A 195,393-nucleotide genomic window follows, 5' to 3' on the forward strand; every position below is an offset into this window, starting at 1 on the left:
AGATGCGCCGGCTGCGCACGCGCTTTGAGCGCCGTGCCGACATCCATCAGGCCTTTGTGACCCTGGGCTGCGCGCTCATTTGCTGGAACCACTTGCTGCCCTCGTAGGCCAAAAAGTTAGAACTTCTTATGTCATGGCGCGTCGCGGCAAGGTCGGCCTGGCATGGGCGCCAGCTGCAGATGCGCATTCATTCCAGGACGCGGCACAGGAACTACCGCGGCGCTCCTGGCGCCCCATCACCCGCTACTTCCGTGACGGGCACACCGAGCAGTGGTGGGCGGCCGAGCTCAAGCTCTTTGGCTACGGCCCGGACCGCGAAGTGCGCTAGATCGTGGCTACCACCGACCCGGCCACGCTGCCGCCGCTGACCACTTGGTATCTGACCACGAACATGTCCTTGGATCAGGCGCCTGTGGCACATGTCGTGTGGCTTTACGGCATGAGGGCCTGGATCGAAGAGCACTACAAACGCGTGAAGGACGAGCTTGGCTGGGCCGACTTCATGATGCGTGCCGACCATGCCATTCGCCGCCACTGGGCCCTGGTGTGGTGTGCCTTCTCGTTTTGCTGGTGGCACGAGGTACAGCGCGCCAAGCCATTGTTCGAGCTGCACCAGAGCGTTTCCTGTGCACCTGAAAAGGTGCGGGGGAAAAATAAGGAAGCGCAAACGCCCGGTGCAGGGCTACTGGCCGCGGGCGCTGCGTCGCGTCCAATCATGGCTGGCCCCGTGGAAGTGGCTCAACACCTGTTGGCGGGCGTGGCGCGACGAGCCGCCGCCGCCTGAGCTTGCCAAACTCATGGAAGCTGTCGCGGCTGGCTTCGGAATTGACCTCTATCTCCGGGAATAACAAAGTACCGCTGTATGGCGGGCACGGTGAACAAGAAATTCATCCCCAGGCCAGACAGCACGGGCCCGGGTTTGACACATCTTCAAGCAGCGTTGCGACGGCGCTGTTGCCAAGCCAGCAGTTCGCCGACGAAGCCGCGGCGGAAAGCGACCACGCACACTACGAAGATGGCACCAATGATCACTGTCACCCAGGAGCCGACGCGATCGGCCAGGAAGTTCTGCAGCCCGATGATGGTGAAAGCGCCCAGCACCGGTCCGGCAAAGGTGCCCATGCCGCCCAGCAACGTCATCAGCACCACTTCACCCGAGAGTGACCAGTGAACATCCGACAACGTAGCAAAGCCCAGCACCAGCGTCTTGAGCGCGCCGGCCAGTCCGGCAATGGCCGTTGAAAGTACGAAGGCCAGCAGTTTGTACTTGTCCACGTCGTAGCCCAGCGATACCGCGCGCGGTTCATTCTCTCGGATGGCTTTGAGTACCTGCCCGTAAGGTGAGTGCACGATGCGGATCACACCCAAAAATACGCCCACGAAGATTGCCAACACCAGGAAGTACATCGCGATGTCATGGCCGAGCGGAACAACGCCAAACAAGTGACCGCGTGGCACACCCTGCAGCCCATCCTCGCCGCCGGTAAAGGGTGCTTGCAGGCAGACGAAGTACACCATTTGCGCCATGGCCAACGTGATCATGGCGAAGTAGATCCCTTGGCGCCGAATGGCGATAAGTCCGACCAGCAACCCGATCAACGCTGCGATGGCCGTACCTGCCACCAACCCAAGCTCTGGCGACCAGCCCGCACTGCGCACCAGCCAACCGGTGGCGTAGGCCGCCGAGCCCATAAAGGCCGCATGACCGAAAGACAACAGGCCCGTGAAGCCCAGCAGCAGGTTGAAGGCGCAGGCGAAGATAGCGAAGCACAGCGCCTTCATCATGAGCACCGGGTACAGCCCGATGAAAGGCGCGGCCAGCAGCACCGCCAGCACGATTAGCCACAGCAGGCGCGCTCGCCGCTGCAGGCTGACAGCAGAAGTGGCAGTGGCGCTCATCATTTCTCCTTGCCGAACAGGCCGGCGGGCCGCAACACCAGCACGATGGCCATGATCACGAACACCACGATGTTCGAAGCTTCGGGATAAAAGACCTTGGTCAGCCCCTCCACCAGCCCCAACATCAAGCCGGTAAGGATAGAGCCCAGGATTGAACCCATGCCGCCAATCACCACCACCGCGAACACGACGATGATGAGGTTGCTGCCCATCAGCGGCGTGATCTGAATCACCGGAGCGGCCAGCACGCCGGCCAGTGCCGCCAGCCCTGCGCCGGCGGCGTAGGTCAGCATCACCATCACCGGCACATTGATACCGAAAGCCTGCACCAGCGCCGGGTTTTCAGTGCCCGCGCGGAGTGTGGCCCCGAGCGGTGTTTTCTCGATCAGAAACCACGTACCCAGGCACACCAGCAGCGAGGCGCCAATGACCCAGGCACGGTAGTTGGGCAGCACCATGAAGCCAAGGTTGGTGGCGCCTTGCAGCAGATCAGGCACCGGGTACTGCTGCCCCGAGACACCAAACTGTTCACGGAACACGCCCTCGGCGATCAGCGCCAAGCCAAAGGTCAATAGCAAGCCGTACAGCGGATCGAGCTTGTAGAGCTGCTTGAGCAAGGTGCGCTCGATGACCACGCCCAGCGCACCCACTACCAGTGGCGCCAGCAACAGTGCCACCCAGTAGTTGATGCCTAGGTACTCCAGGCTCAGCCATGCCACATAGGCGCCGATCATGTACAGCGCGCCATGCGCGAAATTCACGATGCCCAGCAGTCCGAAGATCACGGCCAGCCCGAGGCTGAGCATGGCGTAGAAGGAGCCGTTGACCAGACCCAGCATGAGCTGACCCAGAAAGGCCTGGTGCGGTATGCCGAAGATGTCCACGAGGTCAGTTCCGTAGTGGAGTGCCGTTACGGCGAACCGCCGCAGGAGTACGGCAGCCCGCCTCCTGCAGCGCGGCGACGGGCTCAGCGCATCACTGCTTCCACAGCGCGCACTTGCTCTCGGCCTTGGTGGTAAAAGCTGCCTCGCCCTTGATGGTTTCCACCACGTTGTAGTAGTCCCAAGGCTCGGTGGACTGTGCCGGCGTCTTGACCTGCATCAGATACATGTCGTGCACCATGCGGCCGTCCTCGCGCACATAGCCGTTCTTGGCGAAGACGTCGTTGACCTTGATCTTCTTGAGTTGCGCCATCACCTTATCGCCATCATCGGTGCCTGCAGCTTTGACAGCCTGCAGGTAGCTCAAAGCCACCGAGTAGTCGGCGGCCTGCAGGGACGAAGGCATGCGTTTGACCTTGTCAAAAAACTTGCGACCCCAGGCGCGCGACTCGGCGTCGCGGTTCCAGTACCAACTGTCGGTGAGGTACATGCCTTGCGTGTTCTTCAGGCCCAGCGAGTGCACATCGTTGATGAACATCAGCAAGCCAGCAAGCTTCATCGACTTGGTAATACCGAATTCGTTGGCCGCCTTGATGGCATTGATTGTGTCGCCACCAGCATTGGCCAAGCCCAGGATCTGTGCCTTGCTCGACTGCGCCTGCAGCAGGAAGCTGGAGAAGTCACTGGCCGACAGCGGGTGCTTGACCGAGCCCACGACGGTGCCGCCGGACGCCTTGACGACATTGGCCGTGTCGTTTTGCAGCGACTGGCCAAAGGCGTAGTCGGCGGTGAGGAAGAACCAGCTTTTGCCGCCGGCACGCACCACGGCGCCTCCCGTGCCTTTGGCCAGAGCCACCGTGTCATAGGCCCAGTGGATGGTGTAGGGTGAGCACTGCTCGTTGGTCAGCGCCGAAGTGCCGGCCCCCACGGCGATAAAGGGCTTTTTCTTCTCAGCGGCGACCTTGGCCATGGCCAAGCTGGTGCCGGAGTTGGTGCCGCCGATGAGCATGTCCATGCCCTGCGTATCGAACCACTCCCGCGCCTTGGCCGCAGCGACGTCCGCCTTGTTCTGGTGGTCGGCCGAGAGCAGTTCAATCTTTTTGCCGTTGATGTTGCCGCCCATGTCGGCAATGGCCATGCGGATGGCTTCGGCGCCGCCCTGACCGTCGATGTCGGAGTAAAGGCCGCCCATGTCACTGATGAACCCGATGCGAATCACGTCACCCGAGAATTGGGCGTTAGCCGTTCCAATCGATGCGGCGGCAACAGCACAGCCCGTGGCGAGAGTCTTGAGCTTCATATTTCGGTCTCCTTCCAATAGTTAATCAGACACCCAAGTACTCCCGCAGCTTCTGGCTGTGCTGCGGCAGTTGCGCCTGGGTGAATTCCTCGATCACGCGGCCGTGCTCCATCACGAGGAAGCGATCCGCCAAAGGGGCGGCAAAGCGGAAGTTCTGTTCCACCATCACGATGGTGTATCCCTGACGGCGCAGCGTCGTCACCATCTCGGCGAGTTTCTGCACGATCACCGGCGCCAGACCTTCCGAGATTTCGTCGAGCAATAGCAGCCGCGCGCCGGTGCGCAGGATACGCGCCACTGCCAGCATTTGTTGCTCTCCACCGGAGAGGCGCGTGCCTTGGCTGGCGGCACGCTCGCGCAGGTTGGGGAACATCGTGTAGATCTGCTCCACGCTCATGCCTCCCTTAACGAGCACCGGCGGCAGCATCAGGTTTTCTTGCGTCGAAAGACTGGAGAAGATGCCACGCTCCTCAGGGCAGTAGCCAATGCCCAGCCGCGCAATACGGTGCGTGGGCAACCCAACGCTTTCAGTGTCGTGGACTTTGATCGAGCCCTTACGGCTGCCCGTGAGGCCCATGATGGCCCGCAGCGTGGTGGTGCGCCCGGCGCCGTTGCGTCCCAGCAGCGTCACGACCTCGCCTTCGTCCACCGTAAAATTCACCCCGTGCAGCACATGTGATTCGCCGTACCAGGCGTGAAGGTCCGAGACCTCCAGAAAGCGCCGGCGTGCGCCGCCAGTGGACGGCGCTACGGCGGGGGTAGAGGCGGCAGACTGCATCCCCATGTGCGGCAGCGGAGTGGCCACGTCGGCAATTTGCGAGCGGTCCATCAGTGGGCTCCCTGCAGCTCGACATTGGCACTTCCCATATAGGCCTCCACTACGGCCGGATTGGCCGATACCTGGGCATACGGCCCTTCAGCCAGCACAGCGCCGCGCTGCAGTACCGTGATGGTGTCAGCGATGCTCGACACCACGCTCATGTTGTGTTCCACCATCAGCACTGTGCGGTCCGCCGCTACTTTTTTGATGAGTTGGCGGATGCGATCCACATCCTCGATGCCCAGGCCCTGTGTGGGCTCGTCCAGCAGCATCAACCGCGGCTCCATGGCCAGCGTGGTAGCAATTTCCAGCGAGCGCTTGCGTCCGTAGCTCAACTCCACGGCCGGCAGATCGGCATAGCGCTGCAAATCCACCGCGTGCAGCAGTTCCATCGCGCGCTCGTTGAGCACGTTGAGAGTGCGCTCGGAACGCCAGAACTGGAATGACGGTCCCAGGTACTTGCGCTGCAACGCCACACGCACGTTCTCCAGCACGGTCAGGTGCGGGAACACGGCCGAGATCTGGAATGAGCGGATCACGCCGCGGCGCGCCACCTGCGCCGGCGCCTCGCGCGTGATGTCCTGCCCCTCGAAGAAGATGCGGCCCGAGGTCGGCTGCAGGAACTTGGTCAGCAGGTTGAAGCATGTGGTCTTGCCCGCACCGTTGGGCCCGATCAGGGCATGGATGGTGCCCCGGCGCACGCGCAAGTTGACCTTGTTGACCGCGACGAAACCCTTGAATTCGCGGGTGAGGTCCTGGGTTTCCAGGATGTGATCGCCACTCATGCGCCGCCTCCTTGCTTGACGATGTCCCGGGAGGCCAGCGGCACCGAGCCGCCCAGCCGCTGTGTGAGCTCGCGCGCCGTGCCAAGCACCACCTCCAGGTGCCGCGCACCGCCGTCGGTGCCGAGCATGCTCTTGTTGATGCAAACGCCTACGCCAGCCACGGCCTGCCCTGAAGCGTCGAACACTGGGGCGCCCATGCAATACACGCCTTCGCGCACACCTTCGTCATCGACGCTGTAGCCGCGCTCACGCGTGGCGCGCAGCTCGCGCCTGAGTGCCGTGCGCGTGAGCGGCCCCTTGCCGGACATGCGGGGCAGCGGATCGGCCGGAAACAACTGCGCCAGCCGTTCGATCGGTTGGTGCGCCAGCATGGCCTTGCCCGTGGCGGCCAAATGCGCAGGCAGCCGCATGCCGACGTTGAATGCCAAGCCCAGCGGCCGCCGCCCCGGACGAGCGGCCACGTACACCACCTCGGTACCGTCGAGCACCGAGAGGATGATGGTTTCGTCGTGCGCCCCGCCAGCCGTGGCTTTCCACAAGGCGTTGAATTCCTCCGTCACCTGCGTACCGGCCACGAAGGCCTCGGCCAGCCCCATCACCCGCGCGCCGATTAGGAAAGCGCCGTCGGCCTGGCGGCGCAGGTAGCCAAAGCTCAACAGCGTGTTGCACAGCCCATGCACGCTGCTCTTGGGATAACCCAGCTCGGCCACCAGCCGCGCTAGGGTCAACGGCCGGCGTGCTTGCGCAATGCGCTCCAGCAAGGTCAACGCCCTGGCCACGGCAGGCACCAAAGGCGGCTGCGCCGGCACGGCATTCCCCTGGGCTGCAGCCATAGCCTGTGGAACAGAGCCACGGGCACGGGCAGCGAGTGTGGCTGGATTGTTCAATTAGCTGAACGGTGTTCAATAGACGGAACCGGATGGTCGGCACTCACAGGCCGAATGTCATCCCCCCGTAAGCTTGAATTCGGGGAATATCCTGTAAGGACTAACCCTGCTAGCTCTCGACGGCCAGCGGCGAAGACTCGTGCGCCTTTGCAAGCGAGTCGGAAGAATCAAATTCGTGTTGTTTGCGAAATCACCCTTTTGGGGGACGCTCTATCCCCCAATGGTGCGATGCGCTTGAGTGCGCGGTTGCTCTCAAGCAACCAGAGGTGTGCCGCCTCGATGAGCGCTGCGCCTGGTTAGAAACATGCGCCTCAGCGGCTCCAGCACGCTTGGGGCGTGCGCTGCACGCTGCCTGGGCTCACCGTCACCATCAGTGCGGTGCAGCCGCTGTCGGCCGCCTGGCTGCGACCGGCCACGGCGGTGGCTGTGACGACATAGCCGGCGGCGCCAGCAGCGGTAAGTGAGAGCCTGTAGAAACCCCCTGCGCTGACGGCGCTCAGACCCAGCCCCAGCGGCGGTGCTGCGTTCAGTTCGGCCGCATAGCTGGCATGGGTGCTGCGCCATCGCTCCTGGGCCTGTTCAACCTGCATCAGCGCCACCAGCGCATCGGTGCGCCGCGTCTTGCGTACCTGGGCCAGGTAGGAGGGATAGGCCATGCCTGCCACCACGGCAGCAATGGCCAGTGCCGCTGCCACCTCCACCAGCGTGAACCCGCGGCTGGCCGTTCTGGAAAAGTTCGCTTGCGCCATGAGCGCAGTGTGTCCATCGCATTCGCAGTGCGAGTGGCGACAGAATGCGGCGCTCCCCCAGGCATGCGGCAGGAAAAACATGGAGACGGCGGACGTCCCTGAGCGGCACACCTTGTCCAGCGAACGTACGGCTCTGGCGCTAAGCGCCCTCAGGCTGGCTCATCCAGTGCCGGCCGCGCCAAGTGCATGTCATCGCTCCAGCCCACCAGCATGAAGCCCTGCGGGGTATGCAGCAGGCGGTTGACCGCGGCGTTGCCGACCTGCCAAGTGCGCGGCGCCTGCAGGTCCAGCCGCGTGGCGGCCCGGTACAGGCAGTCCAGCACGCCGCCGTGCGAAACCAGCGCGATCGACTGTCCCGGATGACGCGCCGCCAATTGCGCAGCCGCCGTGACACAGCGGTCGTAGAACGCGCGCAGCGTTTCCCCGCCTTCCGGACCAAAGTCCGGATCGCGTCGACGCCAGCGCAGGCTGTCCTCGGGCCAGCGCTGCTCGATCTCGTCGAAGCGCAAGCCCTCGAAGCAGCCAAAGCGCCGCTCACGCAGACCGGGCTCCCGCTGCACCGGCAAGCCGGCGGCCTGCGCGAAGGCAGCGGCGGTTTCAACGGCACGCCCCAGGTCGCTGGCATAGACCGCCTGCAATGGCTCGTCGGCCAGCGCCTGCGTCAGGCATTGGGCCTGCCAGCGGCCATGGGCGTTGAGCGGAATATCGGTGTGGCCCTGGATGCGCGTGTCGGCATTCCAGTCCGTTTCACCGTGGCGGATGGCGATGATGCGGGTGGCTTCCAGGGGGATTCCTTTGACGGAGCGGGGCGAAACAGCGCTCAGGACTGCGCCAGCAGCCGGCGGTTGAGCGTGTAGGTGCCGCTGAACGTGGCCTCGGCCAGCACATGGTCGGCCAGCGCCACGCGGGCCTGGGTACCTGTGAAGGCCCCCTCCACCGCCAGGCGCGGCACCGACAGCGCGTAGAGCGTGAACACGTAATGGTGCACCAGCGCGTCATTGAAGGGCGGGAAAGGCCCGTCATACCCGAAATAGTTGCCGGCCATCTGGGCATCGCCGGCAAACCAGCCGGTGTAGTCGTTAAGGCCCTGCCGCGCGCCATGGGGCGCAGCCGGCCCGGGCTTGCCGCGCGGCGTGAAGCCGCTGCTGAACTGACCTTCGCCGATTTCCGTGAGCGTGGGCGGCAGGTCCACCAGCACCCAGTGGAAGAAGTCCACGCGCGGCAGGTCGGCCGGTACTTCACGATCGGCCTTGTTGACGTCGTCGCCGCGGCTGGGCACGTCAGTGTCATGGCAGATCAGCGCCAGGGAGCAGGTGCCTGCCGGCACGCCGCTCCAGGCCAGGTGCGGATTGAGGTTGGCGGCAAAGCCAACGCCCTCGCCTTCAATGCGCCCGGCAGCGTAGCGCTCGGGGATGCGCGCGCCGTCGGTCCAGCTCTCACTCCAGAGTTTCATGACACGGTCTTTCTTGACTGAGGGGGAAACGCGAGCGCCGCCAACGCGCACGATGCTTCCGGATGCCATCAGGCCCGGAGTCAAGGCGGCCCGGACGCCAGGAAAGGTCTTCGCGGCGCGGGCTCCGCGGCTTACACGCCCCAGACGATCGGGTAACCCGCCGCCTGGGCACGTTTCATCATCTCCACCAGCGGCCACACGCGCTGGCGCAGGCTCACGCTCTCGTGCGGCGGCAATTGCCTGCCCTCTGCGGCGGCTTCGGCCTCGGCCTGGGCCCGCGCGGCCTCCTCCGCCGCCACCGCCTGCTCCAACAAGGCGCGCAGCCGAGGCATGTCCTCAACTTCGAAGATGCCCTGGGGGCTGGGCTCGCGGCCCATCAGCCGCAGCAGGTGATCGCCGTTGACACCGAGCATCACCACGTCGCCCGCAGCCTTGGACTTGAACTTGTAGATCATTGTTTGGCCATGTAGTCGCGGTTGAAGGGATAGCCGGATTGTGCGCCGCGCATCGGCCCGTCGCCGACGTTGCCGCTGGGCCGGCTGGCCAGCATCTGGTGCAGCGACAGCCAGCCCTGCTCGAAGCTCGCGGCACTGCCGGCCAGGTACAGCCGGTAGGCGCGCAGCACCCGCTCGCCGGCCAGCGCCCGTGCCTGATCCAGCTGCGCCTCCAGCGCGTCGGACCAGGACCACAGCGTGCGTGCGTAATGCGGGCGCAGGTTTTCGGTGTCGAGCATCTCCAGCCCCGCGTCGGCCATCTCGCGCAGCACGTGCGAGACATGCAGCAGCTCCCCGCCGGGAAAGATGTAGCGGTCGATGAACTCGCCGATGCCTGCGCCGAGCTGGCGGTTGCGGGTGCCGCCGGCCGTGATGCCATGGTTCATCAGCAGCCCGCCAGGCTTGAGCAGGCGGCGGATCTTGGCGAAGTAGGTCGGCAGGTTGGCCCGCCCCACATGCTCGAACATGCCCACCGAGGCGATCTTGTCGAAGGGCTCGTCCTCGGCCAGCGCCCGGTAGTCCAGCAGCTCCATGCGCACGCGCCCGCGCAGGCCGCGCGCCTCGATCAGCCCGTTGACGTGGGCATGCTGGTTCTGCGACAGCGTGATGCCGGTGGCCTGCACGCCGTGGTGCTCGGCCGCCCACAGCAGCAGGGCGCCCCAGCCCGCGCCGATGTCCAGGAAGCGCTCGCCCGGGCGCAGCATGAGCTTGCGGCAGATGTGCTCGAGCTTGGCCTCCTGGGCCTGCGCCAGCGTCATGCCGGCGTCGCGGAAGTAGGCGCAGGAGTACACGCGGCGCGGATCGAGCCACAGCGCGTAGAAGTCGTCCGAGACGTCGTAGTGGAACTGCACCTGGCGCGCGTCGGCCGCAGGCGTGTGACGCGCCAGTGCGCGCCCCGCGTCCAGCAGCTCGCGCCAGGCGCGCAGCGGCGAGCGCTCGGTGGTGCGCGTGGGATCGGCGGCGATGAGCTGCACCGCCAGCTGCATCACGTCGCGCGGCGCGCCGCCGATGTCGAGCCGGTGCTCGACGTAGTCCTCGGCCACGCGCCCGATCTGGCCGGTGGCCAGATGCGCCAGCGTGCGCAGGTCGCGCAGCGCCAGCGTGACGCCGGCCTGCAGCGGCCCCAGGCGCCGCCCCCCGGGCAGCGTCACCGCCAGGGGCGGGTGCAAGGAAGCGATCTTGCGTTCAACCAGGGCTTCGAGCGTCGTCATGGCGCGCGGCGGGCAGTCACAGTTGGCCCCATCGTGGAAGAAAGCGCCGGGCGCCGCAATGCGCCTGCTGCAATGCACCACCTGCGCATGGGTAGGCCCATCCCGGCCGCCCGCCCGGAAATGTCCGATTTGCGGCCCGGGTTCAGGCCGGGCCGTGCTCCTGCGCCGCCTCGGTGAACCGCTGCTGCAGCAACTCGGCCTCCAGCGCCGGCGCCCACAGGTAGCCCTGCCCCTCGTGGCAGCCGATCTGCGCCAGGAAATCGCGCTGCTCCCGGGTCTCCACGCCTTCGGCAATGACGCCCAGCTCCAGCGCCCGCGCCATCTGCACGATGGCGCGCACGATGGCGGCGTCGCTGTCGTCCCCGGGCAGGCCGCGCACGAAGCCGCGGTCGATCTTGAGCTTGTTGATGGGAAAGCGCTTGAGATAGGCCAGGCTGGAATAGCCGGTGCCGAAGTCGTCCACCGCCAGCCGCACGCCCAGCTGGGCCAGCGCCTGCAGCCGCGCCAGGGTTTCCTGCGCGTCCTGCAGCAGGATGCTCTCGGTGAGCTCCAGCTCCAGCAGCTGCGGCGGCAGCGAGGCCGCATCCAGCGTGGCCTGCACCTGGTCCACGAAATAGGGCTGCTGGAACTGCAGCGCCGACACGTTCACCGCCACCGGCACCTTCCAGCCCTGGCGCTGCCACTGCGCGGCCTGGTGCACCGCCTGCGTCAGCACCCACTCGCCGATGGCCACGATGAAGCCGCTGGCCTCGGCCACGGGAATGAACTCCGCCGGCGAGATGTCGCTCCCGCGCTCCGGGTCGTACCAGCGCAGCAGCGCCTCCACGCCGATGACGCGCCCGCTGTCCAGGTCGTGCTGGGGCTGGTAGGCCAGCCGGAAGCGCTTGCTGGCCAGCGCCAGCCGCATGGCATGGTCGAGCCGGATGCGCGAGCGCGCGTCCAGCGGCTGCGGCACCGGATGGTGCAGCCGGTAGCTGGAGCGCCCGCCGGCCTTGGCGCGCTGCATGGCGGTCTCGGCATGGCGCAGCAGCTCGTCGGCGGAGCTGCCGTCGATGGGGTGCACGGCAATGCCGATGCTGCAGGTGAGCGTGAACTCGGCGCCTTCGAGCGTGAGCGGCCGCGCCACGGCTTCGAGCACGCGCCCCGCCGCCAGCTCCGCGCCGCGCGCGTCGCTGTCGCGCACCAGCAGCGCGAACTGGTCGCCGCCCAGCCGCGCCACCATGTCGCCCTCGCGCACGCAGTGCTGCAGCCGGTTGCGCATCTCGCACAGCACGCGGTCGCCGCCCTGGTGGCCCAGGCTGTCGTTGACCTGCTTGAAGTGGTCCAGGTCCAGCACCAGCAGCGCGAAGCCCTCGCTGCCGGGCAGCGCCGCCGCCGCGGCACGCGCCACCATGTCGCCGAACTGCGCGCGGTTGGCCAGCCCGGTGAGCGGGTCGGTGCTGGCCAGGCGCTCGATGCGCTGGTCCGCGGCGATGCGCTCGCTCAGGTCGCGGAAGGAGTAGACCCGCCCGATCGGGCGCCCGTTGATCCACTGCGGCTGCGTCACGCGCTCCAGCACCTGGCCCGAGCGCAGCCGCAGCCGGTCGCTGGCCTGCATCAGCACGGCCTCGCGCACGTTGTCCAGGCGCTGCTGGTAGCGCACCGGGTCGCTCACGCTGCTGCGCATCCAGTCATAGACGGCCGCGTCGTTGCCGCTGTGCAGCAGCGCCTCGGGCAGGGCCCAGATCTGGGCGAAGCGGCGGTTGAAGCTGCGGATGCGGCCGGCCAGGTCGGTGACGAGGATGCCGTCGGCGGTGGACTCCAGCGTGGCGCGCAGCTGCGCCAGCAGCTGCTCGCGCTCCTGCTCGGCCGCGCGCTGCGCGCTGTGGTCCTGCAGCGCCACCATGTACAGCCGCGGCGGCAGCGGCCGGATGCGCCGCGTGAGGTAGAGCGTGCTGCCGTCGGCGCGCGGCAGCAGGGTCTCCGAGCTCAGCTCGGCCGCGGGCTCGCCCTGTGCGGCGGCCTCGGCCCAGAAGGCGAAGTCCTCGGGCGTGGGCAGCAGCGTGTCGGCCCCGGCGGCCAGCACCTCCTGGCGCGAGCGCTGCAGCAGCCGCAGCGCCGACTCGTTGACGGCGCACACCTGCAGGGTGTCGGCCTGCACCAGCCACACCGCCTCGTTGAGGTTCTCGATCAGCTGCGCCCAGGCCGCCAGCGGCGTGGGCTCCTGCGGCACGGCGACCGCGGCCGGCAGCGGCGCCGGCACTCCCGCCCCGCCAGCGGACTCGGTGGCGGCGCGGGCCAGCAACTCCGGGCAGCGCGGCGTCATGCAATGCGCTCCTGCGCCAGCGGCGCCGGGGCGGCATCGAAGAAATAGGCCACGCGCTGGCTCGCGCCCAGGTAGTTCTGCACCTCGCGCGGCAGCTGGCTGGGCTTGAGGCTGCGCCGGATGGCCACGCCCGGCTCATGCTCCAGGTCCAGCAGCAGCGCCTCGTCGCGCGGCACGCGCGCGTCGTACACCAGCACGCGCGGCCGCAGCGGGCGCCCGGCATTGACGCTGGTCACCAGCGCATAGCGCTCGTCGCTGAGCTGCACCACCGAGCCCGCCGGGTACACGCCCATCATGCGCACGAAGGCGCCCATCAGCCACGGGTCGTGCTTGGTCGGGCCCTGGGTGAAGAGCAGCGACAGCGCCTCGTGCGGCGTCAGCGACGCCGCCGGCAGCGGCCGGTTGCACAGGTTGTCGTAGCGGTTGACCAGCGCCACGATGCGCGCGCTCATGGTCAGCCGCGACAGCTCCAGCCGCTGCGGAAAGCCGCTGCCGTCGGCCAGCTCGTGGTGCTGCCCGATCACCAGCAACGCCGTCGGCTCCAGCCCCATGCGGCGCCCATGCACCACGCCCAGCGCGACATGGTCGCGATAGATCTTGAGCTCCGAGGGGCTGAAGCCTTCCTCCAGGTAGCGCAGCCGCTCGGGCACGTCGATCTTGCCGATGTCGTGCAGCAGCGCCCCCATGCCCAGCACCTGCAGCTCGGGCTCGGTGAAGTTCAGCAGCCGCCCCAGCAGCAGCGACAGGACGGTGACGTTGAGCGCATGCGCCGAGCTGCGGTCGCCGGCGCTCTCGGTGAGCAGCCGGATGCAGCTCTGGGGGTCGCTGAGCATCTGCTGCAGCAGCTCGCCCGTGAGGGCCTGGGTGCGCTCGCGCGCGGCGGCGGGCTCGTTGGCGCGCAGCAGCTCGCTGGCATCGCGCCAGCCGCGGGTGGCCTCGGCATAGCAGCGCTCGCACTCCTGCTGCGCCGCGCGCTGCAGCGCCAGGGTCTGGCGGCGCTGGCGCCGCGCAGTCTCCTGGGGGCTTTCGGCGACCGCCGCGCCCTGGGCAGCCGCGGCGGCGCCCGCCTCGGCCCCACCGGCCGGCTCGGACGGCTCGGGGGCCATGGGCTCGACGCCCGGGTCTTGTGCCTGGGCCGCCGGGGCCGCTGGAGAAACCCCGGCGTCCGGGACGGTCGGGGCTTCGCCGGGCTCGGCCTCCCGTGCTTCGGCAACCAGCCAGCTCGGCCTCCTCGCGGGGGCCGCGCCACCGGCGGCTGCCGTGGCGGCCAGCGCGGCGCGCACGCGGCGCATCTCGCTGCGGTTGGGGTCCCAGCGCACGCGCTCCAGCCCGAGGCCGCGAATGGTCTCGATCTGGGCTTGGCTGCTGATGACGAAGCTGCTGCGCGGAAAGGGATGCGAGATCCAGCTCAGCTCCAGCTGGACGTACATGCCAGGCAGGAGATCGTGTACGTCAATGGTTTCGGGGAGCTGCATCGGAACGGCAAAGCACGGCCCCGCACGCGGGGCGGTCTACATCTATGTCGTGGTTGTCGGCATTTGTGGCCTCGACTTGAGCCGCCGGGCACTGAACTTGCGCCCGGCGTGCAAGGTGCACGGCGGCGCCGGCTGGTCCGGGCTCAGCCTTGCAGGCCGCGCACTCGCAGAGCTCGCGCCCTTCGCCCGGCGCGCCGACGTGCGCAGGCACGTCGGCCGGTCCGGGCTCAGCGCCTGATCCGCGTGGACAGGACGATGGCGGAGGTGGTGCGCTCCACGCCCTGGAGCGCGCCGATGCGGTCGATGAGCTCGTCCAGCTCGCCGATGGAGCCCGCCGTCAGCACGGCGATGAGATCGAAGGGGCCGCTGACCGAGTGCAGCAGCCGCACCTGCGGCATGCGCCGCAGCGCCGCCTCGATGGCGCCGCCCTGCTTGGTCGCGGCCGTGATCAGCACATGCGCGCACACCTGCGGCCCCTCCGCCTCCTCGGGCACCACCACGGTGTAGCCCGCCACCACGCGGCGGCGCTCCAGGCGCTGCAATCGGCTCTGCACCGTGGTGCGCGACAGCCCCAGCCGCCGCCCCAGCTCGGCGGTGCTGGCGCGGGCGTTCTCGCGCAGCAGCGCCAGCAGCGCGCGGTCCACGTCGTCGAGTTCGGCCATGCGCCGATTCTCTACGGCAAAGCGCTGAAATCGCCACGGCATTTCGTCGTGCTGGGCGCTGCAATCGACAACACACCGCGCCACGATCGGGCTGACCCACACCCGTTCAGGAGGAAGCCGCGATGAAAGACGTTCTCGTGCTCGGTGCCGGCCGTGTCGGCAAGGTGGCTGCGCAACTGCTGGCCGATTCGGGCGACTACGTGGTGACGCTGGCCGACCGCCACGCCGGCGCGCTGCAGGACTTCGGGCCGGCCTCGCTGCGCCGCCACACGCTGCAGGTGGACGCGGGCGACCCCGCGGCGCTGCAGGCCGCGCTGCAGGGCCGCTTCGCCGTGCTCAATGCCTTTCCCTTCGATTGCGCCGCCCGCGTGGCCGAGGCCGCGCGCGCCCAGGGCGTGCACTACCTGGACCTGACCGAGGACGTGGCGGCCACGCGCCGCATCAAGGCGCTCGCCGCGGACGCGCCCTGTGCCTTCATCCCGCAATGCGGCCTGGCGCCGGGCTTCGTCTCCATCGCCGCGGCCGACCTGGCGCGGCGCTTCGAGCGGCTGGAGACCCTGCGGCTGCGCGTGGGCGCCCTGCCGCTCTACCCCAGCAACGCGCTGGACTACAACCTGACCTGGAGCACCGAGGGCCTGATCAACGAGTACATCCAGCCCTGCGAAGCCATCGTGGACGGGCACCGCGCCGAGGTGGCGGCGCTCGAAGGCCTGGAGCACTTCAGCCTCGACGGCGTGCGCTACGAGGCCTTCAACACTTCCGGCGGCCTGGGGACGCTGTGCGAGAGCTTCGAGGGCCGCGTGCGCGAGCTCAACTACCGCAGCATCCGCTACCCCGGCCACGGCACACTGATGAAGGCGCTGCTGCACGACCTGCGCCTGCGCGAGCGCCCGGCGCTGGTCAAGGAGATCTTCGAGCACGCCATCCCCGGCACCGACCAGGACGTGGTGGTGGTCTTCGTCACCGCCACCGGCTGGCGCGACGGCCGCCTGGGGCAGCACAGCCTCGCGCGCAAGGTGCTGGGCCAATGGGCGCAGCCCGAGCCGCGCAGCGCCATCCAGATCACCACCGCCGGCAGCGCCTGCGCCGTGCTGGACCTGCTGGCCCAGGGCCGCCTCCCGCAACAGGGCTTCATCCGGCAGGAGCAGATCGCCCTGGACGACTTCCTGGCCAACCGCTTCGGCGCCGTCTACGCCGAGGCAGCCCCGCACGGCGACGCGCCCGGGACGCCCTCGCCGCTGCAGTTGGCGGCCTGAGCGGCGCCCGAAAGGCTGACACGCCGCCGTCCCCTCGCCCGCTCGGCGGGCGAGGGACAGGGGTGAGGGTTGGAGCTGCAGCGGCGCGATGGCGAGGGAGCCGATACACCATCCTTCAGAGCTGCACTGCCTCTTATCTCTTGAGGTAAAGCATGTGCGCATAGCGCACAAACCCACCTTTTCCCTCACGACAGTCAAGCCGCGACTGCCTACATTCCGGGCACTGAACAGACACGCCGCCGGGCTTCTCCCGGCGCACCGCCCGGAGACCTGCCATGGCCGCGCGCCGGCCCCTGAACCCCAGCCCCACGCCCGCCGCGCCTGATGACGCGCCCGCGCCGCCGCGCGACCGGGACCGCGTGGCCGGGCTGGAGAAGGGGCTGCAGGTCATCGAGGCCTTCGACCAGGAGCGCCCGCGCCTGACCATCAGCGAGGTGGCCGAGCGCACCGGCCTGACACGCGCCGCCGCGCGGCGCTACCTGCTGACGCTGTGCGAGCTGGGCTTCGCGCACCAGGACCGCAACCTCTTCGCCCTCACCGCCAAGGTGCTGCGGCTGTCGCAGAGCTACATGCACTCGGCGCGGCTGCCGCGCATCGTGCAGCCCGAGCTGATGAAGCTGTCGCACGCGCTCAAGGAGGCCTCCTCGGCCGGCGTGCTCGACGGCAGCGACGTGCTCTGCGTGGCCGCCACCAGCGCCGGGCGCGTCATCTCCAGCACCCTGCAGCCCGGCACGCGCGTGCCGGCCTGGTGCACCGCCAACGGCCGCGTGCTGCTGGCCGCCTGGCCGCAGGACGCGGTGCGGGCCTGGATCGCGCAGCAGGCGCTGCAGCCGCGCACGCCGCACACCCTCACCGACCCCGATGCGCTGGCCGCCGAGATCGAGCGCGTGCGCGCCCAGGGCCATGCCGCGGTGGACCAGGAATTCGAACCCGGGCTGCGCACCGTGTCGGTGCCGCTGCTCAATTACCGCGGCGACACGGTGGCCGCGCTCAACGTCAGCGTCCACGCCTCGCGCATGGCGATGGACGAACTGCAGGAGGCGGCGCTGCCGCCGCTGCGCCAGGCGCAAACGCTGCTGCGCCAGTTGCTTTGACCCCCGCGAAGGCTGCAGCGCGCCTTCGCCGTTCCCACCCACAAGGAGACAAACCATGAGCACCCGCACGCTCCGCACCCAGGTTGCCATCGTCGGCGCCGGCCCCTCGGGCCTGTTGCTGGGCGCCCTGCTGCACAAGGCCGGCGTCGAGGCCGTCGTCATCGAACAGCGCAGCGCCGACTACGTGCTGGGCCGCATCCGCGCCGGCGTGCTGGAGCAGGTCACCGTCGATCTGCTCGACGAGGCCGGCGTGGGCGAGCGCATGCACGCGGAAGGGCTGCCGCACGACGGCTTCGAGATCGCCTTCGGCGACCGCATCCACCACATCGACCTGCACGGCCTCACCGGCAAGCGCGTCATGGTCTACGGCCAGACCGAGGTGACGCGCGACCTGATGCAGGCCCGCGCCGCTGCCGGGCTGCAGACCTTCTACGAGTCGCAGGGCGTGAGCGTCCACGACTTCGACACCCACCGGCCCTGCGTGCGCTTCACCGCGCCGGACGGGCAGCCGGTGGAGGTGCAGGCCGACTTCATCGCCGGCTGCGACGGCTTCCACGGCGTGTGCCGCGCCAGCGTGCCCGAGGGCGCCATCACCAACTTCGAGAAGGTCTACCCCTTCGGCTGGCTGGGCATCCTGGCCGACGTGCCGCCGGTGTCGCACGAGCTGATCTACGCCAGCTCCGAGCAGGGTTTCGCCCTGTGCAGCATGCGCAGCAAGACGCGCAGCCGCTACTACGTGCAGTGCTCGCTGGCCGACCATGCCGACGCCTGGAGCGACGAGGCCTTCTGGGCCGAGCTCAGGCGCCGGCTGCCCGCGCAGGTGGCCGCCAACCTCACCACCGGGCCGTCGATCGAGAAGAGCATCGCCCCGCTGCGCAGCTTCGTGGCCGAGCCGCTGCGCTTCGGCCGGCTGTTCCTGGCCGGCGATGCCGGGCACATCGTGCCGCCCACCGGCGCCAAGGGCCTGAACCTGGCTGCCACCGACGTGGGCTACCTGGCGCGCAGCCTCACCGAGTTCTACCGCGGCTCCGAGGCCGGCATCGACAGCTACTCCGAGCGCTGCCTGCGCCGCATCTGGAAGGCCGAGCGCTTCAGCTGGTGGTTCACGACGCTGATGCACAAGCTGCCCGAGAACGGCGCCTTCGGCGCGCGCATCCAGCAGGCCGAGCTGGACTACCTGACCCGCTCCGAGGCGGCGCAGCGCGCGCTGGCGGAGAACTACGTCGGGCTGCCGATGGAAGCCTGAATCCGGACCCCGGCCACAATAGGAACGGGCGCCCCAGCGGCGCCCGTTTTTTTCATCCCATTGCCTTCCACAGGAGACATCCCGTGATCCTCGAACTGGTCGACATCCGCATCCACCCGGGCCAGCAGGCCGCCTTCGACGAGGCGGTGCAGCGCGGCCTGAGCACCATCATCGGTCCCTTCCCCGGCTGTCGCGGCTGGAAGGTGAACAAGGGCATCGAATCGGCCGAGCGCTACGTGGTGCAGATCTTCTGGGAGACGCTGGAGGACCACACCGTGCGCTTCCGCGGCTCGGAGGCCTTCGCCGCCTGGCGCGCCATCGTCGGCCCCTTCTTCGCGCAGCCGCCGCAGGTGGAACATTTCGAGTTCGTGGGCAAGTCCGAGGGCTGAGACGCCGCCGGGCGTGAATTACTGCCTTCCGCAACAGGCGGGTGGCATGAGCTGATAGCGGCGCATTGCCCACATCCGGACACACGCCGCGGACGGCGCGGGCCGGATGCCCGTTTTCATGCCCGGCACCCTTCCTCTTCCCGACCCCACTCCCGCCCCACCTCCCCTGCCGTCGCGCCACGGGCCGAGCCTGCGCAACGTCGTGACGCTGCTGGTGCTGCTGCTGAGCGCGCTGCTGGCCGGCGTGCTGGTGACGCTGCGCAGCACGCAGCTCGGCACGCAGGCGCAGGCCGCCGCCGGCGCGCTCAACCTGCAGCAGGCACGCGGCGTGGCCGCAGCCGTGGACGCCGACCTGGGCCGCTTCGGGCGCGAGCTGCAGTCCCAGGCCCGGCTCATCGAGCGCACCGACGCGCTGCGGCAGCCGGCGCTGCTGCAGGCGCTCATGGACCGGGCGCAGGACCAGCCCAGCCACGCCTGGATGGGCGTCACCGACGAGCACGGCCGGGTGCTGGCGGCGCTGAACCGGCTGCTGGTGGACATGGACGTGTCCAGGCGCGACTGGTGGAGCGCGGCGCAGGCGCAGCTCCATTACGGCGACGTGCACGAGGCCAAGCTGCTGGCCACGCTGCTGCCGGCGCTGTCCGAGGGCGAGCCCTGGCGCTTCGTGGACGTGGCCGTGCCGCTGCGCCAGGGCGAGCGCCCCGCCGGCGTGCTGGCCATGCACCTGTCCTGGCCCTGGCTGCGCGAGCGCATCGGGCTGTTCGCCGGCGCGGCGCCGGCGCAGGGCGCGCAGCTCTTTATCAGCGGCAGCGACGGCCGCCAGCGCCTGGGCCCCAGCGGCAAGGTGGGCGACGAGCTGCCCCTGGCGCCGCTGAGCGCGCAGGGCCCGGAAGGCTGGGGCGTGCTGACCTGGCCCGACGGCCGGCGCTACGTCACGGCCTGGGCCACCAGCCGCGGCAGCGAGCCCTTTCGCGGGCTGGGCTGGGTGACGCTGGTGCGCACGCCGCTGCAGACCGTGGAGGCCGGGCAGGCCTCCGCGCTGCGCTGGTGGTGGGGCTCCGCAGCGCTGGCGGTGGCCGTGGCCACCGCGCTGGCGTGGCTGCTGTCCTCGGCCTTCCTGCGGCCGCTGGCCCAGTTCGCGGCCCGGGTGCGCGGCTTCGCCGACGGCACCGCGATGGCGCCGCCACCCTCGACCCTGCCGGCGGAGCTCGCCCACATGCACGCGGTGGTGCTGGAGCTGGTGCACAAGCTGCGCGAGAAGGAGGCGGCGCTGCGCCAGGCGCTGGAGCATGTGCGCGGCGGCTTCGACAACGTCGGCCGCGCCCTGCCGGGCCTGCTGTTCACGCGCGTGCACCGCGGCGGCCAGTTCCACTACAGCCACTTCAGCGAATCGGCGCAGCACTACCTGGGCGTGAGCCGCCAAGCGCTGCTGCGCGACCCCGGCGGCCGGCTGTGGCTCACGCATGTGGACGAGGCCGACGCGCAGCGCCTGGTGCCGCTGCTGGCACACGCCTACGCCGAAGGCCTGCCGCTGACCTACACCTACCGCGCCCGCGGCGGCGATGGCTGCTGGCGCACGCTGCAGACCACCGTGGTGCCGCGCGAGGGCGGCAGCGCCGGCGAGCGCATCTTCGACGGCATCGCGCTGGACATCACGGCACTGGTGGAGGCGCGCACGCAGGCGGTGCAGGCCAGCGAGGCCAAGGACCGCTTCCTCGCCACCATGAGCCACGAGCTGCGCACGCCGCTCAACGGCATCCTGGGCTTCGCGCAGCTGCTGGAGTCGCGCCTGGAGCGCGACGAGGACCGCCACTGCGCCGCCCACGTCCGCCAGGCCGGGCAGAACCTGCTGCGCATCCTCAACGACGTGCTGGACCTGTCCAAGATCGAGGCCGGCGCCCTGGAGCTGGAGCGGCTGCCGCTGCGGCTGGAAGAGGTGGCGCAGGCCTGTCGCGACCTCTTTGCCGCCGACGCCGCGGCCAAGGGCGTGCAGCTGGAGCTGCAGTTGCCCGCGTCGCCGCTGCCGCTGCTGCGCGGCGACACCCTGCGGCTGCAGCAGGTGCTGGCCAACCTGCTGTCCAACGCCCTGAAGTTCACGGCCCAGGGCCGCGTGGTGCTTGCCGTGGCGCCGGAGGGCGTGGATGCGCGCGGCCGCGTGCGCTTGCGCCTGGAGGTTAGCGACACCGGCATCGGGTTGACCGCCGAGCAGCGGGCGCGGCTGTTCGAGCCCTTCCGGCAGGCGGACAGCTCCACGGCGCGCCGCTACGGCGGCACCGGGCTGGGGCTGTGGATCAGCCGCCGGCTGGTGCAGGCCATGGACGGCGAGCTGGCGCTGGAGTCCACGCCCGGCCGCGGCACGCTGGTGCGGCTGCGCCTGCCTTTCGAGCCGGCCGAGGCCGCCGCCCGCGCAGTGCCGGTGCCCGCGCCCGCCGCGGGCCCTCGGCCGCTGCGCGTGCTGGTGGTGGACGACATCGCCCTGAATCGCGAGGTGCTGCGCGCGCTGCTGCAGCTGCGCGGCCACGTGGTGGAGGAAGTGGACAACGGCGAGGCGGCGGTGCGGCGCGTGGCCGCGGGCGACATCGACCTGGTGCTGATGGACGTGGAGATGCCGGGCTGCGACGGCCTGGAAGCCACGCGCGCCCTGCGCGCGCTGCCCGGCGCAGCGGGGCGCACCCCGGTGTGGGCCGTGACCGGCCGCGCCTTCGACCACGACGTGGCCCAGGCCCGCGCCGCCGGCATGGACGGCCACCTCAGCAAGCCGGTGGACGTGCCCACGCTGGACGCGGTGCTGCAGCAGGTGGTGCAGGCCTCGGCGGCACGCCGCGACGCGGCGCAGGCCTCCCCGGCTGACGCCTGAGCCGGACACCGGATTGTTTACCGAGAGTTGACGCTGCGGTCACTCGCTGTCGCCGAGTGACCTCATTGTTGCCGGCCTGTTCACAGCACTGGGCAGGCCGGGGCACCGAAGGCCGCCGGATCAGCCCTTCACCGCCCCGGCCAGCCACAGCAGCCCGGGCGACAGCACCAGCAGCGCCAGCGTGGACACCAGCACGCCGCCGGCGGCGACCTCGCCGTGCGGCGTGAGGCGCTCGGCGTAGAGGTAGCTCGCCACCGCCACCGGCATGGCCAGCTGCAGCAGCATCACGCCCGCCACCAGGGGTGGCAGTCCCAGCAGCACGCCCACCAGCAGCCCGGAGAGCGTGCCCACCACCAGGCGGATGGAGCCCAGCCACGCGCCCTGGCGCAGGCCGCCGTGCGACACCGTCACCAGCGCGTAGCCCAGGCTCAGCAGCATCAGCGGCACGGTGAGCGAGCCCACCAGCCGGGCGCTCTCCAGCACCGGCGCGGGCAGGCTCCAGCCGCTCCAGCGCAGCAGCCCCGCCGCCGCGACGGCGAAGACCACGCCGCGCGGGAAGCGCGTGCGCTGCGTGGAGGAGCGCGACAACACCCACACCCCCACCGTGTGCTGCAGCATCGAGGTGATGGCGAAGGCCGCCACCGCGATGGCCAGGCCCTCGTCGCCGAAGGCCAGCTGCGACAGCGGCAGCCCCAGGTTGCCGCTGTTGGGCAGCACCGCCGCCGGCAGCAGGCCCAGCACCGGCAGTTTCAGCAGGCGCAGCGCCAGGGCGGCCAGGGCGGCGGCAATGAGAAAACCCAGCACCGTGGCCGTCCCGGCCTGCAGCAGCGCCTGGCCGCCCAGCGGCGTGGTCAGCAGCGTGTGGAACACCAGCGCCGGCGTGGCGAAGTTGGCGGCCAGCACCGAGATGAACTCGCCCGGGAACGGCTTCTTCTTCCAGGCCCAGTAGGAACCGACCGAGGCGCAGGCCACCACCGGCAGCAGCAGCGCGGCAATGCGCAGGTAGAGGGAAAGGCCGTCGAGGAGGGTCATGCGGGCAAAGGAGCGGGGCAAGAAAAAAGCCCCGTGCATTGCTGCGCGGGGCTTTCTCTTGTTTGGTGGCCAAGGGCGGAATCGAACCACCGACACGCGGATTTTCAATCCGCTGCTCTACCAACTGAGCTACTTGGCCGTGAAGCTGCGCATTCTATCAGTGCTTTTTGAAAGTTTGCAAGCCCTTTTTGATGAATCTGCTCCGAACCGCCTTCAGGCGCCGCCGCGCTTGTTGCGCGAGAGGTCCACGCCGAGCTGCTTGAGCTTGCGGTAGAGGTGCGTGCGCTCCAGGCCGGTCTTCTCGGCCACGCGGGTCATGGAACCGTTCTCCTTGGCCAGGTGGAACTCGAAGTAGGTCTTCTCGAAGGCGTCGCGCGCCTCGCGCAGCGGGCGATCCAGCTCGAAGCTGAACTCGCTGCTGAGCGCGCCGCCCAGGTTCAGCGCCGGCACCCCGTAGCCGCCACCACTGCCGTCGCCCGTCGCGTCGGCATGGCCTGCGGCGGCGCCGGGCGCGGCGGCCGTGGGCTTGGCCAGGCCCTGCTCCACGGCGCGCAGCAGCTTCTGCAGCGTGATGGGCTTTTCCAGGAAGGCCATCGCGCCGAAGCGCGTGGCTTCCACGGCGGTGTCGATGGTGCCGTGGCCGCTCATCATGATCACGGGCATGGTCAGCTGGCCGGTGCTGCCCCATTCCTTGAGCAGCGTGATGCCGTCCACGTCGGGCATCCAGATGTCCAGCAGCACGAGGTCGGGGCGCATCCGCTCGCGCAGGGCGCGGGCCTGGGCGGCGTTCTCGGCCAGCTCCACGCCGTGCCCTTCGTCCGTCAGGATCTCGGAGAGCAGGGCGCGGATGCCCAGTTCGTCGTCAACAACAAGGATGGTCGCCATGGATGCTCGGTGCGCTCGGCCTTCAGCTGGCCGGCGGGAGGAAGGCCGATGCGGCCGCGGCAGGCACGGCGGGGGCAGCGGCGAGATTCGAAAATGATAGCGTCACTTGCGCACCCGCCGCCGGGGCGTCGGGCGCCTCGCCGCCGCTGCGGTTGGCAATGCGCACCCGCGCGCCATGCTCGTCGGCGATCTTCTTGACCACCGCCAGCCCCAGCCCCGTGCCCTTGGTCTTGGTCGTGACATAGGGCTCGAAGGCGCGCTTGAGCACCTTGTCGGCGAAGCCCGGGCCGTTGTCCAGGATGCGCAGCCTCACCCCGCGCGCCGTGCCCTGCTCGCCCGACTGCACCTCCGTGAAGAGCTGCACCCGGCCGTCGGGCTTGTCGGCCACGGCGTCCAGCGCGTTTTGCAACAGGTTGTGCACCACTTGGCGCAGCTGCGTGGCGTCGCCCTGCACCCAGGGCAGGTCCGGCGCGCAGTTCACCACCAGCCGGCCCTGCTCGATGGCATGCCCGTACAGCGCCAGCACCTCGGCGATGAGCGCATTGAGGTCCAGCGCCGCCAGCTGCGCCGAGGGCAGCCGCGCGTAGTCGCGGAACTCGTTGACCAGCTCCTTCATCGCCTGCACCTGCGTGACGATGGTGCCCACCGAGCGCACCAACAGCGCCTGGTCGTTGCCTTCGAGCTTGGCTTCGAGCCGGTGCTGCAGCCGCTCGGCCGAGAGCTGGATCGGCGTGAGCGGGTTCTTGATCTCGTGCGCCAGGCGCCGCGCCACCTCGGCCCAGGCCGCCGAGCGCTGCGCCGACACCACCTCGGAGATGTCGTCGAACACCACCAGCCGCGCCTCCTGCGGCAGCGTGGCGCCGCGCACCAGCAGCGTCTGCACGTCGGGCTGCTCGGGGCGGTCGGCCGCCGGGTCGCCACGGCGCTCGAAGGCGTCCTGCCACTGGCCGCGCTCGCCGGCCTCGGGGCTCTCGGCCAGCAGCTCGAAGCGCTGCCAGATCGCCTGCGCGAACTCCTGCAGCCCCGGCACCTCCTCCAGGCGCTGGCCGCGACAGGCCGACAGCGGCGACTTGAGGATGCGCGTGGCGCCGGGGTTGACGGTGTCGATGCGGCGCTGCTCGTCGAACACGATCACGCCCGCGGTCATGTTGTCCAGGATGGTCTGCAGGTGCGCGCGCGCGCGCTGCAGCTGCGTGACGCTGGCATGCGCCTGCGCGCGGGCCTCGGCCAGCTGCTGCGTCATGTCGGCGAAGGAGCGCGTCAGGCCCCCGAGCTCGTCGCGCGAGGCGAACACCGGCTTGGCGCCCAGGTCGCCGGCCGCCACCTGGCGCACGCCCTCGGCCAGCAGCAGCAGCGGGCGCGCGAGCTGGTGGCCCAGCGCCACGGCCAGCAGCACCGCGCCGAACACGGCCAGGATCAGCGTGAGCGTAAGCGTGCCGATGTACATGCGCCGCAGGCCCTCGCGCGCCAGCGCGCGCTGCTGGTACTCGCGGTAGGCGGCCTGCACCGCCAGCGCCTGGCTGGTCAGGTTGCCGGGCAGCGGGCGCACGGCCATCAGGAAGCGGTCGTCGGCGGCCAGGGTGATGTCAATGCGCGGCACGGCCGCGATCGCGCGCACCAGCGCCGGCGGCGCGCCGGCCGTGCCCTCGTCGTCCAGGCCCTCGATCTGGCTGGCGACGCGCCCGCCGCGCGCCTGGCGCAGCAGCGCCGCCGAGGGCCGCGCCGGCGCGATGGCCGTGGCGCTGCCGCCCACGCTGAACAGCACCTGGCCCGAGGGGCTGACCAGCGCCACGGTCTGCGCCGAGAGCTGCTCGCGCGCGCGCTCCAGCGCCAGCGCCATGGGCAGCCCCGGCGTGTCGGCCAGGTGCTCGGCGGCGAACTGGGTCTTGGCCGCCAGGTCGGCCTGCTGCGCGTCCAGCGTGCTGCGCCCCAGCGCCAGGCCGGCATTGAGCGCGCCCTCGACACGGGCATCGAACCAGATCTCGATGCTGCGCGTGACGAACTGGTAGCTCACGGTGTAGACCAGCGCCCCCGGCACCACGCCCACCAGCGCGAAGATGCCCGCGAGCTTGAGCAGCAGCCGGCTGCCGAACTTGCCGCGGCGCACGCGCAGCGCCAGCCGCCCCGCGGCCGTCAGCAGCACCGCCGTCAGCAGCGCCAGCACCGCCAGGTTGGCGATGAAGAGCCAGGTCCAGTGGCGTTCGTAGAAAGCGTCCGGGTCGCCGGCGGCGCCGCCGGTGGACAGCGACAGCACGAAGCCCGCCACCAGCGCCACGCCCGTCAGCGCCACCAGCCCCACCAGCACGCTCGTGCGTCGGGCCTTGCTGCTCATCTCTGTCCCCTAATGCCTATTCCGGCCGCAGCGTGCGCTCGATGCCCAGCACCCAGTCGGCCTGGTTGCCGATGCCCAGCTGCATGGGCCGCGGCAGCTGCTCGGTGTCCAGCCGCCAGCGCCACTCGACGTAGTAGCGCGACTCGTCGCCCTCCAGCTGCCCGGGCTCGGCAATGCGCCAGCGCGCCGTGCGCGTCATCGACGCCATGGCCTCGGCCAGCGTGGCGTAGCTGGTGTGCAGGCCGCCCAGGCTCACGCGGTAGCTCTCCGTGAGCGGCTGGTACGACAGCCGCCATTGCCGCGTCTGGCGCGCCACGCGCTCGTCGCGCCAGTACCAGCGCGGCCGGTACACGCTGGCGTCGGTCTCGAAGTACAGCGGCACGCCGCGCTGCAGCGCGTCCTCCACCGCGCGCGGCAGCGCCACGCGCAGCGCGTAGTCCAGCAGCAGCGCGCCGTCCTGGCGCCGCACGGCCAGCTCCTGCAGCTCCAGCGCGCCCGCGCGCGGCGCGAGCGGCCACAGCAGGGCCAGCAGACAGACGAACAGCCCTCCCCAGCGTCCGAGCGCCGCACGGAACCTGCTGAACGGCGGGAAAGCGGCGGCGACACGGATCGAAGGCGGGATCAAGGCTTGTGCAGCAGCGCGTAATAGAAACCGTCCCCGGGCGGGACCTGGTCGGAAGGGGCATTGTCGGCCAGGGGCAGCAGATGCCCGGGCGACGCCGGGTCCAGCCGGGCGCCCTGCGCGCCCTGGCGTTGCAAAAACGCATCGACTTGGTGCGCGCCCTCGGCCTTGAACAGCGAGCAGGTGGCGTAGACCAGCCGCCCGCCCGGCTTGAGCAGCGGCCACAGCGCGTCCAGCAGCCCGGCCTGCACCTTCACCAGCTGCGCGACGTCGGCCGGGCGGCGCAGCCAGCGCGCGTCCGGATGGCGCCGCACCACGCCCGAGGCGCTGCACGGCGCGTCGAGCAGGATGGCGTCGAAGGGACGCCCGTCCCACCAGTCGGCCACGCGGCGGCCGTCGGCGGCCTTGAGCTCCGCCTGCAAGCCCAGACGGTCCAGCGTCTCGCGCACACGGCCCAGGCGCTGCGGGTCGGCATCCAGCGCCACGAGCTCCAGGTCGGCCAGCTCCAGCAGGTGCGCGGTCTTGCCGCCGGGGGCGGCGCAGGCGTCCAGCACGCGCGCGCCGGCGGGCAGTGGCGCCACGCCCGGCACCTCCAGGCCCAGCAGCAGCGGCGCGGCGCGCTGGGCCGAGAGGTCCTGCACCGACACGTCGCCGTCGGCGAAGCCGGGCAGTTGCGTCACCGGCGCCGGCTGCTCCAGCAGCACGGCGTGGGGGCCGATGGCGCGCGCGGCCAGGCCGGCGTCAGCCAGGCGCCGCACGTAGCCGGCGGCGTCGCCGCGGCGGGCGTTGACGCGCAGCGTCATGGGCGGGCGCTCGTTGGCGGCGCGCAGCAGCGCGCTCCACTGCTCGGGCCAGTCCTGGCGCACGCGCTCGATCCACCAGGCGGGATGGCTGTAGGCCGCCACCGGGTCGCGCTGCAGGTCCGCGACGAGCTGGTCGCGCTCGCGCAGGAAGCGGCGCAGCACGGCGTTGACGAAGCCGGCGGCGTTGGGGCTGCGCTTGCGCACCGCCTTGACCGCCTGGTCCACCAGCACGTGCGGCGCGTAGACCTCGGGCGGCCACAGCAGGGCCAGGGCGGTGGTGAGCAGCGCATCGACCTCGGCCGGCGGCGTCTTGGGCGCGAGGCGGGCGCGGGCGGCGTTGGCCGCGCCCAGGCGGCGCAGCGTGTCGAAGCTCAGGGCCTGGGTACCGGCGCGGGCCTCGGCCGGCACGCTGGCCAGTACCTCGGTGAGCGAGCGCCCGGCGCGCACGGCGGCCAGCGCGTCGGCGGTGTGGCCCAGCAGCCGCGCCAGCGGCAAGGAAGTGGGGGAAGACGACATGGGGCGCGCAGTCTAGACCCCGCGGGCGCGCCGCCCGGCGGCAGGGGCAGCGCATCCGTCACGGCCGCGGCGGGTTTCACAGTGGGTCACCGGCCTCCTGCAAGCCCTTACGTGGGCAACGACAATCCCCCGATTGCGATCCCCGCAGCGACCCTTCGAGTGATGAACACCAAACTGCCCGTCGAGGAGGCCCTGGTTGCCAGCGCCTCCGAGCGCATCCGCCAGCGCCTGGAGCGAGCCGGCCGCCGCTTCCACGCCAACGACAACATCTCCGCCTTCATTCGCGAGGGCGAGATCGACCAGATCAAGGCCGAGGTCGAGTCGCACCTGAAGCAGGTCCTGCGCGCGCTGGTGATCGACACCGACAGCGACCACAACACCAACGACACCGCGCAGCGCGTGGCCAAGATGTTCGTGGACGAGGTGTTCCGCGGCCGCTATGTGCCGGTGCCCAAGGTCACCGAGTTCCCCAATGCCGAGCGGCTGAACGAGCTGATGATCGTGGGCCCGATCAAGGTGCGCAGCGCCTGCTCGCACCACCTGTGCCCGATCCTGGGCCGGGTCTGGGTCGGCATCCTGCCCAACGAGCATTCCAACCTGATCGGCCTGTCGAAGTACGCGCGGCTGTGCGAATGGATCATGAGCCGCCCGCAGATCCAGGAAGAGGCCGTGACCATGCTGGCCAACGAGCTGCAGGAGCGCGTCAAGCCCGACGGCTTGGCGCTGGTGATGGAGGCGGACCACTTCTGCATGCACTGGCGCGGCGTGAAGGACGACGAGTCCGTCATGACCAACTCCGTGATGCGCGGGGCCTTCCTGAAGGACGCCAGCCTGCGCCGCGAATTCCTGTCCCTGCTCAGCCGCAAGAACAATTTCTGAGTCGGCCCGATCCTTGCCCGCCTGATCCTTTTTCCATTTGTCACGCGATTGGAGACAAGCCCATGCTGGTACGCCTGATGTATGTGAGCCGCGCCCGGGACGGCGTGGAGGCGGAGACGGTGCAGGCCATCGTGCGCCAGTCCAAGTCGCACAACCCGGCGGCGGGCATCACCGGGGTGCTGTGCTGCACGGAGGGGCTGTTCGTGCAGGTGCTCGAAGGCGGCCGGGCCGCGGTCAATGCGCTCTACAACAAGATCGTGGCCGACCCGCGCCACCACGACGTGCAGCTGCTGGCCTACGAGGAGACCACCGAGCGGCATTTCACCGGCTGGTCCATGGGGCAGGTGAACCTGGCGCGATTGAACCCGTCGCTGCTGCTGAAGTATTCCGAGACGGCGTCGCTCGATCCCTATGCGATGAGCGGCAAGGTGGTGCTGGCCTTGTTCGAGGAGCTGGCCTGCACGGCGGCGGTGGTGGGGCCGTGACGCCGCACATCCGCGGCCCCGCCCCTCACTGATCCGACCCCCTCAGCTTCAGCCGCGTGTCCGGCACCTGGATTCGCGGCCCTTGCCGCGACACGATCCAGCCGTGCAGCCGGACCGTCAGCTCCTCGACCAGCGCGTCGTCGGCCACGTCCACCAGCAGCATGCGCTCGCTGCGGTGCTGCACCACCGCCGCCGGCAGCGACGCGACCACGCCGGCAGCCTCGTCCGGAGAGGCGGCGTCGGCGGCGCAGCGCCGCAGGATCAACGTGACCATGGCGGCCTGTATAGCACCGGGCACCGGGCTTCAGCGCGGCAGTCCGGCGCCCTCCAGGGTCGGATCGAAGCCCAGCGGCCGCGCCGCCTGGGTCAGCAGGCCCAGGAGGGCGATGGAGCGCTCCCGGCCGCGCGGCAGGCCCAGCAGGTCCGGACGCGCCGACAGCAGCGCCGCGGCCATGCCCGTCACCGCCGGGCAGGCCATGGAGGTGCCGCTCATCACGCCATAGAGGCCGCCGGGCAGCGTGGAGACGATGCCCCCGCCCGGGCCGGCCAGGTCGATGGCCGGGCCGACGTTGGAGAAGCCGGAGATGTAGATGCGCGGATCGATGGGCGCGAAAGGCTCGACCTCGTCCAGCACCTCGCTGGAGCCGGGCGGGTAGGTGCCCTTCTTCGCCGCGCTGCTCACCGCCACCGCGAGGGCCCAGGCGGCCGGGTAGGACACCGGGCCGCGCCCGTCGTTGCCGGCCGCGGCGATGCAGAGCGTGCCGCGGTCGAAGGCGTCCTTGAGGGCGGCCTCCACCGCCTCGTCGGCGTAGGCCGAGCCCAGGCTGAGGTTGAGCAGGTCGCAGCCGTCGGCCACGCCCTGGTCGATGGCGCGGACGATGTCGTAGTTGGTGGCGCCCTGGCCCGAGTTCGGGAACACGCGGTAGCCGTAGAGCCGCACGCCGGGCGCGACGCCGCGCTTGCCCGGCGCCGGCCGGCCCGGCTGCAGCGAGCCGGTGCTGGCGATGATCCCGGCGACATGGGTGCCATGCTCGCCCTGCCGCTGCGCCGGGCCCGGGCCGCCCGCGTCGCCCTCCTCGGCCACGAAGGCGCCGCCGCCGGCCAGCTCCAGGTCCGGGTGGTTGAAGTCCACGCCCGAGTCGATGACGCCCACCGTCACGCCCCGGCCGGCGTCGGGCGGCAGCTGGCCGTAGAGCTCGGCGGCGAAGTCCGGCACCGACAGGTCCACCGGCTCCATCTCCAGCGCCGCGCCGTCCTCCAGCACCACGTCCCGGCGCCCGATGCCCCAGTAGCCCGGCGGCCCGTAGGCCACCAGCACGTCCAGCCGCACCGGCGCGGCGCCCAGCCGCAGGGCGACCTGGCCCTGCGCGTCGGAAAGTCCGCCGGCGCCGATGCGGCGCGCGAAGTCGGTGAAGGCCAGTACGGTGGCGCGGCGCACGGGCTGGCGGGTGCGGGCGTCCAGGCAGCGCACGGCCAGCGTGGTGGCCGCCGCCACCGTCGCGGCGGGATAGAGCTCGGACTCGATCTCCAGCAGCGGGCGGCGCGCCTGCTCGTAGCGCACCAGCGGCACGGCCCGCACGCCGGGGTCGGACACCCGCAGCGCCGCCCTCTCGGCCGGCCCCATCTCCACCAGCTTCGGCCCTGTCGGGCAGATGGAGTGCAGCACTCTCATATGGGGATGCGGCGGCACCAGCCCATGCGCCAGCACGTTCAGCCGCGCGCTGGCCGCCTGCTCGAACAGCGCCTGGTTCGCACCCACCCGGGCCAGATCGTCGGAGTGCAGACCCCGTACCGGCAGCAGCACGTACCGCGCCGCCGGCTCCACCGTGTTCGTCGCCATGGACCGCCTTCAGAAAGATGCGATGCCTCATGCGGGGCAACAGGCGGGCCTTGGGCGGCCAAGCGAGGAGCCCTTCCGCGCCGCTCAAGGATGCGGTGCAAGCCGGACCCGGGCATCGCGGTATTTCAGGAGCCGGTCGGCTTGATACCAGCGCCAGACAAAATACCAGCATTCCTTGCGCCGGGTTTGTATTTGGCGCCGTTTCCGGCGCCATTGGCTCCATTCGATCTGTTACGGGTTCAAGCCCGCCGTGGACCCGGGAACGTGAACCATCACAACATGAAAATTATTCCCACCCCTGCAGCCATGGCGTGCTGCTGCCTTTTCAAAAGCCGACGCTCTGCATCAAGCCAGCCGCGACCAGTTTTGCACCCGCAACGGTCAGGTGATTGTCATCAAAGTAATAGGCCACGCCACCATTCGCGGCCATGCACTTCGCCTCGTCGCAAAATATTTGCGCCGGATCAATGATGGTCACTTCACGAGGAATCTCATGAAGCCGCGCTCTCAAGTATTCACTCCGGCTTTTCCACCAGGAAGCGTCCGCCCCATAGATTCGACCTCGCGCATCACCAGCCTCCAACACCAGTTCATCGATGCTCTTTGGAATTTCCGGCGCCTGCAACACCAGGAAAACCTTCTTCCCGCTGCCGACGAAGTGGCGCAAAACATTCACATAGGAATTCCAGACTTTTTCTCTCTCGCTTTGCCCAACGTCATCGACAAGCCTTGGATATTTGCCTGTATGACCACCAAACAGCCAGTTGTTGATCCGGTAGGAAACAACGACATTGCGAATGTCCTTATTTTCCGCAATGTATTTAGCTGCTTGATCCGTCCATTCCGAGCAATATTTGAACTGTCCCCCAACCGTTCTGCCAAAAGTCGGCACACAGTTGCTGAAAGAAAAATGCTTCAAACTGAGACCATATGCCGCCAGCTCATCCGCCATTGCATAGGCAAGCTCAACCGCATGACTGTCCCCAAATGCAGCCCAGCTCAGCTTGCCCGCATGATATTCGCAAGCATCCTTGGCCTTGATAAAGCTTTCACCAGCAGTGTGGCAATCAGCACGACGCGGGCTTGGCGTTATGGATTTCAAAACGACAAGCTGGTCCCTGGTCGCCTTCATCTCCATGAAGCCGTTCTTCACATGTCCAGCCAATCCCAACGCAATAAGAGCCACACTGCCCGCCGTGCCATATGAAAAAATCTGCTTGCGGTCAAAACGCCATCCATTTCTGAATGGCGACTCCACATACCTCCAGCTCAGATATGCGAGCAGCACGGCAAAGACAGACAAGAAGCCAAATACCACCTTATCCGATTCACCGTAACCCGCATGCCGGGCAAACGCAAACAAAGGTTGATGCCACAAGTAGAGGCTGTAGCTTATCAAGCCTATACCAACAAACCACTTGTTCGCAATGAATTTACCGGCAATAGTTTCCTGAGTGGCGCACACTATTATCAATGCCGCACCCACGGTCGGAACCAGGGAATAGAGACTCGGAAACGGCGTCTCCTTGTCGAAGAAAAATATCGCATACACAATCAGCGCCAAGCCTATCCAGGCGCCAACCTCTTTCTTCGCCACAGAGAAATTCAATCGACGCTTATCCAGGGAAGCCATGGCCACGAATGCGCCAATCAAGAGCTCCCAGCTGCGCGTCGGCAGCAAGTAAAAATTCGCCGCTGGCGCATGCACCGCTCCCCACTGCGCAGCCGCCAAGCTGGCCGCAAATACTGCAGCAAAGAAGGCCAACATCCAGCGCAGTCCCAGTCGCCAAGCAAGCATCAATGCCATGGGGAACAATACGTAATACTGCTCCTCCACGGCCAGGCTCCAGGTATGCAGGAGCGGCTTCAGCTCGGCAGCCCCCTCAAAGTAGCCACTTTCCTTCCAGAAGAGAAAGTTGGAGCCGAACAAAGACACCGCCACCAAGCTCTCGGAAAAGTCTTTCAAGTCTCTTGGCGACAAAAGTACCCATGCAAACGGCAGGCACGCCAAAATGACCAGGAACAAGGCCGGCAGTATTCTTCGCGCCCGCCTCTCGTAAAATTTAATGATATTGAAATTGCCCGCCAGCACCTCGGACAATATGATCCCAGTGATGAGATACCCGCTAATGACAAAGAAAACATCCACACCGACGAATCCGCCACTGAACAGATCGAAGCCAGCATGAAAAAGCACAACAGGAACAACGGCAATTGTCCGCAGCCCGTCTATCTCTGCGCGATATTTTTTTTTCCATCACGATATTGTCAGAAGTGGTCTGCACCAATCAAAATTCCGATGTTGCGGCACTCGCAAACACCCATATTCAACAGAACGCGATTGCCGGCATATTTATGCAGGCCATCAGGAATATTGATGAAACCCTAATTATAACTCAGCTTCGAAGCCATAAAACAGTCCTTCTCGTGAGAAATCAGCAACATATACCTTGCGTCACGAGGCCATGAACTGTGCGAAAAATGGGTACACGACTCGCCGCCCCAGCCAAGCCTCACGCTGCGGCGGCCTTACCCGCCAGGGCGTCCTGCCGCATCGCCTTGAGCCAACCCACCGCGTAATGACCCTCCTCCTCACTCGCCCCCACCGACACCCCGCTCCCCCCCGGCACCACCGTGAAGGTGCGCTGTGCGGCGTCCCAGCCGTGCACGCTGGCGACGTGCATGGCCTGCATGCCGTCCACCCAGCTGTAGCAGGTATTCGTCAACACCGGCGCGGGGTTCAGGTCCCAACCGGACAGGGACGCCACGACGGCCGCCGCCGCGACCTTGGCGTGGGCGTTGGCCATGTGGGCGCTCTTGGGCATCAGCGGGGCGGACAGCACGGCGTCGCCCAGCAGGTGCACGCCGGCCTCCTTCGGCAGCGCCTTGGCCGAGAAATCCAGGAAGTCCACCTCGCACCAGCGGCCGTTGGCCTTCGCCAGCCCGCTGTGCGCGGCGATGTCGCCGGCGCGCATGTCGGGCAGGACGTTCAGCACGTCGCCGCGCTCGCGCTCGCCCAGCTCGAATTCCACCTCGCGCCCGTCCGCCGACACCGCCACCGCCCGGTGCGAGGGCCGGTACTCGACGATGCCGGCATAGCGCTCGGCCCACACCCGCTTGAACAGCGCCGCCTTGCTCACCGGCTCGGGGTTGGCGTCGAACACCAGCACCTTGGATTTCGGCTTCTCGCGCTTGAAGTAGTCGGCCACCAGGCAGGCGCGCTCGTAGGGGCCGGGCGGGCAGCGGAACGGGGCTTCGGGAATGGTCAGCACGAACACGCCGCCGTCGGGCATCGCCTGCAGCTGCGCGCGCAGCGCCTGCGTCTCCGGCCCGGCCTTCCAGGCCTGCAGCACCCGGCCGGCCGCATGCGCGGCGGGCAGGCCGTCGATGCGCTCGCGCATCAGCTCGACGCCGGGGGAGAGGATCAATTTGTCCCAGCGCAGCGAATCGCCCGAGGCCAGGCGCGCCTCGCGCTTGTCGAAGTCCAGCGAAGTGACACGGTCGCGCACGCGCCGCACGCCCAGGCGCTCCAGGCCCTCGTAGCCGAAAGTCAAGTCGGCGAGCGTGCGGTGCCCGGCCAGCACCAGGTTGCTGTGCGGGCAGCTCACCAGCGCGGGCTCCGGCTCCACCAGCGTCACCTGCAGCCGGTTGCCGGAGAACAGGCGCAGGTAGCGCGCGGCGGTAGCGCCGCCCCAGCCGCCGCCGACCACCAGCACGTGGGCACTGCCCGGGGTCGAAGTGGTCGAGGCGCAGCCGGTGAGATTGAGCAGTCCGGCCGCGCCGGCCGCCTGCAGCCAGCGGCGGCGGGATGGATCAATGCACCTGAGCGCCTGCCCTTCGACAGGCCCAGGGCGAACGAGGGATGAGGTGGCCGGCGACTGCCTGGAATCCGTGCTCACGGCCGCTGGGCCACGAAGAAGGCGGCGAGCTGTTCGATCTGCGCGGCGTCGTAGCCGCGGGCGATCTGGTGCATCACGGTGGCCTCGCGCGCGCCGCTCTTGAAGGCCTGCATCTGCTCGATGAGCCAGGGCGCGGGGCGGCCGGCCAGGCGGGGGATGGCGGAGCCGGCCGGGGCATGGCCGTCGGTGCCGTGGCAGGCGGCGCAGGTGGCAGCCAGGGCGTGCTGGCGGAGTTCGGCGGGGGTGGTGGGGGGCTGGGCTTGGGCGCCGAAGCTGACGGCGAGCACTCCGGCCAGCATCAACCGATGTCTGCAGCCCTCACCCCTGCCCCTCTCCCGCGGAGCGGGCGCGGGGAAGTGAGGCGCTTGAGCCTTCCGGGTGTCGCTTGGGAAATGAAAAGCCATGGCGGCGGGGGCCCGAGGGTGGGACGCCGCCACGCTCACAGCGTCGTGGCGGTGCGCAGGCCGAACAGCGGCTTCAGCAGCCGCGTCGGGTACTGGAGCAGGGCCCGGTTGTAGGCCTGCACGGCGTCGTTGAAGACATGGCGCGCCACGCCCTGGCGCGTGTCGATGTCCTGCAGCGTCAGCAGCCAGCCGGCGATGTCCTCGCGATGGCGCAGCTCCGGGTGCTGGTCCAGCAGCGCGCGCAGGCGCGAGAGCGCCGAGGCCAGGCGGCTGTCGGCATGCAGCAGGTCGGCCAGGGTCTTGCTGGCCAGCGGGCGCAGCAGCTCCACCGTGCGCTGCAGCTGCGCCTGCGCCTCCAGCGCGGCGTCCAGCGTCGGCGCCTCGGCCGCCAGCGGCTCGCGCAGCGCCTCCACCAGCGGCGGCAGCGCCTCGCGGCGGCGGCGCGTCTGCTCCTCGATCTGGCCCCAGGCCACGACGATGGCGGCGCGCAGCCGCATCAGCCGGTTGTGCGCGCCCAGCATCCACAACACCAGCACCGCCACCGCCACGCCCAGCCAGGCGCGTGACGAGACAGCCGCCACCAGCGCCGCAATCGCCGCCCAGCTCGGCACCCAGTCCCAGCTCACGCCGGCAGCTCCGCGCCGGCGCCTCCCGCGCGCCAGCCCTCATAGCCCTGTTGGCGCAGCGCGCAGGCCGGGCAATGGCCGCAGCCATGGCCCCAGGGGTGCAGCGGCCCGCGCTCGCCCAGGTAGCAGGTGTGGGTGTGCTCGACGATCAGCGCATTGAGCGCGTCGCCGCCCAGGCGCTGCGTCAGGGACCAGGTCTGGGCCTTGGTCAGGAACATCAGCGGCGTCTCCACCGTCATGGGCGCGTCCAGCCCCAGTGACAGCGCCACCTGCAGCGCCTTGAGCGTGTTGTCGCGGCAGTCGGGGTAGCCGGAGTAGTCGGTCTCGCACATGCCGCCCACCAGCACGCTGGCGCCGCGCCGGTAGGCCAGCGCGCCGGCGAAGTTCAGGAACAGCAGGTTGCGGCCGGGCACGAAGGTGTTGGGCAGCCCGTTGGCCTGCATTTCAACGGCACGCTCGCTGGTGAGCGCCGTGTCCGAGATCTGGCCCAGCAGGCGCAGATCCAGAACATGGTCCTCGCCGAGCCGGGCACTCCAGTCCGGGAAGGCGGCACGCAGCTCATCGATCACCCGCAGCCGGCACTCCAGCTCGATGCAGTGGCGCTGCCCGTAGTCGAAGCCGAGGGTTTCGACCGCGCTGTAGCGCGACAGCGCCCAGGCCAGGCAGGCGGTGGAGTCCTGCCCGCCGGAAAACAGCACCAGGGCCTTGCGCGGGTCGGTCGCCATGGCGATCAGCCGCGGATCTCGCCCTGTCCCAGCACGACCCACTTCAGCGAGGTCAGCCCCTCCAGCCCCACCGGGCCGCGCGCATGGAACTTGTCGGTGCTGATGCCGATTTCCGCGCCCAGGCCATATTCGAAGCCGTCGGCAAAGCGGGTGCTGGCGTTGACCATCACGCTCGACGAGTCCACCTCGCGCAGGAAGCGCATGGCGTTGGGGTGGTTCGTGGTCAGGATCGCGTCGGTGTGGTGCGAGCCGTAGCGGTTGATATGGGCGATGGCCTCGTCCAGCGTCTGCACCACCTTCACGCTGATCACCGGCGCCAGGTACTCGGTGGACCAGTCTTCTTCCGTCGCGTCCACGACCTGGGCGCCGGGCACGTCGGAGAGGATGGCCTTGGAGGCCGGGCAGCAGCGCATCTCCACGCCCTTGGCCGCGAAAACGGCGCCGATGCGCGGCAGGAAGGCCCGGGCCTGCGCCGCATGCACCAGCAGCGATTCGGTGGCGTTGCAGGGGCTGTACTTCTGGGTCTTGGCGTTGTCGGTAACGACCAGCGCCTGCTCCAGGTCCACCTCGGCGTCCACGTAGGTGTGGCAGTTGCCGTCCAGGTGCTTGATGACGGGCACGCGCGCCTCGCTGGCGATGCGCTCGATCAGGCCCTTGCCGCCGCGCGGAATGATCACGTCCACGTACTCGGGCATCGCGATCAGCTTGCCTACGGCGGCGCGGTCGGTGGTCTCGATCAGCTGCACGGCTTCGGCGGGCAGGCCGGCTTCCGTGAGGGCGCGTTGCACCAGCTTCCACAAGGCGATGTTGGAGGCGATGGCCTCGGAGCCGCCGCGCAGGATGCAGGCGTTGCCGCTCTTGATGGCGAGTGAGGCGGCCTCGATGGTCACGTTCGGGCGGCTCTCGTAGATCATCCCGAACACGCCCAGCGGCACGCGCATGCGGCCCACGCTGATGCCGGTCGGACGCCGCTTCACGTCCGTGATCTCGCCGATGGGGTCGGGCATGGCGGCGATCTGCTCGCAGCCTTCGGCCACCGTCTCCAGCACCTTCGGCGTGAGGCGCAGGCGGTCCACCATCGGCGCGGCCAGGCCATTGGCCTGGGCCCGCTCGATGTCCTGGGCGTTGTCGGCCTGCAGCGCTTCGGTCTGCTCGCGCAGCAGCCGGGCCAGGGCGCGCAGGGCTTTGTCCTTGGCGGCCGTCGGCGCGGCGGCCATCGCGGTGGCGGCGGCGCGCGCGGCGCGGCCGAGACGGGTCATCAGGACATCAAGATCGGTGGGCGCAGTCATGCGCGGGATTGTCGCGCAAGGTTTTGTGCTTCCGTTCAGCCCGGGATTCGCGCCAGCACCAGCACCCACAGCGGCGCCGTCAGCGCAAAGGCCAGCGTGCACAGCAGCGTCGCGGCGGCGGTTTCGGTTTCCAGCGTGCGGTAGCGCTGGGCGAAGATCAGCGCGTTGCTGCCCGGCGGCAGTGCCGCGGCCATCACCGCCACCGACAGCGCCAGCGGCTCCAGCCCGAACACCCACTTCCCCGCCGCCAGCACCAGCACCGGCAGCAGGAACAGTTTCAGCAGCGCGATCGAGAACACGCCGCGCAGCGTGCCGTGCAGGCTCTGCCGGCCCAGCGACAGCCCGATCAGCAGCAGGCACAGCGGCGCCACGGCGCTGGCCAGCAGTCGCAGCCATTCGTCCAGCGCCGCCGGCAGCGGCAGGCCGAGCAGGTTCCAGCCCAGTCCGGCCAGCACCGGCAGCACCACGGGGTGGATCAGCGTGGCGCGCACGGTCGCGCGCACGGCGGCGGCCATCGAGCCGCCGCGGCCGTCGGCGTGGCGCAGCCGCGCGCGCGCCAGGTCGGCCTCGGCCAGCACGGTGAGCAGCGTCAGCAGCGTGAGCGCATGCAGGCTGACGATGGGGACGTGGATCGCCAGCCCGGCCTCGCCGTACAGCGCCGCCGCCACCGGCACCCCCACTTGCACGGAGTTGCCGAAGCCGGCGGTGACGGCGCGCGTCGCGGGCACGGCCGCCTGGGTGCTTGACAGCGCCATGCCAGCCGCGCCGTGCAGCCGCCAGCGCTGCACCAGGTACACGGCCAGCACCATCGCCAGCAGCGGCCCGTAGTAGGCGGCCAGCGTGCGCCAGGGCATGTGCGCGAAGTCCAGCCGCGCCATGGCGCGGAACAGCAGCGCGGGAATGAACAAATACTGCGCCGCGGCCGAGAGCACGCGCGCCGGATCGGCGCCGCCCGCGCCGCCCTTCCTGCCGTCCGTGAGCCAGCCCCAGCGGGCCGCGGCCCAGCCGAGCAGCACGGTGGCGAAGAGGGCGGGCAGCTTGTCGAGGACGGTGTCGGGCATGGGGGCGCGAGTATCGCGGCATGGGCTTGGCCCCGATCCGGGTGGGGGCCCCGCCCCGCAGCCGCCGGGATCAATCCCTCAGAAGTGGGACTTAGATTCGTGTTTCCCCCTACCCCCACCTTTGCTGGAGCCTCCCGCATGACTTCTTCCCAGCCCCTGGAGCCCGTTTCCGCCGCCGGCCTGGACGCCCTCGCCAAGCTCGTGCGCGACGCCGGCGCGCTGATCATGGACATCTACGCCACCGATTTCGCCGTGCGCGGCAAGGAGGACGCCTCGCCCGTCACCGAGGCCGACGAGAAGGCCGAGGCGCTGCTGCTCAAGGGTTTATCAAGGCTCTTCCCGGGCATCCCGGTGGTGGCGGAGGAAGCGGTGGCCGCGGGCGGCGTGCCGGAGGCGGCGGAGGACCAGTTCTGGCTGGTCGATCCGCTGGACGGCACCAAGGAGTTCATCAGCCGCAACGGCGAGTTCACGGTCAACGTGGCCCTGGTGCGCAAGGGCCGGCCGGTGGCGGGCGTGGTGTACGCGCCGGCGCTGGAGCGGCTCTTCGCCGGCGCGCAGGGCCTGGGCGCCTGGATGGAGCAGAGCGGCCGGCGCCAGGCCATCCAGGTGCGCCCGGTGCCCGAGGGCGGGCTGACGGTGGTGGGCAGCCGCTCGCACGGCGACGCCGACGCGATGAACGCCTTCCTGGGCGGGCGCAAGGTGGCGGAGTTCCGCAGCGCGGGCTCCTCCTTGAAGCTGTGCCTGGTGGCCGCGGGCGAGGCGGACCTCTATCCGCGCCTGGGCCGCACCATGGAATGGGACATCGCCGCCGGCCACGCCGTGCTTGCCGCCGCGGGCGGGCGCGTCAGCCTCCTCGACGGCCGGCCCATGAGCTACGGCAAGCCGGGGTTCGAGAACCCGCATTTCGTGGCGGAGGGGAAGGCCTGAGGGCTCACCGAGGCCCCGCCTCAAAAGAACAGCGGCCGGCGGGCTTTGCACCCGCCGGCCGCTGCGCTTTCAGCCGCGCTGCCGTCTCAACCGGCCGCCACCTTCCGCGCTGCCTTCTTCGCCGCCGGCGTCTTGGCCGCGCGCGGCTCGAACTCGAAGCCGACCTTGCCTTCCTTCTTGTCGTAGGTGAGGAAGGCCTTGAACTTGCGCCGCGTCTTGTTGGAGACGAAGTTCTCCAGCAGGTCGGTCTTGCCGGTGGCCAGCAGCTTGCTCATCTGCTCGCGCGCGATGGGCTGCTGCAGGATCACCTTGCCGCTCTTGAAGTCGCAGCTCACGTGCGCGCCCACGGCGTGCTCGCACACGTAGCTGGTGCCGTGCTCGTAGACATGGCCCTTGCACTTGGGGCAGGCGCCCAGGCTCTCCTGGTCGCTGAAGTCCACCTCCTCGCCGCCCTCGGCCTCCTTCTTGGCGTCCTCGCCGAAGTCGAACTCCATCTTCCAGTTGTTCGCCTCCTCGTCGCGCACCAGCCGCAGCTCGGCGGTGAAGGGCCAGCCGGCCTTGGAGCGGAAACCCTCCAGCGGCCCGATCCGGTGCTCGCGCAACAGCTGCTCGACCTCGGGCAGCTCGAAGCTGCGCCCCGCCGGGATCTTGCTGATGCTGAAGCCGCAGCCCGCGCCCTCGCCGTTGCCGCCGCCGCTGCGGCCCACGCAGCTGAAGCGGCGGTAGTTTTCCTTGATCACGCCGCCGCAGTTCGGGCAGGGCACGGAGAGCGTCACGTAGTCGCCGGGGATGGTGTCGCGGTCGTACTCCTTGGCCTTGCGCACGATGCGCTCGGCCATGGCCGCGATGGCGGCCATGAACTCCTCGCGCTTGAGCTTGCCGTGCTCCATCTGCGCCAGCTGGTACTCCCAGTTGCCGGTGAGCTCGGGCTTGGTCAGGTCTTCCACCGCCAGGCCGCGCAGCAGCGTCATGAGCTGGAAGGCCTTGGCGGTGGGGATCAGCTCGCGGCCCTCGCGCAGCAGGTACTTCTCGGTGAGGAGGCCTTCGATGATCGCGGCGCGCGTGGCCGGGGTGCCCAGGCCCTTCTCGGCCATCGCGGAGCGCAGCTCGTCGTCATCGACCAGCTTGCCCGCGCCTTCCATGGCGGACAGCAGCGTGGCTTCGTTGTAGCGCGCCGGCGGCTTGGTCTTGAGCGGCAGCACGTCCACGGCCTCGGTGCGCACCATCTCGCCCTTCTCCACCGGCACCAGCGAGGCGTCGGACTGCTGTTCCTCGCGCCCGTACACCGCCAGCCAGCCCGGCTTGACCAGCACCTTGCCGTTGGTCTGGAACTGGTGCTCCTTGCCGGCGGCCTGCACGGTGCTGATGCGCGTCGTGACCATGAACTCCGCCGCCGGATAGAACACGGCGATGAAGCGCTTCACCACGAGGTCGTACAGCTTGGCCTCGACCTCGGTGAGGCTCTTGGGTGCCTGCAGCGTCGGGATGATGGCGAAGTGGTCCGAGACCTTGGCGTTGTCGAAGACGCGCTTGGTCGGCTTCACGTAGCCCTCGGCCAAGCCCTTGCGGGCATGGGCGCTGAGCTCGCGCAGCGGGCCGGGCAGGTCCTCGTTGGCGATCATGTCGAACGTGTCGCGCGCGACGTTGACGTAGTCCTCGGGCAGGAAGCGCGAGTCCGTCCGCGGGTAGGTCAACACCTTGTGCTTCTCGTACAGCGCCTGCGCGATGGACAGCGTGGTCTTGGCCGAGAAGCCGAAGCGCGAGTTGGCCTCGCGCTGCAGCGTGGTCAGGTCGTACAGGCCCGGGCTGCTCTGGCTGCTGGGCTTGGCCTCCTCGGAGACGCTGGCCGGTTGAGCGCGCACCGCTTCGGCGATCGCCTGGGCCGTGGCCGCGTCCCAGAGCCGGTCGGCGCGGGCCTCGGCGTCATTGGGGTCCTTCTTGAACTTGGGGTCGAACCACTTGCCCTCGTACTGCCCGGCCTGGGCGTCGAAGGTGGCCTTCACCTCCCAGTAGGGCCGCGCCACGTGCTTGCGGATCTTCTCCTCGCGCTCGACCACGATGGACAGCGTGGGCGTCTGCACCCGGCCCACCGTGGTGAGGAAGAAGCCGCCGTCGCGCGAGTTGAAGGCCGTCATGGCGCGCGTGCCGTTGATGCCCACCAGCCAGTCGGCCTCGCTGCGGCTGCGCGCGGCGTCAGAGAGGCCGCGCATCTGCTCTTCGCCGCGCAGCCGCTCGAAGCCGTCGCGGATGGCCTGTGGCGTCATGCTCTGCAGCCACAGGCGGCGGACGGGCTTGTCGATGGGCTTCTTGTCGCCCGCGGCGTACTGCACGATCAGCCGGAAGATCAGCTCGCCCTCGCGCCCGGCGTCGCAGGCGTTGATCAGCTCGGTGACGTCCTTGCGCTTGATCAGCTTGACCACGGCGTTGAGCCGGGACTTGGCCTTGTCGATGGGGGCGAGCTCGAAGTGCGGCGGGATCACGGGCAGGTGGTTGAAGCTCCACTTGCCGCGCTTGACCTCGTAGGCCTCGGGCGCCTTGATCTCCACCAGGTGGCCCACGGCGGAGGTGACGACGTAACGGTCGTTTTCGAAGTGCTCGGCGTGCTTCTCGAACTTGCCCGCCACGGGGGTGAGCGCACGCACGATGTCCTGCGCGACGCTGGGCTTCTCGGCAATGATCAGGGACTTGCTCATGGTGTCTCTAGAAAAGGCCGCAGGCCGCCTGGGCGGCCTGCGTGCCTACAATCCGGTCCTCTCGCGCGCGCATGTGCATGCGTGCGCCCATGGAATCAATGTACCGAATGAAGCCCACCGTGCAAGCCGAGCCCCAAGCCGCCCCTGGCCGCCGCATCCAGGTGCGCCGCTCCGGCGTCCACGGCAAGGGCGTCTTTGCGCTGCAGCCCATCGCCCAGGGCGAGACCATCCTCGAATACAAGGGCGAGCTCATCACCTGGGAAGAGGCGCTGCGCCGCCACCCGCACGACCCGTCCAATCCCGACCACACCTTCTACTTCCACATCGACGACGAGCGCGTCATCGATGGCGGCCACGGCGGCAACGCCTCGCGCTGGATCAACCACGCCTGCGTGCCCAACTGCGAGGCCGAGGAGGACGAGGGCCGGGTCTTCATCAAGGCGCTGCGCGCCCTCAAGCCCGGCGAGGAGCTGTTCTTCGACTACGGGCTCATCATCGACGAGCGCTACACCGCCGCGCTCAAGAAGCGCTTCGCCTGCCACTGCGGCCACCGCCAATGCCGCGGCACCATGCTCGCGCCCAAGACGAAGAAAAAGGGCTGAGCGCACGTACACGCCGCAGGGCCGCCGCACGTTAATCCGCCATGAACGAATCCCGCCTCCCCTGGCAAGCCGAAGCCCTGTGGCGCCAGTTGCAGCCGCTGCTGCCGGGTCTGTCCATCGAGGTGGTGGCGCACGCCGACTCCACCAACACCCGGCTGCTCGAACGCGCGCGGCTGTCCGGCGGACGCCATGAGCGCGCGCTCATCCGCGCCCCCGAAGCCCCGCCCGCGCCCAACGAGCCGCCCACCCCGCTGGGCCGCCGCGCCGACGACACCCAGCCCTGCCTGCTGGTGGCCGAGCACCAGACCCGCGGCCGCGGCCGCCTGGGCCGCACCTGGCAGTCCACCCCGGGCGCCTCGCTGACCTTCTCGCTGTCGCTGCCCTTCGAGCCCGTGGACTGGTCGGGCCTGTCGCTGAGCGTGGGCGTGGCGCTGGCCGACGCGCTGGACCCGCTGCAGCCGGGCCAGGCGCCGCGCATCGGGCTGAAGTGGCCCAACGACCTGTGGCTCATCGACGCGCCCGTGGTGGGCCGCAAGCTCGGCGGCGTGCTGATCGAGACGGTGGCCGTGGGCCGGCGCCGCATGGCCGTGGTCGGCGTGGGCCTGAACCTGCATCCGCAGCCCGTGCGCGACGCCGCCAGCGGCGTCGCCAGCCTCAGCGAGCTCGACCCGGCCGTGACAGCCCCGGCCACGCTGCACCGCGTGGCGCTGTCGCTGGCCCAGGTGCTGCGCCAGCATGAGCGCGAGGGCTTCAGGCCCTTCGTCGAGCGCTACGCGCGGCGCGACCTGCTGCAGGGCCGCCCCGTGACCACCACCGCCCCCGCCCTGGAAGGCATCGCCCGCGGCGTGGCCGAGGACGGCGCGCTGCTGGTGGAGACGCCCCAGGGACTGCAGCGGCTTTCCAGCGGCGAGGTCAGCGTGCGGCTGGCCGGCATGCCGGTGGACGGCGCGTCCTGATGCGCCGCCCGCTCGCAGCGCTGCTGCTGCTGATCAACCTCGCGCTGCTGACCTGGGTGCTGTTCGGCGACTTCCAGGGCCGCAGCGAGCGCGAGCCCGCGCGGCTGCAGCAGCAGCTCAATCCCGAAGGCGTGCGCGTGGTGCTCCCGGAGTCCGGAACGGGCGATGCCGGGCTGGCCAGCCTGCCGCGCAACGCACCGCCCGCCGCCGCGGCCTCGGACGCCGCGCTCACCGCCTCGGCGGCGGCGCTGGCCATGGCGGCGTCGGCGGTGCCGGCCGGCCTGGGCGCCTCCACCGCCGCCGGCGGGCTGGGCCCGGTGGCGGGCGCCGTGACGGCCCTCAATGCCGTGTGCCTGGAAGCCGGCCCCTTCGACATGGACGACCTGCCCGCGGCCGAGGCCGTCCTCACGGGACTGCCCGCGGGCAGCTGGCGGCGCGTGAAGCTGGAGCCGGAGCCGGCCTACCTGGTGTATGCCGGCCCCTTCGCGAACCAGAAGGCCGCGCTGCGCCGGCTGGACGACCTGCAGCGCCACGGCGTGGACGCGGAGCTGGCCAGGGAGCTGCCGGCGCTGGAGCCCGGGCTGGTATTCAGCCGCCACACGGAAATGGCGCAGGCCCTGGCCGCGCTGGAGAAGCTGCAGCACGACACGCGCAACACGCGCCAGGCGCGCGTGGTGTCCACCAGCGAGGCCGCCGCCGTGCTGCTGCGCGTGGAGCGCCCCACCGACGAGGTGCGTGGCCAGATCGCCGCCCTGGAGCCCACGCCGGCCCTGCGCGGCGGGTTCAGGGGTTGCCGCAAGACGGCGAGCTGAAGGCGGCCCTCCGGGGCTGTCGTAACGGGCCACGGCGCCTACACGCCCTCAGCCCGCATTGGTCAGACTGGCTGAACAACGGCCTCACTGAATGGGGCCACTATCCAATTCCACTGGGCAATCCTGAGCTCAGCGCCTGCGCGCGAGCTGGAGCCCGCGCCGGCGCCACAGCAGCGCCCCCGACGCGGCCAGCAGGCCCAGCAGCCAGGCCGGCTGCAGCGCGCCGCCGCAGACGCCGTCGCGGCCGCAGGGGCCTGCGGGCGTGGGCGTGGGCGTGTTGACCGGGTTGGCCGGCAAGTCCTGCGCCGAGGCCGCGTGCGCGCGGATCAGTTCAGCCGTGTTGATGTCCGCGGCCGTGCGCGCGGGTGCGCTGTAACCCGTGGGGTTCCCGGCGTAGCGCAAGGCCTCGTAGGCGTCCAGGATGCCCGCGCCGCAAGTGCTGGTGGTGCAGACGCAGCGCCCCGGGTTGTCGTTGGAGCAGGCGGCCATCAGCGGCGTGGAGGTGTTGTTGTAAAGCGCCGTCACCGTCGCGTGCGGCCGTGCGCTGGCCTTGAGCCCGTCAACGATCTGGTCGGCCGTCAGCGCCGAGTTGCGGCTGAGCATCAGGCTGATCGTGGCCGAGACCAGCGGCGCGGAGAAGCTGGTACCGATGACGTTCTCGCTCGTATAGCCCGAGCCCTCCGGGGACTGCGCCCCGGTATCGGTTGTGGTCCACAGCCCACCGTCGCCCAGGAAGCTGTTCCAGGCGCCGTCGTTGGCGGTGTCGTCGGGGTCGCCGCCGACGGTAGAGACCGTCAGCGCGCCGAAGTTGGAATAGACGGCCTTGAAGCCGTCGCGGTTGAGCGCGCCCACGCCGATGACGTTGTTGCAGTTGGCCGGTCGCGTCGGCGCGGTGTGCTCGTTGCCCGCTGCAGCCACCACCACGGCGCCGGTCTGGCTGCGGACATCATTGATGGCCGACTGGTACTCGTTGCCGCAGGCCGCGGTGCCGCCAAAGCTGACGTTGATGACGCGCGCCGGGTTCGGGTTGACCGGCGCGTTCGCCACCGTCAGGCCCGCGGCCCAACGGATGCCGTCGGCGATGTCGCTCACGTCCGCACCGCACTTGCCCGCCACCCGCACCGGCACGATCAGGTTGCCCTGGTTGGCACCTGCGACGCCGAGGTTGTTGTTGGTCAGCGCCGAGATCAGCCCGGCGATCTTGGTGCCGTGCCAGCTGCTCGTTGGGTCCAATTCGCAGCCGCTGAAGGCGCCCGTGGTGCTGTTGACGAAGTCGCCGGGGTCGTGCGGATCGGCGTCGCGGCCGTTGCCATCACCCGCGTACTCGACGGTGCTGACGAAGTCGTAGCCGCCGATCCAGCGCCCAGCGAGGTCCTCGTGGTCGGTGATGCCCGAGTCCAGCACGGCCACGCGCGTGGCCGCGATGTTGGCGCCGGTGACGATGCTCCACGCTTCCTGGAAGCGCGGCACGCCGCGCAGGCGCTGCGCGATGGGCAGCGCGTTAACCTGGGCGTTGCTCTGGGTGTTGAGCGGCTTGAGCCACCACTGCTGGTCGAAGTCCGGGTCGTTGGGGTCGGTGCTCTGCAGCCGCCGCTCGCGCACGTTGGGCTCCACCCACAGCACGTCGCCGCGCGCGGCCAAGCGCCGCGCCAGGCGCTGCGCCTGCTCCAGCGTCAGCGGCTTGTCGAAGCGCAGCACCTGCGAGGCGCTGCCGGTGGCGCTGATGGCGGGCACCGAGGGCACGTCGATGGCGGCGCGGTCCAGCGCGGCTTCGCGCAGCACGCGCTGCAGCCGCTCGCGGTGGCGCTCGCCCAGGGTCGAGCGCCGGTCGCGCGACAGCGCCTGCTCCCGCTCCACCTGAGCGTGCGCGGGCGCGTCGCGCAGCCGCACGATCAGGCCGTTGACCGGCGCTGTGGCCGGGTTGTCGAACAGCGGGCGGGCCTGGGCCGCGCCCGCGGCCAGCAGCGCCGACGCCGCCAAGGCCGCCGCCGCGGCCTGGTGATTCATCGCTTTCCTCATGGCAGTCCTGAAGTCCGTCGCAGCGGGGGACTATAGGCCGGCGCGCGAGGCCCCGACCGCCACACAGGCCGATGCGCCACGGCGGCGGCGCGGGTCGGCGCGCACGAAAAAGCCGCCCGAAGGCGGCTTTCACGCGGGAGGCGCAGCGACGGCTCAGCCGGCGATGACGCGCACCATCTCCAGCACCTTGTTGGAGTAGCCCCACTCGTTGTCGTACCAGGCCACGACCTTGACGAAGGTCTTGTCCAGCGCGATGCCGGCCTCGGCGTCGAAGACCGAGGTGCAGGGCTCGCCGCGGAAGTCGGTGGCCACCACCTTGTCCTCGGTGTAGCCCAGCACGCCCTTGAGGGCGCCCTGGCTCTGCGCCTTCATCTCGGCGCAGATCTCGGCGTAGGAGGCCTCGGCGTTGAGCTCGACCGTCAGGTCCACCACCGACACGTCGGAGGTGGGCACGCGGAAGGCCATGCCGGTGAGCTTCTTGTTGAGTTCGGGGATCACCACGCCGACGGCCTTGGCGGCACCGGTGCTCGACGGAATGATGTTTTCCAGGATGCCGCGGCCACCGCGCCAGTCTTTGTTGGACGGGCCGTCCACGGTCTTCTGCGTGGCGGTGGCGGCGTGCACGGTGGTCATCAGGCCGCGCTTGATGCCCCACTTGTCGTTGAGCACCTTGGCCACGGGCGCCAGGCAGTTGGTGGTGCAGCTGGCGTTGGAGATGATGGCCTGGCCGGCGTAGGTCTTGTCGTTGACGCCGAAGACGAACATCGGCGTGTCGTCCTTGGACGGGGCCGACATGATCACCTTCTTGGCGCCGGCCTTGAGGTGCTTCTCGGCGGTTTCCTTGGTCAGGAACAGGCCGGTGGACTCGACCACGATGTCGGCGCCGACCTCGCCCCAGTTCAGCTCCTCGGGGTTCTTCACCGCGGTCAGGCGGATCTTCTTGCCGTTGACGATCAGGTTGTTGCCCTCGACCGCGACCTCGCCCTTGAAGCGGCCGTGCACGCTGTCGTACTTGAGCATGTAGGCCAGGTAGTCGGGTTCGAGCAGGTCGTTGATGCCGACCACCTCGATGTCGTTGAAGTTCTGCACCGCGGCGCGGAACACCATGCGGCCGATGCGACCGAAGCCGTTGATACCGATCTTGATGGTCATTTCTCAGTCTCCTGCTTGAAAAACCCAAGCGCCCGGCGCCGCTGCAGTGGGCGGCGCCGGACGCGCTAAACCCTGGTCAGCGTCTCACTTGCCCAGCACGGTGCGCACGGTGGCAACCACGTTCTCGGCCGTGAAGTGGAAGTGCTTGAACAGCACGCCCGCCGGGGCGCTCTCGCCGTAGCTGTCGATGCCGATCACGGCGGCGCAGCCGTACTTCCACCAGAAGTCGGTCACGCCGGCTTCCACCGCGATGCGCGGCAGGCCGTCGGGCAGCACCGAGGTCTTGTACGCGCGGCTCTGGCGGTCGAAGGTGGTGGTGCTGGGCACCGAGACCACGCGCACGGCGATGCCGGCCACGGCCAGCTGCTGCTGTGCGTGCAGCGCCAGCTGCACCTCGGAGCCGGTGGCCAGGATCACGGCCTGTGCCTTCTTCTTCAGGCCCACCTCGCTGGGCTCGGCCAGCACGTAAGCGCCCTTGGCGATCTCGTCCAGCCCGGCCTTGGGCAGGTAGGCGAGGTTCTGGCGGCTCAGCAGCAACGCCGTGGGGCGCGTCTTGTTGAGCAGCGCGGTGCTCCAGGCCACGGCCGTCTCGGCGGTGTCGGCCGGGCGCCAGACGTCGAGGTTGGGGATCAGGCGCAGCGAGGCGGCGTGCTCGACGCTCTGGTGCGTGGGGCCGTCCTCGCCCAGGCCGATGGAGTCGTGCGTGAAGACGTGGATCACGCGCGCCTTCATCAGCGCGGCCATGCGGATGGCGTTGCGGCTGTAGTCGCTGAAGGTCAGGAAGGTGCCGCCGTAGGGGATGTAGCCGCCGTGCAGCGCCACGCCGTTCATGATCGCGGCCATGCCGAACTCGCGAACGCCGTAGTTGATGTGGCGCCCGCCGTTGGGCTGGCCCTGCTCGTCGAAGCGCAGCGCGGGCGTGCTGCTGGTGTTCGTGAGGTTCGAGCCGGTGAGGTCGGCGGAGCCGCCCAGCAGCTCGGGCAGCGCGCGGGTGAAGGCTTCCAGCGCGATCTGGCTGGCCTTGCGGGTGGCCACCGTCTCGGCCTTCTCGTGGGCGGAGATGGCGGCATCGACGGCGGTCTGCGCGAAGTTGGCGGGCAGCTCGCCGGCCATGCGGCGCTTGAACTCGGCGGCCTGCTCGGGGAAGGCCTCGGCGTAGGCGTCGAAGCGCTGCTGCCACTCGGCCTGCGCCGCGGCGCCGCGCTCCTTGGCGTCCCAGGCCTGGTAGGCCGGCTCGGGGATCACGAAGGGCTCGTGGCTCCAGCCCAGCGCGCTGCGGGTGAGCGCGATCTCCTCGTGGCCCAGCGCCTCGCCGTGCGCCTTGGCGGTGCCGGCGCGGTTGGGCGAGCCATGGCCGATGTTGGTCTTGCAGATGATCAGCGTGGGCCGGCCGGTGACGCCCTTGGCCTCTTCCAGCGCGGCGTCCACGGCGTCCACGTCGTGGCCGTCGATGGGGCCGATGACGTTCCAGCCGTAGGCCTCGAAGCGCTTGCGGGCGTCGTCCACGTACCAGGGCGTGACCTGGCCGTCGATGCTGATGCCGTTGTCGTCGTACAGGGCGGTGAGCTTGTCGAGCTTCCAGGCGCCGGCCAGCGCGCAGGCCTCGTGGCTGATGCCCTCCATCAGGCAGCCGTCACCCAGGAACACGTAGGTGCGGTGGTCGACGATGGTGTGGCCGTCGCGGTTGAACTCCGCGGCCAGCAGCTTCTCCGCCAGCGCCATGCCCACCGCGTTGGTGATGCCCTGGCCCAGCGGGCCGGTGGTGGTTTCCACGCCGGGGGTGATGCCGACCTCGGGGTGGCCCGGGGTCTTGCTGTGCATCTGGCGGAAGTGGCGCAGCTCCTCGATGGGCAGCGCGTAGCCCGTGAGGTGCAGCAGCGCGTAGATCAGCATCGAGCCGTGGCCGTTGGAGAGCACGAAGCGGTCACGGTCGGCCCACTGCGGATCGGTGGGGTTGTGGCGCAGGTGGCGATCCCACAGCGCCACCGCCATGTCGGCCATGCCCATCGGGGCGCCGGGGTGGCCGGAATTGGCCTGCTGCACGGCGTCCATGGCCAGCGCGCGGATGGCATTGGCCATCAGGGTGCTGGGGTCCTGGGTGGCTTCGCGGGGGAGATCGGCGACGAGGTCCATGCGGTTTCAGGCCTGAGAGCAGCAAAAACGCGGATTTTATGCCGCCCCCCAAGCCTCCCCTTTTGCGGCCGGTCCAAACCGCGCACGGCGCACGCGCATTTGCCGCCACGCCGGCTTGAGCGAGGTCAATGCACGCGGCGCCCGCGCTGCCACGCTGGAGCTTGAAGGAGACCCACCATGCGCCCTGCTTCCCTCATCGTCATTCACGAGGAACACCAAGCCCTGGCGGCCATGCTGCGCTCGCTGTCGCTGCTGCTGGCGCAGTCCCGGCGCGAAGGCCGCATGCCCAACTTCGAGGTGCTGCGCGCGATGCTGTTCTACATCGACGAGTTCCCCGAGCGGCTGCACCACACCAAGGAAAGCCAGCTGCTGTTCCCGCGCCTGCGCGAGCGCTGTCCGGAGCTCGGTCCCGTGCTCGACGCCTTGGACGCCGACCACGCGCAGGGCGAGCAGGCCATCCGCCGCCTGGAGCATGCGCTGCTGGCCTTCGAGATGATGGGCGAGCCGCGCCGCGCGGAATTCGAGGCCGCGGCCGAGCGCTACATCGACTTCTACCTCTCGCACATGGGCACCGAGGAGAACACGGTGCTGCCCGCGGCCGAGCAGCACCTGCGGCCCGAGGACTGGGCCGAGCTCGACGCCGCCTTCCTCAGCCACCGCGACCCGCTCACCGGCCACCCGCCCGAAGACGTGTACCAGCCACTGTTCAGTCGCATCCTCAACACCGCCCCGGCGCCGATCGGGCTGGGCGAGTGAGGGACTGAATTCCGCTGTCCAGCCCTCCCTTTGCAAGCAACAACGCCGGCTCCATGCCGGCGTTTTCGTTGGTGGGGCCAAGCCTTCGGACAGCCCCTTGTGAACAAGCCCCGAAGCACGCACAGCTTGTCCAAAGCCTTGTCCCGCTTGATTTTTTGAGGGTTTCGCCGTTGCTGGAACGGCCTTGTGGGCAACCCGGCCGCTCACCACAGCTTGTCCCCGTTCTTGTCCCGGGCGCCGCTCTGGCAATCAAGCCAGCACGCCCTCCCGCATTCCGCCCTGTGGGCAAGCCTTCAACGGGACACAGCTTGTCCAAGCCCTTGTTCCCGAAGCCGGCGTTTTCAGGCGTTTGGCGCCCTCCCCGCCTTCTGATTCGCTTGTATTTCTTCTCCAGAGAAGTTCATTTTTAAAAGTGGTCGTGGTGGTAGGCCCCGCCCCGGCCTGTGGATAACCGAAGTTTGTTCTTTTGCGGCGCGAACTTGGCCCGCGCTCAAGGCTGGGGACCGGCCGGCTGTTTGTTCCGGCGCGAACAGATAACAAACATCGGGCGGGGCGCCGGGGCTGTGGACAAGGCCGAGTTGTTGTCGAAGCTGACCACAGCCTTGTGCACAGGCGCGCCAGAGGGGGTCGAAGGCCGGTCCTACACTGCCGCGCATGACCGTGACCGCCCTGATCCTGGCCGCCGGCCGCGGCGAGCGCATGCGCCCGCTGAGCGACCGGACCCCCAAGCCGCTGCTGTCCGTACAGGGACGGCGTCTCATCGAATGGCACCTGCAAGCGCTGGCGCGCGCCGGGGTGCGCCGCGTGGTGATCAACACCGCCTGGCTGGAAGAGCAGTTCGAGCCCGCGCTGGGCGACGGGTCACGCTACGGGCTGGAAATCCTCTATTCGCACGAGGGCCGCGACCATGGCGGCGCGCTGGAAACCGCCGGCGGCATGAAGAAGGCGCTGCCGCTGCTGAGTGACACGTTCTGGGTGGTGTCGGGCGACGTGTTCGTGCCGGAATTCGCCTTTGCCCACAAGGATTTATTGGATTTCCAGGCCACCGGGACGCTGGCCCGGCTGTGGCTGACCGACAACCCGCCGCACCACCCGCGGGGCGATTTCGGCATCCGCGACGGGCTGGCCGTGCGCGAGGCCGAGGAGCGTTTCACCTGGACCAGCCTGGGCCTGTTCCGCCGCGCCTTCGTCGAGGAGCTGATGGCGGATCTGCCGCACGGTGCCAAGGCGCCGCTGCGGCCCTATCTGGATGCCGCCATCGGGCGCGGTGCGCTGGGCGCCCAGCGCTGGTGCGGCGGCTGGACCGACGTGGGCACGCCCGAGCGGCTGGCGGCCCTGGATGCACAAGGCAGGCAAACCGCATGAACACCTCTATCGACGCTTCGCAAGCTTCTTCCGTCGCCGCCGCGCCGGCGGCGTCGCGCATCGCCGTGGTCGGTGCTGGCCCGGTGGGCTTGGCCCTGGGGCTGCTGGCCGCGCGCCACCTGCCGCAGGCGCAAATCTCTCTGTTCGATGCGCGCGCCCTGGACAAGGACATCGCCGCCGACCCGCGCGTGCTGGCACTGTCGCTGGGCAGCGTGCAGCTGCTGCAGCAGCTGCGCGCCTGGGACGGCGGGCGCGCGCAGCCGATCCAGGAGGTGCTGGTGTCGCAGCAGCCGCCGGGCACGCTGCCGCTGGGCGGCGAGCCGCAGGTGCGCATCCGCGCGGCTGAGGAAGCGGTGCCGATGCTCGGCGCCGTGCAGTCCTACGGTGCGGTGGTGGCGCCGTTGCAGCGCGCCTGGCTGGAGCAGGCGGCCCAGCAGCCGCAGCGCTTGTTCACCCGCTTCGGCACGCCGGTGGCCTCGCTGAAGCCGCTGCCGCAGGGCGTGGAGGTCGATGCCGGCATCGCCGAGAGCTTTGACTTGGCCGTGGTGGCCGAGGGCGGCGTGTTTGCCGAGCAGGCGCGCAAGTCCATCGCGCGCGACTACGCGCAGACGGCCTGGATCGGTACCGTGACGCTGGAAGGCGGCAGCCCCGGGCTGGCCATCGAGCGCTTCACGCGCCAGGGCCCGGCCGCGCTGCTGCCGCTGCCGCCCGGGCCCGACGGCCTGCAGCGCGCCGCGCTGGTGTGGTGCGTGGACAGCCGCGACGACCCGGTGAAGGACCTCAATGACGCGCAGCGCCTGGCGGTGCTGTCGTCCATCTTCCCGCCCGAGGCCGGCCGGCTGGTGGCGGTGACGCCGATGAAGCACTTCGCGCTCGGCCTCAATGCCGAGCGCACCCTGGCGCGCGAGCGCACCGTGCGCATCGGCAACGCGGCGCAGACGCTGCACCCGGTGGCGGGCCAGGGGCTGAATCTGGGTTTGCGCGACGCCTTCACGCTGGTGCAGGCCCTGCGCCGCGGCAATTCGGTGGGTGCCGCGCTGCGCCGCGTGGAATTCCAGCGCGCCCCGGACCGCTGGAGCGTGATCGCCGCCACCGATTTCCTGGCCCGCAGTTTCACCTGGCAATTGCCGGGATTGCCGACGGCGCGGGCGCTGGGTTTGGCCTTATTGCAGGCGGTGCCGCCGCTGAGGTCGGCACTGGCGCGGCAGATGATGTTTGGGCGGCGGTGAAGGTCAACAGGAGCGGGGAATGTGGATAGAGCGGTTTTTCCTGCTGGAAATGAATGCCGTGCAGGCCACTGCCGCAGACCAATACACCACGCTCACCACGCCGTCATTCCTGCAGCACTAGAAAATCAGGCGTTTCTCAACCGGGCCGGGAGCGGATCGAAGGAGCCGATGCCATGACTGCCACTGAAAAAGCGTTGCTCGAAAAGATCCGGCAATTGCCCCGGAGCGCGTGGCCGAAGTCGAGGATTTCGTGGATTTCCTGCGCGAGCGCGAGGAAGCGCAACGCCTGACCCACGCCGCTGCCAAGGCCAGCGAAGCGAGCTTTGCACAGGTTTGGGACAACGACGAGGACGCCGCCTACGACCGGATGTGAGCGATGGCCGGCGCATCCAAATTCAGCCTGGGTTTTGCCGATGTTGTGCTGGTGCCGTTTCCGTTCACGGCTCAGTCCGGCACCAAGAAGCGCCCGGCCGTCGTGTCAGCTCTGAATTTTTATTGTGTGCGGACAATAATGTCTTGTGAAAATGACAAATAATAACGTTGTATTGAATTTGGCATTTTCTGTGAATTTCACAACCGCCGATGCCCCAGCGCCGGCAATTGCACCCGCACCTGCGCCATGCGCGCCGGGTTGAATTCGGCGATGGCAATTCCTTCCCCCTCCTCCACCACCGAGAGAATTTCGCCCCAGGGGTCGATCACCATGCTGTGGCCCCAGGTGCGGCGGCCGTTCTCGTGCTGGCCGCCCTGCGCGGCGGCGAGCACGTAGCACTGGTTCTCCACCGCGCGCGTGCGCAGCAGCAGCTCCCAGTGCGCCCGGCCCGTGGTGTAGGTGAAGGCGGCCGGGACGCTGATCACGTCGCACGGGCCCTGGCCGTCCTCGAAGCTCATGGCCCGGTACAGCTCCGGGAAGCGCAGGTCGTAGCAGACCGACAGGCCCACCCGCAGCGGCCCGGCCTGCACCGCCACCGGCGCCTCGCCCGGCTCCAGCGCCACCGCCTCGTCGTAATGCTCCTTGCCGTTGTCGAAGGCGAAGAGGTGCAGCTTGTCGTAGCGCGCGGCACGCTGGCCGTCCGGGCCGTACACGCAGCAGGCGTTGCGCACGCGGTGGCCGTCGGCGGAGCGGATGGGCAGCGTGCCGCCGATCAGCCACAGCCCGTGGCGCTTGGCCGCGTCGGCCAGGAAGTCCTGGATCGGCCCGTGGCCGTCTGCTTCAGCGATGCGCAGTTTGTCGCGGTCGTCCTGCCCCATCAGGCAGAAGTACTCCGGCAGCGAGGCCAGCGTGGCACCCTGCGCCGCGGCCTCGGCGATCAGCCGCGCGGCGGCCTCCAGGTTCCGGCCCACGTCGGGCGTGGACACCATCTGCAGGGCGGCAAGTTTCATGAGGTGGTTCTCCCTTGGGACGATCAATGCGGTCGATGGACCGGGCTCAGTTGCGCAGCGGCGGGCTCGACGCCGCGGCGGCGGCCTCCGCGGCCTCCGGCGGTGGCGGGCGATCCAGGTTGGGCAGCGGCTTGTTGGGCGAGCGCTCCAGCTTCGCGACCTGCGGGTCGCTCCACGGGCCGGTGACCTGGAATTCGCGCGTGCCGGCCTGCATCAGCGGCTTGCGCAGGAACAGCTGGGCCAGGAAGGTGCCCAGCCCTATCGCCGGGTTGATGGCGGCATAGGCCAGCGAGGCGGTGCCGGCATTGATCTCGGGCACCACCACCACGTGCAGGTCCTGCTTCTCGTGCGCGATGTCCACGTTGCCTTCCATCAGCACCGCCGCCTGCAGGCCGCGCATGAGCAGGTTGTTGGTCTCGGCCACGCCGTCGTCCATGCGCACGTCGCCGGTGATGCTGTCGAAGGCGAAGCCCTGCAGGAACACGTCGCGGAAGTCCAGCGTCAGCCGCCGCGGCAGCGACTGCAGGCTCAGCACCGACAGCAGCCGCCCCGCGCCCGCGTCGGCCTTGAGGAAGCGGCCGCGCTCCAGCTCCACGCGCAGCTGGCCGTCCATGCGCGCGGGGTCCGGCGCCAGCGGCGAGCCGGGCCAGGACACCTCGCCCTGCAGCCGGCCCTTGCCGCCCTGCAGCACGCCGCCGAAGCCCAGGCGCTGCAGCAGCGCGCCGCTGTCCTGCAGCTCCAGGCGGAAGTCCATCACCATGCGCCGCCGCCCGTCGGGCCCCGGCGTCCAGCGCCCCAGCGCCTTGAGCTCGGCCTCGCCCGTGGTGAGCGACAGGCGGTCGAGCTGCCATTCGGCCTGGCGGCCCGAGGTGCGCCGATTGACGGCCTGGATCTCCACGCGGCCCAGGTCGCGCCCGCCGAGCTCGAAGTCGCCCACCACGATGTCCAGCGCTGGCACGCTCGCCGGGGCCTGCGCCAGCAACGACTCCACGCCCTGCGCCGCGCTGGGCGGCAGCGCCAGCCGCGCCAGCCGCGCGCGCACATGGCCGGCCTGCGCCGCGCTGCCGGGCTGGAACTCGACATGGCCGTCGAGCTGGTCGGCATGCAGGTTGGCGCGCCACGCCGGGTCGCCGCCCACGCGCGTGATGCCGGCCACCACGTGGTCCAGCCGCCGCCCGTTCACCATCAGCTGATCCACCTGCAGCGCCGCGCTCAGCGGCGGCAGGGCGTCCTCGCCGCCGGCGCCGCCACCCGCGGCAGCACCGCCGCTGCCGTTGGCCCCGGCGCCGGTGGCCGCCAACTGGTCCCAGGTCTTCTCCCAGGCGTCCAGATCCAGCGCCGGCAGGGCCACGGCGATGCTGAAACCCTGCACCGGCTGCGGCGCGGGCTGGTGCACGCCCAGCCCGCCGCGCAGCAGCAGCGGGCTGCCGTCGGTGTCCTTGCGCTGCAGGTCGCGCACCAGCTGCGCCTGGAACAGGCCCGCAGCCTCCACCTGCCAGTGCTCGTGCAGGGCCGCACCCTCGGCCACCACGCGCGTACCCACTTGCAGCGGCAGCGCCGTCTCGGCCGCCTTGCCCAGCGGCGCGGGCAGCCCGGAGGCCATGCCCGCCAGGTTGGTCGTGACCTGGAATTCCGGATGCCCCTGGCGCACGTTCACCTGCAGCCGGTAGGCGGACTGGCCGTCGAAGGCGCCGGCCAGGCGCGAGAGGAAGCCCAGCTCCGGCGCGCGGCGCAGCCCTTCCGCGCTGGCGGTGCCGCTGCCGTTGAAGCGCAGCGCGCCGTCGGGCTGGGTGCCGCCCTCGAATACCGCGTCGCCGCCCAGCACGCGCGCGCCGCCGGTGAGGCTCAGGCGCTGGCGCGTGAAATCGACCCGCGCCTTCGTGGCGGCCAGCAGCGGCACGTCGGGGTTGAGGCGCACGTCGTTGCCCGCCAGCAGCACGTTGCCCTGCACGTTGCTCTTGTCGATGTCCAGTAGCGGCAGCTGCAGCGCCAGGCGCAGCTCGGCGTTGCCGGTGGCGCTGGCCTGCGCCAGCGCGCCGCCGATCCACTCGCCCACGGGCGAGCCGTTCACGAAGCGCAGCATCTCGGCGGCCGGTCCGCGCCCCAGGCCCTCGATGCGCAGCTGGGCCTGCGCCAGGTCGGCAATGCCGCCGTTGACGCCCGCCAGCTCCACGCCCAGCGCGCGCGCGCGGGCGTCGCGCAGCTGCATGGACATGCGCTCGAACACCAGCTCGCCGCCCACCTGCGTGAACACCGGCCAGGCCGGCTCGTCGGGCACGTAGGCCAGCGTCACGCCCTCGACCTGGCCGGCGATGCGGAACTCGCCGCTGCCCGCGCGCCGGTACGGGAAGTCGTGCAGGTCGCCGCGCACGCGGAAAGCAGCTTGCGGGATGCGGCCCTCGCGCACGGCCTGCTCCACCCAGTGGCGCGTGTCCTTCGGGAGCGTCAGCGGCAGGTAGCGCGCCACGGCCTGGGCCCGGCCCTGCTGGAGCTTGCCGTCCAGGTCCAGGAAGCCGGGCAGCCGGCCCTGGGCGTCGGTGCGCCAAGTGGCGTTGAAGCTGGCCTGGGCGTCGGCATTGAGCAGCCGGGCGTCGCGCAGGTGGACTTCCACCTTCGGCGCCGACGGGGCCGCGGCCGTCTGCAGCCGCCAGGCAAGCTGGGCGCTGAAGCGCTCCACGGGGATGCGCGGCTGCTCGAACAGGCCCGGGAACTCCAGCGCGCCTTGCGCCAGCGCCAGCCGCGCGCTGCCGCCGGCCTCGCTGGCGTCGAACTCGGCGTCCAGCTTCTCGAAGCCCGGCCGCCCGATGTCGCCGGCCTTGTCCGCCGGTGCGCCAGCCAGGCTCAGGTCCTGGGTGCGGCCCTTGATGCGGTAGCGCTCGGGCTGTTCCAGCGGCCCTTCCCAGCGCGCCTCCAGCCCGGAGACGACCCCTTCGGGTGCCAGTGCCTGCAGCTGCGCTTCGAGCTTTTCGGGCAGCGGCACGCGGCTCATCAGCCGCGCCAGCAGCCCCAGGTCCAGGCGCTGGGCCTGGAGCTCGCCGCCGGGATGCGCGCCCTGGCGCAGGTGCAGCCGGGTGTCGCTGGCGGGCCATTGCAGGCCGTCGGCGGTGGTGAAGCCCAACTGCTGCGCGGTGACGGTGAGATCGTCCTCGTCGCGCTGCGCCACCAGCCGGCCCTGCAGCTGCGCCAGTGCCAGCGGCTCACGCTCGGGCAGGCGCAGGTCCAGGTCGCGCAGCGCCACGTCCAGCGTCGCCTCGCGCACCGTGCCGCGCTCCACGTCCAGCCAGGCGCGCAGCGCGCCCTGCCCACCCCGCAGCGCCGCGGGCAGCGACACCAGCCGCTGCAGCGGCACCAGGTCGATGCCGGGCAGCTCGGCGTAGAGCGTGCCGCGCCAGCGCTCGAAATCGGCCGCGCGTGCCAGCAGCGGCTGCGTGAAGCGGCCCTGCACCGTCCAGGGCTGGCCCCAGGCCGGCGGCGGGGTGGCGTCCAGCCGCAGCGCGTGGCGGCGCAACCCGTTGCGCAGCAGCAGCCGCACCTGCGTCAGCTCCACCGGCGCGCCGCCGCGCTGCTCGTCCACCCAGCGCACGCGCGCGTTGCGCACCATGAATTCCGGCTGGGCGAAGAACCAGTCGGCCAGCGCCGTGTCCTTGGGCCGGCCGTCCTCGGCCGTGGACAGCGGCAGCCCGGCCACGAACAGCTGGCCCTGGGCGTCGCGGCGCAGCTCCAGGCGCGCATCGTCGATCAGCAGCTGCTCCAGCCTCAATCGCAGCGTCAGCAGCGAGCGCGCCGACACCGCGGCCGACACGCGCGGCAGCCGCAGCGCCTCGCGTTGCTGCGCGTCCAGCAGCACCACGTCGCGCAATTCCAGAGCCGGCACCCAGCCACCGCCGCGCAGCTCGATGTCGCCGATGCGCACGGGTACACCCAGCGAGCGGCTGGCGTGTGTCTCGATCTGGGGCAGCCACTCGCGGGCGTGGGGCAATATGGCCCAATGCAGGACGGCCATGGCGAGCAGCAATAAGCTCCAGGCCGCGATCAGCACTCCGGCTGCCAGCCGCACAGCCAATGGCCAGCGCAAGCGGCGGCGGGCAGCAGGATCGGAGGGGAGTGGAGGCATGTCGGAACGCCCGCCGGAAATGCGGCGCGACAGGTACTACGGGTGATCGGGAACCGGACGCCAGCGCGGACGAGTTTCCGGGGGCCGCTCCATGACCCGGTCAATCTAGCACATGGGGTTTTGCCGGCACGATGGCTTCTGCTTCACCTATTCCGACCGATTCGACCGATGAACCGCCCTTGGCGGAGCACAGCCGTTTCGTGCAGCGGGTTCGCCGCCGCCACGCCGACCTGCTGCCCTTGCTGGCAGAAGGCGTGCCCGACACGCCCAAGATCCAGGCCCTGATCGACACCCTCTGCGCCGCCGGCCGGCCCCTGCCCTCGGCGCTGCGCGTGGCGCGGCAGCTGGTGCTGGAGCGGCTGGCGGTGCTGGACGTGGAGCAGCGCGCGCGCATGGAGGACGTGGCCTTCGCCATGACGACGCTGGCCGAGGTCACGCTCGAAGCCGCGCTGGCGCAGGCCCGCGCCGACGAGGCCCAGCGCCACGGCGTGCCGCGCAACGCCGCCGGTGACGTGATCGACTTCTGGATCGTCGGCATGGGCAAGCTCGGTGGGCGCGAGCTCAACGTCTCCTCCGACATCGACCTCATCTACGTCTACGAGGAAGACGGCGAGACCGACGGCGCCAACCCGATCAGCGCGCACGAGTATTTCGCCAACGTGGCCAAGCGGCTGTACGCGCTCATCGGCGACACCACCGAGGACGGCTTCGTGTTCCGCGTCGACCTGGCGCTGCGGCCCAACGGCAACTCCGGCCCGCCGGTGGTGAGCCTGTCGATGCTGGAGACCTACTTCTTCGCGCAGGGCCGCGAGTGGGAGCGCTTCGCCTGGCTCAAGAGCCGCGTGGTGGCGCCGCGCGAGGCGGTGACCAGCGGCCGCGCGCTGCAGCTGCGCGACCTGGTGACGCCCTTCGTCTACCGCCGCTACCTGGACTACGGCGTGTTCGAGGCGCTGCGCCAGCTGCACCTGCGCATCCGCGAGGAAGCCCAGCGCCGCGCCGCCGGCCGGCCCGAGCGCGCCAACGACGTCAAGCTCTCGCGCGGGGGCATCCGCGAGATCGAGTTCATCGTGCAGCTGCTGCAGGTGGTGCGCGGCGGCCAGTTCCCCGAGATTCGCACCCGCTCCACGCTGCGCGCGCTGCAGAAGCTCACCGTCGCCGGCCTGATGGCGCCGGCCACCGCCGAGCGGCTGGCGCAGGCCTACACCTTCCTGCGCAACATCGAGCACCGCATCCAGTACCTCGATGACCAGCAGACGCACCTGCTGCCCACCGGCGACGGCGACCTGAACTGGATCGCGCGCACGCTCGACCTCACCTGCAGTGCCGACGCCTGCGAGCTGCTGGACCGCCTGGGCGAGACGCGCGAGTTCGTGGCGCTGGAGTTCGACGCCCTGCTGCACGACGGCCGCACGCCGCCCTCGCGCGGCAACGGCTGCCGCAATTGCGGCAGCCCGCCGCAGCCGGTGGACGACGAGGCCTTCCTGCAGAAGCTGCCCGAGGCGCTGGGCCAGCGCGTGCGGCAATGGGTGCAGCAGCCGCGCGTGCAGGCGCTGCGCGACGAGAGCAAGCTGCGCCTGGCGCGGCTGGTGCAGCGCGCGGCCGACGCGGTGCAGCAGCAGGCCTGCACCGGCGAGGCGGCGCTGCGCTTCATCGACTGGGTGGAGCCGCTGCTGCGCCGCGAGAGCTACCTGGCGCTGCTGGTCGAGCGGCCCGAGGTGCAGGCGCGGCTGCTGCGGCTGCTGGGCCTGGCACGCTGGCCCATGCGCTACCTGATGCGGCACCCGGGCGTGATCGACGAGCTGGCCGACCGCCGCATCCTCGACCAGCGCTTCGACCCCGCCGCCTTCGTGCGCGAGCTCGACGAGCGCCATGCCGCCTGGGAGCGCTCGGGCCAGGCCGACGAGGAATCGCTGCTCGACACGCTGCGCCGCGCCCACCATGCCGAGGTGTTCCGCACCCTGGTGCGCGACGTGGAAGGCCACATCACCGTGGAGCAGGTGGCCGACGACCTCTCGGCGCTGGCCGACGCGGTGCTGGACCGCACGGTGCACTGGGGCTGGCAGCACCTGCGCCAGAAGCACCGCGACGTGCCGCGCTTTGCCGTCATCGCCTACGGCAAGCTCGGCGGCAAGGAGCTGGGCTACGGCAGCGACCTGGACGTGGTCTTCCTCTTCGACGACGAGGACGAGCGCTCCCCGGAGGTCTACGCCGCCTTCGTGCGCAAGCTCATCACCTGGCTGACGTTGCGCACCGCCGCCGGCGAGCTCTTCGACATCGACACCGCGCTGCGGCCCAACGGCAACTCCGGGCTGCTGGTGACCTCGGTGCAGGCCTTCGAGAGCTACCAGCTGCGCCGCGGCAGCAACACGGCCTGGACCTGGGAACACCAGGCGCTCACGCGTGCGCGCTTCTCCGCCGGCGATGCGGCCCTGGGCGCGCGCTTCGAGGAGATCCGCCGCGCGGTGCTGAGCGCGCCGCGCGACGCCGTGGCGCTGCGCCAGGAAGTGCACGCCATGCGCGACAAGATGCGCGCCGGGCGCCCGGTGAAGGCGGGGCTCTTCGATGTCAAGCACAGCCCCGGCGGCATGGTGGACGCCGAGTTCGCCGTGCAGTTCCTGGTGCTGGCCCATGGCGAGCGCCATCCGGAGCTGCTGGGCAACGTGGGCAACATCGCGTTGATGCAGCGCGCCGAGGAGGCCGGACTGCTGCCGCCGGGCGTCGGCCGCGCGGCGGCCACCGCCTACCGCGAGCTGCGCCGCGCCCAGCACCGCGCGCGGCTGGACGAGCAGCCCACGCAGTTCCCGCCGGCGCAGTACGCCGCGGCGAGCGAGGCCGTGCTGGCGCTGTGGCACGCGGTCTTTGATTGAGCGACGCGGGGTCGCGCCCGGGCGGCGTGAGCCTCGCGGCGTCGTTGCCAGATGGCCGCGCCGTGCCGCCGCCCGCTGAGGCCGCCTGGGCCCAGGCGAGCGGCAGCCGCGCCTGGCTGGCGCTGTGCGCGCTGCTGGCCGCGGGTGCCGTGGCCGCTTTTCTGCTGCCGGCGCCGGTCGCCCTGCTCGATGGCCAGCCCGACCGCTGGCTGCGCGAGCCCTGGCGGCTGTGGACGGCGGCCTGGGTGCATTGGACGCCGCTGCATCTGGCGGCCAACGTGGCCGGCGTGGTCGTGCTGGCGCTGTACGGCCAGGCGGCGGCGCTGCGCCGCGCCCATGCGCTGGCCTGGTTCATCGCCTGGCCGCTGACGCACTGGGCCCTGGCGCTGTGGGCGTTGCGGGGCCTGCCCGGGCTGGCGCACTACGGCGGCCTGTCGGGCGTGCTTCATGCTGGCGTGGCGGTGGCCAGCACGGCGCTGCTGGCCCGCCCGGGCCTGCAGCGCGCGGTGGGCGCGGCGGTGTGGGCGGGTCTGCTGCTGAAGCTGGGATGGGAGACGGCTGGACTGCCCGGGTCACCGGGGGCGCGGCCGGGAGGATGGGATTTCGCCGTCGCGACGCAGGCCCACGCCGCGGGGGCGCTGGCCGGGCTGCTGTGCGCCCTGGCCGTGGAATGGCATGAGCGAAAGAAAAAACAACCTTGATACCCGTGCCGTGGCCGCCGTGCTGCTGTGCTGTGGGCTGTGGGGGCTGAACCAGGTGGCGACCAAGGTGGCGCTGGCCGAGATCCCTCCGCTGCTGCAGGCCGGGCTGCGCTCGGCGGGCGCGGCAGTGCTGGTGACGCTGTGGGCGCGTTGGCGCGGCATCGCGCTGGGTGGCGCGCCGGTCGGTTCGTGGCGCGGAGGGTTGCTGGCCGGGGCGCTGTTCGCGGCCGAATTCGGCTGCGTCTTCATCGGGCTGCTCCACACCAGCGCCTCGCGCATGGTGGTGTTCATCTACTTGGCGCCCTTCGTGGTGGCGCTGGGCATGCCGCTGATCGCGCGCGTCGAGCGGCTGTCGCGCGTGCAGGCGGCCGGGCTGCTGGTGGCCTTTGCGGGTGTGGCCTGGGCCTTCGGCGAGAGCTTCAATGGCCCGGCGGCGGCGGGCTCGCGCCAGTGGCTGGGCGATGCGCTGGGCGTGCTGGCGGCGGTGCTGTGGGGCTGCACCACGCTGGCCATCCGCGGCAGCCGGCTCTCGACGGCGCCGGCCGAGGTGACGCTGCTCTACCAGCTGGGCGTCTCGGGGGTGCTGTTGATCGCGGCCTCGATGCTGGTTGGCGAAGGGCTGCCCGCGCGCGTGGGTGCGCTGTCGCTGTCGATGCTGGGCTTCCAGACCGTGGTGGTGTGCTTCGCCAGCTACCTGCTGTGGTTCGAGCTGCTGCGCCGCTATCCGGCGACGAAGCTCTCGGCCTTCACGCTGCTCACGCCGGTGGCTGGTCTGGGGGCCGGCGTGCTGCTGCTGCAGGAACCGCTCACCGCGCGGCTGCTGGCCGCGGCGGCGGCGGTGTGCGTGGGGATCGCGGCCGTGAACCGGCCGCGCTGAGAGAACGTGGACTCAAGGCATCGGTCCCGCCGCCAAGCGGCGGGGCCGGCAGGCCGGGCCGCAGCCTCAGGCCGTGGCGGCCGTTTCGGCGTCGTTGGCGGCCAGCTTCTGGGCCAGCTCCTTGCGGAAGCGGTTGAGCGCCTGCACCGAGTTGAACTCCCGGCCCATGAGCAGGCTCAGGTTGTGCAGGAGGCGGTCGACGACCTTGCCTTCCCACTCGGCGTCGAACTGGATCTGCTTGTCCAGCCACTGCTCCAGCCAGTCGGGATCGGGCAGGCGGCTCTGCACCGTGTCGCGCGGGAAGAGCTTCTCGTTGACGTGCAGGTTGGTCGGGTGCAGCGGCTGCGAGGTGCGGCGGGCGCTGGCCATGAGCACGCCGACCTTGGCGAAGGCCAGGCGGGCGGCGTCGCCATGCTGCGTCAGCGCGCGCTTCATGTAGCGCAGGTAGGCGCCGCCGTGGCGGGCCTCGTCGCGGGCCAGCGTGTCGTAGATGGCCTTGATCACCGGCTCGGTGTGCCACTCGGCAGCGCGGCGGTACCAGTGGTTGAGCCGGATCTCGCCGCAGAAGTGGAGCATCAGCGTCTCCAGCGGCGGGGCGGGGTCGAACTCGAAGCGCACCTCATGCAGCTCGGCCTCGGTGGGCACGAGCTCGGGGCGGAAGCGGCGCAGGTACTCCATCATCACCAGCGAATGCTTCTGCTCCTCGAAGAACCACACGCTCATGAAGCCGCAGAAGTCGCTGTCGCCGCGGTTGTCACGCAGGAACATCTCGGTGGCCGGCAGCGCCGCCCACTCGGTGATGGCGTTCATCTTGATCGTGTGCGCCTGCTCATCGGTCAGCTGCGAGGCGTCGAAGCGGTCCCAGGGAATGTCCGTGTCCATGTTCCAGCGGACGGCTTCGAGTTGCTTGAAAAGTTCGGGATACAGCATGACGGGCAGCCTTGTTTCGAGCAGACGGTTTTTTGGGCAGAACCGCGAATTCTAGGGGCGGCCTGCGATGGCTCCATGACAGCAGTCCGCATGCCCTTGTGCGTCGCCAGTGGCCGCAAGGCAGAAGGCCGAATTCACGTTGCAGACTCAATGCAAAGGTAACCGCGCATCACAGCACTGGAACCGGCCGGGCGGTGTGTTGTCTCATGTGCGTGCCGGTGGTTTTCTTGATGCCGGCACATGTTTTTTCTGCCGTGATGCCCGCCAGCACTGCTGGCTGAAATCCCGTAAGCGCTTCTCCTCCTCCCTCCCTCCCTCGTTCGCTTCGGGGCGCGACACGGCAGTCTTTATGAGCCACGGGGCACCGGCCGGTGCCCCGTTTTTCTTTGCGCGGTGCCGCGCGCAATGCGTGAGCAACCGCTCAGAGCCAGCCCTTGCGCTTGAAGTACCAGAAGGGCGTGATCACGCTGAACAGCATCAGCGCCAGCGCGAAGGGATAGCCCAGCTCCCAGTCCAGCTCGGGCATGAACTTGAAGTTCATGCCGTAGAGGCTGGCAATGAGCGTGGGCGGCAGCAGCGCCACCGAGGCCACCGAGAAGATCTTGATGATCTTGTTCTGGTTGATGTTGATGAAGCCGACGGTGGCGTCCATCAGGAAGTTGATCTTGTCGAACAGGAACGCCGTGTGGCTGTCGAGCGAGTCGATGTCGCGCAGGATCTGGCGCGCCTCCTCGAACTGCTCGGCGTTGAGCATGCGGCTGCGCATGAGAAAGCTCAGCGCGCGGCGCGTGTCCATGACATTGCGCCGGATACGGCCGTTGAGGTCCTCCTCGCGCGCGATGGCCGTGAGCGCCTCGCCGGCGACGACGTCGTTGACGTCCTGCTTGAGCACGCGGCGGCTGACCTTCTCCAGGCTGTCGTAGATGCCCTCCAGCGCGTCGGCGCTGTACTCCGCGTCGGCGTCGTAGAGCTTCAGAAGCACATCCTTGGCATCCTCGATCAGCGCCGGGATGCGCCGGGCACGGAGCCTGAGCAGCCGGAACACCGGCAAGTCCTCGTCATGCACGGAGAACAGCACGTTGTCGCGCAGGATGAAGGCCACGCGCACGCTGCGCGAGCCCTGCTCGTCATGGCCCTTGTCGGCGTCGATGAGGAAGTCCGAGCGGATGTGCAGCTCGCCGTTGTCCTCCTCGTAGAACCGCGCCGATTCCTCCAGGTCCTCGTCGACGATGTCGGCCGGCAGCTCCAGCCCGAAGCGGGCATGGATCCAGGCCTTTTCCTCTTCGGTGGGGGATTCGAGATCGACCCAGACCGGCTTGCTCCCGTTCAGCGGGGTGGGGTCGTGCAGCTCCTCCTGCAGCAGCCCGCCCTTGAGCTTGCCGGCTTCCAGCGTGAACACATTGAGCATCTGCCCATCTCCAACGACGCGTATTGCAAGCCGCCGTGCGTACAGCCTGCACGCCGGGGCCATTGAGGTTGTGGAAACCGCCTCACCCCTCGTGGGTCCGCCAGGCGGTCACGCGTCGGAGTGGACGGTCACCGAGGGTGACTTTGGTCCAATGCCGTCTCCGTAAAAGGGAGCCGCCGATTATCTCATCGGCCTCCTGGGCTTCCTGGCCAGGCGGTCTCGGCAATGGCGCGCAATTCACGCGCCAGCACATAGCCATCGGCCTCGCGTGCGGCAGGCGACTTGGACAGCGCCCGTGCCAGCAGCTCGTCCAGCACCGCGGGCAGCTCGGGACGCAGGGCACGCAGCGACAGCGGCGGCTCGTGCGCGATGGACTGCAGCAGCCGGCCCAGCGAGTCGCCCTCGTGCGGCAGCCGCGCCGTGAGCAGCTGGAACAGCATCGCCGCCAGCGCATAGAGGTCGCTGCGCGTATCGGCCGGGGCGCCGGCCAGCAGCTCCGGCGCCATGAACGCCGGCGTGCCCAGCAGCAGCCCGCTGCGCGTGCGCGCGGCGTCGTGCAGCCGGGCCAGGCCGAAGTCGGTGAGCTTCAGGCTGCCCGTGGGCAGGTGCAGCATAACGTTGGCGGGCTTGACGTCGCGGTGCAGCACGCCCTGGCGGTGCGCATACCCCAGCGCCTCGGCCATGCGGGCGCCGATCTCCAGCACCAGGGGCTCGGGCAGCAGCCGCGCGGGCTGCGTATAGCGGGTGAGGTCGCAGCCGGGTACCAGCTCCATGACCAGATAGGCCAAGCCCTGGAACTCGCCGGCTGCGAACACCTGGACGATGTCCGGGTGGTGCAGCCGCTGCGCCGCCTGGGCCTCGCCCATGAAGGCCTGCTGGGCGTCTGTGAATGAGGTACCGCCGGACTCCAGCCCCAGTGTCTTGAGCGCGCGCGCGGTGCCGCTGCCGGGCTCGCGCGCCAGGTACACGGCACCCAGCGCGCCGCGGCCGATGAGCCGCTCGATGCGCAGGCCCGCGAACAGCGAGCCCGGCACCAGACCCTGTGCCGATGTGGCCGTCAGGGCCGGAGGCGGCTCACGCCGCCGCCGCCACCATGTCGCCAGCCCTTCCCACGCTGCCATGCGCGCTGCCCGTTCCCAGCCATCCCGAGCCGGGCACCTTAGCACGCGCGGCCGCATGGGACGGCCGGGCCGGAGCTCAGTCGCTGAGCGAGAGCAAGAGAGTGAGACCGGACGTGATGGCGATGGGCGCCGTCCAGCGGTCGGGCGCCGGCGTGTCCACCAGCTCCGTCGGCAGCGGCTCGCCGGCATGGCCCAGGCGCTGGCGGCGCGCGTCGATCATGCGCAGGCCACGTCCATGGCGCTGCTGCAGCTGCTGCGCCACCTCGCTCAACGGCTGCCGGGCCAGCAGCGTGTCGATGCGGCCGGCCGGCAGCTGCGGGCGCAGCTCCGCAAAGAGCTGCGCCGCCCAGCGCGTGCGCCACTGTTCGCGGCTGCTGTGCGACACCCACTTGCTGACGCGGTGCGTCAGCTTGGGCGCGCAGCCCACCAGCACCCAGTGCGTGCCGGGGCCGCTCAGGGGCTTGAGCACCCGCAGCGCCTGGGCGGCGTCATCGACAAAGGCGGCGATGATCTCCATGGCGTTCTCCTGCTGAAAAAGTTCAGGCGGCCGGGGACTCGTGGTGCTCCTGGGCCGAGGCGGCGCGGCGCGTCGCCAGCCAGCCCGCGCCCAGCACGCCTACCACCAGTACGGCGTAAGCCGCGATGCGCGCGCTCAGGTGCGGATCGAACACCGCGTCGAGCAGCGGCTCGCCCACGATCATCTTGGCGGCCGTGAAGGCCAGCACGCCCGCGCCGATGTAGGTGATGGCAGGGAAGCGCTCGACCAGCTTGAGCACCACCGAGCTGCCCCAGACCACGATGGGCACGCTGATCAGCAGACCGATGACCACCAGGTCAAAGGCGCCGTGGGCTGCGCCGGCCACGCCCAGCACGTTGTCCACGCCCATGAGCGCATCGGCAATGACGATGGTGCGCATCGCGCCCCAGAAGGTGTTGGCCGTGGGTCCGCCATGGCCACCCTCCTCGGCATGCGGCACCAGCAGCTTGTAGGCGATCCACACCAGGCCCAGGCCGCCGACGAGCATCAGGCCGGGGATCTGGAGCAGCCACACCACGCCCAGCGTCATGAGCGAGCGCATGACGATGGCACCGACGGTGCCCCAGACGATGGCCTTGCGTTGCAGGTGGGTGGGCAGACTGCGCGCGGCCAGCGCGATGACGATCGCGTTGTCGCCGGCGAGCACGAGGTCGATCAGGACGATGGCGGCGAGAGCCGAAAACCAGGCGGGCGAAAAAAACTCCATGGGTTCTCCGAAGGGACGGGTTGCAGGACCTGTGCAGACCGTCCGGACGGCGGAACGCGCGCCGACGCCGCGCATGCGGACGCCTTCGAGCCTCCCGCCCGGGATCGGGCGGTCTGCGTCGAAGGTCTTGCTCGGCTGGAGTAATGGTTATGGCCCGGCAGGCCGGAAGCCGCGAGGCTTCGTATTGACGACCTGCCGACACTTCGCGCCCGTGAGCTCACAGGAACGCGAATGGGAGCTACTCCCCTTCGGGAGACGGGATTTCAACAGAGCCGCGCCGCGGCAGCAAGCCGTAATTACCGCAGCCTTGTGCCATCCGGGCCCATTGCCCGGGCCCACAACGCAAAACGCCCGGGGCGCAGGCTCCCGGGCGTGGCGGTTCCCGGGCGTGCCGGGAACAAAACGGCGCGCGCCATGGCGCGCCAGGCAAAGCGTCAGGCGCGCTGCGCAGAGCCCTCTTCGCGGGCCGCCTTGGCCGCGCGCGAGCGGCGCTGCAGCGCGATGCCGACGCTCACCACCAGCAGCGCACCGACGGCGCCGGCGACGTTGACGGTGCTGTGCGGCAGCTCGCCGCCGGCCCAGCCGGTGATGGCCGGGTCGGTCAGCAGCATCTCGCCAGCCAGGAAGCCCAGCAGCGCCGCGCCCAGCGTGATGATGATCGGGAAGCGCTCCATGACCTTCAGCAGCATCGTGCTGCCAAAGATGATCAGCGGGATGCTCACGCCCAGGCCCACCACCAGCAGCACCGTGTCGCCCTTGGCGGCGGCGGCCACGGCCAGCACGTTGTCCAGACTCATCACCAGGTCGGCGACCAGGATGGTGCGGATGGCCGACATCATGCCGGTGTGCGCCTGGTGGCCTTCGCCCTCCTCTTCGTCCTCTTCAAGCAACAGTGTCACGCCGATATACATCAGCAGCAGGCCGCCCACGATCTTCAGGTAGGGCAGCGACAGCATCTTCACCGCGATGAGCGTGAGCACGATCCGCATCACGATGGCGGCGGCGCTGCCCCAGAAGATGGCCTTCTTCTGCTGGTGCGGCGGCAGCGAGCGTGCGGCCAGCGCGATCACGACGGCGTTGTCGCCCGACAGCAGGATGTTGGCGACGATGATCGAACCGAGGGCCGCCCAAAAGGCGGCAGACATCATTTCCATGGGACGACGGCAGGCAGGAGGAGGAAAAGGAAAGAGGGCCGAAGCCCTCTCTGGATCGCCGCCGAAGTGTAGGCAGCAAGATTGCCGTCAGCGTTCGTAATACTACGAACGCACGTTCCACGGCCGGACGCGGCCGCGGAACGCGTGAGCGCTGCTTACAGCAGGGCCTTGAGCAGCTTGCCCATCTCGGACGGGTTGCGCGTGACCTTGAAGCCGCACTCTTCCATGATGGCGAGCTTGGCATCGGCGGTGTCGGCGCCGCCGGAGATCAGCGCGCCGGCATGGCCCATGCGCTTGCCCGCCGGGGCGGTGACGCCGGCGATGAAGCCCACGACGGGCTTCTTCATGTTGGCCTTGCACCACTGGGCGGCTTCGGCCTCGTCGGGGCCGCCGATCTCGCCGATCATGATCACGGCGTCCGTGTCCGGATCGTCGTTGAAGGCGCGCATCACGTCGATGTGCTTGAGGCCGTTGATCGGGTCGCCGCCGATGCCCACGGCCGAGCTCTGGCCCAGGCCGATCTCGGTCAGCTGCGCCACGGCTTCATAGGTCAGCGTGCCCGAGCGCGAGACCACGCCGATGCGGCCCTTGCGGTGGATGTGGCCGGGCATGATGCCGATCTTGATCTCGTCGGGCGTGATCAGGCCGGGGCAGTTGGGGCCCAGCAGCAGCGTTTCCTTGCCGCCGGCCGCGACCTTGGCCTTCATCTTGTTGCGCACTTCAAGCATGTCCCGGACGGGGATGCCTTCGGTGATGCAGATGGCCAGGTCCAGGTCGGCTTCCACGGCTTCCCAGATCGCCGCGGCGGCGCCCGCGGGCGGCACGTAGATCACGGACACCGTGGCGCCCGTCTCGGCCTTGGCTTCCTTGACGCTGGCGTAGATGGGAATGTCCGAGAACTTCTCGCCGGCCTTCTTGGGGTTCACGCCGGCGACGAAGCACTCGCGGCCGTTGGCGTAGGCCTGGCAGCCCAGAGTGTGGAACTGACCGGTCTTGCCCGTGATGCCTTGGGTAATGACCTTGGTGTCCTTGTTGATGAGGATGCTCATGGGGTGTTCTTCCGAGATTCAGTGCAGGACGCCGGGGCTCACTTCACCGCGGCCACGATCTTGGTGGCGGCTTCGGCCATCGTGTCGGCGGAGATGATGGGCAGGCCCGATTCGGCCAGCATCTTCTTGCCCAGGTCCTCGTTGGTGCCCTTCATGCGCACCACCAGCGGCACCGACAGGTTCACCGCCTTGCACGCGGCGATCACGCCTTCGGCGATGGTGTCGCAGCGCATGATGCCGCCGAAGATGTTGACCAGGATGCCTTTGACTTCCGGGTTCTTCAGCATGATCTTGAAGGCCTCGGTGACCTTCTCGGCCGTGGCGCCGCCGCCCACGTCCAGGAAGTTCGCCGGCTCGCCGCCGAAGAGCTTGATGGTGTCCATGGTGGCCATGGCCAGGCCGGCGCCGTTGACCAGGCAGCCGATGTTGCCGTCCAGCGAGATGTAGGCCAGGTCGAACTTGGAAGCCTCGACTTCGGCCGGGTCCTCTTCGTCCAGGTCGCGGTAGGCCACGATCTCCGGATGGCGGAACAGCGCGTTGGAATCGAAGTTGAACTTGGCGTCCAGGGCCTTGATGTTGCCGTTCCCTTCCAGGATCAGCGGGTTGATCTCGGCCAGCGAGGCGTCGGTCTCCATGTAGCAGCGGTAGAGGTTCTTGAACACCTCCACGGCCTGGGCCTGGCTGGCCTCGGGCACGCCGATGCCTTGCGCCAGCTGCAGCGCCTGCTCGTCGGTCAGGCCCACCGAGGGCTCGACGAAGACCTTGATGATCTTCTCGGGCGTGGCGTGAGCGACTTCCTCGATGTCCATGCCGCCTTCGGAGCTGGCCATCATGGCCACTTTCTGCGTGGCGCGGTCGGTCAGCGCGGCAGCGTAGTACTCCTTCTTGATGTCGGCGCCTTCCTCGATCAGCAGGCGGCGCACCTTCTGGCCTTCGGGGCCGGTCTGGTGGGTCTTGAGCTGCATGCCCAGGATCTCGCCCGCCAGGGCCTTGACCTCATCGATGGAGCGTCCGAGCTTGACGCCACCGCCCTTGCCGCGGCCGCCGGCGTGGATCTGCGCCTTCACCACCCAGATGTTGCCGCCGAGCTTCTGGGCGGCTTCCACCGCTTCCTGAACGGTGAACGCGGGATAGCCGCGCGGCACCGGCACGCCGAAGTTGCGCAAGATTTCCTTGCCTTGGTACTCGTGGATCTTCATGGGGGCTGTGACTCTGGGGGTGGATGTGTCGGCTCAGGCGTTGGTAGCCGCCGTCGGCCGGCCGGGATTGTGGGCGCCGGGGACGCCGATCCCGCGTGGAGAACACGTAGGAAGCGCCTGCCGCGCCAGGTACCGCCGCTGCAGCACGCCGCCGTCGCCACGCAGCACGGCCGCCAGGCCGCGAAGGCGGCAGGCGGGGTCGTTACGCAGGAAGGCGGCAGGCGTTGAGGCCATGGGACTGCGGCACTGAAACCCGCAGCTGCGGGTTTCCTGGAGCCTGGGGCGTGGCAAACGGCGCGCAATGTAGCACGCGGTGCCTACGCAAAAACTTACGGGGGCGGCGGCGTCAAGGGCGCTGTGGGCACGGCGCAGGCCCACGGGCCGTGGCCTTGGCGGGGCTCAATCCTCACTGGCCTGCAGCACGCGGCGGATCACGTCGGCGCTGAAGCCGCGCCCGGCCAGGAAGCGCATCTGGCGCGCACGGGCCGCGGCGTCGGCCGGCGGCTCGGCGCCGAACTTGCGCGCCCACACGGCGCGGCAGCGCTCGAGCTCGGTGTCGCGCAGGCGCTGCGTGGCCTCGGCATCGAGCGCCACTCCATGCTGTGCCAGCTCCTGGCGGATGCGCAGGTTGCCGAAGCGCCCGGCGCGCGCATGCACGCGCGATTCGGCAAAGCGCTGCTCCGACAGGTAGCGCTGCGCCTGCAGCCAGTCCAGCAACTCCTCGACCGCACTCTCGGCCTGCGCCCAGGCCGCGGCGGTGTCCACAATCGGGAGCGGGGCCGGCGTGCCCAGAGCCTCGGCCTCCTCGCCGGCATCCAGCTCCACCGGAGTCTTCGCGCCGGCCCGCCCGCCGCGCCGCAACCCGGTGCTGGAACGCCCGCCGGAAGAAAAAACACCCGGCCGGGCAGATGCCGGGCCGGGTGAGCGGTGCAAATCGGAAAGAAAGGACGAGGCCTGGGCCGGGCCCGCAGCGTCGGAAGCTGTGGCAGCCGGGGCCTCGGCCGGTGGCTGGGCCTGGACCGCCGCCGCCAGGGCGGCCGCGCGCGCATGCGGCATCAGCTTGCGGCGCAGCTCGGCGCGGCTGTGCTCACGCCGCGCCAGCATCGCCAGCGCGCGCGCCTTGAGCGACAGCGCCGGCTTCACGCGGGCGACCTGCTGCGGCCCGCGGGCCTCACTCGGCGGCGTCGGCCGCCTTGGCCTCGCCACCGGCCAGCGCCGGCAGCACCGGGATGCCCATGGCTTCGCGCACCCTGTTCTCGATCTCGTGCGCCACGGCCGGGTTCTCGCGCAGGAACTCGCGCGCGTTGTCCTTGCCCTGGCCGATCTTCTCGCCCTGGTAGGCGTACCAGGCGCCGGACTTGTCCACGATCTTGGCGGTCACGCCCATGTCGATGATCTCGCCCTCGCGGCTGATGCCCTCGCCGTAGAGGATGTCGAACTCGGCCGTCTTGAACGGCGGGCTGACCTTGTTCTTGACCACCTTGACCTTGGTCTCGTTGCCGATGACCTCGTCGCCCTTCTTGATGCTGCCGATGCGGCGGATGTCCAGCCGCACCGAGGCGTAGAACTTGAGCGCGTTGCCGCCGGTCGTGGTCTCGGGGTTGCCGAACATCACGCCGATCTTCATGCGGATCTGGTTGATGAAGATGACCATGCAGTTGGTCTTCTTGATCGTGGCGGTGAGCTTGCGCAGCGCCTGGCTCATCAGGCGGGCCTGCAGGCCCGGCAGCGCGTCGCCCATCTCGCCCTCGATTTCGGCCTTGGGAGTGAGCGCGGCCACCGAGTCGATGACGATCAGGTCCACCGAGCCCGAGCGCACCAGCGCGTCCACGATCTCCAGCGCCTGCTCGCCGGTGTCGGGCTGGCTGATGAGCAAGTCGTGCGGGTTCACGCCCAGCTTCTGCGCGTACTGCACGTCCAGCGCGTGCTCGGCGTCGATGAAGGCGCACACGCCGGCGAGCTTCTGCATCTCGGCGATGACCTGCAGCGTCAGCGTCGTCTTGCCCGAGGACTCGGGGCCGTAGATCTCGATCACGCGCCCGCGCGGCAGACCGCCCACGCCCAGCGCGATGTCCAGGCCCAGCGAGCCGGTGGAGACGACCTGGATGTCCTCGATCGCCTCGCCCTCGCCCAGCCGCATGATCGAGCCCTTGCCGAACTGCTTCTCGATCTGGGCCAGTGCCGCCTGCAGGGCTTTGGCTTTTTCGGTATTGAGTGCCTTCACAGGTGCATCCATTGCGTTCTCCGGTTTCGTGGCCATGATTATCTCAGAACTGTATGTTTATACAGGAGTGGAGGGGCATTGCGGGCTCGGCACCTGGGCCGACTCCCTAAAATGAAGATGGTGCCGGCCAACACAAGGGCGGCGGCGGTTCAAGAGCGATGAATTTCAAGGAGACACGGCGATGCGCATCCTGATTGCCGAAGATGACCAGGTGCTGGCCGACGGCCTGCTGCGCTCGCTGCGCAACAGCGGCTACGCGGTGGACCAGGTCAGCAGCGGCACCGAAGCCGACGCGGCGTTGTCCTCGCACGAGTTCGACCTGCTGATCCTGGACCTGGGCCTGCCCAAGCTCCACGGCTTCGAGGTGCTGCGCAAGCTGCGCGCGCGCGGCAGCGCCGTGCCGGTGCTGATCCTCACCGCCGCCGACGGCATCGAGCAGCGCGTCAAGGGGCTGGACCTGGGCGCCGACGACTACATGGCCAAGCCCTTCGCGCTGGCCGAACTCGAAGCCCGGGTGCGGGCGCTGACCCGCCGCGGCCTGGGTACGGCCTCCAACGTCATCAAGCACGGGCCGCTGTCCTTCGACGCCACCGGGCGCGTGGCCTACATCAACGACCAGATGATCGACCTCTCCGCGCGCGAGCTCTCGCTGCTGGAGGTGCTGCTGCAGCGCGCCGGGCGCCTGGTGAGCAAGGACCAGCTTGTCGAGCGGCTGTGCGAGTGGGGCGAGGAGGTGAGCAACAACGCCATCGAGGTCTACATCCACCGCCTGCGCAAGAAGATCGAGCAGGGCCCGATCCGCATCGCCACCGTGCGCGGGCTGGGCTACTGCCTGGAGAAGATCCCCGGCTGAAGCCCCGGCGCGCCGCTGGCCGCGGCGCCCGGCCACCGTGGCGCCCCCGATGTTCTCCTCCTCCCGCGAGCAACGCTCCCTCTTCGGCGAGATCCTGGACTGGATGCTCGCGCCGCTGCTGCTGCTGTGGCCGATGAGCGTGAGCATCACCTACCTGGTGGCGCAGGGCATCGCCCACCGCCCCTACGACCGCGACCTGGGCGAGATGGCGCGCACGCTGGCGCGCCGCGTGGTGGTGGAGAGCGAGGCCGGCCGCGCCGTGCTGGCGCCCGAGCGCATCGCCGAGACGCTGGGCGACACGCTGCGCGCCGACGACACCGGCCAGTTCTACTTCCAGGTGCTGGGCACGCACGGCGAGCTGGTGGCCGGCGACCGCGAGCTGCCGCCGCCCTCCGGCGAGGCCGCGCCCGCGGGCGAGCTGCGCTTTCGCGACGACCAGCTGCTCGACGAGCCCGTGCGCGTGGCCTCGGTGCGCCTGGCGCTGCCGCTGGCCGCCGACGAGGAGCCGCCGCTGGTGCAGGTGGCCGAGACGCTGGACCGCCGCTCGCGGCTGGCCACCGAGATCATCAAGGGCGTGATCCTGCCGCAGTTCGTGATCCTGCCCGTGGCGGTGCTGCTGGTGTGGCTGGCGCTGGCGCGCGGCCTGGCGCCGCTCAACGACCTGCAGCGCCGCATCCGCCAGCGCGAGAGCCAGGACTTGAGCCCCATCGACGAGCGTGACGCCCCCGAGGAAGTGACGCCGCTGGTGCGCGCCATCAACGACCTGCTGGAGCGGCTCGACACCTCGATGAAGGCGCAGAAGCACTTCCTGGCCGACGCCGCGCACCAGCTCAAGACGCCGCTGGCCGGGCTGCGCATGCAGGCCGAGCTGGCGCAGCGCGAGATCGACGCCGGCAGCGAGCCGCAGGCCATCAAGCGCTCGCTGCAGCAGATCGCGCTGTCGAGCCAGCGCGCGGCGCACATGGTCAACCAGCTGCTGTCCATGGCGCGCGCCGAGGACGAGGAGCAGTCGCGCCGCGTGCAGTCCTTCGGCCTGGCGCGGCTGGCCACCGAGGCCGTGCACGACCTCGTGCCCAAGGCCATGGACAAGCGCATCGACCTGGGCTACGAGGGCCCCGAGGACGGCGAGGCGCTGCCGCGGCTGTCGGGCCAGCCGGTGCTGGTGGGCGAGCTGGTGCGCAACCTGGTGGACAACGCGCTGCAGTACACCCCGGCCGGCGGCACCGTGACGGTGCGGGTGCAGCTGGAGCCGGACCCCGGCGCCGACCCTGCTCAGCCGGTGCTGCTGCTGCAGGTCGAGGACTCGGGCCCGGGCATCGCCCCGGCCGAGCGTGAGCTGGTGTTCCAGCCCTTCTACCGCGCGCTGGGCACCAACGTGGACGGCAGCGGGCTGGGGCTGGCCATCGTGCGCGAGATCGCCCAGCGCCACAACGCGGAGCTCACGCTCGACGACACCTATGACCGCGCCACGCACGCCCTGCCCGGCACGCGCGTGAGCGTGAGGTTCAGGCTGCCTCCGCAGGAGGCTGCCGACGAGGCGGCGTCCGACGCCTCCTTGCCGGCCCAGGACGCATCGATGTTGCCGCCGCCGCAGCCACGCACGGGTCTGGAGTAACGGCGGCCTGCGCACGGCTGCGGCCGAGCTGGACGGACTACGATCCCGCCATGGGCCATCCACAGCAGCGACTCTCGCTCGCCGACTATCTCGCCTGGGAAAGCGAGCAGCCGGAGCGCTGGGAGTTCTGCCGCGGCGAGGTGTTCGCCATGGTCGGCGGCCGGCGGGGCCATGGCCGCGTCATCGCCAACCTGATGCGCCATCTGGGCAACCATCTCGACGACACGCCCTGCCAGCCCTTCAGCGAGAACATGAAGGTTCAGGTCGGCGAGGAGGCGGTGCTCTACCCCGACGTGTTCGTGACCTGCGACGCGCGCTACAGCGCGGACGAGACTGTTTTCACGGCTCCTGTTGTCGTCATCGAGGTGCTCTCGCCCTCGACGCAGCGCTATGACCGCAGCGAGAAGTTCGCGATCTACCGTCGGCTTGCGTCGTTGCGCGAATACGTGCTGATCGACCCCGATACGCGGCGCGTGGAGGTCTACCGGCCCAACCCGGACCGCAGCTGCCTCTACATCGACCAGAGCGAACAGGGCGAGCTGGCGCTGGAGAGCATCGGCTTGCGCCTGCCGCTCGACAGCCTGTTCAAGGGCATGGACAGCGCCTGAGCGCGCTGCGGTTCCTGCCTCAGGACTGCATCAGCCGCCGGCTGCGCGCGATCGACATCAGGATGCCCAGGCTCAGCCCGAGCATGACCATGGCGGTGCCGCCGTAGCTGATGAAGGGCAGCGGCACGCCCACCACGGGCAGGATGCCGCTGACCATGCCCATGTTGACGAAGGCGTAGGTGAAGAAGCTCATCGAGATCGCCCCCGCCAGCAGCCGCGCGAAGGTGGTGGGCGCCTCGGCGGCGATGAACAGCCCGCGCACGATCAGGAAGGTGAAGCCCAGCAGCAGGCTCACTGTGCCGATCAGCCCGAACTCCTCGGAGAAGGCGGCGAACACGAAGTCGGTGGTGCGCTCGGGAATGAACTCCAGGTGCGTCTGCGTGCCCTTCATGAAGCCCTTGCCGCCGATGCCGCCGGAGCCGATGGCGATCATGCCCTGGATGGTGTGGAAGCCCTTGCCCAACGGGTCCTTGCTCGGGTCCAGCAGCGTGCACACGCGCTCCTGCTGGTAACCGTGCAGCAGCACCCAGTCCACGCCGGGCTGGCAGATCCTGTCCTCGCTGGCGATCAGCGCCGTGATGGCCACGGCGCCCACCACCAACACCGGCAGGATCAGCCGCCAGCTCAATCCGGCGAAGAAGATCACGTACAGCCCCGCCGAGAAGATCAGCAGCGCCGTGCCCAGGTCGGGCTGCTTGGCCACCAGCAGGAAGGGCAGCAGCAGCAGCCCGGCGCCGATGAGGAAGTCGCTGCGCCGCGCCTGCCCTTCACGGCGGTGGAACCACCAGGCCAGCATCAGCGGCGTGGCGATCTTGAGCAGTTCGCTGGGCTGGATCACCACGCCCACGTTGAGCCAGCGCGTGGCGCCCTTCTTGGTGATGCCGAACAGCAGCGTGGCCACCAGCAGCACCACGCCCACGGTGTAGAGCGGCACGGCCAGCTGCATCAGCCGCTGCGGCGGCACCTGCGCCACCAGGAACAGCACGCCCACGGCCAGCAGCATGTTGCGGCCGTGGTCCACGAAGCGCGTGCCGTGGTCGAAGCCCACGGAATACATGGTGACGAGCCCGCCCGCGGCCAGCAGCAGCACGGCCAGCATCAGCCACAGGTCGAAGCCCGAGAGCACCGGGCGCAGCCGCTGCCACAGCGTCGGCCGCACCAGCACGGCTGCGCTGCTCATCGCCGCACCTCCGTGGCCGTGCCCTGCGCCACGCTCTGCGGCGCCGAGGCCGGCACGGCGCCGGCCTGCGCCTCGGCGCCGGGCAGCGGGATGTCCTCGGCGCGGCGCGGCGCGCCGATGGGCGCCACGCTCTGGCCGCGGCGCGTGGCGGCGATGTCGTCCTCGCTGGGATAGTTGCCCAGCAGCCAGTAGTCGAAGACGCGCCGCGCGATGGGCGCGGCCGCGGCGGCGCCGAAGCCCGCGTTCTCCACGATCACCGCCAGCGCGATGGTGGGGGCCTCCAGCGGCGCGAAGGCCAGGTACAGCGAGTGGTCGCGCTGGTGCTCGGCCAGCCGCGCGGCGTTGTAGCGCTCGTTCTGGCGCACCGTCACGGCCTGCGCCGTGCCGGTCTTGCCGCCGCTCTTGTACGGGGCGCCGGCGAAGACCCGGGTCGAGGTGCCCTCCTGCGTCACGCCGTACATGGCGCGCTTGATGATCTCCACATGCTCGGGCTTGAGCGCCAGCGGCGGCAGCGCCTGGTGCTCGACCGGGCGCTTCTGGTGCGAGACCACGTCCTGCACCTCGCGCACCAGGTGCGGCGCCGGGCGCTGGCCGCCGGAGAGCAGCGTGGACATGGCGTTGGCGACCTGCAGCATGGTGAAGTTGTTGTAGCCCTGGCCGATGCCCAGCGAGATGGTTTCGCCGGCGAACCACTTCTTCTGCTCGGGGCGCTTGTAGGTGCGGCGCTTCCACTCGGTGCTGGGCAGGATGCCGGTGGCCTCGCCCTGGATGTCGATGCCCGTGCGCCGCCCGAAGCCGAAGGGCTCGAGCTGGTCGTGCATGAGGTCCACGCCCATCTCGTTGGCCAGCGAGTAGTAGTAGACGTTGCTCGACATCACGATGGAGCGGTGCATGTCCACCGGCCCCAGCCCGTGGTCGCCGTGGCTGCGGAAGGTGTGGTTGCCGAACTGGAAGCTGCCGTTGTCGTAGATCACCTGGCTGGCGTTGCGCTTGCCGGTGGTCAGCGCGGCCATGGCCATGAAGGGCTTGAAGGTCGAGCCCGGCGGGTAGGTGCCGCGCAGCGCGCGGTTGAGCAGCGGCTTGTCGATGGACTCGTTGAGCTCGCGCCAGTTGTCGACGTCGATGCCGTCCACGAACAGGTTGGGGTCGAAGGTGGGCTTGCTCACGAAGGCCAGCACCTCGCCGTTGCGCGGGTCCATCGCCACCAGCGCGCCGCGGCGCTCGCCGAACAGCTCCTCCACCATGGCCTGCAGCTTGATGTCCACCGACAGCACCACCGTGTTGCCCGGCGTGGGCGGGTGCGTGCGCAGCCGCCGCACGGCGCGCCCGCCGGCGCTGGTCTCGACCTCCTCGAAGCCGGTGGTGCCGTGCAGCACCGTCTCGTAGCTCTGCTCGATGCCGAGCTTGCCGATGTAGTCGGTGCCGCGGTAGTTGGCCTGCAGGTCCTCGTCCCAGTCCTCCATGGCCTTTTTCTCGGCCTGGTTGATGCGGCCCATGTAGCCGATGAGGTGGCTGCCGATCTCGCCCAGCGGGTATTGGCGGAACAGCCGCGCCTTGACCTCCACGCCGGGGAAGCGGAAGCGCTGCGCCGTGAAGCGCGCCACTTCCGCGTCGGTCAGGCGGTTGCGCAGCGGCATCGACTCGAAGCTCTTGCCCTCCTCCAGCAGCCGCTTGAAGCGGCGGCGGTCGCGCGGCGTGATCTCCACCAGCTGCGAGAGCTCGTCGATGGTGTGCTCCAGCGACTTTTCGAGCTTGGAGGGCGTGAGCTCCAGCGTGTAGGCCGAGTAGTTGGTGGCCAGCACCACGCCGTTGCGGTCCAGGATCAGCCCGCGGTTGGGCACCGAGGGCAGCACGGCGATGCGGTTGGCCTCGGCGCGCGCCGACAGCTTCTCGTGCTGCACCACCTGCAGGTAGAACAGCCGCGCGCCCACCAGGCTGAAGCCCAGCAGCACGAAGGCCGCCGCGGCCAGCACCCGGCTGCGGAAGCGGTGCAGTTCGCGCTCGACGTTGCGGAGTTCGGTCACGCTGTTGGAGGGGGCCGGAAGTTGCGGGGGCGCACTGTGCGCGAGACGCGGCGGTCGTGCAGGTGCGGGGGCATTGCGGGAAGCGGGCGACGGTCGGCGCGCGACGGGAGCAGCGGCTACAGGGGCCGGTTCTCGTCCGGATCGGGCGCACGGCGCTGCGGCGCCAGCAGCAGCCAGGAGGCCAGCGGCCACAGCAGCGTCTCGAACAGCGGCGCCAGCAGCAGGCTCCAGCCCGGGAACATGCCGCCGGCCAGCAGCCGCACCACCAGCGACACCAGGTGCGCGCCCAGGAACAGCGGCGCGATCTGCAGCGCCTGCTCCAGCACGCTGAACCAGCGCAGCCGCCGGTGCACGGTGATGGCGAAGTACGACAGCAGCGAGTACGCCAGCGCGTGCTGGCCCAGCAGCGCGCCGTGGTGCACGTCCATCACCAGCCCGCCCATGAAGGCCACGCCCACGCCGATGCGCCGCGGCTGATGCACGTTCCAGAACACCAGCACCAGCGCCAGCAGGTCGGGCATGGCGGGCTGGCGCCCCAGCGGCAGCAGGTTGATGCCCAGCGCCACCACCAGCGCGAACCAGATGAAGATCGGATTGGCCGGCAGCAGCAGCTGGTCCGAGCCGCGCGGCATGATCATCGCCGTCCTCCGCCGCCCGCCGGTGCCGAGGCCGGCGCGGAAGCCGAGGCCGAGGCCGACAGCGGCAAGTCGGGCAGGCCCTCGGGGCGCGGCGGCAGCTGGCGCTCCATGGGCTCCAGCACCAGCACGTGGTGCACGCCGTCCATGCGCGCCGCGGTCTTGAGCGTCACGCGCGCGAAGCCGCCCTCGGCCTGGCGGTCGATGCGCTCCACGCTGGCCACGGCCAGCCCGGGCGGGTACACGCCGTCCAGGCCGGAGGTGAGGATGGGGTCGCCGACCTGCACGTCGGAGTTGGCGGCCATGAAGCGCAGCTCCAGCGCGTCGTTGACGCCGCCGAAGGCCGCGCCGCGCTGCTGCGTGCGGCCGTTGATCACGGGAATGGCGGCGTCCTTGTCGCTGAGCAGCGTGACCTCGGCCGACAGCGGGTACAGCCGCGTCACCTGGCCCAGCACGCCCTGCTCGTTGACCACCGGCGCGCCCAGCGCCACGCCCTGCTTGGCGCCGCGGTCGATGATGAGCTTGCGCGTGTAGAGGTCACTCGCCTGCCACAGCACCTCGGCGGCCAGCGAGCGCGCCGTGATGCCGGGGCGCAGCTCCAGCAGCGCGCGCAGCTGCGCGTTCTCGGTTTCGAGCTGGCGCGTGCGCGCGGCCTGCAGCGACTGCTGGGCCAGCCGCGCCAGGGCGTCCTGCTCGGCCGCGCGCGCGGTCTTGAGGCCCTGCAGGTAGACGTAGCCCTCTTCGACCAGCGTCACCGGCACCAGCAGCGTGCGCTCGACCGGCAGCAGCGCCGTGGCCAGCACGGCGCGCAGCGGCTGCACCAGCGCGAAGCGGGTGTCGGCCACCATCAGGAACAGGGCCAGCGCCGAGAAGAACAGCAGCTTCGTCCGCGCCGAAGGGCCCTGCCGGAAGAACGGCGGCGGGGTCCGGTCCAGAGTGCCCAGAGCCATGGCGCGTACTGCGGAGCAGCGGTTCGGCGCGCGGCGCGTGCGCGGGCTTACTCGGAGGTGAAGATGCTGCCCAGGCGCTCCATGCGCTCCAGCGCCATGCCGCAGCCGCGCACCACGCAGGTCAGCGGGTCCTCGGCCACCAGCACGGGCAGCCCGGTTTCCTCGGCCAGCAGCCGGTCGAGGTCGCGCAGCAGCGCGCCGCCGCCGGTGAGCATCATGCCGCGCTCGGCGATGTCGGCGCCCAGCTCCGGCGGGGTCTGCTCCAGCGCGTTCTTGACGCTGGAGACGATGTTGTTGAGCGGGTCGGTGAGCGCTTCCAGGATCTCGTTGGAGCTGATCGTGAAGCTGCGCGGCACGCCCTCGCTGAGGTTGCGGCCCTTGACCTCGATCTCCTTGACCTCGGAGCCGGGAAAGGCGCTGCCGATGTTCTTCTTGATCATCTCGGCGGTGGGCTCGCCGATGAGCATGCCGTAGTTGCGGCGGATGTAGTTGATGATGGCCTCATCGAACTTGTCGCCGCCCACGCGCACGCTGCCCTTGTAGACCATGCCGCCCAGCGAGATCACGCCCACCTCGGTCGTGCCGCCGCCGATGTCCACCACCATCGAGCCCGAGGCCTCCGACACCGGCAGCCCGGCGCCGATGGCGGCGGCCATGGGCTCCTCGATCAGGTAGACCTCGGAAGCCCCCGCGCCCAGCGCGGACTCGCGGATGGCGCGGCGCTCGACCTGGGTGGAACCGCAGGGCACGCAGATGATGATGCGCGGGCTGGGCTTGAGCACCGAGCGCGGATGCACCATCTTGATGAACTGCTTGAGCATCTGCTCGGTGACGGTGAAGTCGGCGATCACGCCGTCCTTCATCGGGCGGATGGCGTCGATGTTGCCGGGCACCTTGCCCAGCATCGCCTTGGCCTCGGCGCCCACGGCCTGGATGGTCTTCTTGCCGTTGGGGCCGCCCTCGTGGCGGATCGCCACCACGGAGGGCTCGTCGAGCACGATGCCCTTGTCGCGGACGTAGATCAGGGTGTTGGCGGTCCCGAGGTCGATGGCCAGATCGGTCGAGAAGTAGCGCCGGAAGGTTTCAAACATGGTGAAGGGTCAGCGTCTGCAGGGTTCGATCGCAAGGGCGGGCGCGTAAGGGGTCCTGACTGCGGAAAGCGCCGGTCTGCGGCGATCGAACGCCGTAATCGTCATCGAGGCTGCGGGGTTGAGCGGCTTGGAGCCGCGGCGCAGGGGGCTTGCGAGCCACCGATCCTGCGCGACCAAAAATTCGTCCTGCACAAAAAACCCGCCGGCGCGGCCTGCGCTTGAGGGCCTGGTCCACTGCATCGACACCGCGTCGATCGCAACCGGATTTCGCCGCCGCGCCAGCCACCCCGGTGGGTCCTGGGTAACGGGCGATAATACCCGATCCCCCTGGGCCGCCGCGGCGCGGCGGACCTGCAAAAGCCCGAACCCGAGCACTATTGCCATGGCCCTCAGCCCCACGGACGTGAGCCGCATCGCCCACCTCGCCCGCCTCGAATTGCAGCCCGAGGAACAGGCCGCGATGCTCCAGCAGCTCAACGGTTTCTTCTCCATCGTCGAGCAGATGCGCGCGGTCGATACCAGCGGCGTCGAACCGCTCTACACCCCCCTGTCCGCCCTCTCGGAAGTGCAGCTGCGACTGCGCGAGGACCGGGTCACGGAACAGGATCAGCGCGCACTCAACCAGCGCAGCGCCCCCGCCGTCGAGGACGGCCTTTTCCTCGTGCCGCAGGTGATCGAATGAGCTCTCCATTGCACGAGCTGGGCGTGGCCGCGCTGTCGCGCGCCCTGGCCGACAAGCAAGTTTCCAGCGCCGAAGTCACGCAACACCTGCTTGCACGGGTTGCGGATCATCAACAGCTCGGGGCCTTCGTGCATGTCGATGCCGACGCCGCCCTGGCCGCCGCGCAGGCCGCCGATGCGCGCCGCGCCGCCGGCGATGCCTCCGCGCTGACCGGCGTGCCGATCGCGCACAAGGACATCTTCGTCACCGCGGGCGCGCCGACCACCGCGGGCTCGAAGATGCTCAAGGGCTACCAGAGCCCCTTCGACGCCACCGTGGTGGCCAGGCTGTCGCAGGCCGGCATGGTGAGCCTGGGCAAGCTCAACTGCGACGAGTTCGCCATGGGCTCGGCCAACGAGAACTCGGCCTGGGGCCCGGCGCTCAACCCGTGGGACCGCGCGCGCGTGCCCGGCGGCAGCTCCGGCGGCTCGGCCACGGCCGTGGCGGCGCGGTTGTTGCCGGCCGCGACCGGCACCGACACCGGCGGCTCGATCCGCCAGCCCGCCAGCTTCACCGGCATCACCGGCATCAAGCCCACCTACGGCCGCTGCTCGCGCTACGGGATGATCGCCTTCGCCTCCAGCCTGGACCAGGCCGGCCCGATGGCGCGCTCGGCCGAGGACTGCGCGCTGCTGCTGTCGGCCATGAGCGGCTTCGACGAGCGCGACGCCACCAGCGCCGAGCGCCCCGCCGAGGACTTCCATCGGCAGATGCTTGAGCAACGGGCGGGCGCCACGGCGGCCAAGCCGCTGCAAGGGCTGCGCATCGGCCTGCCCAAGGAGTTCTTCCCGGACGCGCTGGCGGCCGACGTCAACGGCGCCGTGCGCGGCGCGCTGGCCGAGCTGGAGAAGCTGGGCGCGACGCTGGTGGAAGTGAGCCTGCCGCGCACCGAGCTTTCCATTCCCGTGTACTACATCATCGCCCCGGCCGAGGCGAGCTCGAACCTGCAGCGCTACGACGGCGTGCGCTACGGCCACCGCGCCGAGCAGTACGGCGACCTGATCGACATGTACAAGAAGACGCGCGCGCAGGGCTTCGGCGCCGAGGTCAAGCGCCGCATCATGATCGGCACCTACGTGCTCTCGCACGGCTACTACGACGCCTACTACCTGCAGGCGCAGAAGCTGCGCCGCATGATCGCCGACGACTTCCAGCGCTGCTTCCAGGACTGCGACCTCATCGCCGGCCCGGTCGCCCCGAGCGTGGCCTGGCAGCTCGGCGCCAAGAGCGACGACCCGGTGGCGGCGTATCTCGCCGACATCTTCACCCTGCCCGCCAGCCTGGCCGGATTGCCGGGCATGAGCATCCCGGCCGGCTTCGGCGAGGCGCGGATGCCCGTGGGGCTGCAACTCATTGGCAACTACTTCGCCGAAGGCCAGCTGCTGCACACCGCCCACGCCTTCCAGCAGGCCACCGACCACCACCTGCGCGCGCCCGCCGGCTTCTGAAGACATCCATGAGCACGCCCCAACTCATCCGCGGCTACGAGGTCGTCATCGGCCTGGAGACGCATGCCCAGCTCTCCACCGCCAGCAAGATCTTCAGCGGCGCCTCCACCGCTTTCGGCGCCGCGCCCAACACCCAGGCCAGCCCCGTGGACCTGGCGCTGCCGGGCACGCTGCCGGTGCCCAACCGCGGCGCCGTGGAACGCGCCATCCGCTTCGGCCTGGCCGTGGGCGCCAAGGTGGCGCGGCAGTCCATCTTCGCGCGCAAGAACTACTTCTATCCGGACCTGCCCAAGGGCTACCAGATCAGCCAGTACGAGATCCCCGTCGTGCAGGGCGGCGTGATCGAGTTCCTGGTCGGCGAGCAGAAGAAGCGCGTCAACCTCACGCGTGCGCACCTGGAGGAGGACGCGGGAAAAAGCCTGCACGAGGACTACCACGGCCTCACCGGCATCGACCTCAACCGCGCCGGCACGCCGCTGCTGGAGATCGTGTCCGAGCCCGAGATGCGCTCCAGCGCCGAGGCCGTGGGCTACGCCCGCGCGCTGCACGCGCTGGTGGTGTGGCTGGGCATCTGCGACGGCAACATGCAGGAAGGCTCCTTTCGCTGCGACGCCAACGTCTCGGTGCGCAAGCCCGGCGCGCCCTTCGGCACGCGGCGCGAGATCAAGAACCTCAACTCCTTCCGCTTCCTGCAGCAGGCCATCGACTACGAGGTGCAGTGGCAGATCGAGCAGATCGAGGACGGTCTGTCCATCGAGCAGGCCACCGTGCTGTTCGACCCGGACAGCGGCGAGACGCGCGCCATGCGCAGCAAGGAAGACGCGCACGACTACCGCTACTTCCCCGACCCGGATCTGCCGCCGCTGGTGATCGCGCCGGAGTGGGTGGAGCGCGTCAAGGCCGAGATGCCGGAGCTGCCCGCCGCCATGGCCGAGCGCTTCCAGGCCCAGGACGGGCTGCCCGCCTATGACGCCGGCATGGTCACGCAGAGCCTCGCTTTCGCCGCCTACTACGAGGCGGCGCGCGACGCCTGCAGGCAGCCCAAGCTGGTGGCCAACTGGCTGATGGGCGAGTTCTCCAAGCGGCTCAACGCCGAAGGGCGCGGCATCGAGGAGGCGCCCGTGGCGCCGGCGACGCTGGGCGCGCTCATCACGCGCATCAGCGACGGCACCATCTCCAACAACGGCGCGCGGCAGGTGTTCGACGCGCTGTGGTCCGGCGAGGGGTCCGACGTCGATGCGCTGATCGAGGCCAAGGGCCTGAAGCAGATGAGCGACACCGGCGCGCTGGAAGCCATCGTGGAGCAGGTGCTGGCCGCCAACGAGAAGTCCGTGGCCGAGTTCCGCGCCGGCAAGGACAAGGCCTTCAACGCCCTGGTCGGCCAGGTCATGAAGGCCAGCAAGGGCAAGGCCAACCCGGCGCTGGCGGGCGAGCTGCTGAAGAAGAGGCTGCAGGGCTGATAACTCTCCCCTGCAATGGAAACGGCCCGCGGTGAGCGGGCCGTTTTGTTTACACCCCGTAGCGCGCCCGGTACGCCGCCACCGGCTGCTTGAACTGCGCCAGTGCCGGGTCGGCGGCGTGGTCCAGGAAGGCCATCAGGTCGGCCAGCGAGGCGATGGCCACCACCTCCAGCCCCAGCTTGTCGCGCACGTACTGCACGGCGGACCAGTCCACGTCGGCGCCGTTCTCGGTGGCCTTTTCCTGGCGGTCCAGCGCGATGGCCACGCCGCAGGGCTCGGCGCCGGCGGCGCGGATCATGGCGATGGACTCGCGCACCGAGGTGCCGGCGGAGATCACGTCGTCGATGATCAGCACCCGCCCGCGCACCGGCGCGCCCACCAGCGTGCCGCCCTCGCCGTGGTCCTTGGCTTCCTTGCGGTTGTAGGCGTAGGGCTTGTTGTGGCCCAGGCGCGCCAGCTCCACCGACACCGCCGCCGCCAGCGTGATGCCCTTGTAGGCCGGGCCGAACAGCATGTCGAAGGGCAGCCCGGAGTCCACCAAGCGGCGTGCATAGAATTCGGCCAGGCGGCCCAGCTTGGCGCCGTCGTCAAAGAGGCCGGCATTGAAGAAGTAAGGCGACAGCCGCCCGGCCTTGGTCTTGAACTCCCCGAAGCGCAGCACGCCGGCCTCGACCGAGAACTTCACGAAGTCCTCGGCCAGCGAGGCATTGGGGGAGAGATTCGTGCTCATGGAAATAGGTGTACCGCGATGGGTTTCAGGGTGGTGACGCTCAACCTCAATGGCATCCGCTCGGCGGCGACCAAGGGGTTCGAGGCATGGGCCGAAGCGGCCGGCGCGGATTTTATGGGGGTGCAGGAAGTGCGCGCCCAGGAGGCCGACGTGGTGGACCGCTTCAAGCGTGTCGCAGGTCTCGAAGGCCACTTCCATTTCGCCCAGAAGAAGGGCTACTCGGGCGTCGGGCTCTACACCAAGCGCGATCCCAGCGCCGTGATCACCGGCTTCGGCTGCGACGAGTTCGACCCGGAGGGCCGCTACGTCGAACTGCGCTTCGACAGCAGTGCGCGCAAGTTCAGCGTCATCAGCGCCTACTTCCCCAGCGGCTCCAGCGGCGAGGAGCGCCAGGCCGCCAAGTTCCGCTTCCTGGAGCGCTTCTGGCACCACCTGGCGGCGCTGCGCGCCTCGGGGCGCGAGTTCATCCTGATGGGCGACTTCAACATCGCGCACCAGGCCATCGACCTCAAGAACTGGCGCGGCAACCAGAAGAACAGCGGCTTCCTGCCCGAGGAGCGCGCCTGGTTCTCGCGCATGGTGAGCCAGGAGCTGGGGCTGGTGGACGTGTACCGCCGCCTGCACCCCGAGGCCACCGAGGACTGCTACACGTGGTGGAGCAACCGCGGCCAGGCCTGGGCCAAGAACGTGGGCTGGCGGCTGGACTACCAGGTGGCGACGCCGGAGATCGCGCACAGCGCGCACGCGGCCGCGGTTCACAAGGCGTCGCGGTTTTCGGACCACGCGCCGTTGACCATCGATTACGGCCTCTCTCTGTAAATTGCCGCGCACCGGCCGCGCATCACGGTGCCGGGTGAACAGCAATCCGGGCCAGGCCGTCGGGACGTTTTTCCTCGAACGACATTGGCGCCTCTCCCGTCACCGCATACCGCGCCCCGCTGGCATGACCGGGGGCATCCGAAGGCGGCATGCCGGCCAAGCTCAATCCGCCATCACCCCCAGCACCCACTGCCGCAGCGCCTCCAGCTCCTCCACGCTGACGCTGTGCCCGATCGGGTACTCGTGCCATTCCACCTCGTGCCCCAGCGCGCGCAGCAGCTCGCGCGTGACAGTGCCCGCGGCCATGGGCACCACCGGGTCCAGCCGGCCATGGGCCAGGAACACCGGCAGGTCGGCATTGGCGCCGTGGCGCTCAGTGGCGGTGAGATTGGCCAGCGGCAGGTAGCCCGACAGCCCCGCCACGCCCGCCAGCCGCTCCTGGCAGCGCAGGGCCGACAGCAGCGCCATGGCGCAGCCCTGCGAAAAGCCGGCCAGCAGGATGCGCCGCGCCGGCACGCCGCGCGCGCGCTCGCGCGCCACCAGCGCCAGCACCTGCTGGAGCGAGGCGCGCAGCCCGGGCTCGTCCTCGCGGCGCTGCAGCTCGGTGCCCAGCAGGTCGTACCAGGCACGCATGCGGTAGCCGCCATTGATGGTCACCGGCCGCACCGGCGCGTGCGGGAACACCCAGCGCACCGGGCCCAGGCCTGACAAATCCAGCTGCTGCGCCAGCGGCTCGAAGTCGTGGCCGTCGGCGCCCAGGCCGTGCAGCACGATCAGGCTGGCGCCGGGCTGGTCGCCGGTCTCCACTTCGATGGTCTGCAGGGTCGGCTCGGCAGGCATGGTCAAGGCTCCGGAAGTGAGGCGGTGGAAGGGGAAGAGGCGCCCGCCGGCGCGCGCGCCATGCAGCGCTGCCAGCGCTGCTGCACCCGCTCGGCGAACCATTGCGTGCTCAGCGGCCGGCTGATCTTGGGGCCCGACAGCGCGATCTTCGGCAGCACCGCCCGCGGCAGGGCGCGGCCCTGCTGGCGCTCAGCGAGTGAGAACACCTGCCGGTACAGCGCGCTGCGCTCCAGGCCGGCCTCGTTGCCCTGCTCCAGCGCGCGCCGCACCTCGGCCTCGCCCAGGCCCAGCCGGGGCGCCATCGCCAGCGCCGCGGCTTCGGTCGCGCCGCGCTGGCCGTCGCCGCGCAGCAGGTCGCCATCAGGGTCCAGCGGGATGCCGGACGCGGCGCTGAGCGCCTGTTGGAAAGCCGCATTGCGGCTGGCCCAGCGCCCGGCGTTGAAGTCGGCGAAGCGGTAGAGCGGCCGGTCGTAGGGCGCGGCGTAGTCCAGCAGGTGAGCGATGCCGAAGTAGAGGCCGCCGCGGCGGCTGAACACCGCGTCGCGCACGCCGCCGTCCAGCGGGTACGGGTAGCGCTCGGCGTGCTGTTCGGCCCAGGCCACGCTGACCTGCATCGGCCCGCCGGTGCGCACCGGGTTGAGCTTGCCGAACAGGCGCTGGCCCAGCGGCACGCGCTCGATCAGGTCCTCGAAGGTGTCGCTGAGCTGGCGCTCGGTGCGCGCCTTCTCGATGCGCTCGGCGTAGCTGCGCCCGTCGGACGAGGGCAGCTGCAGCGCCGCCGACACCAGCAGCGAGGGCACGCCGACGCGGCCGGCGCGCTCGTCGATCTCCTTGCGCGCGATGGCGCCCAGGTTCGGCACGGCCGGGTCGGCCTGGAAGCCCGATTCCTGCTCGGTGACGGCCAGCGCGGCGCAGAAGTTGTAGGCATTGGGCGGGATCTGCAACGCCGAGAAGGCGGCGTAGATGTCGGTGGCCCAGCCGGCGCGGTCGGGCAGCTGGGCGGGCAGCAGTTGCAGCAGCAGCGCGCGGCTGTCCTGCGGGCGCGGCCAGGCCGAGGCGGAGCGCTGCGACTCGTCGGCGGCACAGCCCGCCAGCAGCAGTGCCAGGCCGGCCCACAGCGCCGGACCCAGGGCGCGGCGCGGCGCCGCCGTCTGCCTCGGCAGTGAAGTTCCGGGGAATTGTTCCGCGACCGGCCTCATGACTCCTCCTGCGGCACGCGCGATGCCCGCGCGGTCGGCCCGCCACAATGGCAGCCATGCTTCGTTACCACACCATCCCCGTCACCCCGTTCCAGCAGAACTGCTCGCTGCTGTGGTGCGACCGCACCCAGGAGGCCGTCCTCATCGATCCGGGCGGCGACCTGGGCGCGCTGCGCGCCGCGGTCCAGCAGCGCAAGCTGAAGCTGGTGGCGCTCTGGCTCACGCACGCGCACATCGACCATGCCGGCGGCGCCGGACAGCTCGCGCGCGAGGAGGGGCTGCCCATCATCGGCCCGCACCAGGGCGACCAGTTCTGGATCGACGGCATGCCGCAGCAGAGCCAGATGTTCGGCTTCCCGCCGGCCGAGCACTTCACGCCCGCGCGCTGGCTGGAGGACGGCGACACGCTGACCCTGGGCGAGAGCCAGGTCGGCGTGCGCCACTGCCCCGGCCACACGCCGGGCCACGTCGTGTTCCATGCCGCTGAAATAAAACGCTGCTTCGTGGGCGACGTGCTCTTCGCCGGCAGCATCGGCCGCACCGACTTCCCCGGCGGCAACCACCAGCAGCTGCTTGACAGCATCCGCACCCGGCTGTGGCCCATGGGCGACGACACGGTGTTCATCCCCGGCCACGGGCCGGAGAGCAACTTCGGCGAGGAGCGGCGCTTCAATCCGTACGTGCGCGGCACCTGAAGCCGCGCCCGGCCGGTGCCGCGTCACCGGCTCGCGCTGCGCGCCGCCGGCGCGCCGAAGTGCTGGTTGGGTTTCGGCGCCTGGGCATACAGCGGCTGCACGCGCGGCAGCCGGGCCTGGATGTCGCGGATGCGCGTCTCGCCCGCGGGGTGGGTGGACATGAAGGCCAGCGGCTCGCCGCGGCTCACGGCCATCATCTTCTGCCACAGGCTCACGCCGGCGGCCGGGTCGTAGCCCGCGCGCGCCGCCAGCTCCATGCCGACGATGTCGGCCTCGGACTCGTCCTCGCGGCTGAACTTGAGCGTCAGCAGCTGGCTGCCCATGCCCAGCACCTGGTTGCCCAGGTTGCCGAGGCCCAGCAGCGCCGACAGCGCGCCCGCGCCCAGCTGCGTCGCGGCCGACTTGCCCATGCGCTCGCGCGCGTGCTCGCGCAGGGCATGCGCCACCTCGTGGCCCATGATGGTGGCGACCTCGTCGTCGCTGAGCTGCAGCTGCTGCAGGATGCCGTAGTAGAAGGCGATCTTGCCGCCGGGCATGCAGAAGGCGTTGAGCTCCTTGCTGCCCAGCAGGTTCACCTCCCACTTCCACTGCCGCGCGCGCGGGTTCCACTCGTCGGTGAAGGGAATGATGCGCTGCGCGATGTAGCGCAGCCGCTGCATCTGCGGATGGTTCTCCGGCGCCAGCGCCTTCTGCTGCGCGGCCTGCGACAGCATCTGGCGGTACTGCTGCGCCGCGGCGGCTTCCACCTCCTCGGCCGGCACCAACTTGGAGAAGGCCGACTCCGAGCCCACCTCCTCACGCACGCCCTGCGCCAGGGCCGGCACCAGCGCGCCGGTGAGCAGCGCCCCGGTGAAGAGCCGCCGCGACGGGTTCGCCAGGCAGCCGCCGCAGCGGCAGCCGGCATGCGCCAGCGGGGCGGAAGGGATGTCGGCATCGGTGCGGAAGGCGTCGGTGCTCATGGTCTCGGGCCGCGGATGGCGGCAGGTTTCTGGTTGGAGCTGGTCACAACGGGCACGGTGCATGCCCGGCTGACGCAGATGGGGGATTTTCGGCGGCGTCACAAGGGCCGCCGCCCGGCGAGGCGGCTCAGTCGTCGCCCGCCGGCGGGGCGTCCGGATCGACCTCCAGCGCGCGCACGCTCGCGCGCAGCGCCCACAGCATCGCCAGCGCCGGCACGGCCGCCAGCGTGGAGACGATGAAGAAGGTCGGCCAGCCGATGGACTCGGCCAGCACCCCGGCCAGCGGCCCCACCCAGACCCGGCCCACCGCCGCGAAGGCGCTCAGCAGCGCGTACTGCGTGGCCGTGAAGCGCTGGTTGCACAGGCTCATCAGGAAGGCGACGAAGGCGGCGGTGCCCATGCCGCCCGAGAGGTTCTCCAGCGCCACCACCAGCAGCAGCCCGCCATCGACCGGCGTGGGCTGGGCCAGGTGGATGAAACCCCAGTCGAAGGCCGGCACCAGCAGGCCCGGGATCACGCCCTTGCCCGACACCGCCAGCCACCAGAAGCCCAGGTTGCTGGCCATCTGCAGCAGCCCGAACAGCAGCAGCGAGCGCCACAGGCCGAGCTTCAACATCAGCGCCCCGCCCACCAGCGCGCCCAGGATGGTCAGCCACAGCCCGATGAGCTTGTTGACCACCCCCACCTCGGCCGGGCTGAAGGCCATGGCCTTGAGCAGGAAGGGCGTCAGCAGCGAGCCGGCGAAGGCGTCGCCCAGCTTGTAGAGCACGATGAAGGCCAGGAACGCGCCGGCGCCGGGCTGGCTGAAGTAGCTGCGCAGGCCCTGCAGCAGCGTCTCGAACTGCGCCTTGCGCGCCGCCCAGGCCGCCAGCGGCAGGGTGAAGGCGAGGCCCAGCATCAGCGCCAGCAGCTCGGTCCACTTCACCTGCAGCGCCGGGGCCAGCGCGCTGGCGCTCCACAGCGGCGACAACAGCAGCTGCGCCAGCGGCAAGGCCAGGCGGTCGCTGAGCAGGTAGCCCACGGCGACGGCCGCCATCACGGCCACGAAGCCGGTGACGTCGTGGCGCGCCACGGTGCGCGGCGCGGTGGCGCGCGGCAGCCGCGGCAGCAGCAGGGCCGACACGGCGGCGGCACCGAGCATCAGCATCGCCATGAGCCGGTACACCGCGGGCCAGGTGAAACCGCCGCCCTGGGCCGGGTCGGTCCAGATCAGGGCCACGCCGCCGGAGAGGATCATGGCCAGCCGGTAGCCCATGACGTTGAGCGAGGAGCCCAGGCCGCGCTCGCGCGCGGGCAGCAGGTCCGTTCTGTAGGCGTCGATGACCACGTCCTGCGAGGCGGACAGGAAGGCCACCGCCACCGCCAGCAGCGCGAAGGCGCGCGTGGCGCCCGCCGGCGGCGTGGCCGCCATGAGCAGCAGCGCGCCGGCCAGCAGCAGCTGCGTGAGCACCAGCCAGCCGCGCCGGCGGCCCAGCCCGGGCGGCTCGAAGCGGTCCATCAGCGGCGCCCACAGGAACTTGAAGGTGTAGGGCAGGCCCACCAGGCTGAGAAAGCCGATGGTGGCCAGGTCCAGCCCCTCGGCCGAGAGCCAAGCCTGCATCGCCTGGCCCGTGAGCGCCAGCGGCAGCCCTGAGGCGAAGCCCAGCAGCGTGACGGCGAGGAAGCGGTGGACGGCGGCAACGCGCTGGGCCGGCGTGCGCGCCACGGCCGCGGCGGCGGTGGAAGGTGGCATCGGGGGATTCTAGGCAGGCGCCTGCGCGCGCCCGCCGCCGGCACGGCGGCCGGCTAGCCGCCCGGCGCTGCGGGTGCCGTCTGCTGCCGGTAGATCTCGGCGGCCAGCGCCAGCAGCTGCTCGCGGGGCAGCTCGCCCACCAGCGCGTAGCCGCAGCCGCTTTCCACCCAGTAGAAGAGATTGAGCTTGCCCTCGCGCTCGAAGCGGAACGAGGCCGGGGTGTCGCCCTCGGGCTTGCGCAGGTAGACCGTGACGCGGTGCCCGCCGGCGTCCTCGTACATCAGCTGCGCGCTGGGCCCCGAGGCGTCCGGCAGCAGCCGCCCGCCGACCAGGTTGAAGCCCTGGGCCTGCAGGTTGAACAGCTTCACCGGCAGCGTGGTGCGGCGCGTGAGCCAGCGCGCCAGGTGCTCCTCGCCGGCGCGCACTTCCACCGGATGGCGCTGCTCGGGGGCGTAGACGGCATGCGCCACCACCGCGCGATGCACCCATTGCTCCTGCGCCAGCGGCGGCGGCAGCAGCTCCGGCCAGCGCGCCACCACGCCGGCACCCAGCAGCGCGCCGCCGCCCACCAGCAGCAGCACCGCCGCCGCACGGGCCCAGGGCCGCTCGCTCAGCGGACGCGGGCGCAGCAGCCGCTGCAGCCGGCCGGGCATGGGCTCGTCCAGCACCAAGTCGAAGCGCGCGCGCAGCGCGTCACGGTCGGCCGCCCACAAGCGCACCCGCTCGGCATCCTCGGGATGCTCGCGCAGCCACTGCTCCACCCGCAGGCGCTGCTCGGGATCGAGCTCGTCATCGAGCCAGGCGCTCAGCAGGTCGTCATCGATGCGGTCGGGGTCCATGGGCGTGGGGCGGTTTCAGATCACGCGCCGCAGGTGCGAACGCGCCGGAGGGGTGCCGTCGCCCAGGTGGCGGCGCAGCAGCTGGCGGGCGCGGCTGATGCGCGACATCACCGTGCCCGGCGGAATGCCCAGCACCTGCGCCGTCTCGGCATAGCTCAATTGCTCCACCACCACCAGCAGCAGCGGCGAGCGCAGCTCGGGCGTGAGCAGGCGCAGCGCCGCCAGCAGGTCCAGCCGCAACCCCAGGTCCGGCTCCGCCGCGCCGGCGTGGCGATCGAGCTCCTGCTCCAGGCGCTGCGGCTCCAGCACCGACAGCCGCGCCTCGCGCCGCAGCTGGTCGTGGTGCGCGTTGTGCGCGATGGACAGCAGCCACAGCAGCAGGTCGCGCCCCTGGTCGAACTGCTGCCAGCGCGTGAGCGCCCGCTCCAGCGTGCTCTGCACCAGGTCGTCGGCGCGCTCGCCGTCGAACACCAGCGAGCGCGCGTAGCGGCGCAGCCGCGGGATGGCGGCCAGCAGCAGCTGTCTGAAGTTGTCGGGGGCGTCCACTGCAGGGGTGTACGGACGGCGGCGGCCGATTATTCCCCCGGGTCGGGCCGGTGGCCGGCGCAGGCACGCGCGCCGGCTGGCCTTGTCAGCGGCGCCGAAGCCTCCACCATCGAGGCATGGACACTGCCGCCTTCACCCATGTCGCCTGCGCGCACTGCGCGGCCCTCAACCGCATTCCCCGCGCGCGCCTGACCGAGAACCCGGTGTGCGGCCGCTGCGGCCACGCACTGCTCGACGGCCACCCGCTGACGCTCACCGACGCCGACTTCGAGCGCGTGGTCGCGCGCACCGAGCTGCCGGTGATCGTGGACCTGTGGGCCCCCTGGTGCGGCCCCTGCCAGAGCATGGCGCCCGCCTTCGAGCAGGCCGCGCGCGAGCTCAAGGGCCGCGCGCTGCTGGTCAAGGTCGATACCGACGCCAACCCCCGCACCGCCGCGCGGTTCCAGGTGCGCAGCATCCCCACGCTGCTCAAGCTGCAGCAGGGGCGCGAGGTGGCGCGCCTGAGCGGCGCCATGCCGGCGGGGCAGATCGTGCGATGGGCGGGGGTGTAGGGGACGGGAGGTTGGCCGAGGATCGTTGCTGGGCGCCGCCTCTCAGCCTTCGGACTGCGGCAGGCGGGGCCGAATCCTCTCGCCCTTCAGGCCGCCGCCACAGCCGGCTGCTCCCGGGTCCCTTGCGCCGGGAAGTGCAAGCTGAAACAGCTCCCCTCCCCCAGCCGGCTCTTCACCTCGATGCGCGCGCCCAGCAGCTCGGCCAGCCGGGCGCTCAGGTGCAGGCCCATGCCGGTGCCCTCGGGGCGGCGGCGCGGGTCGCCCACCTGCGTGAAGGCGCCGAAGAGCTTGCCCTGGTCCGCCTCGCTGATGCCCACGCCCGTGTCGCAGACCTCGATGCGCACCTCGCCGCTGCCATTGACCAGCCCCAGGCTGACGCTGCCGCGCTCGGTGAACTTGATGGCGTTGTTGATCAGGTTGATCAGGATCTGGCGTAGCGCGCGGCGGTCCACCTGCAGCACCGGCGAGGGCTCGGACACGCCCAGCTCGAAGGCCAGCGCCTTGGCCTGCGCCAGCGGCATCAGGCTGGCGTGCACCTCGCGCAGCAGCGCGCCCACGTCCACCGGCTCGAAGTTGAGCTGCACCATGCCGGCCTGGATGCGCGCCACGTCCAGCAGGTCGTTGATCAGCGACAGCAGGTGCTCGGCGCTGCTCTTGACGATGCCCAGCTGCCGCTCCTGCTCGGCCGTGAGCTCGCCGCCCAGGCGCATGAGCAGGATGCCGGTGAAGCCGATGATGGCGTTGAGCGGCGTGCGCAGCTCGTGGCTCATGGTGGCCAGGAAGCGGTCCTTGGCTTGGTTGGCCACCTGCAGCGCGGCGTTCTTCTCCTGCAGCTCGCGCTCGAAGCGCTTGCGCTCGGTGGTGTCGCGGATCGCGCTCATCACGAACTTGCCCTCCTCGGTGTCGAGGGGGCTCAGGCTGATCTCCACCGGGAACTCCTCGCCGGCGTCGCCGTCGCCGCGCAGCCCGTAGAGCTCCAGCCCCGCGCCCATGCTGCGCAGCTGCGGCGTGCCGTGAAAGCGCGTGCGGTGCCCGATGTGGGCCTGCCGGTAGCGCTGGGGCAGCAGCGTCTCGATGGAGCTGCCGATCACCTGCTCGCGCCGCCGCGCGAACAGCCGCTCGGCCTGGCTGTTGAAGAGCACGATGCGCCCGCTGTCGTTGACGATCACGATGGCGTCGGGCACCGACTCCAGCAGGTTGCGGTAGCGCTGGCCGATCCACTGCGCGTCGCGCGCCACGCGCTGCGCCGTGACGTCGCGGTAGCTGCTCACGTAGCAGCGCACCCCGTCGGTGCCCTGCCGCGGTGCGCCGTCCTCGCGCACCGCGCGGGTGTAGAGGTCCACGTACAGCAGCCGCCCGTCCTTGTGGCAGCGCATGGCCGCGCGCGCCTGGGACTCGCCTTCGGCCAGCGCGCGCTGCCGCAGCCCGGCGTACTCGTCGGCTCGGTCCCTGGGCACCAGCAGCTGCGCCAGCGGCCGGCCCAGCGCCTCCTCGGCGCTGTAGCCGAAGGTGTGCTGCGCCATGCGGTTCCACAGCCACACCTCCCCCTGCGGCGAGGTCACCACCAGCGCCTGCGGCGACTCGTCGATCAGCAGCTGCTCCAGCCCGCTGCGGGCAATGGGGTGGTCCACAGAATTCCTTGGATTTCGGTCAAGTTGCCAATCTAGCTCAGCGGCCATGCTCCGACCGCTCGGACGCGGGGTGCGGCCCCTACACTGCCGCGCTTTTTCCCGATTTGCCCCGAGAGCTGGAGTACCGATGAGCTTTCCCTTCCGCTGGCGCCTTGTGGACGCGCCCGCGGGCGCCGTGGTGGCGCCCGACGAGCGCCTGTCCTGGCCGCAGACCGCCGCCCTGGGCGTGCAGCACGTGATCGCCATGTTCGGCGCCACGGTGCTGGCGCCGCTGCTCATGGGCTTCGACCCCAACGTCGCCATCCTCATGAGCGGCGTGGGCACGCTGGTCTTCTTCCTGCTCACCGGCGGGCGCGTGCCCAGCTACCTGGGTTCGAGCTTCGCCTTCATCGGCGTGGTCATCACCGCCACCGGCTACGCCGCCAAGGGCGCCAACCCCAACCTGGCCGTGGCGCTGGGCGGCATCGTGGCCTGCGGCGCGCTCTACACGCTGCTGGGCCTACTGGTGATGGCCGTGGGCACGCGCTGGATCGAGTCGCTGATGCCGCCGGTGGTCACCGGCGCGGTGGTGGCCGTGATCGGCCTGAACCTGGCCGCGGTGCCGGTGAAGAACATGGCGCCCACGGGCTTCGATGCCTGGATGCAAGGGCTGACCTTCGTCAGCGTGGCGCTGGTGGCGGTGTTCAGCCGCGGCATGGTGCAGCGGCTGCTGATCCTGGTGGGCCTGATCATCGCCAGCCTGCTCTACGCGCTGCTGACCAACGGCCTGGGGCTGGGCAAGCCCATCGACCTCTCGGGTGTCGCCGCCGCCCCGTGGTTCGGGCTGCCGCGCTTCGCCGCGCCGGTGTTCGACGGCCACGCCATGCTGCTGATCGCGCCGGTGGCGGTGATCCTGGTGGCGGAGAACCTGGGCCACCTCAAGGCCGTGGCCGCCATGACCGGGCGCGACATGGACCGCTACATGGGCCGCGCCTTCATCGGCGACGGCCTGGCCACCATGGTCAGCGGCAGCGCCGGCGGCACGGGCGTGACCACCTACGCCGAGAACATCGGCGTGATGGCGGCCACGCGCATCTACTCGACGGCGATGTTCGTGGTGGCGGCGCTGGTGGCGCTGGTGCTGGGCTTCAGCCCCAAGTTCGGCGCGCTGATCCAGGCCATCCCGCTGGCGGTGATGGGCGGTGTCTCCATCGTGGTGTTCGGCCTGATCGCGGTGTCGGGCGCGCGCATCTGGGTGCAGAACCGCGTGGACTTCTCCGACAACGTCAACCTGATGGTCGCGGCCATCACGCTGGTGCTGGGCACGGGCGACTTCACGCTGCGCTTCGGCGACTTCGCGCTGGGCGGCATCGGCACCGCCACCTTCGGGGCGATCGGGCTGCATGCGCTGCTGCGGCGGGGGATGCGGCGCTGAGGCGCCCCTCCTCGCTCACACCTTCAGCACCCGCTGCAGCGTCGCCAGCAGCTTGGGCGCGTCGATGGGCTTGGTCAGGAAGTCGTTCATGCCCGCGGCCAGCGCCTCGTCGCGCTCGGCGGGCAGCGCCGCGGCGGTCAGGGCGATGATGGGCAGCGCCTGGGCGTCGAAGCGCCGGCGCAGCTCGCGCGTGGCCTCGCGCCCGTTCATGCGCGGCATCTGCATGTCCATCAGCACCGCCTGGAAGGGCCGGTTCTCGCGCAGCGCCTGCTCCACCGCCTCCAGCGCCTGCACGCCGTCGGCCGCGCCCGTCACCTGCGCGCCCCACTGCTGGAGCATGGCCGTGGAGATGGTCATGTTGATGAAGTTGTCCTCCACCATCAGCACGCGCACCCCGGCCAGCGGCTGGGCCGGGGCCGCGGGCGCGGGCGCCGGCGCGGGCGGCGCCTCCACCGGCACGGCCGCGGCCGGCAGCGGCAGCTCCAGCCAGAAGCGGCTGCCCTGCCCCAACCGGCTGTCCACGCCCACCTCGCCGCCCATGAGCTGCGCCAGCTCGCGGCAGATCGACAGTCCCAGCCCCGTGCCGCCATGGCGCCGCGTGCTGGAGTCGTCGGCCTGGATGAAGGGCTGGAACAGCCGCGCCTGCATGTCCGCGTCCAGCCCCGGGCCGGTGTCCTCGACCTCGAAGCGCACGCGGCCGCCCGCCGCGGGCCGCGCGCTCAGCCGCACCGTGCCGCGCTCGGTGAACTTCAGCGCGTTGCTCAGGTAGTTGCCCAGCACCTGGCGCAGCCGCACCGGGTCGCCATGCGCGCCCTGCGGCAGTTGCGGGTCGAGGTCCAGCGTCAGCTCCAGCCCATGCGTGCGGGCGATGGCGGCGTAGCCGCGCTGCAGCCGCTGCAGCAGCGCATGCAGGTCGAAGTCCTGCGGGTGGATGTCGAGCTTGCCGGCCTCGATCTTGGAGAGGTCCAGGATGTCGGAGATCACCGCCATCAGCGTGTCGGCGCTGTCGAGCATCTGCGTCAGGTACTGCTGGCGCTTGACTTCGCCCAGGCCCGGCGTGCGCGCCAGCTGCGCCAGGCCCACCAGCGCATTGAGCGGCGTGCGCAGCTCGTGGCTGGTGTTGGCCAGGAAGGCGCTCTTGGCGCGGCTGGCGGCCTGGGCCTGGTCCAGCGCCTGCTCCAGGCGGCGGCGGGCGCGTTCGCGCTCGGCCTCGACCGCCGCGGCGGCGCGGCGCGGCACCGTCACGTCGCGGCCCACGCCCCAGTAGCCCAGGAACTGGCCGCGCGCGTCCAGGCGCGGCTCGCCGCTGATGCGCAGCCGGCGCGGCGCGTGGGGGCCGGCCTGCCAGGCCACGTCCAGCTCGCGCAGCGGGCGGCGGGCCTGCAGCTCCGCGTGCAGCGCCTGCAGCGCCGCGGCGTCGTTGCGCAGTGCCGGCAGCTCCCACAGCGGCTGGCCCCAGGGGCCGGGCAGTTCCTCGAAACGCCCGCCGCGGCGGCAGCGCAGCACGCGCGTGAGGCGGCACTGCGCATCGGTTTCCCAGTAGTAGCCGGCCGCCACGGACAGCAGCGCCGTGAAGCGCTGCGCGCGCTCCTGGCCCTGCTCCACGTACAGCCCCTGCACGCCGTGTAGCAGCCGCCCGCCCGCGGCGCCGGTGGCCAGCAGCAGCGCCTGCAGCCCGACATGCAACGCCAGCGGCTGCCCCGGATGGCCCGGCAGCCGTCCCGCCCACTCGCCCCAGGCCAGCGCGCCCAGCAGCGCGGCGGCCAGCGCGCTCACCAGCGCCGCCGTGCGCCGCGAGGCCACGGCCCCGCACAGGCAGGCCAGCAGCGCCAGAAAGGCGGTGCCCGAGCCTTGCACGCCGCGGTCCACCAGCCAGGCCAGCAGCGCGATGGGCGGCAATGCCGCCAGCGACACGCGCCGCACGGCCGCGTCCAGCGCCTCGGTGCAGCCGCGCAGCGCGTGCAGGCTCACGCCGCACAACAGCAGCAGCGCCAGCAGCAGCGCCAACAGCTGCGCGCCCGGGAGCCGCACCCCGGGCAGCGCCAGCAGCGCGGCGCAGCCGCCCGCGGTGGCGGCGGCGGTGGCGAAGAAGAAGCGCGCCACGCGCGGGCGCACGTCCTGCTGCACCTCGGGCAGCAGGCCCGGATCAGCCTGCGGGGGGGCGGGCTTCAGCGGGACCTGCATGGGCGCGACGCTCCTACGGGCTTCAGCCGCCGCGCGCGGCGTTGAGCGTGTCGCGCGTGCGCTGCGCCTCGGCGCGCGCCGCCGTGGCGAAGTCCGCGCCGGCACTGGCGTAGAGCACCGCCCGCGAGGAATTCACCATCACGGTGCCGCCCGGGCGCAGCCCGGCGCGGATGGTGGAGGCCGCATCGCCGCCCTGCGCGCCCACGCCCGGGATCAGCAGCGGCAGCGTCGGCGCGAGCTCGCGCACGCGCTCGATCTCGGCCGGGAAGGTGGCGCCCACCACCAGGCCGAGCTGGCCATGGCGGTTCCAGGCACCCTGCGCCAGGCGCGCCACGCGCTCGTACAGCAGCTCGCCGCCCTCCAGGCGCTGCGCCTGCAGGTCGCTGCCGCCGGGGTTCGAGGTGCGGCACAGCAGGATCAGCCCCTTGTCGGGATAGGCGTCCATGTAGGGCTCGATCGAGTCCAGGCCCATGAACGGCGACAGCGTCAGCGCGTCGGCCTGGTAGCGCTCGAAGGCCTCCTTGGCGTACTGCTGCGCGGTGGCGCCGATGTCGCCGCGCTTGGCGTCCAGGATCACCGGCACGCCCGGCGCCACCCGGCGGATGTGCTGGATCAGCCGCTCCAGCTGCTCCTCGGCACGGTGCGCCGCGAAGTAGGCGATCTGCGGCTTGAAGCAGCTCACCAGGTCGTGCGTGGCCTCGACGATGGCGGCGCAGAAGTCATGGATGCGCGAGGCGTCGCCCTTCCAGTCGCCCGGAAACTTCGCGGGCTCCGGGTCCAGGCCCACGCACAGCAGCGAGCCGTTGCGGGCCTCGGCGGCTTGCAGCATGTCGGTGAACTTCATGGGATCTGTGCTTTCAGCCTCGGGAAGGCGTCATGGTCGCGCGGGTGCCCACAAGGGAAATGTCGTCATGCCCGCGCAGGCGGGCATCCACGAGCACCGGGGCGCGTCCTGGGAAATGCATTGAAAAGCTCGGCTTGTACAGGCCGCCGCCCTGGATGGCGCGGACGCCCGCCTGCGCGGGCATGACGGCTTGGTTGGGCTCACGGCCTGCATATCGGCAGGCGGCGAGCCCGCCTGAGCGTTATCGGAGGCGGCGTGCGCCGCGCGCCTCAGATCCGCTTGGCCAGCGCCTCGGCGCAGCCGGTGTAGCTGCCGGGGCTGAGCTCCTTCAGGCGCGCGCGCTCGCTCTCGGGCAGCTCCACCAGCGTGTCGATGAAGCCGGCAATGGCCTCGCGCGTGATGGCCTTGCCGCGGGTGAGCTCCTTCAGGCGCTCATACGGGTTGGGCAGGCCGTAACGGCGCATCACGGTCTGGATCGGCTCGGCCAGCACTTCCCAGGCGGCGTCCAGGTCGGCGGCCAGCGCCTCGCGGTTGAGCTCCAGCTTGTCCAGGCCGCGCGACAGCGACTCCAGGCCCAGCACCGCGTAGCCCAGGGCCACGCCCATGTTGCGCAGCACGGTGGAGTCGGTCAGGTCGCGCTGCCAGCGGCTGATGGGCAGCTTCTGTGCCAGGTGCGTCAGCACCGCGCTGGCCAGGCCGAAGTTGCCTTCGGCGTTCTCGAAGTCGATGGGGTTGACCTTGTGCGGCATGGTGCTGGAGCCGATTTCGCCCGCCTTGGTCTTCTGCTTGAAGTAGCCCAGGCTGATGTAGCCCCAGACGTCGCGCGACCAGTCCACCAGGATGGTGTTGGCGCGGGTGACGGCATCGAACAGCTCGGCCATGTAGTCGTGCGGCTCGATCTGGATGGTGTAGGGGTTGAAGGTGAGCCCCAGCGCGCCCTCCACCACCTGGCGGCTGAAGGCTTCCCAGTTCACGGCCGGATAGGCCGAGAGGTGCGCGTTGTAGTTGCCCACCGCGCCGTTCATCTTGGCCAGCAGTTTCACGTCGGCGATGCGGCCGCGGGCGTGGCGCAGGCGCGCCACGACGTTGGCGATCTCCTTGCCCACGGTGGTGGGGCTGGCGGTCTGGCCGTGGGTGCGGCTGAGCATGGGCTCGCCCGCGAACTGGTGCGCCAGGGCCGCGAGGCGCTCGATGACGCGGTCCAGCGCCGGCAGCAGCACCTGCTCGCGCGCGGCCTTGAGCATCAGGGCGTGGCTGGTGTTGTTGATGTCCTCGCTGGTGCAGGCGAAGTGCACGAACTCGCCGGCGGCCTGCAGCTCGGCCTGGCCCTCGAAGCGCGACTTGATCCAGTACTCCACGGCCTTGACGTCGTGGTTGGTGGTCTTCTCGATGTCCTTGATGGCCTGCGCGTCGGCCTCGGCGAAGTTCTGCACCAGGCCGCGCAGCAGGTCACGCGAGGCCTGCGACAGCGGCAGGAACTCGGCGAAGCCGGCGTCCGACAGCGCGATGAACCACTCGACCTCGACCTGCACGCGCCGGTGCATCAGGCCGAACTCGGACAGCAGGGGGCGCAGCGCCGCGACCTTGGCGGCGTAACGGCCGTCCAGCGGCGACAGGGCGGTGAGGGCGGAAAGGTTCATGGCGGGGGGCTTCTTCGTGCAGGCAAACCCGCGATTTTAGAAGCACCCCCTTGTCCGGGCGGTGCGGTCCGGCTCTGGTGCCGGCCGCCTGGGCCCACACGCCCCTGCCCGGGAAGCGAACGGCGCCGCAGCCACCCGGGCGGTGGCCCCCGCCAACTGGAACGGCTCTTGCGAGCGCGGTGTACAAAGCACATCACACCTCGGAGGGATTGCCATGCGCCCGATGCCCCGCCGCCCCGTCCTCGGCCTGCTGGCCGCCGCCGCGCTGGCTGCCGCCGGCCCCGTCCTGGCGCAATCGAAGCTGAAGGTGGCCGCCATCTACACCGTGCCGGTGGAGCAGCAGTGGGTGAGCCGCATCGACAAGGCGCTCAAGGCCGCGGCGGCGCGCGGCGAGATCGAGTACGTGTTCAGCGAGAACGTGGCCAATGCCGACTACGAGCGCGTGATGCGCCAGTACGCCGAAGGTGGCCACGCGCTCATCGTCGGCGAGTCCTTCGCGGTGGAGGCCGCGGCGCGCAAGGTGGCCCGCGACTATCCCAAGCTCGCCTTCCTGATGGGCAGCTCCGGCAAGCCGCAGGCGCCCAACTTCTCGGTGTTCGACAACTACATCCAGGAGCCGGCCTACCTGACCGGCATGATCGCCGCGGGCATGAGCAAGAGCGGCCGGATCGGCATGGTCGGCGGCTACCCGATCCCCGAGGTGAACAGGCTGATGAACGCCTTCATCGCCGGCGCGCGCGAGGTCAACCCGAAGACCGAGTTCAGCATCAGCTTCATCAACAGCTGGTTCGATCCGCCCAAGGCCAAGGAGGCGGCCTTCGCCATGATCGACAAGGGCGCCGACGTGATGTACGCCGAGCGCTTCGGCGTCTCGGACGCAGCCAGGGAGCGCAAGGTGCTGGCCATCGGCAACGTCATCGACACGCAGGCCAGCTATCCCGACACCGTGGTGGCCTCGGCGCTTTGGCACATGGAGCCCACCATCGCGCGCGCCCTGGCCCACGTGAAGGCCGGCCAGTTCAAGGCCGAGGACTACGGCGTGTACTCGACCATGAAGCACCAGGGCTCGGCGCTCGCGCCGCTGGGCACCTTTGAAAGCAAGGTGCCGGCCGAGCTCAAGGCCCGGGTCAAGGCCAAGGAGAAGGCCATCCTCGACGGCTCTTTCACCGTCAAGGTGGACGACAGCGCGCCCAAGGCGAAGTGAGCCGCTGAGCCGGGCCGGGTCGCGCCATGAGCAAGCTCCCTTCCGACACCGCCCCGCCGCTGCTGCGGCTGGCGCACATATCGAAACGCTTCGGCGCGCTGCTGGCCAATGACGACGTCTCGCTGGAGCTGCAGCGCGGCGAGGTGCTGGCCCTGCTGGGCGAGAACGGCGCGGGCAAGAGCACGCTGATGTCCATCCTGTTCGGGCATGTGCTGCCCGACGCCGGCCGCGTCGAGGTGGAGGGAAAACCGCTGCCGCCGGGCGACACGCGCGCGGCGCTGGCCGCGGGCATCGGCATGGTGCACCAGCACTTCACCCTGGCCGACAACCTGAGCGTGCTCGACAACGTGATGCTGGGCACCGAGCCGCTGTGGCAGCCGTTTTCACGCCGCCAAGTGGCCCGCGAGCGGCTGCTGGCCACGGCGCAGCGCTTCGGCCTGCACGTGGACCCCGAGGCCCGCATCGGCGACTTGTCCATGGGCGAGCGCCAGCAGGTCGAAATCCTGAAGGCGCTGGTGCGCGGGGCGCGGGTGCTGATCCTGGACGAGCCCACCGCCGTGCTGACGCCGCCGCAGAGCGAGGCGCTGTTCGCCACGCTGCGCGGCCTGGTGCGCGAGGGCCTGTCCATCCTGTTCATCAGCCACAAGCTCGACGAGGTGCGGCGCGTGTCGGACCGAGTCGCCGTGCTGCGCGCGGGCCGGCTGGTGGCGCGCTTCGACCGCCTGGACGGCGTGGATTCGGCGGCACTGGCCGAGGCCATGGTCGGGCACGCGCTCGCACCGGTGCAGCGCAGCGTGCGCCAGCCCGGTGCATTGGTGTGCCGCCTGCGCGAGGCCAGCGTGGCCGGTCAGCCGCGCCCGCGCCTGGACCGGGTGACGCTGGAGCTGCATGCCAACGAGGTCGTGGGCATCGCCGGCGTCTCGGGCAACGGCCAGCAGGTGCTGGCCGAGCTGCTGTGCGGCGTGCGGGCCCTGGACAGCGGCACGCTGGTGTTCGAGGGCCGGCGCCTGCCGGCCCGGCCGCGCGCCTGGCTGGCGGCGGGCGTGGCGCGCATCCCGGAGGACCACCATGCCGTCGGCGCCATCGGTGACCTGGCGCTGTGGGAGAACGTGGTGCTGGAGCGCTACGCCGGCGACAGTTTTTCTCTCTTCGGCTGGCTCAGGCGCCGCCGCGCCCAGGCCCATGCCCAGGCGCTGGTGCAGCGCTTCGACGTGCGCGGCACCGAGGCCGGCGGGCTGGGCACGCCGGCGCGGCGCCTCTCGGGCGGCAACCTGCAGAAGCTCATCCTCGGCCGCGCGCTGGCGGGCGACCCCGACGCACCGCCGCCCAAGCTGATCGTCGCCAACCAGCCGACCTGGGGCCTGGACGTGGGCGCGGTGGCCTACGTGCACGAGCAGTTGCGGCAGGCCTGCGACCAGGGCGCGGCGCTGCTGCTCATCAGTGACGACCTGGACGAACTGTTTGCGCTGTCGGACCGCATCGCCGTGATGCACCACGGCCGCCTCGGCGCCGCGCGCCGCACGCAGGAGTGGACGCGCGCCGGGATCGGCTTGGCCATGGCGGGCGCGGCGGCAGCGCCCTCCCCGGCGGCCGCGAGTGAGGTGATGCATGCGGCTTGAGCGGCGGGCGGCGCCCTCGCGCGCGATGGCGCTGGCCGCGCCGCTGCTGGCCGTGGCGCTGACGCTGGCCTTGAGCGCGGCGCTGGTGGCCTGGGCCGGCGCGCCGGTGGGGCGTGCCTACGGGCTGCTGCTCGAAGGCGGCTTCGGCTCGCGGCTGGCGCTCACCGAGACGCTCACGCGCGCCACGCCGCTGATCCTCACCGGGCTGGCCGCGGCGGTGGCCTTCCGGGCGCGGCTGTGGAACATCGGCGCCGAGGGCCAGCTCTACGCCGGCGCGCTGGCGGCGGTGGCGGTGGCCGGCGCCGGGGGCTCCTTCGCGCTGATGATCGCCGCCGCCATGGCCGCGGGCGCGGCGCTGCTGCTGGGGCCGGCGCTGCTCAAGCGGCTGGGCGTGGACGAGGTCGTCACCACGCTGCTGCTGAATTTCATCGTGCTGCTGTTCGTGTCGGCCATGCTGGACGGGCCGATGAAGGACCCGCTGGCCATGGGCTGGCCGCAGAGCATCGCGCTGCCCGAGGAACTGCAGATCGGCAACCTGGTGCCGCGCAGCCGTCTCCACAACGGGCTGCTGGCGGCGCTGGGCCTGGCCGCCCTGCTTTGGCTGCTGTTGCGCCAGACCACGCTGGGCTTCGAGATCCGCGCCGTGGGCGCCAACGCGCGCGCCGCGGCCTTCGCCGGCATGCCGGTGCAGCGCGTGACGCTGCTGGTGGCGCTGATGTCGGGCGCGCTGGCCGGGCTGGCCGGCGCCGTGGAGGTGGCGGGCCGCGCCGGCTACCTGACCTTGGACATGTCGCCGGGCTACGGCTACAGCGGCATCGTGGTGGCCATGCTGGCCGGGCTGAATCCGCTGGGCGTGGTGGCCGCGGCCGTGTTCGTCGCCGGCATCCTGGTGGGCGCCGACGGCATGAGCCGCCAGGTGGGCGTGCCCACCTACATCGCCGACGTCATCGTCGCCCTGGCGCTGATCGCGATGCTGGTGGCGACGCTGCTGGTGAACTACCGCGTGGTGTGGCGCCGGGTGGCGGCGGGAGGTGTGGCATGAGTGAGCTGCTGGACCTCCTCGCCGCCGCGCCCTTCTGGGTGGCGGTGCTGCGCATCGCCACGCCGCTGATCTTCGGCACGCTGGGCGTGCTGCTGTGCGAGCGCGCCGGGGTGCTGAACCTGGGCGTGGAAGGGATCATGGTGGCCGGCGCCTTCGCCGGCTGGCTCACCGTCTACGCCGGCCAGGGCCTGTGGAGCGGCGTGCTGGTGGCCGCAGCCGTCGGGGCGCTGCTGGGGCTGCTGCACGCCTTCCTGACCGTGACGCTGGCGCTGAGCCAGCATGTGGCCGGGCTGGGCCTGACGCTGCTGGCCACGAGCCTGGCGAGCTACGCCTACCGCGTGAGCTTTCCGAAGGTGGAGCGCCCGCCCACCATCGAGGCCTTCGAGCCGATGCAGTCGCTGCCCGTGCCGGTGCTGGCCGAGCAGACGCCACTGACGCTGCTGGCCCTGCTGCTGGTACCTTCGCTCGCGTTTTTGTTGCACCGCACACCCATCGGCCTGGCGATCCGCATGGCTGGGGAAAACCCGGCGGCGGTCGAGAGCCAGGGCCTGTCGGTGGCGAAATTGCGCACCGGCGCGGTGGTGGCGGGCTCGGCGCTGATGGGCGTGGCCGGGGCGTTCCTGACGCTGTCGGCCTTCAACGCCTTCTACTTCAACATGGTCAACGGCCGCGGCTGGGTGTGCATCGCGCTGGTGGTGTTCGCCTCGTGGCGGCCGGGCAAGGCGCTGCTGGGCGCGCTGCTGTTCGCCTTCTTCGACGCGCTGCAGTTGCGGCTGCAACAAGGCGGCGCCGGAGCCCTGCCCTACCAGTTCTACCTCATGCTGCCCTATGCCATGGCCATCGTCGCGCTGGTCGTGATGGCGCGGCGGGCGGCTTATCCTCAAGCCTTGATGAAGCCCTACCGCAAGGGCGAACGCTAGCAGTAGCAGGAAGGAGACCGCGATGAGCACCGGATCGTCCACCTCCACCCAGGGCGGCAGCCACATACGGCTGACATCCCATCCCGGACAAGGGGCCGGCGGCGCGCCGGTCATCCACTGGGGCGCGGCGGACCCGAAGGAGCGCGGGCCGCTCATCGGCACCACCACCAACCGCAGCCAGCGCAACGTCATCGGCACCCACAGCGGCAGCTACGGCGTGTACCGCGCCCTGGCCGTGGCGGCGGGCAACCTGACCAAGGGCCATCGCGCCGATCTCACCAACACCGCGCCCACCGAGCGCATCGGCCCGTACCCGCAGTGGGCCGATCCCGGGAAGATCGTGTCCATCGACCCCTGGGGCGCCTCGGTGGCCGAAGTCTTCGCCGACGAGCTGGCGCAGGGCATGGACATCCGCCCCACCATCGCCGTGACGCAGGCGCACATCCACCTGCCCGAAGTCCGACAGGCCCTGGCCTTCCAGCGCCTGTCGGTGGACGGCAAGTTCCTGCTGGAGGACGGCTCCGCGGCCGTCACCAAGATCGCCGTCGAGCCGGTGTGGTGGCTGCCCGGCGTGGCCAAGCGCTTCGGCGTGAGCGAGGCGGTGCTGCGCAAGACGCTGTTCGAGGAGACCGGCGGCATGTACCCGGAGCTGGTCACGCGCGGCGACCTGGAGGTGTTCCTGCCGCCCATCGGCGGGCAGACGCTCTACGTCTTCGGCCAGGTGCAGGACCTGGCCGACCCGGGCGTGACGCTGACCGCGCGCGTGCACGACGAGTGCAACGGCTCCGACGTGTTCGGCTCCGACATCTGCACCTGCCGCCCCTACCTGACGCACGCCATCGAGGAGTGCATCAAGGGCGCGCAGGCCGGCGGCGTGGGCCTGATCGCCTACAGCCGCAAGGAGGGCCGCGCGCTGGGCGAAGTCACGAAGTTCCTGGTCTACAACGCCCGCAAGCGCCAGGTCGGCGGCGACAGCGCGGACAAGTACTTCCTGCGCACCGAGTGCGTGGCCGGCGTGCAGGACATGCGCTTCCAGGAGCTGATGCCCGACGTGCTGCACTGGCTCGGCGTCAAGAAGATCCACCGCCTGGTGAGCATGAGCAACGACAAGTTCGACGCCATCACCGGCAGCGGCATCGAGGTGGGCGAGCGCATCAAGATCCCCGACGAGCTGGTGCCGGCGGACGCGCGGGTGGAGATCGAGGCCAAGATCGCCGCGGGCTACTTCACCGACGGCAGCGTGCCCGATGCCACGCAACTCGCGGCGACCAAGGGGCGCGACCTTGTCGAATGAGCCCAACCCCACGCTGACGCCCGGCGACGTGGCCGAGGCGGTGCGGCGGCTGCGCCAGGTCGCCACGGTGCGCGAGCGCTGCGCCAACCTCACGCAGGCGGTGCGCGAGGGGCGCTCCGAACACTTCACGCTGGACGAGTCGAAGCTCGACGACGTGGCGCAGCGCATCGCGGCGCTGACGCAGTCGCGCTTCCCGGACGGGCGTATCCCGCTGCACAGCCGCTGGCGCCATTTCGAGGCCGGCGGCATCGATCGCCTGGCGGAGGTCGATGCCAAGCTGGCGGGGCAGAGCCATGCGGCGCGGGCGCGGGCGCACATCGAGCTGGTCTTGATCAGCGTGCTGCTCGACGCCGGGGCCGGCGCGCAATGGCAGTACGTCGAGCACGAGACCGGGCAGACCTTTTCGCGTTCCGAGGGCCTGGGCGTGGCCAGCCTGCGCGGCTTCCTGGCCGGCGCCTTCTCCAGCGACGCGGGCGACCCCTGCCGGGTGGACGCCAAGGCGCTGTCGCGCCTGGACGTGCCCACGCTGGCCGGCCTGTTCCAAGTGCGCGAGGTCAATCCGCTGCTGGGCCTGGAAGGCCGCGTCGCCCTGCTGCGCCGCCTGGCGCAGGCGCTGCGCGCGCAGCCCGACATCTTCACGGCCGACGGGCGGCCGGGCCACCTGTTCGATGCGCTGACGCATCACCACCATGCGCCGCGGCTGCACAACCACCACGTGGTGCCGGGCAGCACGCAGCACCAGCACCAGGTGTCGGCGGCGCGGCTGCTGCAGGCGCTACTGGACGCCTTCAGCGGCATCTGGCCCAGCGGGCAGCAGTTCCTGGGCGTGCCGGTGGGTGACGCCTGGGCGCATCCGCTGGCCGGCGGCGAGGGGCCCAGCGCCGGCTGGGTGCCGTTCCACAAGCTCAGCCAGTGGCTGAGCTACTCGCTGGTCGAGCCCTTCGAGGCCGCGGGCGTGCACATCACCGGGCTGGACGAGCTCACCGGGCTGCCCGAGTACCGCAACGGCGGGCTGCTGCTCGATGCCGGCGTGATCCGGCCGCGGGACGCGGAGTTCGGCGCCCGCGCGCGCGTGCCGGGCGAGCCCTGGGTGATCGAGTGGCGGGCGCTGACCGTGTCGCTGCTCGATGCCCTGCTGCCGCGCGTGCGCGCGCTGCTGGGCCGGGAGGACCTGCCGCTGGCCTGCCTGCTGGAGGGCGGCAGCTGGGCGGCGGGCCGGCAGATCGCAGCCGAGCGCCGCCCGGGCGGCGCGCCGCCGGTGACCATCGACAGTGACGGCACCGTGTTCTGACCCGGAGACCAGACACCACATTCATCGCGAGGGAGAGAAGGCCATGCCCGTCGTTCACGTCATCGACCACCCGCTGGTGCAGCACAAGCTCACGCTCATGCGCGAGAAGGACCGCAGCACCAACAGCTTCCGCCGGCTGATGCACGAGCTCAGCATGCTCATGGCCTACGAGGTCACGCGCGACATGCCCACGCAGCTCATCGACATCGAGACGCCGCTGGAGACCATGCGCTCGCCGGTGATCGACGGCAAGAAGATCGTGTTCGTCTCGGTCATGCGCGCCGGCGGCGGCTTCCTCGACGGCATGCTGGAGATCATTCCCGGCGCGCGCGTCGGGCATGTGGGCCTGTACCGCGACCCGCGCACGCTGGTGGCGGTGGAGTACTACTTCAAGATGCCCGACCACATGGAGGAGCGCGACGCCATCGTGCTGGACCCGATGCTGGCCACCGGCAACTCCGCCGCCGCCGCGGTGGAGCGGGTCAAGGAGTGCCGCCCGCGCTCGATCCGCTTCGTCAGCCTGCTGGCCGCGCCCGAGGGGCTGCAGAACTTCCACGCCCAGCACCCGGACGTGCCGGTGTACACCGCGTCCATCGACCGCCAGCTCAACGAGCACGGCTACATCCTGCCCGGCCTGGGCGACGCCGGCGACCGGCTGTTCGGGACCAAGTGATGGCCGACCTGCTGCTGCGCAACGTCACGCTGCCCGACGGGCGCGGCGACGTGGACGTGCTGGTGCGCGAGGGGCGCATCGCCGCCGTGGGCCCGGCGCTGCCCGCGCCGGAAGGCATCCATGCCCTCGACGGTTGCGGCTGGCTGCTGAGCCCGCCCTTCGTCGATGCCCATTTCCACATGGATTCCACCCTCAGCCACGGCCAGCCGCGGGTCAACGCCAGCGGCACGCTGCTGGAGGGCATCTCGCTGTGGGGCCAGCTCAAACCGCTGCTGACGCAGGAGGCGCTGGTGGAGCGCGCGCTGCGCTACTGCGACTGGGCCGTGGCGCGCGGGCTGCTGGCGATCCGCTCGCACGTGGACGTCAGCGACCCCAGTCTGCTGACGGTGGAGGCGCTGCTGCATGTGAAGAAGCAGGTGGCGCCCTACCTGGATCTGCAGCTGGTGGCCTTCCCGCAGGACGGCGTGCTGCGCAGCCCAGGCGCTTTTGAAAACCTCAAGCGCGCGCTGGACCGGGGCGTGGAGGTGGTGGGCGGCATCCCGCATTTCGAGCGGACCATGGCCGACGGCGCCGAGAGCGTGCGGCTGCTGTGCGAGCTGGCGGCCGAGCGCGGCCTGCGCGTGGACATGCACTGCGACGAGAGCGACGACCCGCTGTCGCGCCACGTCGAGACGCTGGCCTTCCACACGCACCGGCTCGGCCTGCAGGGGCGCGTGACGGGCTCGCACCTCACGTCCATGCATTCCATGGACAACTACTACGTGTCCAAGCTGCTGCCGCTGATGGCGGAAGCCGGCCTGCACGCGGTGGCGAACCCGCTCATCAACATCATGCTGCAGGGCCGGCACGACACCTACCCGAAGCGCCGCGGCATGACGCGCGTGCCCGAGCTGATGGGCGCGGGCGTGAACGTCGGCTTCGGCCACGACTGCGTGATGGACCCCTGGTACCCGCTGGGCTCGGCCGACATGCTCGAAGTCGCCGCCATGGGCCTGCACGTGGCGCAGATGGGCTCCGTGGCCGGGCAGCGCGCCTGCTTCGATGCCGTGACGGTGAACAGCGCGCGCATCCTGGGGCTGGAGGGCTACGGCCTGCAACCGGGTTGTCGTGGCGACTTCGTGCTGCTGCAGGCGCGCTCGGCCGAGGAGGCGATCCGGCTGCGCGCGCAGCGGCTGCTGGTGGTGCGCGGCGGGCGGGTGCTGGCGCGCGCGCCGGAGCAGTCGGTGGCGCTGGAGCTGCCCGGGCGGCCGGCGCGTGTGGACTTCACGCTGGCATCCACAGGGCGGGACGGCACAGCCGGCCCCACGCCGGGCGGGCCGGAGCCGCGACTCTAGAATCGGCGCCCTATTGAACACAGGCAGGCATGAAGCTCATCGGATCGCTCACCAGCCCTTACGTGCGCAAGGTGCGCGTCGTGATGGCGGAGAAAAAGCTGGACTACCAGTTCGTGCAGGAAGACGTCTGGGGCAGCGACGCGATGCTGTCCGTGAACCCGCTGGGCAAGGTGCCCTGCCTGGTGACCGAAGCCGGCGAGGCGGTGTACGACTCGCGCGTGATCGTCGAGTACGTGGACACGCTCTCCCCCGTGGGCCGGCTCATTCCGGCCAGCGGCCGCGAACGCGCCGAGGTGCGCACGCTGGAGGCGCTGGCCGACGGGCTGCTCGATGCCGCGATCCTCGCGCGCCTGGAGCAGACCTGGCCCGGCCGTGGCGACGCCCAGCGCAGCCCGGCCTGGATCGACCGCCAGATGCTGCGTGTGCACGCCGCGCTGAAAGCGATGTCGCAGGCGCTGGGCGACGATGCCTGGTGCGTGAACAACCATTTCTCGCTGGCCGACATCGCCGTGGGCTGCGCGGTGGGCTACCTGGCCTTCCGCTTCCCGCACATCGACTGGCGCACCGACCATCCCAACCTGGCGCGCCTGTCCGACAAGCTCGAAGCCCGGGCCAGCTTCGCCGCCACCGCGGTGCCCAAGGCCTGAGGCTTTGATCTGCCGCAGGCGCCGTGACGGCGCTGCGGCCCGGGGACGCCGCGAACGTCGCCTATACTGTCCTCTTCAGCGCCGATTTGTTCCGGATTGCGGGCGCTCAACAAATGCAGCTAAAGAGGGACGCCCAGACCCGGTGTCCGCTTTGAGCGACGCCGGGTTTTTTGCTTCTGGAGGGACGGGTTTCATCCATGGGTTCTATCGGGCATGTCACGCCGCAGCGCATGCATTTCGCGCAGCCGCTGCCGCTCAAGAGCGGCGCGCAGCTCCCCGACTACACGCTGGCGTACGAGACCTACGGCACGCTCAACGAGGCGCGCAGCAACGCCGTGCTGGTGTGCCACGCGCTCAACGCCAGCCACCACGTGGCCGGCACCTACGCCGGCCAGGAGAAGAGCGAAGGCTGGTGGAACAACCTGGTCGGCCCCGGCAAGCCGCTGGACACCGACCGCTTCTTCGTCATCGGCGTCAACAACCCCGGCTCCTGCTTCGGCTCCACCGGCCCCCGGGACCTCAATCCCGCCACCGGCCAGCCCTGGGGCGCGGACTTTCCCGTCGTGACGGTGGAGGACTGGGTCAACGCCCAGGCCCGGCTGCTGGACGAGCTGGGCATCGAGCAATTGGCGGCCGTGATCGGTGGCAGCCTGGGCGGCATGCAGGCGCTCTCCTGGACCATCCAGCACCCGCAGCGCGTGCGCCACGCGCTGGTTATCGCCAGCGCACCGAACCTGTCGGCGCAGAACATTGCCTTCAACGAGGTGGCGCGCCGCGCCATCTGCACCGATCCCGAGTTCCACGGCGGCCACTTCTACGCCCATGGCGTGGTACCGCAGCGCGGGCTGCGCGTGGCGCGGATGATCGGTCACATCACGTACCTCTCCGACGACTCGATGGAAGCCAAGTTCGGCCGCGCCCTGCGCGCCGCGGAGCTGGCCTACAGCACGCAGCAGATCGAGTTCCAGATCGAGAGCTACCTGCGCTACCAGGGCGACAAGTTCAGCGAGTACTTCGACGCCAACACCTACCTGCTGATCACGCGCGCCCTGGACTACTTCGACCCCGCGCGCGAGCACGGCGGCGACCTCTCGGCCGCGCTGGCCAAGGCCACGGCGAAGTTCCTGGTGGTGAGCTTCACCACCGACTGGCGCTTCTCGCCGCAGCGCTCGCGCGAGATCGTGCAGGCGCTGCTGGACAACGGCAGCGACGTGGCCTACGCGGAGATCGACGCCCCGCACGGCCATGACGCCTTCCTGCTGGAGGACCCGCGCTACCACGGCGTGGTGCGCGCCTATTTCGAGCGCGTGGCGGCGGAGATTTCCGCGGTCTCCTCCCCGGCGGTGGCCGTGAGCAAGCTCAGGGAGGCGGCATGAGTGATCGCCAGGCCATGGCACTGATCGCCGAGATGGTGCCCAAGGGCAGCCGCGTGCTGGACCTGGGCTGCGGCAACGGGGCGCTGCTGGAGCTGCTGCGCAAGGAGCGCGGCTGCAGCGGCTACGGCGTGGAGATCGACGACGCCAAGGTGCTGGAGTGCGTCAAGCGCGGCGTCAACGTCATCCAGCGCAACCTCGACGAGGGCCTGGGGCTGTTCCGCGACGGCAGCTTCGACGTGGTGCTGCAGCTCGACACCCTGCAGCACCTGCGCAACACCGCCGAGGTGCTGCGCGAGACGGCGCGGGTGGGACGCAGCTGCATCGTGAGCTTCCCGAACTTCGCGCACTGGCCGAACCGCTTCTCGGTGCTGCGCGGGCGCATGCCCGTGACCAAGACGCTGCCCTACCAGTGGTACGACACACCCAACATCCGCGTCGGCACCTTCGCCGACTTCGAGGTGCTGGCCGGCCAGTGCGGGCTGCGCGTGCTGCAGTCGTTCGGCCTGCACGACGGCCGCAAGGTCGGCGCCTGGCCGAACCTGATGGCGAGCACGGCGGTGTTCAGGCTGGAGCGCGGCTGAGTGGCTGAACGCCCGTCATCCCGCCTCCGCCAGGAGTGAAAAAGGCGGCTCCTAGAATGGGTTCAACCCTTCTCGGAGCCCGCCATGAACGCCCCCGACCGCCTCCCTGTCCCCGACCCGCAAGCCCTGAGCGCCTACGCCGACGAGGCCTGGAAGCAGCGCATCCTGCCCGCGCTGGTGGACTACATCCGGGTGCCGGCCAAGAGCCCGATGTTCGACAAGGACTGGGCGCAGCACGGCTACATCGAGCGCGTGCTGCAGGACGCGGCGCAGTGGGTGGAAAGCCGCCGCGTGCCGGGGCTCAAGCTCGAAATCATCCGCCTGCCGGAGCGCACGCCGGTGATCTTCTTCGAGGTGGAAGCCACGGCTTCCGGCGGCTCCGGCCAGACCGTGCTGTTCTACGGCCACCTGGACAAGCAGCCCGAGTTCACCGGCTGGCGTTCCGACCTCGGCCCCTGGACGCCCGTGGTCGAGGACGGCCTGCTCTACGGCCGCGGCGGTGCCGATGACGGCTACGCCATCTACGCCGCCGTCAGCGCCATCGAGGCCCTGAAAGCCCAGGGCACGCCGCATCCGCGCTGCGTGGGCCTGATCGAGACCTGCGAGGAAAGCGGCTCCTTCGACCTGCCGGCCTACGTCTCGGCGCTGGGCCCGCGCCTGGGCGACGTCGGCCTGGTGGTGTGCCTGGACTCCGGCGCCGGCAACTACGACCAGCTCTGGCTCACCACCTCGTTGCGCGGCATGGTCAGCGGTGTCTTGAAAGTGCAGATCCTCACCGAGGGCGTGCACTCGGGCGACGCCAGCGGCCTGGTGCCGTCGAGCTTCCGCATCCTGCGCCAGGTGCTGGACCGCCTGGAGGACGCGCGCACCGGGGCGCTGCTGCCGCCGGACTTCCACGTCGAGATCCCGCAGGACCGGATCGAGCAGGCCCGGGCCACGGCCGCCGCGCTGGGCGACGAGGTCTGGAAGCGCTATCCCTGGGCCTGCGGCAACGACGGCACGCCGGCGCTGCCCGTCACCACCGACCCGGTCGAGGCGCTGCTGAATCGCACCTGGCGCCCGACGCTCTCCGTCACCGGCGTGGACGGTTTCCCGGAGCTGTCCCAGGCCGGCAACGTGCTGCGCCCCTACACCGCCTTCAAGCTCTCGCTGCGCCTGCCGCCCACGCTGGACGGCAACAGCGCCGCCCTGAAACTGCAGCAGCTGCTGGAGGACAACGCGCCCTACAACGCCAAGGTCACCTTCCATGCCGATGGCCGCGCCGGCGCGCTGGGCGCCAACGGCTGGAACGCGCCTTCGCTGCAGCCCTGGCTGGCGACGGCACTGGACGCGGCGTCGCAGGCCCACTATGGCGCGCCCTGCGGCTTCATCGGCCAGGGCGGCACGATCCCGTTCATGGGCATGCTGCAGGAGGGCTTCCCCAAGGCGCAGATGATGGTGTGCGGGGTGCTGGGCCCGAAGAGCAACGCCCACGGGCCCAACGAGTTCCTGCACCTGGACTACGCCCGCCGGCTCACGGCGGCGGTGGCGCAGGTGGTGGCGGCGATGCCGTGAGGATGTGGGTGGGGCGGATTGGTCGGTTGAGCTGGACAATGTGCGCACATGTTGAGGATGTTGTTCAGCATTCCTGACTAATTCATTGCTACCCCAGGCCTGACCGTTGTCCGTGCGCGGCCTCGCGCGCGTCGCCCGCGCCTTTCTGCCCGTTCCTCGGCACTTCCTGAGCAGTACCCACAAGGGCCGCTTCTCACCTGCGGACACAATCGTGGTCTTTGCCTGAACTCCCGGCCGCGTGGCCGGGTGCGCCTCGACCATGAAGCCCGACGTTCCTGCCGACGCGCCGCTGCCCACGGCGACCCTGATCGACGAAGCCCCCGGGATGGCCCCGGTGAAGCTGCCGCTGGCCCTGGAGGACTGGCTGGCGGTGCTGGGCCTGGCCGCGATATGCCTGATCACCTTCGCCAACGTGCTGGTGCGCTACTTCACTGATCAGTCGCTGGCCTGGACCGAGGAAATCTCCGTCTTCCTGCTCATCGTGGTCACGCTGGCCGGCGGCAGCGCCGCCATGGCGCGCGACCGCCACATCAAGATCGAGTACTTCAGCGAGAGCGGCTCCCCCGAGCGCCGCCGCCGCATGGCCCGCTTCGGCGCGCTGTGCTCGGCGCTGTTCTTCGCGGTGCTGGGCTACCTGAGCATCCGCCTGGTGTGGGACGAGTACCGCTTCGAGGAGACGACGCCCGGCATCGGGCTGCCGAAGTGGTGGTACTCGATCTGGCTGCCGGTGCTGTCCTTCGCCATCGCGGGCCGGGCCTTCGGGCTGTTCCTGCGCAATGCGCGCCGCCAGGAGGACCGCACGTGATCGCCGCGCTGCTGTTCGCCCTCTTCATCGTGCTGATGCTGCTGGGCGTGCCCATCGGCGTGGCACTGGCCATCGGCGGCGGCGCGGCCATCGCGCTGGCCAACCTCGCCACCCAGAGTTTTGGGCTGCTGGCCGTGCCGCAGAACTTTTACGCCGGGCTGTCCAAGTACCCGCTGCTGGCGATCCCGATGTTCGTGCTGGTCGGCTCGATCTTCGACCGCTCCGGCGTTGCGCAGCGCCTGGTGAACTTCGCCATCGCCATCGTGGGCCGCGGGCCCGGCATGCTGCCGCTGGTGGCCATCGCGGTGGCGATGTTCCTGGGCGGCATCTCCGGCTCGGGGCCGGCCACGGCCGCCGCGGTGGGCAGCGTCATGATCGCCGCCATGGCCCGCGCCGGTTACCCCGGCGCCTACTCGGCCAGCGTGGTCGGGGCGGCGGCCGCCACCGACATCCTCATTCCGCCCTCGGTGGCCTTCATCGTCTATTCGGTGATGGTGCCCGGCGCCTCGGTGCCGGCGCTGTTTGCCGCCGGCATGGTGCCGGGTGTGCTCGCCGGCCTGGCGCTGATCGTTCCGGCGGTGTGGCTGGCGCGGCGCCATGGCATGGGCGCGGCCGAGGCCAAGCTGTCGCGGCCGGCCTTCTGGCCGGCGCTCAAGGACGCGTCCTGGGGCCTGGCGGCGCCGGTGCTGATCCTGGGCGGCATGCGCGCGGGCTGGTTCACGCCCACCGAGGCCGCGGTGGTGGCGGTGTTCTACGGCCTGTTCGTGGGCATGGCCGTGCACCGCACCATCGGCGTGCGCGACCTGTTTCCCATCCTGCGCGAGGCCGCCGAGACCTCGGCCGTGATCATGGTGGTGGTGGCGCTGGCCGGGATCTTCGCCTACGCGCTGTCCACGCTCTCCGTCATCGATCCCATCACGCAGGCCATCGTCAACTCCGGCCTGGGCGAGTGGGGCGTGATGGCGCTGGTGGTGCTGGTGCTGATCGTGGCCGGCATGTTCCTCGACGGCATCTCCATCTTCCTCATCTTCGTGCCGCTGCTGCTGCCGCTGGTGCAGGCCTACCGCTGGGACCCGGTGTGGTTCGGCGTGATCCTGACCCTGCTGGTGGCGCTGGGCCAGTTCACGCCGCCGATGGCGGTGAACCTGATGGTGTCGTGCCGCATCGCCGGCGTGCGCATGGAGTCCACGATTCCGTGGGTGCTGTGGCTGTTGCTGGCCATGGGCCTGGCCATGCTGCTCGTGATCGTGTTCCCGCCGCTGGCGCTGTGGCTGCCGCAGCGCCTGGGCTACTGAAGCCCTTCTCTTTTCGCTCCCCTCCCACCCCATCCACTCACCGGAGACTGCAGAAGATGAAACGTCGCAACCTGTTCGCCGCCGCCACCGCGCTGGCCACCGCCCTGACGCTGGCCGCGCCCGCCGTCCAGGCCCAGGGCAGCTACAAGCCTGAATACAAGATGTCGCTGGTGCTGGGCCCGGCCTTCCCGTGGGGCAAGGGCGGCGAGATCTGGGCCGACTTGGTCAAGCAGCGCACCAGCGGGCGCATCAACATCAAGCTCTACCCTGGCACGTCGCTGGTGCAGGGCGACCAGACGCGCGAGCTCACCGCCATCCGCCAGGGCGTGATCGACATGGCCGTGGGCTCGACCATCAACTGGTCGCCGCAGGTCAAGGAGCTGAACCTGTTCTCGCTGCCCTTCCTGATGCCCGACCACGCGGCCATCGACGCCATCACGCATGGCGAGCCGGGCAAGGACATCTTCAAGGCGCTGGAAAAGGGCGGCGTGGTGCCGCTGGCCTGGGGCGAGAACGGCTTCCGCGAACTCAGCAACTCCAAGCGCGACGTGCGCAAGCCCGAGGACCTCAAGGGCCTGAAGCTGCGCGTGGTGGGCTCGCCGCTGTTCATCGACACCTTCACCGCGCTGGGCGCCAACCCCACGCAGATGAGCTGGTCCGACGCGCAGCCGGCGCTGGCCAGCGGCGCGGTGGACGGGCAGGAGAACCCACTGTCGATCTACACCGCCGCCAAGCTCCACACCGTGGCGCAGAAACACCTGACGCTGTGGGGCTACGTGGCCGATCCGCTGATCTTCGTGGTCAACCGCGACGTGTGGGAGAGCTGGACCCCGGCCGACCGCGACATCGTGCGCCAGGCCGCCGTGGACGCCGGCAAGCAGCAAGTGGAGATCGCGCGCAAGGGCCTGACCGGCGGCGAGCCGGCGGTGCTCAAGGACATTGCCGCCAACGGCGTGAGCGTGGTGAAACTCTCGGGCGCGGAGCGCGAGGCCTTCGTCAAGGCCACGCGCCCGGTCTACGACAAGTGGAAGAAGACCATCGGCGAGGGCCTGGTGAGCAAGGCCGAGGCGGTGGTGGCGGGGCGGCAGAAGTAAGGCGCTGCCGCGCCGAGCCCGGTGTGCCTTTCTCCCTCGCCACCGCGCAGCGGGGGAGAGGGTTGGGGTGAGGGGGCGCTGCCGCAGGCAGCGTTATCGCAGGCCGGCAGCCCTCACCCCTGCCCCTCTCCCGCCGAGCGGGCGAGGGGAAGCGCAGCGTCTCGGCCTCCGGGCTGCCAGGCGGCCCACTTGTTCAGAACGTGTACCCCTGCTCCACGTAGGTCCCCGACATCGGCTCCAGCAGCGGCAGCAGCGGCTGCAGCTGGCGGTAGCGCATGGCGACCTTGGTGGCGTAGTTGAAGAAGCGCGGCAGGTCCTGCACGTAGCGGTCCTTGCCGTCGCGGTGCTTCAAGCGGCAGAAGATGCCCAGGATCTTGAGGTGGCGCTGCAGGCCCATGTACTCCAGCGCGCGCCAGAACTCGCCGAAGTCCTCCTTGAGGCCGCCGTCCAGCGGCACGCCGGCCTCGCGTGCCTGCTGCCAGTAGCGCACGGCCCAGTCGATCTCGCGCTCCTCGTCCCAGGAGACGAAGGCGTCGCGCAGCAGCGAGGCGATGTCGTAGCTCACCGGGCCGCGCACGGCGTCCTGGAAGTCCAGGATGCCCGGGCCATTGAGGCCGACCATGAGGTTGCGCGGCATCCAGTCCCGGTGCACCGCCACGCGCGGCTGCGCCAGCGCGCTGGCGGTCAGCAGCGCGGCGATGCGCGCCCACTGCTCCTGCTGCGCCTCGGTCCAGGTGATGCCGAACTCGCGCTGCACGCACCACTCGGGAAACAGCGCCAGCTCGCGCTGCAGCAGCGCGCCGTCGTAGTTGGGCAGCGTGGCGGGGTCGATGCGCACCTGCCACTGCACCAGCGCGGCGATGGCCTGGCGCATCAGCGCGTCGGCCTGCGCGGCGTCGGCCTGGCGCAGCGCGTCCAGGTACAGCTGCTGGCCCAGGTCGGACAGCAGCAGGAAACCATGCGTTTCATCGACGGCCAGCAGCTCCGGCCCTTGCAGCCCGGCGTCCAGGATCAGCCGGGCCACGTGCACGAAGGGGCGCACGTCCTCCTGGGGCGGGGGCGCGTCCATGACGATGCGCGCGGGGCCCGAGGCGCTGTCGATGCGGAAGTAGCGCCGGAAGCTGGCGTCGGCGGAGGCCGGGCGCAGCGTGTGCAGCTGCAGCCCGTGCTGCGCCGCGAGTGGCGCGAGCCAGGCGTTGAAAGCCTGCGCGCGCGCAGGATCGGTCCAGGTGATGGCTTGAGTCGTCATGGGGGAAGGCAGGCCAGATGCGGCGCCGCGGCGCGCGCGGGGTCCGGGCGGACCCTCATGGATAATCGCCCGGATTCTACAAACCCGCCCCCGGCGCCCCGGCGACCGGCCCGGCCTCCCCCTCCATCCACCACCGACGTCGTCGCCTTGCGCCTGCCTGTCCATTCCCGCACGTCCTGCCCGCCCCCGTCGCATCCGCGCCCGCGCGCCGAGCGGCTGCTGGCGCTGGCGCTGCTGGCGGGCGTGCCGCTGGCAGCCCTGGCGCAGCCCATGCCCGTGACCGAGACGGCGCCCGAGCCCGCGGCTGCGCCGGCTTCCGCCCCCGCTGCGGCCTCCGCGTCGCCGCCCGCCTCGGCGCCGCCCGCGGCGATGCGGGTGCCGCTGAACCGCGCCGACGCGCCGGTGGAGGTGCAGGCCGACCGCATCGGCGGGCGCCCGGACGTGGAGGTGGAGGCCGAGGGCAACGTGGACGTGCGCAAGGCCGACGTGCGCGTGCAGGCGGACCGGGCGCACTTCCGCCAGGACCAGCAGCTGCTCACCGCGCGCGGCCACGTGCGCATCGAGCAGGCGGGCAACCGCGTCACCGGTCCGGAGCTGCAGCTGCAGCTCGACACGCGCGAAGGCTTCATGCGCGAGCCGGAATACTTCATCGCGCTGACGCAGGCCGGCGGGCAGGCCGAGCGCTTCGAGTTCCTGGGGCCGGACCGCGCGCGCATCGTGGGCGGCACCTACACCAGCTGCGGCACCGACGGCAGCGGCACGCCGGCATGGCTGCTCTCGGCGGAGCGGGTGGACCTGGACTTCGAGGCCAAGGAGGGGGTCGCCCGCGGCGGCGTGCTGCGCTTCATGGGCGTGCCGATCCTGGCCGCGCCGTGGCTGAGCTTCCCGCTGTCGGACGAGCGCAAGTCAGGCTGGCTGCCGCCCAGCATCAACATCGACAGCCGCAGCGGCCTGGACCTGGCGCTGCCCTACTACTGGAACATCGCCCCCAACCGCGACGCCACGCTCACACCCACGGTGTCGGTGCGGCGCGGCCTGGGGCTCAACAGCGAGTTCCGCTACCTGGAGCCGACGTACCAGGGGCGGCTCAACTTCAACTTCCTGCCCGACGACCGCGTGGCCGGGCGCTCGCGCTACGCGCTGGGCTTCGACCATGCCGGACGCAGCGTCGACTTCGACTACCGGGCCGTGGGCGTGCGGGTGTCGGACGACGACTACTGGAAGGACTTCTCCCGCGGCACCACCGCGCTGCTGGACACGCGCACCAGCGCCACCGTCACGCAGCGGCTGCTGCCGGCGGACTTCCGGGCCGAGCGCTCGCTGGGCAGCTTTGGGTTCAGCGACGCTGCCTGGACCGGCTATGCCCGCGCGCTGTCCTGGCAGGTGCTGCAGAGCCCCGACGCGCCCATCGTGCCGCCCTACGAGCGGCTGCCGCAGATCGGCGTGCAGGGCGGCGCGGCGCTGGCCGGCGGGCTGCGGGTGGATCTGCAGACCGAGTTCAACCGCTTCAGCCCCGCGCCCACGGCCGTGCCCGACCTCATTGCCGGCACGCGCTGGCATGCGCTGGGCACGCTCAGCCGTCCGTGGACGACGTCCTGGGGCTGGTTCACGCCCAAGCTGTCCGTCAATGCCGCGAGCTATTCCACCGACCGGCCGATGGCGGACGGGCGCAGCAGCGCCTCGCGCGTGATCCCCACGCTCAGCGCCGACACGGGCCTGGTGTTCGAGCGCGCGTCCAAGCTGTTCGGGCGCGAGCTGCGCCAGACGCTGGAGCCGCGGCTGCTGTACGTGCGCACGCCCTACCGCAACCAGGACGCGCTGCCGCTGTTCGATACCGCGGGCAAGGACTTCAACATCACCTCGCTCTACACCGAGAACGCGTTCTCGGGCGTGGACCGCGTCTCCGACGCCAACCAGCTCACCGCGGGCGTGACCTCGCGCTTCCTGGAAGAGGCCAGCGGCCAGGAGCTGGCGCGCTTTGCCGTGGCGCAGCGGGTGCTGTTCAACGACCAGCGCATCACGCCGGAAGGCGAGCCCATCACGCAGCGGCTGTCGGACCTGCTGCTGCTGGGCTCCTCCGTGCTGGCGCCGAACTGGGGCCTGGACGGCACGATCCAATACAACCACCAGACGCGGCGCGTGTCGCGCTCGGTGCTGGGCGTGAACTACTCGCCCGGTCCCTACCGCACGCTCAGCGCCCGCTACCGTTTCACCCGCGGCTTCGTCGGCGAGCAGCTGGTCAGCCAGCAGGCGGCGGCCAACGAGCAGCTGGAGCTGGGCTGGCAGTGGCCGGTGTACGGCCCGGCGCCCGGCGCGCTCATCCGCGGCAGCGGTGGCGGCGGCACCTGCAAGGGCAGCCTCTACGGCGTCGGGCGCGTGGTCTACAACCTGCGCGACAGCCGCATCACCGATTCCATCGCCGGCTTCGAGTACGACGCGGGCTGCTGGATCGCGCGCGTGGTGGGCGAGCGCGTGTCCACGGGCCGTGCCGAGGCCACCACGCGGCTGATGCTGCAACTGGAGCTGGTCGGGCTTTCGCGGCTGGGCAGCAACCCGTTGCAGCTGCTCAAGGACAATGTCCCGGGCTACCGGCTGCTGCGCGAGGAGGTTCGCTCCCCGCCGCCGCCCGTGTCTTATGAGTGAAAACCCCGTCGCGCGGCCGAATGCCGCGCTTTTCCGGGCCCGGCATTGCCGCCCAAGCCTTTCGTGAGTGAACCCTTGTCTCGCAAGCCCAAGACCCTCGTGCTCGGTTGGCTGCTGGCGGCCTGCGCGCTGCATGCGTCGGCCCAGTCCCCCAGCGCCCCCGGCACGCCGCGCACCGCGGACTTCATCGTGGCCGTCGTCAACCAGGAGCTGGTGACGGCGGTGGAACTGGAGCAGCGCCTGGCGCGCATCCGGGCCGAGGCCGCCCGTGCCGGCCAGCGCCTGCCGCCCGACGCGCAGCTGCGCCAGCAGGTGCTGGACGCGCTCATCGACGAGCGCGTGATCCTGAGCTATGCCCGCGACACGGGCATGCGCGTGGACGAGGCCGAGATCGACCGCGCCGTGGCCAGCGTCGCGGCGCAGAACCAGATCACGCCGCAGCAGCTGCGCGAGCGGCTGCGCCAGGACGGCATCGACCTGCCGCGCTTCCGCGCCAACCTGCGCGACCAGATCATGATCGAGCGCGTGCGCGAGCGTGAGCTGCAGCAGCGCATCAAGGTCAGCGATGCCGACATCGACGCCTTCATCGAGAAGCAGCGCCGTGACGGCGGCGGGGGGCAGAGCGAATACAACGTGGCGCAGATCCTGGTGCCCGTGTCCGAAGGCGCCCCGGAAGCCGAAGTGCAGAAGCTGCGCGCCCAGGCCGAGCAGGCGCTGCAGCGCGTGCGCGGCGGCGAGGATTTCGCGGCCGTGGCGCGCGAGGTCTCGCGCGACGACAACCGCGAGCGCGGCGGCGAGATGGGAATGCGGCCTGCGGCCAAGCTGCCCGACGTCTTCCTGGAGCAGGTGCGCGGCCTGCGGCCCGGGCAGGTGGCGCCGACGGTGCTGCGCACCGGCGCGGGCTTCCACGTGCTCAAGCTGGTGGAGAAGCGCGACGACGCCGCGGTGCGCGTGACGCAGACGCATGCGCGCCACATCTTGCTGCGTCCCTCGGCGCAGCTGTCGGCGGAGGTGGCCAAGCAGCGGCTGGCCGAGTACCGGCGCCAGATCGAGAGCGGCAAGCAGCGTTTCGAAGAGGTTGCGCGCGCGCATTCCCAGGACGGCAGCGCCGCGCAGGGCGGCGACCTGGGCTGGACCGCGCCCGGCGCCTTCGTGCCCGAGTTCGAGCAGGCCATGAACGCGCTGCAGCCCATGGGGCTGTCGGAGCCGGTGGTGTCGCGCTTCGGCGTGCACCTGATCCAGGTGCTGGATCGGCGCGAGGTGGCGGTGGAGCCGCGCCAGCTGCGCGAGCTCGCGCGCGACGCGCTGCGCGAACAGCGCTTCGAGCAGGCCTATGCCGACTGGGTGCGCGAGCTGCGTTCGCGCGCCTACGTCGAGCTGCGCGAGAGCCCGCGCTGACCATGGCCCAGCACATTGCGCGCAAGCGCTTCGGGCAGCATTTCCTGTCCGACATGGGCGTCATCGACGCCATCGTGCGCGCCATCGACCCGCGCCCGGGCCAGCCGCTGGTGGAGATCGGCCCCGGGCTGGGCGCGATGACGGACCCGCTGGTGGCGCGCGCGGGCGCGCTCACCGTGGTGGAACTCGACCGCGACCTCGCGGCGCGGCTGCGCAAGCGGCCGGAGCTGACGGTGGTCGAGTCCGACGTGCTGCGCGTGGACTTCCGCGCCCTGGCCGCCGAACGCGCCGCGCAGGGCCGGCTGCGCGTGGTGGGCAATCTGCCCTACAACATCTCGTCGCCGATCCTGTTCCACCTGCTGCCCGTGGCCGATGTGGTGCAGGACCAGCATTTCATGCTGCAGAAGGAAGTGGTGGACCGCATGGCGGCCGCGCCCGGCGGCAAGGACTACGGGCGGCTGTCGGTGATGCTGCAGTGGCGCTACCAGGTGGAGTCGCTGTTCGACGTGCCGCCCGAGGCCTTTGAGCCGCCGCCGCGGGTGGACTCTTCCATCGTGCGCATGCTGCCCTGGCCGCAGCCCGTGGCGCTGGACCCGGCGCTGCTGGAGGCGCTGGTGGCCTCGGCCTTCTCGCAGCGGCGCAAGCTGCTGCGCCACACCCTGGGCCGCTGGCTGGAGCAGCGCGGTTTCGGCGGCGAGTTCAATCTGCAGCGCCGCGCCGAGGAGGTGCCGGTGGCCGAATACGTGGCGCTGGCGGCGGCGCTGTCGCCGGCGGCTTCAGGCTGAGATCCCGTGCGGGCTGAGCCCTTCGGCGGGCTCAGGTCCGCGGGCGGCGAACCGGCCGGCCATGAAAAAAGCGACCCGCGGGTCGCTTTTTGGTTGGTGGGCGGCTGCCGAAGCACGGGGCTTCAGGCGGCGCTGCGCCACATCGCCGTGTCGAAGGCGCTGCACATCAGCGGCATGTTGGTGCCGAAGTTGGCTTGCTGCTGGGCCTTCGTCAGGGCCTTCGGCTTTTCCGTGGGGGCCACTTCCGTCGCCCGCTCCCATGACCCGTTTTCCTGGGAGCGGGCTACTGAAAAGAATAGAAACACCGGAACGGTACCTTGCGCTCGGCCCAGAAATCGGCCGCGTCGCGGAACACGTCCAGCAGCTGCTCGCGGGCCTCGCGGTCGAAGCGCGGGTTGTCGGGCAGCTGCTCCAGCACGACCACGAAGCCCGGCTGCACGCCGGACTTGTGCACCAGGTCGGTCATGCAGTCGTAGAGCGCATCCAGGTTCTTGCCGAAATGCGCCGGGAACAGGAAGGACTGGGCGATGCTCTCCAGCACCTCCTGCTTGGATTGGGCATTGCCGAGGTTGGCGTGGAGGAAATGCTGGCCGGCGCCCTGGGCGGCTTGCATCAGATCCTCGACGCGGTACGCACGTATCGACTGAACGATGTTTGATCGGACGGTCTGCAACAACATGGTCGCGTTACCTCCTGGAGTCACACAAATCGGTGGTCAACGGTCGGCCACGATGCGGCGGAAGCTCGCGTAGTGGTCGGCCGTGTAGTAGCAGGCTTCAGGTTGCGTGGGCTGCGCGCCGCCGCAGACGATGCGTCGCGCGCCGCGGTCGCGGCTGCCCGGTGTGGGGACGGTGTATTCCCGATAATGGCCGCGCTTGCGCACGGGCAGCAGCTGTTCGCGGTTGCGAAACACGCTGCCATCCTTCTCGTAGGGAAAGGGACCGCCGGCGCGGATCAACCGCTCGGTGGACTGCGCCTGCTGCGGCAGCGCCGATAGCGGCACTTCCTGCAGCACGGCGGTTGCCGCATCGGCTTGCTCGCGGCCCCAGGCCGGTGCCCCTGCCAGACCGCCCGAGAGCGTGATCGCGGCAACAAAGGCGAGTCCCCACTTGCGCAAAGACAGCCATCGCTGCGGTTGACCACTCCTCAACACGGGATAACCCTGAAATCTGCGAAAGGGGCGATGGTAACCAATGCCCTCAGGAACCTCAAGTTTTTGCCTCAAATTGCGGCAGGGTCCCAAGGCTATAAGCGTGCACCCACGTGAAGAAGTCGCGCCGCAGGCGTGACAAAGCCCCGCGCGGGCACTGCCGGCGCGGGGCTTTGGGGCGCTCGATGCGCCGGCGCGCGTGGCACCGGCGGGTGCTGGTCAGCGCGGCGCGTTGGCGTCGGCCACGGTCAGCGCCGTCATGTTGACGATGCGCCGCACGGTGGCCGAGGGCGTGAGGATGTGCACCGGCTTGGCCGCGCCCAGCAGGATCGGGCCGATGGCGATGCCGCCGCCCGCGGACGTCTTGAGCAGGTTGTAGGCGATGTTGGCCGCGTCGATGTTGGGCAGCACCAGCAGGTTGGCCTCGCCCGTGAGCGTGCTGCGCGGCATCTGCGAAGCGCGCAGCCTGGCGTCCAGCGCGGTGTCGCCGTGCATCTCGCCGTCCACCTCCAGCCACGGCGCCTGCTCCTGCACCAGCGCCAGGGCCTTGCGCATCTTCACCGCCGAAGGCTGGTCGCTGGTACCGAAGTTGGAGTGCGACAGCAGCGCGGCCTTGGGCTCGATGCCCAGGCGGCGCAGCTCCTCGGCGGCCAGGATGGTGATCTCGGCGATCTGCTCGGCCGTCGGGTCGTAGTTGACGTGCGTGTCCACCATGAACACCTGCCGGTTGGGCAGGATCAGCGCGTTCATGCAGGCGTAGGTGTTGACGCCCGGACGCCGGCCGATGAGGGCGTCGATGTGCACCAGGTGCAGCGCCGTGGTGCCCCAGGTGCCGCAGATCAGGCCGTCCACCTCGCCCTTGTGCAGCAGCATGGCGCCGATGAGCGTCAGGCGGCGGCGCATCTCGATCTTGGCGAACTGCTGCGTGACGCCGCGGCGCTCCATCAGCTGGTGGTAGGTGCGCCAGTAGTCGTGGTAGCGCTCGTCGTGCTCGATGTTGACCACGTCGTAGTCGCGGCCCTGCTCCAGCCGCAGGCCGAACTTCTGGATGCGCTGCGCGATCACGGCCGGGCGGCCGATGAGCGTCGGGCGCGCCAGGCTCTCGTCCACCACCACCTGCACCGCGCGCAGCACGCGCTCCTCCTCGCCTTCGGCGTAGGCCACGCGGCGCGCCTCGGCGGCCTTGGCCAGCGCGAAGATGGGCTTCATCGTCGTGCCCGAGGCGTAGACGAACTGCTGCAGCTTCTCGCGGTAGGCGTCCATGTCCTGGATCGGACGCGACGCCACGCCGGAATCGGCCGCGGCCTGGGCCACCGCCGGGGCGATCTTCATCATCAGCCGCGGGTCGAACGGCTTGGGGATCAGGTACTCGGGGCCGAAGCTGAGGTTGGCGCCGGCGTAGGCTGCGGCCACCACTTCACTTTGCTCGGCCTGCGCCAGCTCGGCGATGGCGTGCACCGCCGCGATCTCCATCTCCACCGTGATCGTCGTGGCGCCGCAGTCCAGCGCGCCGCGGAAGATGTAGGGGAAGCACAGGACGTTGTTGACCTGGTTCGGGTAGTCGGTGCGGCCGGTGGCCATGATGGCGTCGTCGCGCACCTGCTTGACCTCCTCGGGCAGGATCTCCGGCGTGGGGTTGGCCAGTGCCAGGATGATCGGCCGCGTGGCCATGCGCCGCACCATGTCGGGCTTGAGCACGCCGCCAGCCGACAGGCCCAGGAACACGTCGGCGTCCTCGATCACCTCGGAGAGCGTGCGCGCGCTGGTGTCCTGCGCGAACTCGGCCTTGTCCGGGTCCATCAGCTCGGTGCGGCCCTGGTAGACCACGCCGGCGAGGTCCGTGACCCAGATGTTCTCGCGCGGCAGCCCCAACTTGAGCAGCAGGCCCAGGCAGGCCAGCGAGGCGGCGCCGGCGCCCGAGGCGACCAGCTTGACCTGCTTGATGTCCTTGCCAGCGACCTTCAGGCCGTTGAGCAGCGCCGCGCCCACGACGATGGCGGTGCCATGCTGGTCGTCGTGGAAGACGGGGATCTTCATGCGCTCGCGCAGCTTGCGCTCGACGTAGAAGCAATCCGGCGCCTTGATGTCTTCCAGGTTCACGCCGCCGAAGGTGGGCTCCAGCGCGGCGATGATGTCCACCAGCTTGTCGACGTTCTTCTCGTTGACTTCCAGGTCGAAGACGTCGATGCCGGCGAACTTCTTGAACAGCACGCCCTTGCCTTCCATCACCGGCTTGGACGCCAGCGGGCCGATGTCGCCCAGGCCGAGCACGGCGGTGCCGTTGCTGACCACGGCCACCAGGTTGCCGCGCGAGGTGTAGCGGAAGGCCGCGGCCGGGTCGGCCACGATCTCCTCGCACGCGGCAGCCACGCCGGGCGAGTAGGCCAGCGCCAGATCGCGCTGGTTGACCATGGACTTGGTGGCCGCGATGGCGACCTTGCCCGGGGTCGGGAACTCGTGGTACTCCAGGGCGGCGCGGCGAAGCTCGGCGCGTTTGTCTTCTGCGTTGGACATGGGGGCAGCTGCTCTGTGCGTGCGGGGGGTATTGATTGTAAGAGCCGCGTTAGCTTGATCCCCCTCAACGCCAGGTTGCGGCCGGCGTGTCACGCATACTGCGCGCCCCTATGAAAGCCCTGGTTCTTCTTCGCGAGGCCCTTCCCGGCCGGGTCCGGCGCACGCTGCTGTGGGGCGCGCTGGTGGCGCTGCTGCTGGTGGCGCAGACGCTGCTGGTGATGCTGACGGTGCGCTACGAGGCCTCGCGCCAACAGGAGGCGGTGGAGGCGCAGGCCGAGGAGGTGGCCGCCGAGCTGCGTCACACCGTGCTGCGCAGCGTGCAGGCGCTGCAGGCGCTGCTGTGGAGCGCCGGCGCGTCGGCGCCGTGGCAGGGCGGCGCCACCGAGCTGCTGCGCACGCAGCGCGAGGTGCTGCGCGTGGAGCGCCGCGGCGACGACATGGCGCTACTGGGCAACCTGGCCTCGCCCTACGCGGCGCCGCTGTTCGAGCAGCTCGGCCGCGACCAGATGAGCGCCGAGCTGGAGCCCGCCTGCGCCGCCGCGCGCCGCGCCAGCGCGCCGGCCTTCTCGCGCAGCTACTTCGTGCCGCAGCCCGGCGGCCTGGGCGTGGAAGTGATCGACGCCTGCATCCCGGTGCAGCGCGACGGCCGCCCCGACGGCTTCGTGGTGCTGAGCTTCGGCCTGGGCGCGCTGCTGGAAGAGGCCGCCGGCGGGCAGCGGCTGCGCCGGCACGAGTTCTCGATCATCGAGGTGGACGGCACGCGCCTGGCGCGCGCCGGCATGGCCCGCGGCGCGGGCGTCTACCACGCGCGCCACCTGCTGGAGCTGCCCGGCAGCGCGCTGCAGCTGCGCGTGGACAGTGCCGAGGGCAGCCCGCGGCTGATCCCCAACCTGGCCACGGCGCTGGTGCTGGGGCTGTCGGTGGTGCTGTTCGCGCTGCTGCTGCTGCTGGCGCGCGACGTGCGCCGGCGCGCCCAGGCCGAGCGCGCGCTGGCCGAGGCGCTGGCCTTCCGCAAGGCGATGGAGGACTCGCTGAGCACGGGGCTGCGCGCGCGCACGCTCGACGGCCGCATCTCCTACGTCAACCAGGCCTTCTGCGCCATGGTGGGCTTCAGCGCCGAGGAGCTGCGCCACACCTCGCCGCCGCCGTACTGGCCGCCCGAGTGCGTCGAGGAGTACACCGAGCGCCAGGCGATGCGCATGCGCGCCGAGCCGGTGGCCGACCCGCACCTGGAAGGCTTCGAGACGGTGTTCATGCGCCGCAACGGCGAGCGCTTCCCGGTCATGATCTACGAGACCCCGCTGGTGGACGGCGCCGGGCGCCACACCGGCTGGATGAGCGCGGTGCTGGACATGAGCGCGCAGCGCCGCGTGGAGGAGCTCTCGCGCCAGCAGCAGGAGCGGCTGCAGGCCACGGCGCGGCTGGCCACGGTGGGCGAGATGGCCTCGCTGCTGAGCCACGAGCTCAACCAGCCGCTGGCGGCCATTGCCAGCTACGCCACCGGCTCGCTCAACCTGCTGCAGCAGCCCGACGACCAGACCCACGACATGCTGCGCCACGCCGTCACGCGCATCGCCGAGCAGGCCGAGCGCGCGGGCCGCGTCATCAAGAGCGTGCATGACTTCGTGCGCCGCCGCGAGCAGGCGCGCGAGAGCATCCGCGCCGACCAGCTCATCGACGCCGTGCTGCCACTGGTGCGGCTGCAGGCGCGCAAGAGCGGCACGCGCATCGAGCTGGAATATCCCGACCCGATCCCGCGCGTGATGTGCGACCGCACGATGCTGGAGCAGGTGCTGCTCAACCTCACGCGCAACGGCATCCAGGCCATGGAAACGGCCACGCCGCTGGCGCAGCGCGTGCTGCGCCTGCGCGTGCAACCGGCCAGCGAGGGGCGCGTGGGCTTCGCGGTGGTGGACGCCGGCCCGGGCATCCCGGCGGAGGTGGCGCAGCGGCTGTTCACGCCCTTCTTCACCACGCGCAGCGAGGGCATGGGCCTGGGTTTGAGCCTGTGCCGCACCGTGATCGAGCAGCATGGCGGGGCGCTGGAGTTCGAGAGCCTGCCGCCGCTGCCCGACGGGCCGGGCGGGACGGAATTCCGCTTCACGCTGCCCGACGCCACGCGCGTGCCGCGCGCCGCGCCGCTGCGGGCCTGAGGGACGCTGCCGGCGCCACCTGAACGGGTACTTACATCGCCGATACTTCCGTGATGCTTCCCCCCCTCGGTCTCCCCATGGTGTACCTCGTCGATGACGAGGATGTGGTGCGCGATGCCCTGGCCTGGCTGCTGCGCTCGCGGCGGCTGCTCTCCGAGGGCTTCGGCAGCGCCGAGGCCTTCGAGGCCATGCTCGACGCCCTGCCGCCGGCGACGCAGGCCACCTGGCCCGAGGCGCCCTCGTGCCTGCTGCTGGACGTGCGCATGCCCGGCATCAGTGGGCTGACGCTGTTCGAGCGCCTGGTCGAGCGCGGCGTCACGGCCTCGCTGCCGGTGATCTTCCTCACCGGCCACGGCGACGTGCCCACCGCGGTGGCGGCCGTCAAGCGCGGCGCCTTCGACTTCGTGGAGAAGCCCTTTTCCGACAACGCGCTGGTGGACCGCGTGGAGCAGGCCCTGGCGCTGAGCGCCGAGGCCATCAACCGCCGCCGCGAGACGCAGGCCAAGTCCCAGGCGCTGGCCGAGCTCACCGAGCGCGAGCGCGAGGTGATGCAGCTCGTGATCGAGGGCAAGCCCAACAAGCTCATCGCCAACGCGCTGGGCATCAGCGTGCGCACGGTGGAAGTGCACCGCGCGCGGCTGTTCGAAAAGATGAACGTGAAGTCCGCCGTCGAGCTGGCCAACCTGCTGCGGGAGCAGGGCCAGGGCTGACGTCCCGCCGGACGGCCTCACTGCCGCCGCGCGCGTATCCCCCGTGCGGCTTTCTTTCCTCAATGACCTGACCCCCTGCTGCCCATGGCCCTCGGCGAGTTCGACCTGATCGCGAAATTCTTCAAGCGCCCGGTGCGGCGCGCGGCGCTGGGCGTGGGCGACGACTGCGCGCTGCTCAACGTGGCGCCCGGCATGCAGCTGGCCGTCTCCAGCGACATGCTGGTCGAGGGCCGGCATTTCCTGTCCACCGTGGCGCCGGCGCGGCTGGGCCACAAGGCGTTGGCGGTGAACCTGAGCGACCTGGCCGCCTGCGGCGCCCGGCCGCTGGCTTTCACCTTGGCGCTGTCGCTGCCGCGGGCGGATGAGGCCTTCCTGGAGGGGCTGGCGAGCGGGCTGTTCGCGCTGGCCGAGGAGCACGGCATCGAGCTCGTCGGCGGCGACACCACCGCCGGGCCGCTGAACCTGTGCATCACCGTCTTCGGCGAGGTGCCGGCCGGGCAGGCGCTGCTGCGCTCGGGCGCGCGCGCGGGCGACGACCTGTGGGTCAGCCACCCTCTGGGCGGCGGCATCGGTGACGCGCGCCTGGCGCTGGAGGTGTTCCGCGGCCGCCTCACGCTGGACGGGCGCGACTTCGAGAACGTGCGCCACGCCATGGAGCAGCCGCGCCCGCGCGTGGCGCTGGGCCAGGCGCTGCGCGGCCTGGCGCACAGCGCCATCGACGTCAGCGACGGGCTGCTGGGCGACCTGGGCCATGTGCTGCGCGGCTCGCAGCTGGGCGCGCGCGTCGATGCCGACGCCCTGCCGCGCAGCGCGGTGCTGGCGGCACAGCCGCGCGCGCTGCAGCTCGAATGCGGCCTGGCCGGCGGCGACGACTACGAGCTGCTGTTCAGCGCCCCGCCGGCGCGGCGCGAGGCGGTGCGGGCCGCGGCGCATGCCGCAGGCGTGGGCGTGGCGCGCATCGGCGAGCTGCAGGCCGAGCCGGGCTTGCGCCTGGTGGACGGCTACGGCGTGCCGCTGCAGGCGGAGTTCGCCAGCTTCGATCACTTCCGCTCGGCATGAACACCTCCGCCCCGCGCCGCGCCACCCTGCGCTTCATGCTGCCCCACCCCGCGCACTGGATCGCGCTGGGCTTCGGCAGCGGCCTCGCGCCCAAGGCGCCGGGCACGGTCGGGACGCTGTGGGCCTGGCTCAGCTTCCTGGTGCTGGACCGCTGGCTCACTTCGGCGCAGTGGGGCTGGCTGATCGCCGGCAGCGCGGGGGTGGGCTGGTGGGCCTGCACGCGCACGGCGCAGCACATGAACACCGGCGACCCGGGCGCCATCGTCTGGGACGAAGTCATCGCCTTCTGGATCGTGCTGTGGCTGGCCATGCCCATGGGTCTCCTCGGCCAGCTGGTGGCCTTCGGCCTGTTCCGCTTCTTCGACGCCGTGAAGCCCGGCCCGGTGGGCTGGGCCGACAGCCTGTTCAAGAGCCACGAGAACCGCCCGCCGAGCTGGGCCCAGGGCTTCGGCATCCTCATCGACGACCTGGTGGCGGCGTTCTGCACGGTGCTGGTAATCGCGCTGTGGCGGCGGTTGGTGATGTGAGGCGGAGCGGATTGGTCAACTTTACTGGACAACACTCGCAATGAGTGCGGCCATTGTTCAGGTATTTCAGACAATCCCGGGAGACTGCACCCATGACCTTCCCTGACGACCTGGAGCCGCAAGTCAACACGCTGGCCGCAGCGCTGCGCGCGCGCGGCTGGCGCCTCACCACGGCCGAGAGCTGCACCGGCGGGCTGATCGCCGCGGCCTGCACCGCGGTGGCCGGCTCCAGCGACTGGTTCGAGCGCGGCTTCGTCACCTACAGCAACGAGGCCAAGGTGGAGACGCTGGGCGTGCCGGCGGCGCTGGTCGCGGCCCATGGCGCGGTGAGCGAGCAAGTCGCCCGCGCCATGGCCGCCGGCGCGCTGGCGCATGCGCGGGCCGAGCTGGCGCTGGCCGTTACCGGCATTGCCGGCCCGGGCGGTGCCGTGCCGGGCAAGCCGGTGGGCACGGTCTGGCTGGGCTGGGCCGTGCGCGACGGCGCCGTGGGCGCGGAGCTGCTGCAGCTGGACGGCGACCGCGCCGCCGTGCGCACCGTCACCGTCGAGCGCGCGCTGCAGCGAGCGCTGGCCTTGGCGGAGGCCTCGGCATGAAGCTCGCGCTGGTGGGCCAACTCGGCGTGGCCGAACGCGAAACCTGGGAAGAGGCGCTGCGGCAGGCGCTGCCCGAAGCGCAATGGGTGGAGGCCGCGCCCGGCGCCGAGGTGGACGTGGCACTGGTGGCGAACCCGCCGCCGGGGCGGCTGCAGGGCCTGCGCGGGCTGCGGCTGATCCAGTCGCTGTGGGCCGGCGTGGACCGGCTGCTGGCCGACACCACGCTGCCCGAGGGCGTGCCCATCGCGCGCATGGTCGATCCGGCCATGAATGCGGCCATGGCCGAGACGGCGCTGTGGGCCGTGCTGTCGCTGCACCGCGGCTTCTTCGACTACGCGCGCCAGCAGCGCGAAGGGGTGTGGCGGCAGCTGCCGCAGCGCCGCGCCGACGAGCTGCGCGTCACGGTGCTGGGTCTGGGCGAAATGGGGCTGACGGCGGCGCGGCGGCTGGTGGCGATGGGCTACCGCGTGCAGGGCTGGAGCGCCCGGCCGCGGCAGGAGGCGGGCATCGAGTGTGTCCACGGCGAGGACGCGCTGCCGGGGCTGCTGGCGCGCAGCGACATCGTCGTGAACCTGCTGCCCCTCACCGCCGCCACGCGCGGGCTGTTCGACGCACGGCGCCTGGCGCTGCTGCCCGAAGGGGCGAGCCTGGTGAACCTGGCGCGCGGTGGGCACGTGGTGGAGGCCGATTTACTGGCCGCGCTGGATTCGGGCCGGCTGCGGCATGCGGTGCTGGATGTGTTTCAAACGGAGCCACTGCCTGCTGAAAGCCCGTTCTGGAATCACCCGCGGGTGACCCTATTGCCGCATGCGGCGGCGCTCACCGATGCGCGCAGCGCGGCAGTGATCGCGGCGGGGAATGTGCGGGCGGTGATGGCCGGGGAGACGCCGGCGCACCGGGTGGAGTTCACGCGCGGATACTGACGAGCAAATCATCGGGCGTGGCAGTTGCCCCGGGAGTTTTCCCGGAGCAGGTGCCCGAATGCTTGAAAGCTTGTCCCCCAATACCCGCGCGATCCTGCTGCTGACCGGGCCGCTGCTGGGCGGCCGCGGCGCGGCGCCCTCGGAGCTGTTGAGACTCGGTGAATACAACGCCCTGGCCCGGCACCTGCGCGAGCTGAAACGCCAGCCGGCGGATTTTCTCGGGGCGGATGCCGAAGAACTCCTTCGCGGCTGCCATGCCGTGATCGACGAATCCCGGCTGCGCTGGCTGCTGGGGCGCGGCTTCGTGCTGGAGCAGATCGTGGAGCGCTGGGAAAGCCAGAACATCTGGGTGCTCAGCCGCGCCGATGCCGAATATCCCCGGCGTTTCAAGTCTCGTTTGCGGGAGAACGCGCCCGCGCTGATTTACGGCTGTGGCGACAAGCAATTGCTCAATTCAGGCGGACTGGCCGTGGTCGGCTCGCGCCACATGGACGACGTGCTGATCGATGACACGATGGCGGTCTGCCGCTTGGCCGCCCAGGCCGGCAGAACCTTGATTTCCGGCGGCGCCAAGGGCATCGACCAGATCGCCATGAGCGCCGCGCTGCGCGCCGGCGGCCGGGTCAGTGCCGTGCTGGCGGACAGCCTGGCGAAAACCGTTTCGACCCGCGAATACCGCCACCCGCTGCTCGACGGCCAATTGGTCTTGATGTCTCCCTACGACCCCAACGCCTCCTTCAACGCCAGCCTGTCCACGCAGCGCAACAAACTGATTTATGCGCTGGCGGACGTGGGGCTGGTGGTCAGCGCGAGTTTCAGGAAGGGGCAGACTTGGGCCGGGGCGGTGGAGCAGTTGGACAAACTCAAATTTGTGCCGGTGTATGTGCGGACTACAAGGGAAGCGTCGGCGGGGCTGGAGGCGCTTCGGGCCAAAGGAGCAATGCCCTGGCCTGAGCTGCAGGATATTGGAGATTTCGAGAACGCGTTTTCTGTTGCCGTAACGTATCCGGCAGCGCCTCCGCAAACCAGAATTTTGCTGTAGTTGAGCGAGGGCACTGTCGCGCGCCAAAAAATATTTCGGAAACTTTATCCCTGTTTCAAAAAAGTTCGCAAAGCGAATTGGCACAAGTATTGTATGGTTCAAATATTCTTATTTTTTGCGAACCACTTTCTTTGCGAAAAGTGTTTTGAAGCAGAACAAGCAGCGCTTATCGCAACCCGTTCATCATCAGCAAGGCCAGTTTCTGCAATCCATCCCAGGGTTCAGCCGGCCATTCGGGATGCTTGAGCCCCTTGACCAGCCCGTCGCAGATCCGCGCCGCCGTCAGCCACTCGGTGAGCAAGGCGTCGCTCACGCGCGGCAGCGCCCGCTCGAACAGCCGCTCGCGCGGCCCCCAGGCACGTGCCTCGCGCAGTGCCATCGGCAGCGGCTTCCCCTGCGCCAGCGCGTCGTGCCCGCGCTTCAACGCGCGGATGTCCTCGGCCAGGGTCCAGTGCACCAGCACCGGCGCCTCCCCTTCCGCGCGCAGCCCGGCCAGCATGCGCAGCACGCGCGCGGCGTTGCCGGAGAGCACCGCCTCGCTGAGCTTGAACACGTCGTAGCGCGCGACGTTCAGTACCGCCTGCTCCACCTGCTCGAAACCCAGCTCGCCCGCCGGGTACAGCAGCGCCAGCTTCTCCACCTCCTGGTGCGCCGCCAGCAGGTTGCCCTCGACGCGGTCGGCAAAGAAGGCAAGAGTCCGCTCGCCCTCCTCGCCCGGTGCCACGCGCTGGCCGTGCGCGGCCATGCGCCGAGCGATCCAGGCCGGCAGCTCTCGCCGCTCCACCGGGTCGATGCGCAGGCTCGCGCCCGCGTTGTCCAGCGCCACGAACCAGGCGCTCTGCTGCTGCTGGCGGTCCAGCCGCGGCAGCTGCACCAGCGTCAGCACGTCCGGATTGAGCTGCTCGCAGTAGCGCTGCAGCGCCACGGAACCGTCCTTGCCCGGCTTGCCGGAAGGGATGCGGATCTCGATGAGCTGGCGGCTGGCGAACAGGCTCATCTCCTGCGCCGCACCCAGCAGCCCGCTCCAGTCGAAGTAATTGCCGCTGACGGTGAACACCTGCCGCTCGGTGTAGCCGGCGGCGCGCGCGGCGGCGCGGATGGCGTCGGCCGCCTCCTGCATCTGCAGCGGCTCGTCGCCGTGCAGCGTGTACAGGGGCCGGAGCCCCTGGCCCAGGTGCGCCGCCAGGGCCTGCGGACGCAACTGCACGCTCAGAACTCCCGCACCGCTTCGAGCCGGCGCACCACCTGCTGCGCGATGTCCTCTTCCATGGCGCGGTAGAGCTCGTTTTGCTCCAGCTCCTTGGCCAGGGCGTAGGTCTCGTTGTAGCTGACGTCCCGGGACAGGCCGAGCTCGGCGGGGACTATCAGCGGCTTGCCGGCCGGGGTGCTGAGCCGGAAGCCGAAGAACAAGCGCACCGAGATCTCGCGCACCTGGCCCACGGAGCCGGTGGCGACGAAGGTCTTGTCGCGCACCTCGCGCAGCGCCTCCAGCACCACCTGCGCCTGCTGCGGCGCCTCCGTGACCGTGACGGTGTCGGGCAGCGCGCGGCGCAGCGCCGCGGCCACCGGCGAGCGCGGCGCGAAGCCCACCAGCGCCAGGCGCTCGAAGGCCAGCGCCGGCGGACGCCGCAGCGCGAAGCCGCAGCCCCCCAGCAGGGGCGGCAGCGCAACGGTGGCAGCCAGCAGCGTGCGGCGCTTCATCACGCTCAGACCACCACGTTGACCAGGCGGCCCGGCACCACGATCACCTTCTTCGCGGCCTTGCCCTCGGCGAACTTCAGGAAGTCGGGGCTGGCCAGCGCCGCGGCCTCGATGGCGGCCTTGTCGGCCCCGGCGGGCACGCTCACGGCGCCGCGCAGCTTGCCGTTGACCTGCAGCACCAGCTCGATGCGGTCCTGCACCAGCGCCGCCTCGTCCACCTGCGGCCAAGGCGCGTCCAGCAGGTCGCCCAGCTGCTCGGCATAGCCCAGCTGCTGCCACAGCGCGTGCGTGAGGTGCGGGCAGGCCGGGTACAGCGTGCGCAGCAGTACCGAGAAGGCCTCGCGCTGCACCGCCGCCGCGGCGGCGCCTTCGGCCTTGAAGCCTTCCAGCGCGTTGAGCAGCTTCATGCAGCCCGACACCACGGTGTTGTATTGCATGCGCTCGTAGTCGTAGCTGACCTGCTTGAGCACCAGGTGCACCTCGCGGCGCAGCGCGCGCGCGGCGTCGTCGCCGGCCTGCGCCGGGTCGCCGCCGGCACGCAGCGCCTCGGCGTTCTTCACGCCGTAGCCCCACACGCGCTTGAGGAAGCGGTGCGCGCCCTCGACGGCGGCGTCGTTCCACTCCAGCGTCTGCTCCGGCGGGGCGGCGAACATCACGAACAGCCGCGCCGTGTCGGCGCCGTACTGCTCGATGAGCTGCTGCGGATCGACGCCGTTGTTCTTGCTCTTGCTCATCGTGCCCACGCCCTCGTAGGTCACCGATGAACCGTCGCTCTTGAGCTTGGCGCCGACGATCTTGCCGCCGGCGTCGAGCACGTTCTCGACCTCGTGCGGCCAGAAGTACTCGATGCCGCCCTTCTCGGTGCGGCGGCTGTAGATGTGATTCAGCACCATGCCTTGCGTGAGCAGGCGCTGGAAGGGCTCATCGACCTCGACCAGCTTGAGGTCGCGCATCACCTTGGTCCAGAAGCGCGCGTAGAGCAGGTGCAGGATCGCGTGCTCGATGCCGCCGATGTACTGGTCCATCGGCATCCAGTACTTGGTGCCGCCGGCCACCATCGCGTCCGCGTTCTGCGGGTCGCAATAGCGCATGAAGTACCACGAGCTGTCCACGAAGGTGTCCATCGTGTCGGTCTCGCGGCGCGCGTCGCGCCCGCAGCAGGGGCAGGCGACGTTGAGGAAGTCGGCGCGCTTGTTCAGCGGGTTGCCGCTGCCGTCGGGGATGCAGTCCTCGGGCAGCACCACTGGCAGGTCCTTTTCCGGCACCGGCACGGCGCCGCAGCTCTCGCAGTGGATGATGGGGATCGGCGTGCCCCAGTAGCGCTGGCGGCTGATGCCCCAGTCGCGCAGGCGCCAGGTGGTCTTCTTCTCGCCCAGGCCTTTTTCACTCAGCAGCTCGGCGACCTTGTCCACCGCGGCCTTGTAGGCGAGGCCGTCCAGCACGCCGGAGTTGACGCACACGCCGCGCTGCTTGTCGCCGTACCACTCGGCCCAGGCCTGATCGCTGAAGGTCTCGCCTTCCACCGCCACGACCTGCTTGATGGGCAGGCCGTACTTCAGCGCGAAGGCGAAGTCACGCTCGTCATGCGCGGGCACGCCCATGACGGCGCCGTCGCCGTAGCTCATGAGCACGTAGTTGCCGACCCAGACCTCGACCTGCGCGCCGGTGAGCGGGTGCGTCACGAACAGGCCCGTGGGCAGCCCCTTCTTGTCCTGCGTGGCCAGCTCGGCCTCGGTGGTGCCGCCGTGCTTGCACTCCTCGATGAAGGCGGCCAGCTGCGCGTTCGAGGCCGCGGCCTGCGTGGCCAGCGGGTGCTCCGGCGCCACGGCGCAGAAGGTCACACCCATGATCGTGTCGGCACGGGTCGTGAAGACGTAGAGCCGGCCGCCCTGGATCAGCTCACCCGAGGCGTCGCGGATCTGGTGCGGGAAGGCGAAGCGCACGCCCTCGCTCTTGCCGATCCAGTTCTCCTGCATCAGCTTCACGCGCTCGGGCCAGCCCGGCAGCCCGGTCTGCACCTGCTGCAGCAGCTCCTCGGCGTACTTGGTGATCTTCAGGTAGTAGCCCGGGATCTCGCGCTTCTCCACCGGCGCGCCGGAGCGCCAGCCGCGGCCGTCGATGACCTGCTCGTTGGCCAGCACGGTCTGGTCCACCGGGTCCCAGTTCACGACCTGGGTGCGGCGCTCGCAGATGCCGGCTTCCAGCATCTTCAGGAACAGCCACTGGTTCCACTTGTAGTAGTCGGGCTTGCAGGTGGCGATCTCGCGCGACCAGTCGATGGCCAGGCCCAGAGCCTGCATCTGGCCCTTCATGTATTCGATGTTGGCGTAGGTCCACTGCGCCGGCGGGACCTGGTTCTTCATTGCCGCGTTTTCCGCGGGCAGCCCGAAGGCATCCCAGCCCATGGGCATCAGCACGTTCCAGCCGTTCATGCGCAGCTGGCGCGCGAGCATGTCGTTGATGGTGTAGTTGCGCACATGGCCCATGTGCAGCTTGCCGCTGGGGTACGGCAGCATCGAGCAGGCGTAGAACTTGCGTTTGCTCTCATCCTCGACGACGCGGTAGGCGTCGCGCTCATTCCAGTGTGCTTGGGCGGCCGACTCGACCTCGGCGGGGACGTACTTGTCGTTCATGGGCCGGAATTGTAGGAGCCGGCCCGAGGCCCCCTATTTCGGGGCTGATGCCGCCACCGTGGCGGCAGCCTGCGGCGGCTCGGTGATGAAGCCGATGCGCGTCAGTCCCACCTCCTGCAGCAGCGCCAGCAGCTCGGCCACGCGGCCGTAGGGCACGCCACGGTCGGCGCGCAGCTGCACCTCGGTCTGCGGATTGCGCCGCGCCGCCTGCGCCAGGCGCTCCTTGAGCGCGGCCTCGTCCACCGGCTGCTCGTCCAGGTAGCGCTGGCCCTGGGCGTCCAGCGCCAGGCTGATCGCGTCCTGCGCCTCGCTGGGTGTGCCCTCGGCCTGGGGCAGGTCCAGGCGCAGGCTGGAGGTCATGAGCGGGGCGGCGATCATGAAGATCACCAGCAGCACCAGCATCACGTCGATGAGCGGCGTCATGTTGATGTCGCTCATCGGCTTCGCCGGTTTCTTGCTTTCCAGGCGGCCGAAGCTCATGGCCTGCGCTCCAGGGCGGACGGCGCCGCCACGCGGCCCGGCCTCATCGCTTCAGGACTCCCGCGCCGCGTCGAGCATCAGCTCGCGCAGGTCATGGGCGAAGCCTTCGAGCTCGGCTTCGCAGCCCGCGACCCAGCGGCCGAACACGTTGTAGGCCAGCACCGCGGGGATGGCCACGGCCAGGCCGGCGGCGGTCATCACCAGCGCCTCGCCCACCGGGCCGGAGACCTTGTCGATGCTCACCGAGCCCTCGGCGGCGATGCCGATGAGCGCGTGGTAGATGCCCCAGACCGTGCCGAACAGGCCGATGAAGGGCGCCGTGGAGCCGATGGAGGCCAGCGCCACCTGCCCGGCCTGCAGCTGGCCCAGCACGCGGTGCAGCGCGTCGCGCAGCCGCCGGGTGAGCTGCGAGTCGGCATGGCCGTGCGACTCCAGCGTGCCGCCGCGCGCGCCGGCCTGCGCCGCGTCCAGCAGCGGCAGCAGCAGCTGCTCACGGTCGAGTTGAGCGAGGCGCTCGCGCGCCGTGGGCAGCGCCGGCGCGGCCCAGAAGGCCGGCACGCCGCGGCCGATGTCGGTGGCGGCGCGGCGCAGCAGCCAGCCCTTCCACAGGATCAGCACCCAGGCGCCGATGGACATCAGCAGCAGCAGCAGCGCCACCGCGCGGCCGATGGCGTCGCTGCGTCCCCAGAAATCCTGCAGGCCTTCCACCGCGGCGGGGTCGCTCAGCCCAGGCCCAGCACCGCTTCCATGCCGAACAGGCCGCTGGCCTGGTTCGAGAGGAAGCGCGCCGCGCGCAGGCTGCCCTGCGCGTAGCCGGCGCGGCTGCTGCTCTTGTGGCTGATCTCGATGCGCTCGCCGGTGCCGGCGAACAGCACAGTGTGGTCGCCGATGATGTCGCCGCCGCGCACCGTGGCGAAGCCGATGGTGCTGGGGTCGCGCTCGCCGGTGACGCCTTCGCGGCCGTAGACGGCGCAGTCCTTGAGGTCACGGCCCAGCGCCGAGGCCACCACCTCGCCCATCTTCAGCGCGGTGCCGCTGGGCGCATCGACCTTGTGGCGGTGGTGCGCCTCGATGATCTCGATGTCGTAGCCTTCCTTGAGCGCGCGCGCGGCCATGTCCAGCAGCCGCATCACCACGTTGACGCCCACGCTCATGTTGGGCGCCATGACAATGGCGACTTCCTTGGCGGCCTCGGTGATCTGCGCCTTCTGCTCCTCGCTGAAGCCGGTGGTGCCGATGACCAGCTTCACGCCCAGCTCGCGGCACGCCTGCAGGTGCGCCAGCGTGCCTTCGGGGCGGGTGAAGTCGATCAGCACCTGGGCGTTGGCCAGGCCTTCGCGCAGGTCGGTCACGATGGGCACGCCGGAGCTGCGGCCGAGGAAGGCCGAGGCATCCTGGCCCAGCGCGGGGCTGCCGGGGACGTCCAGCGCACCGGCGAGCTGGCAGTCGTCGGCCTGCAGCACGGCCTCGATGAGCATGCGGCCCATGCGGCCCGAGGCGCCGGCGATGGCGATGCGCAGCGGCGTGGCGGAAGTGGTGGTGGCCAAGGCGGCTCCTGTGGACTCGGGGGAAGCGGAAGAAGCGGTCATGCGGGCGGGATTCAGGGCTCCAGCGGCGGGTACGCGCGCGCCGGACCGGCGGGCGTCGTCGCGACGGCGGGCTCGGTGGGCGCCGGCGCCGGCAGGGCGCGGCGCTGCTCGGGCGTGAGCTCCAGCACCGGCAGCTTGGAAGGCACCTTGGCGGTGCTGATCGAGGACACGAACTCCTGCTCGCTGGGCAGGTCATCGCTGGCGTCCAGGCGCTGCAGCCGCTCGCCGTCGAAGAAGGCGGTCAGGCCGCGGCGCTGCGGCTCCGCGCCGGAGCGGCGGATGGTGAAGACGTAGTCCCAGCGGTCGGCGTGGAAGATGTCGGTGAGCAGCGGCGAGCCCAGGATGTCGCGCACCTGCGCGCGGGTCATGCCCGGCTGCACCTGCGCGGCCTGTTCGCGTGTCACCACGTTGCCCTGCACGACTTCGATGCGGTAGGGCGTGATCAGGCCGAGCAGGTTCTGGTCCGAGGACTGCAGCGAGGCGCAGCCTGCCAGGGAGCAGGCGGCCAGCAGCGCGGCGGGCAGGCGGGAGACGAGGCGATGCATGCGGAAGGGCCTGCGCCGGGCCGGGCCTCGCAGGCTGGATATGATCCGGCCCATTCTACCGGCCCCCTTTTGAGGGGCTGTCCTGCCAAGAGAGAGCCGTCATGACGCATGCCGATGAACTCAAGAGCAGCGGCCTGAAGGCGACGCTGCCGCGCATCAAGATCCTGGAGGTGTTCCAGAAGACCTCCCAGCGGCACATGACGGCCGAAGACGTCTTCAAGGCGCTGCTGACCGAAGGCTCGGACATCGGCCTGGCCACCGTGTACCGCGTGCTGATGCAGTTCGAACAGGCCGGGCTGCTCACGCGCAGCCATTTCGAGTCGGGCAAATCGGTGTTCGAGCTCAACGAGGGCCAGCACCACGACCACCTCGTGTGCCTGACCTGCGGGCGCGTCGAGGAATTCTTCGATCCGGAGATCGAGCGCCGCCAGCGCGCGGTGGCCGAGGCGCGCGGCTTCACCATCCACGACCACGCCCTGGCCCTGTACGCCACCTGCACCAAGCAGGACTGCGCGTACCGGCCGAAGTGAGCATCCTTCTCCGCTCCCGCTGAGCCCTGCGGCGGGGCTGGCCCCAACGGGACAGACGGCTCAGCGCTGCATCGCCTTCTGGTGGCGCTGGATGAACTCGTTGTAGGTGTCGATGCCGCGCAGCTGCAGGATGGTGTTGCGCACCGCGGCTTCCACCAGCACGGCCAGGTTGCGGCCGGCGTCCACGGCAATGACGACCTTGCGCACCGGCACGCCCAGGATCTCCTCGTACAGCGGCTCGTAGGGCAGGCGCTCGAACTCGCGCTCCAGCGTCTCGCGCCGCACCAGGTGCACGATGAGCTTGAGCTTCATCTTCCGGCGCACCGCCGTCTCGCCGAAGATGGCCTTGATGTCGAGCAGGCCGATGCCGCGCACCTCCAGCAGGTTCAGCAGCAGCTCAGGGCAGCGGCCTTCCAGCGAGTTCTGCGCGGTGCGGTGGATGTCCACCGCGTCGTCGGCCACCAGGCCGTGGCCGCGCGAGATCAGCTCCAGGCCCAGCTCGCTCTTGCCCAGGCCGGACTCGCCGGTGAGCATCACGCCCAGGCCCAGGATGTCCATGAACACGCCGTGGCGCGTGGTGCGTTCGGCGAAGAGCTGGCCCAGGTAGCTGCGCAGCACGTCGATGACGTGGCCGGCAGACTCCTTGCTGGCGAACAGCGGGATGCCGGCGCGCTCGCACAGGCGCAGCATCACCTCCGGCGCAGGCTGGTCGTCGGCCACCACCACCATCGGCGGCTCCAGGGTCAGGATGCGCGTGGCGCGCCGCTCCTGGACTTCGGGCGGCACGGCCGTGAGGTAGCGCACTTCGCGCTCGCCCACGATCTGCACGCGGTAGGGATGGATGTAGTTGAGGAAGCCGACGAGGTCGGCCGAGGAATGGGCCGCACGGACAGCGGCCTCGTCGAAGTGGCGCTCGGGATGGGCGTGGCCCGCCACCCATTCCCAGCGCAGCGCCTTGCGGTGTTCCTCGAACAGCGCCTCGGCGCTGACGGAGATCGGTTTCATGCGGCGAGGATTCCGAGGTGGAGCCGCAGCGGACAGCTCAGGCGACCGATTTGAGCGGCTCCCAATTCTGGATCAGCTTGTGCAGCGCAGCCGCATCGGGCTCGGCCTTGAGGCGCTCGCGCAGCTCACGGTCGCTGAGCATTTCGGCGATCTCGGAGAGGATCTCCAGGTGCCGCTGCGTCGCCGCCTCGGGCACCAGCAGGAAGATCAGCAGGCTCACCGGCTCGTCGTCCGGTGCGTCGAAGGGAATGGGCTGATGCACCCGCAGCACCGCCGCCAGCGGGTTCTTCAGCCCTTTGATGCGGCCATGCGGAATCGCCACCCCATGCCCCAATCCCGTGGAGCCCAGGCGCTCGCGCGCGAACAGGTTGTCCGACACCGTGGCACGGGCAATGGCGTGCTGGTTCTCGAACAGCAGCCCCGCGTGCTCGAAGACCCGCTTCTTGCTGGTGGCTTCCACGTTCACCAGCACGTTGGCGGCAGGCAGGATGGCGGCGAGACGGTTCATGATGCTTTCTCCGCAGCGCAGGTCCGGGCGAGTGCGGAGACTGTGACAGGGCGTTCAATTATAGAAAGCCCTCTCGTCACGCCCCCCGGCAGGGTCCCCCCAACCGATCCGGTGTTGCGTGAATGCTGCGCACAAAAGCCCACCGGAGATCTCAGCAAAAAGCGGCCCCGCGGGGCCGCTTGGTGCGGGGCCCTGAGGCCCCAGGTCAGGTCAGAAGCTCAGGCGCTGGCCGTCATGCGCTTGGCCGTCGCATGATGATGGTCCTGGGTGCGGTCCTTGTGGCGCACCACTTGGCGGTCCAGCTTGTCCATGAGCTGATCGATGGCGGCGTACAGATCCTCGTGCGACTGCTCCACGAAGATGTCGCGACCCTTGACATGCAGCGTCACCTCGGCGCGCTGGCGGCGGTCCTTTTCCTTGGACTTGTCGATAGCCAGCAGCACGTTGACATCAACCACTTGGTCGAAGTGGCGCGTGACTCGATCCAGCTTCGTAAGCACGTACTCGCGCAGGGCCGGGGTCACGTCGAGATGGTGTCCGCTGATCGTCAGATTCATCAGGTCCTCCTTTCGGAAGGGTTGCTACGACACGGGACGGCGACCGCAGCACCGCATCCCGTCGAAACCAGTTTGCCCCCGAGCCGGGGTGGTGACAAGTTGATGACAGTACGTTTTGGCGGCGCTTTGCGGTAAGAGTTGACGCATCGCAATCCCTCCGCCCAAAGCGCACGCATTGCGGGTTGATGCGACATTTGCCACCCGCACGGCGTTCACGCAGCCCCCGAGCCGACACGGCGGCGGGCGGCGCGGCACAATGCCCGCTGACCTCATGCAGACCATGAACCCCGAGTTCTTCAGCGCCATCGACACCGGCCGCGCGCGCAGCAACAACGAGGACGCGGTGGCACTGGACGAGGCCGCGGCGCTGGCGGTGCTGGCCGACGGCATGGGGGGCTACAACGCCGGCGAAGTCGCCAGCGGCATGCTCACCACGCAGTTGCGCAACGAGCTCGGCCGCTGGCTGCAGCAGTCCGCCGACGCCGCCTCGGACCAGGAAGTGCGCCGCGCCATGGAGATGTGCGTGGGGCAGGCCAACCGCGCCATCTTCGAGGCCGCACGGGCCAACCCCCAATACGCCGGCATGGGCACCACGCTGGTGATGCTGGTGTTCCGCGCCGGCCATGTGCTCAGCGGCCATGTCGGCGACTCGCGTGCCTACCGGCTGCGCGGCACGCGGCTGATGCGCCTCACGCGCGACCACTCGCTGCTGCAGGAACAGATCGACGCCGGCCTCATCACGCCCGAGCAGGCCGCCTTCAGCGCCTACAAGAACCTCGTCACCCGCGCCGTCGGCGTGGAAGAGCGTGTGCTGCTGGAGACGCAGATGCACGAGCTCCAGCCCGGCGACCTGTACCTGCTGTGCTCGGACGGGCTCTCGGACATGCTCGACGACAACGCCATCGCCCAGATCCTGCTTTCGCACACGGACCTCGCGCAGGCCGGGCGCGCCCTGGTGGACGCGGCCAACCAGGCGGGGGGAAAAGATAACATCGCCGTGATCCTGGCCCGCGTGCCGGGACCGGCGGCGGCCACCCGCTCCTGGTGGCCGTTCAAGCGCTGAGCGGAGCGCCTCGCCCGCCGGGCCCGCTGCTTCCACGGCCAGCCACACGAGGACAAGCATGGGCAAACTGGTCGTCTCTCTCGACGGCGTGGTGATCAAGCAGGTGGAGCTCACCAAGGACAAGACCACGCTGGGTCGGCGGCCCTACAACGACATCGTGATCGACAACCTGGCCGTCAGCGGCGAGCACGCGGTGCTGCAGACCGTGGGCAGCGCGGTCTTCATCGAGGACCTCAACAGCACCAACGGCACCTACATCAACGGCCGCGCCATCCGCCGCCAGCAGCTCGCGCACAACGACAGCGTGGAAATCGGCAAATACAAGCTGCGCTACCTCGCGCACGAGGGCAGCGAGTACGAGCCCACCCAGGCGCTGCGCCCGCCGCCCGGGAACGCCTTCACCCACACCGCGCCGCTGCTGGGCGGCGATCCGGCCGGTAACGCCGCCGCCGAGCTGCCCATGGCCACGCTCAAGGTGCTCAACGGCCATGCCGCCGGGCATGAGGCGGCGTTGACCAAGATCGTCACCACGGTGGGCAAGCCCGGCGTGCAGGTGGCCAGCATCACGCGGCGCCCGAGCGGCTACGTGCTCACGCATGTCGAAGGCAGCCATCGGCCCAGCGTCAACGGCGCGCCGCTGCAATCCGATGTCGTCGCCCTGCGCGACGGCGACGTGATCGAGCTCGCCGGCACGCAGATGCTGTTCGCGCTGCAGCAGTGATGGCCCCGGCGCGATGCGCGGCGCGCCGCACTCCCCCACCATGAAGATCCGTGTCCTGGGCTGTGCCGGTGCCCTGGCGGCCGGCAGCCCCACCACCTCGTTCCTGCTCGATGACGACGTGCTCATCGACGCCGGCACCGGCGTGGGCTCGCTCACGCTCGAAGAGCTCGCGCGCATCGACCACATCCTGCTGAGCCACTCGCACCTGGACCATGTGCTGGGCGTGCCGCTGCTGGCCGACAGCGTCATGCGGCTGCGCGCCACCGCGGGGCGTCCGCCCATCCGCGTGCATGCCCTGCCCCAGACGCTGCAGGCGCTGCGCGAGCACCTGTTCAACAACCTCATCTGGCCCGATTTCACCCGGCTGCCCACGCCACAGCAGCCGGTATTGACGCTGGAGCCCTTCGCCGTCGGGCAGGCGCTGGCGCTGGGCGCGCGCCGTGTGGAGGTGCTCAGTGCCAGCCACACGGTGCCGGCGGTGGGCTTTGCCGCCTTTGCCGCCGAGGGCGGCCACTGCTGGGTCTACACCGGTGACACCGGGCCCGATGAGCGGCTGTGGCAGCGCCTGGCGCAGCTGCCGGTGGCCCATCTGGTGATCGAAACCGCCTTCCGCGACGAGGACGCCCCGCTGGCACAGCTCAGCCGCCACCTCTGCCCCAGCGTGCTGGCGGCGCAGCCGCTGCAGCGGCTGCCCGGCCCGGCTCAGCTGCACATCACGCACATCAAGCCCGGCGAGGTCCAGGCCGTGATGGCCCAGCTCCGGCAGCTGGGCCTCAAGGCGCGCGCCCTGCGCCCGGGCGACTGCTGGCAGCTCGATTGAGCGGGACGGGCTGCCGTTTGTCCCGAGGCTGAGCGCCGCGCGGCGGCCTCAGCATGGCGCCACCGGTGCGGCAGCCGTGCGCGGCATTTTTCACGGGTTCCTGTCCTCCGGCCACAGCCCGGCGCCGCATCGGCGCCGGCGCAACTACTGCACCTACAGGCTTGAGGAGGACCTTCCATGCAAAGCACCCGCCACAACCAGCAAGGTTTCACGCTCATCGAGCTGATGATCGTCGTGGCGATCATCGGCATCCTGGGCGCCGTGGGACTGCCGCTGTACCAGAACTACATCGTCAAGGCCCGCGTCGGCAACGCGCTGCGTTCGGTGGACGCGCTCAAGACCGCGGTGGGAGTGTGCATCCAGGAGCAGGGCGGCGTGCTGGCCGGCTGCAGTGCCGGCAGCAACGGCGTGCCGGCCTTCACGCCAACCAAGGAGGTTGCCTCCGCCACCACCTCCAACGGCGTGATCCTCGCCACCCTGGCCACCGGGGTCGGTGACGGCCTGGACGGCAGGACCATCACCTTCACGCCGACGCTGGGCAGCAGCAACGTGACCTGGGCCAACTCCACCACCGTGACCCATGCCGAAGCCCGGGCCCTGATCGAGAAGAACAACCCGCCCGCCGCAGGCGGCGCGTCCGGCGCCGCGCCCTGAGCCGCCGCCCGCGAGCCCCCAGCCTCCGGGCTGCCGCACCCCCTTCGAAGACCGCCGTGGCGGTCTTTTTTTCGTCCGTGCGCGGGTTGCCCACAAGGTTGTTCACGGCCTGCGTCGCCACGTCGTGAAGGGGCAGCAACATCCACAACGATCTTCACCAAACACGATCTTTTGAAATGGTGATCGTGGTAGAGCGGCGCCTCTTGTGTGGATAACTTGAATTTGTCCTTGCTTATCAACACCTTGTGCCAAGCACAAGGCTGTGCACCCGAGGCCTGGATTAGTTCTTTCGAAAACACAACAACTCGGCGCCGGAACGTGTCGCCTGTGGACAAGCCCGAGTTGTCCAGATCACTGTCCACAGCCTTGTGCAGTACGGCGCGCGGGGGCGCCGAAGCTTCTTGCTAGAGTGCGCCGCCTTTGTCCGATCCCCTGCTCCCGTGCCCCCGATGACGTCTCTCGCGCTCCCTCTGGCGGCGCTGCTGGCTTGCTGCGTGCCGGCGCTGGTGGCTTTCAACCTGCCGCCCTCGGCCACTTTCTTCAATCAAGCCGCGGCGCTGGCGCTGTGGGGCCTGTTCGCGGCCCTGCTGGGCGCGCCGCGGTGGCGCTCAGGCGCTCGGGCAGCCTCGGCACTGCTGGCGGTGTTGGGACTGCTGGCCATGAGCGTGCTGGGCTCGGCGGCCGTGGCGCTGCCGGGCAGCCTGGCAGCCTCGGCGCTGGGACTGCTGCTGGCCGCCCTGGTGCTGGCGTGGTCCGGCGCGGCCTTGGCACCGGCGGCACGCTCGGCGGCGCTGCAGGCTTTCTGCCTGGGCTGGGTCGTGGTGGGCGTGCTCAGCACCGCCATCGCGCTGGTGCAGGTCTTCGCGCCGGCGTGGGCGGACGGTGTGCTGGTGGCACGTTCGGGCTTTCCGGGGCGCGCGGTCGGCAACCTGCGGCAGCCCAATCACCTGAGCTCGCTGCTGTTGTGGTCGCTGGTGGCTTTGGTGCCCCTGCACGAGGCCGGACGGCTGCGCACGCAAACAGCCGTCCTGCTGGGGGCGCTGCTCGTCGTGGGGATCGAGCTGTCGGGCTCACGCACGGGCACCGTGGGGCTGCTGGTACTGGCGCTGTGGGGCGTGGTGGATGGGCGGCTGGCGCGGTCGAGCCGGCTGCTGCTGCTGGGGGCGCCGCTGTTCTATGCGGCCTGGGCCCTGGCGCTCAAGACGCTGCAGTCAGGCGCACTGGGTGCGGCCACGCGGCTGGGCGAAGCCGACGTGTCGGGCTCGCGCTTCGGCATCTGGCGCAACACGCTGGCGCTGATCGAGCAGCAGCCCTGGGCGGGCGTGGGCTTCGGCGAGTTCAACTTCGCCTGGACGCTGACGCCCTTCCCCGGTCGCCCGGTGGCCTTCTTCGACCACACGCACAACCTGGTGCTGCAGTTCGCGGTGGAGCTGGGCCTGCCGCTGGCCGCGCTGCTGCTGGCGCTGCTGGCGCTGGCACTGTGGCAGGCGGGGCGGCGCAGCGTCAGCGTGGCGGGTGCGGAAGGCGCCGCGCTGCGCGCCGGCGTGGTGGTGCTGGTGCTCATGGCACTGCACAGCCAGCTCGAGTACCCGCTGTGGTACGCCTATTTCCTGCTGCCCACGGCCTGGATCTGGGGTGCGTGCCTGGGTGCGCAGGCTGCGGCACAACCCGTGCCGGCCACCGAAGCTGCGCACTACCCCCCGCTGGCGTTGCGGCTGCCCGGCCTGCTGCTGACGGCAGGCGCCGTGCTGGCCCTGGTGGACTATTCCCGCGTGGTGAGCATCTTCGCGCCGACGCCGACGGCGGGGCCGCTGGTGCAGCGCATCGAAACCGGACAGCGCAGCTGGTTCTTCGCCCACCATGCCGACTACGCCGCGGCCACCACCGCGACGGAGCCCATCGACGCGCTGCCCGATTTCGCCCGGGCCACGCATTTCCTGCTCGACACCCGGCTGATGCAGGCCTGGGCCGAGGCGCTGGCCGACGCGGGCGAGCTGGACCGCGCCCGCCATGTCGCGCAGCGGCTGCGCGAGTTTCACTATCCGCAGTCCGAGCCCTTTTTCGCGCCTTGTGCGGACAAGGCCGTCATGGCCGGCAATGTGAAACCGTTCCAGTGCGAGGCGCCGCAGCGGGCGCTGGGGTGGCGGGATTTTGTGGCGCCGTAGGCGGCACCCGCATGATCCAGTTCTAACTCTTTGTTCGCTGATGTGCCGCCCTTGCTCCCCATGAATTGATTTCGGGCATGAGCAGGCATTTGTGGGCGGTCCTGCGCATAGCGCGGCCGAAGTAATATGTGGAGTACTTAGTGAAAGCCTGGCAAGCCCTGTAATATCCCAATTCGAACCAGGTTTGGGCTATCAAAGCTCTGCGACTGCAATCAATTTCTTGCCTTTTCACAAGCTCGGGGTGAGCGGTTGAAGGATTGCCGCCCAATCAGTTGGGATTCGTATAAGCCTCTTTTGGACTTCGCATCTTGGAGGGCTAACTTCTCTAGCCATGTCAACTGGTAGAACTCTTGAGCTCTAAGGGCATGGTGGAGGCTGCAGCCATAAAGTATTCCTGCTGCTTATCCACGGCCATGCCGTGGATAAAGTGAAACAAAATTTGCTGTATGACTCAAAAAGGTAACACACATAAAGCATGTCCACTTGGGTGATGTAGTTGGCTCCCTTCTGGTCTTATTTTTGATTCTTTACAACATGGCGGTGAAATCATGCTGGAAGAGTTGGCAAAGAAAGAACTTGACATCTACATACCCTGGTAATCGGGGTTCTATGTACAGTGTTGGGAATATTTTTGGATCGTTGCCTCGGAAGGGGAGAGCCAAAGAGCAGTGGCAAGGCACGGTCGCATCATGGCGGAATAACCATCGACCAGATTATCAGGATAAGTGTCACAATTCAGTCGCAGGGCAAAATTACTGGGGAAGCCAACCTTCTGGCTTTCGTTGCCGTTGCCATTACTGTTGTGGTCTACGCTTTTTTTAGGCAAGAAATTTTACTTGCAAGTTTAGTTCTTACCAGTGCGGTGATTGGTCTTTGGCTTGGTGTGGTGTTGAACTCAATATACTACGGTTATTTTTCTGGATTTGGCTGGGTGACCTATGTGTTGCTGATGCTGCTCTTTGCTGCAGGAGCAATACATGTCATTGGCGAGGCAATTGCCCCGTTGTATGCTCCGCAATACTTCTCCTCTTGGCAAGATTCCGTGCATCTTTATGGATTGAGCGTTCTGTTTCAAGCCGTTGGGGTGAATGGCATTGCGTGGCTTCTTACGCACGCCGCTGGCGTCGCCCTGCTTTTCTATGTCCTGTGGAAAGCAATGTTGTCAATGCTCTTTTATGCGACGGCGAGCAGCGGCAAACGCGAGGAAAACAGTTTTACTCACTCACGATGGATACGTGTGGCAGCGCAGAATGCGCGACCTATGTGAACGGCTGTGAGCCTCTTGGTGTTGTTGATTTGCTCTTATTATTTGGTGAGTGGTCGATTCTTTGTTGGTACCAAAACGAGTTTCCGTCTCAGGTGCGCAATATCGTTAATTACGTTATGCATGGATCACAAGGAAGGTAAGTCATTAATTTTCAATCATCCGCCAGAAATTCAGGCGGCAACACAATCTCAATATGCCTTTGAGAAGTAAGTGGCAAAGGACATCGCGCTTGCCCCGGACAGTAAGCATGTCTCAATAGGGCTGGTGTCCTGCTGGTAGTTGCCCTGACAAATGGATCAAGGCGTAGAGGATTGCGAGTCAGCCCCGCTTGTCATGCGTTGCAGCGCTTGCGTGCTTAGGACCTGATGCCATCGCTCTAATAAAGCAAGCAGTTTGGAAAAGCTTGCAAAAATCAGCTGCTCAACCGGCCGCAACCCAATGCCCCGACTTCCCGCCGATCTTTTCCAGCAGCCGGATGTCGCTCATGACCATGCCCTTGTCGGCGGCCTTGCACATGTCATAAATGGTGAGCAAGCCGACCTGCACGGCGGTCAGCGCTTCCATCTCGACGCCGGTCACGCCCACCGTCTCGGCCTGCACCGTACAGCGCACGCCGGGGAGTTGCTCGTCGAGGTCGAGCTCCACCGCCACGCGCGTCAGCGGCAGCGGGTGGCACAGCGGGATGAGGTCGGAAGTGCGCTTGGCGGCCTGGATGGCGGCGATGCGCGCGATGCCCAGCACGTCGCCCTTCTTGGCGGTGCCCTCGCGGATCAGCGCCAGGGTCTCGGGCTGCATGCGGATGCTGCCGCTGGCACGGGCCACGCGGTGCGTGGCGGCCTTGGCCGAGACGTCCACCATGTGGGCCTGGCCCTGGCTGTCGAAGTGGGTAAGCGGGTTGTTCATGGCTGGAAACGTCGGGGCAAAAAGGCGGTGCGATCATAGCCAGCCGTTTTTTGCCCTCCAGCGACCTTGAAACACCCCCTTGCCGCCACCGCGCTCGTCGCCGGCCTGGCCCTGGCCGCGCTGCCGGCCACCGCGCCGCGGGCTCAATCGTCGTCTTCCCTGCCCGCGCTGGGCGATTCGGTGTCGGCCGAGTTCAGCGTCGATGCCGAACGGCGCCTGGGCGAGCAGATCATGCGGGAGATCCGCCGCGATCCGGCCTACCTGGACGACGCGCTGCTGTTGGACTACGTGCAGTCGCTGTGGGAACCGCTGGTGGGCGCGGCGCGCCGGCGCGGCGAGATCGGGGCCGACACGGCCAGCGCCTTCGCCTGGGAACCCTTCCTGGTGCTGGACCGCAGCGTCAACGCCTTCGCCCTGCCCGGCGGGCATGTGGGCGTGCACCTGGGGCTCATCGCCATGACCGCCAGCCGCGACGAGCTCGCGGCGGTGCTGGCGCACGAGCTCTCGCACGTCACGCAGCGCCACATCGCGCGCAGCCTCAGCAACTCCTCGCGCCAGTCGATGGTGGGGATGGCGGCGATGATCCTGGGCGTGCTGGCGGCCGGGCGCACCGGCAATGCCGCCATGGCGCAGGCGGCCGTGGTGGGCGGACAGGCCGCCATGGTGCAGGGCCAGCTCAATTACTCGCGCGACATGGAGCGCGAGGCCGACCGCATCGGCTACGGTGTGCACAGCACCGCCGGCTACGCCAGTGCCGGCGTGGCCGGCATGTTCGAGAAGCTCGAGCACGCCAACCGGCTCAATGACAGCAACAACTACCCCTACCTGCGCTCGCACCCATTGACCACCGAGCGCATCGGCGAGGCGCGCGCGCGCGTGCAGGCTGATCCGCATGCCGCCAAGGGGGTGCCACCCGACGGCGCCTTCGAGCATGCGCTGGCCCAGGCGCGGGCGCGCGTGCTGATGGACAACAGCGTGCAGGCGTTGCGCCGCGCCCAGGCGCAGCAGCCCGCTCCTGGTGCCCCGGCGTCGGAACGGCTGGGCGCGCTGTACGCCCAGGCACTGGCATCGATGCTGCTGCGCGAATTCGAGCCGGCCGACGCGGCGCTGGCCGCGGCCGACACGCTGCTGCAGCGCGAGCTGCCGCCGGCGGCCCGCGGCGGCGATGCGGCGCGGTGGCTGCAGCTGCTGCACGTGCAGTCGCTGCTGGCGCGCGGCGACGCGCGCGCGGCGCAGCAGCGCATGCAGTCGCTGCCCGAGGCGGGCAGCTCGCGCCCGCTGCTGCTGTGGCGCGCACAGACGGCGCTGGCCGCGGCGCGCGCCGGTGCCGGCAACGAACCGCTGCGTCACAGCACCGAGGCCCTGCAGACCTGGGTGGCGGAGCGGCGCGAGGACGCCGGCGCCTGGCAGTTGCTGGCGCAGTGCGCCGATCAGCTGGGCTTGAAGCTGCGCTCGGTGCGCGCCGAGGCCGAGTCGCGCGCGGCGCTGGGCGATGTGCCCGGTGCGGTGGACCGGCTGCGCGCCGGCCAGCAGCTCGCGCGCAGTGGCGCCGCGCCGGCGGACTTCATCGAGGCTTCCATCATCGACGCGCGGCTGCGCGAGATGGAGGCGCGGCGGCGCGAGTTGGAAGCGGAGATGCGCAACCAGCGCCCGTGAGCGTGCGGGTCCGGGCCGCGCGAGGCGTCGGGGCGCCCCAGTGAGCCCCGGCGCTCAGTCGCCGAAGAGGCTTTCCATGGCCGAGTCGATGACCATGCCGCACAGGCTGTAGATCAGCGAGCCCACCAGCGCGGCCCAGAAGCCGTTGACGTTGAAGCCGTCCAGCACCGAGGCCGCGGCCCAGAAGGTGATGGCGTTGATGACGAACAGGAACAGCCCCAGCGTCAGCAGCGTCACCGGCAGCGTCAGCAGCACCAGCAGCGGCCGCACCACGGTGTTGAGCAGCCCCAGCACCAGCGCCGCCACCATCGCGGCGCCGAAGCTCGTCACCGACACCCCCGGATAGAGATAGGCCACGAGCAACAGCGCGCAGGCCAGCAGCAGCCAACGGACCAGCAGTTTCATGCGGCCAAGGATAGCCGCCGCTCCGTGGCGCTCGTGCCGATGCGTGTCAGGAACGGCGCGGCGCTGTTGCATCCGTGCAAACTCGATCAACAGTTCTTAACTGAGAATAATTCGTGTTTAGAATGCGATCGCTTGATTGATGCAATCCTGAAGTCCACCGGTTCTGACCTGGGAGCCCGCCGATGAATTTGCCGCCCCTGCCCGCCGGCCATGCCGAACCGATGTCCCCCGCCGCGCGGCGGGCGCTGGGGGCGGGCATGCTCGCGGCGCATGTGGCGGTGGGCTGGGCGCTGCTGCAGCTGGAACCGGTGCGCCAGGCCGTGGGCGAGGTGATCCCGATCACGGTGGACTTCATCGCCCCGCCGGCGCCCGTGCCGGCGCCGCCCCCGCCACCGGTGCCGCGCGTGCAAATAAAACCCGCGCCGACGCCAAAGCCCGTCATCACCAGCGCGCCCACGCCCGCACCGCAGCCGCCGGTCTTCGTGGCCCCGCCGGCGCCGCCCGCGCCCGCGCCGCCTGCGCCCGTGGAAGCCGCCCCCGCCCCGCCGGCACCGCCCGCCCCGCCCGCGGCTCCGCCGCAACCCAAGACGATCTCGATCAGCGCGGTGCAGTACCTCACGCCGCCGGTGCTGAACTACCCGCCGGCCGCGCGCCGCGCCGGCGAGTCCGGGCGCGTGAACGTGCGCGTGCTGGTGGACGCACAGGGCCTGCCGCAGCAGATGCAGATCGCCCGCTCGTCGGGCTTCCCGCGCCTGGACGAGGCCGCGCTGGCCACCGTGCGCGCCACGCGCTTCAAGCCCTACATGGAAAACGGCCAGCCCCACGCCTTCTGGGTGCTGATGCCCCTGATCTTCGAACTGGAGGAGTAAGCGATGAACGATCCCCAAACCGCCACGGGCTTCGCCCATTTCCTGGCCCAGAGCGATGCGGTGGGCAAGACCCTGCTGGCGATTCTGGTGCTCATGTCGGTGCTGTCCTGGGCGCTGATCGCCATCAAGGGCCTGACGCAGCTCATCCGGCGCCGGCGCAGCGACCAGTTCCTGAAGTTCTTCTGGGACGCGCGCTCGCTGGAGGAAGTGGGCAACGAGATCAGCACCCATGGCGCGCGCGACCCGTTCTCGCACCTGACCGCGCACGCGATGCACGCGCAGTCGCACCATGCCAAGTACGGCGCGGCCAAGCTCAGCGAGGCCGGCACGGCGCAAGACTTCGTCACGCGCACCATCAAGAAGGTGCTCGACGAGGAAACCACGCGGCTGGAGAACGGGCTGACCACGCTGGCCACCATCGGTGCGACCGCACCGTTCGTGGGCCTGTTCGGCACGGTGTGGGGCGTGTACCACGCGCTGCTGGCCATCGGCATGAGCGGCGCGGGCACGCTGGACAAGGTCGCCGGCCCGGTGGGCGAGGCGCTGATCATGACCGGCATCGGCCTGGCCGTGGCCATCCCCGCGGTGGTGGCCTACAACGCCATCACGCGCAGCAACCGCGTGCTCAACGCCCGGCTCGACGCCTTCGCCTTCGAGCTGCTGACCTTCCTGTCCATGGGCCAGACCATGAAGCCCGGCGCCGCCGCTCCGGCCTCGGACAACAGCAGCAACGTGCGCGGCCTGCGCACCGCCGGCTGACGCAGTTCACCTTCTCACGGAGCCCTCCCCATGGCCTTCGCCAGCTTCGACCGCAAGTCCTCCTCGGCGCCGGTGTCCGACATCAACATGGTCCCGCTCATCGACGTGATGCTGGTGCTGCTGGTGATCTTCATCGTCACCGCGCCGCTGCTCACCCACGCCGTGAAGCTGGACCTGCCCAAGGCCAGCAGCCAGGTCAACCAGGCGCCGCCGCAGAAGATCGAGTTCGCCCTCGATGCCAGCGGCCAGCGCTTCTGGAACGGCGAGGCCGTCAGCCGCGAGGAGGCGGCCGCGCGCTTCGCCGCCGAGGGCGCCAAGGACCCGCAGCCCGAGGTGCACCTGCGCGCCGACCAGGCCGTGGCCTACCGCTTCGTGGCCGAGACGCTGGCCGACGCCTCCAAGGCCGGACTGTCCAAGGTCGGCTTCGTCAGCACGCCCGAAGAGGCGCGCTGACCTGTCCCGGGCACGCGGCCCGCGCCGCGCGCCGCCTGTCCTTCTCCCCTCCCGCTTTCCCTTTTGATCGGGCGCCGCGTGCGCTCCGGCCAAGCTCAACCTGGAGATTCCCATGAACAACAAATATGACCGCCGCGCCCTGCTGCCGCTGGGCGCGCTGGCCGCCGGTTTCAGCATTGCCGGCGGTGCCATGGCGCAGGCCGAGGCTCCGGCCCAGCCGCAGTCCCAGGCCGAGGCGGTGCTGCCCGCCGTGCGCGCCAAGGGCAGCGTCGAGCGCGCCGGCAACCAGAGCATCCGCACCACCACCACCACCATCGGCAAGGGCCAGCAGCAGCTGCGCGACATCCCGCAGTCGGTGACGGTGGTGACGGAAAAGCTCATCGACGACCGCAACCTCGACACGCTCAAGGAGACGCTGAAGAACACCGCCGGCGTGACCTTCATGGCCGCGGAGGGTGGCGAGGAAGACATCCGGCTGCGCGGCTTCTCGCTGGCGCAGGCGGGCGACATCTTCGTGGACGGCATGCGCGAGCCCGCCTTCTACGAGCGCGACACCTTCAACTACGACCGCCTGGAGCTGCTGCGCGGCTCGGCCTCGATGCTCTTCGGGCGCGGCTCCACCGGTGGCGCCGTCAACCAGGTGAGCAAGCAGCCGCGCCTGATCGACGAGCACGAGGTGCGCGTCACCGTCGGCAACCACGAGTACCGCCGCCTCACCGGCGACTTCAACATCAAGACCGGCGAGGAGTCGGCGCTGCGCCTGAACGTGATGCACACCAAGGCCGACAACAACGGCTCGGGCAGCAGCATCGAGAAGGCCGGCGTGGCCGGCGCCTTCCGCTGGGGCATCGGCACGGCCGACGAGTTCAGCGCGGGCCTGTTCTACCTGAACAACAACAACGGCATGAACTACGGCCTGCCGTGGATCAAGCCCGTCGGCGGCAACCCGCCCAGCGGGAGCCCGAACGCGCTGAACACGGTGTTGCCGGGCCTGAGCCCGGATGCCTACTACGGCATGGCCAGCGACTACAACGACGGCTACGCCGCCGTGGGCACGCTCAGCCACCTGCACCGCTTCGACAACAGCACCGAGCTGCGCACCACGCTGCGCAAGGGCCGTTTCGACCGCGACCAGCGCGCCAGCTCCATCCGCTTCGCCGGCACCAGCGCCACCGCCACCAACCCGTTCACGAACCCGGCCGCGGTGGGGCTCAACAACTTCGGGCCGGCGACGGTGCTCAACCGCGGCACCAACCTGAAGATCCAGGACATGGACACGCTGCAGCTGCAAAGCGACTTCAGCAGCAAGTTCGAGGCGGTGGGCCTGCGCCATGAGGTGCTGGCCGGGGTGGACATCTCGCGCGAGGAAAAGACGGTCTATGGCGTGAGCCCGACCAGCCCCGTGCTGGTCAAGGGCCAGATCCGGGCGGACGGCACGCTGCTGGGCAGCAACTGGGTGGATGAGAGCCGGCGCCAGCTCACGCCCTCCAACGCCTTCGAGGCGCACAACTGGGGCGTCTACGCGCAGGACCTGGTGCAGGTGGCCCCGGAGTGGAAGCTGCTGGGCGGCCTGCGCTTCGACCACCTCAAGGGCGAGTACGACCAGATCGTGGGCACGGCCGCCAACGCCGCCGGCCGCTACGAGCAGACCATCTCGAACTGGAGCAAGCGCGTGGGCGTGCTGTACCAGCCCACGCCGCAGCAGTCCTACCACTTCTCCTGGGGCACTTCGTTCAACACCTCGGGCGACACCTACTCCTACAACCGGCTCAGCGCCAACACGCCGCCGGAGGAGAGCGAGAACATCGAGCTCGGCGCCAAGCTCGACAGCGCCGACAACCGCTTCACCACGCGGCTGGCGGTCTTCCGCTCGACCAAGAAGAACGAGCGCAACACCGACGCCACGTCGGTGACGGACGATTCCTACTTGCTGTCGGCCAAGCGGCATGCCACGGGCTTCGAGCTCGACTTCACCGGCCGCCTCACGCCGCAGTGGGAGGTCTATGGCTCGTACATGTGGATTCCCAGCGCCAAGGTGGACGAGGCCGCCAGCGCGAGCTTCGGCAACCGCAAGGGCGACCGCCCCGGCCTGACGCCCAAGCACAGCGGCACGATCTGGACCACCTACCAGTTCACCCCGAAGCTGCGCCTGGGCGCCGGCGTGAACTTCCGCAGCAAGCAGTCGCCGGCCGACGTCACCATCCCGCAGGGTGCCGATCCGGCCACCGCGCGCTGGGACGCCCCGGGCTGGGCCACCTTCGACCTCATGGGCGAGTACACCTTCAGCGACAAGGTCTCGCTCAAGGTCAACGTCAACAACGTGGCCGACAAGTACTACGCCGATTCGCTCTACCGTGGCCACTACATTCCGGGCTTCGGGCGCATCGTCCAGGCGCAGCTGGTCAGCAAGTTCTGACCTGACTCGTTCGCGAGCCTGAACGCGGCGGCCGCTCCCGATCCCGGGACGGCCGCCGCGCGCCTTCCATACCATCCTCCCGCACGGGCCATGCTCATCCACGTTCCCGAAGTCCTCTCGCCCGACGAGCTGCGGCAGTGCCGCGAGATCCTGCGCGATGCGCCCTGGAGCGACGGCCGCGCCACCGCGGGCGCACAGTCGGCCGTCGTCAAGAGCAACGAGCAGCTGCCCGCCCGCTGCGAGCCGGCGCAGGCGCTGCAGGCCCTCGTGCTGCGCGCGCTGGAGCGCCACCCGCTGTTCTTCTCGGCCGCGCTGCCCAAGCGCATCTTTCCGCCCATGTTCAATCGCTACGGCGGCGCGGCCAACACCTACGGGCCGCATGTGGACATGGCCGTGCGCCACACCGCGCAGCCAGGCGTGCGCGTGCGCACCGACATCTCCTGCACGCTGTTCTTCGCCGAGCCCGAGGAGTACGAGGGCGGCGAACTGGTCATTGACGACACCTACGGCAGCCAGCGCGTGAAGCTGCCGGCCGGCGACATGGTGCTCTACCCCGGCACCAGCGTGCACGGCGTGGCGCCGGTGACGCGCGGCCACCGGCTGGCAAGCTTCTTCTGGGTCGAGAGCATGGTGCGCAGCGACGAGCAGCGCCGGCTGCTGTTCGACCTGGACATGAACCTGATGCGGCTGCGCGAACGCGAGGGCGAGACGCCCGAGGCCGTGGCGCTCACGGGCACGTACCACAACCTGCTGCGCATGTGGGCCGACACCTGAGGACGCGATGAGCAGCCTCCAAGCCTCCGCGCCGCCGCGCATTCCGGCCGGCATCGCCGGCGCGGCCGACTACGAGCCGCATGCGCGCGAGCGCATGGACCCTGCCGCCTGGGCCTACCTGTGCGGCGGCGCGGGCGACGAGATCACGCTGCGCGCCAACCGCGAGGCCTGGGACGCGCTGCGGCTGCTGCCGCGCGTGCTGAGGTCACTGGCCGGTGGTTCCGCGGGCATCGAGTTGCTGGGGCGGCGATTGCAGAGCCCGCTGCTGGTGGCGCCCATGGCCTTCCAGCGCCTGGCCCATCCCGACGGCGAGGCCGCCACCGCGCTGGCCGCCGCCGCGCAGGGCGCGGGCCTGGTGCTCAGCGCCCAGGCCAGCCAGCGCCTGGAGGACGTCGCCGCGCTGGTGCGCGACGAGGCCGATCGCGGCCCGCTGTGGTTCCAGCTTTACCTGCAACCCGATCGCGGCCACACGCTGGAGCTCGTTGAGCGCGCCGAGGCCGCGGGCTTCGAGGCGCTGGTGCTCACCGTCGATGCGCCGACCTCCGGCGCACGCGACCGCGAGCGCCGCGCCGGCTTCCAGCTGCCGCCGGGCGTGTCGGCGGTCAACCTGCGGCCGCGGCCGGCGCAAGCGGCGCCGGGTGACTTCTTCGCCCAGGTCGTCGCGCAGGCACCGACCTGGGAAGACGTGGCCTGGCTGCTGTCCGCCACGCGGCTGCCGCTGCTGCTCAAGGGCGTGCTGCATCCGGCCGACGCGCGCCAAGCGCTGGCCCTGGGCGTGGCGGGGCTGATCGTCTCCAACCATGGCGGGCGCACGCTCGACACCGCCGTGAGCACCGCACGCGCGCTGCCGCGCATCGCCGACGCGCTGGGCGGCGCGTTGCCGCTGCTGGTCGATGGGGGCATCCGCCGCGGCACCGACGTGCTCAAGGCCCTGGCGCTGGGCGCGCAGGCGGTGCTGCTGGGCCGCCCGGTGCTGCATGGCCTGGCCACGGCCGGGGCGCTGGGCGTGGCGCATGTGCTGCGTCTGGTGCGCGACGAGCTCGAGATCGCCATGGCCCTGTGCGGCTGCCGCTGCGTGGCCGACATCGGCCGTGAATTGCTGGACGAGGCGCCCTGAGCGCGCCGCATTTCCTGGCCGGTTCCCGCCGCAATTAAGTCGCCCGGCCTGCTGTTTTGATGCGGGAGTGCGACAAAACCCCGTTTCGGGCTTCCACCGAGGCCTGAGAAAGCGGTTTCTCAGAGGGAAAACGCCTGCTTTGGCTTCTCACTCCCCTGGGGGCGCAGTACCATTTGCCCCGCAGGGTGCCGCAGAGAAAAGAGGGTTCATGCAGCCTTCGCCCCACCCGGCACATCAACTCAGTAATTGATGGAGAGAATCCAAATGGCAACTGCAAAGAAAGCCGCGTCCAAGACGGCCGCGGCAAAGAAGGCCCCGGCCGCCAAGAAGGCCGACCAGGCCGGCGCCGAGGGCAAGCGCAGCCCCAACGCCGCGTTCATGAAGGAAATGAAGCCCAGCGCCCAACTCGCGGCCGTCATTGGCGACAAGCCGATGCCGCGCACCGAGGTCACCAAGAAGGTGTGGGACTACATCAAGGCCAACAAGCTCCAGGATGAGTCCAACAAGCGCATGATCAACGCCGACGCCAAGCTGAAGGAAATCTTCAAGAAGCCCCAGGTGTCGATGTTCGAGATGACCAAGCTCATCAACGAGCACCTGAAGTGATCGCCCGGGCCTTGCGCCCGCGCCTCCACACAAAGCCGGCCCCGTGCCGGCTTTTTCAATGCCCGCGTGATCGGGCCACAGGGCTCACGGGCGGTGATGCCGGCTCCGGGCCCCCAGCGGTCCGTCCCTTCGTGAGATGCCACCGCAACCAGCCTGGGCCTCGCGCCGCACCGGTGCCGGCATGCGGCAGCGGGCCTGGGCGGCAGGCATGATGATGCGTTTGCAATCTCTTTCGTCTGTCATGCAAGGCCATCCCGCCGTTCTCGATGCCCTCAACGCGCTGCTTGCCGGCGAGCTCGCCGCCCGCGACCAGTACTTCATCCATGCCCGCATGCTGCAGGACTGGGGCTACGACCGGCTGGCCGCGCGCCTGGCGCACGAGATGGAGGACGAGACCGGCCATGCCGACGCGCTGATCAAGCGCATCCTGATGCTGGGCGGGCGGCCCCACATGGTGCCCGGGCCGCTGAACGTGGGCGAGGACGTGCCCGGCATCTTGGCCAGCGACTTGGCGGTCGAGCATTCGGTGATCCGGCACCTGCGCGAGGTGATCGCGCTGTGCGAGCGCGAGCGCGACTACGTCACGCGCGACCTGCTGCTGCCGATGCTGGAGGACACCGAGGAAGATCACGCGCACTGGCTGGAGCAGCAGCTGCGGCTGGTACAGGCGCTGGGCCTGCAGAACTACCTGCAGAGCCAGATGAGCTGAAGCCGCCGGCGGCCTTAGCCGGCGGCGCGCCTCAAGGCAGCCACTGCGCCAGCGAGGTCCACATCTGCGCGATGGAAATCGGCTTGGTCCAGTAGTCGTCGAAGCCGGCCTGGCGCGCCACGCGCGCCTGCTCGGGCAGCGCGTCGGCCGACAGCGCGATGCACGGCAGCTTGGCCGTGGCCGGGTCGGCGCGCAGCCGGGCGATGATCTCCAGCCCGTTCATGTCGGGCAGGTTCATGTCGATGAGCAGCAGCTCCGGCGCATCCTCGCGCGCGGCGCGCAGGCCCGAGGCGCCGTCGCGCTCCACCTGCAGCACCCAGCCCTCGTGGCCGCGGAACATCTCCGTCATCAGCAGCACGTTCAGCGGCTCGTCCTCGATGTAGAGCACGCGCCGCGGCGGCCGCTCGCCCGCGCCGCCGGCGGGGGTTGCGTGGGGATCAGCCGACATGCCGCTGCAGGAAGTCCAGCGAGCGCCGGCGGGCCAGCGCCGCGCTCTGGGGTTCGAAGGCTGCGCGCTGGTCGCAGTTGAAGCCGTGGTCGGCCGGGTACACGTGCACCTCCACTTCCGGCCGCGACCACTGGAAAGCCTCCACGCGGTCCAGAGGGATGAGCGAGTCGCGCTCGCCGAAGTGCATGAGCACCGGGCAGCGCGGCTTGAGCGTCGCCTGGTCCGGGATGCCCGCGCCGTAGTAGCTGATCGCGGCCGAAAGCCCGTCGAGCCTGCAGGCCGACAGCCACGTCAGCAGCCCGCCCCAGCAGTAGCCGACGATGCCCACCTTGCCGTGCTGCGCGCCCTCGGCAATGGCCGCGGCGATGTCCTGCAGCACCCGCTCCGGCTGGGCCATCGCGGCCGCCTTGAGCTCGCGCCCGCGCTTGACGTCGTCCTCGGTGTAGCCCAGCTCCACGCCGGGCTGCAGCCGCTCGAACAGCGCCGGCGCGATGGCCACGTAGCCCTCGTCGGCGTAGCCATGCGCGACGGCGCGGATGTGCGAGTTGACGCCGAAGATCTCCTGCAGCACCACCAGCGCGCCGCGCGGCGTGCCCTGTGGTGTCGCCACGAAGGCGTCGAAGCGGTGGCCGTCGGCCGCCTGCAGTTGCATGGACATCCTTCAAATCTCCTTGTGTCGTTGTAGTCGGCGCTCGACGAAGTCGAGCCGGTCCTGCCCCCAGAAGATCTCGCCGTCGATGACGTAGCTGGGCGCGCCGAACACGCCTGCGTCGATGGCGCGCTGCGAGTCCTCCTCGTAGCGCAGGTGCACGCGCTGGGTGTGGGCGTCGTCGAGCCGGGACAGCTGCAGGCCCTGGGCCTTGAGCAGTTCGGCCAGTGTCGCTTCGTCGGCGATGTTCCTCTCGTCCACCCACAGCGCACGCATCACCGCGCCGGCCAGTGCCATCGCGGCCTCCGTGCCGTCCTGCAGGTCCACGGCGATGATCAGTCGCGCCGCGTCGTCGCCATTGACCGGGAAGTAGCGCGGCGTAGGGTTGAGCGGGGCGTCGAGCCACTCGCTCCAGCGCCGCAATTCCAGCAACCGGTACGCCTGGCGCTGCGGTGCGCGCTTGGCCAGCGGCAGCCCGCCGGTGAGCGGGAACACGCGCCCGCCCAGGTCCACCGGCAGCACGCGCACCTCGGCGCCATGCTGGCGCGCGATGTCGCGGAAGCGCTGGTGGCCCAGGTAGGCCCACGGCGAGTTCGGAGCGAAGTAGTAATCGATGGCAAGGCTCATGGGCAAACAACCGTCCGGGGCCACAGGGACCGGCACCATAGCCCATCCCCCGCGTCCCTATCCCGGCTGGGCGCTTGGGGCCGCAACATCAGGAAACGGCCGCCGCGGCCCGCAGCCCGCCCCATGGAAAAAAAGCGGACATCCATGCGCCGGATCGCACCGCGCGGGGGCCGCACTCTAACCCAGCGCCTTACATCTCTTCACACCTGTAGATCAACTCAAGGCAACTGCGGCGTGGCGGCCCGAACTGCGGCCTTGGGCTGAAGGCCACATCCACCCCATACCTGCCTTGCCCCGGCCGATGGATGCGCTTGCCTGTGGCGCGGGCTGGAGGAACAGGCGAAAAGAGAGAAGGGAAACGGGCCGGATCAGCCTTCGGACCCGGCTGGGCAGAGATCGTCAACAGAGACGCGACATTCGCCCTGCCGACTGACATCCATTGAGCTGAACGTCAACCTGCAGGAAACAATCTGGCCCGCCCTGTCCTGCAGCCTTCTCACCCCCGCTGCAACAGCGGCGCCAGGAACCGCCCCGTGTGGCTCTCCTTGCACGCCGCCAGCTCTTCCGGCGTGCCGGCCAGCAGCACCCGCCCGCCGCCGGAGCCGCCTTCGGGGCCCATGTCGATGAGCCAGTCGGCGGTCTTGATCACGTCCAGGTTGTGTTCGATCACCACGATGGTGTTGCCCGCGTCGCGCAGCTGGTGCAGCACGCGCAGCAGCAGCTCGATGTCGGCGAAGTGCAGGCCCGTGGTCGGCTCGTCCAGGATGTAGAGCGTGCGCCCGGTGTCGCGTTTGGAGAGCTCCAAGGCCAGCTTCACCCGCTGCGCCTCGCCGCCCGACAGCGTCGTGGCGCTCTGGCCCAGCGTGATGTAGCCCAGGCCCACGTCCAGCAGCGTCTGCAGCTTGCGGGAAATGGCCGGTACGGCGGAGAAGAACTCGGCCGCCTCCTCCACCGTCATACCCAGCACCTGCGTGATGTTGCGGCCCTTGTAGAGGATCTCCAGCGTCTCGCGGTTGTAGCGCGCGCCGTGGCAGACGTCGCAGGGCACGTACACGTCGGGCAGGAAGTGCATCTCCACCTTCAGCACGCCGTCACCCTGGCAGGCCTCGCAGCGCCCGCCCGAGACGTTGAAGCTGAAGCGCCCCGCCCCGTAGCCGCGCTCGCGCGCCGCCGGCACCTCGGCGAACAGCTCGCGGATCGGCGTGAACAGCCCGGTGTAGGTCGCCGGGTTGGAGCGCGGCGTGCGGCCGATGGGGCTCTGGTCCACGTTGATGACCTTGTCGAAGGCCTCCAGCCCCTCGATCGCCTCGTGCGGTGCCGGCTCCAGGTTGCTGTTGTAGAGCTTGCGCGCCACTGCCGCGTACAGCGTGTCGTTGACCAGCGTGCTCTTGCCCGAGCCCGACACGCCGGTGACGCAGGTCAGCAGCCCCACCGGGATCTCCACGCTCACGCCCTTGAGGTTGTGGCCCGTGGCATTGACGATGCGAAGCCCCGTGCCCGGCTCCCACGGGCGCCTTTGCTTGGGCACCTCGATGCGCAGGCGACCGCCCAGGTAGCCGCCGGTCAGCGACTCGGGATGGGCGATCACCTCCTGCGGCGTGCCCTGCGCGATGACATGGCCGCCGTGCACGCCGGCTCCCTTGCCCATGTCCACCACGTGATCGGCGGCGCGGATCATGTCCTCGTCGTGCTCGACCACCAGCACCGAGTTGCCCAGGTCGCGCAGGTGCTGCAGCGTGCCGATCAGGCGCTCGTTGTCGCGCTGGTGCAGCCCGATGCTGGGCTCGTCGAGCACGTACATCACGCCGGTGAGGCCGCTGCCGATCTGGCTGGCCAGCCGGATGCGCTGCGCCTCGCCGCCGGAAAGCGTGTCGGCGCTGCGGTCCAGGCTCAGGTAGTTCAGGCCCACGTCGTTGAGGAAGCGCAGCCGGGCGCGGATCTCGCTGACGATCTTGCCGGCGATGGCCTCCTTGGCGCCGCGCAGGTGCAGGCCCTCGAAATAGGCCAGCGCCTCGGCCAGCGTGGCGTGTTCGACCTCGTAGATGGACCGGCCCGTCTCGCCCGGCGCGGCGTTGGCGGCGTGCAGGAACACGTGGCGTGCCTCGCGCCGCAGCCGCGTGCCGCGGCACTCGGGGCAGGACTGCTGGTGCTGCATGCGCATCAGTTCCTCGCGCACCGCGGCGGAATCCGTCTCGCGCAGGCGGCGCGTGAGGTGGGGCAGGATGCCCTCGAAGGGATGCGCGCGCTTGACCGAGCGCGACTTGCCGCGCGCGCCCTCGGCCTCGTAAGTGAATTCGATCTCCTCGGGGCCCGAGCCGTGCAGCAGCACGTGGCGGTAGGTCGGGTCCAGCTCCTCGAAGGGCTGCTCCAGGTCGAAGCCGTAGTGCTTGGCCACCGCCTCCAGCAGCCCGTAGGTGTAGCTGTTGCGGCGGTCCCAGCCCTTGACGGCGCCACTGGCCAGGCTCAGCGACGGGAAGGCCACCACCCGCTCCGGGTCGAACACCGTCACGTGGCCCAGGCCGTCGCAGGACGGGCAGGCGCCGGTGGGCGAGTTGAAGGAGAACAGGCGCGGCTCCAGCTCGGTGAGCGAGTAGTCGCAGTGCGGGCAGGCGAAGCGGCTGCTGAAGGGCGTCTCGGCGCCGCCGTCCATCTCCAGCGTCAGCGCGCGTCCGCCGCCCAGGCGCAGGCAGGTCTCGAAGCTCTCGGCCAGGCGCTGGCGCATGCCGGCGCCGCCGGCGTCCTCGTCGCGACGCACCTTGACGCGGTCCACCACCACGTCGATGTCATGCCCGCGCTCGGCCGCGGCGGGCAGGCTGTCGATGTCGTGCACGCTGCCGTCGATGCGAAAGCGCACGTAGCCCTGGGCCTGCAGGTCGGCCAGCACCGGGCCGAAGTCGCCGGGCCGGCCGCGCGCCACGGGGGCCAGCAGCATCAGCTTGGTGTCCTCGGGCCGCGCCAGCACCGCGTCCACCATCTGCGCCACGCTCTGCGCCTGCAGCGGCAGCGCGTGCTGCGGGCAGAACGGCGTGCCCGCGCGCGCGTAGAGCAGGCGCAGGTAGTCGTGGATCTCGGTGACGGTGCCGACGGTGGAGCGCGGGTTGTGGCTGGTGGCCTTCTGCTCGATGGAGATCGCGGGCGAGAGGCCCTCGATCACGTCCACGTCGGGCTTGTCCATCAGCTGCAGGAACTGCCGCGCATAGGCCGACAGGCTCTCCACGTAGCGGCGCTGGCCCTCGGCGTAGAGCGTGTCGAAGGCCAGCGAGCTCTTGCCGGAGCCGCTCAGGCCGGTGATGACGACCAGCGCCTGCCGCGGCAGGTCCAGGTCGATGTTCTTGAGGTTGTGCGTGCGTGCGCCGCGCACGCGGATCGCAGGCGTCTCGTGATTCAAGGGTTTCTACTCAGCTCGGGTCAACCGGCCATCATAGCCAGCGCCCGCGGCGCATGTCCCGGCATGGGGTGCGCGTGCCCGGAGGCGTCAACCCCCTCTCGGGCCAAGGCGATTCCCCCGATGGCGGGACGGCGGCACTGGGGTATACGTGCCTTGCATGAACGACGACACCCTGCGGCGCTTCGCTGACTCGGTCACTCCCACCACCGTCGCCCTGCCGCAAGCGACCGTGGTGACCCCACCCCAGGAGCCCCCGGCGCTGCCGGAACCGGACAACCCGGCGGTGGCCGACACGCCGGACGCCCGGCAGGCGGCGCGCGCGATGGACCGCGTGCTGCATGCCGGCGCGGCCTCGGTCTCGGGCGGGCTATCGCCGATCTCGCTGGGCCTGGCGCTGGCGGACTGGGGCTGGCACCTGGCGACGCAGCCGGCCAACACCGGGCGGCTGGCACTGTCGGCCCAGCAGCATGCGCTGGAGGCGCTGGCGGACTGCGCCAGCGGCAACTGCAGCGGCCCGCTGGCCGAGGACCCGCGCTTTCGCGACCCGGCCTGGCACCAGTGGCCCTTCGCGCCGCTGGCTCGCTCGCACCAGGCGGCGCAGCACTGGTGGCAGGACGCCAGCCAGCTGCGCGGCATGACGGCGCACCACACCCAGGTATTGCGCTTCTTCGCCCAGCAGTGGCTGGACATGCTCTCGCCCAGCAACAGCTTCTTCACCAACCCCGAGGTGCTGCGCCGCACCGCCGAGCGCCAGGGCGCCAACCTGGTGGAAGGAGCGCTCAACCGGCTCGACAGCTGGCGCCGTCGCCACGGCCTGGAGCCGCTGACGCCGCCCGAGCACCCCTACCTGCCGGGCGTGGACCTGGCGCTCACACCGGGCCAGGTGGTGCACCGCAACCACCTGGTGGAACTGATTCAGTACGCGCCCACCACCGAGGAGGTGCAGGCCGAGCCGGTGTTCATCGTCCCGTCCTGGATCATGAAGTACTACATCCTGGACCTCTCGCCGCACAACTCGCTGGTGAAGTGGCTCACGGGCCAGGGGCACACGGTGTTCATCCTGTCCTGGCGCAACCCGGACGAGAACGACGCGCGGCTGAGCCTGGACGACTACCTGGAGCTGGGCGTCCTCGACCCGCTGGCCGCCATCGCCCGGCTGATCCCGGACCAACCGGTGCAGGCCTGCGGCTACTGCCTGGGCGGCACGCTGCTGTCCATCGCCGCGGCGGCGCTGGCGCGGCCGGGCCAGGTCGAGCGCGCGGCGCAACTGCCCAAGCTGGCCGGCGTGACGCTGCTGGCGGCGCAGACCGACTTCACCATGCCGGGCGAGCTGGGCGTGCTCATCGACGAGTCGCAGGTGGAGCTGCTGGAGGACATCATGTCCGAGCGCGGCTTCCTCACCGGGCGGCAGATGGCCGAGACCTTCCAGTTCCTGCGCTCGCGCGAGCTGATCTGGTCCACCCGCATGCGCGAGTTCTGGCTGGGCGAGCGCATGCAGCCCAACGACCTCATGGCCTGGAACGCCGACGTCACGCGCATGCCCGCGGCGATGCACAGCCAGTACCTGCGCCGCTGCCACCTGCACAACCAGCTCGCGCACGGCGAGTACCCGGTGGAGGGCCGGCCGGTGTCGCTGGGCGACATCCGCCAGCCCGTCTTCTGCGTCGCCACCGAGCTGGACCACGTTTCGCCCTGGCGCTCGGTGTACCAGCTGCACCGGCTGGTGCACACCGAGCTCACCTTCGTGCTTACCAACGGCGGCCACAACGCCGGCATCGTCTCCGAGCCCGGCCACGCGCGGCGCCGCTACCGGCAGCGGCGCATGGCGCACGGCGCGCACTGGACCGGTCCGGACGAATGGCTGGACGCCGCCGAAGCGCGCCAGGGCTCGTGGTGGCCGGCCTGGCACGACTGGCTGGTCGAGCACAGCCGCGGGCGCGTGCCGGCACGCCCCGTGCCGGAGGGCTTGGAGCCTGCCCCCGGAGGCTACGTCCATGTGCGCTACCACGACTGAATCCGGCCGCTCGCACCTCGACTTCCTGAGCCGGTGGCGCCGACGCCGCGCCGGCGTGCTCTTCGCCGCCGCGCTGCTGGCCGGCTGCGGCGGCGGCGTCTACATCGGCATTGGCCCCGATGACGACCCGCCGACCGTCAGCCTGGTGGTCGCGCCCACCGTGGCCCAGCCCGGGCAGACGCTCACGCTGCTGGCCGACGCGCGCGACGACTACGGCGTGGACTACGTCGCCTTCTATCAATTGCTGCCCAACGGCGGCGCAGTGCGGCTGGGCATCGTGCCGGCGCCGCCCTACCAGCTCACGGTCGTGCTGCCCGCCGACGCCCAGGACCCCACCCAGTTCTTCGCCCGCGCCGTGGACGGCGCCAACCAGTACGGCGACAGCGCCACCGCCGTGGTGCGGGTGCTGCGTTGAGGCAGGCCGGCCCGCAGCGGCCGGCCTGCCCCGTCGCGCTTACCGGGTCACGCAGCCGAAGCTGGCCGCGGCGTTGACGTCACCACCGTTGTAGCGGGCCCAGCTCGGGTACTCGCACAGCGGTCGCGTGCGGCCAGGGACGCCCGCGGTGTCAGCCACCACCTGATTGACCGGGGCGGTGCCGCGCTCGACCCAGTTCTCCAGCGCGGTCAGCGAGTCCCAGGCGGCGTTGAACGTGGTGCCGACCGAATGCCCGTAGCCGGGGATCTCGTAGTAGCGCAGGAAGCCCGCGACCTTGGGCTCTCCCATGGTGGCGCGCACGCGGCTGACGAAGTCGCGCGTGGCGCGGTTGCTCACCAGTGCGTCGTGCGCCCCATGGGCCATCAGGATCTTGCCGCCCTTGGCCTGGAAGGCGGAGAAATCGGTGCGCGTGACCTCCTGGACCCCGCTGAGCTCGACGATGCGCGACTGCCACGTGCCCGGGTTCTGCGGGTCCAGCGCCAACGGGTCGAAATTCGAGTCGCGGGTCACGAAGTAGCGGACCCACTGGTCCCAGAAGGTGCTGCCGTAGGGCGGGCTGGTGATCGGCGTGGTGGTCGGCACCACGGGCGGCATCGGCGACGCGGGCTGGGTGGTGCCCAGCGACAGCGTCAGCGTGGTGTTCTGCAGCACGCTGGTGCCGGGGTTGCCGAAGTCGGTGCCCCAGGTGGTGAAGCCGGGATAGCGGGTTTCGCCGCTGGCCAGGGCGTAGCTCAGCACGGTGGGCGAGTTGAGCACGTTGAAGGCGGCGATCTGCGCGTCCGACAGGCAGGTGTCGCCGGTATCGGCGCCGCCGGGGCAGCGCAGGGGCGTGCCCTTGAGCGTGGCCGTGGCCGGGTCGAAGCTCTCGCACGCGGCCACGTTGCTGATGAGGCCGTCCTCCACGTCGTCGAGCCCGTCGCAGGCCTCGTAGGCGGCATCGAAGAGCAGCTTGCGCTTCTCGCGGCTGGGGTAGGCGCCCGGCTGGGCCAGCGCGCGGGTCATGCGGCCGAAGTGCAGGTCCAGCATGACCGCATTCCAGGCCGGGTACAGCACGATGGCGCCGTCGAAGTCTTGCGGCCAGTTGCCCACCGCCAGCAGCGCCTCGCGCCCGCCGGTGGAGCCGCCGGCGAAGTAGGTGCGCTGGGGCGCGGCGGCATAGCGCGCCTTGATCAGCTCCATGACCGTGTCGCGCGTCTTCTTGAGCGCGTTGCCGGCGAAGTTGCGCAGTGCCTCGTCATTGGCGCCGAAGGAGCCGTCGCGGCTGCCGAAGGTGCCGGCCTGGTGGCCGGAGTCGCTGCCGAAGGTGGCGTAGCCGCGGCCCAGCGGCACGGGCTGGTCGGCGGGGCCGGCCGGCACGTTGCCCAGGCCGGTGGCGATGGTGCCGTCGTAGCCGCCGCCGCCGAACATCATGGCCTTGTTGTTCCAGGCCGCCGGCAGGTTGAGCTGGAACTTGATCTTGGGTGCGGCAGGATCGACCGGGTTGATCTCGCCGAGCACCTTGCAGTACTCGCCCACGGCGGTGGCGCCGCTGCCCGCAGCCGGCACGATTTGCGTGCTGGTGACCACGGCGCCGGTGGTGGGCAGGCCGATGGCCGTTGCCGGCACCGTCATGCCGATGAGCTCGGCGCAGCTCTTGGGCTGCGCCACCGGCGGCAGCGGCGCGGGATCGTCATCATCGAGCCAGCATCCCGACAACGGCAGGCACACCAGGGCGGCGGCAGCGGCGGCCGGCAGGCGGCGCGGGACACGGACGGGTTTCACGGACATCGCAGCTCCTTGAGGTCGTTTCGGCGCGGGTCGCGGGCCCGCACCGGTGCGCGAAAGGCGCCTCAGGCTACGGGCCGCCTCGAAGCCGGGGCAGTTGCGCGATCGCTTAGGCAAAGACCCCAAGCGGGAGAACCCGTGGAGGGCCTTTGAAGGGCGCCCGGACGGCTGCGTCGCCGGGCGCCCTGCCCGCCGCCTCAGTTCGGCACGTTCAGCACCTTGCCGTCGAAGGTGATGGCGTCGGCCGCCGCGGGCACGGTGGCGATGGGCAGCAGGTGCGCCGCGCGCGTGAGGGCCGGCGCCGCGCCCGGCGTGCCGCCGCGCGGCGTGGTGCGCACCAGCTGGCTGGCCGGCAGCGGCGCGCCGCCGCTCAGGTGCGCGTACATCGCGTTGAGGCCGTCCACGAAGTAGACATGCAGCGGGATGTAGCGGGTGTCGAAGCCGGCCAGGCCCAGGAAGCCGTCGAAGTGCTGGCCGTTGCTGACCTCGATGTAGCGCAGCCGGCTGGCCGCTCCCTCCACCGCGTGATTGAAGGCGGCGTAGGCGCGGCCGGCGTTGTTGACGGGCAGCAGCGCGTCGCTGCGGCCGGCGATCACCAGCGCCGGCTTGTGGCGCAGGTGGCCGCTGGCCAGCACCTCGCGGATGCCCTGGCGCACCGCCTCGCTCTGCTGGCGCGTGGGGGTGCTGCGCGCGGTCAGCGGCACGCCGGTGCGCGGATCGGTGCCGGTGACCAGCGCGCGCTGGCACAGCGCGGCCTCGAAGCCCAGGTCCGCCAGCGCGGTGCCCGGCGAGACGGCCAGGTCCCAGCGCCGGGCGCCGCCCACCGCCTCGTTGACGATCACCGTGGCCGGGACGCCGTTGGCCGTGCCGTTGCCCGTGGCGTAGCTCACGGCCTTGGCCGCGGCCGGGATGGGCGCCGGCGCGCCGGTGGCGTCCACACCGGCAAAGCTCACGCCGCACAGGTTGTCCAGCACCGAGAAGCGGCCGTAGCCGTTGGCGTACATGCTGGTGACGATCACCGCGTTGCCCAGGCCGTAGTGGGCGTTGTGCATGGTGTCGTTGTAGGGGCCCCAGCCGTAGGCGCGCAGCCGGGCCAGCGCGTCGGCCGCCTGGGCGGCGGTGTCGGCGCCGTTGACCAGGCCGGCCTGGGCCAGCGAGGCGCAGCGGTTGGCCGCGCGCGGGTTCATGCCCGTGAGGGTCATGTAGTTGTGGAAGGAGAGCTCGCCGCCCATGGAGGCCTCGGCTGCCAGCGCCGCGCAGGGCTGGTAGAGATTGGCGAAGCTGAAGTAGTCCAGCAGCGGCTTGCCGAAGGCCACCGGCACCCCGCCCTGCTGCACGCCGTAGCCCTGGGTGCTGCGCGGCGTGGCGCCGGGCTCGCCGGCGACCACGGCGTCGATCAGGCCCTCGGTGTCGGCCTCGGCCGCGCGCAGCACCGCCGTGCCGCCGTTGGACACCGACGCGGCGATGACCAGCGTGTTGTCCGGCCTGAAGTGCTGCCCCTTGAGGTGACTGTGGCCCAGGCGGGGACCGTGCTCCTGGTTGAGCACCCACAGCGCGTAGCGCGCGGCGGCCAGGGTGTCGGTGCCCCAGTCGCGCTCGGAATGGGTCTCGGCGTGCGCGTGCTTGAGCGCGACGCGGTTCGGGTAGAGCGCATTGAAGGCGGTGCGCTGCGCCTCGCCCATGCGCGCGCTGAAGTGGCTCAGCGCGCCGGCGTTGCGGCTGGTGTCGCGCGTGCCGTCGATCTGGTGGACGCTGTCGTCCGAGAGGTCATGCAGGCCCATGCCCTTGCCGGCGTCGCTCAATGCCACCGCGCAGCCGCGCTTGAGGCCCCACTCGGCCACCGTGCCGATGCCGCCGTAGACGCCGCGCGAGCCCGAGGACGGCGCCACGACGATGCAGGGCTTGGCGGGGTCGAAGCTGTCGGGCAGTTGCACGGCGGTGGTGACGCGCCGGTTGCCGCCGGGCACGTCCACCACGCCCAGGTACTCGACGCCGGGCACCAGCCCCTCGCCCAGCGTGTCGTGGCCGTCGAGGTCGATGTTCGGGCCGTAGAGCCGGCCGTAGCCGCCGTTGGCCGTGACGTCGATCAGGCCGCGGTAGTTGGAGAGGATGGCGTTGCGCCGCAGCTCCAGCGCCGTGGGGTTGGCGGCGTCGGCGTAGCCGGCCACGCCCGTGGCCAGGCCGGTCTTGCCCCAGCCGGCGGTGAGCAGGTCCTGCGTCGCGGCCGAGGTGCCGGGCCCGGGGCTGGTAGCGCGGTACTCCGTGCGGCTGAGCGAGGCCACGCCAGCGGGCGGCAGGTTGGGCAGCACGGACCGGTCGTCGGGACCGTGGCCGTGGCCGGGTCCGCCGGCATGGGCCGCGAGCTGCAGGCACAGCAGGGCCGCGGCGGCGGCGGACAGTCGGACGGTGCGTTGTTGGGGCATCAGCTTCTCCTCTTGCGGACAGCCGACGCAGGCTACGCACGCGCCCGGAGCGTGAACATTGCACGATCACCTAAGCAGCGACCCTCTGCGGGTCCGCCCGGTCTTGCGTCAGGAGCGTCCCGGCCTCAGCCGCCCAGCACGCGCAGGATCTCGCGCCCGTAGGCTTCGAGCTTCTTGGCGCCCACGCCGCTGATGTGGCCCAGCGCCTGCAGCGAATCGGGACACTCGGCCGCCATCTGCGCCAAGGTGGCATCGTGGAAGATGACGTAGGCCGGCAGGCCATGCTCGCGCGCCACCTCCGCGCGCCAGGCCTTGAGCTTCGCGAAGCGCTCCTGGCCCTCGGCGTCCAGCGTGGCGGCGGCGGCGGGCACGCGCTCGCCCCGCTCGCCGCGCGCGGTGCGCGAGCCGCGGACCCGGGCGGTGGGTTCGCGCGGCTCGCGCAGGATGATCGGCACCTCGCCCTTGAGCACCGCGCGCGCGCTGGGCGTCAGCGCCAGGGTGTTGAACTCGCCTTCGGCCTGCACATGGCCCAGCGCGACGAGCTGGCGCAGCACGCCGCGCCATTGCGCCTCCGACAGGTCCGCGCCGATGCCGAAGGTGGAGAGCTTCTCGTGCCCGTACTGCGCGACCTTGTCGGTGCGCTTGCCGCGCAGCACGTCCAGGAGGTGGCCCGCGCCGAAGCGCGTGGGCCCGAAGCCGCCGCCATGCTGGCCGAAGCGGTAGATGCACGACAGCGCCTTGCGCGCGGCCTCGGTGGCGTCCCAGGTGCGCGGCGGATTGAGGCAGTTGTCGCAGTTGTCGCAGGGCCGGCTGGCCTCGCCGAAGTAGGCCAGCAGCCGCACGCGGCGGCAGTCGTGCGCCTCGGCCAGGGCCAGCAGCGCATCGAGCTTGGCGCGCTGCAGCCGCTTGAACTCCTCCTCGGCGTCGCTCTCGTCGATCATGCGGCGCTGGTTGACCACGTCAGCCAGGCCGTAGGCCATCCAGGCGTCGGCCGCCTCGCCGTCGCGCCCGGCGCGGCCGGTCTCCTGGTAGTAGGCCTCGATGTTCTTGGGCAGGTCCAGGTGCGCGACGAAGCGCACGTCGGGCTTGTCGATGCCCATGCCGAAGGCGATGGTGGCCACCATCACCAGGTCGTCCTCGCGCAGGAAGCGGTCCTGGTGGCGCCGGCGCGTGTCGGCGTCCAGCCCGGCGTGGTAGGGCAGCGCGCGCACGCCCTGCTGCTCCAGCCAGGCCGCCGTCTCCTCCACCTTGCGCCGGCTCTGGCAGTAGACGACCCCGGCCTCGCCCTCGTGCTCGTCGCGGATCAGCCGCAGCAGCTGCGCACGCGGGTTGTCCTTCTCGACGATGGTGTAGCGGATGTTGGGGCGGTCGAAGCTGCTGACGAAGGCGGCGGCCTCTTCGAGCTGCAGCCGCTCGACGATGTCGCGCCGGGTGTGGTCGTCGGCCGTGGCGGTGAGCGCCACGCGCGGCACGCCGGGATAGCGCTCGTGCAGCGCCGACAGGCCCAGGTACTCCTCGCGGAAGTCGTGGCCCCACTGGCTCACGCAATGCGCCTCGTCGATGGCGAAGAGGCTCAGCAACTGGCGCTCGTGCAGCGAGTCGAGCATCGCCAGCATGCGCGGCGTGAGCAGCCGCTCCGGGGCGACGTAGAGCAGCACCAGGCGCCCGCTGCGCAGCTCGCGCTCCACCTGCTGGGCCTGCTCGCTGGACAGGGTGGAGTTGAGATAGGCGGCATGCACGCCGGCTTCTTCGAGCGCGCCGACCTGGTCGTGCATCAGCGCGATGAGCGGGCTCACCACCACGGCCACGCCCAGGCCCTGGCGGTGCCGCACGATGGCCGGCACCTGGTAGCACAGGCTCTTGCCGCCGCCCGTGGGCATGAGCACCAGGGCGTCGCCGCCGGTCACGACGTGCTCGACGATGGCGGCCTGCGGGCCGCGGAAGGCGGTGTAGCCGAAGACCTGCTGCAGCACCTGCAGCGCGGGGGAGGAGTCGGGGGAGGACAGCATGGCGGGCGGGGGAGCCGGCGATGGTACCCGGGGCTTCGCGCGCGCCCACGCGCGTATGCGCGAAGCCCCCGCCGGCCCGTGCGGAAGGCCCCATGCGGCACAATTCCACCCTTCCCCCGAAGATTTCCTGCCCAGGAGCGGCCATGGCCAGCGTCAACAAAGTCATTCTCATCGGCAACTGCGGGCGCGACCCGGAGGTGCGCTACACGCCCCAGGGCACCGCGATCTGCAACGTCTCCGTCGCCACCTCCAGCCGCCGCAAGGACCGCAACAGCGGCGAGATGGTCGAGGACACCCAGTGGCACCGCGTCACGTTCTATGAACGCCTGGCCGAGATCGCCGGCGAATACCTCAAGAAGGGCCGCCCCGTGTACGTCGAGGGCCGCCTGAAGTACGGCAAGTACACCGACAAGGACGGCATCGAGCGCAACACCGTGGACATCGTGGCCGAGCAGATGCAGCTGCTGGGCGGCCGTGAAGGCATGGGCGGCGACGACATGGGCGGCGGTGGCGGCATGGGCATGGGTGGCGGCGGTGGCCGCGGCGGCTACAGCCGCGCCCCGGCCCGCGGCGGCGACGACATGGACGGCGGCGGCGCCCCGGCCCCGCGTGCGGCGGCGCCGCGTCCGGCCCCGCCGCGCCCGGCGCCCGCGCCCCAGCGCCCGGCCACCGGCTTCGACGACATGGACGACGACATCCCCTTCTGACGCCCCCGGGTGGTTCAGGACAAGACAGCGGCCTTCGGGCCGCTTTTTCGTGTCCGCCGCGCCCGCGTCCCCTGCCACACTTCCCTCCCATGCCAGCTTCCGAACCCCTGCTCGTCGCTTGCCTGTGCGCCGCCTGGTGCGGCACCTGCAAGGAGTACCGCCCCATCTTCGACGCCGCCCGTGACAGCGCCCCGCCCGGCGAGCGCTTCGTCTGGGTGGACATCGAGGACGAGGCCGACGTGGTCGAGGACATCGACGTCGAGAACTTTCCCACCCTGCTGGTGGCGCGCGGCGACACGGTGCTGTACTTCGGCGTGCTCACCCCCCAGCCGGGGCTGCTGACGCGGCTGCTGCAGGCCGCGCGCGCGGGCGACCTGAAACCGCAGGCCAGCGACCCCGAAGTGGCCGCCCTGCCGGCGCGCGTGCGTGCCATGTCCGGTAACGCCTGACACTTTCCATGCTTGTGTCTGCGGGCTGCGTATAAGCAAGCGCGCAAACATTCGTTGGTCCGTCTAAGGGGCCTTCCTAGGATGCCTTCATGCATCCAAGGAGGACCTTCATGAAATCGCTGTTCTTGGGCGCGCTGCTGGCGGTGGCCGCCTTGGGCGCCAACGCTCGCGACATCGCGCTGCTCAACGTTTCCTACGACCCCACACGCGAGCTGTACCAGGACGTCAACGCCGCCTTCGCCAAGCAGTACCAGGCCAAGACCGGCGACAAGGTGGACATCAAGCAGTCGCACGGCGGCTCGGGCAAGCAGGCGCGCTCGGTGATCGACGGCCTGGAGGCCGACGTGGTGACGCTGGCGCTGGCCTACGACATCGACGAGATCGCCGCCAAGGCCAAGCTGCTGCCGCCCGACTGGCAGAAGCGCCTGCCGCAGAACAGCGCCCCCTACCGCTCCACCATCGTCTTCCTGGTGCGCAAGGGCAACCCGAAGGCGATCAAGGACTGGGACGACCTGGTCAAGCCCGGCGTCTCCGTCATCACCCCCAATCCCAAGACCTCCGGCGGCGCGCGCTGGAACTACCTCGCCGCCTGGGGCTACGCACAGAAGAAATACGGCTCCGACGCCAAGGCGCAGGAGTTCGTGGGCAAGCTGCTGGCCAACGTGCCGGTGCTCGACAGCGGCGCGCGCGGCGCCACCACCACCTTCGTCGAGCGCGGGCTGGGCGACGTGCTGCTGGCCTGGGAGAACGAGGCGCTGATGGCGCTCAAGGAGCTGGGCCCTGAGAAGTTCCAGATCGTCGCGCCCTCGGTGTCGATCCTGGCCGAGCCCACGGTGGCGGTGGTGGACAAGGTGGTGGACAAGAAGGGCACCCGCGCCACGGCGCAGGCCTACCTGGAGTTCCTGTACTCGCCCGAAGGCCAGAACCTCGCCGGCAAGCACTACTACCGCCCGGTGGACCAAGCCGTCGCCGCCAAGTACGCCCAGCAGTTCCCGCAGGTAAAGCTGTTCACCATCGACGAGGTGTTCGGCGGCTGGACCAAGGCGCAGCAGACGCACTTCGCCGACGGCGGCACCTTCGACCGCGTCTTCGCCCGCAAGTAATTCGCCCCGGAGGCTCGCCGCCATGCTCTCCCGCCTGCTGCTCAGGCAGCGCAGCGTGCTGCCCGGGTTCAACCTGGCCCTGGGTTTCACGCTGCTCTACCTGAGCCTGATCGTGCTGCTGCCCCTGTCCGCGGCCTTCATCAAGACCTCGGGCATGACGCTGCAGGCTTTCTGGGACGCGGTGAGCTCGCCGCGCGTGCTGGCCTCCTACCGGTTGACCTTCGGCGCCTCGCTGGCCGCGGCGCTGGTCAACGCCGTGTTCGGGCTGCTGGTGGCCTGGGTGCTGGTGCGCCAGCAGTTGCCGGGCAAGCGCGTCATCGACGCGCTGGTGGATCTGCCCTTCGCGCTGCCCACGGCCGTCGCCGGCATTGCGCTGACCGCGCTGTACGCCCAGAACGGCTGGATCGGCCAGTTTTTACCCTTCAAGGTCGCGTTCACGCCGGTGGGCGTGTTCGTGGCGCTGGTCTTCATCGGGCTGCCCTTCGTGGTGCGCACGCTGCAGCCGGTGCTGGAAGACCTGGACCGCAGCGTCGAGGAGGCGGCAGCGACGCTGGGCGCCTCGCGCGTGCAGACCTTCCTCAAGGTGGTGCTGCCGGTGCTGCTGCCGGCCCTGCTCACCGGTTTCACCCTGGCCTTCGCCCGCGCGCTGGGCGAGTACGGCAGCGTGATCTTCATCGCCGGTAACCTGCCCATGGTCAGCGAGATCACGCCCTTGCTGATCATCACGCGGCTGGAGCAGTACGACTACCACGGCGCCACGGCCATCGCCGTGGTGATGCTGGTCGCGAGTTTTGTCCTGCTGCTGCTCATCAACGCCCTGCAGGCGTGGACGCGGCGGCGCCAGGGAGCCTCGACATGAGTTCGGTCCTGCCCGTGTCCCCAGCCGCTGCCTCCCTGCCCCTGGGCACGGCGCTGGGCCAGCCCGCCGCCCGGCGCCGCAAGGCCGCCAATGCACCGTCGCGCTGGGTCAATGCCGCGCTGGCGGGCCTGGCGCTGCTGTTCCTGACGCTGTTCCTGTTCGTGCCGCTGGTGTCGGTGTTCGTGCAGGCCTTCGCCAAGGGCGTGGACGTGTACCTGGAGGCAATCTCGCACCCGGACGCGCTGGCCGCCGTCCAGCTCACGCTCATCGCTGCGGCGATCTCGGTGCCGCTGAACCTGGTCTTCGGCGTGTCCGCCGCCTGGGCGATTGCGAAATTCGAGTTCCGCGGCAAGAGCGTGCTGCTCACGCTCATCGACCTGCCCTTTTCGGTCAGCCCCGTGATCGCCGGCCTGATCTACGTGCTGGTGTTCGGGCTGCAGGGCTGGCTGGGCCCCTGGCTGCAGGACCAGGACCTCAAGATCATCTTCGCCGTGCCCGGCATCGTGCTGGCCACCGTGTTCGTGACCTTCCCCTTCGTGGCGCGCGAGCTGATTCCGCTGATGCAGGCCCAGGGCCGCGACCAGGAGGAGGCGGCGCTGGTGCTGGGTGCCTCGGGCTGGCAGACCTTCTGGCACGTGACGGTGCCCAACGTGAAGTGGGCGCTGCTCTACGGCGTGATCCTGTGCAACGCCCGCGCCATGGGCGAGTTCGGCGCGGTGAGCGTGGTGTCCGGGCACATCCGCGGCCTGACCAACACCATGCCGCTGCACATCGAGATTCTCTACAACGAGTACCAGTTCGCCGCCGCCTTCGCCGTGGCCTCGCTGCTGGCCGGGCTGGCACTGGTGACGCTGGTGCTCAAGGCCCTGGTGGAGCGGCGCGTCAGGGCGCAGCTGCGCGAGCAGCAGGCGGAAGGCGCCGCCGCATGAGCCACCCTCCCTGCCTCACTCACGACCCTTCACTTCGTTCCCGGAGCGCCGCATGAGCATCCAGCTGCACCAGATTTCCAAGCGCTTCGGCCCCACCGTGGTGTGCGAGGGCGTGGACCTGCACATTCCCGCCGGCGAGATGGTGGCGCTGCTGGGCCCCTCGGGCTCGGGCAAGACCACGCTGCTGCGCATCATGGCCGGGCTGGAGGAGCCCGATGCCGGGCGCGTCTTCATGCACGGCGAGGACGCCACCGAGGCCCCGGTGCAGGAGCGCCGCGTGGGCTTCGTGTTCCAGCACTACGCGCTGTTCAACCACCTGAGCGTGCGTGACAACGTGGCTTTCGGCCTGCGCGTGCAGCCGCGCGCGCAGCGCCCGTCCGAGGCGCAGATCCGCCGCCGCGTCGATGAGCTGCTGGAGCGCGTGCAGCTGGGCGCGCTGGCCGGGCGGCACCCGAATCAGCTCTCCGGCGGCCAGCGCCAGCGCGTGGCCCTGGCGCGGGCGCTGGCGGTGCAGCCCAAGGTGCTGCTGCTGGACGAGCCCTTCGGCGCGCTGGACGCGCAGGTGCGCAAGGAGCTGCGGCGCTGGCTGCGCCGGCTGCACGAAGACATGCACGTCACCAGCGTGTTCGTGACGCATGACCAGGAGGAGGCCATGGAGGTGGCCGACCGCATCGTGGTCATGAACAAGGGCCGCATCGAGCAGGAAGGCCGCCCGCAGGAGCTCTACGACCGGCCGGCCAGTCCCTTCGTGCTGCAGTTCCTGGGCGACGCGCAGCGCCTGGACGATGGCGGCACGCCGCTGTGGGTGCGCTCGCACGAGATCGCCGTGCACCGCGAGCCCGCGCCGGGCCGCCTGAGCGCGACGCTGCTGCACGCGCTGTGCATGGGCGCGCGCATGCGCCTGGGCTTCAGCCGACCCGACGGCACCGCGGTCGAGGTGGAGCTCACGCGCGAGGAGTTCCAGCAGCTGCCGCTGGACGTGGGCGGCGCCTACCACCTGGAGCCGCGCCGGCCGGCGCGGTTTCAGCAGGCGGCTTGACGTCGATGCCGACTCGCCAGTGACGCCGTATCCCGTTCGTCCTGAGGTATCGAAGGATGAACGGCCCCCGCCGGGGTGCCGCCATTGCAGCCTGACGGATTCGTCCTTCGATACCTCAGGACGAACGGCTGGGTGAACGGCACGAACCAGTGAAGAGGCCGCGCATAACCTTCTGAAAATCCTTTCCTTGGGGCGGTTTGGCGGCCTCGCCTACCATGGCCCTCACCCAATAAATCCATCCCGCCTTTGCGGGGTCCCTGCCGCCATGACCGTTCGCAATCCCCTGCGCCGCCGCCTCGTCCTCGGCGCCCCGGCCGCCGCGCTGGCCGGCGCGCTGCCCTCGCTGGTGCACGCCGCCCCGGTGACGCTGCTCAACGTCAGCTACGACGTGGCCCGCGAGTTCTACAAGGACTACAACAAGGCCTTCGCCGCCTACTGGAAGAAGACCGCCGGCGAGGACATCACGCTCAACCAGTCGCACGGCGGCTCCAGCAAGCAGGCGCGCGCGGTGATCGAGGGCCTGGACGCCGACGTCATCACCATGAACCAGGCGCTGGACATCGACGTGGTGGCCGACAAGGGCCTCATCGCCGCCGACTGGGCCAAGCGCCTGCCCAACAACGCCGCGCCCACCAGCTCCGTGACCATGTTCATGGTGCGCAAGGGCAACCCGAAGGGCATCAAGGACTGGTCCGACCTCGCCAAGCCCGGCATGGGCGTGGTCATTCCCAACCCCAAGGTCACCGGCAACGGCCGCTACACCTACCTGGGCGCCTGGGGCTCGGTGATCAAGGGCGGCGGCAACGCCGCGCAGGCGCGCGAACTGGTGCAGAAGATCTTCGCCAACGTGCCGGTGTTCGACGGCGGCGGGCGCGCCGCCACCACCACCTTCGCGCAGCGCAGCATCGGCGACGTGCTGTGCACCTTCGAGAGCGAGGTGCAGTCCATCGTCGAGGAGTTCGGCAACCGCTTCGACGTGGTCTACCCCGCGCGCACCGTGCTGGCCGAGAACCCGGTGGCGGTGGTGGACAAGGTGGTGGACCGCAAGGGCACGCGCAAGCAAGCCGAGGCCTACCTGAAATACCTGTGGTCCGAGGAGGCGCAGCGCATCGCCGTCAAGCACAACCTGCGCCCGCGCGACGCCAAGCTGCTGGCCGCACACGCCAAGGACTTCCCCAACGTGTCCACCTTCACGGTCGATGAGGTGTTCGGCAGCTGGAAGAAGGCGCAGGCCGAGCACTTCAACGACGGCGGCATCTACGACCAGATCATGGCGCGGAAGTAAGTCACGCCCGCGGGCGGGCCGCGCGCGCCGCCCGCCCCGCGCCCACGGCAGCGGCCGGCCCGCCGTGGGCCAAAATCGCCGGCTCCCTTTTTCGACAAGGCGCATCCGTCCTCCCGGGCGGCTGCGCCTTGCCTTCTTCATGTTTTTCTCCCGCACCCTGCTCAAGCGCCACAGCGTGCTGCCGGGCTTCGACCTGGCCCTGGGCTTCACGCTGCTGTACCTCAGCCTGGTCGTGCTCATCCCGCTGTCGGCCGCCTTCCTCAAGGCCGCGACGATGACGCCCGAGGCCTTCTGGGACGCCGTGGCCTCGCCACGCGTGGTGGCCTCGTACCGGCTGACCTTCGGCGCCTCCTTCATCGCGGCGCTGGTCAATGCCTTCTTCGGCCTGCTGATCGCCTGGGTGCTGGTGCGCTACGACTTCCCGGGCCGGCGCCTGGTGGACGCGCTGGTGGACCTGCCCTTCGCGCTGCCCACGGCCGTGGCCGGCATCACGCTCACCGCGCTCTATGCCGAGAACGGCTGGATCGGCCAGCACCTGCCCTTCAAGGTCAGCTTCACGCCGCTGGGCGTGTTCGTGGCGCTGCTGTTCATCGGGCTGCCCTTCGTGGTGCGCACGCTGCAGCCGGTGCTGGAGGACCTGGGCCGCGAGCTGGAGGAGGCCGCCGCCACGCTGGGCGCCACGCGCTGGCAGAGCTTCAGCCGCGTGACGCTGCCGATCCTGGCGCCGGCCCTGCTCACCGGCTTCGCGCTGGCCTTCGCCCGCGCTTTAGGCGAGTACGGCAGCGTGATCTTCATCGCCGGCAACCTGCCCATGGTCAGCGAGATCACGCCGCTGATGATCATCTCCAAGCTGGAGCAGTACGACGTGCCCGGCGCCACCGCCATCGCCGTGGTGATGCTGGTGGCCAGCTTCGTGATGCTTCTCCTGATCAACATGCTGCAGGGCTGGGCCCGGCGCCGCCAGGGGCAGTGAGCATGAACCCGATGTCCCACTCCTCCCCCGAGGCCGCCACCACCGAGCCGGCCTGGGTGCGGCGCACGCTCATCGGCGTGGCGCTGGCCTTCCTGACGCTGTTCCTGTTCATCCCGCTGGTGCTGGTCTTCATCGAGGCCTTCAGGAAGGGTGCCGAGGTCTACCTGGAGGCGATCACGGAGCCCGACGCCGCCTCGGCCATCAAGCTCACGCTCATCGCGGCCGGCATCTCCGTACCTTTGAACCTCGTGTTCGGTGTCGCCGCCGCCTGGGCGATCGCGAAATTCGAGTTCCGCGGCAAGAGCCTGCTGCTCACGCTCATCGACCTGCCCTTCTCGGTCAGCCCGGTGATCGCCGGCCTGATCTACATCCTGGTGTTCGGGCTGCAGGGCTGGCTGGGCGCATGGCTGCAGGCGCACGAGCTGAAGATCATCTTTGCCGTGCCGGGCATCGTGCTGGCCACCCTCTTCATCACCTTCCCCTTCGTGGCGCGCGAGCTCATTCCGCTGATGCAGGCCCAGGGCGTGGAGCAGGAGGAGGCGGCCACGGTGCTGGGCGCCTCGGGCTGGCAGACCTTCCGCCGCGTGACGCTGCCCAACGTGAAGTGGGCGCTGCTCTACGGCGTGATCCTGTGCAACGCCCGCGCCATGGGCGAGTTCGGCGCGGTGAGCGTGGTGTCGGGCCACATCCGCGGTCAGACCAACACCATGCCGCTGCACATCGAGATTCTTTACAACGAATACCAGTTCGCCGCCGCCTTTGCCGTTGCCTCGCTGCTGGCGGCGCTGGCGCTGGTGACGCTGGCCCTGAAGTACGTCATCGAGCGGCGCGTGAAGGCGCAGCTCAAGCAGGCCGGCCGGAGCGAGTGACCCCATGAGCATCGAAGTCAGAAACCTCGTCAAGCGCTTCGGCACGCTGGCCGTCTGCGACAACCTGAACCTCACCATCAACTCCGGCGAGCTGGTGGCGCTGCTGGGCCCGTCGGGCTCGGGCAAGACCACGCTGCTGCGCATCATCGCGGGCCTGGAGAAGGCCGACAGCGGCAGCGTGCTGTTCCACGGCGACGACGCCACGCGCACGGCGGTGCGCGAGCGCAACGTCGGCTTCGTGTTCCAGCACTACGCGCTGTTCCCGCAGATGAACATCTTCGAGAACGTCGCCTTCGGCCTGCGCGTGCGCCCGCGCGCCACGCGCCCCAGCGAGGCCCAGATCCGCGCCAAGGTGATGGACCTTTTGAAGCTGGTGCAGCTCGACTGGCTGGCCGAGCGCTACCCCCATCAACTCTCGGGCGGGCAGCGCCAGCGCATCGCCCTGGCGCGCGCACTGGCGGTGGAGCCCAAGGTGCTGCTGCTGGACGAGCCCTTTGGCGCGCTGGACGCCAAGGTGCGCAAGGAGCTGCGGCGCTGGCTGCGCCGGCTGCACGACGAGATGCACGTCACCAGCGTGTTCGTGACGCACGACCAGGACGAGGCCATGGAAGTGGCCGACCGCATCGTGGTGATGAACCAGGGCCGCATCGAGCAGGACGGCAGCCCGGACCAGGTCTATGACCACCCCGCCACGCCCTTCGTGCTGCAGTTCCTGGGCGACGTGAACCTGTTCCACGGCCGCACCGGCCGCAGCGCCGGCCCGCACGAGAGCAGCGCCGACAACGTGGTCACCTATGTTCGCCCGCACGAGTTGCAGATCCTGGGCGAGGCCCGCCCCGGCGCCCTGCCCGGGCGGCTGCAGCAGGCGCTGACGGTGGGCCCGAACACGCGTCTGGAATTCCGACGCCTGGACGACGACAGCTACATCGACGTCGAGCTGCCGCGCGCGGAGTACCTGGCGCTGCGCGAGCAGCTGAATTTGGAGCCCGGCAGCCAGGCCTGGCTGCTGCCGCGGCGCGTCACGCGCTTCGTCGAGACGCCGGAGGAGCCGCAGGACCCGGCGGCGATGATCTGACGTCTTTCCTGATCGGCGCGAATTGTTTATTGAGAGTTGACGCTCAAGTCGCTCAAAGCCGTCGTTTGAGAAGACTGCTGCCTGAGGGTTGGCAAAAGACGACCCGCAGGATGGATCAAGCCAAGGGGTTCGCCAGCGGCACGCCACTGGCCTGCATGGCGGACAGCAGGGCGGCATCCAGCGTCGCCAAGGGCAGCTTGCGGCGCAGCGCCAGCTCCAGGTAAGCCGCGTCGTAGGTCGTCAGCCCATGCTGTGCGGCCAACGTGTCCAGCGTCACCAAGCCCACGGACTCGCGGTCGACGCGCAGGCGCAGGGTGGCCGCCACGCTGACCAGTTCGATTCGCTTGGCAGCGTCAATGCGGTGCCGACGCTGGGCATTGAGCAGCAGGTTGCCGATCTCAAGCAGCCACAGTGACGGCACCCAGACCTCGCCGTCGGCCGTGGCGGCGAGCGCGGCATCGGTGTAGTCGGTGGCCTCATCGGGCAGGAGCCAAGCTGCGGCCACCGACGCGTCCACGACAAAGCCGGCCATCAGCGGCGGCCTTCGCGGATCAGGTCGCGGCTGCTGAGCCCGCCCAGGCTCACCCCTTGGCGCGCCTCGCGCAGCTTGGCGACGGCATCAAGCCCGCGCTGCCGGGCTTCGTCAGCCTCCGGCGGCGTGAGCCGGGCCACGACCTTGCCGCGGCGGGTGATCTCGATTACTTCCCCGGCCTGTACCCGGTCGATCAGCTCGGACAGGCGGTTCTTGGCTTCGAACAGAGCAACGGTGGACATGGCAGCTCCCGGCAGACGAGGCAATGTAGCTAGCTGGCTACATCAGGGTAAAGAATGGCTTTCGAATGGCTGCGTCGCAAGAGCGCACGCCGGCTCCGTCAACACCCGGCATGCATACTTTCCCGGATGAACAAGCCTCTCACCTTCCTCGCTCCGCTGGCCGCTGCGCTGGCGTTGTCCGCCGCTCCGGCGCACGCCGGCAAGACGCTCGATGCCATCAAGCAGCGCGACCAGGTCGTGGTCGGCGTGAGCACCGGCGTGGCGGGCTTCTCCGCCGCCGACAGCCAGGGCCGCTGGAGCGGCTTCGACGTGGACTTCGGCAAGGCCATGGCTGCGGCGGTGCTGAGCGACGCCAACAAGGTGCGCTGGGTGCCGCTGAGCTCGCAGCAACGCTTCACGGCGCTGCAGTCCGGCGAGGTGGACGTGCTCTCGCGCAACACCAGCTTCACCCTCACCCGCGACGCCTCGCTGGGCCTGGCCCTCACCGCCATCAACTTCTTCGACGGCCAGGGCTTCATGGTGCCGGCCAAGACCAAGGTCAAGAGCGCCAAGCAGCTCAAGGGCGCCAGCGTCTGCCTGCAGTCGGGCACCACCACCGAGAAGAACCTCACCGACTTCTCGCGCGCCAACAACCTGAACCTGAAGCCGGTCGTGTTCGAAAAGATCGAGGCCGCCAACGCCGCCTACTTCTCCGGCCGCTGCCAGGCCTACACCACCGACGCCTCGGGCCTGGCCGCCATCCGCTCGCGCGAGGCCAAGGACCCGAAGGAGCACGTGATCCTGCCGGACCTGATCTCCAAGGAGCCGCTGGGCCCGCTGGTGCGCCGCGGCGACGACGAGTGGCTCACCATCGTGCGCTGGGTGGTGTACGGCCTGATCGAGGCTGAGGAAGCCGGCATCACCCAGGCCAACGCCGACAAGCTCAAGGCCGAGAGCACCGACCCCGTGGTGCAGCGCCTGCTGGGCAAGGGCGACGACATGGGCAAGCTGCTGGGGCTGGACCGCGACTGGCTGCTGCGCGCCGTCAAGGCCGTGGGCAACTACGGCGAGATCTACGAGCGCAACGTCGGCGAGAAGACGCCCGTGAACCTGCCGCGCGGCAAGAACATGCTGTGGAACCAGGGCGGCCTGCTGTACGCGCCGCCGGTGCGCTGAAGCCCGCGACGCGTGCCCGCCTGGCGCAGGCCCTGGTGCTGCTGGCGCTGGCGCTGCTGCTGGGCTGGCTCGCCCGCAACACGCTGGCCAACATGGCCGCACGCGGCATCCAGGCCGGCTGGGATTTCCTGCGCGACGCCGCCGGCTTCGACATCGGCGAATCCCTCATCGCCTTCGACGCCGGGCAGAGCTACGGCCGCGCCTTCCTCGTCGGCGTGCTCAACACGCTGCGCGTGGCGCTGGCGGGCATCGCCACGGCCACGCTGCTGGGCATGGCGGTCGGCATCGCGCGGCTGTCACGCAACGCGCTGCTCAGCGGCCTGGCCGGGCTGTATGTCGAAGTGATCCGCAACGTGCCGCTGCTGGTGCAGCTGCTGCTCTGGTACTTGCTGCTGGTGGAGTTCCTGCCCGACCCGGGCGAGCCGCTGCGCCTGGGGCAGCTGCTACTCAGCAAGGGCGGCCTGTCGCTGCCCTGGCCGGGTGAAAACGGCTGGAGCCTGCCGGAGCCGGGGCCCTTCGCGGTGGAGGGCGGCGCCACGCTGACGCCGGAGTTCGTGGCGCTGTGGGGCGGCTTGAGCCTCTACACCGCCGCCTTCATCGCCGAGGTGGTGCGCGGCGGCGTGCTGGCCGTGCCGCGCGGGCAGACGGAAGCCGCGCTGAGCATCGGCCTGTCGCGCGCGCAGGTGCTCAGGCGCGTGGTGCTGCCGCAGGCGCTGCGCGTGATCGTGCCGCCGCTGGCGAACCAGTACCTCAACCTCACCAAGAACTCCTCGCTGGCGGTGGCCATCGGCTATCCGGACGTGGTGTCCATCGCCAACACCGCCCTGAACCAGACCGGCCGGGCGCTGGAGTGCATCAGCCTGATCATGGCCGTGTACCTGTGCACCTCGCTGCTGACGGCGGCGCTGATGGGCGTGCTGGACCGCCGCGCGGCCATCCGCGAACGCTGAGGACGCGGTATGGACAACGACGATTTCCAGGTGACCCCGCCACGCCGCCCGCCCCCGCCGCCGGGCCTGGCGTGGCGGCTGCGAATGCAGCTGTTCGATGGCTGGCTCAGCGGGGCGGCGACCTTGCTGATCCTGGCGCTGCTGGCCTGGGCCCTGCCGCGCCTGCTCGACTGGGCGCTGTGGCAGGCGGTGTGGCGGCCTGACGCCGAGGCCTGCCAGGCCGCGCGCGGCGTGGGTGCCTGCTGGGGCGTGGTGGCGGAGAAGCACCGCCTGATCCTGTTCGGCCGCTATCCCTTCGAGGAGCAGTGGCGCCCGGCGCTGGTGCTGGCGCTGTGGGGCGCGCTGGCGGCGTGGAGCGCCTGGGTCGGCCGAGGCCGGGCGCTGATAGCCGGTTGGATCGCCGGGCTGCTGGGCGGCGTGCTGCTGCTGCGCGGCGGCTTCGCGGGGCTGCCGCTCGTTTCCACCGACCAGTGGGGCGGCCTGCCGCTGACGCTGCTGCTGGCGCTGGTCGCCATCGCGGCGGCGTTCCCGATCGCGGTGGCGCTGGCGCTGGCGCGGCGCTCGGGGCCGCCGCTGCTGCGCGGGCTGGCCACGCTCTACATCGAGCTCGTGCGCGGCGTGCCGCTGGTGTCGGTGCTGTTCATGGCCAGTTTCGTCTTTCCGCTGCTGCTGCCGCCCGGGAGCAACCCCGACGTGCTGCTGCGCGTGCTGGTGGGCCTGTCGCTGTTCGCCGCCGCCTACCTGGCCGAGACCATCCGTGCCGGGCTGCAGTCGGTGCCGCTGGCGCAGGCGCAGGCCGCGCGCAGCCTGGGCCTGACGCCGTGGCAGGTGCAGCGCCTGGTGCTGCTGCCGCAGGCGCTGCGCGCGGTGCTGCCGGCCCTGCTCAACAGTTTCATATCGACCTTCAAGGACAGCTCGCTGGTGACCATCGTCAGCCTCTACGAGCTCACCGGCGCGCTGGGCCTGGCGCTCAACGGCGACCCGGTGTGGCGGCCGTTCAAGGTCGAGGGCTACCTGTTCGTGACGGCGATCTATTTCATCGGCTGCGCCGCGATGTCGGCCGGCGGGCGCTGGGCCGAGCGGCGCTGGCGGCGCGGAGGCTGAGCATGGCGACATCCCCACAAGACGCCGCGCCGCTGGTGCGCTTCGAGCGCGTCAACAAATGGTTCGGCACGCAGCATGTGCTGCGCGACATCGACCTGGCGATCCAGCCCGGCGAGCGCGTGGTGCTGTGCGGACCGTCGGGGAGCGGTAAATCCACGCTGCTGCGCTGCGTGAACCGGCTGGAGTCCTTCGAGGAGGGGCGCCTCACGGTGGACGGCGTGGTGTTCGAGCCGGGCCGGCGCGACGCCGAAGGCGCACTGCGGGCGCTGCGCCGCCGCATCGGCATGGTGTTCCAGCAGTTCAACCTGTTCCCGCATCTGACCGTGCTGGAGAACCTGGCGCTGGGCCCCGAGCTGGCCGGCGAGCCCAGGGCGCAAGTGCGTGAGCGCGCCCTGGCGCAACTGGAGCGGGTACGCGTGGCGGAGCAGGCTTCGAAATACCCGCTGCAGCTCTCGGGCGGGCAGCAGCAGCGCGTGGCCATCGCGCGCGCGCTGGTGCAGGCGCCACGGCTGCTGCTCTTCGACGAGCCGACCTCGGCGCTGGACCCGGAGATGGTGCAGGAGGTGCTGGACGTGATGCGCGCGCTGGCCGAGCAGGGCCAGGCCATGCTGTGCGTGACGCACGAGATGGGCTTTGCCCGCGCCGTGGCGGACCGGGTGGTGTTCATGGACGAGGGGCAGATCGTCGAGGCGGCGCCGGCGGCGCGCTTCTTCGAGGCGCCGCGGCGCTCGCGCACGCGCGCCTTCCTGCAGCGGGTGCTGAGCCCGGCGGGCGGCTGAGGCGGGCGTCCCGCGCGCCGGGACGACGCTGCCCCGGGCGCGTAGGCAGCAAGGGGCGCTGCGGCACACTCCCGCCCCGTTGTGACCCTGAGGCTGACACATCCATGAGCGCTGCCCGCCAACCCGAATACCGCATCGATCCCCAGTTCACCGAGCGCTGGTCGCCGCGCGCCTTCACCGGCGAGGCGCTGGACTTCGGCACGCTGCTGACGATCCTGGAAGCCGCGCGCTGGGCGCCCTCGGGCTCCAACCTGCAGCCCTGGCGCTTCATCTACGGCCTGCGCGGCACGCCGGCCTTCGAGCCGCTGCTGGCCACGCTGGCCGAGAGCAACCGCGTCTGGGCGCGGCAGGCCGGCGCGCTGGTGCTGGTGCTGTCGCGCACGCAGCGCGTGGTGCCGGGCAAGGAGGAGCCGCAGCCCATCACCTCGCATGCCTTCGATGCCGGCGCGGCCTGGATGAGCCTGGCGCTGCAGGCCCAGGCGCTGGGCTGGCACGCGCACGCGATGGGCGGCTTCGACCGCGCCGTGGCGCGCGAGTCGTTGGGCATCCCGGCCGACCATGCGTTGCATGCCGTGGTGGCGCTGGGCCGGCGCGGCGAGGCGTCGCTGCTGCCGCCCGCATTGCAGGAGCGCGAGCAGCCCAATGCGCGGCTGCCGCTGGCGGCGCTGGTGGCGGAAGGGAAATTCGGGTTCGAGGGGTGAAGGCCGCTACAGCGGCGCCGGCTGCGCCGCCGCCGAGCGCGCGGCCTGGGCCTGTATCACGATCTCGGGTTTCAGATGCGGCGCGAAGGACTGGATGAAGTCGTAGGCATAGGCGCGCAGCAGCGCACCACGGCGCAGCCCGATGCTGGTGGTGTTGATGGCGAACAGGTGGCGCGCGTCCACCGCCCGCAGCGGGCGGTCGCGCTCCTCGTCGAAGGCGATGGAAGCCACGATGCCCACGCCCATGCCCAGGCCGACGTAGGTCTTGATCACGTCGGCGTCCATGGCGCTGAGCACCAGCTGCATGCCCAGGCCGGCGCGGCGGAAGGCGTCGTCGATGGTGCCGCGGCCGGTGAAGCCGACGTCGTAGGTGATGAGCGGGTAGGCCGCCAGGCGCTGCAGCGTCAGCGGCCCTTCCAGCAGCTCGTGCCCCGGCGGCACCACCACCGAGTGCGTCCAGCGGTAGCACGACAGCGCCACCAGCGCCTCCTGCTCGGCCAGCGAGTGCGTGGCGATGCCGATGTCGGCCTCGCCGCTGACCAGCATCTGCGCGATCTGCTGCGGCGAGCCCTGGTGCAGCTTCAGGCTCACGCCGGGGTGGCGTGACTGGAAATCGCGCACCACCGCGGGCAGCGCATAGCGGGCCTGCGAGTGCGTGGCGGCCACGGACAGCGTGCCCACGTCACCCTGGCTGAAGTCCTCGCCGATGCGGCGCAGGTTCTGCGCCTCGGTGAGCAGCCGCTCCACCACCGGCAGCAGCGCGCGCCCGGGCGGGGTCAGGCCGGTGAGGCGCTTGCCCTGGCGCACGAAGATCTCCACCCCCAGCTCCTGCTCCAGCTCGCGGATCTGCCGGCTCACGCCGGGTTGCGAGGTGTGCAGCGCCTGCGCCACCTCCGTCAGGTTGAAGCCGCAGCGCACGGCCTCGCGCACGGATCGCAACTGCTGGAAGTTCATGCCGGCCCCCATTGATGAAACGCAAGAATTATTTGGAGCTGCGTTTCTTGCGCCAACGAAGCGATGGGCACTTGCTCATGCGTATCGTGCATGAGCGGGCATGAACCTTTAATGACCGCGAGGCGGCGGCTTCAGTCCGGGCTGGCCGAGGCGATGACGCCGCCGCCCAGGCAGACCTCGCCGTCGTAGAGCACGGCCGACTGCCCCGGCGTCACGGCCCATTGCGGCTGCCCGAAGTGCAGCGCGATCGCGTCCGCCGCGGGCAGCGACAGGCGGCAGGCGGCGTCGGACTGGCGGTAGCGGGTCTTGGCCGCCAGCGCGCCGGGCGCGGGCGTGCGGCCCGCCACCCAGCTCAGGTCCTGCGCCACCAGCGAACGGCTCAGCAGCCAGGGGTGGTCGTGGCCCTGCACCGCGTACAGCGTGTTGGTGGCCGGGTCCTTGCGGGCCACGTACCAGGGCTCATGCTCGCCGCCGCCGCGCGGGGCGCCCTTTTCCTTGACCCCGCCGATGCCCAGGCCCTGGCGCTGGCCCAGGGTGTAGAAGCTCAGGCCCACGTGCTCGCCGATCTTGCGGCCGCGCGCGTCCTTGATCGGCCCGGGCTGGTTGGACAAATAGCGGTTGAGGAACTCGCGGAACGGCCGCTCGCCGATGAAGCAGATACCGGTGGAGTCCTTCTTCTTGGCGTTGGGCAAGCCCGCCTCGGTGGCAATGCGCCGCACCTCGGTCTTGGGCAGCTCGCCCACCGGGAACAGCGTGCGCGACAGCTGCGCCTGGTTGAGGCGGTGCAGGAAGTAGCTCTGGTCTTTGAGCGGGTCCAGGCCCTTGAGCAGTTGGAACTCGCCGTTGACCTCGCGCACTCGCGCGTAGTGGCCCGTGGCGATCTTCTCGGCGCCCAAGCGCATGGCGTGGTCGAGGAACGCCTTGAACTTGATCTCGGCGTTGCACAGCACGTCGGGGTTGGGCGTGCGGTTGGCCTGGTACTCGCGCAGGAACTCGGCGAAGACGCGGTCCTTGTACTCGGCGGCGAAGTTGACGTGCTCGATCTCGATGCCGATGACCTCGGCCACGCTGGCGGCGTCGATGAAGTCCTGGCGCGACGAGCAGAACTCGCTGTTGTCGTCGTCCTCCCAGTTCTTCATGAAGATGCCCACCACCTCATGGCCCTGCTGCTTGAGCAGCCAGGCGCTCACGGCGGAATCCACGCCGCCGCTGAGGCCCACCACCACGCGCCGCGGCCGGGCGCCCGTGTGCACCGCCGGGGCGGCGGTCGAAAGAATGTCGGTACTCATGCCTTGATCTGGGGCGCGAAGACGCTGGGGTCCACGGTGAGCATGTCCAGCGGGTAGCGCTTGCCGGCGAGGTGGTCCTCGATGCCGCGCAGCAGCAGCGGATTGCGGTGGCGGTGCACGCTGGCGCGGATCTCCGCCGGCGTCATCCACAGCGTGCGCACCACGCCGTCATCGAGCACCCAGCCCGGCTGCGGCGAGCTGGCGGTGCCAGCGAAGGCGAAGCGCAGGTAAGTGATGTCCTCACCCGAGGCCTGCCGGTACACGCGCGAGAGGTACACGCCCACGAGCTGCGTGGGCACGAAGACGCAGCCGGTTTCCTCCAGCACCTCGCGCGACACGCCCTGCAGCAGCGTCTCGCCGGGATTGAGGTGGCCGGCGGGGTTGTTGAGCCGCAGGCCGTCCACCGTGTGCTCTTCCACCAGCAAGAAGCGCTGCTCCCCATCGACCACCTTGTCGATCAGCGCAGCGACGGTGACGTTGGGTTTCCATCGTTCAGACATCGGCGGATGGTAGCGTCCGGCCAACAGCCCCACCGGGCCCGGGCCGCTTCTGTAAGCTGGTTCGGGTCGGTCGAGAACAGCTTTTCACTCATGCGGAAGGAGTTGCCATGCTGATCGGAGTCCCGCTGGAGACGGCGGCCGGAGAAACGCGGGTGGCGGTCACGCCGGAAACCGCCAAAAAGCTGAAAGCTCAAGGGCATCAGCTGTTCGTGCAGTCCGGCTCCGGCCTCAAGGCCGCCGCCCCGGATGCAGCCTACGCCGCGGTGGGGGCGGAAATCGTCGATGCCCCGGCCGCCCTGGGCTGCGAGCTCGTGCTCAAGGTCCGGCCGCCCTCGCCCGAGGAGATTGGGCTCATGAAGCCCGGCGCCACGCTGGTGGGCATGCTCAATCCGTTCGACCGCGAAGGGCTGGAGCGGCTGGCCGCCGCCGGGCTGACCAGCTTCGCGCTCGAAGCCGCCCCGCGCACCACGCGCGCGC

Annotated in this window: 176 protein-coding genes, 1 tRNA gene and 1 pseudogene; 89 read left to right on the forward strand and 89 right to left on the reverse strand. The window is 70.2% G+C overall.

The annotated features are described in order from the left end of the window. Nucleotides 1–133 precede the first annotated feature (133 nt). Together HHL10_RS14485 and HHL10_RS14490 are read left to right on the forward strand one after the other, a co-directional pair. Nucleotides 134–328, forward strand: coding sequence for a hypothetical protein (locus HHL10_RS14485; protein WP_169161097.1), 195 nt, complete (start codon nt 134–136; stop codon nt 326–328). A gap of 3 nt (nt 329–331) precedes the next feature. Then, nucleotides 332–784 (forward strand): hypothetical protein, encoded by a 453-nt coding sequence (locus HHL10_RS14490; protein WP_169161098.1) that lies wholly within the window; start codon nt 332–334, stop codon nt 782–784. Between the two features lie 146 nt (nt 785–930). Here the strand turns inward: HHL10_RS14490 and HHL10_RS14495 are convergent, their stop codons facing one another. The 14 genes from HHL10_RS14495 to HHL10_RS14560 form a co-directional block, all read right to left on the reverse strand. Then, the gene (locus HHL10_RS14495; RefSeq protein ID WP_169161099.1) at nt 931–1,899 is read right to left on the reverse strand and encodes a branched-chain amino acid ABC transporter permease; all 969 of its coding nucleotides are present in this window, start codon (nt 1,897–1,899) and stop codon (nt 931–933) included. Further along, nucleotides 1,899–2,783 (reverse strand): branched-chain amino acid ABC transporter permease, encoded by an 885-nt coding sequence (locus HHL10_RS14500; RefSeq protein ID WP_169161100.1) that lies wholly within the window; start codon nt 2,781–2,783, stop codon nt 1,899–1,901. Before HHL10_RS14500 ends, HHL10_RS14495 begins: the two co-directional genes overlap by 1 nt. A gap of 91 nt (nt 2,784–2,874) precedes the next feature. After that, nucleotides 2,875–4,080 (reverse strand): ABC transporter substrate-binding protein, encoded by a 1,206-nt coding sequence (locus HHL10_RS14505; RefSeq protein ID WP_169161101.1) that lies wholly within the window; start codon nt 4,078–4,080, stop codon nt 2,875–2,877. 25 nt (nt 4,081–4,105) lie between these two features. Next, nucleotides 4,106–4,858, reverse strand: coding sequence for an ABC transporter ATP-binding protein (locus tag HHL10_RS14510; protein WP_169161253.1), 753 nt, complete (start codon nt 4,856–4,858; stop codon nt 4,106–4,108). 50 nt (nt 4,859–4,908) lie between these two features. Then, entirely contained in the window at nt 4,909–5,685 is a 777-nt protein-coding gene (locus tag HHL10_RS14515) for an ABC transporter ATP-binding protein (protein ID WP_169161102.1), read from the reverse strand. Continuing rightward, nucleotides 5,682–6,464: an IclR family transcriptional regulator gene (locus HHL10_RS14520; RefSeq protein WP_310734600.1), complete on the reverse strand. Its 783-nt coding sequence runs from the start codon at nt 6,462–6,464 to the stop codon at nt 5,682–5,684. Before HHL10_RS14520 ends, HHL10_RS14515 begins: the two co-directional genes overlap by 4 nt. Before the next feature lie 419 nt (nt 6,465–6,883). Further along, nucleotides 6,884–7,321 carry a type IV pilin protein gene (locus HHL10_RS14525; RefSeq protein WP_169161254.1) on the reverse strand — a complete coding sequence of 146 codons (438 nt, stop codon included), beginning with the start codon at nt 7,319–7,321 and terminating at the stop codon, nt 6,884–6,886. A gap of 149 nt (nt 7,322–7,470) precedes the next feature. Next, nucleotides 7,471–8,106 carry a histidine phosphatase family protein gene (locus HHL10_RS14530; protein ID WP_205833053.1) on the reverse strand — a complete coding sequence of 212 codons (636 nt, stop codon included), beginning with the start codon at nt 8,104–8,106 and terminating at the stop codon, nt 7,471–7,473. A gap of 35 nt (nt 8,107–8,141) precedes the next feature. Continuing rightward, nucleotides 8,142–8,774, reverse strand: a complete 633-nt coding sequence (locus HHL10_RS14535; RefSeq protein ID WP_169161104.1) for a YbhB/YbcL family Raf kinase inhibitor-like protein — start codon at nt 8,772–8,774, stop codon at nt 8,142–8,144. Nucleotides 8,775–8,905: 131 nt separating this feature from the next. Further along, nucleotides 8,906–9,229, reverse strand: a complete 324-nt coding sequence (locus tag HHL10_RS14540) for a DUF1840 domain-containing protein (RefSeq protein ID WP_169161105.1) — start codon at nt 9,227–9,229, stop codon at nt 8,906–8,908. Further along, on the reverse strand, nt 9,226–10,479 hold the full coding sequence (locus HHL10_RS14545) for a class I SAM-dependent methyltransferase (RefSeq protein ID WP_169161106.1): 1,254 nt from the start codon (nt 10,477–10,479) through the stop codon (nt 9,226–9,228). The genes HHL10_RS14540 and HHL10_RS14545 overlap by 4 nt, the downstream gene beginning before the upstream one ends. Before the next feature lie 142 nt (nt 10,480–10,621). After that, nucleotides 10,622–12,784: a putative bifunctional diguanylate cyclase/phosphodiesterase gene (locus tag HHL10_RS14550; protein ID WP_169161107.1), complete on the reverse strand. Its 2,163-nt coding sequence runs from the start codon at nt 12,782–12,784 to the stop codon at nt 10,622–10,624. Continuing rightward, on the reverse strand, nt 12,781–14,259 hold the full coding sequence (locus HHL10_RS14555; RefSeq protein WP_259373253.1) for a cyclic di-GMP phosphodiesterase: 1,479 nt from the start codon (nt 14,257–14,259) through the stop codon (nt 12,781–12,783). Before HHL10_RS14555 ends, HHL10_RS14550 begins: the two co-directional genes overlap by 4 nt. Before the next feature lie 227 nt (nt 14,260–14,486). Continuing rightward, complete coding sequence (locus tag HHL10_RS14560; protein WP_169161109.1) at nt 14,487–14,921, reverse strand: Lrp/AsnC family transcriptional regulator; 435 nt, start codon at nt 14,919–14,921, stop codon at nt 14,487–14,489. A gap of 122 nt (nt 14,922–15,043) precedes the next feature. On the opposite strand from HHL10_RS14560, the gene HHL10_RS14565 reads away from it, so the two are divergent. From HHL10_RS14565 to HHL10_RS14585, 5 genes are all read left to right on the forward strand, one after another. Beyond that, nucleotides 15,044–16,177: a saccharopine dehydrogenase family protein gene (locus HHL10_RS14565; protein WP_169161110.1), complete on the forward strand. Its 1,134-nt coding sequence runs from the start codon at nt 15,044–15,046 to the stop codon at nt 16,175–16,177. A 275-nt stretch (nt 16,178–16,452) separates the two neighbouring features. Further along, nucleotides 16,453–17,271: an IclR family transcriptional regulator domain-containing protein gene (locus HHL10_RS14570; RefSeq protein ID WP_169161111.1), complete on the forward strand. Its 819-nt coding sequence runs from the start codon at nt 16,453–16,455 to the stop codon at nt 17,269–17,271. 55 nt (nt 17,272–17,326) lie between these two features. Next, the gene (pobA, locus tag HHL10_RS14575; protein ID WP_169161112.1) at nt 17,327–18,517 is read left to right on the forward strand and encodes a 4-hydroxybenzoate 3-monooxygenase; all 1,191 of its coding nucleotides are present in this window, start codon (nt 17,327–17,329) and stop codon (nt 18,515–18,517) included. Between the two features lie 83 nt (nt 18,518–18,600). Next, nucleotides 18,601–18,906: an antibiotic biosynthesis monooxygenase family protein gene (locus HHL10_RS14580; RefSeq protein ID WP_169161113.1), complete on the forward strand. Its 306-nt coding sequence runs from the start codon at nt 18,601–18,603 to the stop codon at nt 18,904–18,906. A 118-nt stretch (nt 18,907–19,024) separates the two neighbouring features. After that, the gene (locus tag HHL10_RS14585; protein ID WP_169161114.1) at nt 19,025–21,763 is read left to right on the forward strand and encodes a hybrid sensor histidine kinase/response regulator; all 2,739 of its coding nucleotides are present in this window, start codon (nt 19,025–19,027) and stop codon (nt 21,761–21,763) included. 120 nt (nt 21,764–21,883) lie between these two features. On the opposite strand, the gene HHL10_RS14590 is transcribed toward HHL10_RS14585, so the two are convergent. The 6 genes from HHL10_RS14590 to rsmB all read right to left on the reverse strand — a co-directional run bounded on the left by HHL10_RS14590 (nt 21,884) and on the right by rsmB (nt 27,953). Next, on the reverse strand, nt 21,884–22,795 hold the full coding sequence (locus HHL10_RS14590) for an AEC family transporter (protein ID WP_169161115.1): 912 nt from the start codon (nt 22,793–22,795) through the stop codon (nt 21,884–21,886). 63 nt (nt 22,796–22,858) lie between these two features. After that, nucleotides 22,859–22,934: transfer RNA gene (locus HHL10_RS14595), tRNA-Phe, on the reverse strand. Between the two features lie 74 nt (nt 22,935–23,008). Then, nucleotides 23,009–23,680 (reverse strand): response regulator, encoded by a 672-nt coding sequence (locus tag HHL10_RS14600; RefSeq protein WP_169161116.1) that lies wholly within the window; start codon nt 23,678–23,680, stop codon nt 23,009–23,011. 22 nt (nt 23,681–23,702) lie between these two features. Further along, nucleotides 23,703–26,012 carry a sensor histidine kinase gene (locus tag HHL10_RS14605; RefSeq protein WP_169161117.1) on the reverse strand — a complete coding sequence of 770 codons (2,310 nt, stop codon included), beginning with the start codon at nt 26,010–26,012 and terminating at the stop codon, nt 23,703–23,705. Nucleotides 26,013–26,028: 16 nt separating this feature from the next. Further along, nucleotides 26,029–26,637, reverse strand: coding sequence for a DUF4390 domain-containing protein (locus HHL10_RS14610; RefSeq protein WP_235971486.1), 609 nt, complete (start codon nt 26,635–26,637; stop codon nt 26,029–26,031). After that, nucleotides 26,634–27,953, reverse strand: a complete 1,320-nt coding sequence (rsmB, locus tag HHL10_RS14615) for a 16S rRNA (cytosine(967)-C(5))-methyltransferase RsmB (RefSeq protein ID WP_169161118.1) — start codon at nt 27,951–27,953, stop codon at nt 26,634–26,636. Before rsmB ends, HHL10_RS14610 begins: the two co-directional genes overlap by 4 nt. A gap of 162 nt (nt 27,954–28,115) precedes the next feature. On the opposite strand from rsmB, the gene folE reads away from it, so the two are divergent. Then, nucleotides 28,116–28,832 (forward strand): GTP cyclohydrolase I, encoded by a 717-nt coding sequence (folE, locus tag HHL10_RS14620; protein ID WP_169161119.1) that lies wholly within the window; start codon nt 28,116–28,118, stop codon nt 28,830–28,832. 62 nt (nt 28,833–28,894) lie between these two features. Continuing rightward, the gene (locus HHL10_RS14625) at nt 28,895–29,317 is read left to right on the forward strand and encodes a BLUF domain-containing protein (protein ID WP_169161120.1); all 423 of its coding nucleotides are present in this window, start codon (nt 28,895–28,897) and stop codon (nt 29,315–29,317) included. Nucleotides 29,318–29,342: 25 nt separating this feature from the next. On the opposite strand, the gene HHL10_RS14630 is transcribed toward HHL10_RS14625, so the two are convergent. From HHL10_RS14630 to HHL10_RS14670, 9 genes are all read right to left on the reverse strand, one after another. Further along, nucleotides 29,343–29,591 carry a hypothetical protein gene (locus HHL10_RS14630; protein WP_169161121.1) on the reverse strand — a complete coding sequence of 83 codons (249 nt, stop codon included), beginning with the start codon at nt 29,589–29,591 and terminating at the stop codon, nt 29,343–29,345. A gap of 30 nt (nt 29,592–29,621) precedes the next feature. Then, nucleotides 29,622–31,157 carry a S8 family serine peptidase gene (locus HHL10_RS14635; RefSeq protein ID WP_169161122.1) on the reverse strand — a complete coding sequence of 512 codons (1,536 nt, stop codon included), beginning with the start codon at nt 31,155–31,157 and terminating at the stop codon, nt 29,622–29,624. Nucleotides 31,158–31,482: 325 nt separating this feature from the next. Beyond that, a complete protein-coding gene (locus HHL10_RS31185; protein WP_169161257.1) occupies nt 31,483–33,390 on the reverse strand; it encodes an acyltransferase family protein in 1,908 nt (635 codons plus the stop codon). A 280-nt stretch (nt 33,391–33,670) separates the two neighbouring features. Next, a complete protein-coding gene (locus HHL10_RS14645; RefSeq protein WP_169161258.1) occupies nt 33,671–34,975 on the reverse strand; it encodes an FCSD flavin-binding domain-containing protein in 1,305 nt (434 codons plus the stop codon). A 77-nt stretch (nt 34,976–35,052) separates the two neighbouring features. Beyond that, complete coding sequence (locus HHL10_RS14650) at nt 35,053–35,355, reverse strand: c-type cytochrome (protein ID WP_169161123.1); 303 nt, start codon at nt 35,353–35,355, stop codon at nt 35,053–35,055. 140 nt (nt 35,356–35,495) lie between these two features. Next, complete coding sequence (locus HHL10_RS14655) at nt 35,496–36,086, reverse strand: LemA family protein (RefSeq protein WP_169161124.1); 591 nt, start codon at nt 36,084–36,086, stop codon at nt 35,496–35,498. Continuing rightward, nucleotides 36,083–36,811: a 7-cyano-7-deazaguanine synthase QueC gene (gene queC, locus HHL10_RS14660; RefSeq protein ID WP_169161125.1), complete on the reverse strand. Its 729-nt coding sequence runs from the start codon at nt 36,809–36,811 to the stop codon at nt 36,083–36,085. The genes HHL10_RS14655 and queC overlap by 4 nt, the downstream gene beginning before the upstream one ends. Before the next feature lie 5 nt (nt 36,812–36,816). Further along, entirely contained in the window at nt 36,817–38,070 is a 1,254-nt protein-coding gene (locus tag HHL10_RS14665; RefSeq protein WP_375138954.1) for a glutamate-5-semialdehyde dehydrogenase, read from the reverse strand. Nucleotides 38,071–38,135: 65 nt separating this feature from the next. Next, nucleotides 38,136–39,161 carry an AEC family transporter gene (locus tag HHL10_RS14670; RefSeq protein ID WP_169161127.1) on the reverse strand — a complete coding sequence of 342 codons (1,026 nt, stop codon included), beginning with the start codon at nt 39,159–39,161 and terminating at the stop codon, nt 38,136–38,138. 138 nt (nt 39,162–39,299) lie between these two features. On the opposite strand from HHL10_RS14670, the gene cysQ reads away from it, so the two are divergent. After that, on the forward strand, nt 39,300–40,088 hold the full coding sequence (gene cysQ / locus HHL10_RS14675; RefSeq protein WP_169161128.1) for a 3'(2'),5'-bisphosphate nucleotidase CysQ: 789 nt from the start codon (nt 39,300–39,302) through the stop codon (nt 40,086–40,088). A gap of 86 nt (nt 40,089–40,174) precedes the next feature. Here cysQ and HHL10_RS14680 read toward each other — a convergent pair whose 3' ends face one another. Continuing rightward, on the reverse strand, nt 40,175–42,781 hold the full coding sequence (locus tag HHL10_RS14680; protein WP_169161129.1) for a DNA topoisomerase III: 2,607 nt from the start codon (nt 42,779–42,781) through the stop codon (nt 40,175–40,177). A gap of 107 nt (nt 42,782–42,888) precedes the next feature. On the opposite strand from HHL10_RS14680, the gene HHL10_RS14685 reads away from it, so the two are divergent. The 3 genes from HHL10_RS14685 to HHL10_RS14695 are packed head-to-tail and all read left to right on the forward strand — an operon-like array spanning nt 42,889 to nt 45,151. Further along, entirely contained in the window at nt 42,889–43,383 is a 495-nt protein-coding gene (locus HHL10_RS14685; protein ID WP_169161130.1) for an SET domain-containing protein, read from the forward strand. A gap of 41 nt (nt 43,384–43,424) precedes the next feature. After that, the gene (locus HHL10_RS14690; protein WP_169161131.1) at nt 43,425–44,339 is read left to right on the forward strand and encodes a biotin--[acetyl-CoA-carboxylase] ligase; all 915 of its coding nucleotides are present in this window, start codon (nt 43,425–43,427) and stop codon (nt 44,337–44,339) included. Continuing rightward, a complete protein-coding gene (locus tag HHL10_RS14695; RefSeq protein WP_169161132.1) occupies nt 44,339–45,151 on the forward strand; it encodes a hypothetical protein in 813 nt (270 codons plus the stop codon). The genes HHL10_RS14690 and HHL10_RS14695 overlap by 1 nt, the downstream gene beginning before the upstream one ends. A gap of 129 nt (nt 45,152–45,280) precedes the next feature. On the opposite strand, the gene HHL10_RS14700 is transcribed toward HHL10_RS14695, so the two are convergent. The 3 genes from HHL10_RS14700 to tkt all read right to left on the reverse strand — a co-directional run bounded on the left by HHL10_RS14700 (nt 45,281) and on the right by tkt (nt 50,455). Beyond that, nucleotides 45,281–47,158, reverse strand: a complete 1,878-nt coding sequence (locus tag HHL10_RS14700) for a S8 family peptidase (protein ID WP_169161133.1) — start codon at nt 47,156–47,158, stop codon at nt 45,281–45,283. Nucleotides 47,159–47,323: 165 nt separating this feature from the next. Further along, on the reverse strand, nt 47,324–48,322 hold the full coding sequence (gene gap / locus HHL10_RS14705; protein WP_169161134.1) for a type I glyceraldehyde-3-phosphate dehydrogenase: 999 nt from the start codon (nt 48,320–48,322) through the stop codon (nt 47,324–47,326). Nucleotides 48,323–48,406: 84 nt separating this feature from the next. Beyond that, a complete protein-coding gene (gene tkt, locus HHL10_RS14710; RefSeq protein WP_169161135.1) occupies nt 48,407–50,455 on the reverse strand; it encodes a transketolase in 2,049 nt (682 codons plus the stop codon). 177 nt (nt 50,456–50,632) lie between these two features. Here tkt and HHL10_RS14715 point away from each other — a divergent pair, with 177 nt between their 5' ends. From HHL10_RS14715 to HHL10_RS14730, 4 genes are all read left to right on the forward strand, one after another. Further along, complete coding sequence (locus HHL10_RS14715; RefSeq protein WP_169161136.1) at nt 50,633–51,211, forward strand: hemerythrin domain-containing protein; 579 nt, start codon at nt 50,633–50,635, stop codon at nt 51,209–51,211. Between the two features lie 654 nt (nt 51,212–51,865). Next, nucleotides 51,866–52,576, forward strand: a complete 711-nt coding sequence (locus tag HHL10_RS14720) for a nucleotidyltransferase family protein (RefSeq protein WP_169161137.1) — start codon at nt 51,866–51,868, stop codon at nt 52,574–52,576. After that, nucleotides 52,573–53,805, forward strand: coding sequence for an FAD-dependent monooxygenase (locus HHL10_RS14725; protein ID WP_169161138.1), 1,233 nt, complete (start codon nt 52,573–52,575; stop codon nt 53,803–53,805). The genes HHL10_RS14720 and HHL10_RS14725 overlap by 4 nt, the downstream gene beginning before the upstream one ends. Before the next feature lie 229 nt (nt 53,806–54,034). Beyond that, complete coding sequence (locus HHL10_RS14730; protein ID WP_205833050.1) at nt 54,035–54,178, forward strand: hypothetical protein; 144 nt, start codon at nt 54,035–54,037, stop codon at nt 54,176–54,178. 197 nt (nt 54,179–54,375) lie between these two features. Here the strand turns inward: HHL10_RS14730 and HHL10_RS14735 are convergent, their stop codons facing one another. Further along, a complete protein-coding gene (locus HHL10_RS14735; protein WP_169161139.1) occupies nt 54,376–55,188 on the reverse strand; it encodes a carbon-nitrogen hydrolase family protein in 813 nt (270 codons plus the stop codon). Nucleotides 55,189–55,234: 46 nt separating this feature from the next. Next, a complete protein-coding gene (locus tag HHL10_RS14740) occupies nt 55,235–59,302 on the reverse strand; it encodes a YhdP family protein (protein ID WP_259373254.1) in 4,068 nt (1,355 codons plus the stop codon). Between the two features lie 131 nt (nt 59,303–59,433). Between HHL10_RS14740 and glnE the strand changes: the two genes are divergently transcribed. The 3 genes from glnE (at nt 59,434) to HHL10_RS14755 (ending at nt 63,747) form a co-directional block, all read left to right on the forward strand. After that, complete coding sequence (glnE, locus tag HHL10_RS14745) at nt 59,434–62,169, forward strand: bifunctional [glutamate--ammonia ligase]-adenylyl-L-tyrosine phosphorylase/[glutamate--ammonia-ligase] adenylyltransferase (protein ID WP_169161141.1); 2,736 nt, start codon at nt 59,434–59,436, stop codon at nt 62,167–62,169. A gap of 62 nt (nt 62,170–62,231) precedes the next feature. Next, nucleotides 62,232–62,870, forward strand: a complete 639-nt coding sequence (locus tag HHL10_RS14750) for a rhomboid family intramembrane serine protease (RefSeq protein WP_169161142.1) — start codon at nt 62,232–62,234, stop codon at nt 62,868–62,870. Continuing rightward, nucleotides 62,845–63,747: a DMT family transporter gene (locus tag HHL10_RS14755; RefSeq protein ID WP_169161143.1), complete on the forward strand. Its 903-nt coding sequence runs from the start codon at nt 62,845–62,847 to the stop codon at nt 63,745–63,747. The genes HHL10_RS14750 and HHL10_RS14755 overlap by 26 nt, the downstream gene beginning before the upstream one ends. 66 nt (nt 63,748–63,813) lie before the next feature. Here the strand turns inward: HHL10_RS14755 and HHL10_RS14760 are convergent, their stop codons facing one another. The 10 genes from HHL10_RS14760 to recA form a co-directional block, all read right to left on the reverse strand. Next, nucleotides 63,814–64,677, reverse strand: a complete 864-nt coding sequence (locus HHL10_RS14760; RefSeq protein WP_169161144.1) for a ferritin family protein — start codon at nt 64,675–64,677, stop codon at nt 63,814–63,816. 421 nt (nt 64,678–65,098) lie between these two features. Further along, nucleotides 65,099–66,085, reverse strand: a complete 987-nt coding sequence (gene corA / locus HHL10_RS14765) for a magnesium/cobalt transporter CorA (RefSeq protein ID WP_169161145.1) — start codon at nt 66,083–66,085, stop codon at nt 65,099–65,101. A gap of 185 nt (nt 66,086–66,270) precedes the next feature. Beyond that, nucleotides 66,271–67,206, reverse strand: coding sequence for a serine/threonine-protein kinase (locus HHL10_RS14770; RefSeq protein ID WP_169161146.1), 936 nt, complete (start codon nt 67,204–67,206; stop codon nt 66,271–66,273). Between the two features lie 76 nt (nt 67,207–67,282). Further along, nucleotides 67,283–67,723: a hypothetical protein gene (locus tag HHL10_RS14775; RefSeq protein WP_169161147.1), complete on the reverse strand. Its 441-nt coding sequence runs from the start codon at nt 67,721–67,723 to the stop codon at nt 67,283–67,285. A gap of 22 nt (nt 67,724–67,745) precedes the next feature. Beyond that, nucleotides 67,746–68,450: a TerC family protein gene (locus tag HHL10_RS14780; RefSeq protein ID WP_169161148.1), complete on the reverse strand. Its 705-nt coding sequence runs from the start codon at nt 68,448–68,450 to the stop codon at nt 67,746–67,748. Nucleotides 68,451–68,884: 434 nt separating this feature from the next. Continuing rightward, complete coding sequence (locus HHL10_RS14785; RefSeq protein ID WP_169161149.1) at nt 68,885–69,604, reverse strand: TerC family protein; 720 nt, start codon at nt 69,602–69,604, stop codon at nt 68,885–68,887. Nucleotides 69,605–69,759: 155 nt separating this feature from the next. Continuing rightward, complete coding sequence (gene sucD, locus HHL10_RS14790) at nt 69,760–70,653, reverse strand: succinate--CoA ligase subunit alpha (RefSeq protein WP_169161150.1); 894 nt, start codon at nt 70,651–70,653, stop codon at nt 69,760–69,762. A 38-nt stretch (nt 70,654–70,691) separates the two neighbouring features. Next, nucleotides 70,692–71,852, reverse strand: a complete 1,161-nt coding sequence (sucC, locus tag HHL10_RS14795) for an ADP-forming succinate--CoA ligase subunit beta (protein ID WP_169161151.1) — start codon at nt 71,850–71,852, stop codon at nt 70,692–70,694. 399 nt (nt 71,853–72,251) lie between these two features. Beyond that, the gene (locus HHL10_RS14800) at nt 72,252–72,908 is read right to left on the reverse strand and encodes a regulatory protein RecX (protein WP_235971506.1); all 657 of its coding nucleotides are present in this window, start codon (nt 72,906–72,908) and stop codon (nt 72,252–72,254) included. Nucleotides 72,909–73,023: 115 nt separating this feature from the next. Beyond that, the gene (gene recA / locus HHL10_RS14805; protein WP_169161153.1) at nt 73,024–74,088 is read right to left on the reverse strand and encodes a recombinase RecA; all 1,065 of its coding nucleotides are present in this window, start codon (nt 74,086–74,088) and stop codon (nt 73,024–73,026) included. A 169-nt stretch (nt 74,089–74,257) separates the two neighbouring features. Between recA and HHL10_RS14810 the strand changes: the two genes are divergently transcribed. Genes HHL10_RS14810 through HHL10_RS14820 form a run of 3 tightly spaced genes read left to right on the forward strand, consistent with a single transcriptional unit; the run spans nt 74,258 to nt 77,152 of the window. Further along, the gene (locus HHL10_RS14810) at nt 74,258–74,929 is read left to right on the forward strand and encodes a response regulator (protein WP_028996917.1); all 672 of its coding nucleotides are present in this window, start codon (nt 74,258–74,260) and stop codon (nt 74,927–74,929) included. Between the two features lie 49 nt (nt 74,930–74,978). Then, nucleotides 74,979–76,544 carry a sensor histidine kinase gene (locus HHL10_RS14815; protein ID WP_169161154.1) on the forward strand — a complete coding sequence of 522 codons (1,566 nt, stop codon included), beginning with the start codon at nt 74,979–74,981 and terminating at the stop codon, nt 76,542–76,544. A 50-nt stretch (nt 76,545–76,594) separates the two neighbouring features. Next, on the forward strand, nt 76,595–77,152 hold the full coding sequence (locus HHL10_RS14820) for a Uma2 family endonuclease (protein WP_169161155.1): 558 nt from the start codon (nt 76,595–76,597) through the stop codon (nt 77,150–77,152). Nucleotides 77,153–77,171: 19 nt separating this feature from the next. Here HHL10_RS14820 and rodA read toward each other — a convergent pair whose 3' ends face one another. The 5 genes from rodA to HHL10_RS14845 form a co-directional block, all read right to left on the reverse strand. Beyond that, the gene (gene rodA / locus HHL10_RS14825) at nt 77,172–78,332 is read right to left on the reverse strand and encodes a rod shape-determining protein RodA (protein ID WP_169161156.1); all 1,161 of its coding nucleotides are present in this window, start codon (nt 78,330–78,332) and stop codon (nt 77,172–77,174) included. After that, complete coding sequence (gene mrdA, locus HHL10_RS14830) at nt 78,329–80,356, reverse strand: penicillin-binding protein 2 (RefSeq protein WP_169161157.1); 2,028 nt, start codon at nt 80,354–80,356, stop codon at nt 78,329–78,331. The genes rodA and mrdA overlap by 4 nt, the downstream gene beginning before the upstream one ends. Before the next feature lie 116 nt (nt 80,357–80,472). After that, nucleotides 80,473–80,994: a rod shape-determining protein MreD gene (gene mreD / locus HHL10_RS14835; RefSeq protein ID WP_169161158.1), complete on the reverse strand. Its 522-nt coding sequence runs from the start codon at nt 80,992–80,994 to the stop codon at nt 80,473–80,475. Continuing rightward, nucleotides 80,991–81,941, reverse strand: coding sequence for a rod shape-determining protein MreC (mreC, locus tag HHL10_RS14840; protein WP_169161159.1), 951 nt, complete (start codon nt 81,939–81,941; stop codon nt 80,991–80,993). The genes mreD and mreC overlap by 4 nt, the downstream gene beginning before the upstream one ends. Nucleotides 81,942–81,988: 47 nt before the next feature. After that, nucleotides 81,989–83,032, reverse strand: a complete 1,044-nt coding sequence (locus HHL10_RS14845; protein WP_028996921.1) for a rod shape-determining protein — start codon at nt 83,030–83,032, stop codon at nt 81,989–81,991. Nucleotides 83,033–83,414: 382 nt separating this feature from the next. On the opposite strand from HHL10_RS14845, the gene gatC reads away from it, so the two are divergent. The 3 genes from gatC to gatB are packed head-to-tail and all read left to right on the forward strand — an operon-like array spanning nt 83,415 to nt 86,661. Further along, the gene (gene gatC, locus HHL10_RS14850; protein WP_169161160.1) at nt 83,415–83,714 is read left to right on the forward strand and encodes an Asp-tRNA(Asn)/Glu-tRNA(Gln) amidotransferase subunit GatC; all 300 of its coding nucleotides are present in this window, start codon (nt 83,415–83,417) and stop codon (nt 83,712–83,714) included. Continuing rightward, complete coding sequence (gene gatA / locus HHL10_RS14855; protein ID WP_169161161.1) at nt 83,711–85,201, forward strand: Asp-tRNA(Asn)/Glu-tRNA(Gln) amidotransferase subunit GatA; 1,491 nt, start codon at nt 83,711–83,713, stop codon at nt 85,199–85,201. Before gatC ends, gatA begins: the two co-directional genes overlap by 4 nt. A gap of 8 nt (nt 85,202–85,209) precedes the next feature. Then, nucleotides 85,210–86,661 carry an Asp-tRNA(Asn)/Glu-tRNA(Gln) amidotransferase subunit GatB gene (gene gatB, locus HHL10_RS14860; RefSeq protein WP_169161162.1) on the forward strand — a complete coding sequence of 484 codons (1,452 nt, stop codon included), beginning with the start codon at nt 85,210–85,212 and terminating at the stop codon, nt 86,659–86,661. Between the two features lie 49 nt (nt 86,662–86,710). Here gatB and pyrE read toward each other — a convergent pair whose 3' ends face one another. Next, the gene (gene pyrE, locus HHL10_RS14865) at nt 86,711–87,391 is read right to left on the reverse strand and encodes an orotate phosphoribosyltransferase (protein WP_169161163.1); all 681 of its coding nucleotides are present in this window, start codon (nt 87,389–87,391) and stop codon (nt 86,711–86,713) included. Between the two features lie 18 nt (nt 87,392–87,409). Here pyrE and HHL10_RS14870 point away from each other — a divergent pair, with 18 nt between their 5' ends. Further along, entirely contained in the window at nt 87,410–88,210 is an 801-nt protein-coding gene (locus tag HHL10_RS14870) for an exodeoxyribonuclease III (protein WP_169161164.1), read from the forward strand. A gap of 162 nt (nt 88,211–88,372) precedes the next feature. Here HHL10_RS14870 and HHL10_RS14875 read toward each other — a convergent pair whose 3' ends face one another. Both HHL10_RS14875 and HHL10_RS14880 read right to left on the reverse strand, forming a co-directional pair. After that, a complete protein-coding gene (locus HHL10_RS14875) occupies nt 88,373–89,050 on the reverse strand; it encodes an alpha/beta hydrolase (protein ID WP_169161165.1) in 678 nt (225 codons plus the stop codon). Nucleotides 89,051–89,052: 2 nt separating this feature from the next. Continuing rightward, nucleotides 89,053–90,249 (reverse strand): DUF1615 domain-containing protein, encoded by a 1,197-nt coding sequence (locus HHL10_RS14880; protein ID WP_169161166.1) that lies wholly within the window; start codon nt 90,247–90,249, stop codon nt 89,053–89,055. Between the two features lie 56 nt (nt 90,250–90,305). Between HHL10_RS14880 and HHL10_RS14885 the strand changes: the two genes are divergently transcribed. After that, a complete protein-coding gene (locus HHL10_RS14885) occupies nt 90,306–90,944 on the forward strand; it encodes an MBL fold metallo-hydrolase (protein WP_169161167.1) in 639 nt (212 codons plus the stop codon). A gap of 23 nt (nt 90,945–90,967) precedes the next feature. Here the strand turns inward: HHL10_RS14885 and HHL10_RS14890 are convergent, their stop codons facing one another. The 4 genes from HHL10_RS14890 to HHL10_RS14905 form a co-directional block, all read right to left on the reverse strand. Continuing rightward, on the reverse strand, nt 90,968–91,903 hold the full coding sequence (locus HHL10_RS14890) for a M48 family metallopeptidase (protein WP_169161168.1): 936 nt from the start codon (nt 91,901–91,903) through the stop codon (nt 90,968–90,970). A gap of 127 nt (nt 91,904–92,030) precedes the next feature. Then, nucleotides 92,031–93,635 (reverse strand): AmpG family muropeptide MFS transporter, encoded by a 1,605-nt coding sequence (locus tag HHL10_RS14895; RefSeq protein WP_169161169.1) that lies wholly within the window; start codon nt 93,633–93,635, stop codon nt 92,031–92,033. Between the two features lie 53 nt (nt 93,636–93,688). Then, the gene (locus tag HHL10_RS14900; protein WP_169161170.1) at nt 93,689–94,474 is read right to left on the reverse strand and encodes an anti-sigma factor family protein; all 786 of its coding nucleotides are present in this window, start codon (nt 94,472–94,474) and stop codon (nt 93,689–93,691) included. A 15-nt stretch (nt 94,475–94,489) separates the two neighbouring features. Continuing rightward, nucleotides 94,490–95,020, reverse strand: a complete 531-nt coding sequence (locus tag HHL10_RS14905; RefSeq protein WP_310734601.1) for an RNA polymerase sigma factor — start codon at nt 95,018–95,020, stop codon at nt 94,490–94,492. Nucleotides 95,021–95,136: 116 nt separating this feature from the next. Here HHL10_RS14905 and trxC point away from each other — a divergent pair, with 116 nt between their 5' ends. Continuing rightward, nucleotides 95,137–95,571, forward strand: coding sequence for a thioredoxin TrxC (trxC, locus tag HHL10_RS14910; RefSeq protein ID WP_169161171.1), 435 nt, complete (start codon nt 95,137–95,139; stop codon nt 95,569–95,571). Nucleotides 95,572–95,657: 86 nt separating this feature from the next. On the opposite strand, the gene HHL10_RS14915 is transcribed toward trxC, so the two are convergent. Beyond that, the gene (locus tag HHL10_RS14915; RefSeq protein WP_310734602.1) at nt 95,658–97,202 is read right to left on the reverse strand and encodes a PAS domain-containing sensor histidine kinase; all 1,545 of its coding nucleotides are present in this window, start codon (nt 97,200–97,202) and stop codon (nt 95,658–95,660) included. A 127-nt stretch (nt 97,203–97,329) separates the two neighbouring features. On the opposite strand from HHL10_RS14915, the gene HHL10_RS14920 reads away from it, so the two are divergent. After that, complete coding sequence (locus HHL10_RS14920; RefSeq protein WP_169161173.1) at nt 97,330–98,616, forward strand: solute carrier family 23 protein; 1,287 nt, start codon at nt 97,330–97,332, stop codon at nt 98,614–98,616. Nucleotides 98,617–98,631: 15 nt separating this feature from the next. On the opposite strand, the gene HHL10_RS14925 is transcribed toward HHL10_RS14920, so the two are convergent. The 3 genes from HHL10_RS14925 to purB all read right to left on the reverse strand — a co-directional run bounded on the left by HHL10_RS14925 (nt 98,632) and on the right by purB (nt 103,284). Further along, nucleotides 98,632–100,800 carry a hybrid sensor histidine kinase/response regulator gene (locus tag HHL10_RS14925; RefSeq protein ID WP_169161174.1) on the reverse strand — a complete coding sequence of 723 codons (2,169 nt, stop codon included), beginning with the start codon at nt 100,798–100,800 and terminating at the stop codon, nt 98,632–98,634. Between the two features lie 22 nt (nt 100,801–100,822). Further along, entirely contained in the window at nt 100,823–101,644 is an 822-nt protein-coding gene (pyrF, locus tag HHL10_RS14930; protein WP_169161175.1) for an orotidine-5'-phosphate decarboxylase, read from the reverse strand. A gap of 269 nt (nt 101,645–101,913) precedes the next feature. Then, the gene (gene purB / locus HHL10_RS14935; protein WP_169161176.1) at nt 101,914–103,284 is read right to left on the reverse strand and encodes an adenylosuccinate lyase; all 1,371 of its coding nucleotides are present in this window, start codon (nt 103,282–103,284) and stop codon (nt 101,914–101,916) included. Between the two features lie 214 nt (nt 103,285–103,498). Here purB and HHL10_RS14940 point away from each other — a divergent pair, with 214 nt between their 5' ends. The 15 genes from HHL10_RS14940 (at nt 103,499) to HHL10_RS15010 (ending at nt 120,013) form a co-directional block, all read left to right on the forward strand. Beyond that, nucleotides 103,499–104,488 carry a BMP family protein gene (locus HHL10_RS14940; protein WP_169161177.1) on the forward strand — a complete coding sequence of 330 codons (990 nt, stop codon included), beginning with the start codon at nt 103,499–103,501 and terminating at the stop codon, nt 104,486–104,488. 26 nt (nt 104,489–104,514) lie between these two features. After that, a complete protein-coding gene (locus HHL10_RS14945) occupies nt 104,515–106,107 on the forward strand; it encodes an ABC transporter ATP-binding protein (RefSeq protein WP_169161178.1) in 1,593 nt (530 codons plus the stop codon). Continuing rightward, entirely contained in the window at nt 106,097–107,149 is a 1,053-nt protein-coding gene (locus HHL10_RS14950; protein ID WP_169161179.1) for an ABC transporter permease, read from the forward strand. Before HHL10_RS14945 ends, HHL10_RS14950 begins: the two co-directional genes overlap by 11 nt. Continuing rightward, the gene (locus HHL10_RS14955) at nt 107,146–108,069 is read left to right on the forward strand and encodes an ABC transporter permease (protein ID WP_169161180.1); all 924 of its coding nucleotides are present in this window, start codon (nt 107,146–107,148) and stop codon (nt 108,067–108,069) included. The genes HHL10_RS14950 and HHL10_RS14955 overlap by 4 nt, the downstream gene beginning before the upstream one ends. A 22-nt stretch (nt 108,070–108,091) precedes the next feature. Next, nucleotides 108,092–109,363: a GTP cyclohydrolase II gene (locus tag HHL10_RS14960; RefSeq protein WP_169161181.1), complete on the forward strand. Its 1,272-nt coding sequence runs from the start codon at nt 108,092–108,094 to the stop codon at nt 109,361–109,363. Beyond that, complete coding sequence (locus HHL10_RS14965; RefSeq protein ID WP_235971488.1) at nt 109,353–110,654, forward strand: URC4/urg3 family protein; 1,302 nt, start codon at nt 109,353–109,355, stop codon at nt 110,652–110,654. The genes HHL10_RS14960 and HHL10_RS14965 overlap by 11 nt, the downstream gene beginning before the upstream one ends. 43 nt (nt 110,655–110,697) lie before the next feature. Then, nucleotides 110,698–111,327: a uracil phosphoribosyltransferase gene (gene upp, locus HHL10_RS14970; RefSeq protein WP_169161183.1), complete on the forward strand. Its 630-nt coding sequence runs from the start codon at nt 110,698–110,700 to the stop codon at nt 111,325–111,327. Continuing rightward, complete coding sequence (locus tag HHL10_RS14975) at nt 111,327–112,661, forward strand: amidohydrolase family protein (RefSeq protein WP_169161184.1); 1,335 nt, start codon at nt 111,327–111,329, stop codon at nt 112,659–112,661. Before upp ends, HHL10_RS14975 begins: the two co-directional genes overlap by 1 nt. A 29-nt stretch (nt 112,662–112,690) precedes the next feature. After that, nucleotides 112,691–113,308: a glutathione S-transferase N-terminal domain-containing protein gene (locus HHL10_RS14980; protein WP_169161185.1), complete on the forward strand. Its 618-nt coding sequence runs from the start codon at nt 112,691–112,693 to the stop codon at nt 113,306–113,308. Nucleotides 113,309–113,505: 197 nt separating this feature from the next. Next, nucleotides 113,506–114,684 (forward strand): homoserine O-succinyltransferase MetX, encoded by a 1,179-nt coding sequence (metX, locus tag HHL10_RS14985; RefSeq protein ID WP_169161186.1) that lies wholly within the window; start codon nt 113,506–113,508, stop codon nt 114,682–114,684. Continuing rightward, a complete protein-coding gene (gene metW, locus HHL10_RS14990; RefSeq protein WP_169161187.1) occupies nt 114,681–115,265 on the forward strand; it encodes a methionine biosynthesis protein MetW in 585 nt (194 codons plus the stop codon). Before metX ends, metW begins: the two co-directional genes overlap by 4 nt. Before the next feature lie 84 nt (nt 115,266–115,349). Then, nucleotides 115,350–116,819 (forward strand): M20 family metallopeptidase, encoded by a 1,470-nt coding sequence (locus tag HHL10_RS14995; RefSeq protein WP_169161188.1) that lies wholly within the window; start codon nt 115,350–115,352, stop codon nt 116,817–116,819. A gap of 259 nt (nt 116,820–117,078) precedes the next feature. Continuing rightward, the gene (locus HHL10_RS15000) at nt 117,079–117,624 is read left to right on the forward strand and encodes a TRAP transporter small permease (protein ID WP_169161189.1); all 546 of its coding nucleotides are present in this window, start codon (nt 117,079–117,081) and stop codon (nt 117,622–117,624) included. After that, the gene (locus HHL10_RS15005; protein ID WP_169161190.1) at nt 117,621–118,919 is read left to right on the forward strand and encodes a TRAP transporter large permease; all 1,299 of its coding nucleotides are present in this window, start codon (nt 117,621–117,623) and stop codon (nt 118,917–118,919) included. Before HHL10_RS15000 ends, HHL10_RS15005 begins: the two co-directional genes overlap by 4 nt. A gap of 56 nt (nt 118,920–118,975) precedes the next feature. Beyond that, entirely contained in the window at nt 118,976–120,013 is a 1,038-nt protein-coding gene (locus HHL10_RS15010; RefSeq protein ID WP_169161191.1) for a DctP family TRAP transporter solute-binding subunit, read from the forward strand. Nucleotides 120,014–120,206: 193 nt separating this feature from the next. Here the strand turns inward: HHL10_RS15010 and HHL10_RS15015 are convergent, their stop codons facing one another. Beyond that, a complete protein-coding gene (locus HHL10_RS15015; protein WP_169161192.1) occupies nt 120,207–121,262 on the reverse strand; it encodes an aminoglycoside phosphotransferase family protein in 1,056 nt (351 codons plus the stop codon). 147 nt (nt 121,263–121,409) lie between these two features. On the opposite strand from HHL10_RS15015, the gene HHL10_RS15020 reads away from it, so the two are divergent. The 3 genes from HHL10_RS15020 to rsmA all read left to right on the forward strand — a co-directional run bounded on the left by HHL10_RS15020 (nt 121,410) and on the right by rsmA (nt 126,088). Next, complete coding sequence (locus HHL10_RS15020; protein ID WP_235971491.1) at nt 121,410–123,905, forward strand: LPS-assembly protein LptD; 2,496 nt, start codon at nt 121,410–121,412, stop codon at nt 123,903–123,905. A gap of 75 nt (nt 123,906–123,980) precedes the next feature. After that, the gene (locus tag HHL10_RS15025; RefSeq protein ID WP_169161193.1) at nt 123,981–125,303 is read left to right on the forward strand and encodes a peptidylprolyl isomerase; all 1,323 of its coding nucleotides are present in this window, start codon (nt 123,981–123,983) and stop codon (nt 125,301–125,303) included. A 2-nt stretch (nt 125,304–125,305) separates the two neighbouring features. Continuing rightward, entirely contained in the window at nt 125,306–126,088 is a 783-nt protein-coding gene (gene rsmA, locus HHL10_RS15030) for a 16S rRNA (adenine(1518)-N(6)/adenine(1519)-N(6))-dimethyltransferase RsmA (protein WP_169161194.1), read from the forward strand. 283 nt (nt 126,089–126,371) lie between these two features. On the opposite strand, the gene HHL10_RS15035 is transcribed toward rsmA, so the two are convergent. The 3 genes from HHL10_RS15035 to HHL10_RS15045 form a co-directional block, all read right to left on the reverse strand. Next, nucleotides 126,372–126,767, reverse strand: a complete 396-nt coding sequence (locus tag HHL10_RS15035; RefSeq protein WP_169161195.1) for a barstar family protein — start codon at nt 126,765–126,767, stop codon at nt 126,372–126,374. Nucleotides 126,768–126,803: 36 nt separating this feature from the next. After that, entirely contained in the window at nt 126,804–127,241 is a 438-nt protein-coding gene (locus HHL10_RS15040) for a guanyl-specific ribonuclease (RefSeq protein ID WP_375138956.1), read from the reverse strand. 216 nt (nt 127,242–127,457) lie between these two features. Then, a complete protein-coding gene (locus HHL10_RS15045; RefSeq protein WP_169161196.1) occupies nt 127,458–129,752 on the reverse strand; it encodes an NADP-dependent malic enzyme in 2,295 nt (764 codons plus the stop codon). Nucleotides 129,753–129,862: 110 nt separating this feature from the next. Here HHL10_RS15045 and HHL10_RS15050 point away from each other — a divergent pair, with 110 nt between their 5' ends. The 7 genes from HHL10_RS15050 to HHL10_RS15080 all read left to right on the forward strand — a co-directional run bounded on the left by HHL10_RS15050 (nt 129,863) and on the right by HHL10_RS15080 (nt 136,759). Next, a complete protein-coding gene (locus tag HHL10_RS15050; protein ID WP_169161197.1) occupies nt 129,863–131,905 on the forward strand; it encodes a PAS domain-containing sensor histidine kinase in 2,043 nt (680 codons plus the stop codon). A 53-nt stretch (nt 131,906–131,958) separates the two neighbouring features. Then, nucleotides 131,959–132,615: a response regulator transcription factor gene (locus tag HHL10_RS15055; protein ID WP_235971493.1), complete on the forward strand. Its 657-nt coding sequence runs from the start codon at nt 131,959–131,961 to the stop codon at nt 132,613–132,615. A gap of 84 nt (nt 132,616–132,699) precedes the next feature. Continuing rightward, the gene (thiL, locus tag HHL10_RS15060; protein ID WP_169161198.1) at nt 132,700–133,674 is read left to right on the forward strand and encodes a thiamine-phosphate kinase; all 975 of its coding nucleotides are present in this window, start codon (nt 132,700–132,702) and stop codon (nt 133,672–133,674) included. Then, nucleotides 133,671–134,201, forward strand: coding sequence for a phosphatidylglycerophosphatase A family protein (locus HHL10_RS15065; RefSeq protein ID WP_169161199.1), 531 nt, complete (start codon nt 133,671–133,673; stop codon nt 134,199–134,201). Before thiL ends, HHL10_RS15065 begins: the two co-directional genes overlap by 4 nt. Nucleotides 134,202–134,293: 92 nt before the next feature. Next, a complete protein-coding gene (locus HHL10_RS15070; RefSeq protein WP_169161200.1) occupies nt 134,294–134,794 on the forward strand; it encodes a CinA family protein in 501 nt (166 codons plus the stop codon). Then, entirely contained in the window at nt 134,791–135,717 is a 927-nt protein-coding gene (locus HHL10_RS15075; RefSeq protein ID WP_169161201.1) for a 2-hydroxyacid dehydrogenase, read from the forward strand. The genes HHL10_RS15070 and HHL10_RS15075 overlap by 4 nt, the downstream gene beginning before the upstream one ends. A gap of 58 nt (nt 135,718–135,775) precedes the next feature. Further along, nucleotides 135,776–136,759, forward strand: a complete 984-nt coding sequence (locus HHL10_RS15080) for a DNA-processing protein DprA (protein WP_169161202.1) — start codon at nt 135,776–135,778, stop codon at nt 136,757–136,759. A 166-nt stretch (nt 136,760–136,925) separates the two neighbouring features. On the opposite strand, the gene holA is transcribed toward HHL10_RS15080, so the two are convergent. Genes holA through HHL10_RS15115 form a run of 7 tightly spaced genes read right to left on the reverse strand, consistent with a single transcriptional unit; the run spans nt 136,926 to nt 143,707 of the window. Continuing rightward, nucleotides 136,926–137,966, reverse strand: a complete 1,041-nt coding sequence (holA, locus tag HHL10_RS15085; protein WP_169161203.1) for a DNA polymerase III subunit delta — start codon at nt 137,964–137,966, stop codon at nt 136,926–136,928. A gap of 2 nt (nt 137,967–137,968) precedes the next feature. Continuing rightward, nucleotides 137,969–138,460, reverse strand: coding sequence for an LPS-assembly lipoprotein LptE (locus HHL10_RS15090; RefSeq protein ID WP_169161204.1), 492 nt, complete (start codon nt 138,458–138,460; stop codon nt 137,969–137,971). Between the two features lie 5 nt (nt 138,461–138,465). Continuing rightward, the gene (leuS, locus tag HHL10_RS15095) at nt 138,466–141,093 is read right to left on the reverse strand and encodes a leucine--tRNA ligase (RefSeq protein WP_169161205.1); all 2,628 of its coding nucleotides are present in this window, start codon (nt 141,091–141,093) and stop codon (nt 138,466–138,468) included. A gap of 33 nt (nt 141,094–141,126) precedes the next feature. Next, entirely contained in the window at nt 141,127–141,573 is a 447-nt protein-coding gene (locus tag HHL10_RS15100; RefSeq protein ID WP_169161206.1) for an ExbD/TolR family protein, read from the reverse strand. Nucleotides 141,574–141,624: 51 nt separating this feature from the next. Then, complete coding sequence (locus HHL10_RS15105; RefSeq protein ID WP_310734603.1) at nt 141,625–142,281, reverse strand: MotA/TolQ/ExbB proton channel family protein; 657 nt, start codon at nt 142,279–142,281, stop codon at nt 141,625–141,627. A 14-nt stretch (nt 142,282–142,295) separates the two neighbouring features. Continuing rightward, a complete protein-coding gene (dapB, locus tag HHL10_RS15110; RefSeq protein WP_169161207.1) occupies nt 142,296–143,162 on the reverse strand; it encodes a 4-hydroxy-tetrahydrodipicolinate reductase in 867 nt (288 codons plus the stop codon). 11 nt (nt 143,163–143,173) lie between these two features. After that, nucleotides 143,174–143,707 carry an outer membrane protein assembly factor BamE gene (locus HHL10_RS15115; RefSeq protein ID WP_169161208.1) on the reverse strand — a complete coding sequence of 178 codons (534 nt, stop codon included), beginning with the start codon at nt 143,705–143,707 and terminating at the stop codon, nt 143,174–143,176. Nucleotides 143,708–143,808: 101 nt separating this feature from the next. Between HHL10_RS15115 and fur the strand changes: the two genes are divergently transcribed. Next, complete coding sequence (gene fur, locus HHL10_RS15120) at nt 143,809–144,237, forward strand: ferric iron uptake transcriptional regulator (protein WP_169161209.1); 429 nt, start codon at nt 143,809–143,811, stop codon at nt 144,235–144,237. Between the two features lie 60 nt (nt 144,238–144,297). Here the strand turns inward: fur and hprK are convergent, their stop codons facing one another. From hprK to hpf, 3 genes are all read right to left on the reverse strand, one after another. Next, nucleotides 144,298–145,242 carry an HPr(Ser) kinase/phosphatase gene (gene hprK / locus HHL10_RS15125; RefSeq protein ID WP_169161210.1) on the reverse strand — a complete coding sequence of 315 codons (945 nt, stop codon included), beginning with the start codon at nt 145,240–145,242 and terminating at the stop codon, nt 144,298–144,300. Nucleotides 145,243–145,279: 37 nt separating this feature from the next. Beyond that, the gene (gene ptsN / locus HHL10_RS15130) at nt 145,280–145,750 is read right to left on the reverse strand and encodes a PTS IIA-like nitrogen regulatory protein PtsN (RefSeq protein WP_169161211.1); all 471 of its coding nucleotides are present in this window, start codon (nt 145,748–145,750) and stop codon (nt 145,280–145,282) included. 218 nt (nt 145,751–145,968) lie between these two features. Continuing rightward, complete coding sequence (gene hpf, locus HHL10_RS15135; protein WP_169161212.1) at nt 145,969–146,307, reverse strand: ribosome hibernation-promoting factor, HPF/YfiA family; 339 nt, start codon at nt 146,305–146,307, stop codon at nt 145,969–145,971. A 280-nt stretch (nt 146,308–146,587) separates the two neighbouring features. On the opposite strand from hpf, the gene HHL10_RS15140 reads away from it, so the two are divergent. The 6 genes from HHL10_RS15140 (at nt 146,588) to HHL10_RS15165 (ending at nt 152,997) form a co-directional block, all read left to right on the forward strand. Then, nucleotides 146,588–147,370 carry a Stp1/IreP family PP2C-type Ser/Thr phosphatase gene (locus tag HHL10_RS15140; RefSeq protein ID WP_169161265.1) on the forward strand — a complete coding sequence of 261 codons (783 nt, stop codon included), beginning with the start codon at nt 146,588–146,590 and terminating at the stop codon, nt 147,368–147,370. Nucleotides 147,371–147,428: 58 nt separating this feature from the next. Continuing rightward, nucleotides 147,429–148,091 (forward strand): FHA domain-containing protein, encoded by a 663-nt coding sequence (locus HHL10_RS15145; RefSeq protein ID WP_169161213.1) that lies wholly within the window; start codon nt 147,429–147,431, stop codon nt 148,089–148,091. A 40-nt stretch (nt 148,092–148,131) separates the two neighbouring features. Further along, complete coding sequence (locus HHL10_RS15150; protein ID WP_169161214.1) at nt 148,132–148,911, forward strand: MBL fold metallo-hydrolase; 780 nt, start codon at nt 148,132–148,134, stop codon at nt 148,909–148,911. 177 nt (nt 148,912–149,088) lie between these two features. Further along, complete coding sequence (locus HHL10_RS15155; RefSeq protein WP_169161215.1) at nt 149,089–149,565, forward strand: pilin; 477 nt, start codon at nt 149,089–149,091, stop codon at nt 149,563–149,565. A 449-nt stretch (nt 149,566–150,014) separates the two neighbouring features. Continuing rightward, on the forward strand, nt 150,015–151,730 hold the full coding sequence (locus tag HHL10_RS15160) for a PglL family O-oligosaccharyltransferase (RefSeq protein ID WP_169161216.1): 1,716 nt from the start codon (nt 150,015–150,017) through the stop codon (nt 151,728–151,730). Between the two features lie 631 nt (nt 151,731–152,361). Further along, nucleotides 152,362–152,997, forward strand: coding sequence for a hypothetical protein (locus tag HHL10_RS15165; RefSeq protein ID WP_169161217.1), 636 nt, complete (start codon nt 152,362–152,364; stop codon nt 152,995–152,997). Between the two features lie 420 nt (nt 152,998–153,417). On the opposite strand, the gene moaC is transcribed toward HHL10_RS15165, so the two are convergent. After that, nucleotides 153,418–153,900, reverse strand: a complete 483-nt coding sequence (gene moaC, locus HHL10_RS15170; RefSeq protein WP_169161218.1) for a cyclic pyranopterin monophosphate synthase MoaC — start codon at nt 153,898–153,900, stop codon at nt 153,418–153,420. Nucleotides 153,901–153,966: 66 nt separating this feature from the next. On the opposite strand from moaC, the gene HHL10_RS15175 reads away from it, so the two are divergent. After that, on the forward strand, nt 153,967–155,556 hold the full coding sequence (locus HHL10_RS15175) for a M48 family metalloprotease (protein ID WP_235971495.1): 1,590 nt from the start codon (nt 153,967–153,969) through the stop codon (nt 155,554–155,556). Nucleotides 155,557–155,610: 54 nt separating this feature from the next. Here the strand turns inward: HHL10_RS15175 and HHL10_RS15180 are convergent, their stop codons facing one another. Further along, nucleotides 155,611–155,961, reverse strand: coding sequence for a phage holin family protein (locus tag HHL10_RS15180; protein ID WP_169161219.1), 351 nt, complete (start codon nt 155,959–155,961; stop codon nt 155,611–155,613). Nucleotides 155,962–156,143: 182 nt separating this feature from the next. On the opposite strand from HHL10_RS15180, the gene HHL10_RS15185 reads away from it, so the two are divergent. The 8 genes from HHL10_RS15185 (at nt 156,144) to bfr (ending at nt 163,664) form a co-directional block, all read left to right on the forward strand. Next, nucleotides 156,144–156,830: an energy transducer TonB gene (locus HHL10_RS15185; RefSeq protein WP_169161220.1), complete on the forward strand. Its 687-nt coding sequence runs from the start codon at nt 156,144–156,146 to the stop codon at nt 156,828–156,830. 3 nt (nt 156,831–156,833) lie between these two features. Beyond that, complete coding sequence (locus HHL10_RS15190) at nt 156,834–157,589, forward strand: MotA/TolQ/ExbB proton channel family protein (protein ID WP_169161221.1); 756 nt, start codon at nt 156,834–156,836, stop codon at nt 157,587–157,589. A gap of 30 nt (nt 157,590–157,619) precedes the next feature. After that, nucleotides 157,620–158,042 (forward strand): ExbD/TolR family protein, encoded by a 423-nt coding sequence (locus HHL10_RS15195; protein WP_169161222.1) that lies wholly within the window; start codon nt 157,620–157,622, stop codon nt 158,040–158,042. Between the two features lie 112 nt (nt 158,043–158,154). Continuing rightward, complete coding sequence (locus tag HHL10_RS15200; protein WP_169161223.1) at nt 158,155–160,458, forward strand: TonB-dependent receptor; 2,304 nt, start codon at nt 158,155–158,157, stop codon at nt 160,456–160,458. Between the two features lie 90 nt (nt 160,459–160,548). Continuing rightward, a complete protein-coding gene (locus HHL10_RS15205; RefSeq protein ID WP_169161224.1) occupies nt 160,549–161,232 on the forward strand; it encodes a Fe2+-dependent dioxygenase in 684 nt (227 codons plus the stop codon). Between the two features lie 7 nt (nt 161,233–161,239). Then, nucleotides 161,240–162,349: an alpha-hydroxy acid oxidase gene (locus HHL10_RS15210; RefSeq protein ID WP_169161225.1), complete on the forward strand. Its 1,110-nt coding sequence runs from the start codon at nt 161,240–161,242 to the stop codon at nt 162,347–162,349. A 264-nt stretch (nt 162,350–162,613) separates the two neighbouring features. Then, on the forward strand, nt 162,614–162,955 hold the full coding sequence (locus HHL10_RS15215; protein WP_169161226.1) for an SWIB/MDM2 domain-containing protein: 342 nt from the start codon (nt 162,614–162,616) through the stop codon (nt 162,953–162,955). Between the two features lie 241 nt (nt 162,956–163,196). Continuing rightward, nucleotides 163,197–163,664 (forward strand): bacterioferritin, encoded by a 468-nt coding sequence (gene bfr / locus HHL10_RS15220; RefSeq protein ID WP_169161227.1) that lies wholly within the window; start codon nt 163,197–163,199, stop codon nt 163,662–163,664. 31 nt (nt 163,665–163,695) lie between these two features. Here bfr and HHL10_RS15225 read toward each other — a convergent pair whose 3' ends face one another. The 4 genes from HHL10_RS15225 to uvrA form a co-directional block, all read right to left on the reverse strand. Further along, the gene (locus HHL10_RS15225; RefSeq protein ID WP_169161228.1) at nt 163,696–164,112 is read right to left on the reverse strand and encodes a response regulator; all 417 of its coding nucleotides are present in this window, start codon (nt 164,110–164,112) and stop codon (nt 163,696–163,698) included. Then, a complete protein-coding gene (locus HHL10_RS15230) occupies nt 164,102–164,770 on the reverse strand; it encodes a dienelactone hydrolase family protein (protein WP_169161229.1) in 669 nt (222 codons plus the stop codon). The genes HHL10_RS15225 and HHL10_RS15230 overlap by 11 nt, the downstream gene beginning before the upstream one ends. A gap of 3 nt (nt 164,771–164,773) precedes the next feature. Beyond that, nucleotides 164,774–165,388 (reverse strand): 2-hydroxychromene-2-carboxylate isomerase, encoded by a 615-nt coding sequence (locus HHL10_RS15235; RefSeq protein WP_169161230.1) that lies wholly within the window; start codon nt 165,386–165,388, stop codon nt 164,774–164,776. A 496-nt stretch (nt 165,389–165,884) separates the two neighbouring features. Beyond that, nucleotides 165,885–168,776, reverse strand: a complete 2,892-nt coding sequence (gene uvrA / locus HHL10_RS15240; RefSeq protein WP_205833051.1) for an excinuclease ABC subunit UvrA — start codon at nt 168,774–168,776, stop codon at nt 165,885–165,887. A 157-nt stretch (nt 168,777–168,933) separates the two neighbouring features. On the opposite strand from uvrA, the gene HHL10_RS15245 reads away from it, so the two are divergent. Both HHL10_RS15245 and HHL10_RS15250 read left to right on the forward strand, forming a co-directional pair. Continuing rightward, nucleotides 168,934–170,790 (forward strand): PHA/PHB synthase family protein, encoded by a 1,857-nt coding sequence (locus HHL10_RS15245; protein WP_235971497.1) that lies wholly within the window; start codon nt 168,934–168,936, stop codon nt 170,788–170,790. After that, a complete protein-coding gene (locus HHL10_RS15250; RefSeq protein WP_169161231.1) occupies nt 170,771–171,205 on the forward strand; it encodes a hypothetical protein in 435 nt (144 codons plus the stop codon). Before HHL10_RS15245 ends, HHL10_RS15250 begins: the two co-directional genes overlap by 20 nt. Nucleotides 171,206–171,244: 39 nt before the next feature. Here HHL10_RS15250 and HHL10_RS15255 read toward each other — a convergent pair whose 3' ends face one another. From HHL10_RS15255 to recQ, 3 genes are all read right to left on the reverse strand, one after another. Continuing rightward, nucleotides 171,245–172,993, reverse strand: a complete 1,749-nt coding sequence (locus HHL10_RS15255; protein ID WP_169161232.1) for a tannase/feruloyl esterase family alpha/beta hydrolase — start codon at nt 172,991–172,993, stop codon at nt 171,245–171,247. A gap of 194 nt (nt 172,994–173,187) precedes the next feature. Continuing rightward, nucleotides 173,188–175,413, reverse strand: coding sequence for a 3-hydroxybutyrate oligomer hydrolase family protein (locus tag HHL10_RS15260; protein WP_169161233.1), 2,226 nt, complete (start codon nt 175,411–175,413; stop codon nt 173,188–173,190). Nucleotides 175,414–175,538: 125 nt separating this feature from the next. Beyond that, entirely contained in the window at nt 175,539–177,422 is a 1,884-nt protein-coding gene (gene recQ, locus HHL10_RS15265) for a DNA helicase RecQ (RefSeq protein WP_169161234.1), read from the reverse strand. A gap of 143 nt (nt 177,423–177,565) precedes the next feature. On the opposite strand from recQ, the gene ssb reads away from it, so the two are divergent. The 10 genes from ssb (at nt 177,566) to HHL10_RS15315 (ending at nt 186,710) form a co-directional block, all read left to right on the forward strand. Then, nucleotides 177,566–178,129 carry a single-stranded DNA-binding protein gene (ssb, locus tag HHL10_RS15270; protein WP_169161235.1) on the forward strand — a complete coding sequence of 188 codons (564 nt, stop codon included), beginning with the start codon at nt 177,566–177,568 and terminating at the stop codon, nt 178,127–178,129. A gap of 89 nt (nt 178,130–178,218) precedes the next feature. Further along, nucleotides 178,219–178,578: a thioredoxin family protein gene (locus HHL10_RS15275; RefSeq protein ID WP_169161236.1), complete on the forward strand. Its 360-nt coding sequence runs from the start codon at nt 178,219–178,221 to the stop codon at nt 178,576–178,578. A gap of 110 nt (nt 178,579–178,688) precedes the next feature. Next, complete coding sequence (locus tag HHL10_RS15280) at nt 178,689–179,681, forward strand: sulfate ABC transporter substrate-binding protein (RefSeq protein ID WP_169161237.1); 993 nt, start codon at nt 178,689–178,691, stop codon at nt 179,679–179,681. A 22-nt stretch (nt 179,682–179,703) separates the two neighbouring features. Further along, on the forward strand, nt 179,704–180,540 hold the full coding sequence (gene cysT, locus HHL10_RS15285; protein WP_169161238.1) for a sulfate ABC transporter permease subunit CysT: 837 nt from the start codon (nt 179,704–179,706) through the stop codon (nt 180,538–180,540). Next, entirely contained in the window at nt 180,537–181,469 is a 933-nt protein-coding gene (gene cysW / locus HHL10_RS15290) for a sulfate ABC transporter permease subunit CysW (RefSeq protein WP_169161239.1), read from the forward strand. The genes cysT (HHL10_RS15285) and cysW (HHL10_RS15290) overlap by 4 nt, the downstream gene beginning before the upstream one ends. 52 nt (nt 181,470–181,521) lie before the next feature. Beyond that, nucleotides 181,522–182,508 (forward strand): sulfate/molybdate ABC transporter ATP-binding protein, encoded by a 987-nt coding sequence (locus HHL10_RS15295; protein WP_169161240.1) that lies wholly within the window; start codon nt 181,522–181,524, stop codon nt 182,506–182,508. A 265-nt stretch (nt 182,509–182,773) separates the two neighbouring features. After that, on the forward strand, nt 182,774–183,793 hold the full coding sequence (locus HHL10_RS15300; RefSeq protein ID WP_169161241.1) for a sulfate ABC transporter substrate-binding protein: 1,020 nt from the start codon (nt 182,774–182,776) through the stop codon (nt 183,791–183,793). Nucleotides 183,794–183,932: 139 nt separating this feature from the next. Then, nucleotides 183,933–184,766: a sulfate ABC transporter permease subunit CysT gene (gene cysT / locus HHL10_RS15305; RefSeq protein WP_169161242.1), complete on the forward strand. Its 834-nt coding sequence runs from the start codon at nt 183,933–183,935 to the stop codon at nt 184,764–184,766. Nucleotides 184,767–184,768: 2 nt separating this feature from the next. Further along, a complete protein-coding gene (gene cysW / locus HHL10_RS15310; RefSeq protein WP_169161243.1) occupies nt 184,769–185,635 on the forward strand; it encodes a sulfate ABC transporter permease subunit CysW in 867 nt (288 codons plus the stop codon). A 4-nt stretch (nt 185,636–185,639) separates the two neighbouring features. After that, on the forward strand, nt 185,640–186,710 hold the full coding sequence (locus tag HHL10_RS15315) for a sulfate/molybdate ABC transporter ATP-binding protein (RefSeq protein WP_169161244.1): 1,071 nt from the start codon (nt 185,640–185,642) through the stop codon (nt 186,708–186,710). 115 nt (nt 186,711–186,825) lie between these two features. Here HHL10_RS15315 and HHL10_RS15320 read toward each other — a convergent pair whose 3' ends face one another. After that, nucleotides 186,826–187,242, reverse strand: coding sequence for a type II toxin-antitoxin system VapC family toxin (locus tag HHL10_RS15320; protein WP_169161245.1), 417 nt, complete (start codon nt 187,240–187,242; stop codon nt 186,826–186,828). Then, nucleotides 187,242–187,484, reverse strand: coding sequence for a type II toxin-antitoxin system Phd/YefM family antitoxin (locus tag HHL10_RS15325; protein WP_169161246.1), 243 nt, complete (start codon nt 187,482–187,484; stop codon nt 187,242–187,244). The genes HHL10_RS15320 and HHL10_RS15325 overlap by 1 nt, the downstream gene beginning before the upstream one ends. Before the next feature lie 126 nt (nt 187,485–187,610). Between HHL10_RS15325 and HHL10_RS15330 the strand changes: the two genes are divergently transcribed. The 5 genes from HHL10_RS15330 to HHL10_RS15350 all read left to right on the forward strand — a co-directional run bounded on the left by HHL10_RS15330 (nt 187,611) and on the right by HHL10_RS15350 (nt 192,173). Then, nucleotides 187,611–188,639 carry an amino acid ABC transporter substrate-binding protein gene (locus HHL10_RS15330; RefSeq protein WP_169161247.1) on the forward strand — a complete coding sequence of 343 codons (1,029 nt, stop codon included), beginning with the start codon at nt 187,611–187,613 and terminating at the stop codon, nt 188,637–188,639. Further along, nucleotides 188,597–189,589: an amino acid ABC transporter permease gene (locus tag HHL10_RS15335; RefSeq protein ID WP_310734604.1), complete on the forward strand. Its 993-nt coding sequence runs from the start codon at nt 188,597–188,599 to the stop codon at nt 189,587–189,589. The genes HHL10_RS15330 and HHL10_RS15335 overlap by 43 nt, the downstream gene beginning before the upstream one ends. A gap of 9 nt (nt 189,590–189,598) precedes the next feature. Then, on the forward strand, nt 189,599–190,693 hold the full coding sequence (locus HHL10_RS15340) for an amino acid ABC transporter permease (protein ID WP_310734605.1): 1,095 nt from the start codon (nt 189,599–189,601) through the stop codon (nt 190,691–190,693). 2 nt (nt 190,694–190,695) lie between these two features. Then, nucleotides 190,696–191,472, forward strand: a complete 777-nt coding sequence (locus HHL10_RS15345; protein ID WP_169161248.1) for an amino acid ABC transporter ATP-binding protein — start codon at nt 190,696–190,698, stop codon at nt 191,470–191,472. 104 nt (nt 191,473–191,576) lie between these two features. After that, nucleotides 191,577–192,173 (forward strand): nitroreductase family protein, encoded by a 597-nt coding sequence (locus tag HHL10_RS15350; RefSeq protein WP_169161249.1) that lies wholly within the window; start codon nt 191,577–191,579, stop codon nt 192,171–192,173. A 6-nt stretch (nt 192,174–192,179) separates the two neighbouring features. Here the strand turns inward: HHL10_RS15350 and HHL10_RS15355 are convergent, their stop codons facing one another. From HHL10_RS15355 to HHL10_RS15365, 3 genes are all read right to left on the reverse strand, one after another. Further along, nucleotides 192,180–193,127, reverse strand: coding sequence for a CysB family HTH-type transcriptional regulator (locus HHL10_RS15355; protein WP_169161250.1), 948 nt, complete (start codon nt 193,125–193,127; stop codon nt 192,180–192,182). Between the two features lie 131 nt (nt 193,128–193,258). After that, nucleotides 193,259–194,416 (reverse strand): tRNA 2-thiouridine(34) synthase MnmA, encoded by a 1,158-nt coding sequence (mnmA, locus tag HHL10_RS15360; protein ID WP_169161251.1) that lies wholly within the window; start codon nt 194,414–194,416, stop codon nt 193,259–193,261. After that, nucleotides 194,413–194,916, reverse strand: coding sequence for an NUDIX hydrolase (locus HHL10_RS15365; protein WP_169161252.1), 504 nt, complete (start codon nt 194,914–194,916; stop codon nt 194,413–194,415). Before HHL10_RS15365 ends, mnmA begins: the two co-directional genes overlap by 4 nt. A gap of 107 nt (nt 194,917–195,023) precedes the next feature. Here HHL10_RS15365 and HHL10_RS15370 point away from each other — a divergent pair. Beyond that, nucleotides 195,024–195,393, forward strand: a pseudogene (locus HHL10_RS15370) (NAD(P)(+) transhydrogenase (Re/Si-specific) subunit alpha); the annotation flags it as partial.

This window comes from Azohydromonas caseinilytica, assembly GCF_012927045.1.
Taxonomy (GTDB): Bacteria; Pseudomonadota; Gammaproteobacteria; order Burkholderiales; family Burkholderiaceae_C; genus Azohydromonas; species Azohydromonas caseinilytica.

Coding starts and splice junctions, on each gene's coding strand:
- HHL10_RS15115 (WP_169161208.1), bottom strand. CDS start 143,707: ATGCATCGCCTCGTCTCCCGCCTGCCCGCCGCGCTGCTGGCCGCCTGC.
- HHL10_RS15075 (WP_169161201.1), top strand. CDS start 134,791: ATGAAGCTCGCGCTGGTGGGCCAACTCGGCGTGGCCGAACGCGAAACC.
- recQ (WP_169161234.1), bottom strand. CDS start 177,422: ATGCTGTCCTCCCCCGACTCCTCCCCCGCGCTGCAGGTGCTGCAGCAG.
- rodA (WP_169161156.1), bottom strand. CDS start 78,332: ATGAGCAGCGCAGCCGTGCTGGTGCGGCCGACGCTGTGGCAGCGGCTG.
- HHL10_RS14760 (WP_169161144.1), bottom strand. CDS start 64,677: ATGCTGTATCCCGAACTTTTCAAGCAACTCGAAGCCGTCCGCTGGAAC.
- HHL10_RS14820 (WP_169161155.1), top strand. CDS start 76,595: ATGGGCCATCCACAGCAGCGACTCTCGCTCGCCGACTATCTCGCCTGG.
- cysW (WP_169161239.1), top strand. CDS start 180,537: ATGAGTTCGGTCCTGCCCGTGTCCCCAGCCGCTGCCTCCCTGCCCCTG.
- HHL10_RS15215 (WP_169161226.1), top strand. CDS start 162,614: ATGGCAACTGCAAAGAAAGCCGCGTCCAAGACGGCCGCGGCAAAGAAG.
- HHL10_RS14995 (WP_169161188.1), top strand. CDS start 115,350: ATGAACGCCCCCGACCGCCTCCCTGTCCCCGACCCGCAAGCCCTGAGC.
- HHL10_RS14670 (WP_169161127.1), bottom strand. CDS start 39,161: ATGCCCGACACCGTCCTCGACAAGCTGCCCGCCCTCTTCGCCACCGTG.
- HHL10_RS15235 (WP_169161230.1), bottom strand. CDS start 165,388: ATGAGCCTTGCCATCGATTACTACTTCGCTCCGAACTCGCCGTGGGCC.
- recA (WP_169161153.1), bottom strand. CDS start 74,088: ATGGATGCACCTGTGAAGGCACTCAATACCGAAAAAGCCAAAGCCCTG.
- HHL10_RS14535 (WP_169161104.1), bottom strand. CDS start 8,774: ATGAAACTCTGGAGTGAGAGCTGGACCGACGGCGCGCGCATCCCCGAG.
- HHL10_RS14545 (WP_169161106.1), bottom strand. CDS start 10,479: ATGACGACGCTCGAAGCCCTGGTTGAACGCAAGATCGCTTCCTTGCAC.
- HHL10_RS14770 (WP_169161146.1), bottom strand. CDS start 67,206: ATGGCAGCGTGGGAAGGGCTGGCGACATGGTGGCGGCGGCGGCGTGAG.
- HHL10_RS14740 (WP_259373254.1), bottom strand. CDS start 59,302: ATGCCTCCACTCCCCTCCGATCCTGCTGCCCGCCGCCGCTTGCGCTGG.
- HHL10_RS14570 (WP_169161111.1), top strand. CDS start 16,453: ATGGCCGCGCGCCGGCCCCTGAACCCCAGCCCCACGCCCGCCGCGCCT.
- moaC (WP_169161218.1), bottom strand. CDS start 153,900: ATGAACAACCCGCTTACCCACTTCGACAGCCAGGGCCAGGCCCACATG.
- thiL (WP_169161198.1), top strand. CDS start 132,700: ATGGCCCTCGGCGAGTTCGACCTGATCGCGAAATTCTTCAAGCGCCCG.
- HHL10_RS14925 (WP_169161174.1), bottom strand. CDS start 100,800: ATGCAGGTCCCGCTGAAGCCCGCCCCCCCGCAGGCTGATCCGGGCCTG.
- mreD (WP_169161158.1), bottom strand. CDS start 80,994: ATGATCATGCCGCGCGGCTCGGACCAGCTGCTGCTGCCGGCCAATCCG.
- HHL10_RS15155 (WP_169161215.1), top strand. CDS start 149,089: ATGCAAAGCACCCGCCACAACCAGCAAGGTTTCACGCTCATCGAGCTG.
- HHL10_RS14900 (WP_169161170.1), bottom strand. CDS start 94,474: ATGGACCCCGACCGCATCGATGACGACCTGCTGAGCGCCTGGCTCGAT.
- HHL10_RS15185 (WP_169161220.1), top strand. CDS start 156,144: ATGAATTTGCCGCCCCTGCCCGCCGGCCATGCCGAACCGATGTCCCCC.
- pyrE (WP_169161163.1), bottom strand. CDS start 87,391: ATGAGCACGAATCTCTCCCCCAATGCCTCGCTGGCCGAGGACTTCGTG.
- HHL10_RS15250 (WP_169161231.1), top strand. CDS start 170,771: ATGTGCGCTACCACGACTGAATCCGGCCGCTCGCACCTCGACTTCCTG.
- HHL10_RS15200 (WP_169161223.1), top strand. CDS start 158,155: ATGAACAACAAATATGACCGCCGCGCCCTGCTGCCGCTGGGCGCGCTG.
- gatA (WP_169161161.1), top strand. CDS start 83,711: ATGAGCTCTCCATTGCACGAGCTGGGCGTGGCCGCGCTGTCGCGCGCC.
- pyrF (WP_169161175.1), bottom strand. CDS start 101,644: ATGAAGTTCACCGACATGCTGCAAGCCGCCGAGGCCCGCAACGGCTCG.
- HHL10_RS15230 (WP_169161229.1), bottom strand. CDS start 164,770: ATGTCCATGCAACTGCAGGCGGCCGACGGCCACCGCTTCGACGCCTTC.
- HHL10_RS14690 (WP_169161131.1), top strand. CDS start 43,425: ATGAACGAATCCCGCCTCCCCTGGCAAGCCGAAGCCCTGTGGCGCCAG.
- HHL10_RS15080 (WP_169161202.1), top strand. CDS start 135,776: ATGCTTGAAAGCTTGTCCCCCAATACCCGCGCGATCCTGCTGCTGACC.
- HHL10_RS15180 (WP_169161219.1), bottom strand. CDS start 155,961: ATGAAACTGCTGGTCCGTTGGCTGCTGCTGGCCTGCGCGCTGTTGCTC.
- HHL10_RS14505 (WP_169161101.1), bottom strand. CDS start 4,080: ATGAAGCTCAAGACTCTCGCCACGGGCTGTGCTGTTGCCGCCGCATCG.
- queC (WP_169161125.1), bottom strand. CDS start 36,811: ATGGCGACCGACCCGCGCAAGGCCCTGGTGCTGTTTTCCGGCGGGCAG.
- HHL10_RS14680 (WP_169161129.1), bottom strand. CDS start 42,781: ATGAGCAAGTCCCTGATCATTGCCGAGAAGCCCAGCGTCGCGCAGGAC.
- HHL10_RS15325 (WP_169161246.1), bottom strand. CDS start 187,484: ATGTCCACCGTTGCTCTGTTCGAAGCCAAGAACCGCCTGTCCGAGCTG.
- bfr (WP_169161227.1), top strand. CDS start 163,197: ATGCAAGGCCATCCCGCCGTTCTCGATGCCCTCAACGCGCTGCTTGCC.
- trxC (WP_169161171.1), top strand. CDS start 95,137: ATGGACACTGCCGCCTTCACCCATGTCGCCTGCGCGCACTGCGCGGCC.
- HHL10_RS14960 (WP_169161181.1), top strand. CDS start 108,092: ATGAGCACCGGATCGTCCACCTCCACCCAGGGCGGCAGCCACATACGG.
- HHL10_RS14635 (WP_169161122.1), bottom strand. CDS start 31,157: ATGGCGACGAACACGGTGGAGCCGGCGGCGCGGTACGTGCTGCTGCCG.
- HHL10_RS14895 (WP_169161169.1), bottom strand. CDS start 93,635: ATGCCACCTTCCACCGCCGCCGCGGCCGTGGCGCGCACGCCGGCCCAG.
- sucC (WP_169161151.1), bottom strand. CDS start 71,852: ATGAAGATCCACGAGTACCAAGGCAAGGAAATCTTGCGCAACTTCGGC.
- HHL10_RS14950 (WP_169161179.1), top strand. CDS start 106,097: ATGCGGCTTGAGCGGCGGGCGGCGCCCTCGCGCGCGATGGCGCTGGCC.
- metX (WP_169161186.1), top strand. CDS start 113,506: ATGGGTTCTATCGGGCATGTCACGCCGCAGCGCATGCATTTCGCGCAG.
- HHL10_RS14945 (WP_169161178.1), top strand. CDS start 104,515: ATGAGCAAGCTCCCTTCCGACACCGCCCCGCCGCTGCTGCGGCTGGCG.
- HHL10_RS15275 (WP_169161236.1), top strand. CDS start 178,219: ATGCCAGCTTCCGAACCCCTGCTCGTCGCTTGCCTGTGCGCCGCCTGG.
- HHL10_RS14890 (WP_169161168.1), bottom strand. CDS start 91,903: ATGAGCACCGACGCCTTCCGCACCGATGCCGACATCCCTTCCGCCCCG.
- cysT (WP_169161238.1), top strand. CDS start 179,704: ATGCTCTCCCGCCTGCTGCTCAGGCAGCGCAGCGTGCTGCCCGGGTTC.
- HHL10_RS14880 (WP_169161166.1), bottom strand. CDS start 90,249: ATGAGGCCGGTCGCGGAACAATTCCCCGGAACTTCACTGCCGAGGCAG.
- HHL10_RS14510 (WP_169161253.1), bottom strand. CDS start 4,858: ATGCAGTCTGCCGCCTCTACCCCCGCCGTAGCGCCGTCCACTGGCGGC.
- HHL10_RS15145 (WP_169161213.1), top strand. CDS start 147,429: ATGGGCAAACTGGTCGTCTCTCTCGACGGCGTGGTGATCAAGCAGGTG.
- HHL10_RS14885 (WP_169161167.1), top strand. CDS start 90,306: ATGCTTCGTTACCACACCATCCCCGTCACCCCGTTCCAGCAGAACTGC.
- HHL10_RS15050 (WP_169161197.1), top strand. CDS start 129,863: ATGAAAGCCCTGGTTCTTCTTCGCGAGGCCCTTCCCGGCCGGGTCCGG.
- HHL10_RS15150 (WP_169161214.1), top strand. CDS start 148,132: ATGAAGATCCGTGTCCTGGGCTGTGCCGGTGCCCTGGCGGCCGGCAGC.
- HHL10_RS14555 (WP_259373253.1), bottom strand. CDS start 14,259: ATGCAGCTCCCCGAAACCATTGACGTACACGATCTCCTGCCTGGCATG.
- HHL10_RS14725 (WP_169161138.1), top strand. CDS start 52,573: ATGAACACCTCTATCGACGCTTCGCAAGCTTCTTCCGTCGCCGCCGCG.
- upp (WP_169161183.1), top strand. CDS start 110,698: ATGCCCGTCGTTCACGTCATCGACCACCCGCTGGTGCAGCACAAGCTC.
- HHL10_RS14980 (WP_169161185.1), top strand. CDS start 112,691: ATGAAGCTCATCGGATCGCTCACCAGCCCTTACGTGCGCAAGGTGCGC.
- cysW (WP_169161243.1), top strand. CDS start 184,769: ATGAACCCGATGTCCCACTCCTCCCCCGAGGCCGCCACCACCGAGCCG.
- corA (WP_169161145.1), bottom strand. CDS start 66,085: ATGCTCAATGTGTTCACGCTGGAAGCCGGCAAGCTCAAGGGCGGGCTG.
- HHL10_RS15365 (WP_169161252.1), bottom strand. CDS start 194,916: ATGTCTGAACGATGGAAACCCAACGTCACCGTCGCTGCGCTGATCGAC.
- HHL10_RS14775 (WP_169161147.1), bottom strand. CDS start 67,723: ATGGAGATCATCGCCGCCTTTGTCGATGACGCCGCCCAGGCGCTGCGG.
- HHL10_RS14485 (WP_169161097.1), top strand. CDS start 134: ATGGCGCGTCGCGGCAAGGTCGGCCTGGCATGGGCGCCAGCTGCAGAT.
- HHL10_RS14525 (WP_169161254.1), bottom strand. CDS start 7,321: ATGGCGCAAGCGAACTTTTCCAGAACGGCCAGCCGCGGGTTCACGCTG.
- HHL10_RS14685 (WP_169161130.1), top strand. CDS start 42,889: ATGAAGCCCACCGTGCAAGCCGAGCCCCAAGCCGCCCCTGGCCGCCGC.
- HHL10_RS14800 (WP_235971506.1), bottom strand. CDS start 72,908: ATGCCGCATGCGCGCGCGGCCGCCCTGGCGGCGGCGGTCCAGGCCCAG.
- HHL10_RS14600 (WP_169161116.1), bottom strand. CDS start 23,680: ATGGCGACCATCCTTGTTGTTGACGACGAACTGGGCATCCGCGCCCTG.
- cysQ (WP_169161128.1), top strand. CDS start 39,300: ATGACTTCTTCCCAGCCCCTGGAGCCCGTTTCCGCCGCCGGCCTGGAC.
- HHL10_RS14815 (WP_169161154.1), top strand. CDS start 74,979: ATGTTCTCCTCCTCCCGCGAGCAACGCTCCCTCTTCGGCGAGATCCTG.
- fur (WP_169161209.1), top strand. CDS start 143,809: ATGACGCATGCCGATGAACTCAAGAGCAGCGGCCTGAAGGCGACGCTG.
- HHL10_RS14585 (WP_169161114.1), top strand. CDS start 19,025: ATGCCCGGCACCCTTCCTCTTCCCGACCCCACTCCCGCCCCACCTCCC.
- HHL10_RS15205 (WP_169161224.1), top strand. CDS start 160,549: ATGCTCATCCACGTTCCCGAAGTCCTCTCGCCCGACGAGCTGCGGCAG.
- HHL10_RS15100 (WP_169161206.1), bottom strand. CDS start 141,573: ATGAGCTTCGGCCGCCTGGAAAGCAAGAAACCGGCGAAGCCGATGAGC.
- HHL10_RS15245 (WP_235971497.1), top strand. CDS start 168,934: ATGAACGACGACACCCTGCGGCGCTTCGCTGACTCGGTCACTCCCACC.
- HHL10_RS14590 (WP_169161115.1), bottom strand. CDS start 22,795: ATGACCCTCCTCGACGGCCTTTCCCTCTACCTGCGCATTGCCGCGCTG.
- HHL10_RS14495 (WP_169161099.1), bottom strand. CDS start 1,899: ATGAGCGCCACTGCCACTTCTGCTGTCAGCCTGCAGCGGCGAGCGCGC.
- HHL10_RS15000 (WP_169161189.1), top strand. CDS start 117,079: ATGAAGCCCGACGTTCCTGCCGACGCGCCGCTGCCCACGGCGACCCTG.
- HHL10_RS15295 (WP_169161240.1), top strand. CDS start 181,522: ATGAGCATCCAGCTGCACCAGATTTCCAAGCGCTTCGGCCCCACCGTG.
- cysT (WP_169161242.1), top strand. CDS start 183,933: ATGTTTTTCTCCCGCACCCTGCTCAAGCGCCACAGCGTGCTGCCGGGC.
- HHL10_RS14515 (WP_169161102.1), bottom strand. CDS start 5,685: ATGAGTGGCGATCACATCCTGGAAACCCAGGACCTCACCCGCGAATTC.
- HHL10_RS15225 (WP_169161228.1), bottom strand. CDS start 164,112: ATGTCGGCTGATCCCCACGCAACCCCCGCCGGCGGCGCGGGCGAGCGG.
- HHL10_RS15090 (WP_169161204.1), bottom strand. CDS start 138,460: ATGAAGCGCCGCACGCTGCTGGCTGCCACCGTTGCGCTGCCGCCCCTG.
- leuS (WP_169161205.1), bottom strand. CDS start 141,093: ATGAACGACAAGTACGTCCCCGCCGAGGTCGAGTCGGCCGCCCAAGCA.
- HHL10_RS14870 (WP_169161164.1), top strand. CDS start 87,410: ATGGGTTTCAGGGTGGTGACGCTCAACCTCAATGGCATCCGCTCGGCG.
- hprK (WP_169161210.1), bottom strand. CDS start 145,242: ATGAAACCGATCTCCGTCAGCGCCGAGGCGCTGTTCGAGGAACACCGC.
- HHL10_RS14665 (WP_375138954.1), bottom strand. CDS start 38,070: ATGACCCGTCTCGGCCGCGCCGCGCGCGCCGCCGCCACCGCGATGGCC.
- HHL10_RS14735 (WP_169161139.1), bottom strand. CDS start 55,188: ATGAAACTTGCCGCCCTGCAGATGGTGTCCACGCCCGACGTGGGCCGG.
- HHL10_RS15330 (WP_169161247.1), top strand. CDS start 187,611: ATGAACAAGCCTCTCACCTTCCTCGCTCCGCTGGCCGCTGCGCTGGCG.
- HHL10_RS15160 (WP_169161216.1), top strand. CDS start 150,015: ATGACGTCTCTCGCGCTCCCTCTGGCGGCGCTGCTGGCTTGCTGCGTG.
- HHL10_RS15260 (WP_169161233.1), bottom strand. CDS start 175,413: ATGCCCCAACAACGCACCGTCCGACTGTCCGCCGCCGCCGCGGCCCTG.
- mnmA (WP_169161251.1), bottom strand. CDS start 194,416: ATGAGTACCGACATTCTTTCGACCGCCGCCCCGGCGGTGCACACGGGC.
- HHL10_RS15210 (WP_169161225.1), top strand. CDS start 161,240: ATGAGCAGCCTCCAAGCCTCCGCGCCGCCGCGCATTCCGGCCGGCATC.
- HHL10_RS14875 (WP_169161165.1), bottom strand. CDS start 89,050: ATGCCTGCCGAGCCGACCCTGCAGACCATCGAAGTGGAGACCGGCGAC.
- HHL10_RS14550 (WP_169161107.1), bottom strand. CDS start 12,784: ATGACGCCGCGCTGCCCGGAGTTGCTGGCCCGCGCCGCCACCGAGTCC.
- hpf (WP_169161212.1), bottom strand. CDS start 146,307: ATGAATCTGACGATCAGCGGACACCATCTCGACGTGACCCCGGCCCTG.
- HHL10_RS15195 (WP_169161222.1), top strand. CDS start 157,620: ATGGCCTTCGCCAGCTTCGACCGCAAGTCCTCCTCGGCGCCGGTGTCC.
- mreC (WP_169161159.1), bottom strand. CDS start 81,941: ATGGCTCTGGGCACTCTGGACCGGACCCCGCCGCCGTTCTTCCGGCAG.
- HHL10_RS15280 (WP_169161237.1), top strand. CDS start 178,689: ATGAAATCGCTGTTCTTGGGCGCGCTGCTGGCGGTGGCCGCCTTGGGC.
- gatC (WP_169161160.1), top strand. CDS start 83,415: ATGGCCCTCAGCCCCACGGACGTGAGCCGCATCGCCCACCTCGCCCGC.
- HHL10_RS14625 (WP_169161120.1), top strand. CDS start 28,895: ATGCTGGTACGCCTGATGTATGTGAGCCGCGCCCGGGACGGCGTGGAG.
- HHL10_RS15255 (WP_169161232.1), bottom strand. CDS start 172,993: ATGTCCGTGAAACCCGTCCGTGTCCCGCGCCGCCTGCCGGCCGCCGCT.
- HHL10_RS15315 (WP_169161244.1), top strand. CDS start 185,640: ATGAGCATCGAAGTCAGAAACCTCGTCAAGCGCTTCGGCACGCTGGCC.
- HHL10_RS15010 (WP_169161191.1), top strand. CDS start 118,976: ATGAAACGTCGCAACCTGTTCGCCGCCGCCACCGCGCTGGCCACCGCC.
- HHL10_RS15190 (WP_169161221.1), top strand. CDS start 156,834: ATGAACGATCCCCAAACCGCCACGGGCTTCGCCCATTTCCTGGCCCAG.
- HHL10_RS14955 (WP_169161180.1), top strand. CDS start 107,146: ATGAGTGAGCTGCTGGACCTCCTCGCCGCCGCGCCCTTCTGGGTGGCG.
- HHL10_RS15355 (WP_169161250.1), bottom strand. CDS start 193,127: ATGAACTTCCAGCAGTTGCGATCCGTGCGCGAGGCCGTGCGCTGCGGC.
- HHL10_RS14720 (WP_169161137.1), top strand. CDS start 51,866: ATGACCGTGACCGCCCTGATCCTGGCCGCCGGCCGCGGCGAGCGCATG.
- HHL10_RS14920 (WP_169161173.1), top strand. CDS start 97,330: ATGAGCTTTCCCTTCCGCTGGCGCCTTGTGGACGCGCCCGCGGGCGCC.
- tkt (WP_169161135.1), bottom strand. CDS start 50,455: ATGGACCTCGTCGCCGATCTCCCCCGCGAAGCCACCCAGGACCCCAGC.
- HHL10_RS15045 (WP_169161196.1), bottom strand. CDS start 129,752: ATGTCCAACGCAGAAGACAAACGCGCCGAGCTTCGCCGCGCCGCCCTG.
- dapB (WP_169161207.1), bottom strand. CDS start 143,162: ATGACCGCTTCTTCCGCTTCCCCCGAGTCCACAGGAGCCGCCTTGGCC.
- pobA (WP_169161112.1), top strand. CDS start 17,327: ATGAGCACCCGCACGCTCCGCACCCAGGTTGCCATCGTCGGCGCCGGC.
- ssb (WP_169161235.1), top strand. CDS start 177,566: ATGGCCAGCGTCAACAAAGTCATTCTCATCGGCAACTGCGGGCGCGAC.
- metW (WP_169161187.1), top strand. CDS start 114,681: ATGAGTGATCGCCAGGCCATGGCACTGATCGCCGAGATGGTGCCCAAG.
- HHL10_RS14605 (WP_169161117.1), bottom strand. CDS start 26,012: ATGAGCAGCAAGGCCCGACGCACGAGCGTGCTGGTGGGGCTGGTGGCG.
- ptsN (WP_169161211.1), bottom strand. CDS start 145,750: ATGAACCGTCTCGCCGCCATCCTGCCTGCCGCCAACGTGCTGGTGAAC.
- purB (WP_169161176.1), bottom strand. CDS start 103,284: ATGAACCTTTCCGCCCTCACCGCCCTGTCGCCGCTGGACGGCCGTTAC.
- HHL10_RS14560 (WP_169161109.1), bottom strand. CDS start 14,921: ATGGCCGAACTCGACGACGTGGACCGCGCGCTGCTGGCGCTGCTGCGC.
- HHL10_RS15340 (WP_310734605.1), top strand. CDS start 189,599: ATGGACAACGACGATTTCCAGGTGACCCCGCCACGCCGCCCGCCCCCG.
- HHL10_RS15300 (WP_169161241.1), top strand. CDS start 182,774: ATGACCGTTCGCAATCCCCTGCGCCGCCGCCTCGTCCTCGGCGCCCCG.
- HHL10_RS14845 (WP_028996921.1), bottom strand. CDS start 83,032: ATGTTTGAAACCTTCCGGCGCTACTTCTCGACCGATCTGGCCATCGAC.
- HHL10_RS14650 (WP_169161123.1), bottom strand. CDS start 35,355: ATGCTGGCCGGAGTGCTCGCCGTCAGCTTCGGCGCCCAAGCCCAGCCC.
- HHL10_RS14975 (WP_169161184.1), top strand. CDS start 111,327: ATGGCCGACCTGCTGCTGCGCAACGTCACGCTGCCCGACGGGCGCGGC.
- rsmB (WP_169161118.1), bottom strand. CDS start 27,953: ATGTCGTCTTCCCCCACTTCCTTGCCGCTGGCGCGGCTGCTGGGCCAC.
- HHL10_RS14715 (WP_169161136.1), top strand. CDS start 50,633: ATGCGCCCTGCTTCCCTCATCGTCATTCACGAGGAACACCAAGCCCTG.
- HHL10_RS14755 (WP_169161143.1), top strand. CDS start 62,845: ATGAGCGAAAGAAAAAACAACCTTGATACCCGTGCCGTGGCCGCCGTG.
- glnE (WP_169161141.1), top strand. CDS start 59,434: ATGGCTTCTGCTTCACCTATTCCGACCGATTCGACCGATGAACCGCCC.
- HHL10_RS14630 (WP_169161121.1), bottom strand. CDS start 29,591: ATGGTCACGTTGATCCTGCGGCGCTGCGCCGCCGACGCCGCCTCTCCG.
- gap (WP_169161134.1), bottom strand. CDS start 48,322: ATGACCATCAAGATCGGTATCAACGGCTTCGGTCGCATCGGCCGCATG.
- sucD (WP_169161150.1), bottom strand. CDS start 70,653: ATGAGCATCCTCATCAACAAGGACACCAAGGTCATTACCCAAGGCATC.
- HHL10_RS14780 (WP_169161148.1), bottom strand. CDS start 68,450: ATGGAGTTTTTTTCGCCCGCCTGGTTTTCGGCTCTCGCCGCCATCGTC.
- rsmA (WP_169161194.1), top strand. CDS start 125,306: ATGGCCCAGCACATTGCGCGCAAGCGCTTCGGGCAGCATTTCCTGTCC.
- HHL10_RS15140 (WP_169161265.1), top strand. CDS start 146,588: ATGAACCCCGAGTTCTTCAGCGCCATCGACACCGGCCGCGCGCGCAGC.
- HHL10_RS14785 (WP_169161149.1), bottom strand. CDS start 69,604: ATGGAAATGATGTCTGCCGCCTTTTGGGCGGCCCTCGGTTCGATCATC.
- gatB (WP_169161162.1), top strand. CDS start 85,210: ATGAGCACGCCCCAACTCATCCGCGGCTACGAGGTCGTCATCGGCCTG.
- HHL10_RS15320 (WP_169161245.1), bottom strand. CDS start 187,242: ATGGCCGGCTTTGTCGTGGACGCGTCGGTGGCCGCAGCTTGGCTCCTG.
- HHL10_RS14940 (WP_169161177.1), top strand. CDS start 103,499: ATGCGCCCGATGCCCCGCCGCCCCGTCCTCGGCCTGCTGGCCGCCGCC.
- HHL10_RS15055 (WP_235971493.1), top strand. CDS start 131,959: ATGCTTCCCCCCCTCGGTCTCCCCATGGTGTACCTCGTCGATGACGAG.
- HHL10_RS15345 (WP_169161248.1), top strand. CDS start 190,696: ATGGCGACATCCCCACAAGACGCCGCGCCGCTGGTGCGCTTCGAGCGC.
- HHL10_RS14700 (WP_169161133.1), bottom strand. CDS start 47,158: ATGAATCACCAGGCCGCGGCGGCGGCCTTGGCGGCGTCGGCGCTGCTG.
- HHL10_RS15015 (WP_169161192.1), bottom strand. CDS start 121,262: ATGACGACTCAAGCCATCACCTGGACCGATCCTGCGCGCGCGCAGGCT.
- HHL10_RS15350 (WP_169161249.1), top strand. CDS start 191,577: ATGAGCGCTGCCCGCCAACCCGAATACCGCATCGATCCCCAGTTCACC.
- HHL10_RS14695 (WP_169161132.1), top strand. CDS start 44,339: ATGCGCCGCCCGCTCGCAGCGCTGCTGCTGCTGATCAACCTCGCGCTG.
- HHL10_RS15035 (WP_169161195.1), bottom strand. CDS start 126,767: ATGTTGTTGCAGACCGTCCGATCAAACATCGTTCAGTCGATACGTGCG.
- folE (WP_169161119.1), top strand. CDS start 28,116: ATGAACACCAAACTGCCCGTCGAGGAGGCCCTGGTTGCCAGCGCCTCC.
- HHL10_RS14565 (WP_169161110.1), top strand. CDS start 15,044: ATGAAAGACGTTCTCGTGCTCGGTGCCGGCCGTGTCGGCAAGGTGGCT.
- HHL10_RS14540 (WP_169161105.1), bottom strand. CDS start 9,229: ATGATCTACAAGTTCAAGTCCAAGGCTGCGGGCGACGTGGTGATGCTC.
- HHL10_RS14810 (WP_028996917.1), top strand. CDS start 74,258: ATGCGCATCCTGATTGCCGAAGATGACCAGGTGCTGGCCGACGGCCTG.
- HHL10_RS15070 (WP_169161200.1), top strand. CDS start 134,294: ATGACCTTCCCTGACGACCTGGAGCCGCAAGTCAACACGCTGGCCGCA.
- HHL10_RS15065 (WP_169161199.1), top strand. CDS start 133,671: ATGAACACCTCCGCCCCGCGCCGCGCCACCCTGCGCTTCATGCTGCCC.